The sequence below is a fragment of the Streptomyces sp. NPDC050546 genome (assembly GCF_044457425.1).
Taxonomy (GTDB): domain Bacteria; phylum Actinomycetota; class Actinomycetes; order Streptomycetales; family Streptomycetaceae; genus Streptomyces.
In genome coordinates this window covers 853,893-1,078,733 of the sequence record NZ_JBITGX010000001.1, presented here as the reverse complement: position 1 = coordinate 1,078,733, position 224,841 = coordinate 853,893, and the positions used below count along the sequence as shown (strand labels likewise).

Genomic DNA, 224,841 nt, shown 5'->3' with positions numbered 1-224,841 from the left:
AGGGTGACCACCGCGCCGGCCGCGATGCCGGCCAGGGCGAGGGGTAGTACGGCGGCGGTCATTCCCGCCCCGCGTGGGTCGTTCTCCGGGGCGGCGACGACGTCGACCGTCCTGACCTGCGCGCCTTCGGCGGCGGCCTGCTGGGTCACGGCCTGCTGGAGCAACTGGGCCACGGCCGGTCCGGCCGCGGACGCGGTGAGCAGTTCCGGTCCCTGGGGTGTGACCACCACGGCGCCGTACACGGCCCGGTCCTCGATGGCGTCCCGGGCTGCGGCCTCGTCGGTGTAGCGGTGGATCTCGAAGGCGCCCTCGCGGAGCTCCAGTCGCTTCTCGACCTGCGCCGTCGCGGCGGGCGGTCCCGCCACGCCCAGGGGCAGGTCGCGCGGCGCGGTGCGGGCGGCCGGCCAGGCGAAGGCCCACAGGGCCAGGGCCGCGAGCACGGGCACGAGGACGATGACCGCGATCACGCGGCGGTCGGGGCTGGCGGACATGAGTGTCTCCTGCGAGTGGCGGACAGCGGAGCCGGACACTAAAAAGAAGGATCGTTCGTTTTGCCTCCCTCTCACCGTGCGCGCCCTGCGGTCGCTTGTCAAGAATGAATATTCGTTTTACTTTGTGGACCATGGCACGCGTCTCCCAGGAACACCTCGATGCCCGCCGCCGCCAGATCCTCGACGGCGCCGCGCTCTGCTTCGCCCGCAACGGCTTCCACGCCACGTCGATGCAGGACGTGCTGAAGGAGGCCGACCTCTCGGCGGGCGCGGTGTACCGCTACTTCAGCGGCAAGGAGGAGCTGATCGGCGCGATCGTCGCCGAGGTGCTCGATTCGGTCCGTGCGGCCTTCGAGGAGGCGGCGCGGCAGAGTCCGCCCCCGCCGCCGGACGAACTCGTCGCCTCCGTGCTCGGCAGGACGCTCGCCGCCCGCGAGTCCCTGGTCGTCGACGGCCGTCCCGCGTTTCCGCGGCTCGTCATCCAGGTGTGGACGGAGACCCTGCGCAACGAGGAGCTGGCGGCACTCCTGCGGGAGGGCTACGGCTCGGTCCGCGCGGCCTGGGCGAGGATCGTCGAGGGGTACCAGGAAGCCGGCCTGATGCGGGCGGACGTGGCGCCGGACCATGTGGCCCGCACGATGATCGCCGCCGTCCTCGGCTTCATCGCGCAGCAGTCCCTCTTCGGACCCGCCCCGGTCGACACCCTCCGGGACGGTCTGCGCGCGCTGATGAGCATGCGGGACGACCACGCCGCGTCCGGCGGATCACAGCTCGGTTAACGTGCCCGAAACCCGGTCCAACTAGCCTGCCGCCACGCCACCAGGGCTTTTCCCCCGGGGCTGCGGCAGCCGGGCCCCGCACGGTCCGGAGCGAGGACTGTGAGGTGGGACGTGCAACTGACCCCGCACGAGCAAGAGAGACTGCTGATCCACGTCGCGGCCGACGTGGCCGAGAAGCGCAGGGCCCGCGGGCTGAGGCTGAACCACCCCGAGGCGGTCGCGCTCATCACCTCGCACATCCTCGAGGGCGCCCGCGACGGCCGTACCGTCGCCGAACTCATGTCCTCCGGACGCAAGCTGCTCACCCGGGACGACGTCATGGAGGGCATCCCGGAGATGATCCACGACGTCCAGGTCGAGGCCACCTTCCCGGACGGCACCAAGCTCGTCACCGTCCACGACCCGATCGTCTGACGGGGAGCCGCCGTGATTCCCGGAGAGATCCTCTTCGCCGAGGACCCGATCGCGTACAACGAAGGCCGCGAGGTCACGCGTCTCACCGTCCTCAACGCCGCCGACCGGCCCGTCCAGGTCGGCTCCCACTACCACTTCGCCGAGGCCAACCCCGGCCTGGAGTTCGACCGCGCCGCGGCCCGCGGAAAGCGGCTGAACGTCGCCGCCGGAACGGCCGTGCGTTTTGAACCCGGGATCCCCGTCGACGTCGAACTCGTTCCGCTCACCGGCGCCCGTGTCGTGCCCGGTCTGCGCGGTGAGACCGGAGGTGCCCTCGATGCCTGAGATCTCGCGTGCCGCGTACGCCGACCTGTTCGGCCCGACGACCGGTGACCGGATCCGGCTCGCCGACACCGATCTGCTGGTGGAGATCGAGGAGGACCGCTCCGGCGGCCCCGGACGCGCCGGTGACGAGGCCGTGTTCGGCGGTGGCAAGGTCATCCGGGAGTCCATGGGCCAGGCGCGTGCCACGCGGGCGGAGGGCACCCCGGACACCGTGATCACCGGCGCGGTGATCATCGACCACTGGGGCATCGTCAAGGCCGACGTCGGCATCCGCGACGGGCGGATCACCGGCATCGGCAAGGCCGGCAACCCCGACACCATGGACGGCGTCCACCCCGACCTGGTCATCGGCCCGGAGACCGAGATCATCGCAGGCAACGGGCGGATCCTCACGGCCGGCGCGATCGACGCGCACGTCCACTTCATCTGCCCGCAGATCGCCGACGAGGCGCTCTCCTCGGGCATCACGACACTCGTCGGCGGCGGCACGGGCCCTGCCGAGGGCTCCAAGGCCACCACCGTGACCCCCGGCCCCTGGCATCTGGCCCGGATGCTGGAGGCGATGGAGGCCTATCCGCTCAACATCGGCCTGCTCGGCAAGGGCAACACCGTCTCGCACGAGGCGATGCTGTCGCAGATCCGCGGCGGCGCGCTCGGCCTGAAGCTGCACGAGGACTGGGGCTCGACCCCGGCCGTCATCGACGCCTCGCTGACCGTCGCCGAGCGGACCGGTATCCAGGTCGCCATCCACACGGACACCCTCAACGAGGCCGGTTTCGTAGGCGACACGCTCGCCGCGATCGCCGGGCGGGGCATCCACGCGTACCACACCGAGGGCGCGGGCGGCGGGCACGCGCCGGACATCATGACCGTGGTCTCCGAGTCGTACGTGCTGCCGAGCTCCACCAATCCGACCCGGCCGTTCACCGTCAACACCGCCGAGGAACACCTCGACATGCTGATGGTCTGCCACCACCTCAACCCGGCGGTGCCGGAGGACCTGGCCTTCGCCGAGTCCCGGATCCGGCCCTCCACCATCGGCGCTGAGGACGTGCTGCACGACCTGGGCGCGATCTCGATCATCTCCTCCGACTCCCAGGCCATGGGGCGCGTCGGCGAGGTCGTCATGCGGACCTGGCAGACCGCGCACGTGATGAAGCGGCGGCGCGGCGCGCTGCCCGGGGACGGACGGGCCGACAACCGCCGGGTCCGTCGCTATGTCGCCAAGTACACGATCAACCCGGCGCTCGCCCAGGGCCTGGCCCGGGAGATCGGGTCGGTCGAGAGCGGCAAGCTGGCCGACCTGGTGCTGTGGGAGCCGGCGTTCTTCGGCGTCAAGCCGCAGCTCGTCATCAAGGGCGGGCAGATCGCCTACGCGCAGATGGGCGACGCCAACGCCTCGATCCCCACGCCGCAGCCGGTCCTGCCGCGCCCGATGTACGGGGCGATCGGGCGGGCACCGGCCGCCAACTCCCTGAACTTCGTCGCCCCCTTGGCCGTCGAGGACGGGCTGCCGGACCGGCTGGGTCTCGGCAAGCGGTTCGTGGCGATCGAGTCGACGCGCGGGGTCACCAAGGCCGACATGCGGGAGAACGACGCGCGCCCGGACGTGCGGGTCGATCCCGACAGCTTCGCGGTGCACATCGACGGGGAACTGGTCGAGGCGGCGCCGGCTGCCGAACTGCCCATGGCCCAGCGCTACTTCCTGTTCTGAGGACGCCCTGATGTCACGAGCAGCGCTTCTCGTCCTGGCCGACGGCCGTTTTCCCGCCGGTGGCCACGCACACTCCGGCGGGGCCGAGGCCGCGGTCAAGGCCGGGCGGATCAAGGGGGCGGTGAGCCTCGCCGACTTCTGCCGGGGGCGTCTGCACACGGCCGGATCGGTGGCCGCGGCGCTCTCCGCCGCCGCGGCGCTGGGGATCGACCCCGTCGCGCTGGACCGGGCCGCGGACGCCCGTACTCCGTCCCCCGCGTTGCGGCTCGCCGCGCGCAAGCTGGGGCGCCAGCTGATGCGAGCCGCCCGTTCTACCTGGCCGTCCACCGAACTGGACGCGCTGGCACGGGAGTTCCCCAAGGGCGCCCATCAGCCGGTGGTGCTCGGACTGACGGCGCGGGCGGCCGGGCTGGGGCCGGTCGACGCGGCGTACTGCGCGGCGTACGAGAGCGTGAGCGGCCCGGCCACGGCGACGGTGCGGCTGCTGAGCCTGGACCCCTTCGACGCGACGGCGGTCCTGGCCCGGCTGGCGCCGGAGCTGGACCAGGCCGTGGACCGCGCGGTGGAGGCCGCGAGGAGAGTCGTCGACGAGGGAGTCGACGCCTTGCCGGCGGGCTCGGCACCGCTGCTGGAGATCGGAGCGGAGGCGCACGCGGCGTGGCCAGTACGCCTGTTCGCATCATAAGGGCGCTCAGGTAGCCCACATAGGGGCGCGGGGAACTGCGCGAGAAACCCCCACCCACCCGCACCCCGACACCAGCGCCCGCCACCCCGCATCGCCCGCAAACCCCGGGCCCACCCCACCAGGAGCCGCACATGCACCTCGACCACCACCACGAGGGACCGTCGACCGTAAGCGCGGACGTGCACCGCCCCGACGGCACCCGCAGAGCACTCCGCATCGGCCTCGGCGGCCCCGTCGGCTCCGGCAAGACCGCCACCGTCGCCGCGCTCTGCCGGGCGTTGCGGGACGAACTGTCGCTCGCGGTCGTCACCAACGACATCTACACCCGGGAGGACGCCGAGTTCCTGCTCCGGGAAGCCGTACTGCCGCCCGAGCGGATCACCGCCGTGGAGACGGGCGCCTGCCCGCACACCGCGATCCGGGACGACATCTCCGCCAACCTGGAAGCGGTGGAGGACCTGGAGGACGCCGTCGGGCCCCTGGACCTGGTCCTCGTGGAGTCCGGCGGGGACAACCTCACCGCGACCTTCTCCAAGGGACTCGTCGACGCGCAGATCTTCGTGATCGACGTGGCCGGGGGCGACGACATCCCGCGCAAGGGCGGGCCGGGCGTGACCACCGCCGACCTGCTCGTCGTCAACAAGACCGACCTCGCACCGTACGTCGGCTCCGACCTCGCGCGCATGGCCGCCGACGCCAAGGCGCAGCGGGGCGAACTGCCCGTCGTCTTCCAGTCGTTGCGGAGCGGGTCCGGGGTGACGGACGTCGCCGTGTGGGTCCGGGCCCGGCTCACCGCGTGGACGGCGTGAGCGGTCACGGTACCGGGGTGCGGTCCGTCGCACGGATCGTCGCCCGGGACGACGGCCGGGGCGGGACCTCCCTGCCGGTGCTGGAGAGCGACGGACCCCTGGCGCTGCGGCGGACCAGGGCCGCCGGCCCCGAGGCGCGGGTCATGCTCGTCGGGGCGATGAGCGGGCCGCTCGGCGGCGACCACTTCACCGTGGAGGCCCGGGCGGAAGAGGGGGCCCGGCTGTCGGTCGGGTCGGCCGCCGCCACCATCGCGCTGCCGGGGCAGACGAAGAGCGAGGCACGCTACGACGTACGGCTCGATGTCGCCGAGGGTGCCGAACTGCACTGGCTGCCGGAGCAGTTGATCTCCGCCCAGGGCAGCGACCTCTACGTCACGACCCGTGTCGACCTCGCCGCCACGGCCCGGCTCGTGCTGCGCGAGGAGCAGGTGCTCGGGCGCGTGGGTGAGGAACCGGGACGGCTGACGAGCCGTCTGACCGTGCGGATCGCCGAGCGGTCCGTGCTCGACCAGGAGCTGGCCTGCGGGCTCGGCGCGCCGGGCGGCTGGGACGGGCCCGCCGTGCTCGCCGGGCACCGGGCCGTCGGGCAACTGGTCGTCGTGCGCCCGGAGTTCGCCGCTGAGCCGGTGACGGCCCGGGCGCTGGGGGAGGGGGCCACGGTCGTGCCGCTCGCCGGGCCCGCCGCGCTGGTGACCGCCGTGGCGCCGGACGCGCTGCGGCTGCGGCGGCTGCTCGACGAGGCGCTGAAGTCCCTCGCGTAGACGCTCGCACGGGCGTCCGTAGAGCAGAATCCCTTCTCCGTTTATCGGATTGGCAAAGAAGCGCGACGGACCCTGTTCTCAGCAACCTCACAGCCGCGAGGATCCCCGTACTGATCGCAACGATGTACGGGGAGGTCCCCCTTGAGGGGTACGAGACCGAAGAGGCGGGTGGCGGCGCTCGGTTCGGCCGGAGCACTCGTCACGGCCACGCTGATAGCCGGCGCCGTCGCGGCGCCCTCGGCGAACGCGAGCGCGAGCGCGGGCACCCGCCACGGCCAGGACCAAGAGGCGCGGGGCGCCGCGGTCGCCGCCGCGAAGGCCGCGAAGGCCGGCATCGACTGGCAGGACTGCCCCGCCGACTGGAACCTGGCCAAGCCGATCCAGTGCGGGTACGTCACCGTGCCGCTCGACTACGCCAAGCCGCACGGCAAGCAGATCAAGCTCGCCGTCGACCGCATCGGCAACACGGGCACCAAGGCCGAGCGGCAGGGCGCGCTCCTGTACAACCCCGGTGGCCCCGGCGGCTCCGGACTGCGCTTCCCGGCCCGGGTCACCAGCAAGAACCCGGTGTGGGCCAACGCCGCGAAGGCCTACGACTTCGTGGGCTTCGACCCGCGGGGCGTCGGCAAGTCGACGCCCATCTCCTGCGTGGACCCGCAGGAGTTCGTCAAGGCACCCAAGATGGACCCGGTACCCGACTCCGAGGCCGACAAGCTCGCTCAGCGCAAGCTGGCCCGCGAGTACGCCGAGGGCTGCCAGGACCGCAGCGGCGCGATGCTGCCCCACATGACCACGCCGAACACCGCACGCGACCTCGACGTCATCCGCGCCGCCCTCGGCGAGAAGAAGCTCAACTTCCTGGGCGTCTCCTACGGCACCTACCTCGGCGCCGTCTACGGCACCCTCTTCCCGGGCCATGTGCGCCGCATGGTCGTCGACAGCGTCGTCAACCCGTCCCGGGACAAGATCTGGTACCAGGCCAACCTGGACCAGGACGTCGCCTTCGAGGGCCGCTGGAAGGACTGGCAGGACTGGGTCGCGAAGAACGACGCGACCTACCATCTCGGCACCACCCGCGCCGCCGTCCAGGAGAAGTGGCTCGAGCTGCGCGCCACGGCGAAGAAGAACCCCCTCGGCGGAGTCGTCGGCCCGGCTGAGCTCATCTCCTTCTTCCAGAGCGCCCCGTACTACGACTCCGCCTGGGCGTCGACCGCCTCGGTCTTCAGCAAGTACGCCGCCGGAGACACTCAGGCGCTGATCGACGCCGCCGCCCCCGACCTGTCCGACACCGCGGGCAACGTCTCCGCCGAGAACGGCAACGCCGTCTACACGGCCGTGGAGTGCGCCGACGCCAAGTGGCCCACCAGCTGGCGCACCTGGGACCGGGACAACACCCGGCTGCACAAGGACCACCCGTTCATGACCTGGGCCAACGCCTGGATGAACCTGCCGTGCGCCACCTGGCCGGCCAAGCAGCGGACGCCGCTGAACGTCAAGAGCGGCAAGGGCCTGCCCGGCGTGCTCATCGTCCAGTCGGAGCGCGACGCGGCCACGCCGTACGAGGGCGCCGTCGAACTGCACAAGCGGTTCAAGGGATCCCGCCTGATCACCGAGAAGGGCGCCGGTTCGCACGGCGTCACCGGGCTGGTCAACCCGTGCGTCAACGAGCGGGTGGACACCTATCTGCTCACCGGCGAGCTGGACCGTCGCGATGTGACCTGCGCGCCGCACGCCACGCCCAAGCCGTAGTCACGGCGGGGGGCGGTCGTCCGGCCGCCCCCTCAGCCCTCCCTCGCCGCCAGCCAGGCGTCCTCCGCCGCGTAGTCGAAGAGGTCGCCGTACGCCTGGACCATCTTCGGGTAGGCCTCCCGCCAGTCCCGCGCGGCGAGTTGTTCCTCGAGCCAGGCGATCGTCTCCGGCAGGGTGTCCGCGTACCGCGCCACCGGCCGGTAGCCCAGCTCGCGTTCCGCCGCCGACATGTCGCACACCACGGGCGCCGGGGCCGACCAGGGAGTCTCGCCCACGCCGGGTGCGGGCGGTGGGCCGTCCACGAGCACGTCCTCGGTCTTCACCCCCATCACCGCGTCGATCTCCGCCGCGATCCGGGCCACCGTCGGCGCGTCCGGGTCCACGGCGTTGAGGACGCGGGCGCCCGGCCGGGCGGCGGCCAGCCGGATCAGCTCGGCGATCGTGTGGGCGCTCGCCGGATGGAACCGGCTCTGGCCGCCGTAGGCGAGTACGCGCCGCCGCCGGCCGTCGAGGTTGCGTTTCACCATGTACAGCTCGCGCGGGGTCCGGCAGTACGCCCCGTGGATGGCGCCCGCGCGCAGCAGCGTGGTCGGCAACCGGTCGCCCGCCGCGAGGAGTTCGCGCTCCAGCGCCGCCTTCCGGGTGCTGTACGAGGCGTCGCCCGGTGACACCGTGCGCTGATCCTCCGCCAGCGGCACCGGGTACTCGGGAAAGCCCCCTGGCTCGTTCTGCGTGTCGAAGCCGCGGCCCCGGCCGTCCTCGTACACCGACACGCTGGAGATCACCACCGCCGAGCCGACCCGCCCGGCCAGCCCCGTCAACTGCCGTGCGTGCCCGGCGCCGAACGCCACCATGTCCACCAGGACGTCGCAGCCGTCACCGACCGCAGCGGACAGCGCCGCGTCGTCCTCCCGGTCGGCCCGCAGGGCCTGTACGCCGTCCGGCCACCCGGGGTGCCGGCCGCCGCCCCGCGAGACGGCCGTCACCTCCCAGCCGTCCCGGGCCAGCGCTCCCACGGCCACCCGTCCGATCTGTCCCGTCGCTCCGATCACCACAGCACGTGTCATGCGACGACCGTACGACGGCCGGGGGCCGTGCCACCTGCGGTTCTGCCGACGGCAGAGGCCTCAGCCGAGCGGCATGCGCGGGAACTTCCGCTCCTTCACGGCGGCGGCCTCCTCGGCCTTCACCACGGCCGCGTACTGGTCGACGTACTCCTGCTCGGACAGGGAGAGGATCGCGTACATGAGCTCGTCGGTGACGGCGCGCAGGATGGCCTTCTCGTTCTCCATGCCTTCGTAGCGGGAGAAGTCGAGGGGCTCGCCGAAGCGGATCACGACGGGGTGGATGTTAGGGATGACCTTGCCGGGCGGCTGGGCCTCGAACGTGCCGATCATCGCGCAGGGGATCACCGGGACGCCGGCCTTGAGGGCCATCACGGCGACCCCGACCTTGCCCTTGTAGAGCCGGCCGTCGTGCGAGCGCGTGCCCTCGGGGTAGATGCCGAGCAACTCGTCCTTGCTCAGCACGCCGAGGCCCTCGCGGATCGCGGCCTGGCCCGCGTCCTTGCCCGAGCGGTCGACCGGGATCTGCCCCGCGCTGCGGAAGAAGAAGGCCGTCAGCCGGCCCTTGAGGCCCGGGCCCGTGAAGTACTCGGCCTTCGCGAGGAAGGTGATGCGCCGCTTGAGGATCGCGGGCATCAGGAAGTGGTCCGAGAACGACAGGTGATTGCCGGCGACGATGGCGGCGCCCTCCGACGGCACATGCTCCAGACCCTCTATTCGAGGCCGGAAGACCAGTCGCAGCAGCGGGCCCAGTAGCACGTATTTCAGCAGGTAGTAGAACAAAGCGGGCGCTCCTCGACTCTGGCGGTGAACTCAACCGCCGCGTTCCAGCAGGTCAACCGGCGTGTCGTGGGGTGCCAGTGTAGGTGCAGGCGTAGCCACCGGGCACCTCGTGCGGCGGGACCTCGTCGATCCTTCACCAATTGACTGACGGTCAGTCAGGCAGGTGCGGGTGTCCGGTGATGCTCATGCGGCTGGGGAGGGCCGCGGGACCAGCGTGCTGCTCCGTACGGGTGACCGGCAAGCCGAACGGGTGGCATGGCCGGGATACGAGGGGTGCCTGGCCAACCGCTGGTTCTTGCGGCCCGGGCGAGTAGTCTGCGCAGCATGCGGATCTCTGTTTCCTCGGACATGGACGAGCCCGTCGCCCGCGCCCTCGTGGCCGCGCTGCGGGACCGGGGACACGAGGTGCGCCCGCACGGCGCGCTGCGCTCCGGGGACGACCCGCAGTGGGCGGTGTGCTCCGAGTCCGCGGCCCGCGAGGTCGCCGACGGAACGGCCGACCAGGCCGTGGTGTGCTGCTGGACCGGCACCGGCGCCTCGATCGCGGCGAACAAGGTGCCGGGCGTACGGGCCGCCCTGTGCACGGACGCCTACACGGCCGACGGGGCCCGCCGCTGGAACGACGCCAACGTCCTCGCGCTCAGCCTGCGGCTGACGTCCGAGGCGCTGCTGACGGAGATCCTCGACGCGTGGTTCGCGGGCGAGCCCAGCGGCGACACCGAGGACCGGCAGAACGTGGACCGCGTCCGGCTGCTCGATCACGGGCGGAACCGGCTGTAGGTCACACCTGGTCACAGCCGCACGATGACCAGCGCGGTGTCGTCGGTGGCGCCGCCGGGCGGCAGCAGTTCCAGCAGGACGGTGTCGGCGAGGGTCTCGGGGTCCTGGTCCCGGTGCTCGCGCAGGGCGTCGGCGAGCCGGTCCAGGCCCGTGTCGATGTCCTCCCGACGACGCTCGATCAAGCCGTCGGTGTAGAGAACGAGTGTGGCGCCCGGCGTGAACGTGGTCTCGGCCTGAGGTCTCGGGATCGGGTCCGGGCGGGCGTCGAGGGGCGTGTCCGTGGCCTGGTCGAGGAACTCCGTGCGGCCGTCGGGGTGGACCAGCACCGGCGGGGGATGGCCGGCGCTGCTGTACGTGATGACGTGCCGCGCGCAGTCGATGAAGGTCGTCACGGCGGTCGCCGACTCGGCCCCGTCGATCACGTGGGCGTATCGCCCCAGCACGTCCAGGGCCTGGGCAGGCCCCTCGGCGACCCGGGAGGCCGCGCTGAGCGCGCTGCGCAGCTGGCCCATGACACCGGCGGCCGCCAGTCCGTGCCCGACCACGTCGCCCACGGCCACCCCGATACGGTCGCCGCCCACCAGATCGACCAGGTCGTACCAGTCCCCGCACACGTTGAGCGCACCCACCGCGGGCCGGTACCGGACGGCGGCCCGTTGGAGGCCGACCTGCCGGGGCGCCGGCAGCATCGCCTCCTGCAGGGCCAGCGCCACCTCCCGCTCCCGGGAGTGCGCCTGGCGCAGCCGTTCGTTGAGCTCCTGCAGCTCGCGGGCGCGGGTGTACAGCTCGGCCTCCAGGACCCTGGCCCGGCTGTTCCGGCTCCCCCCGGAGCGGCCCCGGGCCCGGATCAGCTCCGTGACCTCCTCGACGCGGTGCAGAATCAGCACCACCTTGCCGTCGGGGCCGAGCAGCGGCGCGTTCACCGGACTCCAGTAGCGCTCGTCCCACTCCCCGGGCCGCTCGGGATCCTGGACGTCGTAGCGCTGCAGGGCCATGGTGTCGCGCTCCCCGGTCGCCAGGACCCGGTACAGCGAGGCCTCCAGATTGCGCATGCCCGTAGCGGCCGGATCGTTGGGGTTGTCGGGGAAGACGTCGAACAGATAGCGGCCGATCAGCTGCTCGCGGGAGCGGCCGGACACGCGCACGAACTCCTCGTTGACGTCCGCGTACACCAGCTCCGGGGTCAGGAGCGCCACCATGCCGGGCAGCGCCTGGAACACCGCTCCGTACTCGATCACCGAATCCGCCATGGTCGCCTCACCACTGCCGGGATCACACCATTTTCACACGGTATGACCGAACCCGGGCCGGGCTTCACTCCGTGAGGTCCGTCAGCGACTGCTCCGCCCAGATGATCTTTCCCTCGTGGACGAACCGGGTGCCCCACCGCTGGGTCAGCTGGGAGACGAGCAGCAGCCCGCGCCCGCCCTCGTCCGTCGTACGGGGATGGCGCAGATGGGGCGCGGTGGCGCCGCCGTCGAAGACCTCGCAGACCAGGGCGCGCTCCCGGATCAGCCGGAGCCGGATCGAGCCGCTCGCGTACCGGATCGCGTTGGTGACCAGCTCGCTCACCACCAGCTCCGTGGTGAAGACCAGCTCGTCCAGGCCCCAGTGCGCCAGCTGCCGGGTGGCCGTGCGGCGGGCGTCGGCGACGACCGCCGGGTCGGAGGGCAGATCCCAGGCCGCGACCTGCTCGCTGCCGAGCCGCTTCGTCCGCGCCATCAGCAGGGCCACGTCGTCGTACGGGCGCGCCGGGACCAGCGCGTCGACCACGGTCAGGCAGTGCGACTCGAGCGGTCCCGCCTGTTCCAGCGCCCTGCGCAGCCGTTCCCGGCCGGCGTCCACGGCCCACGTGGTCTCGCCCCGGGCCAGCAGTCCGTCGGTGTGCAGGGCGAGGGTGCTGCCCTCCGCGAGGGACAGCTCGACCGCCTCGAAGGGCGGGCCGCCCACGCCGAGCGGCGGCCCCTGCGGCAGATCGACGAACGTGACCGAGCGGTCGGGCGAGACCACGGCCGGGGCCGGGTGGCCCGCGGCCGCCATCGTGCAGCCGCCGTCGACCGGGTCGTAGACCACGTACAGGCACCCCGAGCCCACGGACGACCGCCCGCCGTCGGCGCCCGCCGCGCCCGGCTCGACGCCCTCCTCCCGCGCCGACCGCGCCACCAGGTCGTCGAGGTGCGCCAGCACCTCCTCGGGCGGCAGATCCAGAGCGGCCAGGGTCCGTACCGCGGTCCGCAGCTGCCCCATGGCCGCGGCGGCGTCGATACCGTGCCCGGGCACCTCGCCCACGACAAGAGCGACGCGGCCGCCGGACAGCGGGATGAGGTCGTACCAGTCGCCGCCCAGGCCGGTCAGCTCGTCGGCCGGCCGGTAGCACGCGGCCACCTCGACGGCGTCCTGCTCGGGAAGCCGGTGGGGGAGCAGACTGCGTTGCAGCACGAGGGCGGCGTCGCGCTCGCGGGTGTAGCGGCGGGCGTTGTCCAGGCAGACGGCCGCGCGGGCGACGAGGTCCTCGGCCAGATGCAGGTCCTCCTCGTCGAAGGGCTCCCGGCGGTGGCGCCGGAAGAAGCTCGTGACGCCCAGCGTGGTGCCCCGCGACCGGATCGGCACGGTCATCACGCTGTACAGGTCAAGCTCCAGAAAGGTGACGGTCCGGCGGCCGTCCGGGAGGTCCGTGGCCCACTCCCGGGTCACCGGATCGAGCCGGTCGGCGCGCCAGGAGCGTCCCGTGGTCAGGCAGCGGACCGGGGGCGACCCGGCCAGGTAGGTCGCGACGTCGCCGACCTCCAGGGCCCCCTGTGGGAGGTCGTCCTGCGCGGAGCGCTGGCCGGCCCGGCGCAGCGCCACCGGATCCGTGTCCGCGAGCGGCCCGGGGGCCGGCTCGGCGCCCCGCAGCACCGCCTCCAGCAGATCCACGGTGACGAAGTCCGCCACTCCCGGCACGGCCACGTCGGCCAGCTCCTGCGCGGTGCGCGGGATGTCCAGGCTGCGGCCGATGCTCTCGCCGGCCCGGTCGAGGAGCGCCAGCCGCTGCCGCGCGCGGTGCCGCTCGGTCATGTCGACGACCGTGTAGTACACGCCCAGCGGGTGGCCCCGGTCGTCCTCGAGCCGGGTGAACGACAGCATGTGCGCCGTCTCGCGCAGCGGCGCCGACCGCACCTGGCCCACGTGCTCGTATCCGACGACCGACTCGCCGGTCTCCAGGACGTGCCGCATCTGCGCCTCGACCGCCTGGGCGTCCATGCCCGGCTGGACGTCCGCGAAGCGCAGCCCGAGCCGTCGCGGTGCCGGTCCGCCGCCGAACTGCTCCAGGGCGGCGTTGGACCACACGAACCGCAGGTCGGTGTCGACGATGGCGATGCCCACGGAAGCGTCGGCCACCATCCGTTCCAGCACCGTACGGCTCATGTCCCAGCCGGGGGCCTGGCCCAGCTCCGACAGCAGCACCAGCCAGCGCGAGCCGCTGTGTGTCTCCTCGGTCGAGGTGATCCGGGCCATGACCCGCACCGGATGCCCGCTCTTTCGGCGGGCCGTCAGCAGCCCCGCCCAGCCGCCGTCCCTGCGGCAGCGCTCGACCAGGTCCGGCACCCGCTCCGCGTCCTCGGCGGCCAGCAGATCGGACAGCTTCCTGCCGACCGCCTCGGCAGCCGGGTAGGCCAGCAGCCGCCGGGCGTCATCGGTCCAGCCCGTCACCACGCCCTGCGGATCGAGCAGCAGGGGCACGGCGTCGGCCACGTCGAACCGCCGCCGGGCAACGCCGTACTCCTCGTGTGCGCCCACCGGCCGACCTCTCTGTCGCTGACAGTGGTCTACCACCTCTTGCCCCCATCTTCACCCTTCCCGCGTACGGGGGCGGCTTGTGCGGGTCCGGTCGGGGCGGCGGTGGCGCTGCCCTACCCCAGCACCCTCGCCAGGGCCGCGAGTGCCCCCGTGAGCTCCTCGCCCGTGATCGTGAGCGGCGGTGCCAGACGGATCGTGGAGCCGTGGGTGTCCTTGACCAGGACTCCCTCCCGCATGAGGCGTTCGCTGACCTCGCGCCCGGTGCCGAGGGCCGGGTCGATGTCGACGCCCGCCCACAGGCCACGCGAGCGGAACCCGACGACGCCCTTGCCGACCAGTTCGGTCAGGCCGTCCCGCAGGGTCGCGCCCAGCTCGGCCGCGCGGCGCTGGAACTCGCCCGTCTCCAGCAGTTCGACCACCGCCGTGCCGACCGCGGCCGCCAGCGGGTTGCCGCCGAAGGTCGAGCCGTGCTCGCCCGGCCGCAGCACCCCGAGGACATCCCGGCGCGCCACCACCGCCGACACCGGCACGATGCCGCCGCCCAGCGCCTTCCCCAGCAGCACCATGTCCGGCACGACCGACTCGTGCTCCACCGCCAGCGTGCCGCCGGTACGGCCGAGCCCGGACTGGATCTCGTCGGCGATGAACAGGCATCCCTTGCGCCGGGTCAGCTCGCGCACGCCGGCCAGATAGCCGTCGTCCGGGATGATCACGCCCGCCTCGCCCTGGATCGGCTCGATCAGCACCGCCGCCGTCGTCTCGTCGACCGCCGCCTCCAGCGCGGCCAGGTCGTTGTACGGCACGACCCGGAAGCCCGGTGTGAAGGGACCGAAGCCCTGCCGCGCCGTCTCGTCCGTGGAGAAGCTGACGATGGTCGTCGTGCGGCCGTGGAAGTTGTCCGCGGCGACCACGATCGTCGCCCGGCCGTCCGGCACGCCCTTGACGTCGTAGGCCCACTTGCGGGCCACCTTCACCGCGCTCTCCACGGCCTCCGCACCCGTGTTCATGGGCAGCACCATGTCCAGGCCCGTCAACGCGGCCAGCCGCTCGGCGAACTCGGCGAGCCGGTCGTTGTGGAAGGCGCGCGAGGTGAGGGTCAGCCGGTCGAGCTGGCGGTGGGCCGCCTCGATCAGCGCCGGATGCCGGTGGCCGAAGTTGAGCGCCGAGTAACCGGCCAGCAGGTCGAGGTAGCGCCGCCCCTCCACGTCTTCCACCCAGGTGCCCTCGGCGCGGGCGACGACCACGGGCAGCGGATGGTAGTTGTGGGCGAGGACCGGCTCCTCCGCGCGGATGAGCTCCTGCGAGTCACGGGCCTTCGGCGAGCCCTCGGTGCGGACAGGTGCGGTCATGAACGGATCTCCCGGATCTCCTGGGTGCAGCACTTGATGCCGCCACCGGCCTTGCGGAACTCGGACAGGTCGACGGGGACGGGGACGTAGCCGCGGTCGGCGAGCTGCCCGGCCAGGGCCGTCGCCCCTGGTGAGATGAACACGTGGCGCCCGTCGGAGACGGAGTTGAGCCCGAACGCCATCGCGTCCTCGCGGGTGGCGAGCACCGCGTCCGGGTACAGCCGGGCCAGCACCTCGCGGCTGCCCGGCGAGAACGCCTCGGGGTAGTAGGCGATGTTCCCGTCGTGCCCCTCGTCGAGGACGAACAGCGCCGTGTCCAGGTGGTAGAAGTACGGGTCGACCAGCGTCAGGCTGATCACCGGCATCCCCAGGTACTCCTGCACCTCGCTGTGGGCCTCCCGGGTCGTGCGGAAGCCCGTCCCGGCCAGGATCCAGCCACCCGCCGGCACCAGGTCGCCCTCGCCCTCGCACACCGACTCGGGGTGGTAGACGTCGTAGCCCTCCGACTTGAACCACGCCTCGTACGGCACGGACTCGGGACGGCGCTCGGGCGCGTGGAAGAGGGAGCCGAAGACGCGGCCGCCGACGACGACCGCCGCGTTCGCGGCGAAGACCATGTCGGGCAGGCCGGGAACGGGTTTCACACTGTCCACGGTATGGCCGTGGACACGGTATGCGTCCACCAGTGCCTGCCATTGGTCCAGGGCACGGAGGACATCGACGGGTTCGTCGGGATGCATCCAGGGGTTGATCGCGTACTGCACGGCGAAGTGTCTGGGTTCGCAGACGAGGTAGCGCCGCCGGCGCGGCACACGGGAGTCGGACACAGAGGGGTACCTCCGCTTCCTAACGGTGTGTGACTGAGGGTTGACACCAAGGTAGGAACTGACGGAGGCGGTCCACAAGCAACATCAGTTGCGTCTCCACGCAGGAACGCTGCGTCTTGAGACCGGGCGGCGCACGCCTGATGCGCGGTCTCCGGCGCTATTCCGGCGCGGGATGGCTGGCCCCCGCCTCCGGACTCTCCGGCAGCAGATGCGACAGCACCATCACGCTGATCGTCTTCCGGATGAACGGCTCCTGGCGGATCCGCTCCAGCACCTCCTCGAAGTGCTCCACGTCCCGCGCCCGCACATGCAGCAGCGCGTCCGCGCCGCCGGTCACCGTCATCGCCGCCGTGATCTCCGGGTAGTCGCGCACCACCTCCGCGAGCCGCCGCGGCGGGGCCGCGCCCTCGCAGTACACCTCGACGTAGGCCTCCGTGCGCCAGCCCAGCGCCGACGGCTTCACGGTGGCCGTGAAACCGGTGATCACACCCGTTTCGCGCAGCCGGTCGACCCGCCGCTTGACCGCCGTGGCCGACAGCCCGATCGCCGTGCCGATCTCGGCGAAGGACGTCCTGGCGTTCGCCATCAGCGCGGTGATGATCTTCCGGTCGAGTTCGTCGAACGGCGTGGACCTGCTGTTCATGCGGGCACTGTATCCAGCGGGAACGCGCACCCCCAGCACATGTCCAGACGTACGGATCGCCCCTACACTCCGGGTTCATGCTGCGCGCCCTGGCTGTCGACGACGAACGCCCCTCGCTGGAGGAACTGCTCTACCTGCTGCAGGCGGACCCCCGCATCGGCAGTGCGGAGGGCGCCGGCGACGCCACCGAGGCGCTGCGCCGCATCAACCGCGCCCTGGAGTCCGGCCCCGGCGGCCCCGAGGCGATCGACGTCGTCTTCCTCGACATCCAGATGCCCGGCCTCGACGGCCTCGACCTGGCCCGGCTGCTCACCGGGTTCGCCCGGCCCCCGCTCGTCGTGTTCGTCACCGCCCACGAGGACTTCGCCGTCCAGGCCTTCGACCTCAAGGCCGTCGACTACGTCCTCAAGCCCGTCCGCAAGGAACGCCTAGCCGAGGCCGTCCGCCGAGCCGCCGAGCTGCGCGGCGCCGCCCCGCACATACCCGTGCACGAACCCGACCCCGACCACCTGCCCGTCGAGCTCGGCGGCGTGACCCGCTTCGTCGCCGTCGACGACATCACCCACGTCGAGGCCCAGGGCGACTACGCCCGGCTGCACACCGGCAAGGGCAGCCATCTGGTCCGCATCCCGCTGTCCACCCTGGAGGAGCGCTGGCGCTCCCGGGGCTTCGTCCGCATCCACCGCCGCCACCTCGTCGCCCTGCGCCACATCGGCGAACTCCGCCTGGACGCGGGCACCGTCAGCGTCCTCGTAGGCTCCGAGGAGCTCCAGGTCAGCCGGCGCCACACACGCGAACTGCGCGACCTGCTCATGAGGAGGCCGTGACCGTGCCCCAGGACCACACCGAACGCCGCGTCGTCGTCACCGCCCCGCCCCGCCGCACCGTCCCCCACGCTCGGCTTCGCTCGCGCGGGAGGTACCCCCAGGCCTCCGGCTACTACCGCCCGCGCACCGAGATCGACGAACAGACCACCCTCGGCCACACCTACGTCCGCTCCCTGATGCGCACCCAGCTGCGCGCCGCCCTCACCGTGTTCGCGATCCTCGGGCTGCTCGTCGGCCCGCTGCCGCTGCTGTTCGCCGCGACGCCCGGCACCGGCCGCCTCGAATGGGCCGTCCTCGGCTTCGGCCTCTACGCCCCGCTCGTCCTGCTCGCCCGCTGGTACGTCCGCCGCGCCGAGCGCAACGAACGCGACTTCGTACGCCTCGTCGAAGACCGCTGAAGCCGCTGAAGCCGCAGACATGAACTCCAGCTACGCCATACCCGCCGTCGCCCTGGTCGTCGTCGCGACGGTCCTGGTCGGCGCCTTCGGCCTGCGCATCTCCCGCACCACCTCCGACTTCTACGTCGCCTCCCGCACCGTCGGCCCCCGCCTCAACGCCGCCGCCATCAGCGGCGAGTACCTCTCCGCCGCCTCCTTCCTCGGCATAGCCGGCCTCGTGCTGGTCCAGGGCCCCGAGATGCTCTGGTACCCGGTCGGCTACACCGCCGGCTACCTGGTCCTGCTGCTCTTCGTCGCCGCCCCGCTGCGCCGCTCCGGCGCCTACACCCTCCCGGACTTCGCGGAGGCCCGCCTCGCCTCCCAGGCGGTACGGCGGCTGGCCGGTGCCTTCGTCGTCGGCGTCGGCTGGCTCTATCTGCTGCCCCAGCTCCAGGGCGCCGGGCTGACCCTGACCGTGCTGACCGGGGCGCCCGACTGGCTCGGCGGAGTGATCGTCGCCGCCGTCGTGACCGCCACTGTCGCGGCCGGCGGCATGCGCAGCATCACCTTCGTGCAGGCCTTCCAGTACTGGCTGAAGCTGACCGCCCTGCTCGTGCCCGCCCTCTTCCTGGTCCTCGCCTGGCAGAGCGACGGAGCCCCGCGCCACGCCTTCGACGAACCGGCCACCTTCCGCGAGCAGCGCGTGGTCCGCGTGGACGACAGCATCGCCCTCACGCTCGACCGGCCGCTGACCGTCACGGTGACCGGCACCGTGGACGGCCGGGCGCACACCGGCACCCGCCTCGACATCCCCGCCGGCACCCACCACATCGAACGCGGCACCCGGCTCACCTTCGCCGCGGGGGCGACCGTCCCCGCGGCCGAGCGCAGCGGCGGCGGCGACCTGTCGCCCTCACAGGACGAGGGCCGCGAGGAACGCCCGCTGTACGCCACGTACGGGCTGATCCTCGCCACGTTCCTCGGCACCATGGGCCTGCCGCACGTCGTGGTCCGCTTCTACACCAGCCCGCACGGCGTCGCCGCCCGCCGCACCACCGTCGTGGTCCTCGGCCTGATCGGCGCCTTCTACCTCCTGCCACCCGTCTACGGCGCACTCGGCCGTCTCTACGCCCCCGAACTCACTCTCACCGGAGACCCGGACGCCGCCGTCCTGCTGCTGCCCGACCGCATGATCGGGGGAGTGGGCGGGGACCTGCTGGGGGCGCTGGTGGCGGGCGGTGCCTTCGCCGCCTTCCTGTCCACGGCCTCGGGGCTGACCATGGCGGTCGCGGGCGTCCTCACCCAGGACGTCCTGCCGTCCCGGGGCGTACGGCACTTCCGGCTCGGCACGGTCCTCGCCATGGCGGTGCCCCTCGCGGCGAGCGTCCTCGTCGGCGGGCTCCCGGTCGCCGACGCCGTCGGGCTCGCCTTCGCGGTGTCCGCCTCCTCGTTCTGCCCGCTGCTCGTCCTCGGCATCTGGTGGCGGCGGCTGACCCCGCCCGGCGCCGCCGCCGGGATGCTGGTCGGCGGCGGCTCCGCCCTGCTCGCCGTCGCCGCGACCATGGCGGGCTACCCGGGCAAGGGCGCCCTGCACGCCCTGCTCGCCTGGCCCGCCCTGTGGTCGGTACCGCTGAGCTTCCTCACCATGATCCTGGTCTCCCTGGCCACCCCCGGCCGGGTGCCCCCGGGCACGGCGGGCGTCCTGGCCCGCTTCCACCTGCCCGAGGAACTGCGCACGGAGGTGAAGACGCCATGAGCGGATTCCTGGCGGGTTTGTGCGTCGCCGTGCTCCCGGTGCTGGCCGCCGGGGTCTGGCTGGGCCGGCGCACCGCACGGGGGGCCAAGAGCCTCGGCGGCCTCGGCACCCCCGTCGAGCACGCCACCTTCGAGACCCTGCACACCGCCTCCCTCGCCGCGCCCCCGCTGCGGGCCGGCCTGACCGAGGAGACCGCCCGCAGGTCCGCTCGCAAACTGCGCTCCCTGCTCGGTACGGACGCCCTCTGCCTGACGGACCGCGAACAGGTCCTGGTCTGGGACGGCGACGGCGCCCACCACCGCTCCGAGATCATGGAACGCCTCGGGGGCGCCCTGGACACCGGCCGGGGCGAGGCCTTCCGGCTCACCTGCGACATCCTCGACTGCTCGGTGCGCTGGGCGGTCGTCGCCCCGTTCACCGTCGACGACCGGGTGCACGGCGCCCTCGTCGCCTGCGCGCCCCGCGAGTCGGCGGTCCTGGTCCGGGCGGCCGGTGAGGTGGCCCGCTGGGTGTCCGTCCAGCTGGAGCTGGCCGACCTGGACCAGTCCCGCACCCGCCTCATCGAGGCCGAGATCAAGGCGCTGCGGGCCCAGATCTCCCCGCACTTCATCTTCAACTCGCTCGCGGTGATCGCCTCGTTCGTCCGCACCGACCCCGAGCGCGCCCGCGAACTGCTCCTGGAGTTCGCCGACTTCACCCGCTACTCGTTCCGCAGGCACGGCGACTTCACCGCCCTCGCCGACGAACTCCACGCCATCGACCACTATCTGGCGCTCGTACGGGCACGCTTCGGCGACCGCCTCTCCGTCACCCTCCAGATCGCCCCGGAGGTGCTGCCCGTCGCCCTGCCCTTCCTCTGCCTCCAGCCGCTCGTGGAGAACGCGGTCAAGCACGGCCTGGAGGGCAAGGCCGACAAATGCCGCATCCAGATCACCGCCCAGGACGCGGGCGCCGAGGCACTCGTCGTCATCGAGGACGACGGCGCCGGCATGGACCCCGGCCTGCTGCGCCGCATCCTCGCCCGCGAGGTCAGCCCCTCGGGCGGCATAGGCCTCTCCAACGTCGACGACCGGCTCCGCCAGGTCTACGGCGACGACTACGGCCTTGTCATCGAGACCGCCCCGGGCGCGGGCATGAAGATCACGGTCCGGATCCCGAAGTACCAGCCGGGCGTGCACTCGGGGGGCCGGCTGACCCGGGAGTGAGCCGTCAGGTGCTGGGTGTGGTCACCACCAGCCCGAGGGTGATCAGTCCCAGGACGACCCAGCCGAACCACAGCCAGCCGTTGCTGCCGAGCGCCACCGTGTAGGCCGTCACCGCGACGAGGCCGCCGAGGGTGAGCACTCCCATGGTCTTGGTCGAGTTTGAACCGTGCGTGGAACCGGGCATCGCAACACCCTCCTCGTGGTCCGATGCCTCCATGGTGCCTGGCGGACGCCCGGCGCGCACGGCCCTTGCGAGAGCCGGCTTCAGCGCCCCTGCGCGTTCAACGAGGCCAGATAGGCGTTGTACGCCTCCAGCTCCTTGTCGCCGTCGCGGTCGGCGGCCCGGTCCTTGCGCCTGGCCTGGCGCTGGTCGGAGGCGTACCACTGGAAGAGCAGGGCGATCAGCACCAGCACGGACGGGATCTCGCTGAACGCCCAGGCGATGCCGCCCGCCGCGTTCTGGTCGGAGAGCGCCTCGATGCCGAGCGAGCCGGGCGGGTTCTTGAACGTCCCGACCATCGGCTCGGACGCCATCATCAGCGCGATGCCGAAGAACGCGTGGAACGGCATGCCCGCGAAGAGCTCCAGCATCCGCATCAGGTAGCCGGGGCGGTGCGGCCCCGGGTCCACGCCCATGATCGGCCAGAAGAAGACCAGACCGACGGCGAAGAAGTGCACCATCATCCCGATGTGCCCCGGCTTGGAGCTCATCAGGGTGTCGAAGAGCGGCGTGAAGTACAGCCCGTACAGGCTCGCGATGAACAGCGGGATCGTGAACGCCGGGTGCGTGATGATCCGCATGTACCGGCTGTGCAGGAACATCAGCAGCAGCTCGCGGGCGCCCTTGCGCCCGCGGCCCGCCGTCGGCAGCGCGCGCAGCGCCAGCGTGACCGGGGCGCCGAGCAGGACGAGGATCGGCGACACCATGCTGATCACCATGTGCTGCACCATGTGCACGCTGAACATGACCATGCCGTAGTCGTTCAGCTTGGTGCACATCATGAGCGCGACGGTCAGCACGCCGACGACGAAGGCGACCGTCCGCCCCACGGGCCACTTGTCGCCGCGCCGCACCAGCCGCACGACACCCCACCCGTACAGCCCGAGCCCGACCAGGCAGGCGACGAGAAAGAACGGGTCGGCCGACCACTCAAGACCTCGCCCCAGCGTGAACGGCGGCAGATCCATGGTCATGCCGTGCCCGCTGTGATCCATTCCGCCGGCTCCTGTTTCGTGGGGGTGTGCAGCAATCTGTCCGCCCACAAGAGTAGAACCGCCCCCAGTCGCGGCTATGACCGGGGGCGGTTCGACGTCCCTCAAGGGGCGCGGGGAACTGCGCGATCAACCACACACAACCCGCGCCCGGCATACAAGCACAGCCTCAGAGAACAGTCTCCGCCTCGGCATACCGCTCATCCGGCACGGTCTTCAGCGTCTTCACGGCCTCGGCCAGCGAAACCATCACTATGTCGGTCCCCCGCAGCGCGGTCATCTGCCCGAACTCACCCCGGTGCACGGCCTCCACCGCATGCCACCCGAACCGCGTGGCCAGCACCCGGTCATAGGCGGTCGGCGTCCCACCGCGCTGCACATGCCCGAGAATGACGGGCCGGGCTTCCTTCCCCAGCCGCCCCTCCAGCTCCACGGACAGCTGCCGCGCGATCCCGGCGAACCGCTCGTGCCCGTAGATGTCCTTGCCGCCCTCGTCGAACTCCATCGTCCCGGCCCTGGGCTTCGCGCCCTCCGCCGCCACGACGATCGCGAAGCGCTTGCCGGCCTCGAACCGCTCGCCGACCCGCCGGGTCAGTTCCTCTATGTCGAAGGGACGTTCGGGGACGACGATGGCGTGCGCGCCGGCCGCCATGCCGGAGTGCAGCGCGATCCACCCGGTGTGCCGCCCCATGACCTCGACCACCAGCACCCGCTGGTGGGACTCGGCGGTGGTCTTCAGCCGGTCGAGGGCCTCGGTCGCCACCCCGACGGCCGTGTCGAAGCCGAAGGTGACGTCCGTGACCGCGATGTCGTTGTCGATGGTCTTCGGCACACCCACGACGGGCAGACCACTGTCGGACATCAGCCGGGCGGCCTTGAGGGTGCCCTCACCGCCGATGGGGATGATGGCGTCGAGGCCGAGTTCCTCGACATGGCCCTTGGCCCGCTCCACACCGTCCCGCAGATGGGAGGGCTGGACCCGGGAGGACCCGAGAATCGTGCCGCCGCGGGCGAGGATGCCACCCACCGCGTCGAGGTCGAGCTTGAGGTAGTCGCACTCCAGGAGGCCCTTCCAGCCGTCCCGGAAGCCGATGACCTCGTCGCCGTGGTCCACGACGGCGCGGTGTACGACGGACCGGATCACGGCGTTCAGGCCGGGGCAGTCGCCGCCGGACGTGAGGACACCAATACGCATAGCCCGAAATACCTTCTCAACGTGGGCCGGGGACCGGACCACGTTGTCCGGCTCGAATTCCCGCCACCCTAGCGTCACGAAGGGGCGGGACCGAACCGCGCGTCCGCCTGCTGGACTACCCCGCTCACCTGTGCGGATGTGCCGTCAGACGGGCTGTTGACCAGCAGGTTGACGCGTACCTCGGGCAGGCTGCGACGCCGTGCCTGCGCGCGCCGCTGAGCAGCGGTGATTACGCAGGCTGCTGCGCGGCGGCGATGCGCTCGTCGCGCAGTGCCTCGTACCAGCGGTCGTCGGTCGGCGGCAGCGCGTTGACGTCGAGCGCCAGCTTCAGCAGCAGATCCGCGATCAGCGGGTTGCGCGCGAGCACGGGGCCGTGCATGTACGTGCCGAAGACGGTGTCGTTGTACGCGCCCTCCGTGCCGTCGCCCGTGCCGTTGCCGTTGCCGAAGCGCACCTGGGCGAGCGGGCGGGCGGTGGGGCCCAGGTGGGTGACGCCCTGGTGGTTCTCGAAGCCGGTCAGCGGGGGCAGGCCGAGGCGCGGGTCGATGTCGCCCAGCACGTCACCGACGCACCGCTCGCCCTCGCCGCGCACCGACACCACGTCCAGCAGCCCGAGGCCGGGCTCGCGCTGGCCGAGGTCGTTGATGAACTCGTGGCCGAGGATCTGGTAGCCGGCGCACACGGAGAACACGATGGCGCCGTTCTCCACGGCCCGCTGCAGACCGCCGTCCCGGCGCAGCCGCTCGGCCGCGAGCCGCTGCGGACGGTCCTCGCCGCCGCCGATCAGGTAGATGTCGCCGGAGGTCGGGATCGGCTGGTCGCTGCGCACGTCCAGCCGGGCCACGTCCAGGCCGCGCTGGACGGCCCGGCGCTGCACGACGAGGACGTTGCCCTGGTCGCCGTAGGTGCTGAGCAGGTCGGGATAGATCCAGACGACCCGCAGTTGGTTGTCGCTCACAAAAGTCCCCTGACGTCTCGTGCTCAGTTGCCGACGCGGCGGCGCAGGTCCTGGAACGCCGTGTAGTTGGCGATGACCTCGATCCGGCCCGGCGGGCACGCCGCCACGGCCTGGTCGAGGTTCTCGTAGACCTGGAAGTGCTGGTCCGCGACCTCCAGCCGCACCGCGAGGTCCAGCCGCCGGTCGCCGACGACGCAGATCGGGTGGCCGGTCAGGCGCGTGTAGTCGACGTCCCACAGCCAGGAGGTGTCGGTGCCGTCGGCGCCGCGCGCGTTCACGGAGAGGATCACCGGGGTCGGCGGCGGGTCGATCAGCGAGAACGTCTCCAGCCAGCCGGCCGGGTTCTTCGCGAGCAGGAGGCGGAGGTCCCGGCCCTGGAACTGGACGACGTCGTACCGTCCGGCCACCGCCTGCACCTGGTACATGCGCTCCAGCGCGACCTGCGGCGGCACCCCGAACACGGCCGCGACGGCGGCCGAGGAGGCGGCGTTGGCCTTGTTGGCGCGGCCGGGCAGCTGGAGGTGGATCGGCCAGGCCGAGCCGTGCGGGTCGAGGACGTGGTCGCCGGAGAGCGCCCAGCTCGGCGTCGGACGGCGGAAGCCGCACTCACCGCAGAACCAGTCGTCGCCCGGGCGCTGCATCACGCCACCGCACGACGGGCAGGACCAGGCGTCGTCCTTCCACATCTGCCCGGCGGCGACCCAGATCACATTGGGGGAGGAGGACGCCGCCCAGACCACCAGCGGGTCGTCGCAGTTGGCCACGACCACGGCCTTGGAACCCGCGAGTCCCTCCCGCCAGTTCTCGGCGAGCATCCGCGTCTCGGCGGCGCGGTCGAGCTGGTCGCGGGAGAGGTTCAGCAGCGCGATGCACTTCGGGGCGGTGTCCCGGGCGACTCCGGCGAGGTACTTCTCGTCGACCTCGATCACGCCGTACCGCGCCTCCGAGCTGCCGGCGAGCGCCGAGGTGATGCCGGCCGGCATATTGGCGCCGAGCGCGTTGGAGACGACCGGCCCGGCGGCCCGCAGGGCCTCGGCGATGAGCCGGGTGGTGGTGGTCTTGCCGTTCGTCGCCGAGACCAGGATCACGTCCAGGTTCTGCGCGAGTGTGGCGAGGAGGTCGGGGTCGAGCCGGAGAGCCACCCGGCCGCCGATCACCGAACCGCTGCCGCGTCCTGCGGCACGGGATGCCGCTGCGACCGCCTTGCCCGCGGTCACGGCCAGCTTGGCCCGCGGCGAGAGCGGGTCCGAGTTGCCTGCCATCAGTTCTCGATCCTCCTTGCGTACGCGCCGCGCCTTGAAGCCTGACGGCCACGTGGTGTGGACCTCAGCCTATCGAGATCCATTAGCACTCCCGAACCGCGGCACTGTGGCGAACTCGTGTGGGAGGCGCGGACCGACAAGGACCTTACTCTTGCCGCCATGCGACACAGCCCCATCCCCGGCGCCCACGGCCGCGTGAGACCCCTCACGCTGCACGGCGACCCGCTCCTGCACACGCCCTGCGCGGAGGTCACCGACTTCGGCCCCGAACTGGCCCGGCTCGTCGAGGACTTGTTCGCGACCATGTACGCCGCCCAGGGCGTCGGCCTCGCCGCGAACCAGGTCGGCGAGTCGCTGCGGGTCTTCGTCTATGACTGCCCGGACGACGAGGACGTCCGCCACCTGGGCCATGTGGTCAACCCGCGCCTGGTCGAGGCCGACGGAGTGGTCGTCCGGGGCCCGGAGGGCTGCCTGTCCCTGCCGGGCCTGGAAGCGGGCACGGAACGCCACGACCACGCGGTGGTCGAGGGCTTCACGGTGACCGGAGACCCGGTCACCGTCCACGGCACGGGCTTCTTCGCCCGCTGCCTGCAACACGAGTGCGACCACGTGGAGGGCCGCATCTACGCGGACCACCTGAGCGGCCGGCGCTACCGCAAGCTGATGCGTCAGGTGGCCCGGGCTTCATGGCGCCGAGCTGAGTAGCTTCTCAGGGGCGCGGGGAACTGCGCGACCAGCCCTCACCGGCCGTCAGCCGAGACACGACGGTCAGAACCCCGGACCGCCGACCTTGTCTCCCGCAGCCGCCAGACGACCCCACAACAGATCAGCCAAACTCCGCACCAACTCCGCACGAGAACAAGGCCGTTCCCCCAGCCACCAGTCCCCGGCCGCATGCATCATGCCGACGATCCCATGCCCCCACACCCGCGCCAGCTGCTGCCCGCCCGGCCCGAGATCCAGCCGCTCCTCGATGACCTGGGCGAGCTCCTCACCCATCCGCCGCAACAAGGGCGCGCTGTGCACGCCGACATCGAACCCCTGATCCCCCGGCTGGCCCCCCTCCGCCGGATGCATCAGAAACCGGTACACCTGGGGCCGCAGCTCGATCGCGGCGAGGTACGTGTCCAGCGTCGCCTCGACCCGCTCCCGCCGGTCCGCCGGCGCGTCGAGCGCGGCTCGCAGTGAGTCCAGCAACGCGTCCGTGTGCCGCTTGGCAAGGGCCGCGTAAAGTCCGCCCTTGTCACCGAAGTGCCGGTACAGAATCGGCTTGGTGATGCCGGCCTCCGCGGCGATCGCGTTCATCGAGGCCTGCGGGCCGTCGCGCAGCACCACCCGGTCGGCGGCCTCCAGCAGCTCACGCCGCCGGCGGTCGGCGGACCGTTGCTGTTCGGTCCGCTGCGTGGTGTCCATGTGCTCTCCCCACCCGTGCTGATTCGATGACGCCAGCGCAAACTAACACCCAAGCATGCACCGCACATCGAACGGGTGCCGACCGGTCGGTAGGAGTTGACTTCGACTACCCACCGGTAACAGGATGGTGTTACCGCAAGTAACATGCACATGTGCCGCCGCTGGAGGGGACGACATGGCCGAGTTCACCATGGAGCTCAACGACGAACAGAAGGAGGTCCGGGACTGGCTGCACGGCTTCGCCGCCGATGTGATCCGCCCCGCGGCCGCCGAATGGGACGAGCGTGAGGAGACTCCCTGGCCGGTCATCCAGGAGGCCGCCAAGGTCGGCATCTACTCCCTGGACTTCTACGCCCAGCAGTACTTCGACCCCACCGGCCTCGGCATACCGATGGCGATGGAGGAGCTCTTCTGGGGCGACGCGGGCATCGCCCTGTCCATCGTCGGCACCGGCCTCGCCGCCGTCGGCGTCCTCGCCAACGGCACCGAGGAGCAGATCGGCACCTGGATTCCCCAGATGTACGGCGACGCGAACGACGTCAAGGTCGCCGCCTTCTGCTCCTCCGAGCCCGACGCCGGCTCCGACGTGGCCTCCATGCGCACGCGGGCCGTGTACGACGAGGCCAAGGACGAGTGGGTGATCAACGGCACCAAGACCTGGGCGACCAACGGCGGCATCGCCAACGTCCATGTCGTGGTCGCGGTGGTCGACCAGGAGCTCGGCTCCAAGGGGCACGCGTCCTTCATCGTCCCGGCGGGCACACCGGGTCTGGCCCAGGGGCAGAAGTTCAAGAAGCACGGCATCCGCGCCTCGCACACCGCCGAGGTCATTCTGGACAACGTGCGCGTTCCCGGCTCCTGCCTGCTCGGCGGCAAGGAGAAGCTGGACGAGCGGCTGGCCCGGGCGCGGGTGAAGGCCAAGCAGGGCGGGGAGCGCGTGAAGAACGCGGCGATGGCCACGTTCGAGGCGTCCCGCCCGGCCGTGGGCGCGATGGCCGTCGGTACCGCTCGCGCCGCCTACGAGGTCGCCCTCGACTACGCCAAGACCCGTGAGCAGTTCGGCCGGCCGATCATCGACAACCAGGGTGTCGCCTTCCAGCTCGCCGACATGCGCACCTCCATCGACGCCGCCCGGCTTCTCGTCTGGCGTGCCTCCTGGATGGCCGTCAACGGCAGGCCGTTCACCGCCGCCGAGGGTTCGATGTCCAAGCTGTTCGCGAGCGAGACGGCCAAGAAGGTCACGGGCCAGGCGATCCAGATCCTGGGCGGCAACGGCTACACCAGGGAGTACCCGGTGGAGCGGATGCACCGCGATGCCGCGATCTACACGATCTTCGAGGGCACGAGCGAGATCCAGCGACTGGTCATCGCCCGCACCCTGGCCGGCACGCCCATCCGCTAACCATGCCTGAGCGGCGTCAGCTGCTCGATGTCGTACCGCGCCCGCAACTCCGCGATCGCCGCGTGATCCGGCGGGCCCCCGCTGCCCAGGATCTCCAGCAGTTCCTCGAAGTACCGCTCGTGGTCCGGCGGCGGACTCGCCTGGAAGAACATCTTCGCGGGTTCGCCCGTCGGATTGGCGAACGCGTGCGGGCAGCCCGGAGGTACGACGATCACCGTTCCCGGCGTCGCGCGCACCACCCGGTTGCCCGAAGTGGACTCCCACTTCTGCCAGTTGTCGGGGGTGCGGACACGCGGCTCGAAGGCGAGCACGTCCAGCTCGCCTTCGAGCACGTAGAACAACTCCTCGCTGCGGGTGTGCACATGGGCGCCGACGTCGAAGCCCGGCGGCACCACCACCTCGAAGGTGGAGGCCATGCGCGAGTGCGAGCCGGTCACCTTGAAGGTGACGTGCTGGGCGGGCGCCTGCACCACCCGGCCGTGGCCGGGTGGTACGAGCAGCCCTTCCGTCGACGTCATCGCCCGCTCACCACGTCACGGGCAGGGCCTCGGGCCCGCGGATCAGCGCGCCCTTCCTGAAGGGCACCTCTTCGGCGGGTACGGCGAGCCGCAGGCCTGGAACGCCGTCGAGGAGCGCGTCGACCAGCAGCTCCGACTCCAGCCGGGCCAGCATGCCGCCCGGGCAGTAGTGGGGGCCGAAGCCGAAGGACACATGGGGGTTGGGGTCGCGCAGGAAGTCGATCGTCTCCGGGTCCGGGAAGACATCGGGGTCGCGGTTCGCGGCCAGGTACGACACATAGATCGCGTCGCCCGCCCGGATCGTCACGCCCTTGATCTCCACGTCCTCCAGGGCGATCCGCGACAGGCCGACCGCGTTGCGGTGGGGGATCCAGCGCAGCAGCTCGTCGATGGCCCCGGGGCGGATCTCCGGCTCGGCGCGCAGCCGGTCGGCCAGGTCGGGCCGGGTCAGCAGGACGTAGAACATCTGGCCGCTGTTGTTGGTGACCGCCTCGCCGCCGATCTGGAGGAGCACCGCGAGTCCCACCCCCTCCTCCAGGGTGATCTCACCACGGCTCAGGGCGGCGCCGAGCAGGGACGCGACGTCCTCGCCCTTGCCGCCCTCCCGTACGCCGATCAGATCGGCGAAGTAGGAGCTCATCTCCTGCTTGGCCTTCTCGCTGACCTCGGCGCCGTGCGAGGAGGACAGGATCAGCTGGGTCCAGCTGTGCATGTCCTGCCGGTCCGCGGCCGGGACGCCCATCAGCTCGCAGATGACCGCGATGGGGAACGGGCTGAGCACGGCCGCCGTGAGGTCGGCGGGCGGGCCGTCCTGGAGCATCTCGTCGACCAGTTCCGCCAGCATGCGGCGGGACCGCTCGCGCACCCGTTCCACCCCGCGCGCCGTGAACGCGGCGGCGACGCTGCGGCGCAGCCGGGTGTGGTCCGGCGGGTCCAGGAAGCCGACCGCGCCACGGGCCGGGATGAAGTGCGGGGCGAGCCTGGTGACCTGCCGGTCCATGACGGCCTCGCGGCTGAAGCGCGGGTCGTTGGTCACCATCCGGGTGTCGTCGTAGCGGGTGACCAGCCAGGCCCAGCCGTCGCCGTTGGGCAGCTTGACGCGGGTGACCGGGCCCTCGTCCATCAGCTCCCGCAGGACCGGGTCGAAGTCCGTGCCGGACAGATCGAGCGCGGGCCAGTCGCGGACCGGGGGCAGTGTCTCGGTGATCGTCTCTTCGCTCATCTCACATCGTCTCGTCCGCGCGGTGCCAGCGGCCCACGGCCATCTCGGCGGTGATGCCGGGTCCGAACCCGGCGAGCAGCCCGCGTGCCCGGTGCTGGGCTCCGCCCTCCTCGAACAGCCGGCGCAGCGCGTCGAGGACGACACCGCTGGCGATGTTGCCGTACTCGGTGAGCGTGGCCCGGCTGAAGCGGAAGGCGTGCGGGTCGACCTTCAGGAAGGTGCTGAGGTCGTCGAGTATTCGGGGACCGCCCGCGTGGACTATGTAGAAGTCCAGGTCGGAGGCGTCCCAGCCATGGTCTCCCGCCAGCTCCTTCAGCGCCGGGGCGAGTGGCTCCATGGTGGCCGGTACCCGCTTGTCGAGCAGGAAGTGGAAGCCGGTGGCCCGTACGTCGTACATGATCCACTCTTCGGTCTTCGGGATCAGGTACGAGCCGTTGCGCTCCAGGCTGATGCCCTCGCCGCCCCGGCCGCGGACCGCTGCCGCGGCGATACCGTCACCGAACAGGCCGTTGGACAGCAGGGAGCCGACGCCGATGTCGGTGGGCTGGTAGCACAGCGAGCAGAACTCGCAGGCCACGATGAGCGCGTTGGCGTCGGGGTAGGCCGTGCAGAAGTCGTGCGCCCGGTTGATCGCCGCGCCGCCGGCCGCGCAGCCCAGCTGGGCTATGGGCAGTTGCCGGGTGGTCGGGTCGAAGCCCATCTCGTTGATCAGCCAGGCGGTGAGCGAGGGCATCATGAAGCCCGTGCACGACACGTAGATGATCACGTCCACGTCGGTGGTGAGCAGCTCGGCGTGGTCGAGTGCCTCCTGGATGACGGCGGGCACCCGCGCCTTCGCCTCGGCCTCGTAGAGCTTGTTGCGGTCCTCGAACCCGGGGTGCTTCAGGGTCTCCTCGATGGGCTGGACGATGTGCCGCGTGCGTACGCCGGTGTTCTCGATCAGCCGGAGGGCCAGCGGCAGTTGGGGGTGATCGGCGTGGCGCTCACGCGCCAGCTCAAGCGTCTCCTCCATCGTGATCACGTGCTCTGGAACGGACACCGAGGGTCTGCACAAAGTCGCCATGAACCGTGCCTGCTTTCGCCTCCCGGAAGGCCCTTCGCCTCCCGGTCAGAAGGTGGTTCACCTCAGAGGGTGGTCATCCCACGATCACCCGGTGGGACGCCGAGTTCGCGTCGGACTGCTCCGTTTCGGGGACCCCGTGCCAGGCTCGGGGCAGACCTGTCCCGAGATACTCACCGACGGAGGACGCGATGACGCGCACGGCCCGGGACCTGCTGCGGACGACCGCCACCCGACTCGCCCCGGACCCGCGGTCCAACCCGTTGGTCCCCCGGATCTCCCATGGCACGGCCTCGCGCACCGCCCTCGCCGCCCTCGCCCTGGAACAGTCCTGGGTGATCCCCGCGGACCGCCGCGCGTTCCTCCATCTGGCCGAGCGTTCCCTCGTCACCGCCCCCGAGGCCGCGGCCTTCTTCCGCGGCCTGGCGGAGGGCGAGGCACTGGCGGAGGAACTGCTGCCCCCGCTCGCGCAGGCGTGCGGTGTGGACGACGCGACGGCGGAGTCGTACGAACCGCTGGCCGGCTGCCAGGCCTACCCCGCGTACGTCGCCTGGCTGTCCCTGAACGGCTCACCGGCGGACGTCGTCCTGGCCCTGACGGCCAACTTCTCGGCGTGGGGCGGCTATTGCGCGACGATCACCAAGGCCCTGCGGGCCCACTACGCCTTCACGGACGAGGCCTGCGCCTTCTTCGACCTCTTCGCGGAGCCGTCACCGGACCTGGACGAGAGGGCCGAGGCAGCGGTACAGGCGGGCCTGGACACCGGCAGCCTCGACGAGTCCCGAGCACACCAGTACGGCCGCCTGCTTCAGGCTTACGAGGCCGATTTCTGGAACGCGTTGAGTGCGATTCCCTGAGGGGCGCGGGGAACTGCGCGATCAACCCCCACGCACCCGCACCCGCACAGCTCAGGTCGCACCCCCACTGCTGTGCGCGATACAAGCCACATCGATCCGATCGGCCAGCTTCGCAAGCTCGATCGTCAACGCCGCGACCGTGTCCTCGTCCAGCCCCGACTCCCCGGCCTCCACCAACCGCACCCACCGACCCCCCAACGTCCGCAACAGCTTGCTGACATCCGCCGCAGCCACCTGCAAGGTCCCGTGGTCGTCGACGATCAACGGCAGAGTCACTTCGCGGTTCACAGACGGGATCGTAGCCCCGCAAGACTCACGCACCGTGCCAAACGGTCGTGATGTTGCAGAACTCCCGGATTCCGTGCCCGGACAGCTCACGGCCGTACCCGGACCGCTTCACCCCGCCGAACGGGAACCCCGGATGGGAGGCCGTCATCCCGTTGAAGAACACACCGCCCGCCTCCAGATCCCGTACGAACCGGTCCACCTCGGCCTCGTCCCGCGTCCACACGTTGGAACTCAGCCCGAAGGGCGAGTCGTTCGCGATCAGAACGGCCTCGTCGAGGTCGGCCGCCCGGTACAGCGTGGCGACCGGACCGAACGCCTCCTCCCGGTGGATGCGCATCTCGCGGGTGATGCCGGCGAGGATCGTCGGCGCGTAGTACCAGCCGGGCCCCTCGGGCCGTTCGCCACCGCACACCACCTCCGCGCCGCCGCGCACCGCGTCGTCGACCAGTTCCTCCACATCGCGCAGTCCCTGCTCGCTGGAGAGCGGCCCGACATCGGTGTCCTCGGCCGTGGGGTCGCCGACCTTCAGCGCCCTCATGCCCTCGGCGAACCGCTCGGCGAAGGCGTCGTAGACATCCGTGTGCACGATGAACCGCTTCGCGGCGATGCAGGACTGCCCGGTGTTCTGCACCCGCGCGGTCACCGCGACCTTCGCCGCCCGGTCGATGTCCGCGGAGGGCATGACGACGAACGGGTCGCTGCCGCCCAGCTCCAGCACCGTCTTCTTGATCATCTCGCCGGCGGTGGAGGCGACCGCGCGGCCCGCCGGCTCGCTGCCGGTGAGGGTGGCCGCCCTGACCCGCTCGTCGCGCAGGATCTCGTCGACCGCGCCTGAGCCGATCAGCAGGGTCTGGAAACAGCCCTCGTTGAAGCCCGCCCGGTGGAACAGGTCCTCCAGGTAGAGGGCGGTCTGCGGGACGTTCGAGGAGTGCTTGAGCAGACCCACGTTCCCCGCCATCAGCGCGGGCGCGGCGAAGCGGATCACCTGCCACAGCGGGAAGTTCCACGGCATCACCGCCAGCACCGGACCCAGCGGCCGGTAGCGCACGCGGACGCGTGAGGCGCCCGAGTCCTTCACGTCGGCGCCGGCGGGTTCCTCGTCGGCGAGCAGTCCCTCGGCGTGCTCGGCGTACCAGCGCATCGCCTTGGCGCACTTCGCGGCCTCGGCCCGGGCCTGCTTGATCGGTTTGCCCATCTCGGTGGTCATCACCCGGGCGATGTCGTCCTGATCCTCCTCGAGGAGGTCGGCGGCCTTGTTCAGCAGCCGGGCGCGCTCGTCGAACGTCGTCGTCCGGTAGGTGCGGAAGGTGGCCTCGGCGAGCTGGAGCCGGCGCTCGATCTCCTCCTGGCCCATGGCCTCGTACGTCTTGAGCGTCTCGCCGTTCGCCGGGTTCACCGTTGCGATGGGCATGGCTGACCTCCCTCGGAGCGGGCTGTGTCTCGACCTTCCCGCGCGGCGGAGGGGACCGCAACGCGGGAGCGTCTCCTCAGTGCGAGTGCTCCGCCAGGCGGTCGAGAAACGCCGCCTGCGCCTTGACGATCACCTCGCGGGCCCGGTCGAGGGCGAACCACGCGACCCGGTCCAGTTCGGGGAACTCCTGGAGCCGTCCCGACTTCGGCGGCCACTCCATCCGGAACGTGCCGGGCGCGATCGTCGCCGGGTCGAGGTCCGCCTCGATCGCCCACACCGTGACGATCTTGCCGCCTGTCTGCCGGACCTCGCCCAGGGCGACGGCCTCGCCGTCGGGCGGGGGCAGCCCCAGTTCCTCCTCGAACTCTCGGCGGGCGGCCGCCCAGGGGGACTCGTCGGGCTCGTACTCGCCCTTGGGGACGGTCCACGCCCCGGCGTCGCGCCGGGCGAAGAACGGGCCGCCCATGTGGCCGAGCAGCACTTCCGGGCCGTCGTCGGTGCGGGGTCCCCTCCGGAAGAGCAGCAGGCCCGCACTGCGCTTCACGGACGCACCTGCGGATGCGCGGCCAGCAGCGTCTCCACGGTGTCGGCGTCCTCCGCGCGCTTGTCCTCCCGGTAGCGGATCACACGGGCGAAGCGCAGGGTGACGCCGGCCGGGTAGCGGGTGGAGCGTTGCAGACCGTCGTAGGCGATCTCGACGACGAGTTCCGGGCGTACGGTCACGACATGTCCGTCGTCGTCGACGGCGAGCTGCCGGAGCCGCTCGGTCTGCCAGGTCAGCAGGGCGTCGGTCATGCCCTTGAAGGTCTTGCCGAGCATGGCGAGGCCGCCGTCGGCGGTGCGGGCGCCGAGGTGGAGGTTGGAGAGCTTGCCGGTGCGGCGGCCGTGGCCCCACTCGGCGGCCAGCACCACCAGGTCGAGCGTGTGGACCGGTTTGACCTTCAGCCAGGACGCCCCGCGCCGCCCCGCGCTGTAGGACGCGTCGAGGGCCTTGACGACGACGCCCTCGTGGCCGCGCTTCAGGGTCTCGGCGAGGAACTCCTCCGCCGTGCCCACGTCGTCCGGCCCGGACATCGTGGTGCGCCGTACCCGCATCGGCTCGGGGACCAGCCGGGCCAGCTCCGTGTGCCGCTCGGCGAACGGCAGGTCGAGCAGGTCGCGGCCGTCGACGGAGAGCGCGTCGAAGAAGACGGGGGCGACGGGGACCGCGCGGGCGGCCGTGGCCACGTCCGTGCGGGAGCCGACGCGACCGGCGGTCTCCTGGAACGAGCGGGGGCGGCCGCCCCCGTCGAAGGAGATCACCTCCCCGTCCAGGATGAACCGCTCGCCCCGCAACTCCAGGGCGGCGGCCGTCACTTCGGGCAGACGGTCGGTGATGTCGTCGAGGGTGCGGGTGTAGAGCCGTACCGTGCCGCCGTCCCGGTGCACCTGGACGCGGATGCCGTCCAGCTTCTCCTCGACCGCGCAGGCCCCGAGCTTGCCCACCGCCTCGGCGACCGAGGAGGCGCTGTGCGCCAGCATCGGCCAGACCGGGCGGCCGACCGTGAGGCGGAAGCGGTCCAGGGCGGCGGGGCCCTCCGCGAGCAGTGCCTCGGCCACCGCCTGGAGGGACCCCGCGAGCATCACCGCCCGTCGTACGTCCGCCGGGGGCGCCCCGGTCGCCTGGGCCAGTCCCTCGACCGCGACGGCGTCCAGCGCGCCCTGCCGCACCTCGCCGGTGAGCAGCCCGAGCAGGAACCGTTGCTCGTCCTCGGTGGCCGCGCCCATCAACTCCCCGACCAGCCGGGCCCGTTCCGCCTGGGAGCCGGGGCCGGACACCTTGCTCAGCTCCGCGAGCCGGGCGTCCACCTCCCGCACGGTCAGACCCGGCTCGGCGGCCGGGGCGACCGAGCGGCTCAGCACCTTCCAGCCGACGCCGATCCGGCCCTGCGGCAGCCGTCCCGCCAGATACGGGATGACGATCGGCACGTCGTCCGCCTCCGCGTCCCGGAACAGCTCCGCGAGCAGGGCCGTCTTCCGGGACCGCGCCGAGGTGGCGGCGACCTCCTGGGACACTCGGGCCAGCCGGTGCAGCAGCATGCAGCCATGGTGCACCGGAGGCGGCCCCTCTACACCCGGGCGGCCGCGTCGAGGTCTGGCCGTTTGGCCGGGAGTGGTCCTGCTACAGCCCGGCGGCCGCGTCGAGGTCCGTCATCAGCAGATCCCCGACGATCGCGGACGCAGCCCGGTAGCCGCCGCTCGCCGCGTGCACGACCTGCTCGGCGAAGCCGATCGCGTTGCCGGCGGCCCAGACGCCGGGCACCGTCGTCAGACCGGTCGGGTCGACCACCGGGTACGCCCCGAACGGCGTCTCGTGCAGCTCGGCGCCGAGCCGTTCCAGCAGGCCGGTCCGCGGGACGGCGTGCGGGGCGACGAACAGCACGGACCGGGCGTGCGTCGTGCCGTCGGCGAGCCGGACGCCGGTGAGCCGGTCGTCCTCGACCAGCAGCCCCGTGACCTCGCCCGGCACCACGTCGACCCCGGCCGCGGCGAGCCGGCGCAGATCCTCGTCGGACAGCTCCTCCTCGGCGACCGTGTGCAGGAAGAACCGCACGTCCTTCGACCACTGGGAGACCATCAGCGCCTGGTGCACGCTCTTCGGGGACGTACCGAGCACGCCGAACGGCTGGTCGCGCACCTCCCAGCCGTGGCAGAACGGGCAGTGCAGCACGTCCCGGCCGAACCGCCCGGCCAGGCCTGGGACCGCCGGCAGCTCGTCCTTCAGCCCGGTCGCGACGACCAGCCGCCGGGCCCGTACGGTGCGCCCGCCGGCCAGTACGACGGTGAAGTCCTCGCCCCGCTCCACGGCGGCGTCCTCGCCCGGCTCCACGGTGGCGTCCTTGCCCGGCTCCACGGCGGCGTACTCGCCCCGCTCCACCTCCACCACCCGGTCCCGCACGAGCTCCACGCCGTAGCGCGCGATCTCCTCCCGGCCGACGGCGAGGAGCTCGGCGGGCGGCATGCCGTCCCGGGTCAGGAAGCCCTGCATGTGCGCGGCGGGCGCGTTGCGCGGCTCGCCCGCGTCGACGACCAGCGTGCGCTGCCGGGCCCGGCCCAGCACCAGCGCCGCCGACAGACCCGCGGCACCGCCGCCGACGACCACGACTGCGTACTTCTCGGTCATGTGACCACCTCCAGTGCCGAGCGTCGCCCCGGCCCGCGGGATTGACAAACATGTTTGCCGAACCTGCAATACGACCATGACCACGGACGAGGTACTCGCGGGCGTCGGCCCCCGGCTGCGGCAGATGCGGAAGGAGCGGGAGGTGACCCTGGCGGCGCTCTCCGAGACCACCGGCATCTCCGTCAGCACCCTGTCCCGGCTGGAGTCAGGACTGCGTAAACCCAGTCTGGAACTGCTGCTGCCGATCGCGCGCGCTCACCAGGTGGCCCTGGACGAGCTGGTCGGCGCCCCGCCGACGGGCGATCCGCGTGTGCGGTCCAAGCCGATCACGATGGGCGGCCGCACCCTCTGGCCGCTCACCCGTCAGCCGGGCGGCCTGCAGGCCTACAAGGTGCTGGAGCCCGTGCGGAAGGAGGAACCGGAGCCGCGCACCCACGAGGGCTACGAGTGGTTGTACGTGCTGTCCGGGAGGCTGCGCCTCGTGCTGGGCGAGCACGACGTGGTGCTCACGGCGGGGGAGGCGGCCGAGTTCGACACACGAGTGCCTCACTGGTTCGGCTCGACGGGGGAGGGGCCCGCCGAGTTCCTCAGTCTGTTCGGTCCGCAGGGCGAGCGGATGCATGTGCGGGCGCGGCCCAGGAAGTCGTGACCCACATGACTGTTCCCTGATCGGCAAGCGACCGCTTAGTATGCAACCCGACCCCGGTCAGACGAAGCAGTCCCGTGGAGGCCCCGCATGCAGGCATGGCAAGTGCACGAGAACGGCGAGCCGAGCGAGGTGTTGCGCCTGGCGGACGTGGCGCGACCGGTGCCCGGCGACGGCCAGGTCCTGCTGAAGGTGCGCGCCGCGAACATCAACTTCCCGGACGCCCTGCTGTGCCGGGGCCAGTACCAGGTCAGGCCCCCGTTGCCGTTCACCCCCGGCGTGGAGATCTGCGGCGAGACCGAGGACGGCCGCCGGGTGATCGCCAACCCGGCGCTGCCCCACGGCGGCTTCGCCGAGTACGCCGTCGCCGATGCCGCCGCACTGCTGCCCGCGCCGGACGCCCTGGACGACGCGGAGGCCGCGGCCCTGCACATCGGCTACCAGACCGGCTGGTTCGGGCTGCACCGCCGGGCCGGTCTGGAGGCCGGCGAGACCCTGCTCGTCCACGCTGCCGCAGGAGGGGTCGGCAGCGCGGCCGTGCAGCTCGGGAAGGCCGCCGGCGCCACCGTCATCGGTGTCGTCGGCGGTCCCGCGAAAGCGGCCGTCGCCCGTGAGCTGGGCTGCGACGTCGTGATCGACCGGCGCGCCCAGGACGTCGTCGCCGCCGTCAAGGAGGCCACCGGCGGCCGGGGCGCCGACGTGGTCTACGACCCGGTCGGCGGCGAGGCCTACGCCCAGTCCGCCAAGGTCGTCGCCTTCGAGGGGCGCATCATCGTCGTCGGCTTCGCCGGCGGCACGATTCCCAGCCCGGCCCTGAACCACGCCCTGGTGAAGAACTACTCGATCATGGGTCTGCACTGGGGCCTCTACAACACCAAGAACCCGAAGCTGGTCCAGCACTGCCACGAGCAGCTCACCGAGCTGGCCGCCCGGGGCGCGATCAAGCCGCTGGTGAGCGAGCGCGTCCCGCTCGCGGGCGCGGCCGCCGCCGTGCAGAAGGTCGCGGACGGCCTGACCACCGGACGGGTCGCCGTCGTCATGGAGGAGGCAGCAGCATGACCAGCGCGGAGCAGCGCAGTGTGATCGGCGCCGAGGAACTGCGCGGCCGTACAAGGGAGTTGCTGGCCGCGCACCCGCCGGCCTCGACCGACCGCCTGGACTTCCTCCGGGCCCGTTTCGACGCCGGCCTCGCGTGGGTGCACTACCCGGAGGGCCTCGGCGGAGTCGGGGCACCCCGTTCCCTCCAGGCCGTCGTGGACGCCGAGCTGGAGGCCGCCGGGGCGCCCGACAACGACCCGCGGCGGATCGGCATCGGCCTCGGGATGGCCGCGCCGACGATCCTCAAGTACGGCACCGAGGAGCAGAAACAGCGGTTCCTCAGGCCCCTCTGGGTGGGCGAGGAGGTCTGGTGCCAGCTGTTCAGCGAGCCGGGCGCCGGGTCCGACCTCGCCGCGCTCGGCACGCGTGCCGTCCGTGAGGGCGACAGCTGGGTCATCAACGGGCAGAAGGTCTGGACGTCCAGCGCCCATGTGGCCCGCTGGGCGATCCTCATCGCGCGCACCGACCCGGACGTGCCCAAGCACCGGGGCATCACCTACTACGTCTGCGACATGACCGACCCGGGCGTCGAGGTGCGGCCGCTGCGGCAGGTCACCGGCGAGGCCGAGTTCAACGAGGTGTTCCTCACCGATGTCCGCATCCCGGACACGCGCCGCCTCGGCGAGGTCGGCGACGGCTGGCGGGTCGCGCAGACCACGCTGAACAACGAACGCGTCGCCATCGGCGGCATGCGCCTGCCCCGCGAGGGCGGCATGATCGGACCGGTCTCCAAGACCTGGCGCGAGCGGCCCGAGCTGCGCACCCACGACCTGCACCAGCGTCTGCTGAAGCTCTGGGTCGAGGCCGAGGTCGCACGGCTCACCAGCGAACGGCTGCGCCAGCAGCTCGTGGTGGGCCAGCCCGGTCCCGAAGGCGCCGGAATGAAGCTCGCCTTCGCCCGCCTCAACCAGGAGATCAGCGGCCTGGACGTGGAACTCCTCGGCGAGGAGGGCCTGCTGTACGACGACTGGACCATGCGCCGCCCGGAACTGGTCGACTTCACCGGCCGCGAGGCCGGCTACCGCTATCTGCGCTCCAAGGGCAACAGCATCGAGGGCGGGACCACCGAGGTCCTGCTGAACATCGTCGCCGAGCGCGTCCTCGGCCTGCCCGCCGAACCGCGCACCGACAAGGACGTCGCCTGGAAGGACCTGGCCCGATGACGGATCTTCTCTACTCCGAGGAGGAAGAGGCACTGCGGGCCGCCGTACGGGACCTGCTCGCCGATCACTGCGACGCGCCCGGCGTGATCGCCCGCACCGAGTCGGACGCCCCGCACCACCGTGAGGCGTGGAAGGCGCTCGCCGACGGCATGGGCCTCGCCGGGCTCCTGGTGCCCGAGGCGAAAGGCGGCCAGGGCGCCACGCACCGCGAAGCCGCCGTCGTCCTGGAGGAACTGGGCCGCGCGGTCGCTCCCGTGCCCTATCTGACCAGCGCCGTCGTCGCCACCGAGGCACTGCTCGCCTGCGACGCCGACGATCTGCTCGCCGACCTGGCGTCCGGGCGGCGGATCGGCGCCCTCGCGGTCTCCCTCAGCGTCGCGCCCGGCACCGCCTACAAGGTCGTCCGGCACGAGGACGGCCGACTGAGCGGTGAACTGACCGGCATCGCGGACGCCGCCGTCGCGGACGTGCTGCTGGTGCCCGCCGACGACGGCGGCCTGTACGCGGTCGACGCCACGGCGGCGACGGTCACGCCCCAGGTCTCCCTGGACCTGACCCGCCCGCTGGCGACCGTCACGCTCGACGGGGTGCCGGCCCGGCTGCTGGGCGACGCCGAGCCCGCCGTACGCAGGGCGCTGACCGCCGGAGCCGGACTGCTCGCCTCCGAACAGTTCGGGCTCGCCGACTGGGCGCTGACGGAGACCGTCCGCTACCTGAAGGAGCGCAAGCAGTTCAACCGTCCCGTCGGCGGCTTCCAGTCGCTCAAGCACCGGCTGGCCCAGCTCTGGCTCGAGGTGGTCAACCTTCGCGCGGCCGCCCGCAACGCCGCCGACGCGCTGGCCACGGGCGAGGACGTCGACGTGGCGGTCACCGTAGCCCAGGCCTTCGCGGCACCCGTGGCCGTCCACGCCGCCGAGGAGGCACTGCAACTGCACGGCGGCATCGGCATGACGTGGGAGCACCCGGCGCACCTGTACCTGAAGCGTGCGAAGGCCGACTCGATCGCCTACGGCACGGCGGGCGCCCACCGCGAGGCCCTGGCCGGACTGGTCGACCTCCAGGCCCCCTGACGTACACCTGGACGTAACTGGTCGACGCGAGGAGAAAGCCCGGGAACCCCCGGGGAAAGCCCGTCCCACCCGGGGCGGGCTTTCTCGTGCGCCCCGCTCCGGCGAAGTGAACGCGTGGCGGCAGTCCGGCCAACTCCCCGCACGGGCCTGCCTCCTGGACCTGCCGGGACCCATACTCACAGGGTTCCCGTACGGCACTTCCAGGGAGGCAGAGCATGGCCCTCACCACCCGTCGCAGAGCCCTCACCACCCTCGGCGCCGCCCTCGCGGGCTCGGTCGCCCTCCCCGCCACGCCCGCGGCGGCCGGCGAACGAGGGCACGGGCGCCGCCCGTTGTGGCGCGCCCACGCCCACAACGACTACGAGCACCCGCGCCCCCTCCTCGACGCCCTCGACCACCGCTTCGGCAGCGTCGAGGCCGACATCTACCTCGTGGGCGACCAGTTGCTCGTCGCCCACGACCCGGAGGACCTCGACCCGTCCCGCACCCTCGAGTCCCTCTACCTCGAACCGCTCGCCGCCCGGGTCCGGGCCAACAAGGGCCGCGTGTACCGGGGGTACCGCGGCTCCCTGCAACTCCTCGTCGACATCAAGACCGAGGGCTCGTCGACGTATCTCGAGCTCGACCGCCATCTGCGGCGCTACCGCCATCTGTTCACGACATACGCCCACGGCCGTGTCCTCCCCGGCCCGGTCACCGCCGTGATATCCGGCGACCGGGCGGCCCGCGCACCCATGGAGGCCCAGAGCGTCCGGCGCGCCTTCTACGACGGCCGCCTCGCCGACCTCGGCAGCCAGGCGCCGGCCTCCTTCATCCCGCTGATCAGCGACAACTGGACGCTCAACTTCACCTGGCAGGGCGTGGGCGCGTTCCCGGACCCCGAGCGGGAGAAGCTGCGGGGCATCGTCCGGGCCGCGCACGCGCGGGGGCAGAGGGTGCGGTTCTGGGCGACCCCGGATCTGGCCGGACCCGCCCGTGACGCGGTGTGGGCCGAACTGCTCGCCGCGGACGTCGACCATCTCAACACCGATGACCTCGCCGGACTGGAGGCGTTCCTGGACGCCCGCCGGGCGGCGTAGGACATCACACGTTCGGCGGACAGGTCAGCCACCCGGACGAACCCTCCGCTACGCCACACTTGCGGCCGAACGCCGTGAATCGGATAGGGCGGCGTGGCGGAGGAGTTGACGATGGCCATTTCCATCTCTGTGGTGCTGCTGCTCGTGATCCTTGCGGTGATCTTCCTGCGCAACGGCGGGCTGAAGGTCTCCCATGCGCTGGTCTGTCTGCTGCTCGGCTTCTATCTGGCCAGCACGAGCATCGCCCCCACCATCCACAGCGGGATCACGGCCACGGCGGAGATCGTCAGCAGCTTGAGGCCTTGAGGCCTTGAGGCCTTGAGGCCTTGAGGCCTTGAGGCATGAGGCCTTGAAGCCCTGAGCCCCTGAGGCCTGAGTCCTGAGGCCGTCAGCCCGAGAACACGCCGATGCCGTTCGGGACGGCGCGTTCCGCCCCGCCGCTCGGGTGGTTGCGTACGGACACGGTGCTCGCGCCCGGCTTCCGGGCGACCAGCGTCGACGACCCGCCGCCGTCCAGGCTCAAGGCCTCCCGCGAACCCAGCCGTCGCATGGTGTCGGCCACTTCGGCGATCGTCAGGCCGCTGCGGTAGGCGGTGCCACCGTCCAGCGCGAGCAGCAGCATGCGCCGCCCGTCGTCGGCGAGCCCCACGGCCGTACGGACGGCCGACGCCGTGTCGTCCAGACCCGGCAGCGGCCGGCCGCCCGAGAGGACCGGGTAGCCGCCGAGCGCGAGACGGTACGGGACGCCGCTCGTGGCCGCGACGAGGCTGTGCTCGATCTCGACCGCTTCGCCGGTGGAGAACTTCCGCAGCCGCTGGGCGCCCGCCTCCCGGCCGACCAGCACGGTCGTCCCCGCGGCGATGGGACCGCGGCCGGGGGTGTCGGCGGCCGACACGACCTTGCCGTCGCGGACCGTCACCTCGTAGGTGTCGGTGCTGCACGGAGCGGCCCGGTCCGTGTCCGTGCCGCAGGTGGCACGCACCCGGGAGGCGCTGCCCCACTCGGAGGTGAACGCGCCGACGGAACCCACCGGAAGCGCGTACTGGTTGAGCCCGCCGAGCGGCAGCCGCGACCCGGAGGCGCGGACCGAGCCGTCGAGAGACAGCCGGTCCAGCCGGGCCCGTCCGTCGGTGCCGACACCGAACACGTCCTCGGTGGTAGTGCCGGGCGGCAGCGCCGGGCCGAACCGCTGGCCGTTCGGTACGGCCGCCTTGAGGGTCCGCCCGGCCGTGATCGCCGGGCCCACGCTCGCGCCGGTCGCCTCGACGCCCGGGTGCTGCGTCTCGGTGATGTTGAAGAAGTCGCCGTTGACCCCGGCGACGGCCCTCTGGGCGTCGGCCATCCGCGAGACCTGCGCGCGCGAGGCCACCGCCCCGGGGTACAGCAGCTCCACCTGGACCCGCGGGTTGCCCAGGTCGACCTTCAGCACATGCGCGTGTGTCACCCCCTTGGCGGCCTGGATGTCGAAGTGCTCGTAGGTGACGCCCGGCGCGACACGGACGCGCTTCTGGACGGCGTCTGCCTCGGCCGCTCCCGCCACACCCGTACCGACCAGTGCGCCGAACACCGTGAGAAATGCCAGTACCGCTCTGCCTGCTCCGCGCCGCTTGTGACGACCTGTCACCGCCGTACCCCCTGATGCCTCGTCAGAAGTCCTCAGGGCAGTGGACCAGACGTCGGGGCACAGGAGTACGGCTGACTGCCGACTACGCGGGAAAAGTCGGAAAAACACACCCCTCCGGGTGCTTCAGCTGCCGTCCGTTCCGGTGGCGTACGGCGTGTAGTGCGCGGGCGAGTGGTCGATCGGCAGGCCGGGCCGCCAAGCCGTGAGGGCCTGCGCGCTGCACACGAACAGCTGCTCAGGCAGCCGGTCCAGGCCGAACCAGCGCCAGCGGCCCACGCTCTCCTCGGGCTGGTCCGCCGGCTCGCCCCGCCAGGCGGTGACCCGGGCCGCGACGGTCACCCGGACGACACCGCCCGCGTCGCCCACGAGCGTTCCCAGCAGCCGCACATCCTCCGGCCGGGCCTCGATCCCCGTCTCCTCACCCAGCTCCCGGACAACCGCCTCCTGCAAGGACTCCCCGGGCTCCACCGCCCCGCCGGGCAGCTCCCACGTCCCGAGCCGGTGCCGCCCGAGAAGCAGCCCGCGCGGCCCGTACAGGATCGCTCCGGCCCCGAGCGTGGCATGGGCGAGCGGCGGCTTGTCGATCCGCGGCCGGGAGGAGAGACGGAAGGGCCGGGTCACCTGGAAGAGCCGGTAGGACGCGTGGTTCCCGGCCTGCGGTGTGTCGAGGACCTCGACGTGCTCCACACGCAGTCCGTACTCGGTCAGCAGCTCCGTCCAGAGCTCCGGGGTGAGGACCCACATGTGGACGGTGATGTCACCGCCGCCGGCCGGCCGCAGGATCTCGGGCCGGGCCGTGACCCGGTCCGAGGGGCCGTCACCGCCCGAGTTGGTGTGCAGCACCGTGAAGCAGAGCCTGCCGCCCGGCTTGAGCGCCGCGGCGAGGGCGGGCAGCAGCCGGTGCGGGTCGAGGTACGGGACGGCATGCAGGGAGTAGATGACGTCGTACGGCTCCGCCGTGCGCAGATGCTCCACCGCGTCGGCCAGGACCAGCCGCAGCCCGGGCAGCGAGCCGTACCGGGCACGGCCCCGCTCGTACTGGCCGGCCGAGGCGTCGACCGCGTCCACCAGCGCGCCGTGGGCACGCACCAGGTGGGCGGCGTGCCGGGCCGGACCGCACCCGAGGTCCAGCACCCGCCGGCCCGCGAGCTCCCCGAGAACCTCGGCCCCCGGCCCGGTGCCCTCGACACCCCAGTCGATCCGCGTCACCTCGGACAGCTCCGTGCCACGCCGCAGATGATGGGCTCCGTACGCACGCCAGGCCTCGGCGTTGACATCCTCCGATCGTGTCACCAAGGCTCAGCCGCCCGCGGCGGCGTCGCGCGGAAGCACCCTGACACGGTGGAAGTTGCAGCCGACGAGTCGCGGCTCGTCGGCTGCGGGCGGGGTCTGGTGGGCCTTGAGCGCGATGCTCACCAGACTGAGCAGCAGGTCGACGTCCGCTTCGCAGTCGAGGTGGACCGTCACCCAGCACGATCCGGGAACCAGGTGGATCGCGCTCGAACCGGCGAGGTCGTAGTGGAACCGCTGGATGGCCCGGCGGGTGAGGTGGAGGTCCACGTCCCGTGCCGAGTGGAAGTGGACGATCTCGTCACGGACGGAACGGAGCGCCCGTCCGGTACCGCAACTCGCCGGGCCCGGCATCAGGTCGGGCCAGGCCTGCAGGCGCTCCATGGCGCGCTGGGCCAGAGTCATGGCCCCATCGTTGCGCGCTTACCGTGCCGCAACCAGAGGTTGAGCGCTTTGTAACCGGGACGTGAGGTGGGGCGGGGGACGCGAGGCGGGGCCGGAGTGCTCGGGTGGCTCCTTCTCAGCCGGAGTCTCTGACCAGTCTCAGGTAGCGCTTCCAGTCCCAGTGGCGCCCCGGGTCGGTGTGGTCGCTGCCCGGTACCTCGTGGTGGCCGATGATGTGTTCCCGGTTCCGGGGGATGCCGTACCGCGCGCAGATCGCCGCGGTGAGCCGGGCCGATTCCTGGTACACGACGTCGGTGAAGTACGAGGGCTGGTCCACCCAGCCCTCGTGCTCGATGCCGATGGCACGCTTGTTGTAGTCCCAGTTCCCCGCGTGCCACGCGATGTCGGCCTCGCGCACGCACTGCGCCACATGGCCGTCGGCCGACCGCACCACATAGTGCGCGGACACCTGCTTCCCCGGATTCCGGAAGATGGACAGGGTGCCGGAGAAGGTCGTCTGCGCGACATGGATGATCACCCGGTCGACGGGATGGCCGCGGGGACGGTTCGACGCCGTGTAGTTGGCGGCGGTCGCCGGGTGCCACTCGGCGCCCGGGTGGTCGGGGGCTTGGGGCCGGGCCGCGGCCCGGGTGCCGGGGAGCAGGACGTACGGCACGGCGGTGAGGGCTGCGCCCACGAGGACTCCTCGCCTGCTGGGGAGCGATGCTGCCTGGTTCACGACGGGATGCCTTTCGCTTCGACGGATCATCACGTTACGGCGCCTGCCGGCCCCTCAGCAGGGAGCGACGTGGATCCGTGGACGGGCGGGGGACTGTGGACAACTCGCCCACCCCATCGGGTGATTCGGGCCGTCCGGGAACCCCGGCCGGGTCCGCCCGTCCCTCGGCGGTCCGGTGGTCAGGCCCGCTCGGCGACGGCTGCCGGATCGTCCAGCACCGCCCGCACCACCGAGTGCGCGGCCCCCAGCAGCGGCCCCTGCGGGCCCAGCCGAGACACGGACACGGGACAGGCCGGACCCGCCGTGCGCCGCGCCAGCTCCTCCCGCAGCGAGGGCAGCAGCCAGGGCGCGAGACCGGACAGCTCCCCACCCAGCACCACGCTCTGCGGGTCGAGCAGGTTGACCGCCCCGGTCAGGGCCACACCGAGCGCGGTGCCCGCGTCGCGCAGGGCACGGCGTACGTCCTCGTCACCCTGGGCGGCGCGGCCCGCGAGCAGCCCCACGCGGTCCTCGCCCGGCTCCAGGCCCGCCGCACGCAGCACCGCCTCCTCACCGGCGTACTGCTCCAGGCATCCACGCCCGCCGCACGCGCACGCCGGCCCGTCCGGCCGGACCGGCACATGTCCCAGCTCGCCCGCGAAACCGCGTGTTCCCCGCAGCAGTCCGCCGTCCACGACGACGGCCGCACCGATGCCGATCTCCGCCGACACATGCAGGAAGTCGCGCGGTGTGCCGTTCTCCAGCCAGAGCTCGGCGAGCGCGCCGAAGTTGGCCTCGTTGTCCACGGTCAACGGCAGGTCCGCCGGCAGCAGGGCACCGAGGTCCGTGTCGTGCCAGTCGAGGTTCGGGGCGCGTACGACGGTCCGGGCGTCGCGCGCCACCAGACCCGGTACGGCCACGGCGAGCCCGGCGGGCCACAGGCCCTCGCCCTCCGCCTCGGCGACGACCCGGCCGATCAGCTCGGTGAGTTCCGCTGTCACTGGCCCGGGGGAGCGGCCGCGGTTCGCGCCCTGCCGTATCGCGCGCGCCCTGGTCGTGCCGCGCAGGTCGACGGCGCAGACCGCGAGATGGTCGACGCCGATCTCCGCGCCGATCCCGGCCGGGCCCCGTGCGCTGACGGCGAGCGCGGAGCCGGGGCGGCCCACCCGGCCGGGCCGCTCGGGGCCCAGCTCCTCGATCAGCCCCGAGCGGACGAGTTCGTCGACGAGCGTCGACACCGCTGCCCGGGTCAGCCCGATCCGCGACGCGACGGCGGCCCGGGACATCGGCCCCTCGGCGCGGACGGAGTGCAGGACACGGGCGAGGTTGCGGCGGCGCATGCCCTGCTGGGTGTCGGGCAGCGCGCGTCCCGGCCCGGCCGGGTGCGCCTCGTGCGGCGGTGCGGTCATGCCTGACGCCAGTCCTCAGTGGGTGTCCGTGGGCCGCTCCAGCAGCGGGGCCGCGTCGGAGAGTACCCCGGCGATCCTGGCCAGCGTCTCCTCGTCCCGCTCGACGGCGTCGAGCACCGGCCCGGCCGCCGTGTCCCAGCGACGCGCCACGGCCGCCGCGTCCTCCCCGGTCAGCAGCCCGGCCGCCTGGGCGGCGGCGCCGAGCGCCACCAGCTCCTTGGCCTCGGGCACCTGCACGGGACGCCCCGACAGCCTCCGCACGGTCTGCTGCCAGGCCGCGCCCCGGGCGCCGCCGCCGATCAGCAGCAGCGGCGCCGAGGAGTCCGCGTCCTGGTCCAGGACCAGGTCGAGCGCGCCGAGCAGGGAGTGCACGGCACCGTCGTAGGCGGCCTGGAGCAGTTGGCCGCCGGTCGTGTCGTGGCGCAGACCGTGCAACAGGCCGGAGGCGTTCGGCAGGTTCGGGGTGCGTTCGCCGTCCAGGTAGGGCAGCAGGGTGACGGCCGTACCGGGTTCCACGGCGTCGCGGTCCAGGCCCAGCAGCGTCGCGACGCGGTCGACGGCGAGTGTGCAGTTCAGGGTGCAGGCCAGCGGCAGCCAGTCACCGCGGGCGTCGGCGAAGCCCGCCACCGTGCCGCTCGGGTCGGCGGGCCGGTGCCGCGACACGGCGTACACCGTGCCCGAGGTGCCGAGGCTCATCACCGGCACACCCGGACGCAGTCCGAGGCCCAGCGCCGCCGCGGCGTTGTCGCCGGTCCCGGGCGCGACCAGAGTGCCCTTGGAGAACGGCAGCTCGTGGCTGTGCACTGTGCCCGCCACCTCCCCGGGCCGGACCACACGGGGCAGCAGGGCCGGGTCGAGCCCCACGTGCGCGAGGATCCCCTCGTCGTACGACTCCGTGCCGGACGCCCACCAGCCCGTCCCGGAGACGTCGCCGCGGTCGGTCGTGCCCTGCCCGGTGAGCCGCTCGGTGAGGTAGTCGTGGGGGAGGCGCAAGGCCCTGGTGGCCCGGACCGCCTCCGGCTCGTGCTCGGCCAGCCAGGCCCACTTGGTGACCGTGAAGGAGGCGGCGGGGACGCTTCCGGTGCGCTCGGCCCAGAACTTCGCGCCGCCCAGTTCCTCCGTCAGCCGGCGTGCCTGCGGCGCCGAGCGCACGTCGTTCCACAGCAGGGCCGGACGCACCGGCTCACCCCGCTCGTCCAGGGTGACCAGGCCGTGCTGCTGTCCGCCGACCGACACCGCGGCCGCCTCGTGCGCCGCGTCACCGCACTGGCGCAGGGCCTCGCACAGCGCGTCCCACCACTGGCGCGGATCACTCTCGCGACCGGCTCCCGAGGAGACGGTGTGCGGGGCCTGGCCGCTCGCCACGACCCGGCCGGTGGCCGCGTCGACGACCAGCGCCTTGGTGGACTGGGTGGACGAGTCCACGCCGACGACGAGCGGACCCTCGGCTGCTGACATCGGGCTTCTCCCTACTGCACGGGGCACGTGTCTCCGGTCGGAGTCACCTTGTCTCTTCCCAGAGAGGTGCTGTCTCTTCCCAGAGAGGTGCTCGCATACTAATTTGTAAATCGCCATGACGAAATAGTCTCAGCGAGCAAGGAGCCCCGGCATGAGCTACCAGCCCACCCCCGAGGACAGGTTCACCTTCGGCCTGTGGACCGTCGGCTGGCAGGGACGGGATCCCTTCGGCGACGCCACGCGGCGGGCCCTCGACCCCGTCGAGTCGGTGCAGCGCCTGTCCGAGCTCGGCGCGCACGGCGTGACCTTCCACGACGACGACCTGATCCCGTTCGGCTCGAGCGACACCGAGCGCGAGGCCCACATCAAGCGCTTCCGGCAGGCGCTGGACGCCACGGGCATGAAGGTCCCGATGGCGACCACCAACCTCTTCACGCACCCGGTCTTCAAGGACGGCGCGTTCACCGCCAACGACCGCGACGTGCGCCGCTACGCGCTGCGCAAGACCATCCGCAACATCGACCTCGCCGCCGAGCTCGGCGCCCAGGTGTACGTGGCATGGGGTGGCCGTGAAGGCGCCGAGTCCGGTGCCGCCAAGGACGTCCGCGCGGCCCTGGACCGGATGAAGGAGGCCTTCGACCTGCTCGGCGAGTACGTCATCTCCCAGGGCTACGACCTGCGCTTCGCGATCGAGCCCAAGCCGAACGAGCCGCGCGGCGACATCCTGCTGCCGACCGTCGGCCACGCGCTGGCGTTCATCGACCGCCTGGAGCGTCCGGAGCTGTACGGCGTCAACCCCGAGGTCGGGCACGAGCAGATGGCCGGGCTGAACTTCCCGCACGGCATCGCGCAGGCCCTGTGGGCGGGCAAGTTGTTCCACATCGACCTCAACGGCCAGTCCGGCATCAAGTACGACCAGGACCTGCGCTTCGGCGCCGGCGATCTGCGTGCCGCGTTCTGGCTGGTCGACCTGCTGGAGTCGGCCGGCTACACCGGCCCGCGGCACTTCGACTTCAAGCCCCCGCGGACCGAGGACCTCGACGGGGTGTGGGCGTCGGCGGCCGGCTGTATGCGCAACTACCTCATCCTCAAGGACCGGGCCGCGGCCTTCCGTGCCGACCCGGAGGTCCAGGAGGCGCTGCGCGCGGCCCGCCTGGACGAGCTGGCCCAGCCCACCGCGGCGGACGGCCTCCAGGCCCTGCTCTCCGACCGGTCGGCCTTCGAGGCCTTCGACGTCGACGCGGCCGCCGCCCGCGGCATGGCCTTCGAGCACCTGGACCAGCTCGCCATGGATCATCTGCTGGGGGCACGCGGCTGAGTTCACCGAGCCCGCTGAGTCCGTACCGCCGGGAATGCTACGGAATCATGCGATCCACGCCATGAGTCCGTAGCAACTCCCGTGCACCGCTCGCGCCTTGAGCGGTGCACGGTGACCCTGGTCGGTATGGCCCTGCCGCCCGTACCGCCTCAGCGGCGGAATCCGCTGTTCATCCTGCTCACCGCGCTCGTGGCCGCCGCAGCCGTGTGCGCGGTGGTGCTGATGGCCAGGGGGAGCGACGGCTCGCCGGACGGGGAGCCGCCCGCCGGGAGCACGAGCCGCACCCCTGGTCCGTCCTACGGCATCCCCACGAAGCTGCCCACAGCGTTGCCCAGCGAGCTGCGGACCCGGTTGCCGTCGGGCTTTCCGAGCCGATTGCCGAGTGAGCTGCCCAGCGACCTCGAATCGCTCCTCCCGTCCCTGGACGCCGGCGAGCTACTGCCGTAGGGGCGCGTCTTCCGGTGCGGCTCCCTCTCCGGGGGCCGGCTCCACCGAGGTCAGGGCCGTCGCCGGATCCTGTGCGGCGCCTCCCGCGGGCATCCAGCGGCCGCGTTCCCTGAGGTACGGCCACCATCGGCCGTCCCGGCCGAGGCGCAGCTGGACCGGTGCGCCGGCGACCGTCCACCGGTTGTCCCGCGCCCGCAGCTCCGGCCGCTCGTCCGTATCCCAGGCCGCCTCCAGGGCGGCACGCGCGCGTGCGAGCGCTTCACCCTCCACCCGCCACTCCTCGTCGAGCACGGAGAGCGCGGCCGCACCGCCGAGGTGCCAGGCACGGACCGCCGCTTCGAGGCCCTCCCGGCCGCGTCCCGACCCGTCGGCGAGACGGTCCGCCACTTCGCGTCCGGGATCGCCCGCGGCCAGCCGCACCGCGTCCTGCGCCACCGCCAACTCCGCGTCGGAGGTGCCTCGGAGGGCCTCCGCGAGCAGGCGGTGGGCCTGTACGGCGGTCCGCACGGCCAGGAACTCCAGCGCGGCCGGGTCGATGCCGGGAGCCGGCGGGGTCTCGGTGTCCAGGGACGGCGGTATCCCCGGCTCGTCGGGGAGTCCGGGCAGGGCGGGCAGCGGGGGCAGGATGTCACCGGCCCCGTACGCCTCGGCCGGGTCCACGCCCTCCGCCCCGGAGGGCTCCACGGCGGATCCGCCGCCGCGGGTCTGGAGATCGTCCAGCAGGGCGGTTTCGTCGCGGCCCCGCATCAGCATCAGAACGAACGGATCGTGGTCCAGCAGCCGCGCCACCTGGTAGCAGAGCGCCGCCGTGTGCCCGCAGTGGTCCCAGGCGTCGCAGTCGCACCGCGGCTCCAGATCGCCGAGGCCCGGCAGCAGTTCGACGCCCGCGGCCGCCGCGTCCTCGACCAGCTGCGGCGGCATCTCCCGGTCCAGCAGCGCCGCCACATGTCCGGCCCGCTCCACCGTCATGTCCAGCAAGCGGTCCCACTGTTCGGGTGAGAGCTCCTCGAGCAGGACGTCGGCCCGGTGCGTCGTGCGGTCGCGGTCCTGGACGACGGCCGTGAGCCGTCCCGGGCGCACCGACACCGCGCCGACCGCTCCCGCGCGGGCGAGCCGGCGGCCCGCCTTGAGCTGCGCCGAGTCCAGCGCCGTGTCCTCCAACGCCTTCAGCCAGGCCTGGCCCCACCAGGACCGTGCGAAGCCTCGCCCGTGCGCGGGCGGCAGTGCCGTGAACGTGCGCTCCATGTCACCGTCGTACCGGGTCATCGCGCCCCTCGCAGTTCGACCAGTTCCGCCAGTTCCGCGTCCGTCAGCTCCGTGAGCGCCGCCTCGCCGGAGCCCAGGACGGCGTCCGCCAGCTTCCGCTTGCGGACCAGCAGTTCGGCGATGCGGTCCTCGATGGTTCCCTCCGCGATGATCCGGTGCACCTGCACGGGCCGGGTCTGGCCGATGCGGTAGGCGCGGTCGGTGGCCTGCGCCTCGACGGCCGGGTTCCACCAGCGGTCGTAGTGCACGACGTGCTCGGCCCGGGTGAGGTTCAGACCGGTGCCCGCCGCCTTCAACGACAACAGGAACACCGGCACTTCGCCGTCCTGGAAGCGCCGCACCATGGCCTCGCGCTCGCTGACGGGCGTCCCGCCGTGCAGGAACTGCGAGGGCGTGCCCCGGGCGGCCAGATGCCGTTCGAGCAGGCGGGCCATCTGGACGTACTGTGTGAAGACCAGCACGCCCGCCTCCTCGGCGAGAATCGTCTCCAGCAGTTCGTCCAGCAGTTCCAGCTTCCCGGAGCGTCCGGCGATCACCGGGCGTTCCTCCTTGAGGTACTGCGCCGGGTGGTTGCAGATCTGCTTGAGGCCGGTCAGCAGCTTCACGATCAGGCCGCGTCGCGCCATGCTGCCGGCGCCGGAGATCTCCGCCAGCGCCTCGCGCACCACCGCCTCGTACAGCCCCGTCTGCTCCTGGGTGAGCGACACGGCGTGATCGGTCTCCGTCTTCGGCGGCAGCTCGGGCGCGATCCCCGGGTCCGCCTTGCGGCGGCGGAGCAGGAACGGCCGTACGAGCCGGGCCAGCCGGTCCGCGGCTGCCGGGTCCTGGCCGCCCTCGACGGCCTCCGCGTACCGTCTGCGGAAGGTGCCGAGGCGGCCCAGCAGCCCCGGAGTGGTCCAGTCGAGGATCGCCCACAGCTCCGACAGGTTGTTCTCCACCGGGGTGCCGGTGAGCGCCACGCGCGCGCGTGCGCCGATGGCACGCAGCTCCCGGGCGGTCGAGGAGTACGGGTTCTTCACGTGCTGGGCCTCGTCCGCCACGAGCATGCCCCACGGCACCCCGGCGAGCCGGGGCGCGTCCAGACGCATCGTGCCGTACGTGGTGAGCACGAACTCCCCGTCGGCCAGGTCGTCGAGGCCGCGCCGTGCTCCGTGGAAGCGCCGCACGGGGGTGCCGGGCGCGAACCGCTCGATCTCCCGCTGCCAGTTGCCCATCAGAGACGTCGGGCAGACCACCAGGGTGGGTCCGGCGGACTCGGTGTCGGTCTGCCGGTGCAGGTGCAGGGCGATCAGCGTGATCGTCTTGCCGAGGCCCATGTCGTCGGCGAGACAGCAGCCGAGGCCCAGGGAGGTCATGCCGGCGAGCCAGTTCAGGCCCCGCCGCTGGTAGTCCCGCAGGGTGGCCGCGAGGGCGGCGGGCTGCTCCACGGGCTGCTGCGCCTCGGGATCCGCGAGCCGCTCCCGCAAGGCCGCCAGCCACCCGGTGGGCCGCACCTCGACCCGGTCGCCCTCCACCTCCGCCCAGCCCGTCAGGGCCGCGCCCAGCGCGTCCACCGGTGTGACCTTGTGGTCCTGCCGGGAGCGGGCGAGCCGTACCTGCTGAGGGTCGATCAGGACCCACTGGTCACGCAGCCGCACCACGGGGCGCTTGGTCTCGGCGAGCCGGTCCAGCTCCTCGCGGCTCAGCCGCCGGTCGCCCAGCGCGAACGACCAGTTGAAGGCCAGTAGCGCGTCGGCGGACAGGAACGACGGCAGGGCCGCTGCGGACCTGCCGGACTCCTGCTCCTCCACGTCGTCGCCGAAAGTCCCCACCGGCCCCACCTCCGCGCGTGTGGAGAGCTCGCGGGTGAGTCCCTTCGGCCAGTGCACGTCGACTCCGGCCGCCGCCAGTGCACGGGCTCCCGCGCCGAGCAGCTCGGTGACCTCCTCGTCGGCGAGTTCGACCGCGTCGGGCACGGTCGCCGACAGCAGCGGCGCGAGCGGAGCCCAGGCCCGGGCGGCGCGCCGCAGGGCGAGCAGGGCGTCCATCCGCGCGCGCGGGCCGAAGTCCTCGCCCCTGGCACCCGCCCAGACGTCAGCCGCGTCCGCGACCAGTGCGGGATCGCTCACGCCGTGAACCTGGAGCACGGCCCGGAACGTCACGTCCGCGGCGGCCACCGCGTCCGTCAGGCCGGGCGCCTCGATCCGCAGCGACAGCCGCACGCCGGCGTCGTGTCCCGCGGCGACGTCGGCGGCCCAGGCCCGCTGCTCGGGAAGATGCACCGGCTCGGGCGACGCGTAGGCGGGACCGCCGGTCACCAGCGGTGCGGCTGGGGAGCGGGGCAGGGTGTCGGCGACGGCGTCGAGGAAGGCGCGCAGGAGCCGCTCCGGGTCGGGCAGCCGCAGCGGCCCCGGGCCCGCGAGCGGTACGGCGTGTGCCTCGGGCGGCATCGCGGCGGCGAGCCGGCGGAGGGCCTCGACGTCCTGGGCGCGCAGGGGGCCCGTGCGCCAGGCGTCGTGGTCGCCCGGGGACAGCCCCGGCAACAGCAGCCCCTGCGCCACGAGGTGCAGGGCGTGCAGGGCCGCGGCGCCCCAGAACACGGTGGACCGGTGCCCCTGCGCGCTCACCCGCGCGCGGGTGAGGACCGGCAGGGCCGCGTGCACCGGAACCAGGACGGCGGGCACGCTCTCCGCCTCGATTCCGTCGCTGCCCGGCACGACGACGGTCAGGTTCGTGACGGACCCCGGTGCCACGGCGGGCAGGGCCTCGCCGTCGGTGCGCCAGAAGGCGAGTCCGCCGGTGCGGGCCGGGTCGCCGGGCAGGAACACGGCGCGGCAGCGGGCCAGTTCGGAGGCCAGGGAAGCTTCGGGGGAAGGCGAGGAGGAGGGTGAGGAGGAGGGTGCCGGGGGAGTCTGGTGCTCGGCTATGGCTGATTCCTCAAACTTGACTAGTTGGTCGGAGTCGCCGAGGGTACAGCACGTCTGGCGCACACGGGTATGACTAGGGTGTGACCTGGGTCACTATGAGGAGGTCAGGGGTGTGTAGGGGTCGCACCTCAGGGATGTCTCAGGGGCGCGGTCAGGAACCGCCACAAGCGCGGACCCGTTTTCGAGACAGAGAGCGGCAGTGGCCGCGAAGGAGGCGACAGTCATGTCCAAGAACGCCAAGATCGCCGCGGGTGGTGTGGCGGCCGGGCTCATCCTGTTGATCTGGCTGCCCTGGTGGGCATCGCTCCTGATCATCCTGGGAGTCCCGGCCGCCGCGTATCTCACGCTGGACCCGTCGCAGCGGCGCAGGCTGCGCCGCGCCACCCGTAAGGAACTCGGTCGCTGAGGCGCTGATCCGGCGCGGCCGAAGGCCGTCGCCGGATCAGTTCGGCCGTACGGCCATCTTGTCGAGCGCCTCGAGGAGGCCTGGCAGTTCCGGACCCCGGCCCACGGGCAGGACCTCGCCGGGTTCCTCGTCGAGCAGCACGAAGGCCATGTCGTCGGTCCTGGCCACGAGCGACCAGCCCGGACCGTCGGCCCGCAGGATCCGCGCGTCACTCGTCGCGAACGACGACCGGACCCGGCCCAGCGGCGGCGGCGAGTCGATGTAGGTGCGGGCCTCCGCGAGGACCCGCCGGATGCCGCTGTGTCCCGGCCGGCCGTTCTCCCCGCTCCCGTCCGCGACGTCGGCCGCCTCGCCCCCTTCGCCCGACACCTCCGACACCTCTGACGACTCCGACACCTCCGAGGACCCCGACACCTCCGAGGACCCCGACACCTCCGAGGACCCCGACACCTCCGAGGACCCCGACACCTCCGAGGACTCCGTGACTCCTGAGGACTCCGTGACCTCCGAGGATTCCGGTGTCCCCGAGGACCCAGGCGCCGAAAATTCCGAGTCGTTCACCTGCTCCCGCCAGGTCGCCCACTGGAGTGCGATCTCGTCCGCGCCCAGACGCCGCTGAGCCGGCCCCCAGACGGTGGTGTCCGGCGGAGCCAGTGGCGGCCGGTCGTCGGCCTCCGGGCCGGGATCGTGCGGCGCGGGCACCCCGGGCGCCGCGACGGCGACCGCGAGCGGCCAGCCGGGCAGGGCCGCCACGACCGAGCGCTCGTCGGGCGACAGCTCGTACTCCATGCCGCAGTCCCAGGACGCGATCGCGACGGCGACCAGGGAGACGTCGTCGATCGCGACGGTCCACCGCGAGCCGTCGCCGTCCTGGCCGAGCACCAGCCCGTACCCGTCGGCGAGCGGTGCGAGACCGAGCGCCGCGCACGCCTCCGGATAGTCGTCGCCCAGGACGCTCGGGAACTTCGCAGGCGTCAGCAGTACCGCCGTCAGCACATAGAGCGCGTCGTCCGCGGCGGCGACGGCGTCCTCGTCCGTCCCGGCCATCCCAGCCTCCCCATCGTTCGTCCGATCGCGCGCACCCTAGTGCGCGCGGAAGCCGCTTGTCACGACCCTGGCAAGCGCACCCGAGCTGCAGTTTTCCGGCGGACGGGGCGAATCGGCCGTCCGGACCGTGCTCGTCACGCCGTCGGCAGCCCCAGCAACTCACGGGCCACGGTCCGCGGCGACTCGCCGCGTTCCCGCGCGAGCGCGATGACGGCCCGGCAGGCCAGCTCGTTCACCCCGAACGACAGCGCCTCCGGCGACACCCAGCCGGACGCCTCGTCGGCCCGCTCCTGGTCGTCCTCCGCGCACGCCGCGACATAGACCGCGGCAGCCTCGAAAAGGTTGGGTGGACGTTTGCCCCCGTCGGCCCTGGTCTCCGTCTTGGTCTCCGTGCGCAGCGCGCCGGCGACCCTTCCCCCGGCCTTGCGGAACCTGCCCCACATATGAACCACCTTCCCCCTGTGCGGTTGTTGCGTCTGATCTTTCATCTCCCGGTCACCAACGTAAAGTTGGAGAACCTGTGACAGAAGGGGGACGGCACGGTGAAGCGCTTCGACCGGCTGGCTCGGATCCGGCGGATGGACCCGTATCAGGAGGCCACGGAGATCTACCGGCTGAGCGTCGCGTACGAGTTCCCCTGGGACTTCACCCGCGCCCTGGAGCTGGCCCTGTACCGCACCTACGCCGTCCCGAGCATCGGCCGGCTGCTCGCGGAGACCGCGGAGCTCACGGAGCGGACGCAGAAGCGCTACGACGACACCTCGCTGCTCCTGGACGCCGTCGTCGAGCACGGCTTCGGCAGCGACCAGGGGAAGACCGCGATCCGCCGCATCAACCAGATGCACCGCGGCTACGACATCAGCGACGACGACATGCGCTACGTGCTCTGCACGTTCGTCGTGATGCCCAAACGGTGGATCGACGCCTACGGGTGGCGCAGGATGTCACGCCACGAGATCGTCGCCAGTGCCGTCCACTACGGCACGCTGGGCCGGCACATGGGCATCAAGGACATCCCCGAGACCTACGAGGAGTTCGAGACCTGCCTCGACGACTACGAGGCGGCCCACTTCGCCTGGGACGCGGAGGCCCGGCGGGTCTCGGACGCCACGCTCGACCTGATGGCGTCCTGGTACCCGCGCCCGCTCGCACCCCTGCTGCGCACCACCACCCTCGCGCTGCTCGACGACTCGCTCCTGCACGCCTTCCGCTACACCCCGCCGAGCGCCGCCACGCGCGCGTGGGTGCGTCGCGCGGTACGGCTCCGAGGGCGCGCCGTCCGGCTGATGGCGCCCCGGCGCGCCCCGCACTTCGCCCGCCAGAACTGGGAGATCAAGGGCTACCCGTACGGTTACCGCCTCGCCGACCTCGGCACGCGACCGGTCCCGGGCCTCCGCGGCTGCCCCGTGCGGCACACGGCGGAGGGTGACACCGAGCCCGGGTGACGCGGCGGAAGGGACACCGAGCCCGGGTGACGCGGCGGAAGGGACACCGAGCCCGGGTGACGCGGCGGCTCAGTCCTCGCGGACGGCGAGCGCCAGGAAGCGGGTGTCCTCGTCGGCGTACGACGTCATACGCCACCCGGAACCGGCCAGCAGCGGACGGAGGTTGGGCTCGGCGCGCAGGTCGTCCGGGGTGAGCGGGCGGCCGTGGCGTGCGGCCAGTGCCGCCCTGCCGATCGGATGGAACAGCGCCAGCACACCACCGGGACGCACCACCCGCGCCAGCTCGCGCAGGTTCTCGGCCGGGCTAGCCAGGTGCGAGACGAGGCCCGCCCCGAACACCGCGTCCAGCGACCGCGAGCGCAACGGCAGCGCGGCGACATCCGTGAGCAGCAGCTGCCCGTCGCGGTCCCGTCCGGCCCGTACGGCCTCCCGCAGCATGGCCGGGGTCAGATCGGCCCCGAGGACCACCCCCGAGGGCCCCACGGCGGCACGCAGGGGCGGCAGGGCGCGTCCGGTGCCGCAGCCCGCGTCGAGCACCAGGCCGCCCGCGCGCAGTCCGAGCTCGGCGACGGCCGCCGCGTAGGCCGGACCGTCGTCGGGGAACCTGCTGTCCCAGCCGGCGGCACGGGGGGTGAAGAACTCCTGGACACGCGTCTGGTCGTCGCTCATGTACCGCATGATTCCTCACCGGCACGGATGACACCCGGGTGCACACGTTCGAGCGTGACGCGATCGTTCAGGTACATCCTTGCGTCATATTCCAGCACCTTTCGAAATGCGCCCCCTTCGCGCGCCCTCGGCGGGTCTAGCGTCCCGGGGCCATGGGACACCTGGACCACGCCGCCCTGGGGTGGCTGACCCCCGCGCTGTCGTACGCGATGGCCTGCACAGGCGCCGCGCTCGGACTGCGCTGCACCGTCCGCGCCCTCGCCGCCACCGGGCGCTCGCGCCGCAACTGGCTCGTCACCGCCGCCTCGGCGATCGGCACCGGCATCTGGACCATGCACTTCGTGGCCATGCTCGGGTTCGCCGTCACCGGCACCGACATCCGCTACGACGTGCCGCTCACCCTCCTCAGCCTGCTCGTCGCCATGGTCGTGGTCTGCGCCGGGGTCTTCGCCGTCGGCTACGGCCGGGACCGCGGCCGGGCCCTCTTCCTCGGCGGCCTCACCACCGGCCTCGGCGTCGCGAGCATGCACTACCTGGGCATGGCGGCCGTACGCCTGCACGGCGACGTGACCTACGACCCGCTGCTCGTCGGGCTCTCCGTCCTGATCGCCGTCGTCGCGGCGACGGCGGCCCTGTGGGCGGCGCTGAACATCAAGTCGCCCGTCGCGGTCACCATCGCCTCCCTGATCATGGGCGCGGCCGTCAGCAGCATGCACTACACCGGGATGTTCGCGGTGAGCGTGCGGGTCACGCCCTCCGGGGCGGCACTGCCCGGGGCCACGGCGATGCAGTTCATCTTCCCCCTCGCCGTCGGCCTCGGGTCCTATCTCTTCCTGAGCTCGGCCTTCGTCGCACTCTCGCCGACGGCGGACGAGCGCGACGCGTCCGCCTCGGCCCAGCGGCCGGTCGAGAGCGTCGCCCCCTAGCGGGCTCCGGATGGATCTCCGCGGCGCCGCGGCGCCCGGCACGCCCCGACCACTCCCGAGCGAGGAGTCCATGCGCACACCCCGTAGGACCCCCACAACCGGCGCCGAGGCGCCGTCCCCGCCCGTGCGCGGTCGCCGCGCGCACGCCGGGCCACCGGCCGACGAGGGCCCGGAAGCGCCCTCGGGCGCCGCACCGGAAGGGCCGGTCAGGCGCGCGGAGAGCTGGCACATACGCCCGCGCACCGTGCGCGCCAAGATCGTCTGCCTGCTGATGGTGCCGGTCGTCTCCCTCCTGGCCCTGTGGGCCTACGCCACCGTCACCACCGCCCAGGACGTCTCCCGGCTGCGGCAGGTCCAGCGCGTGGACGCCACGGTCCGCGCCCCCGTCTCCGCGGCGGTCGCCGCCCTCCAGGCCGAGCGCGCTGCGGCGGTACGCCACGCCACCGACCCGTCGGCCGTACCGTCCGACGAACTGGACGAGCTCGGGCGGCGCACCGACCTCGCCGTCGGGAAGCTGCGGCTCGGCCGGGGCAACACCGTCGCCGACAGCGAGGAACTCCCCGCCGGAGTCGCAGGACGGCTGGAGGCGTTCGTCACGGGCGCCGAGGAACTCCCGCCGCTGCGGACCGCGGTGCGGGACGGGCGCGTGGGATGGTCCGAGACGTACATCCGGTACACCCGGACCATCTCGGCGGCCTTCGACGCCGGGGGCGCCCTCACCGGCATCCGGGACGCCGACCTCGGCTCCGACGCGCGCGTGCTGCTCGAATTCGCCCGCGCGGGCGAGGCGTTGGCCCAGGAGGACGCGGTGCTGGCGAGTGCCCGTCTGTCCGGCACCCTGACCGGGGAGCGGCTTCGTCTCTTCACCGGCGCCGTCGACCTGCGCCGCACCCTCACCGCATCGGCCGTCGCCGACCTGCGCGGCACCGAACGCTCCGCATGGAGCGCCCTCGCCGACAGCAGCGCCTACGCGGGTCTGGGCGACGCCGAGGACCGGATCCTCGCCCGCGGGCCCGGCGCCAGGGCGGTCGAGGCGGCGCCCGAGAGCACCTGGAACACCGCTCACACGCGCGTGCAGCTCGGCATGCGCGCGATCGAGGACGACGCGGCACGCGGGGTGGCGCAACGGGCCGACCCGTTCACCCGAGGACTGCTCACCCCGGCCGGTGCCGCCGTCCTGCTCGGTCTCGCCGCCGTCGCCGCGTCGCTCGTCATCTCCGTACGCATCGGACGGGGCCTGGTGGTGGAACTGGTGAGCCTGCGCAACGGTGCCCTGGAGATCGCCAGGCGCAAACTCCCCGAGGCCATGCGCAGACTGCGCGCGGGCGAGGAGATCGACGTCCATGCCGAAGCGCCGCCGGGACCGCCCGCTGAGGACGAGGCCGGGCAGGTCGCCGAAGCCCTCCACACAGTCCACCGCGCCGCGCTGCGGGCCGCCGTGGAGCGCGCCGAGCTCGCCAGCGGCATCTCCGGCGTCTTCGTCAACCTCGCCCGCCGCAGCCAGATCCTCGTCCACCGGCAGCTGAGCCTCCTCGACAGCATGGAACGTCGCTCCGACGACCCGAACGAGCTGAGCGACCTCTTCCGCCTCGACCACCTCACCACCCGCATGCGACGCCACGCGGAGAGCCTGATCATCCTTTCCGGGGCCGCCCCCGGCCGGGCCTGGCGTACGCCCGTGGCCCTGACCAACGTGGTCCGCGCGGCCGTCTCCGAAGTCGAGGACTACGCGCGCGTGGAAGTACGGCAACTCCCCGAAGCGGCCGTCCTCGGAACGGCAGTGGCCGACCTCACCCACCTGCTTGCCGAGATCATCGAGAACGCCGCCCAGTTCTCACCGCCCCACACGCGCGTGCGCGTCACGGGCGAACCCGTCGGCAACGGCTACGCCGTGGAGGTCGAGGACCGCGGGCTCGGCATGGGCCAGGAGACCCTCGCCGAAGCCAACCGCCGCATCGAGCAGTCCGAGGCGCTCGACCTGTTCGACAGCGACCGGCTCGGCCTGTTCGTGGTCAGCCGGCTCGCCGCCCGGCACGACGTCAAGGTCCACCTGAAGACCTCGCCCTACGGCGGCACGACCGCCGTCGTCCTGCTGCCCACCGCCCTCCTGCACACCGGGGCGACGGAACGTTCCCCCGATGAGGCGGCACCCGCGCGGCAGCCCGGGGAACGCGCCTACGCGCGCGTGCCCGACGCCACCCCGCTCCAGGACATCGTCCCCGCACCGGCCGACCGGCCCGCCCTCGTGGCTCCGGCACCGGCAACGGCCGAGACCACGAGCCACACCCCACCCCCAGGAGTCGCCACCTTGCGACTGCACCGACCCCAGGAGCAGCCCGAAGGCTCCCAGGACCTCCCGCGTCGCGTACGACAGGCCAGTCTCGCCCCCCAACTGCGCGACGGGCGCCCCGAGGAACCGTCACCGACGCCGGCCCACCGGGACGACGAACGCACCCCCGAAGTCGTACGCGACCGCATGGCGGCGTACCGCGACGGCTGGGCACGCGGCGGCGGCAGACAGCCCGGCCGCGGCACCACTCCCGGCCCCGCGGCGGGCAGAGACAGCAGAGAAGGAGACCCCGCATGATCCAGGACTCGAGCACGCGCTCCGCCCGGCGCTCCGGCGAACTCGACTGGCTGCTGGACGACCTGGTGCTCCGCGCCGGCGACATACGGCACGCCGTGGTCCTCTCCAACGACGGCCTCGCCGTAGGTGCCTCGACCGGCCTCCGGCGCGAGGACGCCGAGCACCTCGCAGCGGTCGCCTCGGGCTTTCACAGCCTCGCCAAGGGAGCGGGACGGCACTTCGGCGCCGGAGGTGTCCGCCAGACCATGGTGGAGATGGACGAGGCCTTCCTGTTCGTGGCCGCCGCCGGCGACGGCTCCTGCCTCGCCCTTCTCACCGCCGTGACAGCCGACATCGGCCTCGTGGCGTACGAGATGGCCCGCCTGGTCAAACGCGTCGGCGAGCACCTCGGCACGGCGCCCCGCGCCGACGCGCGGCCGCCCGCCGCCGGATGAGCCGAGAGGGCGGTTCGCGCAGATGACCGAGGACATGACGGGGACCCTGAGCGAGCAGGGCAGCCAGTGGTACGACCACGAGGCCGGCCCTCTCGTCCGCCCCTACGCCATGACGGGCGGGCGCACCCGGCCCGGTCCCACCGGCGTGCGGTTCGACCTGATCGCCCTGGTCACCCTGGACCCCGGCGCGCCAGGTGTGGACGACGCCCCGCTCGGCCCGGAACACCGGGCCCTCCTCGACCTGTGCCGCACGGAGACCCAGTCGGTCGCCGAACTCGCCGCCGACGCGGACCTGCCCGTGGGCGTGATCAGGGTCCTCCTCGGCGACCTCCTGGAACTCGGCTGCGTCACCGTCAGCCGCCCCGTACCGCCGGCCCAACTGCCCGACGAACGGATCCTGCGCGAGGTGATCGCGGGACTCAGGGCGCTGTAGACGCAGAGCACCGTGGACGCGGAACGCTGTGGACGCGGAGCGCTGTGGATGAACGCACACCCCACCCGACACGAGAGAAGTGACTGATGGTCTCCGAGCACTCCGACGCCCAGGACGGCGACTCCGCCGCACTGGCGTTGAAGATCCTGGTCGCGGGCGGCTTCGGCGTGGGCAAGACCACGCTGGTGGGCGCCGTCAGCGAGATCCGGCCGTTGCGCACCGAGGAACTGCTCAGCGAAGCGGGCCAGTCGGTGGACGACACCGACGGCGTGGACCACAAGACCACCACGACCGTCGCCATGGACTTCGGGCGCATCACCATCCGGTCCGGTCTCTCCCTGTACCTGTTCGGGACGCCGGGCCAGGACCGGTTCTGGTTCCTGTGGGACGAGTTGTCACAAGGGGCGCTCGGCGCGGTGGTGCTCGCGGACACCCGCCGCCTGGAGGACTGCTTCCCGGCGGTCGACTACTTCGAGCACCGGCGCATCCCGTTCGTGGTGGCCGTCAACTGTTTCCCGGGCGCCCGGCAGCACGGCGCCCCGGACGTCTCGCGCGCCCTCGACCTCGACCGGGGGACGCCCGTGGTGCTGTGCGACGCCCGGGACCGCGACTCGGGGAAGGAGGTGCTGATCAGGCTGGTCGAGTACGCCGGGCGGATGCACACCGCCCGGCTCCTCGACTCGGTCGGCTGACCGGAGACACGGAGATGTCCCGTGGTCAGTCCGCGACGTCCCGCTCCGCCAGGACCCGGTCGACGGCGACCCGGATGAGGAGTTCGCCCGGGACGCCGTTGCGGGCGCCGAACTCCGCGGCGCGTTCCTCGCCCATGTACCGCGCGCCGATCCGGGTGGCCCAGTGCCTTATGGCGTCGAGGTCCTCCGAGACACGGGCGCGGCCCTGGAGCACGACGAAGGAGTACGGCGGCCGGTCGTCGTCCACGCACAGGGCCACTCGGCCGTCACGGGCGAGATTGCGCCCCTTCACGGTGTTCTTGCCTGTGTTGAACACCACCTCGTCCCCGTCCAGCAGGAACCAGATCGGGGCCACGTGCGGACTCCCGTCGGCCCTGACGGTGGAGAGCTTCGCGGTGCGGGTGCCGTGGGAAACGAACTCCCGCCATTGCGCATCGGTCATCTTCTCTGCCATGGCTCCCATCCTCCTTGCCCCGGCAGCGGTCGTGGGGAAGGCTGGCGTGGAGATCCTCCGGCCAGGAGGAGAATCGCACGGGGAGAAAACGGGGAGATCGGAACATGGCGCAGAACCAGGGACTCGACTGGCTGCTGGACGACCTGACCGAGCGCGTCCACCAGGTGCGGCACGCGCTGGTCCTGTCCAACGACGGCTTGGTGACCGGGGCGAGCACGGGACTGCGCCGCGAGGACGCGGAGCACCTCGCGGCGGTGTCGTCCGGGTTGCACAGCCTGGCCAAGGGCTCGGGGCGGCACTTCGGCGCGGGCAGCGTACGCCAGACGATGATCGAGTTCGACGACGCGGTGCTCTTCGTCACCGCCGCCGGCACGGGAAGTTGTCTGTGCGTCCTCAGTGGCGCCGAGGCCGACATCGGCCAGATCGCGTACGAGATGACACTTCTGGTCAACCGGGTCGGCGAGCATCTCGACGTGGACGCCCGCCAGCCGGAACGGAAGCCGACCACAGACGCCTGACCTGCGGGTTCGTCTTCCCTCGCGGAGTTATCCACAGGCTCGTCACGCAGAGCGCCGAAGCGGTTACGGTTTTCTCACGGCGATCGCACACGGCGTGAGCCGCCGACTCCACGGGGGAGACCGACCATGTCAGGCACCATCGCGCAACCCGACCGCCTCACCTGCGCTCCGAGCCGGGCCGCCCGCGAACTCGACCTCAAGCGAGGCGAGTTCGACCTCGCGGTGAATCTCGGGCTCATCCGGACCGTTCCCGACGAAGGCGGCGGAGGACTGCGTGTCGCCCGCGCGGAGATCGACCGGCTGCGCGCCGGGGAGGGCTTCCCGGACGAACTGCGCGTACGCGTCGCGACCGCGGGCACTCATGAGGGCGCCGAGCTCTTGGACGTGACGCCCGCCAGATTCACGAGTCTCGCCCGCTTCGGCCTGCTCGTGCCGGTGAAGTTCTATCTGAACCGCTACCGGACGGTCGTCTGGCTGTATCTGGCCGAGGAACTACGGCAGTTCGCGGCGGAGGAGAGCAATGCCCGGCTGCTGAAGGGGCGCACACCCGCACAGATCCGGGACGGGCAGAAGGACGGGCTGGACCGGCGGCCCCGCAACTGGCGGGGACGCCACATCGGATTCCTGACGCGGCAGGCCGGGGACGACGCCTGGGCACACGCGGCGGCCGTCGCCTGTCTTCTCGACCCCGCCGACGTGGCGGAGGTCGTGGCGGACCCCTACGAGCGCGCCCACCTGAACCGCCGCCGTCCCCGCCTCCCGGCGCACGGCACCCCTGGTTCACCCGCCGCCGAGCTGGCCGGGACGCTCATGACGGCGAGTGAGCCGGACGAGGTGGCCTGGTTCCGAGCGGACCTGGCCCACACGATGGAGACGGCGCGCAGGCGACACCCGGCACCGCGTCCAGCCCTGACACCACCCTCAGTGCCAGAGCCGAGCGGGACACCCCCGGTTCCGGCCGGAGACCGGCCCGAGGGCCCGGACCGCACCCCTTCACACGGCTTCCTGGGATGGCTGCAGCGCAGAGGCCGGAGACGGCCGGGGTGAAAAGCGATGAGTTTCCGGATGCGTCCCGGTCGGAATTCTGAGGAGATGATTCCAGGAGGCGATCATGTTCGGTACGACGAAGGCTTTCAGCGGATTCTCGGTGAACGACATCGACGCGGCCAAGAAGTTCTACGGCGACACGCTCGGACTCCGGGTGTCGGAGGAGAACGGCCTGCTGTTCCTGCACATCGCGGGTGACCGGGACACCCTGGTCTACCCGAAGGAGGACCACACCCCGGCGACATTCACCATCCTCAACTTCCCCGTCGACGACATCGAGGCCGCCGTCGACGAGCTGGGCAGGAGAGGAGTCCGGTTCGTGCACTACGACCACCTCAAGGCGGACGACAAGGGCATCTTCCGCGGCGGCGGCCCGCTGATCGCCTGGTTCACCGACCCCGCGGGGAACGTGCTGTCCGTCCTGCAGGAAACCTGACGCGCCGGCGATGCCCGAGCTCCCCGACGTCGAGGACTTCAGGCAGGTGCTCGAGTCCTGCGCGACGGGACGGGTCATCCGGCGTGTCGAGGTGCGGGACGCGGGCGTCCTGCACGGGGTCAGCGCTCGGCGACTGCGTGACGCACTGGAGGGCCGGCGCTTCGGCACACCGGAGCGGCACGGGAAGTGGCTGCTCGCCCGCACCCGCGCCGGCCCGACCCTCGTGCTGCACTTCGGCATGACCGGTCGGCTGGTCTGCGGTCATCCCGATGATGCCGTCGAGGCGCACGACCGTGTGCTGTTCACGCTGAGCGGCAGCCGCCAGCTGCGCTTCCGTGACCAGCGCAAGCTCCAGGGGCTCTGGCTGGCGGGCGACGACTCCGACATCGGTCGGCTGCTCCAGGGGCAGGGCCCCGACGCGCTGGCGGTGGAACGTGCGGATTTCGAGGCCGTCCTGTCCTCACGCCGAGGGCATGTCAAGACCGCGCTCACCGACCAGTCCGTCCTCGCCGGTCTCGGAAACCTGCTCGCCGACGAGATCCTGTGGCGAGCGCGGTTGCGCCCCGACCGCCCGGCGCGTCATCTCACCCAGGCCGATCGTCGCAGGCTGTACAGCCAGATGCGCCGCACCCTGCGCTCTTCCGTCACCGCCGGCTGCGTCCCGCCGCGTGACTCCTGGCTCACCGGCCACCGCGACGACCTCGAACCGAGGTGCCCCCGCTGCGACACCGGCCTGCGCCGGACCCGTATGGGCGGCCGCGGCACGGTGTGGTGCCCGAACTGCCAGCCGGGCGGGTGAATGAGCCGAAGCCGAAGCCGGAGCCGGAGCCGGAGCCGGAGCCGAAGCCGGTCAGTCGTCAGGAGTCAGAACGGCCGGTGCCCCGGCGAGGATGCCGCCGTCCACGATGAACTCGCAGCCCGTCGAGAAGGTCGCCTCGGTGATGATGAAGAGCACCATGCGGGCGACCTCCTCGGGCTCGCCGAACCGGGGGACGGGCTGCCCCGCGGTGTACGCGTCGCCGAAGCCCGCCGTCATCCGGGTGCGGATGGCGCCGGGGTGGACGGAGCAGACCCGGACCCGGTCGGGCGCGAGTTCCAGCGCGGCGACCTTCGTCAGGCCGCGCAGGCCCCATTTGCTGGCCGCGTACGCCCCGACACCGGCGTAGGCGGTCAGCCCGGCTAGGGAGGACATGTTCACGATCACGCCGCCCCCGGCCCGGCGCAGCGACGGTGCCACCGCGCGCATGCCCAGCCAGGCGCCCGTGAGGTTGACGTCGACGACCCGGCGGAACGACTCGGGGCTCTGCTCCTCCATCGTGCCCCAGTCGATGATCCCCGCGATGTTGACCAGGACCGAGACCGGGCCGAGGTCCCGTTCCGTCTCGGCGAGCGCCCGCTGCCAGTCGTCCTCGCCGGTGACGTCCAGGTGCAGGTAGCGGGCCGGGCCGCCGAGCTCGGCCGCCAGGGCCGCACCCTCGGTCTCCCGGATGTCGGCGACCACCACGGAGGCACCCTCGGCCGCGAGGGCGCGTGCCACCGCGGCCCCTATGCCTCCGGCCCCGCCGGTGACGATCGCCACCCGTTCGCTGAGACGCTCCATCGTGACCTCCTCGGCTCAGGGCGCTCCCGCTGTCTGACGTTCCTCGCCCGGCGCCACCAGGGACTGGGTGAGCGGAATCCGCGCCAGGGCGAGCACCCCCGCGGCGATCAGTGCGACACCGAAGAGCTGGGGCAGCAGCCACCACCCGGAGCGGATCGTCTCCTCGTACAGGAGGATGCCGAGGGCGAGACTCACCAACGCGTCACCGAGGGTGAGCGCGGGCTGCGAGGCGACCAGCGGGCCGGCCTGCATCGCGTTCTCCAGCAGGAACAGCGCGCACACACCGGTCGCGGCGAAGGCGTAGGTCTGCCAGGCGGTGAGGAAGGCCAGCAGTCCCTGGTCGTCGAGGATGTGGGTGGCGGCCTTCATCAGGGCCGCGGTCACCGCGTAGCTGATCGCCGTCGCGGCACCCAGGCAGGCCGCCCGGGCGCGGCCCTCCGGGCGCTTGAGGGCGGCGAGAGCGAGGGCGACGACGGCTCCCGCGCACACGGCGAGCGCGGGAATCCAGCGGTCCAGCTCCACATGGGTGCGATTGCCCGACGGGGACGCGGCGGCGAGCGCCACCGCCAGTCCGGCCACCACCACCGCGACGGCCAGCCAGCCCACACCCGGCAGATGCCGGTGCATCAGCAGCGAGGCGACGATCAGGGTGAGCGGCAGCTCCAGCACGAACAGCGGCTGCACGATCGTCAGCGGCCCGGTGGCGAGCGCCAGCGCCTGGCAGACGGCGGCGGCGATCACCGCGAGGATGCCGGCCAGCCAGACGCGCCGGCGCAGCAGATCGAGGATCAGCCCGGCCCGCAGCCCCTGGGAGCGCGGCACGGTGAGCGCCGCCTTGCGTTGCAGCACCGTCGCGACGGCATTGCTGAGGGCCGCGCAGACCGCGAAGGCGACGGGGAGCACGGTGTGCAGCGTGGCCACCTCCCGGATCGGCGGGCGTGTGACGCCGGCGGTGCCTCCTCCTGCCATGGTCACCGGATCGGGGCACGGGCGCGAACGGAGTGCCGAAGCGCGCGTGCCCCGAGCGGCGGAGAGCCAGGCCGGACCAGCTGCGGACCGGTCAGTCCAGCTTGCGGAAGAGACCCTCCTGCACGACCGAGACGACCAGCCGGCCCTCACGGTCGTAGATCCGGCCCCGGGCCAGACCGCGGCCGCCGACCGCGATCGGCGACTCCTGGTCGTACAGCAGCCAGTCGTCGGCGCGGAACGGCCGGTGGAACCACATCGCGTGGTCCAGGGACGCCATGTCGAAGCCCCGCGGGCCCCACAGCGGCTCGACCGGGATGCGGACGGCGTCCAGGAGGGTCATGTCGCTGGCGTAGGTGAGGGCGCAGGTGTGGACCAGCGGGTCGTCGCCCAGCGGTCCGACCGCGCGCATCCACACGGCGCTGCGCGGCTCGGAGTCCTCGGCCTCCTCGGTGGTCCAGCGCAGCCGGTCCACGTAGCGGATGTCGAAGGGCTGGCGGCGGGCCATCCGCTCCAGCTGCTCGGGCAGCGCGCCCAGATGCTCCCGGATCTCGTCCGTGACCGTGGGCAGCGACTCCGGGTCCGGGACCTTGCGGGCCGGCGGCAGCTGGTGCTCGAAGCTGCCCTCCTCCGGCTTGTGGAAGGAGGCGGTGAGATTGAATATCGTGCGGCCCTGCTGGACGGCCGTGACCCGGCGGGTCGTGAACGACCGCCCGTCGCGCACCCGCTCGACCTGGTAGACGATCGGCACACCCGGGATGCCCGGGCGCAGGAAGTACGCGTGCAGCGAGTGCACGGGGCGGTCGCCCTCCGTGGTGCGGCCGGCGGCGACCAGGGCCTGGCCCGCCACCTGGCCGCCGAAGACCCGCTGGAGGGACTCCTGCGGGCTGCGGCCCCGGAAGATGTTGACCTCGATCTGCTCCAGGTCGAGCAGGTCGACGAGTCTCTCGGCCGGGTTCGTCGTCATGAGTGGGATTCTCCTGTGCTCGCTGCGGTCCGGCCGTTCACAGCTGGCCGACGTCGGTGACGCGGACGATGGCACGGCCCTCCGCGTCGGAGGCGGTCAGGTCGACCTCCGCGCTGATGCCCCAGTCGTGGTCGCCGTTCGGATCGTGGAAGATCTGCCGGACCCGCCACAGGGCGTTCTCCGGCTCCTCCTCGATGAGCAGCAGCTTGGGACCGCGGGCGTCGGGGCCGGTGCCGAGGTCCTCGTACTCGTCGAAGTACTTGTCCAGCGCCTCGCCCCACGCGTCGGCGTCCCAGCCGGACTCCGCGTCCATCTCGCCCAGCTCCTCGACCTGGTCGAGGGCGGCCAGCTCGACCCGGCGGAAGATGGCGTTACGGACCAGCACCCGGAAGGCGCGCGCGTTGGCGGTGACCGGCTTGACCTCGTCGGCCTTCTCCTGGGCCTCCTCGGCGGTCATCTCCGCCGGGTTCGCGAGCTGCTCCCACTCGTCCAGCAGACTGGAGTCGACCTGGCGCACCATCTCGCCCAGCCACGCGATCAGGTCTTCCAGATCCTCGGACTTGAGGTCGTCCGGCACCGTGTGGTCGAGGGCCTTGAAAGCGCTGGCGAGATAGCGCAGCACGATGCCCTCGGTGCGCGCCAGCTCGTAGTGGGACACCAACTCCGTGAAGGACATCGCCCGTTCGTACATGTCGCGGATGACCGACTTCGGCGACAGCGGATGGTCGCCGACCCAGGGGTGGCTCTTGCGGTAGGTGTCGTACGCGTGGAAGAGCAGCTCCTCCAGGGGCTTCGGGTATGTGATGTCCTGGAGGCGCTCCATGCGCTCCTCGTACTCGACCCCGTCGGCCTTCATCAGGGCGACGGCCTCGCCGCGCGCCTTGTTCTGCTGGGCGGCGAGGATCTGCCGCGGGTCGTCGAGCGTCGACTCCACGACGGACACCATGTCGAGGGCGTACGAGGGGGACTCGGGGTCCAGCAGCTCGAACGCGGCGAGCGCGAAGGTGGACAGCGGCTGGTTGAGGGCGAAGTCCTGCTGAAGGTCGACCGTGAGGCGGACGACGCGGCCGGTGGCGTCCGGCTCGTCGAGCTTCTCCACGATGCCGCCGTCCAGCAGCGAACGGTAGATCGCGATGGCCCGGCGGATGTGCCGCAGCTGCTGCTTGCGCGGCTCGTGGTTGTCCTCCAGCATGCGGCGCATCGCCTCGAAGGCGTTGCCGGGCCGGGCGATCACCGACAGCAGCATCGTGTGCGTCACCCGGAACCGGGAGGCCAGGGGCTCCGGTTCGGAGCCGATGAGCTTCTCGAAGGTCTGCTCCGACCAGGCGACGAAGCCCTCCGGCGCCTTCTTGCGGACGACCTTGCGGCGCTTCTTCGGGTCGTCGCCCGCCTTGGCGAGCGCCTTCTCGTTCTCGACGACGTGCTCGGGTGCCTGCGCGACCACGAAGCCCTCCGTGTCGAACCCGGCCCGGCCGGCGCGGCCCGCGATCTGGTGGAACTCCCGGGCCCGCAGGGTGCGTACGCGGGTGCCGTCGTACTTGGTGAGGGCGGTGAACAGCACGGTGCGGATGGGGACGTTGACGCCCACGCCGAGCGTGTCCGTGCCGCAGATGACCTTCAGCAGACCGGCCTGCGCGAGCTTCTCCACCAGGCGGCGGTACTTGGGCAGCATGCCCGCGTGGTGGACGCCGATGCCGTGCCGGACGTAGCGGGAGAGGTTGCGGCCGAACTTGGTGGTGAAGCGGAAGTTGCCGATCAGTTCGGCGATCTGCTCCTTCTCCGCGCGCGAGCACATGTTGATGCTCATCAGCGCCTGCGCCCGCTCCACGGCCTGCGCCTGCGTGAAGTGCACGATGTAGACGGGCGCCTGCCGGGCCTCCAGCAGGTCGGTGAGCGTCTCGGTCATCGGGGTGTAGCGGTACTCGTACGACAGCGGCACCGGGCGGGTCGCCGAGCGGACCACCGCCGTCGGGCGGCCGGTGCGGCGGGTGAGGTCCTTCTCGAAGAAGGAGACGTCGCCGAGCGTCGCCGACATCAGCACGAACTGCGCCTGCGGCAGTTCCAGGATCGGGATCTGCCAGGCCCAGCCGCGGTCGCCCTCCGCGTAGAAGTGGAACTCGTCCATAACGACCTGGCCGACGTCCGCGTCCTTGCCGTCGCGCAGCGCGATCGACGCCAGGACCTCGGCGGTGCAGCAGATGACGGGGGCGTCGGCGTTCACGGACGCGTCGCCGGTCAGCATGCCGACGTTCTCCGTGCCGAAGATCTTGCACAGTTCGAAGAACTTCTCCGACACCAGCGCCTTGATCGGAGCCGTGTAGAAGGTGACCTCGTCACGGGCCAGCGCGGCGAAGTGCGCACCCGCCGCGATCATGCTCTTGCCGGAGCCGGTGGGCGTCGACACGATCACGTTCGCGCCGGAGACCACCTCGATCAGCGCCTCCTCCTGGTGGGGATAGAGCGTGAGACCCCGCTCGCCGGCCCACGACTCGAAGGCTTCGTACAAGGCGTCGGGGTCGGGGGTCCGCGGCAGCTGATCGATGAGGGTCACGCCCCCATCTTGCCTGGCCTGACGCCCGATGGGGGAATCGGCTTCGGGCCCGAAGATCACGAACGCTACGCTGGGTCGCCGACGACACGTCAGCGCACCCGGTCAACTGGACAGCGGCACACGAGGAATGGGGCGGACAGCGGCCATGATGGGACCAGCACACTCACTCTCGGGAGCCGCCGCCTGGCTCGGCGTCGGTGCGGCGGCCGCGGCCGCCGGGCGCCCGATGCCCTGGCCGGTCCTCCTCGTCGGCGCCCTGATCTGCGCCGGAGCCGCGCTCGCCCCGGACCTCGACCACAAGGCCGCCACCATCTCGCGGTCTTTCGGACCGCTGTCCCGCTGGCTGTGCGAGATCGTCGACAAGCTGTCCTACGCGGTCTACAAGGCGACGAAGAAGCAGGGCGACCCGCGCCGCTCCGGCGGGCACCGGACGCTCACGCACACCTGGCTGTGGGCGGTCCTGATCGGTGCGGGCACCTCGGCCGTGGCGATCACCAGTGACCGCTGGGGCGTGCTGGCGATCCTCTTCGTGCACCTGGTCCTGGCCATCGAGGGCCTGCTGTGGCGGGCGGCGCGCGGCTCCAGCAGCGATGTCCTGGTGTGGCTGCTGGCCGCGACCACGGCGTGGATCCTCGCGGGTGTCCTGGACAAGCCGGGCAACGGCGCGGACTGGCTGTTCACGGCGCCGGGCCAGGAGTACCTCTGGCTGGGGCTGCCGGTGGTGCTGGGGGCGATCGTCCACGACATCGGGGACGCCCTGACCGTGTCCGGGTGCCCGATCCTGTGGCCCATACCCGTGGGGCGCAAGCGCTGGTATCCGCTCGGGCCGCCGAAGGCCCTGCGGTTCCGGGCGGGCAGCTGGGTGGAGCTCAGGGTGCTGATGCCGGTGTTCATGCTGCTCGGCGGGGTGGGCGGAGCGGCGGCGCTCAACTTCATCTGAGTGCGCCCCCGGGTCCGGAAGACGGGGCTCAGGCGCCGCCGTACCGCCGCTCGAACCGGGCGACCCGGCCCTCCGAGTCCACCGTGCGGGCCTTGCCCGTGTAGAAGGGGTGGCTCTCCGAGGAGATCTCCACGTCCACGACCGGGTAGGTCTCGCCGTCGTCCCACTCGATGCGTTCGCCGCTGGTCGCGGTGGACCGGGTCAGGAAGGCGTATCCGGCGGTCCGGTCGCGGAAGACGACGGGGTGGTAGTCGGGGTGCTTGTCCTGCTGCATGGATGCTCCTCGTGCGGCTCGGGCGGTGCTGCGATCAGCCGGACAGGGTGTCCTCGTCGACGACGTGCACGGCGGCCTCCTCGGCCGACGCCGCCGCGCCGTCGATGCCCACGTCCATGGCGACCAGCGCGCTCTCCTCGTCCTCGTGCGCTCCCTCGTCGGGTGCCACGAGCCGGCCGGAGCGGGCGTCGCCGACCTCGTTGTCCAGGAGTTCCCCGTCGGTGCCCTGGCAGTCCCCGAGACCGTCACCGTCCGGGGCGGCGGCGTCCGGCAGCTCCTCGGCGAGCCGCTGGTCCAGCGTCTCGCCCGCGTGCCGCTCGGCCGCCGTCACACCGAGGTGCTCGACGGCCCAGGGCCGCTCGGGAGGGGACCAGCCGCGGTCCAGGGGATCGTCGACGCCGTCGTCCACCAGGGTGTCCTCGGCGTCGAGCAGCCCCGTGTCCTCTCGCTGCTCGTCTTGATCCGGCTGGTAGACATCGTCTCCCCAGCCGTCGGACCTGTTCACGGGTACCTCCAGGGGGTGGGGACGGGCCCGTTCCCCGAGCCGGTGCCTGATTCCAGCCTTCCACCCGGCCTCGTCCCCGCGCAACGCCACGGACGGACCGCTGCCGTGGTCCTCGGCAGGCGCCGGGCCGCCGAGGACCACCCCGCCCCCGCCCGGCCCGGACCGGGCGGGGTCAGCCGTGCCAGGAGCGCCACAGCGCCGCATACGCCCCGTCCGCCGCGACCAGGTCGTCGTGGCTGCCCAGTTCGCTGATCCGGCCGTTCTCGACGACGGCGATGACATCCGCGTCGTGGGCGGTGTGGAGGCGGTGGGCGATGGCGACGACGGTGCGGCCGTCGAGGACCCGGGCCAGGGAGCGTTCCAGGTGGCGGGCGGCCCGGGGGTCGAGCAGGGACGTCGCCTCGTCCAGGACCAGGGTGTGCGGGTCCGCGAGGACGAGGCGGGCCAGCGCGATCTGCTGGGCCTGGGCCGGGGTGAGCGCCAGGCCGCCGGAGCCGACCTCGGTGTCCAGGCCCTCGTCGAGCCCCTGGGTCCAGCCGTCCGCGTCGACCGCGCCCAGCGCCGCCCAGAGCTCGGCGTCGACCGCGTCGGTCCGGGCGAGGCGGAGGTTGTCGCGCAGGGAGCCGACGAACACATGGTGCTCCTGGTTGACCAGGGCGACATGGGCGCGGACGCGTTCCGCCGGCATCCGGGACAGCTCGGCGTCGCCCAGGGTGATCCGGCCGTCCCGGGGCGCGTAGATTCCGGCGAGCAGCCGGCCCAGCGTCGACTTGCCCGCCCCCGAGGGCCCGACCAGGGCCAGCCGGGTGCCGGGGGAGACCTCCAGGGACACCTTGCGCAGGACGTCGACGCCCTCCAGATAGCCGAAGTGCACCCGGTCGGCCCGCACATGGCGTCCGTCGGGGGCCACGGAGGAGTCACCGGCCTCCGGTTCGATGTCCCGCACCCCGACCAGCCGGGCCAGCGACACCTGGGCCACCTGCAGCTCGTCGTACCAGCGCAGGATCATGCCCACCGGGTCGACGAGCATCTGGGCGATCAGCGCGCCCGTCGTGAGCTGGCCGACGTCGATCCAGCCCCGGAGGGCGAACACACCGCCGACCATGAGGACCGAGGCGAGCACGGTCACGTGGGTGACGTTGATGACCGGGAAGAGCACCGACCGCAGCCACAGCGTGTAGCGCTCCCAGGCCGTCCACTCCTTGATCCGGCGCTCGGACAGCGCCACCCGGCGGGCACCGAGGCGGTGCGCCTCGACCGTACGGCCGGCGTCCACGGTCTCGGCGAGCGCGGCGGCCACCGCCGCGTACCCGGCGGACTCCGAGCGGTAGGCGGCCGGCGCCCGCCGGAAGTACCAGCGGCAGCCGGCCACCAGCAGCGGCAGGGCCAGCAGCACGGCGAGCGCCAGCGGCGGCGCAGTGACCACCAGCCCGCCCATCAGCAGCACCACCCACACCACGCCGATCGACAGCTGCGGCACGGCCTCGCGCATGGCGTTGCCCAGCCGGTCGATGTCCGTGGTGATCCGCGACAGCAGATCCCCGGTCCCGGCCCGCTCCAGCACGCCCGGCGGCAGCCCGACCGACCGTACGAGGAAGTCCTCGCGCAGGTCCGCCAGCATCCGCTCACCGAGCATCGCGCCGCGCAGCCGCACCTGGCGGACGAACGCCGCCTGGAAGGCCAGCGCGGCCACGAAGAGGCCCGCCGTGAGTTCCAGCCGCAGATCCCGCGCCCCGTCCGACACCCGCTCCACGAGCCCGCCCAGCAGCCATGGACCGGCCATCGAGGCGATGACGGCGATCGTGTTCACCGCGACGAGCAGCAGAAACGCCCTGCGGTGCCGGCGCAGCAGCTCGGCCGCGTAGGCGCGGACGGTCGCGGGGGCACCGACCGGCAGGGTGTTCGCCGTCGTCGGGGCCGCCGGGTCGTACGCCGGTGGCGCCACGCCGATCATGCCTTCTCCTCGATCTCTTCCAGTTCCGCCAGTACGTCGGTCAGGTCGGCCGCACCGTTCAGGGCGGCCTCGTCCTCGGTCTCGCGTGTGACCACCGCCCGGTAGCGGGGCTCGGTGCGCACCAGCTCGCGGTGGGCGCCGACCGCGGCGACCTCGCCGTCGTGCAGGAACACGACCCGGTCGGCGCGGTCCAGCAGCAGCGGGGAGGAGGTGAACACCACGGTCGTGCGCCTCGCGCGCAGCTCCCGCACGCCCTGGGCGATCCGTGCCTCGGTGTGCGAGTCGACGGCCGAGGTCGGCTCGTCCAGGACCAGCACCTCCGGGTCCGTGATCAGTGACCGGGCGAGCGCGAGCCGCTGGCGCTGCCCGCCGGACAGGGACCGGCCGCGTTCGGTGATCCGGGCGTCCATGGGGTCGGCGGCGTCCAGCGAGCCCTGCACCAGCGCCGCCAGCACGTCGTCGCACTGCGCGGCCGCAAGCGCCTCCAGCGGCTCCACGGCACCCGACGCGGGTACGTCGAGCAGTTCGCGCAGCGAGCCGGAGAGCAGCACCGGGTCCTTGTCCTGGACGAGGACGGCCGTACGGGCCGAGTCCAGCGGGAGTTCGTCGAGCGGCACGCCTCCCAGCCGCACCGCGGTGCCTTCCTGCGACGGATGTCCGCCCAGTCGTTCCGCCAGCCGGCCCGCCGCGTCCGGGTCGCCGCACACCACGGCCGTGAGCCGGCCGGCGGACGCGAGCAGCCCGGTCTCCGGGTCGTACAGGTCTCCGGAGGGGTCCTCGGCGGCGCGCGACCCGGCGGTGTCCGTGGCCCGCTCCAGCGACAGCACGCCCGCGGCCCGCTTGGCCGAGGGCCGTGAGAAGGAGTACGCCATGGCGATCTCCTCGAAGTGCCGCAGCGGATAGGTGAGGACCATCACGGAGCTGTAGACGGTGACCAGTTCGCCGACGGTGATCCGGCCCTGGCGGGCCAGCTGCACGCCGTGCCAGACGACGGCGATGAGCAGCAGGCCGGGCAGCAGGACCTGGATCGCGGAGATCAGGGACCACATCCGGGCGCTGCGCACGGCCGCGTGCCGGACCTCCTGGGAGGCGCTGCGGTAGCGGTCGAGGAACAGTTCCTCGCCGCCGATGCCGCGCAGCACGCGCAGCCCGGCGACGGTGTCCGAGGCGAGTTCGGTGGCGCGTCCGGCCTTCTCGCGCTGGGTGTCGGCCCGTCGGGTGGCGCGGGGCAGCAGGGGCAGCACGGCGAGCGCCAGCACGGGCAGTCCGACGGCCACGACCACGCCGAGCGCGGGCTGGTAGACGACCAGGCCGACGCAGACCAGCACGATGGTGACCAGGGCCGCGGTGAACCGCGACCAGGCCTCCACGAACCAGCCGATCTTCTCGACGTCGCCCGTGGACACGGCGACGACCTCACCGGCCGCGACCCGCCGGGTCAGCGCCGAGCCCAGCTGGGCGGCCTTGCGGGCGAGCAGTTGCTGGACGCGGGCGGCCGCCGTGATCCAGTTGGTGATGGCGGTGCGGTGCAGCATGGTGTCGCCGACCGCGTTGCCGACGCAGGCCAGCGCCAGCAGGCCGCCCGCCAGGGCGAGACGCTCGCCGGAGCGGTCGACGACGGCCTGTACGGCGACACCGACGCAGAACGGCAGCGCGGCGACGGAGGCGAAGTGCAGCAGTCCCCAGGCCAGCGATTTGAGCTGTCCGCCCAGCTGATTCCGGAAGAGCCACCAGAGGAATCGGGGACCCGAACGCGCGTCCGGTACGCCGGGGTCGGCGTAGGGAAGGTCTTGAATCTGCATGACGTCCCAGTGGCTCGTGTCAGGGGGGATGGGGGTTCGGCCGATGGCAGCAAACCGTGACAGGTTCGCGTCGCGGCGTGGTCGGAGGCAACCGGTTTTCCGCTGCGTGCTCTTCCTACCGACGGGAACCGGCCGACAAGGGTGGGAACGGCGCTGCCTCGACGGGCGGTTGCTCATTGCGGAGGCGGCGGACTCCCCGTAGAACACCGGCCATGAAGAGACGGATAGTCATGTCCATGCTTGCTGGGGCGACCCTCCTGGCGAGCACCCTCCTCGGCACCGGTCCCGCCCGGGCGGCCGACGTCCCCGCCGAGTTCGGCACCGACTGGCACGACCCGGTCACCGCCGCCCCGCCCGTCGGGCGTCCTGCGGGCAAGTCCTGTGAAGTCACCGTCGCCCAGGCCCAGTTCCGCGACTTCACCCCGTACCGGGGCACGTACACCCCGCCCGGCGACTGCGGCGACCGCTGGAGCAAGGTCGTGCTGCGGCTCGACGGGAAGGTCAAGGGGCGCCAGTACGACCGGCTGGGCTATCTGCATGTCGGCGGGGTGGAGATCTTCCGTACGTCGACGCCGCAGCCCTCGCCCGACGGCATCGAGTGGTCCGTGGAGAAGGACGTCACGCGCTACGGCGACACCTTCCGAGGGCGCCAGGACGTCGAGATGCTCATCGGCAACGTCGTCGACGACACCTACACGGGCGTCCTCGACGTCAAGGTCACGCTGACGTTCTACCAGGGCCGCCCGGACGGCAAGAGCCCCGACCGGGTCCTCACCCTCGACGGCGACTCGTCCCTCACCACCCCGCGCAACAGCGAGCGCATCGTCGCCGAGGTGTACGCGACCGGCTCGGGCGGCGGCTGCGAGGAGTACTGGTACCTGTCGGTGCCCGATCCCGCGCCGTACTCCTGCAAGGCCGGCCGGGGCCCCTACCGGGAGGTGCAGATCCGCTTGGACGGGCGGCTCGCGGGCATCGCCACGCCGTTCCCGACGGTGTGGACCGGCGGCTGGTCCAATCCCTTCCTCTGGTACGTGACCCCGGGCCCTCGCGCCTTCGACATCAAGCCGATCACCTACGACCTCACCCCCTTCGCCGGGCTGCTCAACGACGGCCGGGCGCACCGCGTCGAGGTCTCGGTCGTCGGTGTGCCGGAAGGGCAGGCCGGCTGGAGCACTCCCGTGAACGTCCTCGTCTGGCAGGACGAGCGGCGCGCTCACGTCACCGGGAAGCTCACCCTGCACCGGGAGGGCGACCTCACCGACTCCTCGGCCTACACGCCCGGTCCGCAGCACCGGGTGGACACCGAGGGCGCGCACCGGCTGACCGTCGCCGGATACGTGGACACCTCGCACGGCCGGGTCACGACGACCGTCGGCCGCTCGCTGGCCCACACCTCCGAGCACCGCTGGACCGACGGCGAGACGAGCGACGGGCTCGATGCCGTGTGGACCGACGACGAGTCGGTGACCGTCGACGGGCGCGGACCGGCCCGCGGCACCCGCACCCACCGGACCTACTCGATGGACGGCACGACCACCCTGGGGGCGGGCGACCGGCTGCGCACCGTGCTGACCCTCGGCGACCGCGCCACGACCGTCGAGTCGCGGGGCGGCCGGCGCACCGCCTGGTCGCGGCTCGACGACTCCTACACGGGCGACGCCACGTACACGGCGAACGTGCCCCGCGATCAGCGGCACGCGGTCGGCACCACGAGCGAGCGCTACCGGCTGTACGGCTCGCACGGCTGCTACGACCGCACCCTGACCACGGCCCAGGGGGTGCTCACGGGAGACCGCGACCGCTGCTGAGTGGGAGCGGTGTGGCCAGTGTGACATGCGTCACTTAAGTCACTTTTACGTGTCCGAAACATTGCGGTCTTGTGCGCGATCAAGACAGCCTCCAGAGTGTTCGGTTACGGAAGCAGCTTTCCGTATCGCAGAAGTCTCCTCCGGCCTCTGTGTAGCCCGTCCCCCCAAGGAGGCCTCGTGCCACCGTCCGTACCGTCTCTGCCGCGACGTGTCGCACGCACACTGCGTAGCTCACTTTTCGCGCAGGTTCTCTGCGCGCTCGTTCTCGGAATCGTCGTCGGAAAGCTGTGGCCGGACACGGCCACGGCTCTCCAGCCGCTCGGCGACGGTTTCACCCGCCTCATCAAGACCGTGATCTCGCCGCTGGTGTTCTGCGTGGTCGTCGTCGGCATCGCCAAGGCCGGTGACCTGAAGGCTTTCGGCCGGATCGGGGTCAAGGCCCTGATCTGGTTCGAGATCGCCTCCACGGTCGCCCTGGTCATCGGTCTCCTCGCCGCCAACCTCGTCGGGCCCGGCAAGGGTATGAACGTCGACCCCGGCTCGCTGGACGCCTCCGCCGTGGAGAAGACGACCGGCGGCGAGCATCTGCCGTCGACGACCGAGTTCCTCCTCCACGCGCTGCCCGAGAGTTTCGTCGGCGCCTTCGCCGAGAACGAACTGCTCCAGGTCCTGATCCTGGCCTGTCTGGTGGGCGCCGCCCTGCTGCACCTCGGGCACACCAAGGTGCCGAAGATCCTGCCCGCGATCGACCAGGCGCAGGACGTCATCTTCGCGGTCGTCGGCTTCATCATGCGACTGGCGCCGATCGCGGTGTTCGGCGCGATGGCCCATCTCGTCGGCAACTACGGGCTGGGCGTGATGAAGACATACGCCAAGCTCATCGTGCTCTGCTACGTGGCGGCGGCGTTGTTCATCGTGCTGCTCGCCGTCGCCCTGCGCCTCGTGACCGGGCTCAGCCTCTGGAAGTTCCTGCGCTACATCCGCGAGGAGATGCTGCTCGCGCTCGGTACCGCGTCCACCGAGGCGGTCATGCCGCGCGTGATGCAGAAGCTGCGGCGGGCCGGCGCCCGCGACGACGCGGTGGGTCTGGTGCTGCCCACGGGGTACTCCTTCAACCTCGACGGCGCTTCGCTCTACCTGTCCATCGGCACGCTGTTCATCGCCCAGGCGGTGGGCGTGGACCTGACCCTGGGTCAGCAGGTGACCGTGGTCCTGGTGCTGATGCTGACCAGCAAGGGCATGGCGGGCATCCCCGGTTCGGCGTTCCTCGCCCTGTCCGCGACCGCCTCTTCCCTGGGCGCCATTCCGGCCGGAGCGGTCGCTCTGCTGCTCGGCGTGGACCGCATCATGGACTCGATGCGCGTCGTCACGAACCTGCTCGGCAACTGCGTCGCCGTGTTCGCGGTGTCCCGCTGGGAGGGGGCCCTGGACACCGACCGGGCGAAGAAGACGCTCGACGGGGACTACGGGGCTCCGCCGGAGGGCGATGACGAGGGTGGTGACGGCGGTAAGGGCGCCGCCGTCGAGGCCCCGCCGGTCGAGCCGACGACGGCCGAGACCCCGGCATCGGGCATCCCCACCCAGAAGCCCAAGGAACCCGCACCCGAGGTCAGTTGACCCACCCAAGCCGAACGGGCCGCGGCCGCCGCTCCAGCAACACGAGCGGCGGCCGCGGCCCGTTTCGCGAGCCTTGCCGCCCCCCCCGGGTCCCCGCTTGATCGGTGCAGGCCTCGGTGCCGCCCGACCCGTCCCCGCCTGATCGGCGAGGCCTTCAGCACCGCCGAACGGGCTCCCCGTCGATCAGTGTGTCCAACAGCCCCCCGAGGGCCGCACGCTGATCCTCCGCCAGCGGTGCGAGGATCTCCTCCGCGGCCGACCTGCGCGCCGCCCGCAGCTCGCGCAGCGCGCCCCGCCCGTCGTCCGTGAGCTCGATGCGGATCACCCGGCGGTTCGCCGGGTCCGGGACCCGCCGCACCTTTCCGCTCGCCTCCAGCCCGTCGACCAGCGTCGTCACGGCCCGGGGCACCACCTCCAGCCGCTCGGCCAGGTCGGCCATGCGCGGCGGCGAGCCCCAGTGCGCGAGAGTGCGCAGCAGCCGGGACTGGGCCGGGGTGATGCCGAGGTCGCGCTGCTCCAGATGGCGTTTCTGGATGCGATGGACCCGGCGGGTGAGCCGCAGCAACTGCTCGGCGAGCAGACCGTCGGGATCGGGCGTGGTCATGCGGGAACAATATCAGGATGCAGTTCATTGTGAGTATAGGTAACAATGAGCTACGATCCGACCCGCCCGGCGCCCGCCGGTGCCGTACCGCTCTCGAAGGAGCCCATGCCTCCCGACCACGAAATCCGCTGGACCCCACCCGACGGCTCCGAGGCGCAGCCCCGGCAGGTCCGCCGCATCCTCGGACTCTTCCGCCCCTACCGAGGCCGCCTCGCGATCGTCGGCCTGCTCGTCGGCGCCGCCTCGCTGGTCTCGGTCGCCACGCCCTTCATGCTGAAGGAGATCCTCGACGTCGCGATCCCCGAGGGGCGCACCGGCCTGCTCAGCCTGCTCGCCCTCGGCATGATCCTCAGCGCCGTCCTCACCAGTGTCTTCGGCGTGCTGCAGACCCTGATCTCCACGACGGTCGGTCAGCGCGTCATGCACGACCTGCGCACCGCCGTCTACGGCCGGCTCCAGCGCATGTCCCTGGCGTTCTTCACCCGCACCCGCACGGGCGAGGTGCAGTCCCGCATCGCCAACGACATCGGCGGCATGCAGGCCACCGTCACCTCCACCGCGACCTCCCTGGTCTCCAACCTGACCAGCGTCGTCGCGACGATCGTCGCGATGGTCGTCCTCGACTGGCGCCTGACCGTCGTCTCCCTGCTGTTGCTGCCGGTGTTCGTGTGGATCAGCCGCCGCGTCGGCAAGGAGCGCCGCAGGATCACCACCCAGCGACAGAAGCAGATGGCCACCATGGCCGCCACCGTCACCGAGTCGCTCTCCGTCAGCGGCATCCTGCTCGGCCGCACGATGGGCCGCTCCGACTCGCTGACGAAGTCCTTCGCCGACGAGTCCGAGGAACTCGTCGACCTCGAGGTGCGTTCGAACATGGCCGGCCGCTGGCGCATGGCGGTGATCACGATCGTGATGGCCGCCCTGCCCGCCGTCATCTACTGGACCGCCGGCATGGCCCTCCAACTGGGCGGCCCCCAGGTCTCCATCGGCACGATCGTCGCGTTCGTCTCGCTCCAGCAGGGCCTGTTCCGCCCGGCCGTGAGCCTGTTGTCGACCGGTGTGCAGATCCAGACCTCGCTCGCCCTCTTCCAGCGCATCTTCGAGTACCTCGACCTGCCCGTCGACATCACCGAGCGCGCGGAGCCGGTCCGCCTCGACCGGGTCAAGGGTGAGGTCCGCTTCGAGAACGTCTCCTTCGGCTACGACGACAAGGGCGGCCCGGTCCTCGACGCCATCGACCTCACCGTCCCGGCCGGGAGCAGCCTCGCCCTCGTCGGCTCCACCGGCGCCGGCAAGTCCACACTCGGCTATCTGGTGCCCCGCCTCTACGACGTCACCGGCGGCCGCGTCACCCTCGACGGGGCCGACGTCCGCGACCTCGACTTCGACACCCTGGCGCGCGCGGTCGGCGTCGTCTCGCAGGAGACGTACCTCTTCCACGCCTCGGTCGCCGACAACCTGCGCTTCGCCCGGCCCGGCGCCACCGACGAGGAGCTGTACCGGGCAGCCAAGGCCGCGCAGATCCACGACCACATCGCGTCCCTGCCCGACGGCTACGACACCGTCGTCGGCGAGCGCGGCCACCGCTTCTCCGGTGGCGAGAAGCAGCGCCTGGCCATCGCGCGCACGATTCTGCGCGACCCGCCGGTCCTCATCCTCGACGAGGCCACCAGCGCCCTGGACACCCGGACCGAGGCCGCCGTTCAGGAGGCCATCGACGCCCTGTCGGCCGACCGCACCACGCTGACCATCGCCCACCGGCTGTCCACGGTCCGGCATGCCGACCAGATCGTGGTGCTCGACTCGGGGCGCGTCGTCGAACGCGGCACGCACGAGGAACTCCTGGAGCGGGACGGGCGGTACGCGGCGCTCGTACGCCGGGATGCCCAACTGGAACCGACAAGCTGAAGATATGCCAGGTTTGTGACGGAATGCGGGTTACCGTGCCCGCATGCAGACGAACACTCCGCCACGGAGCCCCATGCGACTGACGCGCCGGGGCCGTATCGTCCTCGTCGCGACCGGAGCCATGCTGGTCGGCACCGCCGTGGCGGTGCCGCTGCTGATCCTGGGGCACGGTGACGGCGGCGGCCGGACCGCGGCCCTGGTCATCCCGGAGGGCTGGCGCGCGAGCCAGGTCTACGCCGCCGTCGACAAGGCCCTCGCCCTGCCGTCCGGCAGCGCGAAGAAGTCCCTCGCGAAGGTCGCCACGAAACTGCCGGACGACGCCCACGGCAACCCGGAGGGCTACCTCTTCCCGGCGACCTATCCGCTCCCCTGGAAGGCCAAGCCGGAGAAGCTCCTGGCACACATGCTCGACACCGCGAACGAGAAGTTCAACGGCGCTCCCATCGCCGCGGGGGCGCAGCGCAACGCGATGAACGTCTACCAGGCCGTCACCATCGCCAGCATCGTCCAGGCGGAGGCGGACACCGCGGCCGACATGGGCAAGGTGGCCCGGGTCGTCTTCAACCGCCTCGAACGCGGTATGCCGCTCCAGATGGACTCCACCGTCAACTACGCGCTGGGCCGCTCCACCCTGCGGACGACGGAGAGCGACACTCGGATCGACAACCCCTACAACACGTACCAGCGCATGGGCCTCCCGCCCACACCCATCGCCAACCCGGGCGAGGAGGCGATGCGCGCCGCCGTCAACCCGCCCCCGGGCGACTGGCTGTACTTCGTCACGGTCCGGCCGGGCGACACCCGCTTCACCGCTGACTACGCGGAACACCAGCGCAATGTCGCGGAGTTCAACGCCCAGGGGAAGAGCACGGGCACGGCGACGGTCCCTCAGGCGCGCGGGGAACTGCGCGATCAGCCGTAGACGGCCCGCAGCAGACGTCAGGTCACGTCACGCCGCCGCCGGCTCGAGCGTCAGCAGCCGCCTGATGTCGCGGACGGCCGCCCGGCCGGCCCGGTTCGCTCCGATCGTGCTGGCCGACGGTCCGTAGCCGACGAGGTGGATCCGCGGGTCGGCGGCCGCGCGCGTGCCCTCGATACGGATTCCGCCGCCCGGCTCCCGCAGCCGCAGCGGGGCGAGGTGGTCGACGGCGGGCCGGAAGCCGGTGGCCCAGAGGATGACGTCGGCATCGACATGCCGGCCGTCCTTCCAGTCCACCCCGGTGGGCGTGACGCGGTCGAACATCGGCTGCCGGTCGAGGACCCCGTCCTCGATGCCCTGCCGGATCGCGTCGTTGAGCGGCAGCCCGGTGACGGAGACGACGCTCCTCGGTGGCAGCCCCTGCCGTACCCGCTCCTCGACGAGCGCGACCGCCGCCCGGCCCGCGTCCTCGTCGAAGGGCCCCTCACGGAAGACGGGCGGGCGCCGTGTCACCCAGGTGGTGGACGCGGCGTACGCGGCGATCTCCAGCAGATGCTGGGTGCCCGAGGCACCGCCGCCCACCACGACGACCCGCTGCCCGGCGAACTTCTCGGGCCCGGGGTATCGCGCGGTGTGCAGCTGCCGTCCCCGGAAGGTCTCCTGGCCCGGATAGCGCGGCCAGAACGGCCGGTCCCAGGTCCCCGTCGCGTTGATCAGCGCCCGCGTCGACCACACTCCGTCCGACGTCTCCACGAGCAGCCGCCCGCCGGATCCCTCACGCACGGCCCGTACGTCGACCGGGCGCCGTACTCGCAGGCCGAACGTCCGCTCGTAGCGGTCGAAGTAGTCGCTGATCACCTCGGCGGACGGCCGCGCCGGGTCCGCGCCGGTGAGTTCCAGCCCCGGCAGCGCGTGCATGCCGTGCACCTTGCCGTACGTCAGCGACGGCCAGCGGAACTGCCAGGCGCCGCCCGGCCCGGGGGAGTGGTCCAGCACGACGAAGTCGCGGTCCGGCTCGTAACCGGCCCGCCGCAGGTGATAGGCGCCGGCCAGACCTGCCTGACCTGCGCCTATGACGACCACCTCGACCTCGCGTGTGTTGTTCACGTTTCTACCAACCGTGCCGAAGGCAGGGATCTTCCCGCACGGTCAGGGCAGGTCGGGCCGGGTCAGGTCACGAGCCCTCCGAGGGCCGGGGCGTGGTGGTCGACGGCGGCAGGTCGCCGTTGAACCGCGTGTCGGTGAAGTCGGCGAAGTCGACCTTGCGCGGGATCAGCTTCAACGCCGTGAACGTGTCGGCGATCTCCTGCTCGGAGGCGATCAACGGCTTGTCGACCGCGACCTCGACCCGTGTGGTGTAGGTGCGCTTCACCGCCGCCAGTGCCACGTCCTCGGGGAGCCCGGTGTCCTTCGCCCAGACCTTCGCCCAGTCCTCCTCGTGGTCGTACACCCATGTGTAGGCGCGCCGCAGCCGCTCCAGGTAGTCCTTGACGGCGGCGGCCTTCTTCTTGTCCTTCAGCGCGTCCGGTGCCGCGACCTGGAAGGTGAGCCCGTTGGTCACACCGTCGCCGTCGGTCAGCACCCGTCCCTGCTCGGCCTTCAGCACCTGTGAGGTGTACGGGTCCCACACCGCCCAGGCGTCGACCTTGCCGGCGGTGAACGCGGCGAGCGCGTCGGCCGGCTGGAGGTACTTGACCTTGACGTCGCTCAGCTTCAGCCCGACCTTCTTCAGCGACGCGACCAACTGGTAGTTCGCGGAGGACCCCTGGGCGACGGCGACCGACTTGCCCTTGAGCTGCGCGGGGTTCTTCAGGGACGAGTCGTTCGGGACGAGGATCGTGTCGCCCTTGGACGTGCCGTGCCATGCGGCGACGACCTTGATCTTCGAACCCGCCCCGGCCGCGAACACCGGCGGGGTGTTGCCCACGCCGCCGATGTCGACGGCCTTGGCGTTGACGGCCTCCAGCAGGGGCGGTCCGGAGGTGAACGTCGACCACTTGATCTTGTAGTCGAGGTTCTCCAGCTCCCCGGCGGCTCGCAGGATGGCCTCCGAACCGCCCTTCTGGTCACCGACGTTGATCGTGACGTCACCCTGGCCGTCGGTGCCGCCGTCCGACGTACTGGCGGCCGAGTTCCCGCCGCAGGCGGTGAGCAGCAGGGCGAGGGGGAGGAGCAGGGCGGCGGGTGGGAGAAGCCGGGTGGCGGGTGGGAGAAGCCGGGCGGAGGGGGCGAGTCGTCGTCGCATGGTGGTTCCGTTCGTGTGGGGCGTACGTGTCGTACGTGAGGTTCGCGGGGGCGGGTCAGGCGGCTTCGGCGGCCGTCGCCTCGACACCCAGGCGTTCGAGGAGTCCGGCGCGCAGCGCGGCGAAGCGCGGGTCGGCGATGTCGCGGGGGCGGTCGAGGTCGATGTGCTGCTCGTGGGCGATGACGCCGTTGTCCATCACCAGCACGCGGTCGGCGAGCAGGACGGCCTCCTCCACGTCATGGGTGACGAGGAGCACCGCGCACCCCCGGCGCTGCCACAACTCGCCCACCAGCCGCTGGGCCTTGATGCGGGTGAGCGCGTCGAGCGCGCCGAACGGCTCGTCGAGCAGCAGCAGGTCGGGCTCGCGCACCAACGCCCGTGCCAGGGAGGCGCGCTGGGCCTCGCCGCCGGAGAGGGTCTTGGGCCAGGCGTCCGAGCGGTGGCCGAGGCCGACCTCGTCGAGGGCCTGCTCGGCGACGGACCGTTCGGGCTTGCCCGGCAGGCCGAGCAGGACGTTGCGCCACACCTTCTTCCAGGGCATCAGCCGCGGTGCCTGGAAGGCGACGGCCTTGCGGCGCGGCACCAGGACGCTGCCCTCGATGTCGCGGTCGAGCCCGGCGAGGATGCGCAGCAGCGTCGACTTGCCGCAGCCGCTGCGGCCGAGCAGCGCCACGAACTCGCCCGGCTCGACGTCCAGTCGCAGGTCGTCGATGACGGCACGGCCGTCGAAGGAGCGGGTGAGCCCGTCGACGTGGACCGCCAGGGGGGTCACCGGCCGGTGAACGTCGGTCGCCATTGCAGCAGCAGCCTTTCGAGGGAGCGGACGATGAAGTCGGCGAGCAGGCCGAGGAAGGCGTAGACCACCAGGCAGACCACGATCACGTCCGTCCGCAGGAAGTCCCGCGCCTGCACCATGAGGAACCCGATGCCGGAGTCGGCGTTGACCTGCTCGGCGAAGACCAGCGCGAGCCAGGCGATGCCGAGCGAGTAGCGCAGGCCGGTCATCGCGCTCGGCAGCGCACCCGGCAGCACGACATGCCGTACGAGGCCCCACCGCGACAGTCCGAGGGACTCCCCGGCCTCGATCAACTGGGCGTCCACGCCGCGGATCCCGGCATAGACGTTGAGGTAGAGCGGGAAGGTCACGCCGAGCGTGATGATGGCGACCTTGGGGGCCTCGCCGATGCCGAACCAGATGATGAACAGCGGGATGAGCCCCACGAACGGCACCGTCCGCAGCATCTGCACGGGCGCGTCCACCAGGTCCTCGCCGATCCTGAACAGGCCCGAGAGCAGGGCGAGTCCGGTGCCGACGACAAGGCCGAACAGCAGCCCGCCCGCGACCCGCTGGAGCGAGGTGCCCATGGCCGCGGGCAGTGAACCGTCGGCGACCATGTCCCCGCCGACCTGGGCGATACGGCCGGGCGAGGCGAGCACGTCCGGCGGCAACGAGCCCGTGCCGCTGAGGAGTTGCCACAGCACCAGCAGCAGGACCGGGCCGGTGGTGCGGCGCAGCCAGCGGGGGACGCGGGTGCGACGGGAGGAGGTGGGGACGAGGGGCTCGAGGTCGGGATCAGATGGTGATTCAGGCGAAATATCGGGTGCCGATGACCTCGGCGGGGCATGGCTGATGCTCATGAGGGGGCTCCACAGGGGGAGAGCGAGGGCCGTCGGAGGCGCGCCTCGTCATCGCCGCGCCCGCGGGATCACGGCGATCGGCGGGCAGGCGTGACGAAGGCGAGGTGAACGGTGAGTGAGGAGGAGAAGGGCGTCAGCAGCCGCGGCGACACGCGGCGGAGGCCACCCGCAGCAGGTCGATGTGACCGCGCGTGGTGAGCAGGGCTGAACGCAACATGCGGCTGAACCTAGCCAGATGGCATGCGCACGGTCAACGGCGTCTCGTCCAGTGGACGCCGGTACCGCCACTCGGTCCGGCGTGACCCGGTGAGGGCCCGCGGGTGCGTCAGGATGGGAGGCATGTCAGACGTCTTCACCACCCGAGTTCTGAACATCACCTCCGGATCCACGGAGAGGGTCGTCGACATCACCGGCGACTGCGAGTCCTTCCTGCGCGAGGCGGCGGCCGGCCGCGACGGTCTCCTCAATGTCTTCGTGCCCCACGCGACCGCCGGGATCGCGGTTCTCGAGACGGGCGCCGGGAGCGACGACGATCTCCTGGCCGCGCTGCACACGCTGCTGCCGGCCGACGACCGCTGGCAGCACCGGCACGGCAGCCCCGGCCACGGGCGCGACCACGTCCTGCCCGCACTCGTCCCGCCCCATGCGACCCTCCCGGTGCTGGACGGCCGGCTGGAGCTCGGCACGTGGCAGTCGGTGTGCCTGGTGGACACCAATAAGGACAATCCCAACCGTCAGGTGCGCCTGAGCTTCCTGGGCTGAGCAAGATCGTCCTGGGCGTGGCCGCTGATTCTCCGTACCTTGCGTGTTCGAAACGGAGAAGTCTTGCGCGGTACGGACCTGAACATGATCGAACGCCCCTACGGCGGATGTGGGAAGTGCCTGCTCGGCGGGCGACGGCTGTCGCGAATGAAGCTCGCCACGTCGTCTCTGGAGCGGCAACGCGAGGGCGGCCGTCCGGAGGGCTACAGAGCTACTCATTTCTGCGAGATGCCTCGTCGATGAGGCGACGGAGCCAGGCGTGGGCGGGGTCGTCGGTGGTGGTGCCGTGCCAGATCGCGCTGACGGTGTACTGGGGCATCGGCAGGGGCGGCGTCGCGACTGCCAGGCCCAAGGTGTCGGCATAGACGGCGGCTGCGTGGGTGGGGAGGGTGACCAGGGCGGGCAGTGTGGCCAGCTGGAGGGCGGCTCCGGCGAAGTGGGTGGTGGCGGCGATCACTCGGCGTTCGAGTCCGCGAGCTTCCAGTAGGTCGTCGACGATGCCGCGGCGGCCGTCGTAGGAGATCAGGAGATGGGGGTGGGCGAGGTAGTCCTCCAGCGTGAGAGGGGTCCGCAGCGGCAGGAGGCGGCGGTTGAACACGCAGGTGTAGCCGGAGGTGAACAGGTCGCGGCTGCGGTGGTCGGTGCCGTGCGCGGGGGCGGCGGCCAGGCCGAGGTCGACCTCGCCGCGGTCGATCATGGCGGCGACGGTGTTTCGGCTGGCCTGCCGTACGGCGAGCCGGATACCTGGCAGTCGGGCGGTGGCGGTCAGCAGGCGGGGCAGCAAGGCCGCTTCGATGTCGTCGGACATGCCCAAGGTGAAGGTGTGCTGGGCGGTGGCCGCGTCGAAGTGATCCCGGTCGGTCACGGCGCTGTGGATCAGACCGAGTGCCGGTTCGATGCGCCGGGCGAGTTCGACGGCGCGCGGCGTGGGCTCGACGCCGCTACGGGTACGGGTGAACAGCTCGTCATCGAAGAGTCTGCGCAGTCGGCCGAGCGCCGCACTGGTCGCCCCCTGACTGAGGTTCAGCGCGGCACCGGCCCGGGTGACGCTGCGCTCACGCATCAAGGCGGCAAAAACGACCAGCAGGTTGAGATCAGCCCTCCGGAATTCGGTCTCATAGATGTCGATCATTGTGAAGATTAGTTTGTCAGATGGACATCGGGATTCCTACCGTCGGCGGCATGACTTCTGCTTCCTGCGAGCCTCGCCGCACCGTGACTGTCGCCGTCGTCCAGGCGGCCGCCCCGTTGTTCGACACCCCGGCCGCAGTGACCCGCGCCCAGGAACTCATCCGCGATGCGGACCGCCGGGGTGCTGAGGTCGTCGTGCTTCCCGAGGCGTTCCTCGGCGGCTACCCGAAGGGGCTGGACTTCGGCATGACGGTCGGCAGTCGCACTCCGGCCGGCCGAGATCTCTTCCGCCGCTACCACGCCGCGGCCATCGACGTCCCCGGCCCGGAGGTCGAGGACTTGGCCGCCGTCACCCGGGAGCTCGGATGCCACGTCGTGGTCGGCGCGGTCGAACGTCAGGGAGGCACGCTGTACTGCGTCGCGCTCTTCTTCGGCCCCGACGGCTATGTGGGCCTGCACCGCAAGCTGATGCCCACCGCCGCCGAGCGTTTTCTGTGGGGCCAGGGCGACGGCTCCACGCTCCCTGTCATCGACACCGGAAGCGCTCGAATCGGCGCGGCCATCTGCTGGGAGAACTACATGCCGCTGTTGCGTACCGCGATGTATGCCAAGGGCGTGGACCTGTGGTGCGCAGCGACCGTCGACGACCGCGATGCCTGGCAGGCCACCATGCGGCACATCGCCCTGGAAGGACGCTGTTTCGTCCTCAGCGCCAACCAGTATCTGCGGCGCAACGCCCTGCCGGCCGATCTCCACCCCATCCAGGGGGACGAACCGGACACGGTCCTGATCGGCGGCGGCTCCGTCATCGTTTCTCCTCTCGGCGAGATCCTGGCCGGACCGCTGCGCGACGGCGAGGGCATCCTGACCGCGGAACTCGACCTGGACGACCTCGCCCGCGCCCGCTTCGACCTCGACACCACAGGCCACTACGCCCGCCCGGACGTCTTCACCCTCCATGTCGATGAGTCCCCCCATTCCACCGTCACCACCAGCTGACCGATACCGGCAGAACGGCGAACGGACTGCCCGGTGTGCTTGGCCGCCAGGAGGTCCACGCCGCCGGTCGGTCCGCCGCCCGAGGAGAGAGCTCAGCGGTGTCTGCGGATCAGCGGGGAGCCAAGGTGAGCAGGTCTGGGGCACGAACGGAGGGGCAGGTCGGCCAGCGAGTCCGCCGTCCAGGACCGCGCGGTCCGCTCCGCTCGGCGGAGACGGTCAGGGTCGGACCCGCCGGTACGGCCGGTCCGGAACGTAGGTGCGCCACTGCGCCCGGGTCAGCTCCGTGTTCCCGGCACGGGAGCACACAAGGGATACGTTCAGCTTTGAGAACAGCCTCAGGGCCCTCGGCATCCGCGGCACCGACCGCACCGCCCAGGCGCGCGGCATGCTGCGCTACATCATCGCCATCACCGAGGCCTCCAGGTTCCGCCCCATCGCCAACCGCATCGCGAACGGCATGGACAACGGATCCGACGTCTTCGTCACCGCACGACAGGTCGGCCTGATGCGTACCTAGATCTACCGCCCTTCCTTCACGATGCGGGCGAGCCCGGGCCAGCCCGTGTCGAGATCGCCGAGCAGCGTGGAAGAGCGGACGCCGCAGCCGACCGGGCGGGGCCTGAATGCTGGGATCTCGCCCGGTGGGTCGGCATCGGCGACACAACGACAAGCGCACCAAGACCGTCTACCCCGGCGGCACCACCGAGTCGACGACGATCGACGACAACGACCGCCCCTGTCCTGGCTGGTGAGGTTGCCGGCCTTGTCCCAGCAGTACAGCCACGACGCGTTCCGGGCGGCCGCGGAGTCGGCCTCCAGGGCGTAACGGAGGCACCGCGGGCGGCACGTCCTACGACCTGGTCGACGCGGGCACGACCAACTCCGAGCGGACCAAGCTGGGTTCGACCTGGTTCCACCACACGGCACTCGGTCTGGCCTCGACGACGACCCATGGCGTCGACACCGGATTCATCCGCGAACCTGCGGGCACCTTGAACTCCATGACGACTGGTGGGAAGTCCTCCTACTGCCGCACCGACGCCACCGGTAACGTCCTCGGCCTCGTCGACGCCACCGGCAAGCGCACCCACACCTACGCCTACGGCCCCACCGGCCTGCCCCGCGGCACCACCACCGAGGCAACCCCCCAGCCGCACCGCTACACCGGCGCCTACCTCGACCCCACCGGCCTCTACAAGATGGGCCACCGCTACTACGACCCCGCCCTCGGCCGCTTCACCCAGCCCGACCCCTCCGGCCAGGAGACCAATCCCTACCTGTACGCCGCCGGAGACTGCATCAACCGCACCGCACCGACCGTCCGTTGCGGCGATCGGAGGCGGGATAGGACTCGTCGGCAACGGACTCAGCACCGTGGACTCATGCCAATGACCAAGAAATCACTTCTCACCCTTCTCATATGGACCGGCATCGCGTTGGGAGTGATCGGAATCGTCTTGACGATCACCGGTTGACCTTCGTGACACAGACACCTGGCCCGTCTGCCTGCTCCGTGTAGGCGGACGGGCACCCCTCGGGAGGGGGGCGCGTCGGCAGCGCAGGCGCTGGTCGGCGCTGGGAGGCTCCTCGGTACAGAGACGGAATTCTGTGGCGGAACGTCCATTGCGCCGTCACGGGGCCACAGGAAGGTGATGCAGATGCCGAATGTCGGGTCGTTGGAGCAACGCGCGGCTGTGAAGAGGTGGATTCTCTTTGCCTCTGTCTTCGCTGTCGCCGGAGTGATTCTCTCGATATTCCTGATCGCGGCGGGTAACTCCGGAGGCTGGGTCGTTCTTGGCATGACCGTTTGCATCTTCGGAGCCCTCTACCTGTTCATCGGCAGTAACGGACCTTTCCGTTCTGGCCCTTCCGGCTGGCACGCTCGAAAGTAGAGGACCTGGCCGGCGGACCATTGGCCGCACTGGCCTTCGGCGTGGTCGTGGTCACCGTAGCCGCAGTCACAGTCGTCGGCCGGCCGGCCATGTGGAGCGCGGCGGCCGCGGTCGTGGGCAGTTGCGCCGTCGGAGGCTTCCTCGGTTACAACAACGCCGCCCTCGTCGGTTGCGGCTGACCCGTGACGGAAGGGCACGACAAACCATGAGCGGGGCTAGGAGCACTTCTGGAGGGCGTGCCGCGAGGCCATCCACCCCTTCAGCCCGCGGCGGGCCATTCTGGAGGCCCCCACCTTGACGGGTACCGCAGCGTCGCCCCTGGTGCCCTGGGGGAACCACTCTGTTCCCGCCGCTGACCGGCACCCCCGCCGCTCCCGTAGGAAGGAAGCCCGCGAGATCCCGGACTACCACCTCCGCCAGTGGTGGCGTCGATGCTGAGACAGGATCCGGAGTGCGTGACGTCGCGCGGAGCGCTCGTGCTGGTGAGCCGGGTCGGGGTTGTCCTTCCTGGGCCAGGCGCCGCCCGCCCTGACGGGTCAAGCGAATCGTGACTCATGCCCGCAATGCCCGTATCCTCATCAATGCACGATTCTTTCCGATGAGCGGATTCATCGCAGGCGCAAGCGAGGCGAAGCGTGGTTCGGTCCGGCGAGGAACCCAAGCCGGCGGGACGTGCGACTGACGGCACGGGGCCCGCCCGTCCTCGCGAGCGGTTTCTCCAGGGCGAGTCCGTGGAGACGGGCGTACGGACGTCCATCCTGAACTCGTGGCAGCGCTGCCGGTCCCTGGGCCTGTCGCCGGACGAGGCCGACCTCCCGTACCGGGAGGACTTCGACCCCGGGGGCCGTATCGTCCGCGCGGCCGTTCCCGTGCTCGACCGGCTGCAGTCCACCTTCTCGGGCAGCAAGGTCAACATCTCCGTCGCGGACGCGAACGGGACGGTCCTGCTGCGCCGCTTCGGCGATCCGGCGATGGCCAGGGACCTGCCGGCGATCCAGCGGGTCCCCGGGTTCGTCTTCGCCGAGCAGGTCGCCGGCACGAACGGCATCGGTCTGGCCCTCGCGGAACGGCAGCTCATCCGCGTCCACGGCGCCGAGCACTTCGCGGAACGTGCCCAGCAGAGCGCCTGTGTCGCGCTGCCCGTCCGTGATCCGCTCAGCGGGCGCATCGAGGGCGTCCTGTGCTTCGGCTATCCGCGTGGCTTCGACCGCCCCGCGCTGGCCGCGGCGATCCGCCGGGCGGCCGAGGTCATCGAGCGGCGGCTGCTGGGGCAGAGCTCCGCGCACGAGCGGGCGCTGCTGCGGGCGTATCTGGCCACCGGGGCCGAGGCGGCCGCGGGTCTGCGCGGCGGCCTCGCGACGGGGGTGTCGGCACACGAGTTCCACCCTCGTGACCAGGCGATCCTGAAGGAGAAGGCGGCCGAGCTGATCTCCCGTGCGCAGCGGGCGGCCGTCGACGTCACCCTGCCCGACGGCCGGCGGGTGACGCTCGTGAGCCGCCCGGTGACGAGTGCGTCCGGGGTGCAGGGCGTCGCCATCGAGGCGGTGCCGCACGACGAATCCCCGGTGAGCGGGTCCCTCCTCCTCCCGCACCAGGTCGACGAGCTGCCTGGCCTTGCCGCCGTCCCGGCCGCGCCCCTGGCCGCCCGGCCCTCGATCACCCTCCCGTCCGGGCACCCCGCCGCCGTGCCCGGCCCGGTCCTCGCGGCCGACGGCGACCGGGGCCCCGCGGGTCCTGGTGAGGCCGTCACGGCTGACGGGGGTCGGGGGAGCGCAGCTAGTGGTGGGGCCGACGGGGGTCGGGGCCCCGCGGGTGCTGGTGGGGCCCTCGCGGCCGGACCGGGCGGGACCGCCGCGGTCGACGGCGGCCGCGACGCCGGGGACGAGCGTGCCGAGGCGCCCTTCCCGGCCCGAGGGCTCGTGATGCTGGGGGAGCCGCACGTCGGGGCCTACGCCCTGGCGGCGCGCCGGCGCCTGGAGCTGCTGTCCGAGGCGAGCGCCCGCATCGGCACCACCCTGGACGTGCGCCGCACCGCCGAGGAACTGGCCGAGACGGCGGTCCCGCGGCTGGCCGACTTCGTCACCATCGACCTGCCCGACGCCGTCCTGCGCGGCGAGGAGTCCGCCGACCCCCTCGCCGACCTGCGCCGGACGGTGCTGCACGGAGTCCGGGAGGGCCTGCCCTTCACCCCGGCGGGCAAGCGCATCGACTTTGGTCCGACCTCGCCCCAGCTGCGCTGCCTGAACACCGGCGAAGCGGTGCTGGAACCGGATCTGAAGGCCGCCGCGGGCTGGCTCGTCCAGGACCCCGAGCACACCGCACGCCTGCTGGCCCACGTCCACTCGCTCATCGCGGTGCCCCTGCTGGCCCGCGGGGTCCTCCTGGGCATCGCCAGCTTCTACCGCGCCGGGAGCTCCTTCGGCGACGACGACTGCTCGCTGGCCCAGGAGCTCGCCACCCGCGCCGCCCTGTCCATCGACAACGCCCGGCGCTACACCCATGAACGCACCATGGTCCTGGCCCTCCAGCGCCGGCTCCTCCCGCACGGCCTGCCGGACCAGGACGCCGTCGAGGTCGCCCACCGCTATCTGCCCGCCGAGTCCGACGTGGGCGGGGACTGGTACGACGTCATCCCGCTCTCCGGCGCCCGCGTCGGGCTCCTCGTCGGCGACGTCGTCGGACACGGCATGCTCTCCGCGGCCACCATGGGCCGGCTGCGCACCGCCGCGCGCAGCTTCGCCGAGCTCGACTTCCCCCCGGACGAGGTCCTCGTCCACCTCGACAACCTCGTGGGGCGCCTGGACCGGGAGGACCCCGACGGCAAGGGCGCCGGGGTCATTGGCGCGACCTGCCTCTACGCCGTCTACGACCCGGCCGCGCAGCGGTGCCTGATGGCCCGCGCCGGGCACCCGCCGCCCGCGCTCGTCCACCCCGACGGCACCGTGACCTACCCCGACCTCCCGGCCGGGCCCCCGCTCGGGCTCGGGGGCCTGCCCTTCGACGCCGTCGAGGTCGACCTCCCCGAGGGCAGTCAGCTGGTCCTCTACACCGACGGCCTCATCGAGGACCGCGACCGGGACGTCGACATGGTCCTGGAGCAGTTGCGCACGGCCCTGGCCCATCCCGAGCGCGCCCCCGAGGACACCTGCCAGGCGGTCCTGGACACGGTTGCGCCCGCGCACCCGCACGACGACATCGCCCTGCTCGTGGCCCGTGTCCACGCCCTGGACGCCGACCGTATCGCCGCCTGGGAGCTGCCCGCCGACCCGGCGGTCGTCGGCGAGGTCCGGGCGGACGCCATGCGGCGGCTGACCGAGTGGGGGCTGGAGGAGACCGCCTTCGCCGCGGAGCTGATCCTCAGCGAGCTGATCACCAATGCCATCCGGCACGGCGCCGCGCCGATCCGGGTGCGGCTGCTGTACGGCCACGCCCTGATCTGCGAGGTCTCCGACGCCAGCAACACCGCTCCGCATCTGCGCCGGGCGGCCAGTACCGACGAGGGCGGACGCGGACTGTTCCTGGTCGCGCAGCTCTCACGCAGCTGGGGCACGCGCTACCTCCCGGAGGGCAAGGTCATCTGGGCCGAATGCGGGCTCGACGCCGCGTGACGCGTCCGCGGCCCGTCGGGACCACAGCGCCCCGTCGGAGGCCCAGCACCCCGTGAAATGCCCGAAATGCTGTAATTTGATCGAGTGCGCGACGCTCCCGACACTCCGGCGAAGGCGGCTTCGCCCCTCGGACCGGAGCCCTTGGTCCGTATCCGCGGGCTCAGCAAGCGGTTCGGCGGAACCGTCGCGCTGGCCGGGGTCGACCTGGAGGTGCACGCGGGCAGCGTGCTCGCCCTTCTCGGGCCCAACGGGGCCGGGAAGTCCACGCTCATCAAGGTGCTCGCCGGAGTCCATCACGCCGACGCGGGGCAGATCACGGTGGACGGCCAGCCCCTCGGCAGTCCCACCGCCTCCCGCGACATGTCCTTCATCCACCAGGACCTCGGTCTCGTGGAGTGGATGACGGTCGCCGAGAACATCGCCCTGACCACCGGGTACGGCCGCCGGACCGGGCTGATCTCCTGGCGTCGCACCCGTGCGCGCTGCGTCGACGCCCTGCGCGTCGTCGCCGCCCACCTCGACCCCGACGTGCCGGTCTCCGGGCTCGCGCCGGCCGACCGCTCGCTGGTCGCGATCGCCAGGGCCCTGGCGGCCCGGGCGAAGCTCATCGTCCTGGACGAGCCGACCGCCCGGCTGCCCGCCACGGACAGCGCCCGGCTCTTCCGTGTCCTGCACGACCTGCGCGACCGCGGCCACGCCGTCCTGTACGTCAGCCATCGCCTGGACGAGGTCCACCAGGTCGCCGACACCTTCGCCGTCCTGCGCGACGGCCACCTCGTCAGCCACGGCAGCCTGACGGACCACAGCCCGGCCCGCCTGGTCCAGGACATCGTCGGCGAGGAGAGACCCCTTGCCGCCCGCCCCGCCCGCCCGCCGACGCCCCCGGCGGCAGCGTCGCCCCCCGTCCTGACCCTCGACTCCGTACGCACCCCCCTGGCCGGACCCGTCAGCCTGGAACTGGCGGGCGGGGAGGTGCTCGGGCTGGTCGGGCTCTCCGACGCCGGGCACATGGACCTGGGCCGGGCCCTCGCCGGTGCCAGTCCGATCCTGGGCGGGCGGGCGGTGCTGCACGGGCGGTCGTACCGCCCCCGTACGGTCGCCGAGGCCGTCGCCCTCGGTGTGGGGTTCGTGCCGGGGGACCGGCTGCGGGAAAGCTGCCTCGCCGAGTTGACCGTGCGGGAGAACCTCCTGGCCAACCCGCGGGCGGGAGGCGTGGCGGCGCCGCCCTGGATCGGGCCCCGGCGCGAACGCGCCGCGGCCGCCGCTCTGATCGAACGGTTCTCGGTACGCCCCCGCGACAGCGAGACCCCCATCGCCACACTCTCCGGCGGCAACCAGCAGAAGGTCATGATCGGCCGCTGGCTGCGCACGGAGCTGCGGCTGCTGATCCTCGAGGAGCCGACCGCGAGCGTGGACATCGGCGCCAAGGCCGCGATCCACCGCCTGCTCGACGAGGCCCTGGAATCAGGCCTTGCGGTCCTGCTCCTGTCCACCGACTTCGAGGAGGTCGCGAGCGTGTGCCGGCGCACCCTGGTCTTCGTCCGCGGGTCGGTGACGGCCGAGCTCAGCGGCAGGGCGCTCACCGTCGCCGGGCTCACCCGGGCCGCCTCGGCCCTCCCTCCGTCCAGCGCCGCGACGCACCCATGACGACCCCCCGGACCCGACCGCGCCGGCCGGGCGGACACCACATCGGCGCCTACGGCCTGCTCGCCCTCACCGGCGTGCTCTACCTGGTCTTCTCCCTCGCCCTGCCGAGCACCTTCCCCACCCTGGACACCGTCGACTCGATCCTGTCCAACCAGTCGATCCCCGCCGTCCTCGCACTCGCCGCCATGGTCCCCATCGTCACCGGCGCGTTCGACCTGTCGATCGGCTACGGCCTCGGCCTGGCCCATGTGATGGTGCTGCAGCTCATCGTCAACGAGTCCTGGCCCTGGCCGCTCGCCTGCCTCACGGTGATCGCCGGAGGCCTGGTCGTGGGCGTCCTCAACGGCGTCATCGTCGAGTTCGGCCGCATCGACTCCTTCATCGCCACCCTCGGCACCGGCAGCATGCTGTACGCCGTGACCGGCTGGATCACCGACGGCAGCCGGATCGTCCCCGGCCCGCAGGGCCTCCCGCCCGCGTTCACCGACATCTACGACTCCACGTTCCTCGGCCTCCCGGTGCCGGCCTTCTACGTCCTCGCCCTCGCCGGGGTCCTCTGGCTGGTACTGGAACGGCTGCCGCTCGGCCGGTACCTGTACGTCGTCGGGTCGAACCCGCGCGCAGCCGACCTGGTCGGCATCCCGACCCGCAAGTACACCGTCTACGCCTTCGCCGCCTCGGGGCTGATCGTCGGCTTCGCCGGTGTGCTGCTCGCGTCCCAGCAGCAGATCGGCAACCCGAGCGTCGGCCTCGACTATCTGCTGCCCGCCTTCGTCGGCGCCCTCCTCGGCTCCACGGCGATCAAGCCCGGCCGGCCCAACGCCCTCGGCACCGTCGTCGCCGTCGCCGTCCTCGCCGTCGGGCTCACCGGCATCGCCCAGCTCGGCGCCGACTTCTGGACGGTCCCGCTCTTCCACGGCGGCACCCTGCTCATCGCCGTGGGCCTGGCCGGATACGCCGCCCGGCGCAGGCTGCGCGGCGGGGCCGCGGCGCGTGACTCGCCCGCGGCGCCGCCCCCGCCACCACCCGCCCCGACGCCCGGGGCCGGAACGGCGGGCACACCTCCCTGACCCCTGCCACGTCCCGCCGCGCCGATCCCCTCACAGGAGCTTCCGTGCACCGCAACCACAAGCCCGCCCCCGCGGTCCGCACCGTACGGCTCGCCTCCTGCGCCCTGCTGGCGACGGCGGCCGCCCTCGTCGGCTGCGAACGCGGTTCGTCGGACGGCGCGGACGAGACCGCCACGGGCCCGAGCGGCTGCCCCGCCGTCCACGCCAGGGCGCAGGCCGCCGTCACCCGCGCGGAGCGGACCGACATCCCCTGGGGCGGGCCCACCGGCGGCCCCGCGGCGGTGTCCGGCAGAACGATCGTCTACGTCGCCCAGACCATGACCAACCCCGGCGTCGCGGGCGCCGCGAAGGGAGTGCGGGAAGCCGCGCGGGTCATCGGCTGGGACGTCCGGGTGATCGACGGCGGAGGCACTCCGGCTGGTATCCAGGCGGCCATGAGCGAGGCCGTGGCCCTCCGGCCCGCGGGCATCGTCATCGGCGGGTTCGACCCCGACTCGACGGCATCGCAGGCCGCGCGGGCCAACGCGCAGGGCATCCCGCTCATCGGCTGGCACGCGGTCCCCGAGCCCGGCCCCAGCCGGCGGCCGGACCTCTTCACCAACGTCACCACCCGGGTCCAGGACGTGGCCCGCATCAGTGCGCAGTGGATCATCTCCGACTCGGACGGCCGTGCCGGGGTCGTGGTCATCACCGACGCCTCGATCCCCTTCGCCAGGAACAAGTCCGACCTGATCCGGAAGGAACTCGCCGCCTGCTCCGGCGTGCGGCTGCTCTCCGTGGAGAACATCCCGATCCCCGACGCGAGCAGCCGTACCCCGCGGGAGATCTCCTCCCTGCTCTCCCGGTTCCAGGACCGCTGGACCCACTCCGTCGCCATCAACGACCTGTACTTCGCCGACGCGGCCCCCGCCTTCCGCGCGGCCGGGGAGAAGGGTTCAGGCCCGCCCTTCAACATCGGCGCGGGCGACGGCGACCCGTCCGCCTTCCAGCGCATCAACAGCGAGCAGTACCAGGCCGCCACCGTGCCCGAGCCGCTCACCCTCCAGGGCTGGCAGATCGTCGACGAGTTCAACCGCGCCTTCGCGGACCGCCCGGCCAGCGGGTACACGGCTCCCGTCCACATCGCCACGGCCGGCAACAGCGAGGGCGCCACGACCTGGGACCCGTCGGGCTACCAGGAGGCGTACCGGAAGATCTGGGGGAAGTGACGGCCGCTCAGGGTGCCGATCCTTCACGGAACATGCACGGGACCTCGAGATCCCTTTAAGTTTCAAGGGCTAATCTCACCCTCAGTCGAGTGGCCGCCGGGGGTCGATCCGAGCGGGGCCCGTCCGCGGCGGCACTCGCACCCCCCACCAGGCACAGGAGACTGGGTGTGTACGACGGCGACGTAGTGGTGATCGGCGGCGGTTACGCCGGTGTCCGGCTGGCGAAGCGGCTGGACGGCCTCGCCCGGGTCACGCTGGTGGACCGCAAGGAGGTCTTCTTCCACCGCGTCGCCTCCCTGCGCGCCGGTGTCCGCCCCGAGTGGACCCACACCCCCTTCATCCCGTACGACCGGCTGCTCGGCAACGGCCGGGTGGTCGCGGGCAAGTGCGTCCGCGTCGACACCGCCGAGCGGCAGGTCGTCCTCGCCACCGGCGAGCGGCTGCCCTACGACGTGGTCGTGATCGCCACCGGCGCCGACTACCCCGAGCCGGCCCGCTTCACCGGTACCACCACCGAGGAGGCGGCCAAGTCGTTCGCCGAACACCAGCGCAGCGTCGCCACGGCCGAACACGTCCTCGTCGTCGGCGGCGGCCCCGGGGGCGTCGAACTCAGCGCCGAGATCCGCCTCGCCCGCCCCGACGCCCGGGTCACGCTCGCCCACTCCGGGCCGGCGCTGCTCGACTCCACGGGCAGCACCCGGCCGGGACGCAAGGCCCGGGCCTGGCTGGAGTCCCACGACGTCGAGGTACGGCTCGACGCCTTCATGTCCCCCGGCAACGACTTCGGCACCTACCGCGACGCCCGCGGCGACGTCCTCGAGGCCGACCTGTCCTTCTGGGCGACGGGCACCACCCCCAACACGCTCTGGCTCCGCCTCGCCGGACACGGCGACTGGCTCAACAGGGACGGACACGTCAAGGTCGACCGGACGCTGCGCGTCGAGGGGAAGCTCGACGTGTTCGCCGTCGGCGACGTGAACGACGTCAGCGAACTCAAGATCACCCCCGCCGCCCTCGCCCAGGCGGACATCGCCGCCCACAACATCCGCGCCTATCTGCAGAGTTCCGGCAAGCACCGCAAGGAGCCGCGCTTCTACCGGCCGATCCAGCGCACCCCGCTCATCGTGCCGTTCGGCCCGGCCGACGGACTGACCGTGCTGCCCGTACCCGGCGGCGAGTCCGCCGTCCTCGGCAGCCGCACCACCACCCTGGCCAAGGCGAAGACCCTGATGACGCCGTACATGAGGCGCCAACTCGGCTACACCGCCGCCTGATACGGGACCGCGTCACCTGCTCACCCCACCCCCCCGTCGTTACCCACGAGTTCGTCCTGGGGTAGGGTCCCCACCGTTTCCGGCTACCGGCTGATGAGGTGCCGGTACGGGGCGTGTCGGAGGGGTGGCAAGACGATGGAATCCCAGTGGGGTGACGGCGGATCCGTGGACCTGGACGACACGCGGCTGGAGACCTTGAGTCCCGAACCGCTGCTGACCCGGGACTACGAGACACGTCCCTCGCTCGTGTACGAGCGGCTGAGGAACGAACACGGCCCCGTCGCGCCGGTCGATCTGCTGGGAGTGCCCGCCTGGCTGGTCCTGGGCTACCGCGAGTCGCTCCAGGTGCTCCAGGACAACGACGGCTTCCCGAAGGGGCTGGAGAACTGGCGGGCCCGCTCCGAGGGCAGGGTGCCGGCCGACTGGCCGCTCGGACCCTCCCTTGAGGTCAACCACATCCTGATCCAGGGCGGCCCCGGCTACCGGCCGCTGCGGTCCGCGTGGGACGTGGCCCTCAAGCCGTTCCAGGACCCGCGCCACCCGCAGGCGAAGCGCCTGAAGTCCGCCGTCACCGCCTACGCCGACGAACTGATCACCCTGGTGGGACAGGGCGGCAAGACTGGTGTGGCGGACCTGTCGGCGCAGTTCTCCCGGCCGCTGCCGCTGATGGTGGCGAGCCATCTGCTCGGCTTCCCCGGCTCGCAGGGCGACGACGCGCTGATGGACATGTGGCGTGTGCTCGACGCGGGCCCGGACGCCGAGGCCGCGCTGGAGCGGCTGCTCGCGACCCTGGCGGAACTGGCCGCGGGGAAGCTCCAGAAGCCGGGCGACGACTTCCCCTCGTACCTGCTCGCCGCGCACCCGGACCTGTCGCTCGACCATCTCGCCCGCGAACTGTTCATGCTGCTGGGCATGACCTCCGACCATGTCGGCATCCTCATCTCCAACACGGTCGTCGAGGTCATCTCGGGGGAGAGCAGCGTGCGGGCCAGTCTGTCCGCCGGGATGGTCAGGGAGACCATGAACCGGGTGGTGATGCGCAAGCCGCCCCTGGTGAACTTCGTCCCGCGCTTCGCGGCCCAGGACACCCCGCTCGGCAACTACACCATCCGGGCCGGGGACCCGGTGTGGGTGTCCCCGGGCGCCGCGCACGCCGATCCGCTCTTCGCCGACCACGTGGCCTCCGGCACCACCATCAGCACCCGGGCGCATCTGTCCTGGGGAGCCGGACCGCGGCAGTGCCCGGCCCGGGAACTCGCCTCGGCGGTAGCGGCGGCCGGGGTGGGGCGCCTGTTCGAGCGGTTCGACCACCTCGACCTCGCCCTGCCCGCCGACCAACTGCCCTGGCGTTCCTCCCCGTTCATGCGGGGCCTGCGCTCGCTGCCCGTACGGTACGAACTCGCCTCGGCGCCGGTGCGGCCGGCGGCGGACGACCCCGCGCCGGGCGTGGCGGAGGAGGTCCTGCCGGACCCGACCGCCCGGCAGCGCTCCTCGCTGTGGCGCTACCTGACGGGCCTGATCCGAGGCGGCCGCTGAGGCCGCACACGGGACCGACGACGGTGTCGCGCGCTGCACGTCCCGGCGCCTCAGGAGGTCAGTGCGGCGGCCCGGGCCGCGACCGCCGTGGCCGGGTCCCAGCCCTCGCCGGGGACGGCCGCGAGCAGCAGCCGGGTGTACGGGTGGGCCGGGTCGGTGAGCACCTGCCGGGTCGGGCCCTGTTCGACGATCCGGCCCTGGCGCATCACCAGCACGTCGTCGGTGATGTGCTGGACCACCGCCAGGTCGTGCCCGACGAAGACGAGCGCGACCCCGGTGTCCCGGCGGATCTCGTCGAGCAGCCGCAGGATCTGGGCCTGGATAGACACGTCCAGGGCGGCCACGGCCTCGTCCAGGACCAGCACGCGCGGGCCCGGGGCGAGCGCCCGGGCGATCGCGAGGCGCTGGCGCTGGCCGCCCGAGAGCTGCCGGGGCCGGGCCGCTGCCTCCCGTTCGCCGAGGCCGACCCGGTCGAGGAGGTCCGCGGCCAGGTCCTCGTCCCGGCCGTGCAGGCGCAGCGCGGTGCGCAGACACCGGTCGGCCGTCAGCCGCGGGTCGAGTGAGACGTAGGGGTCCTGGAAGACCATCTGGATCTCCCGGGCGCGGGCCAGCCGTGCCGCCTTGCGCCGGGGCGTGCGCGCCTCCCGCGGGCGTCCGTCGACGCTGACGGTGCCGGCGTCGGGCCGCACCAGCCCGACCAGCATCCGCGCCACCGTCGTCTTGCCGGACCCGGACTCCCCGACGATCCCCAGCGAGCCGCCCCGGGGCACCTCGAACGACACCTCCTCGGCGGCGGTGAGCCGGCCGCGGCCGGGCAGGGAGTAGGACTTGCGCAGGCCGTCGGCGACCAGCAGGGGACCGTCGGTCATGGCGTGCTCCTTTCGGCCGAGGCCACCGCGGTGGCCACCGCGGCCGGTATCCGGCGGCAGGCTGCCGTTCCGCCGTCCGGGAGTTCCGCCGCCGTCGGCCGCCAGGTCTCGCACTCCGGCTCGGCGTCGGGACAGCGGGCGGCGAACGGGCAGCCGGGGAAGGCGTCGGACAGGGACGGCGGGCGGCCCGGGATGGGCAGCAGGGTGTGGGAGGTGTCGCCCAGGGTGGGCGAGCAGGAGAGCAGCCCTCGGGTGTAGGGATGCGCGGGGTCGCCGAACAGCGCCTCGGCGGTGCGCTCCTCGACGACCCGGCCGGCGTACATGACGTACACGCGGTCGCAGTACGCGGCGGCCAGGTGCAGGTCGTGCGTGATGAACAGCATCCCGGCCCCCTGCTCCGCGCGCAGGGTACGCAGCAGGGAGAGGATCTCCGCCTGGGTGGTGACGTCGAGCGCGCTGGTGGCCTCGTCGGCGAGCAGCAGCCGGGGCCGCACGGCCAGGGCACCCGCGATGACGACCCGCTGGAGCATGCCGCCGGACAGCTCGTGCGGGCGCTGCCGCAGCCGGCGTTCCGGGTCGGAGAGGCCGACGGCGGCGAGGAGTTCCACGGCCCGGGCACGGTCGGCGCCGCGCTCGCGGAGGAAGTCCCCGATACGGCGCACGGGGTTGAGGGCGGCGCGCGGGTCCTGGTGGACCATGGCGACCGCACGGGCCCGGTGGCGGCGCAGGTCCTCGCCGGTGAGGGCGAGGACGTCCGCCTCGCCGGCCCGGACGGAGCCGGAGGCCGTGGCCCCGTCAGGCAGCAGGCCGAGGGCGGCCTTCGCCGTGGTCGACTTGCCCGAGCCGGACTCACCGACCAGGCCGACGACCTCGCCCGGGGCCACGCGCAGGGACACCTCGTCGAGGAGCGGCCGGGCCGCGCCCGGGAGCTGGACCGTGAGGTGGTCGAGGGTGAGCAGCATCAGTTCCGCCCTCCGAGCCGGTCGGCCGCCCAGACACCGACGACGTTGAACGAGACGACGACCAGGGCGATCGCCGTGCCGGGCACGAGGGCGGGCAGCAGCGCGCCCTGGACGACGGCGGCCTGGCCCTCCTGCACCATCAGACCCCAGTCGGAGCTGGGCGGCTGGGCGCCGAAGCCGAGGTAGGACAGCGTGGCGAGCGACATGAGCGCCTCACCGAACAGCACCACCAGGTAACCGGCGACCGACCGGCCCAGGTTCGGCACCAGGTAGCGCGCGCAGATCCGGGCGCCGCCCATGCCCTGGACGCGGTAGGCGTCGACATACGGCTTGCGGCACTCGGAAAGGGCCAGTGAGCGCGTGTACTTGGCGACCGTCGGCGTGTAGGCGAGACCCAGGGCCAGCACGGACGTGGTCATGCCGGTGCCGAAGACCGCGATGATCAGGACGGTGAACAGCAGCCCGGGGAAGGCGTACATCACATCCGTCAGCCGGGAGACGAACGCGTCCGTCCAGCCGCCCCGCCAGGCCGCCAGTACCCCGAGGGTGACGCCGAGCACCGCGGCCACCCCGAGGAGCAGCAACGGGGCGATGAGGCTGGTGCGGGCGCCGTACAGCACGCGGGAGAGGAGGTCCTGGCCCGAGGAGTCGGTGCCCAGGAAGTGGTCGGGGCCCGTGCCGGCGAGCGAGGCGGACAGGTCGATGGCGTCGGGGGCGTAGGGCGCCAGCAGCGGGGCCAGCACGGCGGCCAGGACCACCAGGCCCAGGAATCCGCCGGCCACCAGCACACCCACGGGGCGGTGGGGGCGTACGCGGACGGGAGCGAGGGTGAGCGCGGTCATGCGGTACGGGCCTCCTCGCGGACGCGCGGGTCGAGCAGCGGATGGACCAGGTCGACGACGGTGGTGACGACGACATAGCCGGTGACCATGAGCAGCAGCACGGCCTGCGCCACCGGGAAGTCGTGGGTGTTGATCGCGCCGACCAGCAGTGAGCCGATGCCGCTGATGCCGAAGGCGGTCTCGACGACGACCGTCCCTGCGAGCATCCCGGCCATCACCAGGCCGCACATGGTGACGATGGGGCCGAGCGCGTTGCGCAGCACATGACGGCGGACGATGTCCCGCTCCGGGATGCCGGAGGCCCGGGCCGCCTCGACGTGGTCGGAGGCCGCGGCGTCCGCCATGGCCTGCCGGGTGACCCGGCTGATGAGCGCGAGTGCGCCGAGGGCCAGCGACAGCGCGGGCAGCGTCAGATGGTGCAGGGTCCCGGCGAAGCCGCTGCCGGCACCCGTCACCGGGAACCAGCCCAGCTGCACGCCGAACAGCGACACGAGGGCGATCGCCGCGACGAACGACGGCACGGACGCGGCGAGCGTGGTCCCGCCGACCACCGCGGAGTCGACCCAGGTGGACTGCCGGATCGCGGCGAGGATGCCGGAGCCCACGCCGAGGACGACGAACAGCACGGTGGCGTAGGCGACCAGTTCGACGGTGGTGGGCAGCCGGGCCGCGATCAGGTCGGCCACCTGGTCGCCGTACTTGAAGGAGCGGCCGAGGTCGAGGTGGACGCAGTCGGCGAGCCAGCGCCCGTACTGCACGACCAGGGGCTCGTCGAGGTGGTACTGGGCGCGGACGGCCGCGAGCCGCTCGGGGGTGAGCTCGTCGCGACCGCCGGCCAGGAAGACGGCGGGGTCGCCGGGGGCCGCGTAGACGGCCGCGAAGATGACGAAGGAGGCGGCGAGAAGCGTGGCCAGGAAACCGGCCAGTCGCCGTACGATCCGGGCGGCCATGCGCCTCAGCCCTTCCGAGCGCCGAGGCCGGCCGCCCACGGGTAGTACAGATAGGCCTGGGAGGCGGGCGCCCCGGTCAGTTCGCTGTTCAGCACCAGCACCGAGGGCACCTGGGCCACGGGGATCCAGACCGCCGCGTCGGTGAACCGCTTCTGCACGTCGATCGCGAGGGCGGCACGCTTCGCGTCGTCCAGCGTGGACAACGCCTGGTGCACCTTCTTGTCGTAGGTGGCGTCCTTGAAGCCGATCCAGTTGTTGGAGGAGTCGGACAGGCCGTTGTCGTAGAAGCCCATGGGGTCCGACTTGGAGATGTACCAGTCGCCCACCAGGACGTCGATGCCGGCGCGGGCCCGCGGGTCGCTGTAGAACTCCTCGAACTGGGTGGTCGGCACCGTCTTGATCTCGCCCTTGAGCCCGATGCGCTGGAGGGCGGCGCGCAGGGCGTTGGCGACGACGGTCCGGCCCTGGCTGGCGTCGGTGCCGATGACGATCGGGGCCGCCGGCGCTCCGGCCTCCTTCACGAGCTTCTTGGCCTCGGCGATGTCGTCCGCGTCGGGCGAGGCGGGCGCGCCCGCCTCCAGCCGCTTCTGCGCGGCGGCGAACTCCGGCTTCGCGTAGCCCCAGGAGCCGGAGCCGACCGGGCTCGCCCACGGCTGGACCAGGCCTCCGTAGCCGGACTTGGCGATACCGGCGCGGTCCAGGGCGAGGGACACGGCGCGCCGGACGCGCGGGTCCTTCAGACCGCCGCGTTCGGCGGGGATGAGGTCGAGGGTGGCGGTGGAGGGGCCGTAGTACTGGCTGAGGCCCTTGACGTCGCGCAGCGCGGAGGCGGTGTTGGGCGACTCGGCGAAGGTGCCGTCGGCCGCGCCGGTCTTCAGCGCGTTCACCAGGGCACTGTCGGACGCCCAGCGGAAGACGACCTCCTTGGTCAGCGGCTGCTCCCCCCAGTAGCCGTCGTAGGCGCGGATGGTGATCGAGTCACCGGACTTCCAGCCCGTCAGCTCGAACGGGCCCGAGCAGGCGTCGCCCTGGCCGGGGGTGCCGAAGTCCTTCCCGGCCTTCTCCACCTGCTCCTTGTTCCAGACGATGCCGGCGTCGCCGGCGAGGGCCTTGGTGAACAGCGCGTCGGGCTGCTCGAAGCGGACGGTGATCTCGTCGGGGCCCGTCTTCGTCATGGCGGAGACGTTGGTGAACTCGTCGCTCTGTTCCATGTCCGGGTCGGCGTGCCGCTTCAGGCTCCACAGGACGTCGTCGGCGGTGAGCTTCGAGCCGTCGTGGAAGGTGACACCGGAGCGGACCTTCAGGACGAGGGTCCTGTCGTCGGGCGTCGTCGCCTTCTCGGCGAGGAACGGCTTGACGGTCATGTCGGGCTGGAGCTGGTAGAGCCGCTCGCAGACGTTGGTGAGGACGACCCGGCCGGCGCTGGAGCCCTGGCTGTCGAGGTCGAGGGAGTCGGGCTCGTCCTCCAGCAGCCAGTTCACCTTCTGCACGGGGCCCTGTGCGGCGGGGGTGGTCGGCGTGAGCTTCAGCCGCGCGGCGTCGACCGGGCTGCCGCCGGTCGTGGCGGTGTCGGCGCCGCTGCATCCGACGGCGGTGAGGAGCCCGGTGACGACCAGGCCGCAGGTCACCGTCCCGCGTGAGTTTCTGTTCATCGGCGTTTCTCTTTCAGCTGGTGCGGCGGGCCGCGGAGCCGTCGGGGCCGTCGTAGAGGTTCCAGGGAAGGTGCTGGTAGTCGCGGTCACAAGGGGTGCCCGCTGTGACGTGGTAGTCGCCGGTGGTCAGGTCCACGCAGGAGGAGACCAGTGTGGCCCAGTGCTCCACGGCGGGCCTGCGGGTGTCGGGGTGCGTGCACAGCGACTCGGGCAGCCCGAGGTGGTCGGAGAGGGCCTGCTTGATCAGCTTCCGGGACTCGTCGGGGCCCGTGGAGCCGCGCAGCGCCCGCAGGCCCTCCTCGGCGCGGGGGACACGGACCAGCGAGTCCGGGGAGAGGGGGCGGTAGTCGGCGGCGATGGCCGCGGGCACGCCCGCCTGGTAGTGGTTGCCGTGCACCAACAGACCGTCGGTCGGATACATCCAGCCGTAGCCCGCGGGGGTCGTCTCGAGATCGACGGCGAAGCCCTCGCGGCAGGTCAGCAGCGCGTTGGAGGCGATATGGGCCCGGGTGCGGCACAGCACGTCGAGGGCGTCGGTGATCGCGTGCTGGTCGAGGACGCTGCGGCGCACGACGGTCTGCGGCAGGCCGACCGCGTCGTCGAAGCGCCCGCCGAGCCCGTTGGCGTTGAGGGCGATCCCGGCGGAGTTCGCTCCCTGGCGGCCGATCTGGCCCGCCTCGACCTGCATGATCAGGGTCGGCGCGGGCGGCTGCACGATCCGCAGCATGACGACCGTGCCGGCGGCCGCGGCCCGCCAGTCCCAGTTCTGGCCCGCCCAGACGTGCCCGTCGCCGCTGGCGGGGCCGTAGGCGGCGAAGGAGGTGCAGCCCTCGGCGGGCTCCTCCTCGACGACTGCGGCGTCCGTGCCCGAGTCCGCCTCCATGGTCGCGAACGACTGGTCGTAGAGCACCTCGCCGCGTGCGTTGAGGGCGAGCACGTCGAGCAGGGAGACCCCGGCGCCCTCGGCGGTGCCGCGCATCTCCTCCAGCAGGTGCGGGGCGTAGGAGCCGACCGGCTCCTGCCAGCGGGCGGCGCGGGCGGTGACCTGCTCCCAGGTCAGGCCCGCCGAGTGGCCGAAGGCCTCCTCGTAGTAGGCGAGCGCGGTGTGCAGCCGGTCGCGGACGGCCTCGCCGTACTGGCGGCCGCGCTCGACCGGGGTGCCGGAGATCTCGACGAGAGGGAGGGACGGGGACGCTGGGGGTGCCATTGTTCTCCTCGCAGTGGAGGGCTGTGTGCCGCACCGACGTGCTGTAACGTCGATTACGAAAACTGCTCCTCTTGGAATGCGTTGTCCAGGAGAGTAACGGCCGACACGAGGAAGTCAATGCCTGTAACGGAGATTTCAGAGCCCGGGGATCTGGGAGAGGGCGTGGCCCGCCTCCGCGCTGCCGTCCGCGACCACTGGGAGGCCCTGTCCGCCTCCGAGCGCACGGTCGCCCAGTACCTGGCGAGCGCCCCCGTGGAACAGCTGCTGTTCGCCAGCGCCCAGGAACTGGGCACGGCCAGCGGCACCAGCAACGCCACGGTCGTCCGTGCCCTGCAGCGCCTCGGCTACGGGGGACTTCCCGCCCTCAAGCGCGAGCTGGCCACCGGCTTCACCGCGGCGGTGGCACCCGAGGTGCGGCTCAAGCAGCGCATCGCCCACGTCGGGCGTGACCTGGACGGCATCTGGGGCGATGTGCTCGACGAGGCCCAGGAGCGGATCGAGCAGACCCGGCGGCTCACCGGCCAGGACTCGCTGCGGGCGGCGGTCGCGGCGCTGGCGGACGCCGGGGAGGTCCACTGCTTCGGCATCGCCGCCTCCGAAGCGGCCGCCCGGCACCTGGCGCTCGCGCTCGGCCGTATCGGCCGCCGCTCCCGGTTCCTCGACGCGACCGGCTTCGCCCTCGCCGACCATCTGCTCGGCCTGCGCCAGGGCGACGCCGTGGTGATCTTCCAGCCCGGACGCGCCCTCACCGAGCTGACCGTCCTCGTCGAGCGGGCCCGCGCGGTCGGGGCCCGCGTCGTGCTCGTCACGGACGAGTTGGGCGAGGAGTTCGGCGACCGCGTCGACGCCGTCCTCACCGCGCCGCACACCCCGACCGGCATCACCTCGGAGGCGCTCACCGCGCTGGTCGTGGCCGATGTCCTGCTGCTGGCCCTGACGACCCTGGACGAGGAACGCGCCGTGGACACGTCGCACCAACTGACCGTTCTGCGCGAGCAACTGCTGTCACCGAAGGGCAACCGCAGGAGCTGACGGTGATCGAGTGGTGAGGCCCAGGAGGCGGGCGTACCGTCGAACGGTGGACACCGCAGGCAGCGGCCCGCAGCCGGCTTCACCACAGGCGGCCACCACCAGGGAATCCGGTGGTGGCGGAAGCGCGATGGCACTCCTCGTCCTCGCCTCGTGCCAGCTGATGGTGGTCCTCGACATCACCATCGTGAACATCGCGCTGCCGCACATCCAGAGCGCGCTGGACTTCTCCACCACGAGCCTGTCGTGGGTGGTGAGCGCCTACACCCTCACCTTCGGCGGCCTGCTGCTGCTCGGCGGCCGGGCCGGCGACATCCTGGGCAGGCGGCGCGTCTTCATCTTCGGCGTGCTGCTGTTCGTGCTGGCCTCCCTGCTCGGCGGGTTCGCCCAGAACTCCGGCCAACTCCTCGGCGCCCGCGCCCTGCAGGGCGTCGGCGGCGCCATCGCGTCCCCCACCGCCCTCGCCCTGATCAGCACGACCTTCCGCGAGGGGCCGGAACGCAACCGCGCCTTCGGGGTCTTCGCCGCGGTCTCGGCCGGCGGCGGCGCGATCGGCCTGCTCGCGGGCGGGATGCTGGTGGAGTGGCTGAACTGGCGGTGGGTGCTGTTCGTCAACGTGCCCATCGGCCTGCTCATCGTGCTCGCCACACCCAAGTGGATCAGGGAGTCCGAACGCCACCCCGGCCGCTTCGACCTCAGCGGCGCGCTCACTTCCACCGCGGGCATGGTGCTGCTCGTCTACGGGTTCATCAGGGCTGCGGATGACGGCTGGCGAGACGCGCTCACGCTGGCCTCGTTCGCCGGGGCGGTCGTGCTGCTCGCGGCGTTCATCCTGATCGAGCGGCGCTCCAGACAGCCCATCACGCCCCTGCACATGTTCGCCGACCGCAACCGCGCGGGCACATACGGCATCATGCTGTGCCTGGCCGCCGCGATCTTCGGCATGTTCTTCTTCCTCACGCTCTTCGTGCAGAACGTGCTGGAGTTCAGCCCCATCGAAGCCGGCCTCGCCTTCCTGCCGGTCAGCGCGGTCATCGCGATCGGCGCGGGACTGGCCTCGCGGTTCCTGCCCGTCTACGGGCCCAAGCCGTTCATGGTGGTGGGCGCGATCCTGGCGGCCGCCGGCCTCGCCTGGCTCACCCTCACCGACGTGCACTCCACCTACGCGGGCAGTGTCCTCGGCCCGATGCTCGTCTTCAGCCTGGGCATGGGCATGGAGTTCGTGTCGCTGACCCTCATGGCGCTGTCCAACGTGTCCACACCGGAGACCGGCGCGGCCTCCGGACTGCTCAACGCCACCCAGCAGGTCGGCGGCTCGCTCGGCCTGTCCATCCTGGTCACGATGTACGGGACGGCCAGCACCAACGAGGCGGAGAAGCAGATCCCGGACTTCCTCCGGCAGGCGACCCCCGCCGAGCGACTGCGGTTCGAGCAGACCGGGCAGCTGCCGAAACCCTGGTCCGACGAGATCCTCACCGCCGGTGTCTCGGCCGCCTTCATCATGGCGGCGATCTTCACCGCCGTCGCCGCGCTGATCGCCCTGGTCGTCATCCAGGTCCGCCCCTCCGACCTCGAACGCCTGAAGGGCGGGGCGGGCCCCGGCCCGATGTGATCCCCGCCCCCTCGGGCCCGCTACCGCCCGGGCCGGCGGCAGTTCTCCAGAGCGTCGGCGAGGCCCGCCGTGTCCGTGCCGAGCTTGCGGTACACGGAGGACAGCAGCTGCCGCACGCCCTGCTCGGTGATCCGCAGCTCCTTCGCGACCACCGGCGCCGGGTGGCCTTGGGCCGTCTTCTCGGCGGCACGGCGTTCCGGGCCCGTCAGCATGTCCGTCTGCGCGTAGCGCAGGGGCAGCGGGCGCAGTCCCGCGGCGGAGAGCTCCCGTCTGGCCCGGGCGGCCAGACCGTCGGCACCGCAGTGCACCGCTCCCTCCAGTCCCTGGTAGAGCCGGTCGGCGGCGTCGTGCAGCTCGCCGCTGCGGACCAGCGCGGAGCCATGGCCCACCAGGGCACGGGCCAGCTCGTACGCCGCGGGCGACCGCTCCAGATGATCGACGGCCTGGGTGTGCAGATCGAGCGCCGCCTGCCCGCCCGTCACCTCCGCCTGCACACGCAGCGCCTGGCCGATCGCGGACGCCGCACCGAAGTCCCGGGCTCGCTTGGTGGCGTCCTGGGCGTGCAGCACCGCCTGGTCGGGCGCGGTGCGGGCCAGTGCCGAGGCCAGTCCCAGCTGCCAGGGGCACCACGAGGGGTTGTGCCAGTCCCGCGACTCCAGCCAGTCCCCGACCCTGGACAGCAGGTGCGCCGCCTCGGCGAGTCGCCCCTCCGCCAGGAGCAGCTCGGCGTACACCGTGCGGGGGTCGGGGAAGATGACGGCGTTGGGGACCACGTCGCCGTAGTGGTAGGTGTCGGCGAGGCGGCGCGCGGCGGTGGTCCGCCCGCGGGCCAGCAGGATCTGGATGAGAATGCCGATGGCGAACCACTGGGCGGGCACCGCCCCTTCGACGCGCTCGGCGGTGTGCAGCCCGGCCCGGACGAGTTCCTCGGCCTCGGGCAGGCAGCCACGGCGGTAGCGGATATAGCCCAGAAGCGTCTGGCCCTGCGCCAGATGGGAGCCGCGCCACCCCCTGTGCTCGCACTCGGCCATCCCGTCGGCGAACAGTTCCTCGGCCCGCCGCGGCTGGTCGCAGTACATGAACAGCAGGGCGACCGCGGCGGGCACCTCGAAGCCGCGGTTCTCGTCGGTCCAGCTCATCCCTCCGCTCAGGGCATCCTCGGCGAACGCGAGGGCGCTCCGCCGCGGCTCGCCGCGCACGAGGGCGTCCCACGCCCGCAGACCGAGGATGTAGCGCTCCTCCAGGCCCCGGCCGGTCAGCTTGGCGGACAGTCGTGCCAGCCGGCGGGAGCGGGCGGACGAGTCGGGCTCGTCGGCGCGGAAGGCGCTCCACACGAAGTGATCCGCCTGCATACGCAGTCTGACGCGTGGGTTGGTGGCGCGCCGCGCCTCGTCGGCGGCGACGGTCGCGGCCTCGGTCAGCCGGTCGGTGTGGGCCAGCGCCTGGGTGAGCCGGTAGACGATGGAGGCGCGCAGGTCGGGGTCGATTCCGGGTTGCTTCAGCGCCTCCCGGAGGTGGTTCACCGTGGCCGTGGGCTCGATCAGGAAGGTCGAGGAGGCCAGTTCGTGGAGCAGGGCGGCGCGTTCCTCGGCAGGGGGTGGTTCCCGCAGCGCCCGGGTCAGTACGCGCCGGGCGGCTTCCGGGGCTCCGGCGCGGAGGTGCTCACGCGCGGCGGCGCGCAGGCACGCGACCGTCTCGGGCCGGCCGTCGCAGGGCACCTCCAGCAGGTGACGGGCGGCGGTGGTGGGGTCTGACTCGACCGTCTGGGCGGCGTTGGCGGCCGCGTCGTGCATGCCGACGCGCAGGCTCGGGGGGATGTCGTGGTAGACCGTCGTGGCGATCAGCGGATGGACGAACTCCAGGGCGCCCGCGGGCTCGTGGGCGTCGGTGAGGACGCGGCAGTCGCGCAGCTTCTCGGTCGCTTCCTCGGCCTCCGCGCTGCCGATCACCGCGAGGTCGGCGGCGGCCTCCGGTGAGAAGGGCCCGCCCAGGACGGCGCCGGCCCACGCGAAACGGAGGGTGCGCGGGCCGAGCCGCTTGAGGCGCTCGATCAGGCCGGGCCCCTTGACCGCCGCCGCGAGGTCCCGCATGACGGGCACATCGTCCTGGGTTCCCCGCACCCGCCGCTCACGGAGTCCGATGGCCAGTTCGACCGCTTCGAAGGGGATTCCGTTGGTGACCGTCCAGCACTCGCCGCAGAACTCGTCCTCGGCTTCCTCGCCCACCTCCTCCCTGATGATCCGCGCCACACCGGCCTCGCCGAGCGGGGAGAGCAGGTGCGGGCGCTGCTCGTGGCGTTCGACGAGCGTGCGGAAGGACGTCGCGTCGGGCGGGAGTTCGTCCGGCCGGTAGCCGAGGACCACCAGGAGCGGGAGGTCCGCGACCCGGGGTGCGAAGGAGGCGAGCCAGTCGAGGGATTCGGTGTCGGCCCAGTGCAGGTCGTCCAGGAGCAGAACGACGGGCGCGTTCAGCATCGTCAGGCGCGTCATGACCCAGTCGAGGCCGTCGCGCACTCCGGTCGGGTCCGGCATCCGAGCGGTGTCCGTCGCCTCGAGACCGAGCGCGGCACCGACGATGTCGTACCAACTGCCCAGGAACTCCCGGCGTTCCGTCCCGCTCATCTGGGCCAGGACGGGCTGCATGACCTGGCGGACGACGCGGAACGCCAGCCCCTGCTCGTTCTCGCCGCCCTTGCCCGAGAACACCGTGAACCCCTGTGCGGCGGCGCGGGCGCGCGCCGCCGCGATCAGTGTCGTCTTGCCCAGCCCGGCCACCCCCGTGAAGGCGAGCAGCCCGCCGCGCGGTGTCCGGGGCACGCCCCCGACGGTGTCCCGGAGATCCGCCAGTGCGCGATCGATGGCCTGGAGCTCCTCGTCGCGTTCGAGGAGAGGCCGGTGTTCGGTGATCGGTTGCCGCAGCCCATGGGCCATGTGGTCTACCGCTTCCTGTCGTTGCTCCCCGCCGGACGGGGCGAGCGTACGCCCAGAAACAGGTCGTTTGGCCGGGGCGTAACAGGAGGTAGACAGGGAGAGTGAACTTCCCGCAGGACCGCTTTGTGTCCCTGCCTTTCGGGGTAACGTGGTCCGTTTCCGCCCCTTTCGGGATCCCTGTGGGGAGGCGACCGGTCGGGCCAGCGGTCAGAGTCCTGCGGGCGCCGCCATCGTGTCGGCGTACCGCGGCACGGTACGGGACCAGAAGTAGCATCCGCGGATCCAGCCGGCCATGCCCTCCACATAGCCGACGGCGGACGGGCTCAACTCCGGCCTGATCTCACCGTAGAGCTCCTCGAACTCGCGGATCGTGCGGTTGATGTGCCGTACGGCCAGGGTGACGGCCACCGGCAGGGAGCACCGGTGTGTGCGCTGGTAGGCGAGGGCCAGGTTGATCATGCCGCCCGCGCGCTGTTCCTTCACCGCGGAGAAGAGGTCGGGTATCCACACCGCCGCGTCGGCCGACAGCCGGGTCAGGCGTCGCATGACGGGGTGATGGATCTCCTCCGGGGTCAGTTCGCACGGCTGGGCGGCCTCGCACAGCGGGTAGAACGGCTCGACGCCGGCGATGAGGGAACGTATGGACCGGCACAGCCCGCTGCTCACCGGGTCGGAATGGACCTGGGCCGCCGCTTCGTACAGGAGGCCGTGCACGTACTCACGGCTGTGCCAGGCCCATCGCGCGGCCTGATCGGGTGTGCACCGCTGCCGGACCTGCCGGTGCAGGTCGGCCAGGGCGGCCCCGAGCGGGGTGGTGGGCGGCCGGCCGTCCCGCAGGATCGCGACGCTCTCGCACAGCATGGGCAGCAGCAGGCCGGGCGAGCGTCGGCCGACGTCTTCCGCCCGGTCGTCGAAGACGAACTGGTAGGCGATCTGGTTGGCCACGATCTGGAGAAGCCCGGAATCCATGTCCGGACTGTTGTATGCCGCGAGTTCGGCGGGACGCGTATAGGAGATCATGGCCGCCACTGCCGGGTCATCGGTCAAACCCCAGGTCCTGAGCCATGAGTCGACGCCCGCCGACGCTTCGGACGCGTGGGGATTGCGCTCGAACGGGAATGGCATGTAGAGGTTCGCGTCGATCAGTTCCCGGAGATTGACCGCCTGAATTCCGACCTGTGCGGCGAGCGGTATTTCCTCATGCGTCGTGGACATCGTTGCCACCTGCCGTTCGGGAGTTGAGGGCGACGGGGCAGGCGGCTGCCCGGGGTGCGCGGGAATCCGCGCCCGGCGGTGTGCCCGCCGGCCTCCTGACTCGCGGTTCGCAGGTCATGACCAGTCCCCTCGGACCCAACGACGCCGCGGGGCGCAGTCGTTCCTCGTAGCCGGGCAGATGGCGCAGCCGCCAGTGGCGGGTGATGAACGAGACGGCCACCATGGCCTCCGTCATCGCGAGCGTCTCCCCGATGCACTTCCGGCGGCCCGCTCCGAACGGGATCATCGCTCCGGGGCGGACCGCGACGTCCTGCCCGGGCAGCCAGCGGTCGGGGAGGAAGCGATCGGGGTCGGGGAACAGGGCGGGGTCGTGGTGCAGGAGGTACGGGCTGAACACGACCGTGGCGCCCCGCGGGAGCCGGTGTCCGGCGAGCTCCGTCTCCTTGGTGGCGACGCGGGTGAAGAGCCAGCCGGGCGGGCGGTGGCGCAGGGTCTCGGTGACGACGCTCCGTGTGTGGACGAGGCGCGGCAGTTCCTCGGAGCCAGGCGGCCGTCCTGAAGCGAGCACGGCGTCGACCTCGGAGTGCAGCCGGCGTTCCTCCTCGGGATGCCGCCCCACCAGTTCCAGGGCCGAGGAGAGGCACAGGGCGGTGCTCTCGGCGCCGGCGAACATCAGCGTGATCACCTGCCCGTGGACCTCCCTGTCGCTGATCGCCGTCCCCACGCCGTCGCCCCGTGCCGCCGCCAGCAGGGTTCCCAGCAGATCGTCCCGGTCGTCCTGGCCGGTGTCGCGCCGGCGTTCGGCGACAGCAGCGTCGACGATCGCGCGCAGCCGGTCGGAGGCGTGCCGGTAGCGCCGGTTCGCCGGGGTGGGGACACGGAACAGGGCGTCGACCGGCATCACCGTGCGGACGAACATGCCGCGGACCACGGTGGCCAGGCACCCGCGCATCTCGTCGGCGGTCGCGGTGCCGAGCGAGTCGGAGAAGAGGAGGCGGCTGATCACACGTGTCGACAGGTCCATCATGGTCGCGCTGACGTCGACCGCCTGCCCGCCCCGCCACCCGCGGCACACCGACTCCACTTCCTCGCCCATCAGTTGCACCTGGCCTGCGACACGGGCCTTGCGGAAGCCGGGCTGGAGCAGCCTGCGCTGGCGCCGGTGATCCTGATGGCGGCAGGTGCCGACGCCGTCCCCGAGTAATGTCCGCAGCCGGTCGTAGAGCGGGCCGCCCTTGTCGAACGTCTCCGGGTCTCCGAGCACCTGGTGGACGAGATCCGGGTGACAGGCCATCCAGGCGCGCTGCGGACCCAGGCGTATTTCGACCAGATCCCCGTGCGCGGGCAGAGATTCCAGAAAAGCCAGCGGCCGACGGACCAAGTCGATACCGTGGCCCAGGAATGGGAATATGCCTGGAGCAGTGCCCACTGTCCAATTTCGGGCCGGTCCGGGAACGGAGCCGCTCATCGAAAACCACCTGCCTCAGTCGGCACACAGGATTGCGGTGCGGTCGCACCGATTTGACGCTCGCCACAGTCCTGCCCAGTGAAATCCGCCGACGGCTCGCCGAATCCTTTCTCCATAGGGGCGCACGGAAGCACGGAGGGGCGTCGGGCGAATCACGATTGCCGCATGCATTCAGTTTTTTAATGCTTTTCTGTGCACGGAGAAATCCGTGTTCCGTCTGTGCTCCTGACGAACACGGCAGTCGCGTGACGCGCCTGGCATGAACATGAAGACCACGGCGCAGGAGTCGTCCCCGCTATTCGGCTACCGCCATGAGCACCCCCGCCAACAGCGCGGTGCGCTGCGGGACATGGTCCAGCAGGACGTGTTCGTGCCGGGCGTGGGCACCGTCGCCCACCGCTCCCAGACCGTCGAGGACGGGACGGCCCAGTGCGGAGACGAAGTTGCCGTCGCTCGCTCCGCCCACGGCGGTCTCCCGCAGGGCCCACCCCAGTTCCGCCGCTGCCGCGTGCGCCTGCTCGAACAGAAGCCGCGAGGCGGGCGTCGGCACCATCGGGGGGCGGTTCCACTCGCCGGTGACCGAGACCCGTACCCGGGGATCGGAGGGGGCGAGGGAGCCCAGCGCGGCGTCGACGCGGGCCCCTTCGGCGGGGTCGGCGATCCGTACGTCGATGCCGCAGCTCGCCCGGCCGGCGACGACGTTGCGCCCCGTACCACCGCTGATCAGCCCGACGTTGACCGTCGTCCCGCGCTCCCGCGAGCCCAGCCCGGCGACCTGGGTGACCAGTTCGGCGAGGGCGTGCACGGCGCTGGCGCCCTTGTACGGGTCGAGGCCCGCGTGCGCTTCCACGCCCTCCACCGTCACGTCGAACAGGCCGACCCCCTTGCGGGCCGTCTTGACCGCGCCCTCCGGACCGGCCGACGCCTCGCACACGAGCGTGGCCGTCGCGTCCCGGCTCAGCCGCTCGATCACCGGCCGGGAGGCGGGACTGCCGATCTCCTCGTCGCCGTTGAACAGCAGCCGCACCGACGGGCGCGGCAGGTCCAGCTCCCGCAGCAGGCGCAGCGCCCACACCGCCTGCACCAGGCCGCACTTCATGTCGAAGACGCCCGGCCCCGTGGCACGGCCGTCCCCGCTCACCCGGAAGGGCCACTCGGCGAGGGTGCCGGCCGGCCACACCGTGTCGTAGTGGCACAGGATCAGCACCACCCGGGGCGACGTGCCCCGGTAGAGCAGCTCCAGCATGTCACCGTGGGCACCGCCGTCATGGCGCCGGGACTCCTCCGGTGTGCCGAGCCGGTGGTGCGTCCAGGCCTCGACGGCGGCGAGCCCGGTGGTCAGCAACGCCTTGTCGTCGCTGGGTGTCTCCAGCTCGACCAGCGTCCGGAGATCACCAGTGATCTCCGGCAGGGCGGCCCGGGCCGGCGACAGGACACGGGTCAGGGACATGGGCGCTCCTTGTCGTACGTACGGCGATGCGTCACGCCGGTCAGCGGACGGGCACGCCCGGGCCGAGCGGAATCCCCAGTGCCCACCAGGCGTAGAACAGCAGAGTCCAGGCCACCAGCATGACCAGGCACAGCGGCAGGGTCAGCGACAGCAGCGTGCCGATGCCGGCCGAGCGCCGGTAGCGCTGGACGACGCTCAGGGTCATGACGAAGTAGGCGCTCATCGGGGTCGCCGCGTTGGTGCACGAGTCCGCGATGCGGTACACCGCCTGGGTCACCTCGGGAGGGATGTCGAGCAGCATGAACATCGGCACGAACACCGGGGAGACCAGGGCCCATTGGGCGGATCCGCTGGTGACCAGCAGATTGATCACCGTGCAGATGAGCAGGACGCCGAGGAACGCGACCGGTCCCGTGATGCCGGCCGACTTCAGCAGGCCGGCGCCCCGGATCGCCAGCACCTCGCCGACCCCGGTCCACTTGAAGTACGCCAGGAACTGGGAGATGGCGAAGAACAGCACCAGGATCGGGGCCATCTCGCGCAGGCCCTGCGCCATCTGGTCGGGGATGTCCCGGCCCTTGCGTACCGTCCCCACCGTCCGCCCGTACACGGCGCCCACGATCAGGAACGCCACGGCCAGGACCACGGCGATACCGGTGAGCACCGGCGACTCGACGATGCTGCCGCCCTCACCGCGCAGCGGCGACCCCGGCGGTGCCATCGCCACCACGACCAGCGCCGCGTACGCCAGCAGCACCAGACCGGCGTTGCGCAGGCCCTTGCGCTGCTCCGGGCGCAGGGTCAGTCCCTCGGCGGCCTCGCCAGCGCCCTCGGGCACGTCCTCCGGCTCCGGCTCCTCCGGCATCGCCGCCACCCGCCGGGCGATGACCTTCTCCGTGACGACCGTGATCACGACGGCCAGGACGGCGGACGAGACCAGGGAGAAGAAGTAGTTGGACAGCGGATTGACCACGTACGACGGGTCGACCGTGTGCGCGGCGGCCGTCGTGAGCCCGGACAGCACCGCGTCCGTCGGCGTGACCAGCGGGCTCGCGTCGTAGCCCGCGGCCACCGACACGAACGCCACCACGGCACCCAGCATCGGGCTGCGCCCCACCGCCCGGAACGCCATCGCGCCCAGCGGCACCAGCACCACATAGGCCGCGTCGGACGCGACGTGCGCGACCATCGCCGTGAAGGCCAGCGTGAACGTCAGCCGGCTGGCCGGGACCCGGGCGACGGCCGCCCGCAGCATCGCGGGCAGCAGCCCCGACCGGTCGGCGACGGCCACGCCCAGCATCACCACCAGGATCGTGCCGAGCGGCGGGAACGTGGCGTAGTTGGTCACCGCGTCGGAGATCATCATCCGCAGCCCCTCGCCCGAGACGAGGCTGCGCACCCCCACCGTCTTGCCGGTGGCCGGATTGAGCGCGGAGGCGCCGGTCGCCGACAGGAGCCAGCTGACCAGGGCCAGTACGACGCTCAGCACGCCGAACAGCCAGAAGGGGTGGGGGAGTCTGTTGCCGAGGCGTTCGATCCGCCCGAGCACGGCGAGCAGCAGGGAGAGCCGCTTCGAAGGGGCGTCGGGAGGTGGGGGTGAAGTGGCGGTGGTCACATCCCCATTGACGATGCCCTGACGAAATCATGCAAGTGAAAAGGTTGTTGTGGTCGTATCGGTCGTGTGAAGCCGCTGGTTGACGGATTCGTTCCATGAAGGGATGGGTGCCGATGGCCCCCGTGGAGAACGCCCTGGACGACGACGACCTCGATCTGGTCGCCGCGCTCCAGCGTGCGCCGCGCGCTCCGCTCAGCCTCCTCGCTCAGGCGCTGGGCGTGTCGGCGAGCACCGTGGGACGACGGCTGGCCCGGCTGGAGTCGAACCGGCTGCTGCGGGTGATCGGCCAGGTCGACCTGTCGGTGTCCGGCGAGAGCACGCCCTGGCATGTGTGGGTGACCGCGGCGCCGGGACGGGCCGACGACGTCGCCCGGCGGCTCGTCGCCCTGCCCGAGGCGGCCCATGTCGCGGTCACCGCCGGGCAGGCGGACGTCTACTGCGTCGTCCAGCCCGCCCGCCGCACCGAGACCCACGACCTGCTCACCCGGCGCGTGGGCGCACTCCCCGGCGTGCGCTCCACCCGCACCGCACTCGTCCTGCGCGCCGACACCAAGTCGGACTCCTGGCGGCTGCCCCGGCTGACGGCGGACCAGCACCGGCTGCTCGCCGAGTACGCGGCCCAGGACGGGGACCCGGCACCGGACGGCACCGACCGGCCCGCCCGCCTCGCCGGCGACGAACTGCGCACGCTGCGACTGCTCGCCGCCGACGGCCGCATGACCGCCGCCCAGGTGTCCCGGGAACTCGGCATCGGCCGGTCCACCGCCTACCGCGTCACCCAGTCACTGCTCCAGCGCGAACTGATCCGCCCCCGTGTGGAGATCGAGCCCGCACTGCTCGGCTACGCCCTGGAGGCGGTGGTCGCCCTGACCGTGTCACCCGGCGGGGTGGGCGAGGCGGCCCGGACACTCGCCCGGCATCCCTCCGCCCGGTACGTGTCGACCAACGCGGGCCCCTTCTCCGTCGTCCACCAGGGCGTCTTCCGCGACGAGGCGGGCCTCGCCGCGTTCCTCACCCGCGAGGTGGCGGACCTTCCCGGGGTGCTCTCCTCCGACGTCTCCGTGGTGCTCCGGGCGCTGCGGCGGCACTGGCTGGACCGGGAGGACGGCCGCCTGGCGAACGCGCCCGGACCGGCGGACCAGGGGCGGGACAGCACGCCGAGGCCCGAAGGGGACACCGACCAGTGGGAGTGCAGCGCGCATGACGACACGTGAGACCGCCATCGACCTGGCCGAGGCCTACTACGACTCCGGGGAGTTCCTCGCCGACCTCCGGCGCCGGGTCGCCTTCCCGACCCAGAGCCCGCCGCCCGACGGCACCGGCCCGCTGCGCACCTATCTGACCGACGAACTCGCGCCCGCCGTAAGCCGCCTGGGCGCGACCGTGCGGATCGTCGACAACCCGGTGCCGGGCGCGGGACCGTTCCTGCTCGCCCACCGGCACGAGGCCGACGACCTGCCCACCGTCCTGGTCTACGGCCACGGCGATGTCGTCCCCGGCCAGGACGGCCGGTGGCGCACCGGCCTGTCCCCCTGGGAACTCGTCGTCGAGGGCGACCGCCTCTACGGGCGGGGCACCGCCGACAACAAGGGCCAGCACACCGTCAACCTGGCCGCGCTCGAACAGGTCCTGGCGGCTCGCGGAGGCCGGCTGGGCTTCAACCTGAAGGTGCTGGTCGAGACGGGGGAGGAGTCCGGCTCACCGGGCCTGCACGAGACGTGCCGCCGGCTGAAGGAGGACCTGGCCGCCGACCTGCTGATCGCCTCCGACGGTCCGCGCCTCGCGGCCGGCCGGCCGACCCTGCTCCTCGGCTCGAGGGGCGCCGCCAACTTCCGCCTGCGGGTGGCCCTGCGCGAGGGCGCCCACCACTCGGGCAACTGGGGCGGCGCCCTGCGCAACCCCGCCACGGTGCTCGCCGGCGCCCTGGCGGCCCTGGTCGATGCCCGGGGCCGCATCCTGGTGGAGGGCCTGCGCCCGCCCGCGCTGCCCGAGCCGGTCGCGTCCGCCCTGGCCGGCCTCACCGTGGGCGGCGGGGACGACGACCCGGACGTGGACACCGACTGGGGCGAGCCGGGCCTCACGCCCGCCGAACGCGTCTTCGGCTGGAACACGCTGGAGGTCCTCACCCTGGCCGCCGGCGACCCTGCCAAGCCCGTCGGGGCCATTCCCGGCACCGCCCACGCCGATGTCCAGCTCCGGTTCGTCGTGGGCACCCCGTGGCGCGACCTCGAACGCATCGTCCGCGACCACCTCGACGCCCATGGCCTGTCCACGGTCGACGTCGAGGTGCTGCAGGCCGTCCCCGCGACCCGCCTCAGCCCGGACGACCCCTGGGTCGGCTGGGCCGTGGACTCCCTGCGGCACACCACGGGCAAGGAACCCGCCGTCCTGCCGAACCTCGGCGGCACCCTCCCCAACGACGCCTTCGCGGACATCCTCGGCCTGCCCACCGTCTGGATCCCGCACTCCCACCCGTCCTGCTCCCAGCACGCCCCTGACGAACACCTGTTGGGAGCGGTGGCCCGGGAAGGCCTGCGCATCATGGCGGGCCTGTTCTGGGACCTCGGCGAACGACGGCGCGCTCGGCCAGGTGCAGTGTCTGGCCCCGCGCGCATGCGGCCGCTGCCGGAGGTGGAGAGTTGGTGGTCGACGGGCACCGCGAACCCATAGCCGATGCCGACGCCTTCCGAGAACTCGCGCAAGCCCCGGCTGGATTCCGTACACCTCGTCCCCGGGTGCCCACGCTCGCCCTCGCGCAGGCACAACACGCCGTCGGCCCGCAGGTCGCGGGGCGGTAGACCGGCGCGAGGTATGCGGCGAGTTCGGCGAGTACCTCTGCCCTTTGCATCGGGATCTGCACAGGGGCGCGGGGCAGATCCCGAGCCGTGGTCACCGCGTGCGGGGCCTGTCACCTCCGATACCGCTGCGCCACTGCCGTGAAGGCGGCCTTGGGTTCCCAGTCCATGTCGGGGTAGGTCTGCCCCCGGCGCCCTTCGAGGAGTTTGACGATGCCCAGGCCGGCCCGGTCCAGATCGTCCCTGGGGTCGCCGTCCGGGCGGTGCGGATAGCCGGGCAAGGAGAACAGGAACACGAACGCGCTGTCCACGCCCTCGGTCTCGAAGATCTCCAGCAGCTCGCTCAGATATGCGGCCTGGCCGGCCTCGTCACGCTCGTATGTGCCGTTGAGTCGCACAGGGGCCTTGGTCTCCGGGTCGTGCTCGACCACTTCCAGCACCCGCCCGCCGCGGTCTCCCGCGCCGCGGTAGGCCGCGGTGCCGAACCCGGTGACGGCGAGTGGCTTGGGGCCTTGGGCCAGGGTGCGCACCGCGTCCCGGAACCGGTCGGCGACCTCGGCGGAGCGGATCAGCTCGAACGTCACGATGTCGAAGGGAGTCCAGTCGACCTGCTCGAACTGGATGGATGCGTAGGTGAGCCTGCCCTGGAAGTGCTCGCGGACCGTGGCCGCGGCGTCGCGGAGAAACGCGTTGACGCGCAGGCCGAGTCCGCGCATCGCTTCGGCGCGCCGCTCGGGTCGGCTCATCAGCCGGCCGACCCGCTCCTCGGGGCTCTCTCCGGGCAGGAACCCGCGGTTCATCACGCTCAGTTCGACCCCCGCGACGAACACGACTGTGGCCCCCTGCTGCCGGAGCCGTTCCGCTCGCTCGGCGCAGTCGCGGAAGAGCGTGAGGATCTGTTCCGGATCCAGCTCCAGGGGATAGGGCGAGAACCAGACCTCCAGTCCGAGCTCGGCGGCGGCACCGGCGGCCAGCTCCAGTCGGTCCGGGTCGCCGCCGATGATCTGGACCGCGTTGCAGTGCAGGTCGTCGCGGATGATGGCGAGCTCGCGCCGTACCACCGCGGGGTCGAAGTGCTCGCGGGATATCCGGCCGTGCACGACGAATCCGGTGTCGTAGGTCATTCCTCTTGCCCGCATGGCGACGCCCTCTCTGTCGGTCTCGGTCGGGCCGAGGCTGACAGGAAAAGTGCGTGCACGCAAATTTTCGGGCGCGCAAGTTTGCGGGCACGCAGTCCTGCGTGGAACGCTGGCATCGTGACGACACCACCAGGGCTGCGGGAGCGGAAGAAGCAGGCCACGCGCGAGGCGCTACGCGAGGCAGCCCTGCGCCTGGCCGTGGAGCGCGGCCCCGACCAGGTGCGGGTCGAGGACATCGCCGAAGCGGCCGGGGTCTCGCCGCGCACCTACAACAACTACTTCGCCAGCCGCGAGCAGGCGATCGTCTCCGCTGTCACCGCGGACCGGGAGGCGCGGATCGCGGCGGCGGCCGCGGCCCGGCCCGCCGAAGTGCGCCTGGCTGACGCCGTCACCGAAGCAGTGGTCGAGCAGTACACGAACACCGGTGAGCACGAACACGAGGCACTGCTGCTGATCACCACCCGGACCGCGCTGCGCGACGCGTTCCTCGATACCACCGCCGACATCGAGCCGCCTCTCACGGCGGTGATCGCCGAACGCCTGGGTGACACCGGAGCGCACACAGCCCGCGTCCTCGCGGCGAGTGTGGCCGCGGCGGTTCGCATCGCGTTGGAAGGCTGGCTCCAGCCGACCGGGAACGCGGGGGCTGCCGGGAGTTTCGGCCCCGGAGGACTGGTCGTGCCCTCCGGCTCACTGCCCGGCCAACTCCGCGCGGCACTGGCCCCGCTCGCGCCCGCGTTCGACGCCGCCGAGCGACCCGCCCAGCCGTGAAGCAGACCTCACCGCGGGCCGGACCGGCGCCCCCACATCGCAGGCATCTGCCTCTGGTCGGCCCGGTGGCCCGATGGGGTCTACGACCTGGCGATCTCCTGCCGGAGCTGGTGGGTGAATCGACTCAGGAGATCCAACGTCTCCCGAAACTCGGCCCGGCGGTCGTCCCTGCCCTCGGTGCCCCCGGCGTACGGGGACGCCAGGCTGCAGAGGCCGTCGGAGGCGCCGCACTCGATGTGCGCGCTCACATGCCGAGGGCTCGATGAGGTGCGACTGGAGTGCTAGGCGACGTCCGGGCCGGTTTCGACGAATCGGGCCAGATTCGCCAGGGCCATGCGGGTGCCCGTCTCGTTGTCCGCGGCGGGCACGACATCGGGGATGCCCTCGTGGACCATGAGGACATCGGTGCCACCGCCCTCCGCGTCGGTGAGCGTCGTCGTCATGGTCATCGAGCCGGCCAGCGCGGGGTCGGCGGTCTCGAACTCGAGTACCTCGACCACCTGCTCGTCGGGCACGAGCCGCGCGAAGTGGCCGTGGTACGTGTCGGTGTGCGCGGCCGACTTCCCGGCGGCGTCCGGCGCGTCGTACGTCAGCGAGACACGGAACCGGCCGCCCTCGCGGGCGTCGAACTCGTGTACCTCGCTGCTCATCCCCGCCGGTACGCGCCAGCGCGCGATCGCCTCCGCGCTCACCAGCGCCCGGTAGACGGCCGGACGCGGCGCGTCGACATGGCCGGAGACCCGCGTCGTGTACATGCGCCCACCCTACGGCGACCCGCGCACCGAGCCGTCAAGCACCGGCGGGTTCGTCCGCCCCGGTCGGCAGGGGTGGCTCCGCCTCGATGTGCCGCAGCTCCTCGTCGGTCAGCAGCCGGGAGCGGATCAGGAAGCGGACGCCCTCCGGGGCCTCCAGGGAGAAGCCGCTGCCCCGGCCGGGGACGACGTCCACGGTGAGATGGGTGTGCGACCAGTACGTGTACTGGTCGGAGCTCATCCAGAACGGGGTGTCCCCGGCCACCTGCCCCAGCAGGACGTCCGAGGCGCCGACCCGGAACTCGCCGCGCGGGTAGCACATCGGGGCGCTGCCGTCGCAGCAGCCGCCGGACTGGTGGAACATCACCGGCCCGTGCGCCCCGGTCAGCCGCCGCAGCAGTTCCCCGGCGGCCGGCGTCAGTTCGACACGTTCCGTGCGGGTGGGGTGGTTCGTCATGCGATCCCTCCTGGCCGGTCGGTCCGTCTATCTTGGCAATCGGTACGAGCATGTCGGTACGAGCATGTCGTTCCGAGCATGAGCAGTCGTTCCGAGCATGAGAACAGGAAGGCCCCATGACCGCCACCGATCCGTGGATACGACGCTTCTTCCCGAGCCCCGACGCCCCGGTACAACTGGTCTGCCTGCCCCACGCGGGCGGTTCGGCGTCCTTCTTCCGGCCGGTGGCCCAGGCGTTGAACCCGCGCGTCGAGGTGCTCTCGGTCCAGTACCCGGGCCGCCAGGACCGGCACAACGAGCCTATGATCGACACCATCGACGGTCTCGCGGACCATGTCAGCCGGGCCGTGACGCGCACGGTGGACCGCCCCTTCGCCTTGTTCGGGCACAGCATGGGAGCGACGCTGGCCTTCGAGGTCGCCGTACGGCTGGAGCGGGCGGGGCGATTCGCCGAGCGGGTCTTCGTCTCGGGGCGTCGCGCACCGTCGTGCTCCCGCGAAGAACGGGTGCACCGGCGTGACGACGCCGGGATCATCGCCGAACTGCGCGGACTCAGCGGCACCGACCAGCAGATCTTCGGCGACGAGGAACTGATGCGCATGATCCTGCCGGCCCTGCGCAACGACTACCGCGCGGTGGAGACCTATGTGTGGGCGTCGGACCACCGGCTCCGCAGCCCCCTCACCGCGCTGACCGGGGACGACGACCCCAAGGCGACCCTCGACGAGGTACGCGCCTGGAGCGCCCACACCGCAGGCGACTTCGAGATGAAGCGCTACCCCGGCGGGCACTTCTTCCTGATCGACCACGCCCCGGACGTGATCGGCGTCATCGGCGAGCGGCTGGCCCGGCCCGCCGCGACCCAGCGGTGAGCTGACTCACCGGCCCTTCAGATGCGCCAGCACGGCCAGCACCCTGCGGTGGCCGCTGTCGCTGGGCGGGAGGCCGAGTTTCAGGAAGACGTTGCCGATGTGCTTGCTGACGGCACGTTCGGTGACGACGAGGGTCCGCGCGATGGTGGTGTTGTCGTGGCCCTCGGCCATCAGCTTCAGCACCTCACGCTCGCGCGGCGTCAGCGAGTCCAGGGGTGAGTCGCGGCGCCGGGTGAGCAACTCGGAGACCACCTCCGGGTCCAGGGCGGTACCTCCGCCCGCGACCCGGTCCAGCGCCTCCAGGAACTCGTCCACCCGGCCCACCCGGTCCTTGAGCAGATAGCCGACTCCGCTCGCCCCGCCGCCCAGCAACTCGGCGGCGTACGACTCCTCGACGTACTGCGAGAGCACCAGCACGGGCAGCCCGGGAATTCTCTCGCGGGCCTCCAGCGCGGCGCGCAGGCCCTCGTCCCGGAAGCCCGGCGGCATCCGGACGTCGAGCACGGCCGCGTCCGGACGGTGTTCCAGCAGCGCCGGGAGGACCTCGGGGCCGGTGCCGGCGACGGCCGCCACCTCGTGCCCGGCCGAGGTCAGCAACAGCACGAGCCCTTCTCTGAGCAGGGCGTTGTCCTCGGCGATCACCACACGCACGGCAGCTCCACTTCGATCACGGTCGGCCCCCCGACGGGGCTGGTCACGGCCACGGTCCCGTCCAGGGCGGCGACACGGCGGCGGATGCCCAGCAGCCCGGTGCCGCCACCGGACTCGTCGGCGCCGCCCACGCCCTCGTCCCGGACGACGGCCCGCAGCCCGGTGCGCAGGCGTTCCAGGACGACCGACGCCCGGCCGGCGCCGCTGTACTTGGCGGCGTTGGTGAGCGTCTCCGCCACGGCGAAGTAGGCGGCCGCCTCGACCGCGGCCGGGGCCCGGGCCCCCTCGCCCTCCAGACCCTCCACCCGCACGGTCACCTCGAGCCCGCTGACCGCGGCCAGCGCCCGCACCGCACCGGCCAGACCCCGGTCGGTGAGGATCGGCGGATGGATGCCCCGGACCACGTGCCGCAGCTCGGTCAGTGCCTCCTCGGCCTGCTCCTGCGCGTCGGCCAGCAGCCGGTGCGCGGCCCGCGGGTCACGGTCGTAGGCGCGCACCGCGAGCCCGATCCGCATGGACAGCGCCACCAGCCGGGCCTGCGCCCCGTCGTGCAGATCCCGCTCGATGCGGCGCAGTTCGGCCCCGTGCGCCGCGATCGCGTCCGTCCGGGTGGCGGCCAGCTCCTCGACCCGGGCGGTCAGCCGTGCCCTGGGCGAGGGCCTGAGCAGGGTCTCCGACCAGCCGGCCTCCACATCGGCGAGACGGGTGATCAACGGCAGGACGAGCGCCGCACGGCGCGCCGGCCCGCACCGCACACCGTCGACGACAAGCCCCAGCGGCCACAGGGGCAAGGCCAGGAAGAACAGAGCCCCATAGGCATAGGAGGCCGCCATCCAGCGCAGGTCGGTGAGGGTGCCGGGGTCCCGGACCGCGGTCCGCAGCCGCTCCTTCAGCGGACCGGTGACCGGCTCGTACGCCTCGGGGATCTCCCGGCCCGTCCAGGAGGCCACCAGGGCGCGCTTCGCCCCGGCGATCCGGCGGATCAGCAGCACCGTCTCGGGCAGCAGCCACGCCCCCACGACGGAGACCGTGGCGATCGCCGTGATCAGCAGCACGGTGAGGAACAGGTACAGGCCGAAGGCCAGCAGCGCGGCGGTGAACAGCTGGAGCGTGGCCCGCCCGGCCTGCCGCACCGCTTCGCCCAGAACGGTGGCCGGACCGGCCCGCTCGGCCACCGTCACCCTTGGCGCCGCATGTGCCGGCGGATCCAGGCCGCCTGCCCGCCGTCGACGAGCAGATCGGTGCCGGTGACGTACCGCGCCTCGGGGCCGGTGAGGAAGGCCACCGCGTCGGCGATCTCGCCCGGCGTGCCCGGGCGGCCCGCGCCGCACGCGTCGAGCATCCTGAGCATGTGCCCGTCGGCGTCCGAGTCGGCCTCCGCCTTCGCCATGGCGGTGGCGATGACCCCGGGGCTGAGGGTGTTGACGCGGGCGCCGAGCCGGTTCCAGGCGAGTGCGGCGGCCTGCACGCGGACGTGGTTGGCGCGTTTGGCGAGGATGTAGGCGGCGGTCGCGTCGTCGCCGAGGCCCGTGACGGCGTCCAGACCGAGCAGTTCCTCGGCGGGAGCCGTCGCCAGGGCGGCCTCGTCCTCGGCGCTGATCGAGGCCATGTGCCCGGCCAGACTGGCGACACAGACGAGCGAGGTGCCTCTGACGGCCACCTTCTCGAACTCCTCGATCACATACACCGTGCCGAGCAGGTCCACGTCGAGGATCCTGCGGACCGAGGCCGTCGCGGCGGCGACCCCGGCCGTGTGCACCACGGCGGTGATCCGCCCCTGCTCCGCCGCGGCCCGGGCGAGTTGCCCGACCGAGGCGCGGTCGGAGACGTCGGTCGGCACGCCCAGCACCGCGTATCCCTCGGCGCTCAGCTCCGCCACGACCTGATCGAGCCGCTCGCGCGAGTGCTCGGCGAGGACCAGCGTCCGTCCGCTGCCCAGGCGGCGCGCCACCGCCGTTCCCATCCCGCCCGCTCCGGTGACGACGACCACGTCGCGCGGGTCGTCCGTACGGTTCTGCATCTGCGCTCTCCTTCGAAGAAAGGGCGGGGGCGGCAACGGGGCCGCCCCCGCCCGGGATCGGTGTGCCGAGGGTCAGGCCGCCTCGGTGCCCGCGGTCGGTACGGCGTCACTCCAGGCCGTCCCGCCCGCGATGGCCTGCCGCCAGCCGCGGACGGCCTTGGGCGGCATGCCGACCGCCAGGGCGCCGGTCAGCCGCTCGCCCGTGCGATAGGCGGCCACGAACCTGCGCTCGGCCAAGTCCCCCTCCACCACGGCGACTTCGTCGTGCCCGCGCAGATAGCCGTACGCCTGGATCTTCATGTCGTACTGGTCGGACCAGAAGTACGGCACCGGCGCGAACGGCCTGCGCTCATCCGGCGCGGCGAGCAGGTTGCGGGCGGCGGCCATTCCCTGCTCGGCGGCGTTCGTACGGTGCTCGATCCGCATGGACGTCCCGAACAGCGGGTTGTCCCACCGGGCCACGTCACCGGCCGCGTACACACCCGGCGCGGCTTCGCAGTGCTCGTCACAGAGCACACCGTCGCCGACGGGCAGACCGCTGTCCGCCAGCCACTCGGTGTTGGGCAGCGAGCCGACGGCGACCAGCACCTCGTCGGCCTCGACGAGTTCGCCGTCGGCGAGCCGTACGCCCCCGCCGGTCACCTCGGTGACGGTGACGCCGGTGCGCAGCTCCACACCGTGGTCGAGGTGTGCCTGCGAGAGCACCTGCCCGACCTCGGTGCCGACGGCGTGCGCCAGCGGCACGGGAGCCGGTTCCAGCAGGGTCACCCGGGCGCCGAGACCCCAGGCCACCGCGGCGGCCTCGGCGCCGAGGAACCCGGCGCCCACCACGACCAGCCGGCAGCCCGGTTTCAGCCGCTCGCGCAGCGCGAGGGCGTCGTCCAGGGTGCGCAGCACATGTGCGCGGCCGTCACCGGGCAGCCGCCGCGGCCGCACCCCGGTGGCCACGATCAGCCCGTCGTAGGGCACTCGCTCCCCGTCGGCCAGACACACCGTACGGTCCGTCATGTCCAGCCCGGTCGCCGCCGACCCCAGCCGCAGGTCGAGGCCGAGGGCGTCGAGGTCGGTCGTCGGGCGCAGCGGCAGCCGCTCGGTGCCCCACGCGCCGGAGAGGATCTGCTTGGACAGCGGGGGACGGTCGTACGGAGCGCGCGGCTCGTCACCGACGAGGGTGAGCGTGCCGTCGAAGCCCGCCCGGCGCAGCGTCTCCACGGCCGCGAGCCCGGCGGCCGAGGCGCCGACGACCACGACGCGCCTCACGACTCCACCAGCCGGATCGCGGCGGCCGGGCAGATCGCCACGGCCTCCTCCACCTCGCCGCGCAGCTCCTCGCCGGGCCGCTCCTCCAGCAGGATCGCGACACCGTCGTCGTCCCGCTGGTCGAAGACGTCAGGAGCGGCCATCACGCACTGCCCCGACGCCACGCACTTCGGTACGTCCAGTTCCACACGCATGCTTGTCATCTCTTGTTCCTTCAGGAGGGGAGAGGGAGGGTTCACCAGGCCACGGGCAGGCTGTGCACGCCGTAGGTCGTCCCGGTGTGGTCGAACTCCAGGTCCTCGACCGCCGCGTCCAGCCGCAGGGTCGGGACGCGGCGGTAGAGCGTGCCGTAGACGACCTGGAGCTCCAGGCGGGCCAGGTTCTGGCCCAGGCACTGGTGGGGGCCGTAGCCGAACGCCTGGTGGATACGGGCCGGGCGGGTGATGTCGAGGCGCTCGGCCTCGGGGAAGACCTCCGGGTCCCAGTTCGCGGCGTGCAGGTCGAAGATGATGCCGTCGCCCTTGCGGATGACGACGTCACCGATCTCGATGTCGTCCTTGGCGACCCTGCGCACGCCGGTCTGGACGATGGACAGATAGCGCAGCACCTCGTCGACCGCGTTCGCGACCAGCTTCGGGTCGTCGCTCTCGCGCAGCAGGGCGAGCTGGCCGGGGTGCTGGAGCAGGGCGAGGGTGCCGAGGCTGATCATCGTCGCCGTCGTCTCGTGACCGGCGATCAGCATGGCCACGCCCATGTGGACGGCCTCGGTGTGCGTCATCTCGCCGGCCTGCACGCGGCCGGCCATCTCCGACAGCACGTCGTCCTCCGGGTCGGCCGTCTTCAGCCTGATGAGGTTGTCCAGGTAGGCGGCCAGCGCGCCGCTGGCCTTCCTGGCCTCCTCCGGGGCCGCCGAACTGTCCAGGACCAGGCCGCTGCTGCGCTGGAAGAAGTCGTGGTCCTCGTACGGCACTCCGAGCAGCTCGGCGATCACCAGCGAGGGCACCGGCAGCGCCAGGGCCGTGAGCAGGTCGGTCGGGTTGGGGCCGGCGAGCATCCGGTCGACGAGCTCGTCGACGATCTTCTGGACCGGCTCCCGCATCTTCTCGATGCGCTTGACCACGAACGGGCCGTTGACGGTCCGCCGCAGCCGCGTGTGCTCCGGGGCGTCCGTGTTCGTGATCAGCCGCGGTGTGATCGGCGCGATCTCCGCCCGGTGCGCGTTGACGTACGGGAAACCGGGGTCGAGGTCGTCGTCGCTGACGCGGGAGTCGGGCAGCAGGGCCCGCTGGTCGGCGTGCCGGGTGACCAGCCAGGGCGTGCTGCCGTTCCAGATCCGCACCTTGGTGATCGGCTTCTCGTCCCGCAGTTCCTGGGCGACAGGGGCCGGAGCCAGCGGGCATTCCGCCGCCCGCGGCAGCGGGTACTCGGGCAACGCGCCGGTGGCGCCGGTGACGGGGCAGGACAGGGCATCGGACATGACGTCTCCTCGGTGATGTGGGGTGGGGAGGGGCGGAATTCGGGCATCGGTATGGAAGCGGAGCGGGCTGACGGCTTCCGGTCAGCTCCCTGACCTCGAGCTGACGTGACTCAGGTCACTCGGCGGCGGGTCGCGGTGTCTCAGGCGCGGGCCGCGGCACGGTAGTCGGCGACGATCCCGCCGGCCGCGCCGAGCGAGACGAGGCCCATGGCGGCAGCGGCGGCGATTCCCTTCACGCCGTCCAGGGCGAAGTACATCGCCACGGCCGCACCGCCGTTGAACAGGAACAAGAACCACTGCGTGCCCGGCTTGGACAGGAAGCCCTTGATGCTCGGCTTCTTCGCGAGCCGCGTACCGGTGACGAGCGCGACGGCGGACCCGGCGACGGTCGCCACGTCCTTCTGGGTTCCGTCGAGGACGGCGCCGGCGCCCAGGGCGGCGCCGAGACCGACGGTGAAGAAGCTCCAGAGCAGCAGGTCGGCGACGAACGACTTGACGGTGGTGAGGAGCGCGGACATGGAGGTACCTCTCGGGTTGGAATGCGGGGGGAGAAAGGGGTGGGTCCGGCGTTTCCGGCCTGCTCACCACGATCCCGTCCGCCGCGTGCCGCGACGAGGGAGCGCGCTCCCGAACCGGGGGTGCAGCGGGCTACACCACGGCCGTCCGGAGGCCGGCGCCTGGGCTGCTGCGCACTAGGAGCGCGCCCCGGAGACCTCCGCCGGTTCGGCGGGGGCCGCGGCCTGCTGGTCCGCCGCGGCGGCGGCCTGCCGGCGCGGGAGGAACGAGGCGAGGAAGAAGGCCAGGAGGGCCGCGCCGGCGCCGAGTGCCATGACGGTCCTGAAGCCGTTCTCGGAGGGCAGGGTGTGCCCCCCGAAGCCGGTCGTCAGCTGCGCCAGGATGACGCCGGCGAGGGCGCTGGCGAACGACGTTCCCATGGAGCGCATCAGGGTGTTGAGGCTGTTGGCCGCCGCCGTCTCGGAGGCCGGCACCGCGCCCATGATCAGGGCGGGCATGGCCCCGTAGGCGAAGCCGACTCCGCCGCCGATGACACAGGCGACCAGGACGATGTGCCAGACCTCGGACATCAGCCCGATGCTCAGTCCGTACCCGGCGGCCACGACGACCGCGCCGATCATCAGGGTGACCTTGGGGCCCTTCGCCTTGGTGAGGGCGGCGGACACGGCGGACATGGCCATCATCACCAGTCCCTGCGGGGCCAGGATCAGACCGACGGCCAGCATGGACTTGCCCAGTCCGTAGCCGGTCTGCTCGGGCAGCTGGAGGACCTGGGGCAGGACGAGGGACATGGCGAACATCGAGAAGCCGAGCGCGACCGAGGCGAGGTTGGTGAACAGCACCTGGCGGCGGGCGGTGGTGCGCAGGTCCACCAGCGGCTGGGCGGTGCGCAGTTCGTACCGTCCCCACAGCAGGAAGACCACGACCGCGGTGGCGAACAGACCCAGGGTCGTGCCGCTGGTCCAGCCCCAGTCGCCGCCCTTGGAGACGGCCAGCAGCAGGGACACCAGTGCGGCGGACAGGCCGAGGGAGCCGGGCAGGTCGAAGCTGCCGCCGGTGCGGACCTTCGACTCGGGCACGATCAGCACCAGGAGCGCCAGGGCGACGACACCGAGGGCGGCGGAGATCCAGAACAGCGTGTGCCAGTCGTAGCGGTCGGCGATGAAGGCGGCGGCGGGCAGTCCGAGGGCGCCGCCGACGCCCAGGGAGGCGCTCATCAGCGCGGTGGAGCCCGCGAGCCGTTCGGCGGGCAGGACGTCCCGCATGATGCTGATGCCGAGCGGTACGACGGCCGCCGCCAGGCCCTGGAGCGTCCGGCCGACGATCATCGGGACGAGCGAGTCGCTCAGGGCGCAGACGACCGAGCCGGACACCAGCAGCACGATGCTGACGAGCAGCATGCGGCGCTTGCCGAACATGTCGCCGAGGCGGCCGACGACCGGAGTGGCGACGGCGGCGGCCAGCAGGGTGGCGGTGATCGCCCAGGCGGCGTTCGAGGGGGAGGCGTGCAGGTATCCCGGCAGCTCGGGAACGATCGGGATGACCAGGGTCTGCATCAGCGAGACCACGATGCCGGCGAAGGCCAGAACCCCGACCACGGCGTTCGATCTGGGCGGAGCGGGTGATCCGGTCTTCGCGTGGTGGGCGACGGGGTGGGACATGGAAGCCTCCGGGAACGACGGGGAAGCGCAGTTGCTTGACTTAGGCAAGCAGATTCTCCTTGCCTAAGTCAAGCAACTTTTTTAGGGTGGGATCCATGCCCACACCGCATCCCGTGGCGGAGCCCGCCCCGACGGCCCTGGCCGAGATCGAGCAAGCCCTTACGCGCATCACCTACCTGGCCGGCCGGGCCCGGCAGCACGAGCGTCTGATGGCCGAGTCGGGACTCTCGCTGGACCGGGCCGCCGCGGCGATCCTGCGGCACATCGCCGAGAGCGAGCCGCTGCGGCCCGGGGTGCTGGCGGCCCGGCTGTCGGTGGAGGCGTCCCACGTCACCCGGCAGCTACGGCGACTGGAGCGGGCCGGCTACGTGACCCGCGTCCCGGACCCGGACGACCGGCGCGCCCAGCGCGTCCGGCTCACCGAGGCCGGTCTGGCCGCCGCCGATCGCATGCGACGGGTGCGCCGTCAGGGCATGGAGCTGGCCCTGGCGGCGTGGTCCCCCGAGGAACTGCGGCAGCTCGCGGTGCTCTTCCACCGGCTCGTGGACGACTTCGTGACGCACACCGAGAGCGACCTCGATGCCGGCGTCCCGGTACGCGACGCGGGGGAGCGGCGGAACTAGGGCCTGTCGTTTGGATCACGCCGCAGACGCGGGGTCGTCCGGGTCAGCCGGACGTCTCGGCCGGCAGCGGCTGTTCCGCCCAGATGGTCTTGCCCGTGGCGGTCTGGCGGGTGCCCCAGCGGTCGGAGAGCTGGGCTACCAGGAGCAGGCCGCGTCCGCCCTCGTCGAAGACGCGGGCCCGGCGCAGATGGGGTGCGGTGTTGCTGCCGTCGGACACCTCGCAGATGAGGGTCGAGTCGCGGATCAGCCGCAGTTCGATGGGGGCGCCGCCGTAGCGCAGGGCGTTGGTGACCAGTTCGCTGACGATCAGTTCCGTCGTGAACGCCGCCTCCGTCAGTCCCCAGGCGGCCAGTTGTCCGCCCGCCAGCTTGCGGGCCCGGGCCACGGCGGCGGGGTCCGGTGGCAGCTGCCAGGTGTGCACCTGGTCCGCGCCCAGCGCGGCGGTCCGGGCCAGCATCAGCACGATGTCGTCGGCGGAACGGCCCGCCAGCACGGTCCGCAGCACCCGGTCGCAGGTCTCCTCCAGCGTGTCGGCGGGGCTGCTCAGCGCCTGGCGCAGCAGTCCGAGCCCGACCTCGATGTCGTGGGCGGCGGCCTCGATCAGCCCGTCGGTGTAGAGGGCGAGCAGGCTGTTCTCCTCCAGCCGCACCTCGATCGCCTCGAACGGCAGGCCGCCCAGGCCCAGCGGCGGTCCGGCCGGCAGGTCGAGGAACCGTACGGAGCCGTCCGGTGTGACCAGGGCGGGCTGTGGATGCCCGGCGCGGGCCATGGTGCAGCGGCGGGACACCGGGTCGTACACGGCGTACAGACAGGTTGCCCCGACCTGCCCCGACGCCTCAGCCGACCGCCCGCGCACCTCCGGGCCCTCTTCCCGGTCGAGCCGGAGGACCAGGTCGTCCAGCTGGGTGAGCAGCTCGTCGGGGGCGAGATCGACATCCGCGAGGGTCCGCACGGCGGTCCGCAGCCGGCCCATCGTGGCCGACGCGTGGATACCGTGGCCCACCACGTCGCCCACGACCAGGGCGACCCGGGCACCGGACAGCGGGATCACGTCGAACCAGTCGCCGCCGATGTCCGCTCCTGAACCGGTCGGCAGATAGCGGTAGGCGACCTCCATCGCCGCCAGCTCCGGGGGCCGGTCGGGCAGCAGACTGCGCTGGAGCGCCAGTGCCGTACGGCGTTCCCGGGTGTAGCGGCGGGCGTTGTCCACGCTCACCGCCGCCCTGGCGACGATCTCCTCCGCGAGCAGCAGGTCGTCCTCGCTGAACGGCTCCGGAGTCCGGTGCCGCAGGAAGTGCACCAGGCCCAGGGTCACGCCCCGGGCGCGCAGCGGCACCATCATCACCGAGTGGATCATGTGCTTGGCCACGGACTCGGCGCGGGCGGGCGAGGACCTGATCCACTCCCGCATCCCCGGATCCCCCGGCTGGTGCCGGGTGCCCCGGCCGGCGACCAGCGTCCGCACCGGCAGCGTGTCCACGGGGTAGAGCGTCGTCCCGCCCGAGGGGATCACCGACTCCGGGCAGCCCTTGAGCACCGACCGCTGCGCGGTGCGCCGCACGGTGACCGGCGCGTCCAGCGGCAGCGGCTCCGGCTCGTCACCCAGGGCGACGGACTCCAGCAGGTCCACGGTGACGAAGTCCGCGAACCCGCTCACGGCCACCTCGGCCAGCTCGTCCGCCGTCCGGGCCACGTCCAGGGTGGTTCCGATGCGGAGGCTGGCGTCGTTGAGCACGGCAAGCCGGCGGCGGGCCCAGGACTGCTCCGTGGTGTCGAAGACGGTCGCGGACAGCCCCTGGACCGTGCCGGTCTCGTCCTTCAGCGGCGACATGTACATGGACCAGGCATGCGGCCGGGTCTCGCCCGGGGCCAGGCCGTGCTCCTCGTGGAAGATCATCTCGCCGGTGCGCAGGACCTCACGCTGGAGGCGGTCGTACGCGTCGAAGGGCCAGGTGGGGTGGATCTCCCACAGGGTCAGGCCCTTCATCTCCTCCTCGGTCCGGCCCATCACCTGGGTCATGATCTCGTTGGCGGCCACCAGCCGGGCCTGGAGGTCGTAGACCGCCACCGGCACCGGGAGCTGGGAGAGCGTGAGGTCCCACAGGGCCAGGGCGCCGGGCTCGGCCCGCCGCGCCGTGTGCGCCGGTGCGGTGCCGGTCACCAGCCAGAGCTGCCCGCGGCCGGCTGCCGCGAGGGGCGTTCCCCGCAGCTGCACCACGACACGGTGGCCGTCCCGGTGCCGGAGGGCCACCTCACCGGCCCACCGCTGCCCCTCGGCCACATGGTGCCGCGTGGATTCCGGGAGGTCGGCGGCGAGCAGTCCGCCGACGGCCCGGCCCACGATCTCGTCTGCGTCGTAGCCGAGCAGGCGGCGCGCGCCGTCGCTCCAGGCCGTGATCGCCCCACGGGCGTCGACGACGACCGCGAGATCTTCCGGTACGCGTCCCTCCACGGTGCCTCCGCGGGTGATCCCGACCTGTTCTATGACCTTTCTGTTCTTATTTGACCGTATTCGGAGGCGGGTACCCCCGCAGGGCGCCCGCTACCGCGACTCCCGCCGGGGTGGATCAGCGCTCGTGGTTGTGCATGACGTGCTTGGTGCGCGTGTAGTCGTCCAGGGCGTAGACGGACAGGTCCCGGCCGTAGCCGGAGCCCTTGAAGCCGCCCCAGGGGACCTCGCTCGCGAGCACGAGGTGGGAGTTGACCCAGACGGTTCCGAAGTCGAGGCGCGCGGCGACGGCGTGAGCGCGGCGGGCGTTCTCGGTCCAGACGGAGGCCGACAGGCCCAGGGGGACGTCGTTGGCGCGCCGGACCGCTTCCTCCTCCTCGGTGAAGGTCTCGACCGTGATGACCGGGCCGAAGATCTCCTCCCGGGCGGCTTCGGCCCCCTCGGGGACGTCGACCAGCACGGTCGGGGCCACGAAGAAGCCCGGCCCCTCCAGTGCCCCGCCTCCTGCCGCCACGCGGACGCCTTCGGCCTTCGCACGCTCCAGGAAGCCCGTGACCCGGTCGAAGTGGGCCCTGGAGACCATGGGGCCGACCTCGATGTCCTCACCGGCGCGCGGTTCGCCGACCGCCAGGGTCCGGACCTCGCCGACGAGCCGCTCGACGAACTCCCCGGCGATCGACTCGTGGACGAGGACGCGGCACGCGGCCCCGCATTCCTGGCCCGCGTTCCAGAAGCCCGCGACGCGCAGTGCCGACGCGGCGGCGGCCGGATCGGCGTCCGGGAAGATCACGACCGGTGCCTTGCCGCCGAGCTCGAGGTGCACCCGTTTCAGGCTGCCGGCGGCGGCCCGGGCCACCGCTCGACCGCTGGCGACCGAGCCGGTCAGGGCGATCATGTTCACGTCCGGGTGCTCGGCGAGCCGGGCGCCGGCGACCGCGCCGTGGCCGTTCACGACGTTCAGCACGCCGGGCGGCAGCAGATCGGCCACGAGTTCGGCGAACTTCAGCGTGGTCAGCGGGGTCTGCTCGGACGGCTTGATGACCAGGGTGTTGCCGGCGGCTAGAACGGGTGCGAGCTTCCAGGCCGCCATGAGCAGCGGGTAGTTCCACGGTGTGATCACGCCGATCACCCCGAGTGGTTCCCGCAGGATGACCGACAGGTGGTGCTCGGCGTAGTCCCCGGCCGCCATGGAGGTGCTCGCGCGCACGGCCCCGGCCATGAAGCGGAAGGTGTCGATCGTCATCCCGACGTCGTCCCTGGACACCGCGAGGGGCTTGCCGGTGTTCGCCGACTCAAGCCGGGCCAGGAGGTCGGTGTGCCCGGCCAGCCGGTCCGCGACGGCGTGCAGCACCTCGGAGCGCTCCCTGGGGACCAGCCGGGCCCAGCGGTCCTTGCCCGCCACCGCGGCGGCGACCGCGCGGTCGATGTCCTCGGCGGTTCCCTCGGGAACCCGGGCGATGACCTCCTCCGTGCTCGGATCGACCACGTCGATGAGCCGCTCGGGCGCGCCGTCGAGGAACGCGCCGTCGACGAAGTGCCGGGCCGGAGGGAGGTCGGCCGAGGTGATCAGGGGCGGCGCGTCCGCCGCGCGCCGGACCCCGGCTCCTGTGTGATGGGCGGTGGTGGTCATGATCAGTTGCCCCCTTCGGAAAGGCGCGGAAGTTCCTGGACGAGAGCGGAGATCCGCGCGGTCGTGGCCGCGTCGAGGCCGAGCAGCGGCTCCCGGGGAGCTCCGGCCGGGAAACCGGTGGCGTCCAGGGCGGCCTTGATCGCCGGGATGAACGGAGCGGACATGATCGCGTCCATCAGCGGGTAGATCCGCGCCCACTCCGCTCGCGCCCGGCCGAGGTCGCCGGCCCGCAACGCGCGGTGGATCGAGACGAGTTCGGCCGGCATCACGTTCGCGGTCCCGGCCATCACACCGGCGGCGCCCTCGGAGACGGCGGTCAGCAGGAGGCTGTCCCAGCCGACGAAGGTGGAGATGACGTCGCCGTGGCGGTGGATCAGCTGCCCGGCCTGGGCCATGTCGGCGCTGGTGTCCTTGATGTACCGGATGTTGTCGACCTCGCGGGCGAGCTGCCCGACGGTGTCCGGCGAGAGATTCACCCCGGTGGCGCCCGGCAGGTTGTAGAGCATGACCGGAATGTCCACGGCGTCGGCGACCGTGCGCAGATAGCGCAGCGTCTCCTCCAGTGTGAGCGGCTCGTAGTACGGGGCGACGACCATGAGGACGGAGGCGCCGGCGGACTGGGCGTGCCGGGACAGTGCGACCGCTTCCCTGGTGCTCAGCGCGCCGGTCTGGGCGATCACGGGCACGCGCCCGGCCGTCTGGTCGACGACGGTCTCCAGCAGGTGGCGGCGTTCCGTCCCGCTCATCGCGGCGAACTCGCCGGTCGATCCGCAGGCGACGACGCCGTCGACCCCGCCGTCGACGCTGCGGTCGACCAGGCGGCGCAGCGTCTTCTCGTCGATCTCCCCGTCCGGTGCGAACGGCGTGGCCAGGGCGGTCAGGACACCGCTCAGCTGTGACGACATCTCTGGATACTCCTCAGGTGAAGCTGGGGGCGGGACGGGGGACGGACTGCCGGTCGGTGGCCAGCAGGCTCTGTGCCTCCTGCGCGGCGGACAGACCGGTCTGGATCGCGGTCTCGGTGTAGAGGGTGCCGAGGTAGTCACCGGCCAGGAGGACCCTGCCGGTGCGGCGGGTCAGCGTCTGCTGGAGCTTCCCGCGGCCGGGGAAGCAGTAGGGCGCTCCGGTGGGCCAGCGCTGCACCTCGGCCTCGACGACCCGGTCGGCGAAGCCGGGCAGTACCTGGTCCAGATCGTCGAGGTAGATCTGCCGGATCTTGTCGTCGTCGTGCTGGAGCAGATCGCGCGCCAGGCTGCCCGGCGAGAAGGTCATGATGCTGCTGCCCGGCCGGCGTTCCCGCTCGTAACCGTGCACGACGTTCGACATGTTCAGCGCGACGTTGAAGGACCGCTTCGGGGTCGCGATGCCGTAGGCGTCGTCCCAGACCTGGCGTCCGGTCTCGTCGCTGAGGAACGCCGCGCTCACATAGGGGCCGTAGACGATCTGCGAGAGCGCCTCGCGGACGTCGCGGTCGAGGTCGACCGCGACCCGGTGGCTGACGGTCGCGGGCGTGGCAAGGACCACGCAGCGCGCCTCGACCTCCCGCTCGGCGCCGTCCTGCCGGTAACGGACCACGACCGAGCCGTTCTTCCGCACGATCTCGTCGACGGTCGCGTTCAGCCGCACCCTGCCGGCCAGGGACGCGGCGATGCGCTCGGTGAGGGTGGACGGGCCGCCGAGGATGCTCTGCGAGAGACCGCCGCCGATGTTCCACACCAGGCTGAAGTAGCCGACGCCGGCGCCGGCCGAGAGCTGGTCGATGTCGGCGGCCGAGCGGGTCACCGTGGGCTTGAACAGGGCCTCGGCGTCCTCGGGCAGGTCGCCGATGAAGTCCTTGAAGGACCGGTCGTTCATGAAGTCGTAGACGCGCTGCTGGCGTTGGGCCGCGCTCTCGCCCCGCCGGCGCTGTACGACCCGGGCGTAACGGGCCACCGACAGGGCGACCTTGGCGCCCGCCCTGACCATGCCGACCCGTGCCGCCATCGGCATCGGGATGCGGAACGGATAGCTCTCCACCCGGCCCTTGAGTAGCAGCTTGCCGTTCATCGACAGCCCGGCCAGCGAGCCGGGCACCGGAACCGCATCGACACCGGTGCTGTTCAGCAGCCATGCCGTCGCCGAGTCGCCCCCGGCGTAGACGTGCCCGCCCCAGTTGAGCCAGTACGGTCCGCGGCGCTCGGAGCGGATGCGGCCGCCGACCCTGCCCTCCGACTCCAGCAGGAGCGTGTCCCAGTGCCGCAGGCGCCAGCCGGCGGCCAGTCCGGCGATGCCGCCGCCCACGATCACTACGTCCTTCATCGGTGCCCTCCAGCACGGTCGCGGGGTGAGGATGCGGGGCCCGCCCGGGCCCTCACCGGGTGGCGAGGGCGCGGGCGGACGGTCATGCGTTGGCGGGACGGCCGACGGGCCTGTCGCCCCGCGGAGTCAGCGCGGCGGCCTCGTGCAGGGCCATGCCCCGGGTCTCGGGCGCCCAGAAGACCGAGACGACGGCGCCGAGGAGGCTGATGGCGGCGGCCGCGAGCATGGTGCCGCCGACGCCCCAGCCGGTCAGGGCCATCGGCACGAGGTAGGTGCCGACGGCGGCGCCGATACGGCTGACCGAGGAGGCCAGGCCTACCGCGGAGCCCCGCACCTCCGTCGGGAACAGCTCGTTCGGGTAGATCCACTGGAGGATCTGGGTGCCGCCGATGATGACCGCGTACAGGGCGAACAGCGTCATGATCACGCCCGACGGGGCGTCGGGGAAGATGCCGAGCAGCAGCAGGGCCAGACCCGACCAGACGAAACTGTGGATGACCAGGGGCCGCCGGCCCATACGGTTCACGCCGAGCAGGGCGATCACACAGCCGATCAGGAACATCACGGTGATCATGGCCTCGCCGATGTTGGCGAGCCCGCCCTCCAGCTGGAGCGCGTCCAGGATCTTGGGCCCGAAGGCGTAGATCGCGAAGAGCGGCACGATGGAACAGGTCCAGAAGACGGAGATGTAGAGCATCCGCCCGCCGTAGCCGGACCGCAGGATCGCCTTGATGTCGACGTTCTCGCGCTCCTCCGCCTCGTCCGGCAGATCGGCGATCGTGGTGTCCGGGCCGTAGACCTGCTTCAGTACGGCCTCGGCCTCCTCGACGCGGCCCTTGTTCGCCAGCCAGCGCGGGGACTCGGGCGTGCCGTGGCGCAGCAGCACGATGACCGTGGCGGGCAGTGTGGCGCTGGCCAGCATCCACCGCCAGCCGTCGTCGCCGACGGACAGCAGGAGCTCGCCGACGATGTAGGCGGTGGCGGCGCCGACGAACCACATGACGACCAGTCCGCCCAGCAGCGGACCCCGGTAGCGGCGCGGGGTGAACTCGGCCAGCAGCGAGGTGGCGATGGGGTAGTCCGCGCCGACCGCCATGCCGATCAGCAGCCGCAGGACGAACAGCCACACCGGGTCGGAGGCCCAGAACTGGGCGACGGAGCAGACGATGATGGCGATCAGGTCGATGGTGTAGAGCAGTTGCCGGCCGAACCTGTCCGTCAGCCAGCCGCCCAGGAACGCGCCCAGGAAGATCCCGATCAGCGCGGACGCGCCGATCAGGCCCTGGGCGGAGTCGGACAGGTCCAGCTGGGGCGTTATCTGCGTCATGGCGACGCCGATGATGCTCAGGACGTAGCCGTCGAGGAACGGGCCTCCGGAGGAGTACAGCGCGAGTTTCTTGTGGAAGCGCGACAGGGGCGCGTCATCCAGTCGGTTTCCTGCGGTCGGGGTCATCACAGCCTCCGGGAGCGGTTCCCGGACGTGCCTGTGCGAGGCTGCGTCCAGGAGGCCAGGTCGGGGTTGATGTGCGGTTGCCGATGGCACGAGCGCCGCCCGGCGGGCGTGCTGGCCCGGGTCGCGGCGAACTCGCGGTGTCGTGGGGACGCCGGCAGCGTGGCGGCCGGATGGCAACGAAGTATGTGAAGGCCACGGGCCCCCAACAACGCCCTGACGGTTTCCCCGGTCGTGGGGGTGTGTCCGAGTCGGAAGTTCGGCTACGGTTCCCGCCATGCCTGGCCGCCCCCGCGACACCGTGCGCCTCACCGAGGACGAACGGGCCACGCTGCTGACCTGGACCCGCAGCCGCACCTGCTCACAGGCCCGTGCCCTGCGCGCACGGATCGTGCTGGCGTGCGAGCACGAACCCACCAACACCGCCGTGGCCCAACGCCTCGGCATCTCCCGCGACATGGTCGGCACGTGGCGCGCCCGCTTCCTCACCGACCGGCTGGCCGGCCTGGACGAGCGGCCCCGGCCCGGGCGGCCTCCCACGGCCGACGACGACACCGTGGCGCACGTCCTCGTCCGCACGCTCACCCCACCGCCGGCCGGCGCCCGGCCGTACTGGTCGACGCGTTCCATGGCGGCCGGGACCGGCCTGAGCCAGAGCACGGTGAGCCGGGTCTGGCGGACCTACGGCGTCCGGCCCGGGGCACGCGCAGCGGCCGGGCCGCGCCGGGGGTGGTCCCTGCCCGAGCAGGCCGGGGAGTGGATCGGCCTGTTCGTCGCCCCGCCGGTGTGCGTGCTGGCCGTACGGGCCGTACGGAACGGAAACAGCTCCTCGACGACGCCCGGAAGCCGGTTGTTCGGCCAGGACCGGGAAGCGGCTGCCCATGTCCTGGCCGTGGCCTGCGGCTTCGCCACGCTGCGGGGCGACGGAGAGGCGCCCGGCGCGGGCCACCCCGCCCTGCGCGCCTTCCTGGACCAGGTGCGGTCCGCGGCCGGTGCCGGGGCGGCCGTCCACCTGCTCGCACTCGGCGTACCGGCGGAGGCGCCCGACGACCTCCACGACCAGGACCGGTCCGACCGTCCTCGCCCGCGCTGGTATCGCCCGCCCACCCCTGCGGCCTGGACCGACGAGATCCGGCGCCTCGCCGCCGCCGGCGGCCGCACTCCCCGGGAGGCCGCGCCCGATACTCCCCGGGAGACCGCGCCCGATCCGCACCGGCTCCGCGACGCGCTGCTGGCCTGGTCCACCTCCTGGACCCCCGCGGCCGCCCCCTTCACCCGGGTCGCCGCACCACGCCCCTCGTACGACACTCCGTCGATCAGGGGCCGGGACAACGACTCGAACCCCGCGCGGGCGCGCGCAGAGCTCTCCGAAGAGACCCGGCCCACACCTCCCGGCGCCCCGCCCGGCGCCCCCATCACCACCGATCCCGTCGTCGGCCTGCTGCGTGAAGCCGTCCTCACCGGTGGCCACCGGCCCGGCGAACGCGTCCGGGAGACACCGCTCGCGGCACGCCTCGGCCTCTCCCGCCGAGTCGTCCGCGCGGGTCTGCGGGCCCTGGCCGAGGAGGGCATGCTCGATCCGCTCCCGGGCGGCGCCACCGCCGTCCCGGGCCTCACGGCGAAGGACGTCCTCGACCTCTACGCGCTGCGCGCCAGCCTCGGCGCGCTGCTCATCCGCCGCGTCGCCATGCTCGGCCCCGAGCACCTCGCCCCGGTGTCGGCCGCTCTGGAGGAGGTCCGCGCCGCCGCCCGGGACAAGGACCACGCCCGGTTGCGGGAGGTCGACCTGTGGTTCCAGGACGCCCTGGCCCGTACGGCCGACCTTCCGCAGGCGGCCCGTACCTTCGAGCACCTCACGTCCCGGCTGCGGATGTTCGTCACGATGCTGGACATGGACTACAGCCAGGCGTTCGACACCATCACCGACGAGGACACCGCCGTCCATGACGCCCTGCGCGACGCCGACGGGAACGAGGCGGCCCGGCTGTGGCGGGTCAAGATCGAGCGCTGTGTCCGCTACATGATCGCCCAGCTCCCCGAGGACGACATCGCCCCGCACCTGTGGGCCACGCTGGCGGGACGGCCCCGCCTGGGCTGAGACCCCGGGGACCCCGGGGACCTCGGGGACGCCGGGGCTCTCGTCGCGCCGTCAGATGGCCGCGCGGATCGCCCGCTCGAAGCCCTCGACGTGACCGCGGGCGAGCTGCGCCGCCTTCTCCGGTTCACCCGCCACGATCGCCTCGATCAGCGGCCCGTGCTCCTCGACGTGGCCGGCCATGTCGGACAGGCGATCGAGGAACAGGCACCAGATGCGGGTGGCGAGGTTGTCGTGGCGGACGAGGGTGTCCTCCAGATAGGGGTTGTGCGAGGCGGCGTAGACGGCGCGGTGGACCTGGAGGTCCAGACGCATCAGCCCGGTGTCGTCGTGCCGGCCGGAATGCGCGCTCTCCAGCTCCTGCCGCAGGGCCGTCAGGACCGCCCGGTCCGCGGCCGTGGCGCGGCGCGCGGCCTGGGCGGCGGCCAGCGGCTCCAGCTCCTGGCGCACCTCGGAGATATGGGCCAGGTCCGTGATGTTGACCTCGGTGGCGAAGGTGCCGCGCCGGGGGAAGGTCGTGATCAGCCGTTCGTACTGGAGCCGCTTCAGCGCCTCGCGCACCGGCGTCCGCCCGACGCCGAGGGACTGCGCGAGCTGCTCCTCGTGGATCGGCGCGCCCGGGCGGATCTCGAGCATGACGAGCCGGTCACGGATGGCGCGGTAGGCGCGCTCGGCGAGCGACAGCTCCTCGCCCCCGGGCGCACCGTCTGCGGGCCCGGTCGCCAACTGCTGCATCAATGCCCCCTTGACCTGTCCGGCGAGCTCCCATACCGTACCGCAGAGTCTGATATATCAGTTGCGCATTAGTCGGCCACCAGGATGGTGCACAGATGGCAACCAGCCCGTCGACCAGCACACTCGCCTCCCCCCTCGCCCTTCCGCTCGGCGAACTCGACCCGGACGTCGCCACCGCCGTGAACGCCGAGCTGCACCGCCAGCAGTCCACTCTCGAGATGATCGCCTCGGAGAACTTCGTCCCGGCCGCCGTCCTGGAGGCCCAGGGCTCGGTCCTGACCAACAAGTACGCCGAGGGCTACCCGGGCCGCCGCTACTACGGCGGCTGCGCACACGTCGATGTCGTCGAGCGGTTGGCCATCGCCCGCGTGAAGGAGCTGTTCGGCGCCGAACACGCCAACGTCCAGCCGCACTCGGGCGCCCAGGCCAACGCCGCCGCGATGTCCGCCCTGCTGAAGCCGGGCGACACGATCCTCGGGCTCGACCTGGCGCACGGCGGTCATCTGACCCACGGCATGCGTCTCAACTACTCCGGCAAGCTGTACGACGTCGTGCCGTACCACGTGCGCGAGTCCGACCTGCGCGTCGACATGGACGAGGTCGAGCGGCTCGCCCTCGCACACCGGCCCAGGATGATCGTCGCCGGCTGGTCGGCCTACTCCCGGCGGCTGGACTTCGCCGCGTTCCGGCGGATCGCCGACCGGGTGGGCGCGTATCTCCTCGTGGACATGGCCCACTTCGCCGGGCTGGTGGCCGCGGGCCTGCACCCCGACCCGGTGCCGTACGCCGACGTCGTCACGACCACCACGCACAAGACCCTCGGCGGCCCGCGCGGCGGCGTGATCCTCAGCCGGGCCGACCTGGCCAAGAAGATCGACTCGGCGGTCTTCCCGGGCCAGCAGGGCGGCCCGCTGGAGCATGTCATCGCGGCGAAGGCGGTCGCCTTCAAGGTGGCGGCGGGGGAGGAGTTCAAGGAGCGCCAGCAGCGCACCCTGCACGGCGCCCGCATCCTCGCCGGACGGCTGCTCTCCGACGATGTGGCCGAGGCCGGGATCACGGTGCTCACCGGCGGCACCGAGGTCCACCTGGTCCTCGTCGACCTGCGGAACTCCGCGCTCGACGGCCGGCAGGCCGAGGACCGGCTGCACCGCGTCGGCATCACCGTCAACCGCAACGCGGTGCCGTTCGACCCACGCCCGCCGATGGTCTCGTCGGGGCTGCGGATCGGCACCCCGGCCCTGGCCACCCGCGGCTTCGGCGACGCTGAGTTCCGGGAGGTCGCCGACATCATCGCCGAGGCCCTCAAGGGCGAACAGCCCGAGGACGCACTGCGCGACCGGGTCGGCGAACTCACCGCCGCCTTCCCCCTCTACCCCCACCTGAAGGGAGACGCGGCATGACCACTCAGCCGCTGCCGGAGCACCCGGACTTCCTCTGGCGCAACCCCGAGCCGCGCTCCTCCTACGACGTCGTCATCGTCGGCGCGGGCGGCCACGGCCTGGCCACCGCCTACTACCTCGCCAAGAACCACGGCATCACCAACGTCGCCGTCCTGGAGAAGGGCTGGCTGGCCGGCGGCAACATGGCCCGCAACACCACGATCATCCGCTCCAACTACCTCTGGGACGAGAGCGCGGCGATCTACGAACACGCGTTGAAACTGTGGGAGCGGCTCCCCGAGGAGCTGGACTACGACTTCCTGTTCAGCCAGCGAGGCGTCCTCAACCTCGCGCACACCCTCCAGGACGTCCGCGAGGGCGTGCGCCGGGCCAACGCCAACCGCCTCAACGGAGTCGACGCCCAGTGGCTCGAACCGGACGAGGTCGCCAAGGTCTGCCCCATCCTCAACGTCTCGCCCCGCACCCGCTATCCGGTCCTCGGCGCCACCTTCCAGCCCCGGGCCGGCATCGCCAAGCACGACCACGTCGCCTGGGCGCTGGCCCGCCGCGCCGACGAGCTGGGCGTGGACCTGATCCAGGGCTGCGAGGTCACCGGGTTCCTCAAGGACGGCGACCGTGTCGTGGGCGTCGAGACCAACCTCGGACGCATCCACGCCGGCCGGGTCGGTCTCGCGGCGGCCGGGCACAGCAGTGTGCTGGCCGAGCGGGCGGGCGTACGGCTGCCGGTGCAGTCCCATCCGCTGCAGGCGCTGGTCTCCGAGCTGCACGAGCCGGTGCACCCGACGGTGGTGATGTCGAACCACGTCCATGTCTACGTCTCTCAGGCACACAAGGGCGAGCTGGTGATGGGCGCGGGAGTCGACTCCTACAACGGCTACGGGCAGCGCGGCTCCTTCCACGTCATCGAGCAGCAGATGGCCGCCGCCGTCGAGCTGTTCCCCGTCTTCGCCCGGGCGCACGTGCTGCGCACCTGGGGCGGGATCGTCGACGTCACCCCGGACGCGTCCCCGATCATCGGCAGGACCCCCGTCGAGAACCTCTACGTCAACTGCGGCTGGGGCACCGGTGGTTTCAAGGCCACCCCCGCCGCCGGCTGGACCTTCGCGCACACCCTCGCCACGGGCGAGCCGCATCCGCTGAACACCCCCTTCGCCCTAGAACGCTTCACGACGGGCGCCCTGATCGACGAACACGGCGCGGCGGCCGTGGCCCACTGAGGAGGACACCACCGTGCTGCTCATCACCTGCCCCTGGTGCGGTCCGCGGAACGAGAGCGAGTACCACTACGGCGGCCAGGCCCACGTCCCCCACCCCGAGAACCCGGGCGAGCTCACCGACGAGCAGTGGGCCGCGTACGTCTTCTACCGGGACAACCCCAAGGGCCCGTTCGCGGAACGGTGGATGCACAGCATCGGCTGCCGCCGCTGGTTCAACGTCCTGCGCGACACCGCGACCCACGAGGTGCTGACCTCGTACCGCCTCGACGAGCCCCGCCCCGGAGGGAACCGATGACCGAACAGCGCTTCCGGCTTCCGCAGGGGGGCCGTGTCGACCGCGGCACCGTGCTGCGGTTCACCGTCGACGGCCGGGAACTGACCGGGCATCCCGGCGACACCCTCGCCTCGGCCATGCTGGCGAACGGTCTCGTCGAGGTCGCCCCGTCCCTGTACCGGGGCCGCCCGCGCGGCATCGTCGCCGCGGGCGCCGAGGAGCCCAACGCCCTGGTGCAGCTCGACGGCCCCTGCTCGGAGGGCATGCTCGCGGCGACGACGGTGGAGCTGTACGACGGCCTGTCCGCCACGACCCTCTCCGGGATGGGCCGGCTCGACCCGACCCCCGACCCCGCCGTCTACGACAAGAAGTACGTGCACACCGACGTCCTGATCGTCGGCGCCGGTCCCGCCGGACTCGCGGCCGCCGCGGCTGCCGCCGGTTCTGGTGCGCGGGTGATCCTCGTCGACGACCAGCCCGAGCCCGGCGGTTCGCTGTTCTCCGAGGCCGAGTGGGTCGCCGGCGTCAGGGCGGCCCTCGACGCCGCCCCCGAGGTCGTCGTGCTGCCCCGCACCACGGCCTTCGGCTCCTACGACGACAACTATGTGCTCGCTCTCCAGCGGCGCACCGACCACCTCGGAACGCTGGAAGGCGTCTCCAGGCAGCGGCTGTGGCACATTCGGGCCCGCCAGGTGGTCCTGGCGACCGGCGCGCACGAGCGACCCCTGGTCTTCGCCGGCAACGACCGGCCCGGGGTGATGCTCGCCGGTGCCGTGCGGACGTACCTCAACCGGTATGCCGTGGCGCCGGGTTCGCGGGCCGTGGTGAGCACGACCAACGACAGCGCCTACGACACCGTCACCGAGCTGCACGACGCGGGCATCCCCGTCGCCGCCGTCGTGGACGCGCGCGCCGGGCTGTCCTCACGGGCCGCCGAGGTCGCCGCGGCGACCGGAGTACGGGTGCTGACGGGCAGCGCCGTGGTCGGGACCGAGGGGGACGGACGGATCACGGGTGTCGCTGTCCGGGCCCTCGACGGCGGTGAACAGGAGACGTTCGACTGCGACTTGCTCGCCGTGTCCGGCGGGTGGAGCCCGGTGGTGCATCTGCACAGCCAGCGGCAGGGGCGGCTGCGCTGGGACGAGGAACTCGTCGCGTTCGTTCCCGAGGGCGCCGTACGGGATCAGCAGGTCGTGGGGGCGGCGCGGGGGTCGTACGACCTCGACGGCTGCCTGGCCGACGGAGCGCGGGCGGGAGCGCGGGCCGCGACGGAGGCCGGGTTCCCGGTGCGGGTGCCGCCGGCCCGGTCCGAGCCGGCGCGCTCCGAGGTGCGCGCCCTGTGGCTGGTGCCGGGTGACTCCTTGGTACCGGGCGACTCCTGGGACACCCACTTCGTCGACCTGCAACGCGATGTCACCGTCGCCGACGTCCTGCGCTCGACCGGGGCCGGGATGCGGGGAGTCGAGCACGTCAAGCGCTACACCTCGCTCGGTACGGCCAACGACCAGGGCAAGACGTCCGGTGTCAACGCGATCGGGGTGATCGCCGAGATCCTCGGCGGTTCGCCGGGCGAGATCGGCACCACGGCCTACCGGGCGCCCTACACGCCGATCGCCTTCGCCGCGCTGGCCGGCCGGGAGCGCGGCGAGCTGTTCGACCCGGAGCGCACCACGTCCATCCACAGCTGGCATGTCGCGCACGGCGCGGAGTTCGAGGACGTCGGGCAGTGGAAGCGGCCCCGGTACTACCCGCAGCACGGTGAGGACATGGACACGGCCGTCGCCCGGGAGTGCCGGGCGGCCCGCGAGTCAGTGGCGTTCATGGACGCCTCCACCCTCGGCAAGATCGAGATCCGGGGCGCGGACGCGGGCGAGTTCCTCAACCGCGTCTACACCAACGCCTTCAAGAAGCTGAAGCCCGGCATGGCCCGCTACGGCGTGATGTGCAAGCCCGACGGCATGATCTTCGACGACGGTGTGACGCTCCGCCTCGACGACGACCGCTACTTCATGACCACCACGACCGGCGGCGCCGCCGGAGTCCTGGACTGGCTGGAGGAGTGGCTCCAGACCGAATGGCCCGGACTCGACGTCCACTGCACCTCGGTGACCGAGCAGTGGGCGACGATCGCCGTGGTGGGCCCGAAGTCGCGCGAGGTCGTCGCCCATCTCGCCCCCGACGTAGACCTGTCCAACGAGGCCTTCCCGTTCATGGCCTTCCGCGAGACCACCCTGGCCTCCGGCATCCCGGCCCGCACCTGCCGGATCTCCTTCTCCGGCGAACTCGCCTACGAGATCAACGTCTCCGCGTGGTACGGCCTCGCGGTGTGGGAGGAGGTGGACGCGATCGGCCGGCCCTACGGCATCACCCCCTACGGCACCGAGACCATGCACGTCCTGCGGGCCGAGAAGGGATACATCATCGTGGGCCAGGACACCGACGGCACCGTCACCCCGCAGGACGCGGGAATGTCCTGGGTGGTCTCGAAGCAGAAGGACTTCATCGGAAAGCGGTCCTTCGCCCGCCCTGACACCTCCCGCACGGACCGCAAGCACCTGGTCGGCCTGCTGCCGAGCGACCGTACGACGCGGCTGCCCGAAGGCACCCAACTGGTCGCGCCGGACGTCCCCTTGGAGACGCTGCCCGTGCCCATGCTCGGCCATGTCACCTCCAGCTACCACAGCCCGGCCCTCGGCCGCCCCTTCGCCCTCGCCCTCGTCGCCGGCGGGCGGGCCAGGATCGGCCAGACCCTGCTCGCTCCGGTGGGCGAGGACCTGGTGCCCGTCGAGGTGGCCGAGTGCGTCCTCTACGACCCCGAAGGGACCAAGCGAGATGGCTGAGCCGACGATCGACACAGGCCCGGTGGCCCTGCGCAGCAGTCCCCTGGAACATCTGGAGGACCGGATGCGTGCCGCCGCCGTCACCGGCGCCCGGGGCGTCACCCTCAGGGAGCTGCCGTTCCTCACCATGGTGAACGTGCGCGTCGACCCCGCTTCCGAGACGGCCGGGCGCATCGAGAAGACCCTGGGGACGCGGCTCCCGCGCGAGTGCGGGCACACCACCGCCTCCGGCGCCCACACGGCCGTCTGGCTCGGCCCCGACGAGTGGCTCGTCATCTCCCGGTACGACGGGACCGCCCTGACCGCCGAGTTGCGCGAGGCACTCGGGGGCGACCCGGGCTCGGCCGTGGACGTCTCCGCCAACCGCACCACGCTGGAACTGCGCGGCCCGTCCGCCCGCCAGGTGCTGGAGAAGGGCTGCCCCCTGGACCTGCACCCCCGGGCCTTCGGTCCGGGCCGGGCGGTGTCGACCACGGTGGGCCCGGTCGCGGTGCTGCTCCGGCAGCTCGACGACGCGCCGGCCTACCACCTGCTCCCGCGCTCCTCGTTCGCCGACCACCTGGCGCGCTGGCTCATCGACGCGATGAGCGAGTTCCGTGGCGCGGAGGTGCCCTGATGAGCACCTCGTCACAGCCGGCGTCACCCCAGACGGAGCACGTCCTGACCCTCGACTGCCCTGAGGCCCCCGGCATCGTCCACGCCGTCTCACGGTTCCTGCTGGAGCACGGCAGCGACATCATCGACAACCAGCAGTTCGGCGACCGCCGCGACGGCCACTTCTTCATGCGGGTGCGCTTCGCCGCCGCCGGCTGCGAGACCGTGACGGAGACCCTGCGCCGCGACTTCGCCGAGGTGGCCGCGCCCTTCGCCATGCGGTGGCTTCTCGAACCCGTCAGCACACGGCGCCGCGTGCTGGTCATGGTGTCCCGCTACGGCCACTGCCTCAACGACCTGCTCTTCCGCACCCGCAGCGGCGACCTGCCCGTCGACGTGGTCGCGGTGGTCTCCAACCACCGCGACCACGAGGCGCTCGTCGCCTGGCACGGCATCCCGTTCTTCCACGTCCCGGTCACCGCCGCGAGCAAACCCGAAGCGGAGGCCCGGCTCCTCGGCCTCGTCGACTCGTTCGACGTCGACCTGGTCGTGCTGGCGCGCTATATGCAGGTCCTCTCGGACGGCCTGTGCTCCCGCCTGGCCGGCCGGGCGATCAACATCCACCACTCGTTCCTGCCGAGCTTCAAGGGCGCCAAGCCCTACCACCAGGCGCACGAACGTGGCGTCAAGCTCGTCGGGGCGACGGCCCACTACGTCACCGCCGACCTCGACGAGGGCCCGATCATCGCCCAGGAAGTGCGGGACGTCGACCACAGTCACACCCCCGAGGACCTCGTCGCCATCGGCCGGGACGCGGAGTCGGCGGCCCTGGCCCGGGCGGTCCGCTGGCACTGCGAGGGCCGGGTGTTCGTCCAGGGCAGACGCACGGTGATCCTCCGCTGACCTCAGGTGCGGTCGACGCGGATCAGGGTCTGCTGCCCGTTCGCGACGAGCTTGCTCCGGCCGTCCTGGACGCCGAACACCTCCAGCCGGCACACGGTCAGGGTCCGCCCGGCCTTCAGGACCGTGCCGACCGCTTCGAGGTGGTCGCCGACGGCCGGTGAGAGGAGGTTGATCTTGTACTCGACGGTGAGCACGTCGGTCCCGTCGGGGAACAGGGTGTACGCGGCGTAGCCGCCCGCGCTGTCCGCGATCGCACTGGTGGCGCCCGCGTGGAAGTAGCCGTGCTGCTGGGTGACTTCGGGGCGGTTCGGGAGCGTGATGTGGACGCTGCCGGGCGCGATGCGGGTGAGGCGGGCGCCGAGGTGCGCCATCAGCCCCTGGCGGTCGAAGCTCTCCCGGACGCGAGCCTGGATCTCGGGGCCCGCCTGTTCCGGCCGGTTCTGCTCTGCCACGTGCTCTCCTTCGACGGCGGGTTCCGGGTGCGGTGCGCGGGGTTCGTCAGCCGGCCAGGCGTTCCACGAGCAGGAGACCACCGATGGCGATCATCATCGCACCGGAGACCCGCGTGACCGCCCGGGCCGCCGAGGGCCTGGTCCTGAGGACGGTGCGGGCGAGGACGCCGACGGTGAGATAGACGACCGCGCAGGCGGTCATGTGCAACGTGCCGAGCAGGCCGGTCTGCCCGGCGACCGGCCAGCCGCCCGCCGGGTCGATGAACTGCGGGAACAGCGAGAAGTACAGCAGCAGGGCCTTGGGGTTGAGGCCCGAGATCCCGGCCCCCCTGAGCATGGTCCGCAGCCGGGAGGATCCGGAGGTGACCGCCTCCGCCTCGGAGGCGGTGAGGACGGCCGGCTGCCGCAGCACGCCCCAGCCGAGCCACACCAGATAGCCGGCTCCCGCCAAAGTCAGTGCGGTCAGCAGCGCCCCCGAACTCGCCACGATCACCACCAGCCCCGCGACCGCGAGCAGGGTGTATCCGGCGTATCCGGCCACCAGCCCGGCGACCGCCGGCACGACCGACCGGTCCCGAAGACCCGCCGAGATCGCGTAGGCCCAGTCCGCGCCAGGGGTGAATATCAGCAGCAGATCCACTGCCAGAAATGCCGCCAGCGTCGTCGTGTCCATGGATGGGCCCCTCTCACGTGCAATGGTGCGAGAGGAAGGCTAGGTCGGATCTGCCCGAAAGTGTTCCCTTCTTTACTTCATGATCGCGTGATCTGGGGCAGAATCTTCTCCATGGATGCCCTGGACCGGAAAATTCTTACCGAGCTGCAGTTGGACGGCCGTCTCACCGTCACCGAACTGGCCGCGCGCGTGAAGCTGAGCGTCTCTCCCTGCCACCGTCGCCTGCGCGATCTCGAACGCGAGGGTGCGATCCGCGGCTACCGGGCGGTCGTCGACCCGGCCGCCGTGGGCCTCGATTTCGAGGCCCTTGTCTTCGTCACCCTGCGCTGGGAGGACGCCGACACCGTCACCGCCTTCGAGGAGGGGGTGGCCGCCGTGCCGCACGTGCTCCAGGCCCAGCGCCTGTTCGGCGACCCCGACTACCTCCTGCGCGTTGCGACCACCGATCTCGCCGCCTTCCAGCAGCTCTACGACCAGCAGCTCGCCCGCCTTCCCGGCATCCAGCGGCTGACGTCCACCCTCGTCATGAAGCACGTGGTCGACGACCGGCCCCTGCCGGAGTGAGCGGAGCCCCGGTCACTCAGCGCCCAGACCGCCCGCGAACGGCATGGTCCGCCACTGCTCCACCGCCGGCTTCAACGCCGCCACGAGCAGGGGCAGTTGCGGCGCGAGTGCGAGGCAGGCCACCGCGCGGGACATGCCCACGGCGTTGACGAAGCGCAGCACGCCCTCGTCGAGCCGCCGCAGGCCCCGGCGCTCGGCGGCCGTGTCGTACGCGGCCTCGCACTCGGGGCCGAGTGCCGCCAGGTCCCACTCGACCGGGCCGAGCGTGGTCAGCTCGAAGTCGGAGTACAGCTCGCCGTCCGCGGCGGAGACGATGTTGGCGGCGGGGGAGTCCCCGTGGATCGGCTGGAACTCGATGCCGGGGAACGCCGCCTCGAACGCGGCGCGTGAGCTGACGAGGGGCTCCAGGATCTCCCACTCACGCCGCGCGCGGTCGAGGTCGGCCGGCTCCAGGAGGTCGGGCCGCCCTTCGAGCACGGCATGCCCCTCGGAGACGAACCGAGGTTCGGCCGCGGACAGGAACGGCAGCTCACCGGGGTACTCGCGCAGGGCGGCGTGCAGATCGGCGACCAGAGCGGAGTTGTGCGCGTAATCCGGCTCGACGCTCTGGTCCAGTTCGACGAACTGCCAGAACGTCATGGAGAAGCCGTCGCGCCGCACGGGCTCCCGTGGCACGAGCGGGCTCGGCGGAATCACCGGGTGGCCCTGTTCCGCGAGCCACGCCACGACATCGAGCTCCGTCCGCTGCCGCGCCGACTGGAAGCCGGGGTCGGAGTACGACGGCAGGACGGTCGGCACTCGCACCACCACCGGCGACGGAGCGAGATGCACCACGACGGAGAACACGTCGTAGATCACCCGCGCGTCGGTCACCGTGAGCCCTAGATCACGACCCGCGGCGACGGCGGCGGCGAACGCACGGGACTTGCGGGCCTCGATCTGATCAGGCGTCAAGAATCCATCCATGCCGCCGATGGTGTCACGCCCGGCAGACGCGGTGCGATGGGATATCGATCAGTCGGATGGGAGCAAGTCCCGTGTCCGCACCGGGAGTCCCGTCTCGAAGGAGCGGTTCGCGGCCAGACCGGTGACCAGGGAACGGGCCCCGTCGGCCGCGTCCGCCGCCCGGTGCAGAGGGTCCGGCGCCCGGGTGCCGAACAGGTCCTCCAGCATGCGTACGTCACCGCCGCCGTGCCCGCCCTCACCGGTCGCCACCTTGATCTCCCGCGGCTCCTCCCAGAAGGGGCGCAGCAGCAGTTCGGTACGCCCGGCCGTGTCCTCGGCCTCGGCTCCGTGCAGGACGGGTTCGGAGCCGTTCGCGCGTACCCGGGGGCGGGTCCACGTCGACTCCTCCACCAGCAGTTCCAGGCGTCCCCGGCTGCCGTTGAAGGCGATCCGGTAGCCCTCCCACGGGGAGTACGCGGTCAGGTGGTACGTCAGGGTCGCGCCGGTGGCGTACCGGACGAGCACCGCCATGTCGTCCTCGATCGTCACCCCGGGCCCGAACACGTTCTGGTCGCGGTGGTAGCCGTCCTCCGCCTCCGCTTCCAGGTACAGCGCGCTGAGCACGGACGAGTCGGACAGGTGCACGGCGAACGGGTCGGCCTCGGCGGCCGGGGAGCCATGAGCGCGGTCGTACTCCCGGGCGAGGTTCCGGCGCCGGCCGGCCTCGTCGCCGTAGAAGAACAGGCCGCCCTGCGCGAAGACCGTCTCGGGGCGGGTGCCCAGCCACCAGTTGACCAGGTCGAAGTGGTGCGTGGACTTGTGCACCATCAGGCCGCCGGAGTTGGCCTTGTCGCGGTGCCAGCGGCGGAAGTAGTCGGCGCCGTGCCGCAGGTCCAGCAGCCACTCGAAGTGCACCGAGCCCACCTCGCCGATCTGCCCCGAGGAGATCAGCTCCCGTACGGCCGAATGCGCCGGGTTGTAGCGGTAGTTGAAGGCGACCCGGACCTCGCGGCCGGTGCGCCGCTGCGCCTCCAGGATGCGGCGGGCCTTGTCGGCGTCGGTGGTCATGGGCTTCTCGGTGACCACGTCGCAGCCCGCTTCCAGGGCCCTCACGATGTAGTGGTCGTGGGTGTGGTCCACCGTGCAGACCACGACCAGGTCGATCCGCTCGCGGCGCAGCATCTCCTCGAAGTCCTCGGCCGCGTAGGCCGGTACGGGAGGAAGGCCCGGTCGGGCGTCCGCGATCCAGTCGTTGTGGACCGCCATGCGATGGGAGTTGACATCGCAGAAGCCGGCCAGTTCGAACCGGTCCGCGTAGGGACCGGCCAGCGCCTGGGCGAACAGCCGGGCGCGAGCGCCCAGGCCGACCACGGCGGCTCGGCGGCGTGCGGTGTCGGACGGCATACAGGTCTCCGTTCGGGAGGGACGGGAGGAAGCGGGGCGGAGTGACTCAGGGCGTCACGGGCCGCCAGGCGTCGGCGGCCGTGGCGGCGAAGGCCAGCGGGCCGAGGACGACGAACAGCACGACGGGGGTCAGGGCCAGCAGCACAGCCGTGGCACCGACGGCCCCGGCGAGCAGGACGGGTGCGAGCGGGTGCCGCGGCACCGACCGGAACACGACGGCCAGGGTCGTACGCCAGCGCGTCCCCTCCCGCCAGGCCGCGGCGCAGCGCAGCCCCAGTGCCGCGAGGGCCGCCGTGGCCACGGCGAAGGCGGCTCCCGGCCCGGGACCGCGAGCGTCCAGGGCCAGCGCGTCCAACCACAGCAGCGCCAGTACGGCGGTGGGCACGGCCCACACGGCGGGGCCCGAGGCCAGCACCGCACGCAACCGCCCCAGGAAGTGCGTGACCGTCACCCCCTGGCCGTCACCGGCCTGTTCGCGCAGCACCGCGCATCCCGCGACCAGCGCCGGGAACGCGGTGACCACCGGCAGCGAGGCGAGCAGCAGCAGGACGCCGAGCAGCAGACAGTCGGCGAAGCGGGCGAACCACGTACGGGTCATGGCGCGTTGTCCTCTCAGCCCTTCAGACCGGTGGTCTGCACGCCCTCCACCAGCAGCCGCTGGAAGGCGAGGAAGAACAGCAGCACGGGAACCAGGGTGAGGACGGACATCGCGAACATCGGGCCGAACATGGCGCTGCCGTCCATGTCGACGAACATCCGCAGCCCGAGCTGGAGCGTGTAGGTCTCCGGCTCGACCAGGTAGATCACCTGGGAGAAGAAGTCGTTCCAGCTCCAGATGAAGGAGAAGATCGTCGTCGTGACGATCGCCGGCTTGAGCAGCGGCATGATCACATGCCAGAAGGTGCGGTACGGGCCGCAGCCGTCGATCGCCGCCGCCTGGTCGAGTTCGGCGGGCAGCGACCGGATGAACTGGACGACGAGGAAGACGAAGAACGCCTCCGTGGCGAGGAACTTCGGCAGGATCAGCGGGAGATACGTACCGACCATGCCGAGTTCCTGGAAGATCACGTACTGCGGGATCAGCATCAGATGCGCCGGCAGCATCAGGGTGCCGATCATCAGCGCGAAGTACAGGCCCCGGCCGCGGAAGCGGAGCCGGGCGAAGGCGTAGGCGGCGAGCGAGCAGGACAGGACGTTGCCGATCACCGTGCCGACGGAGACCAGCAGCGAGTTGCCGAACAGCCGCCACAGGGTCAGGCCGCTGACACCGTCGACCGCCTCGGTGTAGTTGCCCGGCGTGAACACCTTGGGAATCGGGCTCAGGTTGGAGATGACCTCGGCGCCGGACTTGAACGACGCGGTGAGCAGCCACAGCACCGGGTAGAGCAGGACGAGGCCGATCACCACGCAGACGGTGTGCCAGGCCGTGGTCCGCAGCCGGGCACGGTCGGCGGGGGCGGGGGACGCGGCGGTCGTCATGACGTCTCCTCCTGTGCGTAGAAGACCCACAGCCGGGCGCTGCGGAAGACGGCGTACGTGATCAGCGCGATGACGGCCAGCAGCACCCATGCCATCGCCGAGGCGTAGCCCATGTGGAAGCTCGCGAACGCCTGTTGGTAGAGGTAGAGCGAGTACAGCAGCGTCGAGTCCGACGGGCCTCCGGTGCCGCCGCTGATCACGAACGCCGGGGTGAAGGCCTGGAAGGAGTGGATGATCTCCAGGACCAGGTTGAAGAACAGCACCGGGGACAGCATCGGCAGCGTGATCGAGAAGAACGTCCGCGTCCGGCCCGCGCCGTCCAGCGACGCCGACTCGTACAGCTCCTTCGGGATCTGCTTCAGCCCGGCCAGGAACACCACCATCGGCGCGCCGAACTGCCAGACCGTCAGCAGGACCAGCGGATACAGGGCGTAGTCCGGGTTGTCGGTGAAGCCGCCGACGTGCACACCGAAGAACGCCAGCGAGCGGTCGGTCGCCCCGTCCGTGGCGAACAGGGCCCGCCACACCAGGGCGACGCTGACGCTCGCACCGAGCAGGGACGGCGCGTAGAACGCCGCCCGGTACACACCGACTCCGCGGCTCGCCCGGTTCAGCAGCAGCGCCACGGCGAGCGCGGCCGCCAGCTTCAACGGCGTACCGATCAGGGCGTATTCGAGGGTCACACCGGCCGAGGTGAGGAACCGGTCGTCCTCCAGCATGTAGCGGTAGTTCGCCAGACCCACCCAGCGGGGCCGGGAGAACAAGTCGTAGTCGGTGAACGACAGATACAGCGAGATCACCATCGGACCCAGCGTCAGCACCAGCGTGCCGATCAGCCAGGGGGCCAGGAACACATGACCCGACAAGGCCTGTGAGCGGCGGCGCCGGGCCGGGCGTCGCGCGGCGGGGAGGGCACCGCTCGGGGGCGGCATGGGACGGGGCGGAGCGGTCGCCTGGCTCATCGGAGCCCTCCTGCACGGCGGGGCTGGACAACGGGTGGCAACGATTGCATGCGTTGTTTTCAGTCGGCAAGGGGTCGGGCGAACCTGTCTGCCTCCCTCCGCCGAGCCTTCACTCCGCAGGTCAAATTCGGTCGGCACGATTGACGGAGCCCTCGCAGGGGGCGTAGCTTCCCGGCCAACCGGAAACGGAGTGGCAACGTTTGCACTTCAAGCCGACCGAAGGGCCGTGATGTCTCCAGCACGCCGTTCCCCGACCCTGCCGCCGGCCACCGGGCTGTCGCGCCGGCGTCTCCTCGCCTCGCTCGCGGCGCTCCCGGTGGCCGGGGCCGCCGCGGGCTGCGGCTCGGGCGATGTAGCCGCCGACGGCACGGTGACGCTCGACTTCCAGTGGTGGGGCTCCGAGGACCGCAACCTGGCCACCGAGAAGGCCGTGCGGCTCTTCGAGCGGCACCACCCGAAGATCAGGGTGGCCACCTCGTACGCCGGGTACGACGCCTACCTCCAGCGGCTCGCCACCCAGGTCGCGGCCGGTGGCGGGCCCGACGTCATGCAGATGGACGTCGCCTACCTGCGGACCTACGCGGACCGTGATGTGCTCGCGAACCTCGCCGAGCCGGAGTTCTCGGCGATCTCCCGCAGCCGGATCCCCCGTCTCTTCCAGCAGACCGGCCTGGTCGACGGGACGCTGGTCGGCATCCCGACGGGCGTCGCCACCACCGCCCTCTTCATCGACCCCGCCCTGTGGCGCAAGGCCGGGGTCGGCATCCCGAAGGCGGGCTGGACCTGGGACGACCTGCTGACCGACGTCGGCCCGAAACTGAAGCGGGCCGTGCCCGGCCGCTCACCGCTGACCGACTTCGGCGGCTACGTCGAGTGCTTCCACGTCTGGCTGGTGCAGCGCGGCAAGTCGCTCTACGCCGGCGACGGCTCCATCGGCTTCTCCGAGGCCGATCTGCGCGGCTACTGGGAGCTCATGGAACGCCTGCTCGACAAGGGCGTCTTCACTCCGCCGCCCGTCACCGCGTCCTCGCTCAGCGGTGGGGCCGGCGACCGGGCGCTCGTCCGGAAGCTGTCCACCGCCGAGTTCCAGATCACCGCCACCGCCACGTCGTACTGGGAGACCTACGGCGAGGTCACCCCGATCCCCTTCCCGACGGTGTCGGCCTCGGCCCCGCCGGGGATGGCCGTCGCGGCCTCGTCGTCACTGTGCGTCCGGCGCACGTCCCCGCACCGGCGCGAGGCCGCGCTGCTGATCGACTTCCTGGTCAACGACCCCGGGGCGGCCGAGGCGCTCGGCGTGGTGCGCGGCCTGCCGCCCAACCAGCGCAACCTCGACCGGCTGGCACCGAAGCTCACCGGCGGCGACCGGGTCATCGCCCGCTACGTCGACGACGTCCGGGGCGACCTCGCACCGCCCCTGCCCCCGGCCCCGTCCGGCGCGGACGAGGACAAGAACGAGTTCCGGCGCGTCTACCAGGACATCATCTTCGGCAAGTCCGGGGTACGGGCGGCGGCGGGCGAGATGTGGGACAAGTTCCACACGAGCGTGCCGCAGGGCTGACCGGCCACGTCGCACTGTCCCGGCCGTCCCGCCCGGCGCCGCGCCGGCGGCCCGGGAGCCGGGCGGGGGCGGCGGCGGGCGTTGGCCGCGGCCGACCGGTTGGGCGCCACTCCGGAGACCATCGCTGCCGAACGCCGAACGCCGAACGCCGAACGCCGAACGCCGAACGCCGAACGCCGAACGCCGAACCGCGAACCCGAACCGCGAACCCGAACCGCGAACCCGCGAACCCGAACCGCGAACTGCGGGCCGCGCCACCTCGCCCCGACCCGGCTCAGCGCCTCGTCAGCGCCGCCGTCGAACCGCGGACGACGAGGTGAGTCGGCAGCACCCGCTGCATCGGCTCCTCACCCTCGACCTCGGGTGTCCTGAGCGTGCGGAACAGCAGGTCCACGGCGGCCCGCGCGGCGTGCGCCTTGGGTACCGACACCGTGGTCAGCGGCGGCGCGGCCATCCCGGACAGGGCGATGTCGTCGCAGCCCACCACGCTCATGTCGTCCGGGACCCGGACCCCGCGCGCGGTGAAACGGCTGATCAGCCCGAAGGCGACGATGTCGTTGAACGCGACCACCGCGGTCGCCCCACTGGCCAGCACCACGTCCGCCGCGCCCGTGATGCCCCCGTCGAAGTGCGGGGCGACGCTGCCCACCTGGACCAGGTCGATCGTGCCGCCCCGCGCCATCGCCTCGACCCCGGCCGCCCGCTCCCGCGCCTCCCACGTGCTGCGGGGGCCGCCCACATAGGCGATCCGGCGGTGGCCGAGCGCGTGCAGATGGGTCAGGGCGTCCGTCATCCCCTCGGCCAGATCGGCCGTGACGCTCGGGAAACCGGGCTCCCGGCGGTGCAGCAGCACCACCGGCTTGGCGGTGAGCCGGCCCAGCGATCCCAGCTCCTCGTCGCTCAGCTGGGACGCGGTCAGCACGATGCCGTCCACCTGCGGGGCGAGCGTGCGGATCGCGTCCATCTCGAGACCCTCGTCGCGCTCGGCGTCACTCACGATCAGCGAGTGCCCGAGCCCCCGGGCCCGGGCCTGTGCCCCCTTGCAGGCCTCCGCGTAGAACGGGTTCAGCAGATCCGGCACGATCAGGCCCACCGCCCCGGTACGCCCGGTGATCAGCCCCCGGGCCGCCCGGTTCGGCTGGTAGCCGAGGCGGTCGGCCGCCGCCTGCACCCGGTCCCGGGTGGCCGCGCTCACGGTCCCGTCCGGCGCGAGCGCCCGGGACACGGTGGAGGGGGAGACGCCGGCCGCCTGCGCGACCTCTCGAATTGTCACCTGCACGTCCCGAGATTTTCACCCCGTGCCATTCCCGTCAATGAGAAGGGCGGGCCAGGCCCGTTTCCTGCGGAGTCGTGACGGCAAACCTTTCCGCGCCTGTTGCAGACTGACGGGAGTGCGCGCCCGGTCAAGGAGTCGTGCGCTGCACGGCAACCGGCCGCACGGCTCCCGGCCTAGCGTGGCCGCGTCCCTTCCACCCGCCCTCCGAAACGAGGAAGCAGCGCATGCCGTACATCACCGTGGGCCAGGAGAACTCCACCCCCATCGACCTGTACTACGAGGACCATGGATCCGGGCAGCCGGTCGTCCTCATCCACGGCTTCCCGCTCGACGGCCACTCCTGGGAGCGGCAGAGCGCCGTACTGCTCGACGCCGGATACCGCGTGATCACGTACGACCGGCGCGGTTTCGGGCAGTCCTCCCAGCCGGCGACCGGCTACGACTACGACACGTTCGCGGCCGACCTGAACACCGTGATGGAGACCCTCGACCTGCGGGACGCCGTTCTCGTCGGGTTCTCGATGGGCACCGGCGAGGTCGCCCGGTACGTGTCGGCCCACGGCTCCGACCGGGTCGCCAAGGTCGCCTTCCTCGCCTCGCTGGAGCCCTGCCTGCTCAAGTCGGACGACAACCCGGGCGGGGTCGCCCCGAAGGAGTTCTTCGACGAGATCGTCGCGGCCGTGAAGGCGGACCGGTACGCGTACTACACGAACTTCTACAACGACTTCTACAACCTCGACGAGAACCTCGGCACCAGGATCAGCGAGGAGGCCGTCCGCAACAGCTGGAACGTCGCCGCGGGCGGCGGCTTCTTCGCGGCGTCCGCCGCGCCCGCCACCTGGTACACCGACTTCCGGGCCGACATCCCGGCGATCGACGTGCCGGCCCTGATCCTGCACGGCACCGGCGACCGCATCCTGCCGGTGGACGGGACGGCGAGGCAGTTCCACAAGGCTCTTCCGGCCGCGGACTACGTGGAGATCGAGGGCGCCCCGCACGGCCTGCTCTGGACCCACGCGGAGGAGGTCAACTCGGCACTGCTCGCCTTCCTGCAGAAGTGATCGAATTCTTCCTCCGATTCTTCCTGGACGGCCCTCGGCGGGGGTGGTGACATCGTCAAGGGCGGCAGCGGAACCGAGCTGCCGGCCCTTGACCGTGCCCGGAGGGGAATCAGGTGGCCGTCGTCCTTTGCACCGCGTCACTGTCGGCGGCCGACCGGGGGGAGCGCTGGCACCACGCCGTGTCGCGCACCTTCGTCCCGCTCGATGTGCGACTGCTGGAGAAGGACCCGTCGCCAGGAAGGATCGTCAGCCACGAGCTGGGTTCCTTACGGGTCTCGCACGTCCAGGCCGGCCCGCAGGTCGTGACGCGCAGCAGGCGGCTCATCGCCCGGGACGGGAAGGAGTTCCTCATCCTCACCCTTCAGCAGCGGGGCAGCTCCCTCAAGGAGCAGGACGGGAGGGAGGCCCGGATCGGGCCGGGTGACTTCTCCCTCTCGGACTCTTCCCGGCTGTTCCGCAAGAAGGTGCAGGACAGCTTCTCCTTCACCTCGTTCCACTTCCCTCGCGAGGATCTCCGCGTGCGGGACGACGACCTGCGGGCGGTCACCGCCACGGCGTTCTCGGGCCGGGAGGGCGGTGCCGCACTGGTGGCTACCTACTTCGCGCGCCTGGCCCGTGAAGCGGCCGGGTTCGACCCCGTCGCGGGCCGTCAGTTCGCCGCCACCGCGCTCGATCTGCTGGCGCTGCTGATCAACGAGCGACGCGGCCGCTTCACCACCCGGGCGCCGGAGACCGCCGCGGCCACCCTCGTGCGCGTGCAGGACCACATCCTGCGCAACCTCTCCGACCCCGGCCTGTGCCCGCCGGGCATCGCCGCCGCGCACTTCATGTCGGTCCGCTACCTGCACAAGCTGTTCGAGCTCGAGGGCGTCACGGTGGGGGAGTGGATCCGGACGCAGCGCCTCGAACGGTGCCGCAAGGATCTTCTGCGGTCCCCGGCCCCGGGACACGGGGTCGCGACCGTCGCCCGGCGCTGGGGCTTCGTGAGCCCCAGCCATTTCAGCCGTGCCTTCCGGGCGGCCTACGGCGTGACGCCCCGTGAGTGGCAGCGGAACGGCCTGACCGGGCGAATCCAGGCCTGAATCCGGGAACGCCCCGGCGGTTCGCCGCGTTGCACCGATGTTCACGCCGCCGACCCAGGGAGCATCGTGCCCGAGACCACGCCCGGCACCACCGCCGTCCTGCCCGTACTCCCCTCCCTGAGCGCACAGGCGGAGCGACTGGTCGAGACGGGGGTGCACGAGATCGCGGGCCTGCCGGCCGCCGAGATCCGTACGTACGCCGCCGACGCCGAGGCCTCGGTGGGCGGCGAGGGCGCCCTGCTCGCCGTTCACCCGGACCGGGCCCCCGCCTCCGCCCTCGCGCCGCTGCTCCGCCGCGAGGGCAAGCCCGGCTTCGTCGTCGTCGACATGCCCGACGTCGACGAGTTCACCCCCGCCGCCGTCGAACTGCCCGACACCCCGCTCTACGTCCTCACCGGCCTCGACCGCGGTGACCGTATGAGCAACTGGAGCCCGGACGAGGCACTGCCCGCCCTCACCGAGGAGGACCGCACCCCGCTGCTGCTCACCGAGGGCATCCACTGGGTGCTCCAGCAGCCGGCCGCCCTGGAGCGCAACCTGTGCTTCATGACCATCGGCTCCCGGCTGCGCAAGCCGAACGGCACGTTCGACGCCCGCACCCCGGCGATCTGGATCAGCAACGGCACCGGCCGCGACGGCCGCGAGCGCCGCGACGCCCCGAAGATCGGCTGGTGCTGGTGGAACAACCGCCACACCTGGCTGGGCTTCGCCTCCACCACGGGCCGCACGGCCTAGGAGGCTTCTGGCATCGGCCCGCCCCTCACTGCACGAGCGGGCCGGCCGGTGCCGGGCGGCCCTCGGCCAGGGCTTCGAGACCCCCGTGGGCCGCATCCCGTACGTCCGCGGGGACGCGGTCGTCGAGGGCGAGCACGGCGCGGTACTCGGCGGCGGCCTCGGCCCTCTCGCCGAGGTGGGCGAGGGCCTGGCCCAGATGGAGACGGACCTTGCCCGCCTGCTCGTGCCAGCCGCGGGCGTCGAACTGCCCCCGTATGGAGCGCAGAGCGTCCGCCGCCTCCTGCCAGTGCCCCTGGCCGAGATGGACGAACGACACCGAGTAGACGGCGGACAGCAGGGTGAAGTCCCGTACGTTGGGCGGGATCCGGTCGTGATGACGGGGGTCCGCGAGGGCGTCCAGGATGCCCTGGTAGGTCTCGACCGCAGCCCGGGCCCGGCCCGCCCCGCGCAGCACCCTGATCACCCCGCAGGACACCTGGAGATACCCGGTGACGTCGTCCGCCTCGGTGAACAGCTCCAAGGCGCGGTGGTAGTGGTCGGCGGCGGGCGGCATGTCGCCGACGGCGTCCCGCAGCCAGCCGAGATAGGCGTGGGCCCAGGCCTGCTGGAGGACGTTCCCGGCCGCTCCCGCCAGCCGCAGCGCGGCCGTGGCCGACTCCACCGCCTCGTCGTGCCGGCGGGCGCAGGCCCAGTACGCCCAGGCGAGGTAGTTGCGGTGGGTCGCCTCCAGACCGGCGTCGTCCAGTGCAGCCCCGGCCGTCGCGGCACGCTCGTAGACCTCGATCCAGTGGCCCCAGGACACCCAGTGGTCGGAGAACCAGTGCATGGCCTCCGCCACCTCGACGACCCGCGTGTGCTCACCCCGTGCCGCGGCCTCGCGGAACGCGGCCAGCCAGGTGTCGCCCTCCGCCTTGATCCAGCGCGCCGCCCGCTCACGGTCGTCGAGGGCGACCAGCCGGCCGGGGTCCGGCGCGGGCATGCCGTAGTCCGGCTCGTACCAGCGGCCCGCGAGGACGGCGGTCTCCAGCAGCCAGTGCCGCAGGCGGGACCGTGCGGCGAGCGACCTCTCCTCCCCGTCCTCCTGGCGGTGGCGGGAGGCCGCGTACAGCCGGAGCAGGTCGTGCAGCCGGTAGCGGTCCTGACGGGACGTCATCAGCAGTCCCGCCTCCAGCAGTTCCTCCAGGACGTCCTCGGCGTCGGGCAGCGGGACACCCGCGAGCACCGCGGCCGGTGCCACGCTGAAGTCCCCTCCGGGTACCAGCGACAGCAGCCGGAACATCCGGGCGGCCTCGGGGGCGAGACGGGAGTAGGAGAGCGCGAAGGCGGAGTTGATCCGCAGGTCGCCCGCGCTGAGCGCGTCCAGTCTGCGGTCCTCGTCGGCGAGCCGGTCGGCGAGGCGCCGCAGGCTCCAGTTGGTGCGGGTGGCGGCCCAGTTGGCGGCCACCCTGAGGGCCAGCGGCAGATGACCGCACAGCCCGGTCACGACATCCGCCGCGTCCGGCTCGGCGGCCACACGCCCGGTGCCCACGACGGCCCGCAGCAGGGCGGCGGACTCCTGCCGGCTCAGTCCGCCGAGCTCGACGCGCCGCACCCCCTCCAGACCTGCGAGGGCACGGCGGCTCGTCACGACCAGGAGCAACCGCCCCTCGCGCGGCAGCAGCGGCCTGACCTGGGCCTCGCCGCCCGCGTTGTCCAGCACCAGGACCCCGCGGAGCCCGGCGGTGATCTCCTGGTAGCGGGCGAGTCGCTCCTCGGCGCCGAGCCGGGCCAGCTCGGCGTCCCCCACGCCCCACGAGGCCAGCAGCCCCGACACGGCCTGCTCCGCGGGGAGGGGCTGCTCGTCCAGGCCCCGCATGTCCACCATGAACGCCCCGTCGGGGCAGGACGACGCCAGCTCCTCGGCCAGCCGGACCGCCAGCGTCGTCTTGCCGCTTCCGGGCGGGCCGCACACCACGGCCGCCGGCGGCACCCCTGGCCCCCGGCCCGGCATCGGCCCGCTGCCGGCGGCCTCCTGCGCGAGGGCGCGCAGCACGGCCAGTTCCTCCTGCCGCCCGACGAAGTCGCGAACTCCCCTCGGCAGCGTGTGTGGCGAGGCCTTGACGGACCCGGCGGCCCGCGCGCCGGGACGGGCGGCGCGGGCGGCACCCAGGAGTTCCGCGTGCGCCGCCTCGTCCAGCTCCAGGCCCTGGGCGAGCGCGGTGACGGTGCCCCGGTGCGGACGGCGGCTCTTGCCCCGCTCCATGTCACCGATGGCGCGCCCCGACACCCCGGAGGCCTCGGCCAGCTCCTCGATCGTCAGCCGACGGCTCTGCCGTAACGCGCGCAGCAGCCGGCCGAACGGCGCCGCGATCCCCACCCCGGTGTCCACCGCGCGATGATACGCGCGGCAGCCGGTGCCCGGTCGTGGCCGCCGCCCCGGCGGGATCAGCCGGCGGCGTGGGCGCCGAGGACGGCCTGCGCGTAGACGATGCCGAGGCCGTAGGCGCCGCCGTACTCCTTCACCACGTCCGTCACCGCACCGTAGGTCTCGGTGCGGGCCCAGTCGCGCTGCAACTCCAGGAGCACCTGCACCCAGGTGACCGGGACGGCCCCGGCCTGGACCATGCGCTGCACCGCGTGGTCGTGGGCCTGCGGGCTGACGCCGCCGGACGCGTCGGTGACGACATAGACCTCGTAGCCCTGGGCGAGCGCGGAGAGCGCGGGCAGGACGACGCAGACCTCGGTCCACAGCCCGGCGATGACGAGCTTCCGCCTCCCGGTGGCCTTGACCGCCTCGACGAAGGCCACGTCCTCCCAGGCGTTCATGGAGGTGCGGTCGACGGGCTTCCGCTCGGGGAAGACGTCCGCCAGCTGCGACAGGAGCGGGCCGGAGAAGGACTCGGCGGCCACGGTGCTCAGCACCACCGGCACGTCGAAGGTCCGGGCGGCTCTGGCCAGACCGACGGTGGCGTTGATGATGGCGGTGCGGTCGCCGCTGCCGGTGCCGAAGAACATCTGCGGCTGGTGGTCCACGAACAGCACCGCGCAGTTGTCCGGGGTGAGCAGGTCGGGGCTGGGGGTGGCGGTGACGTCGGCGATGCTGACCATGGTTGCTGTCCTCCGGGGAGCGTTATTCCGGCTCGGATCTCGGCCGGTTCGCTCGTCACGCTAGGCAGGCCGCACGAGCGCCGGAGGGGTTCGGGCCCGCCCGTGCACGGAGGGGACAGCAGGGGTGCGCCCGGGGGTAACTTCCGGCGTCAGCGCACCCAGCCGGTGTAGCGGTTGCCGCCTCCGCGGGGCGACTCGGTGGAGCGGGCCCGGATGTCGCCGCTCTCCACGGCCGCGTTCACCGCGCGCACCAGCCAGGCGTTGACCGACAGCCCCTCACGTGCGGCGGCCTCCTCGGCGCGCCCCTTGAGGTGGCCGGGCAGCCGCAGATTGATCCGCGCGGTGGTGCCGTCGTCGGCGTCGGCGGGCACCGGGGCCGGTGCCGGGGCCCTCGGCGGCTCGGGACGCGTGTCCGGCTCCTCGAAACCGGCGCCCGTCGGCGGCGGTGTCACGACGAAGGCGGGGTCGAGCCCGCGCAGCCGTACGTCGACCGAGCCGGGGGCGAGTTCGCGGGTGATCTCGTCCATGGCGGCGGACAGCACGTTCAGCAGTGTCAGGCGGGTCGCCGACTCCAGCGGAGCGGTCAGCCGCTCGGCCAGCTCGCGGGCGTCCTCCCCACCGGCTTCGGCAGCCACCGCGAGTTCCCGGCGGAGTGTGTCGACGTAGGGCGTGAGGTCCATGGCGGCATGATGGCATCAAGGTGGCGCCATGAGAAAACCCCAGGTCGAAGGAGCTGGGGTTCGTCGTTCTCGGGTGCCTCACACGAAGGCGCTCTGACCGGTGATCGACTTGCCGACGATCAGGGTGTTCATCTCGCGGGTGCCCTCGAAGGAGTAGATGGCCTCGGCATCGGCGAAGAACCGGGCGATGTCGTGCTCCAGGAGGATCCCGTTGCCGCCGAAGATCTCCCGGCTCCAGGCCACGACCTCCCGCATCCGGGAGGTGACGAACGCCTTGGCCAGCGCGGAGTGTTCGTCACGGAAGATCCCCGCGTCCTGCAGCCGGGCGAGCTGCACCAGCATGCCCCAGGACGCCGTGATGTTGCCCAGGCTCTTGACCAGCAGGTCCTGCACCAGCTGGAAGCCGCCGATCGGGCGGCCGAACTGGCGGCGCTCCCTGGCGTAGTCGAGGGCCAGTTCGTAGGCGCCGACCATCACGCCCAGTGCCTGCCAGGCGACGCCGCCACGCGTGGCGCGCAGGATCTCGGCGACGTCCCGGAAGGAGTTGATGTTCTGCAGGCGGTTCGCCTCCGGCACCCGGACGTCGGTCAGGGTGATCTCGGCGTTCTCCACGATCCGGAAGGCGATCTTGCCCTCGATCTTCACCGGCTCGAAGCCGGGCGTGCCCTTCTCGACGACGAAGCCCTTGACGTGGTTGTCGTCGACGTCCCGGGCCCAGACCACGACGCAGTCGGCGAAGGTCGCGTTGCCGATCCACTTCTTGGCGCCGTTCAGCACCCAGGTGCCGCCCTCGCGCCGGGCGGTCGTACGCATGCCGCCCGCCACGTCGGAGCCGCCGAGCGGTTCCGTCATGGCGAAGGCGCCGATCTTGTCCATCGCGGCCAGCTCCGGGAGCCAGCGGTCGCGCTGCTCCTGGTCGCCGCCCGAGTGGATCGAGTACATCGCCAGGCCGTTGTGGACGCCGAAGAACGTGGACACGGAGGCGTCGGTGCGGGTCATCTCCAGGGCGAGCATGCCGCTGAGGAGGTTGCTGACGGCGGGGCGGTGTTCGCCGTAGCCCTCGTAGGGCAGTCCGGCGAGGCCGCTGTCGCGGAACAGCGAGATGAGCTCCGTGGGGAAGCGGTCCTTGGCCCAGTTCTCGTTCACCAGCGGCTTGACCTCGTCCCGCATGAGGGAGCGGGCCTTGAGGAGGATCTTGCGCTCCTCGTCCGGCAGCAGCGCCTCGTAGCCGTAGAAGTCGGCGGTCAGCCGGTCCTCGAGGGGTTCCATGAAGGTGGTCATCTCAGTTCTCCTCCTTGTCGGCGCCGTCCAGGGCGGACAGCACGGCGAGTTGCCTGCGGTCGCGCGTCTCGGTGAGTTCCGGGTACGTGGAGGAGCCGTAGGCCTTTTCCACGGCTTCGATGAGCCGTTCCTGTTCTTCCTTGTTCTGCGAAGGCATGCCGAGCTCCATCTGCCGCATCGACGTGCCGATGTGCTGGACGAGGTGCCGGTAGCCGCCGGGGCCGCCGCCCAGGTGCGCGCCGAGGAACGGCCCGACCGTGGCCCAGCGCAGGCCCAGCGAGTTCGTCATCACCTTGTCGAGGTCCTCGGGGGTCACCACGCCCTGCTCGACGAGGTACACCGCCTCGCGGCTGAGCGCGTTCTGCAGCCGGTTCCCGACGAAGCCGGGGATCTCCTTGCGCTCGACGACCGGGGTGCGGCCGACCGAGGTGTAGAAGTCCACCGCGTCCTGCACGGCGTCCTCGCCGGTGCGCTCCCCGGGCACGACCTCGACGAGCGGGACCAGGTGCGGCGGGTTGAAGGGGTGGCCGATCAGGACCCGGGCGGCGGCCTCGTCCGGCAGTTCACGCGTGAACGCGCTGGACGGGATCGCCGACGAGGAGCTGAGCAGCAGCGCGTGGTCGGGTGCCTCCCGGACCAGCGTGGCGAACAGGTCCCGCTTGAACTCGACCCGCTCGGGGCCGTTCTCCTGGACGACGTCCGCGTCCCGGACCGCCTCGGCGACATCAGCCGCGATGCGTACCCGGTCGGCGAGGTCCGTCACGTCCAGGCCGCGGGCGGCCAGCTGCGGGGCGTTGCGGTCCAGGGCCTCGGCCACGGCCTCGGCGAGGTCCGGCCGCGGGTCGGTCACCTTGACGGTCAGGCCGTGCGCGGCGAACAGCGTCGCCCAGGACAGTCCGATGGTCCCGGCGCCGATCACCGCCGCCGTACGGAAGGCGCGGGTCATGACAGGGCTCCCTTCAGGTAGTCGTGGACCGGCTCGACGCCCGCGAGCGTCAGGTCGGTGAGGATGTGGCTGGCGGAGACGACCTCCAGGACCGGCAGGTCGGCCAGCGGGGCCAGCACGTGCTGGAACAGCTGCAGCCGGGCGGGACCGGTCCAGGCCTCCTTGACGGTGAGGTCGGTGATGCGGGTGCGGACGAGTTCCTGCACGCGTGGCAGACCGTCGTAGCCGGGAACGGTCTTGAGCATGAAGGTCGGCACGGTGATCTGTGCCGCCGCCTCGGCCCGGTCCAGCTCGTGGTGCTTGTAGCCCATGGTCGCGGTGGCGACCCGCTGCGCGCCGTGGTCGAGGGTGCCGACGAGCGCGCCGGTGTCGACGCGGAGCGCCGGGGAGCCCATGACCTTGGGGTAGGCGGAGACCTCGCGGCCGGAGGCGGTCGCCGGGAAGTTGTCGAGGTACATCGCGTGCAGGTACTCGCCCCGCTCGCCCTCGAAGCCGACGGGGATCGCCTGGCCGGCTTCCGTGTAGGGGCCGTAGCCGCTGACATCGCCCATCTTCATGACCTCGAACCGGACCAGCGGATCGTCGATCCGCAGCGGCTCCGGGACGACCGCCCGCAGCGCCTCGGGGTCGGTGCGGTAGACGACGTTGAGGTATTCACGGTCGGTGAACCGCGGGACCGTCGGCGCGAACGCCGGGCTGGTGAGCGGGGTGGTGACGTGCCGTCGTACGTCCTCGGACCGCATGGCGCCTCACCGTCCCGTCCACCGCGCGGGGCGGCGCTCGGCGAAGGCCGTCATGCCCTCGCGGACGTCGGCCGAGGCCATCAGGGTCTTCATCTGTTCGCGCTGGAAGGCGAAGGCCTCGGCGTCGGGCGCCCCGTCGGCGGCGCGGACGACGTGCTTGACCGTGGCGAGCGCGAGCGGGGCGTTCTCGGCGAGCCGCTCGGCCAGCCGGAGCGCCTCGGCGACGGCCTGGCCGGTGGCGGTGACCCGGTTGGCCAGGCCCAGTTCACCGGCGCGGCGGCCGTCTACGGGCTCGCCGGTCAGCAGGAGCTCCATGGCCAGGTGGTGCGGGATCCGCTTGGGCAGCCGGATCACACCGCCGCCCGCCGCGATCAGCCCGCGCTTGACCTCGGGCAGACCGAACCGGGCGTCCTCGGCCGCGACGATCAGGTCGCAGGCCAGGGCCAGTTCGAAGCCGCCGCCCATGGCGAAGCCCTCCACGGCCGCGATCAGCGGCTTGGCCGGCTCGGACTCGGTCAGGCCGCCGAACCCGCGGCCCTCGACCTCGGGCGACTCACCCCGCAGCGCCGCCTTGAGGTCCATGCCGGCGCTGAAGGTGCCTCCCTCACCGGTCAGGACACCGGCCCGCAGCGCGGGGTCGGCCTCCAACTCATCGATCGCTGCGCTCAGTTGGGACGCCACCGCCGCGTTCACGGCGTTGCGGGCCTCGGGCCGGTCGAGGGTGATCAGCAGGGCGGAGCCGATGCGCTCGGTGCGCACGACGGGAGAAGTAGGGGTGCTCATGACTGTCCTCCTGTGGTGATCAGCGGGTGGTGGCGTCGAGTTCGGCGAAGACGTCCTCGGTGTCCTGGCCCGCGACCGGCGCGAGGCGGCGGATCGAGCCGGGGGTGGCGGAGAAGCGCAGCGGGATGCCGATGGTGCGGACCGTGCCCTCGGTCGGGTGCTCGGCGGTGTCGAGTAGGTGGCCGTCACGGACGTAGGGGTCGTCATGGGCGCGGTCGAGTTCCAGCACCGGGGCCATCGGGATGCTGTGCTTGGCGCACACCTCGGCCCACTCCTCGGTGGTCAGCGCCGGGGCGCAGGCCGCCAGCAGTTCGGCCAGGTCCTCGTGGTCGGCGCTGTCGATGGCGTCGCCGTTCACACGCGGGTCCTCGGCGAGGTCGGGGCGTCCGGCGGCGGTGAAGAAGTCCCGGTAGTTGGGCGGGTTGTACGGCATGACACAGGCCAGGCCGTCCTTGGTGCGTACCGCCTTGTGGCCCTTCAGCATCGACAGCGCGAAGCCGGTGGGGCCGGTCTCGGGCACATGGGTGTGTCCTGCGAGGTGCTCGACCAGGTTGAACGCGAGCAGGGTGTCGGTCATCGGGATCTCGATGAGCTGGCCCTGGCCGGTGTTGTTCCGGTGCAGCAGGGCGGCCAGCACGCTGTAGGCGATGGTCAGCGAGGAGACCTTGTCACCGATGATGGTCGGCAGGTAGACGGGCTCGCCGAGTGCCCGGTCGGCGATGTCGACCAGGCCGGAGGCGGCCTGCACGGTCTCGTCGTACGCGGCGTTGCCGGCCCGGTCCGAGTCGCTGCGGAAGCCCTGGGCGTGCGCGTAGACGAGGCCGGGGTTGCGGGTGGCGATGTCGTCGTGGGACAGGCCGAGGCGGTGCAGGGCGCCGGGGCGCATGTTGGTGATCAGCACGTCCGCGGTGTCGATCAGCCGCAGTGCGCGCTCGCGGTCGGTGTCGTCCTTGAGGTTGAGGGCGACGCTGCGCTTGTTGCGGTTGACGTTGAGGTTCAGCGGGGTCATGCCCGGAGTGGTCCTGTAGTGACCCACGCGGACGGTGTCGGCCGGCGACTCGATCTTGATCACGTCGGCGCCGAGGTCGCCGAGGATCTGGGCGGCGTACGGGCCCATCACCACGGTCGAGAGGTCGATCACGCGCACGCCCTCCAGTGGGCCGGCGGTGGTGTTCGTGATGTCCGTCATCGTTGCCTTCACTCCTAGCTTCGCCATGTGTATGTATCTGGAAACTAAGTTAGCAAGGGCGGGCTGAGGACGGAATGACCGAATAGCGAAAAGCGGTATGACCGCAGTGGTCATACCGCTTGTTTGGAGCTTTTCAGGGTTTAGGCGTGCAGAGGGTCGGCGAACACTACGCGGGCTGCTGCGACGACTCCCTCCAGGTCACCGCCTTCGGCGCGGTCCTTGCGCCAGAACAGACCGGTCTCCAGTGTGGGATGGAAATCAGAGAACGGGAGGACCGACACATTGTCCAGACGATAATTCTGTACAGGACTTCTGGAGTCCAGCATGGAAATGGAGAATGCCAGTCCGCTGGCCACTATCTCGGAAACTCCGTCGAAAGTTACGCTGCTCAGTTCGATCCGCTTCTTGATGCCGAGATCGGACAGCTGCTGGTCGAGTCCGCGGAAATACGCGTTGGTCACGGCCGCGGGGGAGCCCGCGTAGGCGAGTTCGGCGAGCTCCGCCAGCGCGACCGACTCCCGCCCCGGGAAACGGTCCCTGGGCACGACCGCGCCGAGCCGCTCCGACATCACCGGCAACTGTTCCAGGGCGGGGTCGCCGCAGACCGGGAGGCGGGCCAGTGTCAGCGCGAGCCGTCCGTCGCACACCGCGTCGACCAGTCGGTCGGTGCCGCCCGGCCAGCGTTTGATCTCGAACCGGTCGCCGACCCGCTCGGCGAGGGCGTCCATCCGTTCGCGCAGGTCCGGATGGATGCCGCTGGGGACGCCGAGCAGCAGTGTGGTCCGCTGAGGCCGGGCCGTCTCGTCGAGACGCCATCGGATGGAGTCGACCTGCTCCAGGACGCCGCGCGCGATCGGCAGCAGCGCGGTACCGGCGGCGGTGAGCCTCACCTTGTGCGTGTCGCGGTCGAACAGCCGGTGCCCGAGTTCGCCTTCGAGGTCCTTGATTCGCCGGCTCAGCGGGGACGCCGCCATGTGCAGTTTGCGGGCCGCGGTGGAGAAGTTCAGTTCTTGGGCGACGGCGACGAAATAACGCAGGTGTAGGAGCTCCACGCCGCCAACCCTAGCGACCGCGTATCCGGATGACGGGACCTCACCCGCCCTCCGGGTACGCCCCGGGCATGGAATTCCCGACCCCGTCCCCGTCCCCGTCCCCGCCCACGCCCCGGGTCCGGCGTGCGTAGGCGCGGGCCGCGCGTGCGCGGTCGCCGCAGCGTGTCGAGCACCAGTGGCGACGGCCGTGCCGCAGCAGATAGCGGCCGCAGGGCGGGGAGCCGCAGGCGGTGAGCCGCTCGGCGTCGGGCCCGGTGAGCAGGTCGGCGGCGTCGGCGGCGAGGGTCGCGAGGGCGTGGTCGACGATCTCGGTGGTCGGGTGCGGGGGTGTGCGGTAGGGGCCGCTCTTCTCGTCCCACTGGAGCAGCGCGGCGGTGGGCACCTTGGTCATGGCGTCGTTGACGGCCGAGAGGGCGGCGGGCAGGGCCGGCAGTGCCTCGACGCGGGAGGCGAGCAGCGACCTGATCTGTTCGCGCAGCGACCGCAGCTGTGCCGTGCACATCTCCCGCAGGCCCGCGTCCACGGGGGCGAGGCCGTGGTCCGCCAGCCACTGATTCGCCCGCGCCGGCGTGCCGAGGAAGTCGGTGAACCTGCCGCCGGGCGACGCGATGACGCTGTTGGCGAAGGCGAGGGCCGCGTACTGCTCCTCGCCGGGGGCGGGGGGTACGGCGGGTTCGACGAATCCGGCGGGCTCGGCGGCGGCGTTCACATCCATGGCTCTCATGGTACGACTCGCCTCTATCCGTGAGAAGCGTGCTACGGTCTCTCACGGATAAGCCGCTCCCATCCGTGAGGTGTTTCCCTGTGACTCCTTCAGCGACGAACCGTGAGCAGTTCCCCGTCCGCGTCTTCGGCGGCCCGACCGCTCTCTTCGAGTACGGCGGCCTGCGGTTCCTGACCGACCCCACCTTCGACGCCCCCGGCGACTACCCGGAGTCGGGCGGCCCGGTCCTGACCAAGACCGCCCCCGCCTCCGGCAGCCCCGCCGAGCTCGGCGCCGTCGACGTGGTCCTGCTGTCCCACGACGAGCACGCCGACAACCTCGACCGGGCCGGCCGGGCCCTGCTCGCCGACATACCGCTGACCCTCACCACCCCGGGTGGCGGCAAGCGCCTCGGCGGCAAGGCCAGGGGGCTGGCCGACTGGGAGTCGGTCGAGCTGGACCGCCCCGACGGCGGCACTGTCACCGTGACCGGCGTCCCCGCCATCCATGGCCCCGGTCCGCGTGAGGAGACCGAGGCGATCACCGGACAGGTCGTCGGATTCGTCCTGACCGGAGACGGCCTGCCCGCCGTGTACGTCAGTGGCGACAACGCCTCCCTCGACGCGGTCAAGGAGATCGCCGAGCGCCTCGGGCCGGTGGACACCGCCGTCCTCTTCGCGGGCGCACCCCGCTTCGCCGTCCTCTTCGGCGGAGACACCCTCGTGCTGGACAGCGGCCAGGCCGCCGAAGCCACGCTGATCCTCGGCGCCCGCCGCGTGGTGCCCGTCCACTACGACAGCTGGACCCACTTCACCGAGGGCCGCGAGGAACTCCAGGCCGCCTTCACCGCCGCGGGGCTGGCGGACCGCCTGGACTGGGGGCACTCCGGCTGACCGGGGGCATCCCGGCTGGCCGGGGGGCATCGCGGCAGCCGGTTCCGTCGTAGGGTGAATGCCGCTCGCGAGGGACAGGAGGCCGAGGTGGCCGAGACGGCGCAGATCCGGACGACGGTGGCCGAGGTGATGGCCGAGCTGGCCGCCCTCGAGGACCCCAAGGCGCGCGCGGTGAACGAGAGGCACGGTGACGACCACGGTGTGAACCTCGGCAAGCTGCGCGCGCTCGCCAAGCGGCTGAAGACACAACAGGAACTCGCGGGCCGGCTCTGGGAGACGGATGACACCGCGGCGAGACTGCTGGCGATCCTGATCTGCCGCCCGAAGGTATTCGAGCGGGATGCGCTGGACGTCATGCTGCGCGAGGCGCGCACCCCCAAGGTGCACGACTGGCTCGTGAACTACGTGGTGAAGAAGAGCCCGCACTCCGAGGAACTGCGCCTGGCCTGGTCCGCCGATCCGGATCCCGTGGTCGCGAGCGCCGGCTGGGCGCTGACCACCGAACGCGTGGCGAAGAAGCCCGAGAGCCTCGACCTCGCGGGACTGCTCGACGTGATCGAAGCCGAGATGAAGGACGCCCCGGACCGCCTGCAGTGGGCGATGAACCACTGCCTGGCCCAGATCGGCATCGAGCGCGCCGCCCACCGCGCCCGTGCCATCGACATCGGCGAGCGCCTGGAGGTGCTCAAGGACTACCCGACACCCCCTGGCTGCACCTCCCCGTACGCGCCCGCCTGGATCACCGAGATGGTGCGCCGGCAGCACGGCTAGGGAGTGTCCGGCCGATCATGTCCGGAGCCAGATGTTGATGGCTGCGGCGGTTGCCGTGCCGAGGTAGACGTAACGACGCTTGTCGTATCTGGTAGCCACTGCCCGATGCTGCTTCAGTCGGTTGATGGCCCGTTCGACAGTGTTGCGTTTCTTGTACCGCTCTTCTTCGAAGCCGGGTGGTCGCCCGCCGCGTGAGCCTTTGCGCAGGCGGGCGGCCTGACTGTCAGCCTTCTCCGGGATCGTGTGCTGGACTCCCCGGCGCCGCAGGTACTCACGGCAGGGCCCGTTGCTGTAAGCCTTGTCGGCTGCGACGCTGCCGGGCTTCTTGCGCGGCCTGCCCGGCCCGATCTTCGGGACGCGGATCTTTTCCAGGACCGGCTTGAACTGCGTGCAGTCAGCGCGCTGACCTGGCGTGACGATCAGAGACAATGGGCGGCTGAGACCGTCCGCGCTCAGGTGGACCTTGGTGGTGAATCCGCCGCGCGAGCGGCCCAGGCCCTCACCTCCAGCACCACCTCCACCAGGCGGGCGTGCAGGCTCTGCCACGGCGTTTCGCGCTGATGTTCTGGCCCTTCGGCCCCCTTTGAAGCGAGAGCCGGCGATGGGTCGATGCGGGCCCCCGCCGCATGCTGATGCGCCCGCACGATGGTGGAGTCGACCGAGGCTTCCCAGTCGATCTCGCCTGCGGCGTCGGCCGCGGCCTGGACCTGCTGGAGCAGACACTCCCACGTCCCGTCGGCCGACCACAGCCGGTGCCGTTCGTAGACCGTCTTCCACGGCCCGAACCGTTCAGGCAGGTCACGCCACTGCACGCCGGTCCGCAACCGGTGCAGAATCCCGTCGATCACCTGCCGGTGATCCCGCCACCTGCCACAACGCCGGTTACTGACCGGCAGGAACGGCTGCAGCCGTTCCCACTCCGCATCACTGAGATCGCCCCGCCCCATTACATGAGGAACGATCCATAGACACGGCGGTCGCAAGATCACACGAACCCTGATCCCTAATCTGTCACGAACGGTGCGTATCCCACCGGGACCTCGCTCACCTGAAGATCAGAGAAGATCAAGGTCAGGTTGTGAGCGTTGGTCTCGATGCGAACCTCATGGAAGTCGATCCCGACGGCCTTCGACCAACGGCGGGCAGCCTCCGACTCGGGGAGAAGCTCAGCTCCTGGGTACATGCAATGACACTTCACGCCCCAGACGTAACCGCCGAGGTCGGGGTCAGCAGTTTCGTGATCGAGGAGACGATCGTCCAAGGAGACCTGCCAGATCTCCGTGGGCACTGACGTCTCACATCGGGCCTCGACGCAGTACCGAAAGAGGTACCGCCGGTAGGCCGGCGCGACGCCGGTGCTGGGGGCAGCCGTCGCGTAGATGAAGACCTCGTAGTCGCGCATGTAGTTGGTGTATCCGTGGTGCACGACAGCGTGATCGAAGGTCTCGTCGAGCATCTGCTCAAGTGCGGCGGTATCCATGCCGCCCTTCTACCTCACCCGGCGAGACCTTCGACAACGAGATTCACGGGTGTTGGGCGCCCTTGCCTCAGAGATCGCCCGGACAAGTCCTAGGAGGCGACGGCGCCTCGTTACTCCGGTGCCTCTCGCCAATGGAGGCAGCGACTGTAGTCGAAGCTCCACTTCAGGCAGAGCTGGGCCTTGACGCTGGTGCCTCGGTCCCGGAACTCGGTGATGATCTTGTTGCCGTCGATCCGGGAGAACCCGACCTGGGTCTCGAAGTCGATGTCCATCTCGTTCTCGAGTTCAAGGCTGGCGAGGGCATATCTGCGCTGCGCCTCGGGGTACTTGAGGAAAACGTCCATGATGGCGTTGCGGAACTCGACATCCCCGTTCGGTGCCTCTGCCACGACTGTCTCCTGACCTGCCGGTGGGTGGCCGTCTGCTTAAGCGCATTCTGTCCGCATATCCATGGAAGTGCGCGTCTTGCGTCACCCGAACAGGCCTGTACGGCGGTGCTCCCGCCCAGCACGGGGTCTGGGCGGGAGCGGTGCGGTCCCCTCCGGTCGTTCTTCAGCACGAAGGGACCGCTCGCCCTTCCAGACTGGAAGGTCCGACGCCCGGGGAGGCGTCCGCGTTCCATGGTGCGCCTCGCCCCGGATGTCGCGACGAGAAGTACGTTTCCGCCTTCAAAAGCGTTCAATACGCCATGTTTTGCACGCCCACGTGACCGACCTGGCCCAGTGAGGCGCGCTGCGGGCACAGGGACGCCCGGCGGCATTGTTCCGTAACTCCATGATCACGTTGAGTGTCCGGCGGTCTACGCACCATGCTGACGTCCAACTCCTCCGCAGCGCCTCAGCACCGCCGTGGAAGAGCCTTCCAGACGCCTCGAGTTGAGAGACAAGGTGCGATGTCCAGTAAGCAGGTGTTGACCGTCGTCGTGATGGTGGCGGTCTTCGCGTGGAGCACGGTGATGACCGTGCTGGGGCACCTCGCGGCCGTGGCCGCGCTGCTGCCGTCGCTCGGACTGCTCGTACAGCAGATCGTCGCCGCCCTCCACGCCGCGCAGTCCCCGCGCCACACCCCGGTGGACGCCGCCCCGACGGCCATAGCGGCCGGACCCGAGGAGTCGGTGCGATGACCCCGTTCTCCGCGTACGAGCAGCCCGACGGCGAGCCGCCGAGCAGGCGCGGCCGCAAACCGGAGTCGATCGGTGAGCAGGTGGGCCCCTCCCACCGGGCCTGGCTGGAGCCGGTGCGCAGCAGGCTCTTCGCCAGCGGGCTCACGCTCGACGACCTCGTCGGCCGCTCCGGCTACTCCAAGGCCCGCATCAGCGAACTGCTGCGCGGCAAGGGCTACTACCCCGGCTGGGAGATCACCTACAGCGTGGTCATGGCCCTGGACATCCCCGTCTGGCCGCTGCGCCGCCTGTGGACCGCGGCGGCCCGTGAGGCGGCCAAGGACCCCGGGTGGATCGAGAGCCGCATACACGCCGTCCAGCCGCTGCCCCCGGAGCGGCCCCCGCTCGCGCACCAGGGCTTCACCGAGGCCATGCGCCACCCCTACACCGCCTACGCCCGCGCCTTCCTGCAGAGCGACCGGCGCGCCCACTGGGTCGTCTCGGAAGCCTGCGACATCCTCTGGCTGGGCTGGGACGACGCCGTCGCCGGCCCCAACGTCCCCCGCCACGCGTGGCGGCTGCTGCGCTCCCGCGTCCTGTTACGCGCGCAGCTTCACCCGGCCGGACACCCTGATCTGCGCCCGGCGGCGTTCCAGACCGTCGACCAGAGCCGGATCGACGATCTCACCGCCCGGTTCGCCCGCATCGGCCGGCTCGCCGACTTCTTCGACGCCGTCGCCCGGCTGCCCCAGAACCAGCTCGACGTCACCGTCCTGCGCTATCTGTGCGGCATCCACCCCGACGCCGTCCCCGACGTCGTCGGCCTGTCCGCGGCCATCACCCAGTCCATCGACCACCACGCCCGAGGCGCCCTCGAAGGCACCTACCACCGCCATGACCACCGGGAGTGAGCACCCCGCCATGACCGCCATCGACGACCTCCTCTCCCGCTCGCTCCTGCTGCACGATCCCCACGTGCCGTCGGACACCGTCCCCTACGAGGACACCGCCTACCCGGCCTTCGCCCCGGACGGCACCCCGCTGTGGGACGTCGGCGGCGGCGACCTGGCCGACGACAACGCCGCCCGGAGTCTGCGGGCCCTGTGCGAGGCGGTCGTCGTCCACGCCACGCCCGGCCAGCTCGCCGACTTCGTCACTGAACAGCTGCCCTCCCCGCGCGGCGCCTGGATCCTGGGCTGCGTACTGCAACTCGCCGACGAGCGGGACGGCGCGCGCTTCTGGTGGCAGTACGCCGCCGGGGCCGGTGAACCCGCCGCCTCCTACTGCCTCTACCTGCACCACCTCGCGCTCGGCGACCGGCAGGCGGCCGCCCTGTGGCACAAGCAGGCAGGCGACGACGCACCGGCCGACAGCGGCCTCGGCGTCGACACCAGCATTCCCACGGTCCTGCGCATCCTCAGCGGCCTGGCCCCGACCGCCCCCCGCGACCGCACCGAGACGTTCATCGCGGTCAAGGCCTATGTCACCACCGCCGTCGCCGCCGGGTACGCGCGCAACCCCGGCTACGAGATCCCGCTCCCCGGCCCGCACTTCGCCGAACAGCTGGAGATCATCCTGGCCGCCACGTCAGCGGCCTCCCGGTCCGTACGGCAGGCCGAGCCGCCGGCCACCGGTCTGCCCAACCGCACCAGGCCGCGAGCCGACGCCGGGGATCGCTCCGGCGACTCCGCGCACGAGCCGGAACGGCTCCTGGTGGAGACCGCCGCACGCGACGAGTCCGCCTCGAGCTTCTTCCGGGAAGCCCTCGCGGCCTGCTGGGAAACGGCCGTCGCGGACCGTACGGCCAGGGGAGCGGACCGTCGCGACGTGCGGCTGCGCTACCTCCTGGACCGCCGGCCCACCGAACCTACTTCGTGGCGCTGAGCGTCTGGGTCGCCAGGGCCAGGTTCTTGTCCTCGGCGCTGCCCCAGGCGTAGACGACATGGGCCGTCCCGTCCTTGAGGGTCAGGTCGGCCGGGCCGATGGCCACGGTGTCCGTGCCGGCGAGCACGACATCGGCGTTCACGGTGCCCGCCGCGACCTCGGCGGTGTCCTCCTTGGGGTTCTCCAGGCCGGTGAAGAGCGGCTGCCCGTTCGCGCGGACGTCGACGGCCGGCGCCGCGGCGACATGACGCACCGTGAGGCGTGCCTTGCCTTCGTCGACCTGTGAGACATCGTTGGTGTAGGCCGTCAGCTGGGGTGCGCCGTCGGCGGTGAGGTGGGCCGCGATCGTGGCGTTCCCGCCTTCGGGCACCTTGATCTCCTTCTCGAGGGCGGGTGTGCCGTCCGGGTTCTGGCCCGCTTCGAAGATCTGTATGTCGTACGTACCGGCGTCCAGTGCCTGCGGATCGGTCACCGTGCCGGGCTTGAAGTCGCCGAGCAGCTCGTCACCGTTGGCGTAGACATCGACGGTCATCCCGGGAATGCCGTGGAAGACGGACACCATGGCCTGGTCCTGTGCGGCGGTACCCGCCATGGCGGGAGCGGTGGTGCCCAGGGCCAGGGCGCAGGCGGCGGCCGATGCGGCGACAGCGAGAGAGGTCCGGGAAATCATGGGGTGATCCCTTCGAATGCGACTCCGCACGTTGCGGGGTCTCGATGTCGTTTCGTGAAGGGCGACCGCCGTGGATGCGCGGAATGCACCTTTCGTCGGTGGCTTCGGTGGCTTCGGTGGCTTCGGTGGCTTCGGTGGCTTCGGCGGTCTTCGCGGGTGGGTTCGGCGGCGCGCTTAGACGCCCGTCCAGCGGACCTGGCCCGGTTCGATCGCCCTGCGCAGACGCTGCAGGCCACGGCGGGCGTGACTCTTCACCGTGCCGAGGGGCATGCCCGTCCGTTCCGCGATCTGAGCCTGGGTCAGGTCCTCGTAGAAGGCCAGACACAGCACGTGCCGCTGGTGCCAGGGCAGCGAGGACAACTCGTTCACCAGCAGAACCCGGTCCAGGACGTCCTCCGCCGCCGACTCGTCCCGTCCGAGCGTGTCGTCGGTATGGGAGAGCGAGTCGGCGAGAGCCAGCCGTCTGCTCCGGGCGGCCAGCGCGTCGACGATCTTGCGACGGGTGATGCCCACGAGCCAGGCGCCCAGCGGGCCCCGCTCCGGGCGGAAGCCGGCCTGGCCACGCCAGGCACCGAGGAACACCTGCTGGGTGACGTCGTCGGCCTCGTGCGTGTCGCCGAGCGACCGGGTGGCCATGGTGTGGACCAAGGGGGCCCAGCGCCGGTAGACCGCGGCGAAGGCGTCCTCGTCGGCGGCACGGAATCCCTGGGCCAGTTCGTCCTCGTACCTGGTTTCTTCAAGGGTGTCGATGGTCATGGCCTGGTTCCTCCTGCCATGCGCGAGGTGCGGCAGTCCGCACGCGTCCCAGTGTTGTGACGCACAAACGACGCAGGCAACATGCGTCGTTTGTGCGTCGTACAGTGGGCTCTGTGAGCAGAGTCGACGGCGACGGCCGGCACGACGAGGACCCGGGGAGCGGCGGGCTCACCACCGGAGAGGTGGCGAGACGCTTCGGGGTGGCGCCCACCACGGTCCGTTCCTGGGACCGCCGCTACGGCATCGGCCCCGACGCGCACACCGGCGGCAGGCACCGGCGCTGGACCGCCGCGGACGTGGCCCGACTGGAGCGGATGTGCGCCCTGACGGCGACCGGGCTGCCCCCTGCCGAGGCGGCGCGCATCGCACTCGGCGCCGCGCCGCCGGACGCGGCCCCGCGCACCCGGCCACCGCTGCCACCGTCGCGACCGCCGTCCCGAGGCCGCAGCCGGGCCGGGAGCGGTATGCGACTCGGCGACGTGCGGCAGGAGTCGAGGGGGATCGCCCGTGCCGCCCTGCGCCTCGACGCCGCCGCGCTGGACGAACTGCTGCTGGCGGCGATCGCCGACCATGGACTGGTCACCGCCTGGACGGAGGTGATCATGCCGACCCTGCAGGCGACCGGCCGCAAGTGGGAGAGCTCGGGCGAGAAGTACGTCGAGGTGGAGCACTTCCTGTCGTGGCACGTCTCCGGGGCGCTGCGGCGCAGCACACCACCGGTGACCGCCGACGGCCCGGGCATCACCACGGTGCTCGCCTGCGTACCGGGGGAGAACCACACCCTGCCGCTGGAGGTGCTGACCGCCGCGCTGTCCGAACGCGGTCTGCCGGTACGCATGTTCGGTGCCGCGCTGCCCGTCGAATCGGTCGTCGCGGCGGTGCGCCGGACCGGACCGGCCGCGGTGGGCCTGTGGGCGCAGTCCCGCACCACGGCCAGCCGGCCCCTGGCTCAGCACGTGGCGGCGATGCGCTGGGGGGTGCGCGGTGCCCGCAGGAAGCCGCTCGTCCTGACCCTCGGCCCGGGCTGGGCCGGCCAGACCCTCGCCGGACTGCCCCATCCCCCCGGCCTGGCCGAGGCCCTCGCGGTGGTGGAGTCGGTCGTGTCAGGGCGGTGAGTCGCCCCGGGCCCGCTCCTGGCGTCGCACGTCGGCGAGGTCGGCGAGCCGGTCCAGGCCGCGCACGGCCCGGGCCATGCGGTGGTTGCGCTCCAGTGCGGAGCGGTGCCGGTCGAGGAAGGCCCAGTACCCCGCGGTGTAGGGGCAGGCGTGGGCGCCGGTCCGGTCCGCGGGCCGGTGGACGCACGTGCCGCACAGGTCGCTCATCCGGTTCACATAGGCACCGCCGGACGTGTACGGCTTGGTGGTCATACGGCCGCCGTCGGCGTACTGGGACATGCCGACGACATTGGGCACCATCACCCAGTCGTAGCCGTCGACGAAGCAGCGGTGGAACCAGTCCGTGACCGCGGCCGGGTCCCAGCCCCGCTGGAGCGCGTAGCTTCCGAGGATCATCAGCCGGGGGATGTGGTGGGTCCATCCCGTGTCGCGTACCTGGGACAGCACCGTGCGCAGACAGCGCGCGTCCACGTCGTCCGCGTCCAGTTCGTTCCACCACTGCGGCAACGGGCCCGTGTGGCGCAGCGCGTTGGAGTTCCGGTAGTCCTCGCCGAAGTACCAGTACAGCTGCCACACGTACTCGCGCCAGCCGGCGATCTGCCGGACGAAGCCCTCCACGCTGTTCAGCGGCGCCCGCCCCTCACGCCACGCCGCTTCGGCCTGCTCGACGCACTCGGCGGGGTCGAGCAGGCCCAGGTTGAGCGAGGACGACAGCAGGCTGTGGCTCATGACGGGGTCTGCGGCGAGCATGGCGTCCTCGTACGGGCCGAAGGCGGTGAGCCGGCGCTCGACGAAGCGCCGCAGCGCCGCCCGGGCCTCGGCGCGGGTCGCGGGGAACAGGCGTGGCCCGTCCCGTCCGACGAAGCGCACGTCGCCGTCCTTCTCCCAGCGGTCGAGGTCGTGGCGGACCTGCTCGTCGATGTCGTCCTCGCGCGGCCGGTAGGGCCGGTCGACCGGCAGGGCGGTCGCGTCACGGGGCGGTGGCCGCCGGTTGTCGTGATCGAGGTTCCACCGGCCTCCCGCGGGCCGGTCGCCGTCCATCAGCAGGTCGTGTCCGCGCCGGACCCAGCGGTAGAAGTCCTCCTGACGCACGCTCCTGCCGCCCTGACCGTCCGCCCACTCCGCGAAGGCGTCCATCGGCACCAGGAATCCGCGTGCCGGGCCCGGCGTGACCCGCGGCAGCGAGCGCACCAGCCGCAGCGCGGCGTACGAGGTCGGATGGTGCACCGTCAGGGCCCGGCCGCGCGCCGCCCGGGCGAGCCCTTCCCGGTAGGTGTCACCGCGCACATAGGTGACGCGGTCGCCGAGTTCGGCCGCCCGGTGGCGCATGGCGGACAGGACCAGGTGTGCCTTGGCACGGTGGAAGCGCCGGCGCCGGAACACCGACCTCGCCTCGATCATCAGCAGTGGCGTGTCACGGGCGAGGCCGCTGTCCTCGGACGGCCGCAGGAAATGCGGACCCAGCTGATCACCGAAGAGCCAGTGCATGCGGCGCTCCCGCCGTCAGTCCCGGCCGCGCGCGTGCTTGAACCGTGCGAGGCCCTCGCCGAGATCGATCAGCGGCCGCGGGTAGTCCACCCGCTCCCGTTCCTCTTCGGGCAGCCGCCAGGGCTCATGGATGCGGGCATCGGGCACGTCCCGCAGCTCCGGCACCCACCGCCGTACGTATCCGCCCGTCGCGTCGAAGCGTTTGCCCTGGACGACCGGGTTGAGGACGCGGTGGGGGCGGGTGTCGGTGCCGGTCCCGGCGACCCACTGCCAGTTGAGCTGGTTGTTGACGATGTCGCCGTCCACCAGCAGGTCCAGGAAGTGCCGGGCGCCGATCCGCCAGTCCACGTACAGCGTCTTGACCAGGAAACTCGCCACCAGCAGCCGCGCCCGGTTGTGCATCCAGCCCTCGTGGCGCAGCTGACGCATGGCCGCGTCGACGACCGGATAGCCGGTGCGGCCCTCCCGCCACGCGGCGATGTCCTCGGCGGCCTCGTCCTCGGACCGCCACCGGTCGTGCCGCGTCCGGTAGTCCTGGCCGGAGGCGTCGGGGCGCGCCGCCAGCACCTGGTGGTGGAAGTCGCGCCAGCACAACTGCCGTACGAACGCCTCGGCCCCGGGCCCGCCGCGCTCCCGGGCCCGCTGGACCAGCTCCACCGGCGACAGGGCACCGAAGTGCAGATACGGCGAGAGCCTGGAGGTCGCGTCGCCCGCCAGGTCGTCATGCCGGTCCTCGTACTCGGACAGGCCGCTCCGCACCCAGCGGGTGAACCGGTCGCGTCCCGGTGCCTCGCCCCCGGTGGGCAGACCCGGCGAGATGCCGGACAGCTCGTCCCGGGAGGGCAGCGGCTCGCCCTGCACGGCGTCGGGGACGCGCACGACGCGCGGCGCGGGGCAGACGTCCCTCAGCCGCTCCCGCGACCAGCGGCGGAAGTAGGGGGTGAACACGGCGAAGTGGTCGTTGCCCGCGGGCGTCACGGCGCCGGGCGCCACGGCCGTGATCACGCTGTCGTGCACGTGCAGCGCCACGCCCTGCCCGCGCAGCGCGTCCCGCAACTGCTCCTCCCGCCGGTGGGCGTAGCCGGTGACGCCCGCCGAAAGGTGCACCTCCGTCGCCCCGCACTCCGCGGCCACCGCGCAGACCTCCTGGACGACCGGGCCCTTGCGCACGACGAGCCGCCCGCCGCACCGACGCAGCGAGGCGTCGAGGTCGGCCAGGCAGTCGGCGAGGAAGGCGGCGCGGTTGGGCACGTCGAAGCCCGCGGCGTGGACACCGGGGTCGCGGACGAAGAGCGGCACCACCTCGTCCGCCCACGCCAGTGCTGCGCGCAGCGGCGGATGGTCGTGCACCCGCAGATCCGAGGTGAACAAGACGACCGCGACGGTCATGGCGATGCTCCTGAGGGTGCGGTGTGGATCTCTACTGCCTGACTCTTCGGTCGCGGCGGGCGGTCCGGATGCGGCCGGGGCGCGGGCCGGCCCGGCGCGCGCTCATGCCCTTGGCGGCGGCCTGGGTGATGTTGCGGGCCATGCCGCCGAAGACGACGGCGTGGAACGGGGAGAGGGACCACCAGTAGGCGTGCCCCAGCAGTCCCCGGGGATGGAAGAGGGCGCGCTGCCGGTAGCGCGTACGGCCCGCGTCGTCCGTCTCCGCGTACATCTCCAGCCACGCCAGTCCGGGCAGGCGCATCTCCGCCCGCAGCCGCAGCAGCCGGCTCGGCTCGATCTCCTCGACCCGCCAGAAGTCCAGTGAGTCGCCGGCCCGCAGGCGCTCCGCGTCCCGTCGTCCGCGGCGCAGGCCGACACCGCCGACGAAGCGGTCCAGCCAGCCCCGGACCGTCCAGGCGAGCGGGAAGGAGTACCAGCCGTTGTCGCCGCCGATGCCCTCGATCACCTTCCACAGCGACTCCCGGGACGCGTCCACCGGGAGGTGCCGCTCGTCCTCGTAGAGGCTGCCGCCCGCCCAGTCCGGGTCGGTGGGCAGGGGATCGCTGGGCGCCCCGGGCACGGCGGCGGACGACCAGCGGGTGACGACCTGCGCCTCCCGCACCTTGCGCAACGCCAGTGCCAGCGCCGCGTCGAACGGCAGCGGCCGGCCCGGAAGGTCGGGCACGTACCGGGCGATGTCGTGCTCGCGGCACACGACCTCGTGGCGCAGCGACTCCGTCAGCGGCCGGGCGAGGGCGGCGGGCACCGGGGTGACCAGGCCGACCCAGTGGCTGGACAGCCTCGGGGTGAGCACCGGCACCGGCGCGATGAGCCTGCGCCGCAGCCCGGCCACCCCGGCGTACCGGTCCATCATGTCCCGGTAGGTGAGGACATCCGGTCCGCCGATGTCGAACGCGCGGTCGACGTCATCCGGCATCGAGGCCGAACCGACCAGGTACCGCAGCACGTCCCGCACGCCGATCGGCTGGGTCCGGGTGTGCACCCAGCTGGGCGTGACCATGACCGGCAGCCGCTCGGTCAGATAGCGCAGCATCTCGAAGGACGCCGACCCCGAGCCGATGACGACCGCCGCCCGCAACACGGTGGCCGGCACCGGCGCGTCGAGGAAGACGCGTCCCACCTCTGCCCTGGACCGCAGATGCGGGGAGAGGGACTCCTCGGGAACGCCCTGCGGTGTGAGCCCGCCGAGATAGACGATCCGCCGCACACCGGCGGCGCGCGCCTGCTCGGCGAAGACCCGGGCCGCCTTCCGGTCGGTTTCCTCGAAGCCCGGACCGGTGCCCAGGGCGTGCACCAGGTAGTACGCGACGTCGACACCGCGCATCGCGGCGGCGACCGAATCGGCGTCCGTGACATCCCCCCGGACCGTCTCGGCGTGCCCCGCCCAGGGATGATCGCGAAGCTTGCCGGGGGAGCGGGCCAGGCACCGGACCCGGTGGCCGGCCTGGAGCAGTTCCGGAACCAGACGCCCGCCGATGTACCCGGACGCCCCGGTCACCAGGCAGTGCAGCGGCTGTGCGTCCCGTTGTCCGCCTGTCTCCACGATCGGCTCCTCCACGTGTGCGCTCCGGCGTTGCGGCCCCGCTCCCTCGATCATGGGCGCTGCGGCAGGACCGCGCCTGTCGGGGCGGGCGACCGGCCGCATTCGCTCTCACACGAGTACTTCGGACGCGTCGGGGCCGGCGGATGCACGCATCCGCCGAGCGGGCGTTCAGCCGGGCGGAGTGTCGGCGCCGGCCGCCTCCTGGTCGGCCCGGCCTCCGGCGCCGAGCAGGCCGGTGGCCCTGAACGGCTCGTCGGCGGCGAGACGCGGCAGCTCACGTCGCGACAGCCGCGTGACGACCGGCGGCATCGCGGCCCGCACCAGCTGGGTGTACCGCAGCCAACGGGGCATGTAGACCGAGGGCCGGCGCCGTTCGACCGCCGTGACCAGCCGGCCGGCGACGTACGGCACGGGATACACCTTGCGCGCCGGCCGCGGCATGTGGCCGCGCAACTCCCGCAGCACGGCGTGCGCGTCGGCGTCGCGGACCATGTCCGTGTCCGTCCAGTTGATGTACGCGATGCCCACGCCCACCCGCTGATGGGCGACCTCCGCCTGCAGCGCGTGGGCGAACGACTCGACCCCGGCCTTCGACGCGCAGTAGGCGCTCATCATCGGCGCCGCCCCGATGGACGCGAGCGACGCGACCTGGAGGAAGTAGCCCCGCGTGTCCAGGAGATCCGCCAGGAACGTCCGCGCGGTGACGGCACTGCCGACGAGGTTCACCTCGACGACCCGGCGCCATACGTCGAGATCGGCCTCGGCGAACGGTCCGCCCTCGGCGACCCCCGCGTTGGCGATCACCACCGAGGGCGGCCCGAACCGCGCACGGATCCCGTCGGCGGCGTGCGCCATCCCGCGCTCGTCCGTGACATCGACCTCCCAGCACTCGGACATGCCCCGAATGCTGTCCCGCACCCGGGCCAGCGTCCGCTCCTCACGGCCGAGCAGCGCCACCCTCGCGCCCCGGCGGCACAGCTCCCGGGCCATCGCCTCCCCGAGGCCGCGCGCCGCACCGGTCACCACGGCGGTCCGGCCGTGCAGGGGGCTCCGGGCGACCGGCATGGGACGTTCCTCTCCGCGACGGCGCTGGCCAGGCCCACGGTAGGCGCGGACCGGGCCGTCGGCACGCCGGGGATCCCGGCCCGCTCCCGGGCCCGGTCGCGGTTCCGGTCAGGATTCGAGAAGCGTGGCTTCCGGAGCCGCTCTAGCGTCGACGTCATGACTTCCATCGCATCCGTCACCATCGAGGCGTCCGACCCCACCGCCGCCGAACGCTTCTACACCACCGCCTTCGGCCTGGGTGGACAGGTACGCCTGCGTGCCTCGGAGGCACCCACCTCCGGCTTCCGCGGATTCACGCTGTCGCTCGTGATGTCCCAGCCGGCGGACGTCGACATCCTTGTCGACGCCGCCGTCAACGCCGGTGCCCAGACCCTGAAGCCCGCCGCCAAGTCGCTCTGGGGCTACGGGGGCGTCGTACAGGCCCCCGACGGGACGCTCTGGCAGGTGGTCTCGTCGTCGAAGAAGAACACCGGCCCGGCCTCCCGGCAGATCGACGAGATCGTGCTCCTGCTCGGCGTCGAGGACGTGAAGGCCAGCAAGGGGTTCTACGTCGATCACGGCCTCACCGTGGCGAAGAGCTTCGGCGGCAAGTACGTCGAGTTCGCCACCGGATCGGATCCGGTCAAGCTGGCGCTCTACAAGCGCCGGGGCCTGGCCAAGCTCGTCGGCATCTCACCCGACGGCACCGGCTCGCACCGGCTCACGATCGACAGCGACGCCGGGACCTTCACCGACCCGGACGGATTCGCCTGGGCGACGGCGTCGGAGAACGCGTCGCTGTGAACCGGGTGCTGTCCGGGGACCCGCGGCCCTCGGTCACGGGGCCGCGGGATTCGTTCGGGGTGTGCGGGCCGTCAACTCCAGGAGTTCGTCGACCGACCACTGGTCGTAGACATGCGCGCCGTACTTGGCGGCGAGGACGCGGCCGTCGGGTGCGATGAGGAAGTCGGCGGGGAGGCCGAGCCGGCCGCCGTGCGGGCTGGTCGAGGGCAGGTGCTCCCGCCCGCGGGCAACCTCCCGTACACCGCTGAGGACCGCCCTGACGATCGGTCCCCAGGCCCGGGGGCTGAGCAGGGCGCGGGGCGACCGTTCCACACCGAACTCCGTGTACAGCCTCCTGGTGGGGTCGGCGACGACGGCGAACGGGAGATCGGTCGTGTGGGGCGACAGTTCCTCGGCGGGCGAGTGGAAGACCACGACCTCGCGTACACCGGCGGCCTCGATCTCCCCGTGCCGCCGAATCACCGACCGGAGATGCAGGTTGCAGACCGGGCACCCGGCGAACCGCCGGAACTGGAGGTGGACCAGCCGGTCGGGGTCGGGGACGGCGACCTCGTCGCCGGAGACAGCGGTGAGACCGCGTTCCTTCACGGTGGACCCGGGCTCCACCGGACTTCGGGACAGGCGCATGGACGTTCCCTCCGTTGGCGTACGGCATACGCCTACCAGCGTAAGCGTATGCCGTACGCTGTCAACCGTCATGCCGCGCCCCCGTTCCCTCACCCCCGATCAGCTCGCCTCGGCCGCCCTCGCCGTCATCGACCGCGACGGGCTCCCCGGGCTGTCGATGCGCGCCGTCGCCCAGGAGCTCGGCATGAGCACCATGGGGCTGTACCGGTACGTGCACGACCGCGAGGAGCTCGAACGGCTCGTCGTCGAACTCGTGCTGAACGCCGTGGACGCCGAGACCCCTGATCCCGGCGCGTCATGGCGCGAGCGGATCGAGGTCATGGCGCGGCGCCTGCGCGACACCGTGGGCGCTCATCCGGCGGTCGTTCCCCTGACCATCACCCACCGGCACCACTCCCTCGGAGTGCTGCGCTGGTCGGAGACCGTGACCGCCGTCCTCACCGAGGCGGGGATCGAGGGCGACCGCCGGGTCGTCGCCCTGCGCGCCCTGCTCGGCTACATCATCGGGGCGATCCAGCTGGAACACCTCGGGCCCCTGTCCGGCCCGGGGACGACGGCCATCACCGAACTGCCGCCCGCCGAGTTCCCCCACATGACCAAGACCGCGCGGGACGCCCGGAACCTCAGCGCGGACCAGGAGTTCCTGGGAGGGCTCGCCCTGCTGCTCGACGGCCTCGGGGCGTGAGGCCGTCGGGCTTGCGGGCGAGTCAGGCCGCCGTCCTGAGCGGCGAATCCGCCCCGGCGGGCTGCCGAACGACGTGGCGGCGGCGGGTCGGCAGGCCGAGCAGCGGGTTGGCGACGCCCCAGGCCGCGCCCTTGCAGACCAGTTCCTTGTAGACGGCGGCGAACCGGCCCGTCAGGGCCGCCCGGACGGCGCGGTCGTCGGCGGTGACGTACTGGATCAGGCCTTCCTTGCGGCCCAGCGAGATGCACTGGTTGAAGTAGCGCAGCGGCACGTTCGGGAGCTTCCCGCCGGTCAGACGGGCCGCGATGGCGTCGGCGGCCTGCCACGCCATGGGGGTGCCGGAGGCGCAGGACATCCGCAGCGGCCTGTCGCCGGGGCCCATGGCCAGGGCAGCGTCGCCGATGGCGTACACGTCCGGGTGCGAGATCGAGCGCATGGTCCCGTCGACCAGGATCTGCCCGGTGTCGTCGACGTCCAGGGTGGTGGCCTGTGCGATCGGGTGGACGGCGAAGCCGGTGGTCCACACGGCGACCGCGGCGGGGATCGGCTCGCCGTCGGCGGTGGTGACGCGGCCGGCCTCGACGCCGGTGACGGAGGAGTGCTCGTGGACGGTGATGCCGAGCTTGCCGAAGACCTTCCGCAGGTGCCGGCGGCCCTTGGGCGAGAGCCGGTCGCCGAGTTCGCCGCGGGCGGCGAGGGCGACGTCGAGGTCCGGGCGGGCCTCGGCGATCTCGGTCGCGGCCTCCAGGCCGGTGAGCCCACCGCCCACCACGACCACGGACTCTCCGGCGTCCAGGCCGGCCAGGCGCTCGCGCAACCGCAGTGCCCCGGGGCGGCCGGCGATCTGGTGGGCGTGCTCGGCGACCCCGGGGACGCCCTGGTCGCTCCAGCCGCTGCCGAGCGCGTACACGAGGGTGTCGTACGCCAGCTCCTCGGTCTCCGGCTCCCCGGGACCGTGCGCGACGGCGACGGTCCTGCGCTCGACGTCGACGCCGGTGACCTTCGCGAGCTTCAGCTCGACGCCGGTGCCCGCGAACATCTCGCTGAAGGGCCGGGGCCTGAGATCCTGGCCGGCCGCGAGCTGATGCATCCGGACCCGCTCGACGAAGTCGGGCTCGGCGTTGACGAGGGTGATGGCGACGTCTTCACGGTGCAGTCGCCTGGCGAGACGGCCGGCGGCGATGGCTCCGGTGTAGCCGGCTCCGAGGACGACGATGCGGTGCTGCATTTCGGGCTCCTGTCGTGAGCGGGATTCGCCCCTTGAACCGGGCGGCCCGTCGTTTCCTGACAGGAACGTGTTGTGAAGCACATCACATCATCGTCGGTGGTGTCAGAAGACCGTGAGCAGGGGATCGCCGTGGTCGGTGGCCGCCCACTGCCTGGTCGCGCGTTCGAGCTTGTCGGGGTTGACCTGGTTGCGGAACGCGGCGATGCCCTCAGCGGTGATCTCCAGACACATCACGCCGATGACCCGGCCGTCGAGGACCACCACCAGGGCCGGGTCGCCGTTGGCGGTCGTGGCGTAGACGTCGGGCGATCCGCCGACCAGGTCGCGCTTGGCCTTGCCGGGCTTGAACAGACCCCGCATGAACTTCGCCACCGCGAGGGCACCCTCGAACGCCCTGGCGCGGGCCGGGACCTTCCCGCCGCCGTCGCCGACCGAGATGGCGTCCTGGGTGAGCAGCCGCACCAGCGGCTCGGTCCGGCCACTGGTGGCGGCCGCGAGGAACTCGTCGACGATCCGCCGGGCGGCGGCCTCGTCGACCTCGGTGCGGGCCCTGCCGTCCGCGACGTGCTTCTTCGCGCGGTGGAAGATCTGCTGGGCGGCGGCCTCGGTGATGTCGAGGATCCCGGCGATCTCCCGGTGCGGATAGGCGAACGCCTCCCGCAGGACGTACACCGCCCGCTCGCTGGGGGAGAGGCGCTCCAGCAGGGCGAGGACCGCGTACGAGACCGATTCGCGCTGTTCGGCGGTGTCGGCCGGGCCGAGCATGGGGTCCCCGGCGAGCACCGGCTCGGGAAGCCACTGGCCCACATAGGTCTCGCGCCGCGCGCGGGCCGAGGTGAGCTGGTTGAGGCAGAGATTGGTGAGCACCTTCGTCAGCCAGGCCTCGGGAACCTCGACGCGGTCGATGTCGGCGGCCTGCCAGCGCAGGAAGGTCTCCTGCACGGCGTCCTCGGCCTCGCTCGCGGAACCCAGGAGACGGTAGGCGATGGCCTCCAGGCGGGGCCTGGCAGCTTCGAACCGGTCCACGTCGTTCATGGTCAGGGCCATGGCCGGGATCCTAGCCCGCGCGCGTCCGGCGGCCGAGGGACAGGCCCTACCCGTGCAGTTCGCGATAGGCGGCGACCGCCCCGGGATGCAGGGGTACGGCGCCCGTGGAGATCAGGCTGCGGGCGTCGAGGAACTGGGTGCCGAGGGCCGGGGCGGGGACGAGGCGGGTGGCCCGGCGGACCAGGACGTGGGTCAGGGCGGCGGCGACGGGGGCCGGGAGGTCGGGGCGGCAGAGCAGGAGGTTGGCGACGCCGATGGTGGGGACTTCGGGGGAGTTCCGGTACGCCCCGGCCGGCACCGACACCGCCTCCAGGCCCGATCCCGCCGGACCGAGGGCGGCGCGCAGCCGGGGCAGCAGACCGGTCAGGGGCAGCAGGCGGACCCCGGGACGCGGGTCGAGCCAGGACAGCACGGGGAGCGGGACGCCCCCGGCGACCAGCAGGGCGTCGATCGTTCCGGCCCGCATCGCACGCGCCGCCTCCGGCATCAGCAGATGCCGGACCTGGACGTCGGTGCCGGGGGTCAGGCCCGCGACCCGCAGCAGCCGGTCGCCGAGCACGGCACCGCCGGACGCCGCCGCGCCCAGCGAGACGGTGCGGCCCGCCAGGTCGGCCACCGTGCGGAGGGGCGCGTCGGAGCGCACGGCCAGTTGCAGGTAGTTCTCGTAGACCCGGCCGATCGCACGCAGCGGGACACGGCGGCCGAACGGTGCGGTGCCGCCGTACGCCGCCCACGCGATGTCCGACAGGGCCGGCGCCACGTCGGCCCGGCGGGCCTGGAGCAGCCGTATGTTGTCCACGCTGCCCTCGCTGTTGACCACCTCGCAGGACAGCCGCGGGTAGACGTCCGTGACCTGTGCGGCGAGCAGTCGGCCGAAGGCCGTGTAGAAGCCGTCGGTCTCGCCGGTCGCGATCCGCAGCTCTCCCCGCGGGCCACTGTCCGCACGCCGTGTGTCGGCCACCGCGGAGCCCGCGAGCAGGCCGGTGCCCGCCGCGGCGAGCGCGGCGCGCAGGGCGGTGCGGCGGGTCGTGGCGCGGGTGGGGCCGGTCATGCCGGGTGTCCCTTCGGGAGCACGACCCGCACGCGCAGGCCGTGCGGTCGGGCCGCCGTGAACTCGACGCGTCCGGTGTGACCGGCCACCAGCCGCTCGGCGATCGCCAGACCGAGTCCGCTGCCGCGTACCTCGCGGTGCCGTTCCGAGCGCCAGAAGCGGGTGCCCGCCCGGGTGAGTTCGCCGGTCGCGAGGCCCGGCCCGTCGTCCCGCACCTCGAGCACCGCGTCCGGGCCCTCGACGAGGCAGCGTGCCTCCACGCGGGCACCGCTCCCGGCGTACTTGATCGCGTTGTCGAAGAGGATGTCGGCCACCTGGGCCAGCTCTCCCTCCGGGCAGGCCATGAGTACGGCGGGGCCGGGGACGAACTCCAGTCGGACTCCGGCCTGTTCGGCCACCGGCTGCCACAGCCGGGCCTGGGCCGCGGCGACCGCCGCCGCGTCGCAGCAGGACTCCTGCGTGTCCGTGACGGCCAGTTCGCCGGCCCGGTGCTCGGCGTTCGCCAGGGTGAGCAGGTCGTCGAGGAGGAGTTCCATGCGTTCGAGTTCGGACGTCACCCCGGTGTAGGTGCGGGTCGCGGAGGTGCGCAGATGGGGCTGGAGCGAGTCGATGCGCAGCCGCAGGGCGGCCAGGGGGTTGCGCAGCTGGTGCGAGGTGTCGGCGACGAGCCGGCGCTGCTGTTCCAGCGCGGTGGTGACCCCGTCGGCCATGCGGTTGAAGCCGGTGGCCAGCTGCCGCAGCTCCGGCGGGCCGCCGGCCCGGGCGTGCTCGGGCGGCAGCCCGGCGGCCAGGGTGCCGACCGCGCGGTCGAGACGGTGCAGCGGCCGTACGACCCACCGCGTGGCCCGGCGGGCGAGCAGCACACAGGCCACGGCGAACAGCCCGGCCCCGGCGAGGACCAGCGCCCAGCGCAGGGCGATGTCGTCCGCCGCGACCCGCACCGAGGCCCGCAGCACCACCGCGCCGGACACCCTGGTCCCGGTGCCCACGGGACGGGCGAGCAGCCGGTCGGCCCGCGACCAGGGCCGCAGCGTCCCGCCGGGGGAGACGGGCTGGTTGCGCAGCGCCGCGTCCACGAGCCGGGCGACCGCCGGGTCGGCGACGCGCAGGCCACCCGTCTGCACCACCGGGGCGCGACGGGCGTCGACGACCACGACGGCCTCGCCGTACAGCTCGGTGTAGCGGCGCACGTCGGCGGTGAGTGCCCCGGTGTCGCCGCTCTCGGCGGCCTGCTCGGCCAGCCCGGCGAAGCGGTCGAGGTCGGCGGTGCGCGCCGCGACGAGCTGCTGGGTGCGCTGCGCCGAGGTGACGGCCAGCAGCGGGACGGCGAAGCCGGCCACGGCGAGCACCACGAAGGCCAAGACCACGGTGAGGACGCGGGTGCGCATGAACAGGGCCTGCCGAGAGAACCGGCTCAGTCGCCGAAGCGGTAGCCGAAGCCGCGGATGGTGGTCAGTACCTCGGGGCGGCCGAGCTTGGCCCGCACCTGGGTGAGGTGCACGTCGAGCGAGCGGGACACGGCGAGGAACGCGTCGCCCCACACCTCGTCCATCAGCTGCTGGCGGCTGACCGCCGTGCCGGCCCGGGCCGCCAGCGCGGCGAGCACCTCGAACTCCTTGGTGGTCAGCCGTACCTCCGCGCCGCCGACCGTCACCCGGCGCGCGTCGAGGTCGACCTCGACGTCGGCGACGCGGACGGTGCGCGGCGCCGGGGCGGCGGGTGTCGTGGCGCGGCGGGTGACGGCCTCGATACGGGCCAGCAGCTCGGCCAGCCGGACCGGCTTGACCAGGTAGTCGTCGGCGCCCAGCCGCAGGCCGCGCACCACCGACCGTTCGTCGCCCCGCGCGGTGAGCACCACCACCGGCAGGGGGCTGACCGCGCGCAGCTTGCGCAGCACCTCCAGACCGTCCAGGTCGGGCAGGCCGAGGTCGAGCAGCAGCAGGTCCGCCTGCCGGTGGCGGGCGAGGACGTCCTCGCCGCGCCTGACCCTGGCCGGCGCGTGGCCGTTGTCGTACAGGGCCTCGGTCAGCGCGCCCGCCACACCGTCGTCGTCCTCGGCCAGCAGCACCCGCACGGTCGCCTCCTCTCCCGTCTCGTCAGTCGCGAGACCGGGACACGTCCTCGTCCAGCGGCGACGCGTCGGAGGTCTCGCGCATCCGAATGTAGACGAGCAGCGAGATCAGGACACAGGCGGTCACGTAGTAGAAGTACCAGTTCTCGTGTCCGGCCTTCTTGAACCAGAGGGCGATGTACTCGGCGGTGCCGCCGAACACGGCCACGGTCAGCGCGTACGGCAGGCCGACGCCGAGCGCCCGGATCGAGGTCGGGAACAGCTCCGCCTTCACCACCGCGCTGATCGAGGTGTACAGCGAGCTGACGGCCAGCGGCCCGACCATCAGCAGGAACGCGTACACGGGGTCGCTGGTGTGCGACAGCAGCGTGAGCGAGGGCACCACCACCACGGTGCCCAGCGCCCCGAACGCGATCAGCAGGGGACGCCGCCCCACCCGGTCGGAGAGCAGACCCATCACCGGCTGGAGCAGGACGAACACGAGCAGCGCGAAGAAGTTGATCCAGGCAGCCGTCGGCTTGTCGATGCCGCTGGTGTTGACCATGAACTTCTGCAGGTACGTCGTGTACGTGTAGAAGAACAGCGTGCCGCCCATGGTCAGCCCCACGACGACCAGGCACTGGCGCGGGTAGGACAGCAGCAGCCGCAGGCTGCCGCGGGCCGGGCCGTCCGGCTCCTTCGCGCCCTCCGACGCGGCGCGCTCGAAGCTCTCGGACTCGTCCATGCCGCGCCGCAGCCACAGCACGATCACGGCCCCCGCGGCGCCGACGACGAACGCGATCCGCCAGCCCCAGGAATCCATCTGCGCGGGGCTGAGCACCTGCTGCAGCACGATCTGAAGGCCGAGCGCGGTCAGCTGGCCGGCGATGAGGGTGACGTACTGGAAGCTGGAGTAGTAGCCGCGGCGGCCGGGGGTGGCCACCTCGGACATATAGGTGGCGGAGGTCGAGTACTCACCTCCCACCGAGAGCCCCTGCAACAGCCGCGCGGTGACCAGGAGGATCGGAGCCGCGACCCCGATCGAGCCGTACGACGGGGTCAGCGCGACGATCAGGGAACCGGCCGCCATCAGCGTCACCGACAGCGTCAGCGCCGCTCGGCGGCCACGGCGGTCGGCGTAGCGGCCCAGGACCCAGCCGCCGATCGGCCGCATCAGGAAGCCGACGGCGAACACCGCGGCGGTGTTCAGCAGCTGGGCGGTCTGGTCGCCGGAGGGGAAGAAGACGGACGCGAAATAGACGCTGAAGGCGGTGTACGCGTACCAGTCGTACCACTCGATCAGATTGCCGATCGATCCGCGCATGATGTTGCTGACGACCCTGCGTTCGTCGCGGCGCGGTTTCCGCGCGCGCTCGGCGGTGGTCTGTGTGGCCATCGGAACTCCCTTGTCTGCGGCCCGGAAGCACACAGAGTCGATGGCGCGAACAGGCCCGCTCAATGCCGGGAGCCAAGTCCTTACAGTCCCTTAGGGCTTCCCGGAGCCACATGATCGGCATGGCGGCGGTGAGCGTGGAGAGCCGCCGAGCTGGTGACCACGGATGAATACTCAATTATCCTGGTTTGCACTCAATACCGTGCATAGCGATCAAGGGCCGGTGCTGCTTTGGGCAGGATGGCGCGATGACGCAACCGGGAAGCACCGGGGACGAGCCCGTGGCGGAGCCGGTGCAGGCCGACGGCGAGGCGGCAACGGCCAGGGCGGTCGTGGACGCACACGGCATGCTGACCGGGTGGAGCGAGGGCGCGCGACGGTTGCTGGGGTACCGGGAGCCGGAGGTCACCGGCCGTCCCGCGGCCGTGCTGCTCGCCGACGAGCCGCCCACCGGCACGCTGCGTTCCCTCACGGGACGGCGCCGGTGGAACGGCTCGGTGAACCTCCGCCACAGGGACGGCAGCCTCGTCCGGGTGAGTCTGCTGGCCCACCGCCGTGAGCGGGGCCCCTCCGGCGACGGCCGCGGCCATGAGTGGCTTCTCGTCTCACCGGTCGCCCGCTCCTTTGCGGAGGTCGACGAGGACAGCCTGCTCGGATGGTCACTCACCCAGTCCCCGTGCACCACGGCGCTCTACGACACGCGGCTGCGGCTGCTGCGGGCCAACGCGGACATGGAACGCGTGATGGGTCTCACCGAAGCCGAGATGCGCGGGCTACGGGTGTCGGAGATCGTCCTCGACGCGGAGAGCGACCGCACCGAGCACCTGATGCGACAGGTCCTGGCGACCGGCGAACGACAGCACCGGCGGGCCGCCCTGCAACTGTCCGGCGACCGGCGGGAGAGTCTGTGGTCGGTGACGCTGGCGCCGGTGTACGACCCCGACGGCATGATTCAGGGCGTCCTCCTGTCCGCCCACAACATGACCGAGGAGCATCTGGCCCGGCAGCGCCTCGCCCTGGTCGCCGAGGCCGGGGTCCGTATCGGCACCACCCTCGACCTGACCCAGACCGCTCAGGAACTGGCCGACGTCGCCGTCGGGCAGCTGGCGGACTTCGTCACCGTGGACCTGCTCCCCGACATCGAGGACGACCAGGAACTGCGCGCCATGACCCTGCCCAGCGAGGTCATGCTGCGTCGGGTGGCCAACCAGTCGGTGCTGCCGGGCTGCCCCGAAGCCGTGGTGGCGCTGGGTACGGTCGCGGTCTACCCGAACGTGTCACCGGCGGCCGAGGTCCTCGTCTCGGGGCAGCCCCGGATCCATGAGGTGACCCCGGCCGGGGTGGCCAGGTGGGAGAGCCAGGCCCCGGAGCGGGCGGAACGGGTACGTCGCTTCGGCTTCCACTCGGTCCTGGCGGTGCCTATGCGGGCCCGCGGCATCACGCTCGGCGTGGCCACCTTCACCCGGCACCGGAGTCCGGAACCCTTCACGGAGGACGACCTGCTCCTGGCGCAGGAGATCACCGCCCGGGCCGCGCTGAGCATCGACAACGCCCGCCGCTTCACCCGGGAGCGCACCACCGCGCTGACCCTGCAGAGCAGCCTGCTGCCGCAGGGGCATCCCCGGCAGCCCGCGGTCGAGACCGCCTCGCGCTATCTTCCGGCCAGCGCGCAGGCCGGTGTGGGCGGCGACTGGTTCGATGTCATCCCGCTCTCCGGCGCCCGGGTGGGCCTCGTCGTCGGCGATGTCGTAGGGCACGGGATTCAGGCCTCGGCCTCCATGGGGCGGCTGCGCGCGACCGTGCGCACCCTCGCGGACGTCGACCTCCCGCCCGACGAGCTCATGACGCACCTGGACGATCTGGTGGACCGGCTGTCGGCCGAAAGCGAGGACGACGCGTCCGGCAGCGCCGCCGACATCGGCGCCACCTGTCTCTACGCCGTCTACGACCCGGTCAGCCGGCGCTGCTGCGTGGCCCGCGCCGGCCATCCGGCGCCGGCGCTCCTCATCCCCGGCAGCGAACCGTTTCTGCTCGACCTTCCGGCCGGGCCGCCTCTGGGTCTCGGCGGCCTGCCGTTCGAGGCGACCGAGATCGAGCTGCCCGAAGGCAGTCTGCTCGCGCTGTACACCGACGGTCTCGTCGAGGCGCGCGGGCGCGACATCGACCAGGGGGTCGACGACCTGCTCAAGACGCTGGCCCGGGCGGGATCCTCGTTGGAGAGCACCTGCGACGACGTGCTGCAGGCCCTGCTCCCGGACCGCGCGGCCGACGACGTGGCGCTGCTGCTGGCCCGGACGAAGGCCCTGGACTCGGGCCATGTGGCCACCTGGGACGTACCGACGGAACCGTCCGAGGTCGCGCGGATCCGGAGCAGCGTCACCCGGCAGTTGCAGGAGTGGAACCTGGAGGAGGACGCGTTCGTCACCGAACTCGTCGTCAGCGAACTGATCACCAACGCCATCCGCTACGCCGAGCCGCCCATCGAACTGCGCCTGATCCTGGACCGCAACCTGATCTGCGAGGTGTCCGACACCAGCAGCACGGCACCGCACCTCCGCCGCGCCCTCACCTACGACGAAGGCGGCCGCGGCCTGCTCCTGGTCGCCCAGCTCAGCCGGAGATGGGGCACCCGCCACGCCCGCCGCGGGAAGACGATCTGGGCGGAACAGGCCTTGTCGACCGGCGATTCCGGGCCGGCCATGCCGTGATCCGGCTGTGGCGGGGCGTCAGACCACGAAGCACCGTCCCGTGCCGGGTTCGATGTCGCCGGACGCCACGAATTCCCGGTCGAGCACCACTGGACGATTCCCGAACTCGCCGGTCATGCCTCTGAGTTCGACGCCGGCCTCATTGCCGAACTCGGCCGGGCCGGGCTGCCGTACCTGAAGAAGATCGGCGTCGACCGTACGATCCACCAGACTTGGACGTGTTTCCCAGCGAAGGAGGACGGCGAGCATGGCGAGCAGCGCACTTCTGGTGATGGACGTCCAGCGGGACGTCGTGGCCATCGCCGACGACGGTTCTGGGTATCTGCCGCGCCTGCGCAGGGCGATCGACGGCGCCCGGGCCGCCGGGATCCCCGTGATCTACGTGGTGATGGGGTTACGGCCGGGCGACCCGGAAGTCAGCCCCCGCAACAGGGTGATGGCGAATGTCCTGCGGGCCGGCCTGTTCACCGAGGGCGCCCCCGGCACCGAGATCCATGACGACGTCGCGCCCCAGCAGGGCGACGTGGTGGTGACCAAGAGGCGGGGGAGCGCCTTCTCGGGCAGCGACCTCGACCTGGTACTCAGGGCTCGCGATATCGACAGTCTCGTTCTCACCGGCATCGCCACCAGCGCTGTGGTGCTGTCCACTCTGTGGCACGCCCTCGACCTGGACTTCGGCCTCACCGTCCTGGCGGATGCCTGCCTCGACACCGACCCCGAGGTGCACACGATGCTCACCGAGAAGCTGTTCCCGCAGTGGGCAGATGTCCTCGCCGTCGAGGACTGGCTCAAAGCCATCACCCCGGGGTGAGCGGGGTCAGCCGGTGCGCAGGCGAGCGGTCTGCTCGGTGCCGACGTCGGTGGTGCGTCTCAGGTACCGCTCGATGACGGTGAGTTCGTCCTCGGTGAAGTCGTCCAGGGCCTGGTCGAAGGCGTTCCCGGGGGTGTCCCAGGCGGCTTCGATCTCGGGGGTGCGGCCGGTGGTGAGGGAGACGAGCATCTTGCGCCGGTCATGCGCGTCGGGATGACGCTCGGCGAGTCCGGCCTTCTGGAGGCGGTCGACCAGGCGGGTGGCTGATCCGGAGGTCAGCCCGGTCAGCTCCGCGATCTGTCCCGTGGTGCGAGGGCCGGTTTCCAGGGCGAGCAGGCTCACGCACTGGAGGTCGGTGGGGTGCAGGCCGAGGTGTTCGGCCATGGCCTGGTTGAACAGCGTGTAGGCGGCGTGGTGACGCCGGGCCGCCGCGGTGACCGCCGCGACCAGCTCCCCACGGGTTCGGTTTGACATGGAATCACTCTCACGCCGGGCCCCGACGGAGTCGTCCGACCCGGCTCAATCTGTGTGTCACGCAGATAATGTGTGGTGCAGACTATTTGTAGCACGACCCCTGGGAGAACTCATGACCACCACCCACACCCCCGAGCAACTGCGCGCCCTCTACGGCCGCTGGAGCGAGATGTGGCGCGGCGACTTCAGCCACGCCGAGGAGATCCTCGACCCCGGCTTCGTCGTCCACCAGGCACGTCCCGACGGCAGCGACTCCGAGGCCGCCACCGGCCCCGAGCGCCTGCTGCCCGAGATCGAGCAGACCATGGCCGCCTTCGGAGACATCACCATCACCGTCGACCTCGGCCCGATCGTCGACGGCGACCTGCTCTCCGCCCGCTGGACCATGCGCGCCGCCTACACCGGGGGCATCCCTCAGGCCACCGCCCCGATCGGTACGAAGATCTCCTTCAGCGGCAACGACATCCTGCGTGTCCGGGACGGCCGGTTCGTCGAATACTGGACCTGCACCGACATTCTCGACGGCCTGTCCCAGCTCGGCGCCGTCTCCGGCCCCAACGGCCCCGCCCAGGAAGCAGCCGACCGGCGTGTCTGATGTGCGTCCTGACCGCACCCGGACTCGGTCAGGCACGCCCTACAACCCCGTGATCCCGTTCCACCGCTTCCCGAACTCCACCCGCTCCGTCGATGTGATGTCACGCGCGACGGCGAGCCGGCCGCGCAGCTCCGAGTCCGGGAAGATCAGGGGGTTCTCGGCGAGGGCGGCTGTCTCCTTGTCCTCGGCGGAGGCGAGGACGTCCTGGGCGGCCGGGACCGGGCAGACGTAGTTGACCCAGGCGGCGAGTTCGGCGGCGACCTCGGGGTCGTAGTAGTAGTCGATCAGCCGCTCGGCGTTCGCCTTGTGGCGGGCGAGGTTGGGGACCATCAGCGACTCGGCCCACAGCTCGGCGCCCCCTTCGGGGACGACGAACTCGATGTCCGGGTCGTCCGCCTGAAGCTGGATCACATCGCCCGAGTACGCCTGACAGGCCAGTACATCCCCGCTCGACAGATCCTTGATGTAGTCGTTGCCCGTGAAGCGCCGGATCTGTCCCCGGCCCACCTGTTCCTCCACCTGGTCGCAGACCGTGTGGAAGTCGTCGGCCGTCCACCGGGTGATGTCGACGCCGTTGCCTTGCATCAGCAGCGCGAACGCCTCGTCCACACCGGACAGCAGGGTGACCCGGCCCTTCAGGTCGCTCGCCCACAGATCGGAGACCTGCCGTATCTCCCGGCCGGTCCTGCGCCGGTTGTACGCGATCCCGGTGATCCCGGACTGCCACGGCACGGTGCACCTGCGTCCGGGATCGAAGGCCGGCGAACGCAACTGCGGGTCCAGATACTCGGTGACGTTCGGCTGCCGCGTCCGGTCCATCTCCTGCACCCAGCCGAGCCGCACGAACCGCGCGCACATCCAGTCACTGATGACGATCAGATCGCGGCCGGTGGACTGATGGTTCATCAGCGCGGGACTGATCTTGCCGAAGAACTCGTCGTTGTCGTTGATCTCCTCGACGTAGTCCACCGACACGCCCGTGCGCCTCTCGAAGCCCTCCAGGGTCGGTCGCCGCGCCTGGTTCTCGTCGTCGGTGTCGATGTACAACGGCCAATTCGCCCAGATCAGCCGTCGATCGGTGGCCGAGAGATCGGCGGCGGCACGGTCGCCGGGGCGCACATACGCGGCCGGCACACCGCACCCGGCGAGTCCGCCGAGCACTGCGCCGGAGCCGAGCGCACGCAGCAGCCTGCGGCGGGAGAGCGGAGGGATCGTCTTCAGGGGCATCCAGGCAGCATGTCGCGCCTTTGGAGACCGGACAATTGACACCGCGTTGGGAGTCGATTCATCGGGCCGTATAACAGTTTGACTTTGCTTTCTCTTGGCGGTTGGCTGCGGGCTCGACCATCACGATCCGGGGGGATCCCCATGCACCGCTCCATCCGCGCGGCCGTCTGTTCCGTCGCCGTCGCCGCTCTCGCGTTCGGCCTCAGTTCCTGTTCCGAGGCGGTCGACCAGGTCGACAAAGCCGTGGACGAGACGTACGAGGTCACCTACGAGGTGACGGGGAAGAACGTGGACTCGATCGAGTTCCACGGCGGCGGTGGCAAGGCCATGGAGCCGAAGATCGAGTCGGTGTCGAAGCCCGAGCTGCCCTGGAAGAAGACGGTCAAGCTGCGCGGCATCATGCCCGCGGCGGTCATGCCGGTCGCCGCTGACCCCGAAGGCGCCCAGGTCGCGTGCAAGATCACCTACAAGGGCAAGGTGCTCGAGGAACAGAGCGCCAAGGGCCTGGTGACCGCCGGCGGCTGCACCGCCGAGTCCCCGGTCACGGGGTAACTCCCGGGAGGCCTCGGCGGGACCCCACCAGGAGGTCCCGCCCCTTCCCTAAGGGGTCATGCGGCAAGAGGCCGTGCCGCGATGGGTCATGCGGCCCCGATCAGAAACGGTCCGGGGCCCGGTCCGGGAGCGGAGAGCCGGGGAGCGCGTCCCGCTGCTGGTTCTTCCGTGTCTCCTCGTTCGAGGCGGCCGTCGCCTGGCAGGTCACGTCCTTCGCCGGGAGCTTCCCGGTGAGCAGGTAGCCGGTGACCGTGCCGTCCGTGCACGCGTTGCCGTTCGGGTAGACGCCGTGGCCCTCGCCGCCGAGGACGGTGACCATTTTCGAGCCCTTCAGATCGGCGTGCAGGGCCTGACCGCTGGGCAACGGGGTCTGCGAGTCCCACTCGTTCTGGACGACCAGGGAGCGGACCTTGTTGTTCACCTCGGTCGCCGGTTCCACGGACCTGTCCCAGAACGCACAGGGCTTGATGCTGGACGCGAAGTCACCGTAGAGCGGGTAACGGCCCTTGTCCTCGATGGCGTCCTGCCGGTAGGTCTCGGGATCGCGGGACCACGCGGCCGAGTTGTCGCCGCACACCACGGCCCAGAAGCTCGCCGTCATGTTGTCGGACGGCACCTCGGCGGCATCGGCGGAGGCGCCTGTCGTCCCGGTCCCTTCGGATCCGGTGAACGCCGCGAGCTTCTTCGCCGAGGCGGGCCGGCCGTCCGCCGCCTTCTTCAGCTCCACGATCGCCTCGGTGGCTTCCCGCGGGCTGAAGACCGCCCCGCGCATACCGCTGCGGATGTCGTCGCCGGTGGTCGGGCGGCCCTCCACCTCGATGGGCTTCTCGTCGGCCTGCGCGACCAGGCCCCAGAAGGTCCGGTCGACCTCCTTCGGAGTGTCACCGAGGCCGTACTTCTCCGAACGCTCGGCGGCCCACCCGGTCCACCGGTCGAACGCGGGCTCGGCGCCCTCCGCCCACCACTGGATCATCCCTCGCCAGGCGCGCGCCGGATCGACCGCGCTGTCCAGCACGAACCGGTCGGCGCGCCCCGGGAAGAGCTGGGTGTAGACGGCGCCCAGGTAGGTGCCGTACGAGTAGCCCAGGTACGAGATCTTCTTCTCACCGAGGACCGCCCGGAGCAGATCCATGTCGCGCGCGGTGTTGCGCGTGGTGATGTGCGGGAGTGTGTCGCCCGCCTTTTCCTCGCACTTCCTCGCGACGTCGCGTGCCCAGGAGACGTCCTTGTCGAACGTCTCCTCCTTGTACGGCCGCAGCCAGTTCTCCTCCTCCGGCTCCAGATCGCAGGAGACCGGGCTGCTCCGCCCCACACCGCGCGGGTCGAAACCGATGAGGTCGTACTTCTGCTGTGCGGCCCGGGGGAGCCGCTCCCGCAGTCCCAGCGGCATGTAGAGCCCGGGCCCGCCGGGGCCGCCCGGGTTGGAGAACAGGACGCCGTGGCGCTTGCCGGGCGCGGTGCTCTTCAGCCGGGATATCGCCAAGTCGATCCGCTTGCCGCCGGGAACCCGGTAGTCCAGCGGGACTTTGATCGTGGCGCACTCCAACTCCGCCGGAGCGTCGGCTTCGCAGCGCTTCCACCGCGGCTTCTGCTTCACATACCGGTCCAGCGCGCCCTTGGCGGCGGCGGACGAAGAGGCGGTCGACGGGGTGGCGGCGGGAGCGGCGGTGGCCGTCGAGGTGGCGAGCGCGGGAGCCAGCGTTGCCGTGACACTCACGGCCAACAGGGGCGCGAGACGTCGTCTGCGCACGATATCGATCCTTCCGGTCACATGTTCGGACGGGAAAGATCCTTCCGGAACCGGCTACACATGCGGATCACTCGCTGGTGCCGCACTCCCCTCCACCCTGGGACTGACCCAACAGTGGTGTGTGGTCCCAGAGTTGTAGGGGAGTGCGGTGCGACAGACGGCACTCGAGACGTCGGCGATCCAACGAGTTTGCAGACAGGGCGATCACCTCCCGCCGTCAAGAGGCCACAGGGACGCCTTTCACTTCGCGGCGAGCCCGCGGACCGTGTCGCGGAATGCGATCGGGGTCTGGCCGGTGCGGTGGTGGAAGTACTTGCTGAAGTGTGTCGCGCTGGAGAAGCCGAGGCGGTCCGCGATGCGGGCGGCGCTCTGGTCGCTGTGGGCGAGGAGGCGCTTGGCCTCCAGGACGACGCGGCGGTCGATGAATTCCTTGGCGCCCAGGCCGGCGGCGGAGAGCGTGGCGCGGGAGAGGGTGCGAGCCGAGTAGCCGAGCGATGCGGCGTAGTCCTCCACCCGGCGGGTGCGCGCGAAGTCCTCTTCCACGGCATCGCGGAAGCGCAGGTACGTGGCGTCGGGTTCGGGCGCGGGACCGCCGGCGGGCGCGGTGAGGTGCGCCAGCCGCAGGACGAGGACCGCGAGCAGATGACGCAGGGCTGCCGTATGGATCTCGAGGGGCAGGTGTCCAAGGGCCCGGAACTCGGTGGCGAGATGGTCGGCGGCCAGTCGCAGAGCCGCTTCGTCGCCGGGTAGGGGGCGCCGCAGGATCGGGCCGTACGGGTCTTCCGTGCGAGCGCCGAGTGTGGTGGCCGGGTCGAGGAAGTCCTGGCGGAACAGGATCAGGGTGCCCTCGGCGTCGGTGAGGTCCCCCCACTGATGGACCTGCCCGGGGCGTACCCAGAGCCAGGAGCCCGGGTCCAGGGCGTAGGCGGTGAAGTCGACCGTGTGCCCCAGGGCCCCGCCGGTGAGGGTGATCAGGTGGTGGAAGTCCGGGCGCTGGGGAACCGCGAGTCGCTCCGCGGGGACCCGGTGGCGCAGGTCGGCGAGGGACAGCACCTCCACGCCGGTGGGGGTGCCGGCGGGCGCGGGGAAGGGGATCTCCAGGATGCCGTGACCGGCATCGTGTCGCTTTTTGACCATAGCGAGTCGTCAGCGTATCCGATCGGGCCTTTTCATCACCCGTACCTTGAAGGTGTCGGTCCGCTCGGATTCGAGCGGGTGTCGGAAAGCGGTAAGAGCGGAGCACTCGACAAGCGCCTGACCTCACCTTCCAAGACCTCACCCCGCAACTCGACCGACACCTACCACCAGCACAACCGGGAGGCGGCCGACGGCCTCGACGGCTTCGGCGCCCTACGGAGGAACCATGAGCGACCCGGAAGAGAACAAGGCCACGGCCCAAGCGTTCTATCACCTGATGTTCAACCAGTGCCGCCCGGCCGAGGCCATCGAGCAGTTCGTCGGTGACACCTACATCCAGCACAACCCGCACGTCGCCGACGGCAAGCAGGCGTTCATCGACTACTTCGAACGCATGGCCGCCGAATATCCCGGCAAGCGCGTCGAATTCAAGCGCGCCTTCGCCGAAGGCGACCACGTCATCCTGCACTGCCACCAGATCTGGCCCGAAGAGGAGTACGCCGGTATCGACATCTTCCGCTTCGACGCGGCCGGCAAGATCGTCGAACACTGGGACGTCCTCCAGGTCATCCCGCCCACCTCCGAGAACGACAACACCATGTTCTAGCGGCACCGCGAGCCGGACGGATCTGTTCGACCTGCCGGACATTGTTCGAAACCTATTGACGCTGCCCTGGGCGTCGGCTGAGACTCTCGCAACACACGTCACCCGCGTGTAACGGCAGGCCCCCGGCAAGAGCTTGCCGTCGCCTCGTCGGTTCCTCGTTTCTTCGCTTCCGCGTTCCGCCTGTCCGTCATCAGCCATGCCTCAGCAGGGAACCTCGACATGACGCACGTCGTACGATGCGCACGACCGCACAGCCGCGCGAGACGTTGGGCGGGCCATCTCGCCGGACTGACCGCCGCGTCGATGCTGCTCACCCTCGCCGGACCCGCCGCTCCCGCGCAAGCGGAACCGGCCGCACCGGCGGCACCGGCGGCCGAAGCCGCGGACATCACCGACGGCCTGGCCCTGTGGTACAAGCTCGACGCAGGCTCAGGCGGCACCGTGACCGACGCCTCCGGCAACGGCCGGAACGGCACGGTCAGCGGCACCGCCGACTGGTCGGCATCCGGTCAGGGGCTCGCCTTCAACGGGTCCGACACCTACATCAAGGTGCCGGACGACGTCATGAAGGGCATGGACTCGATCAGCGTCTCCATGGACGTTCTGATCGACTCCGCCCAGAGCACGCCCTACTTCCTCTACGGCTTCGGCAACACCAGCGCGGGCAGCGGCAACGGCTACCTGTTCACCACGGGCAACTCCTTCCGCACCTCCGTCGCGACGGGCAACTGGTCGACCGAGCAGACCACCAAGCCGTCCGACTCCCACAACCTGACCCGCGGCGTGTGGAAGCACATCACCTACGCCCAGACCGGCTCCACGGGCGTGCTCTACGAGGACGGCGTCGAGGTCGGCCGCAACACCTCGGTCACCACCACGCCCGGCGCCATCGGCTCCGGCACCACCAAGGCCAACTACCTCGGCAAGTCCGTCTACGACGGCGACAAGCTGTTCAAGGGCCGGATACGCGACTTCCGTGTCTACGACCGGGCACTGGACGGCTCGGAGGTCGAGCAGCTCGCCCTCCCCGTCGCCACCCAGGGCGTCGCCGCCGACAAGGACGCCCTCACCCTCGGCGACACCAGCGGCGTCACCTCCGACCTCGACCTGCCGAGGACCGGCCCGGCCGGGGGCTCCTCCATCAGCTGGGACAGCGACAACCCGTCCGTCGTCTCGGACACCGGCAAGGTGACCCGCCCCGACGCCGGCTCACCGGACGGACGCGCCACCCTCACGGCGACCCTGAAGAAGGGCACCGCGACCGGCACCAAGACCTTCGACGTCACGGTCCGGCCCGCGCTCGGCGACGCCGCCGCCACCCGCGAGGCCTCCGAAGCGCTCATGGTCCACAACCTTGACGACGCGCGCGGCAACCTCACCCTGCCCGGGAGCGGCAAGTACGGCACGACCGTCACCTGGTCCTCCGCGAAGCCGGACGTCGTCTCCGCCGGCGGCGAGGTCCACCGGCCCGCCCACGGCGACGGCGCCACCACCGCCGAGCTGACCGCCACCGTCACCAAGGGCGAGGCGAAGGCCACCCGCGTCATGACGGCCAAGGTGCCCGAACTGCCCGCGGACGCGGCCCTCAAGGGCTACATGTTCAGCTACTTCACCGGCGAGGGCACCTCCGACGGCGAACAGCTCTACGCCGCCCTCAGCAAGGGCGACGACCCGCTGCACTGGCGCGAACTGAACGACGGCAAGCCGGTCCTCACCTCCACGCTCGGCGAGAAGGGCCTGCGCGACCCGTTCATCATCCGCTCCCCGGAGGGCGACAAGTTCTACCAGATCGCCACCGACCTCAGGATCTACGGCAACGGCGACTGGGACGCCTCCCAGCGCACCGGCAGCAAGTCCATCATGGTGTGGGAGTCCACCGACCTGGTGCACTGGACCAACCAGCGCCTGGTCAAGGTGTCACCCGACAGCGCGGGCAACACCTGGGCGCCGGAGGCGTTCTACGACGCCGAGCGCGGTGAGTACGTCGTCTTCTGGGCGTCGAAGCTGTACGACAACGCCGACCACTCCGGCGACACGTACAACCGCATGATGTACGCCACCACCCGCGACTTCCACACCTTCAGCGAGCCCAAGGTCTGGATCGACCGCGGCTACTCGGTCATCGACTCCACGATGATCCGGCACGACGGCACCTACTACCGCCTGTCCAAGGACGAGCGGAACAACAGCTCCTCCACACCCAACAGCAAGTTCATCTTCCAGGAGAAGAGCGACTCGATCCGCGACCCGGCCTGGACCCCGGTCGCCGAGGGCATCGGCAAGGGCGCGATGAACGCCGCCGAGGGGCCGCTGGTGTTCAAGTCCAACACCGAGGAGAAGTGGTACGCGTTCCTCGACGAGTTCGGCGGCCGCGGCTACATCCCGTTCGAGACGACCGACCTCGACTCGGGCACCTGGACCCCCTCCACCGGCTACGACCTGCCCGCCAAGCCCCGCCACGGCACCGTGCTGCCGGTCACCCAGGCCGAGTACGACCGGCTGCTGCGCGCCTACCAGCCCGACCAGGTCGTGAAGAGCGTCGAGGACGTGTCGGTGAAGACCCGGGTCGGCGACGCCCCGGTGCTGCCGGCCACGGTGATCGCCGAGTACGCCGACGGCGTCAAGCGTCCCGTCACGGTCACCTGGCAGGACGTACCGGCGTCGAAGTACGCCCGGCCCGGCACCTTCACCGTGACCGGCAGCCTGCCGAACGGCGCCGCGATCCCGGTCCGCGCCGAGGTCACCGTGTCCGAGGAGGGGCCGGACATCCCCGCCGACCTGCTCCTGCACTACGACTTCGACGAGACGGGCGGCAGCATCGCCCGTGACTCCAGCGGACACGGCCACCACGGCACCTACGTCCGCACACCCGACTTCGGCACCGGCGTCGAGGGCGGCTCGTTCAGGATGTCGGGAGACTCGTCGAGTTCGCCGTACGTGAAGATCCCCAACGGTGTCCTGAAGGACGCCGGCAGCGTGACGGTGTCGACGTACGCCAAGTGGAAGGGCGGCAGCAACTTCCAGTGGCTGTTCGGGCTCGGCCCGGACAGCGACAAGTACCTGTTCGCCACCCCCTCCAACGGCGGCTCCAGCCTCTACTCGGCCATCACGAAGGCGAGTTGGTCGGCCGAGTCGAAGCTGACGGCCGGCTCGCAGCTCACGCCCGGCCAGTGGCGGCACGTCACGGTGACGCTCGACGGCGCCACCGGCACGATGGTCCTCTACGCCGACGGCGTCGAAGCCGCCCGCACCACGACCACCATCAAGCCGTCCGAGCTGTACGACGCGGCCAAGGACCACAGCGGCTACATCGGCCGCTCCCTGTACGCGGCCGACCCCTACTTCGGCGGCGAGGTCGACGACTTCCGCATCTACGACCGTGCCCTCACCGGCACCGAGGTCATGCGGCTCAGCGGCAACACGGCGGGCATCGCCAAGGCGACGCACCCGGCGCTCAAGGTCGACGCGCTCGTCGACAACGCGGCCGGCACGATCACCCTGCCGATGAAGGCGGGCACCGATCTCACCGCGCTGGCACCGGAGTTCACCCTCGCCGAGGGCGCGACGATCAGCCCCGCCTCCGGCAGCGTGCGCGACTTCACCAAGCCGCTGACGTACGAGGTCACCGGGTCGGACGGCAGGAAGCGCACCTGGAAGGTCTCGGCGCTGATCATGAAGACCCCGCTCCTGCCGGGTCTGAACGCCGACCCGAACATCGAGCGCTTCGGCGACACCTTCTACATCTACCCGACGACCGACGGCTTCGACGGCTGGAGCGGCACACAGTTCAAGGCCTGGTCCTCCACGGACCTGGTCCACTGGAAGGACCACGGCGTCATCCTCGACCTGGGGCCGGACGTCAGCTGGGCGGACAGCAGGGCCTGGGCACCGGCGATGACCGAGAAGGACGGCAAGTACTACTTCTACTTCTGCGCCGACGCGAACATCGGCGTGGCCGTCTCCGACTCGCCCACCGGACCGTTCAAGGACGCCCTGGGCAAGCCGCTGCTGAAGGCCGGTGACTTCCGCGGCCAGATGATCGACCCGGCGGTCTTCACCGACGACGACGGCAAGCAGTACCTGTACTGGGGCAACGGCCGCGCCTACGTCGTCCCGCTGGGCGACGACATGACCTCCATCGACACCTCTCAGGTCAAGGACATCACCCCGAGCGGCTACAACGAGGGCACCTTCGTCATCAAGCGCAAGGGCACCTACTACTTCATGTGGTCGGAGAACGACACCCGCGACGAGAACTACCGCGTCGCCTACGCGACCGGCCCCTCGCCCACCGGCCCGTGGACCAAGCAGGGCGTGATCCTGGAGAAGGACCTGACCCTGGGCATCAAGGGCCCGGGCCACCACTCCGTCGTCCACGTCCCGAACACCGACGACTGGTACATCGCCTACCATCGCTTCGCCATCCCCGGCGGAGACGGCACCCACCGCGAAACGACCATCGACAAGCTCGAGTTCGACGCCGACGGCCTGATCAAGAAGGTCGTCCCCACCCTCGGCGGCATCGACCCGGTCACCGTCGTCCACGCCGGGCCGGACGCCACCGGTGCCGAGGGTGAGTCGATCACGCTCGCCGGCACCGTCTCCGGGGCCGGCAGCCCCCAGTGGACCGTCCAGGACGGCGCCCCGTGCACCGTCAAGGCCCCCGTGGCGGCTCGCACGACCCTCACCTGCACCGACGACGGCACCTTCGAGGTCACCCTGACCGGCGGACGCGGCACCGACACGGCGACGGTGAAGGTCTCCAACGTCGCCCCGTCGATCACCTCCGCCAAGGGCCCCGGCTCGCCCCTTCCGGTGGGCAAGGCCGCCGTCGTCACGGCGTCCTTCGCCGATCCCGGCTCGTCCGACGGCCACACCTGCACGGTCGACTGGAAGGACGGCAGCCGGCCGACGCCCGGTACGGTCACCGACTCCGGCTGCCGCGCCGCACACGTCTACGAGGACGCGGGCATCCACCGCCCGGTCGTCACGGTCACCGACGACGACGCGGGCACGGACACGACCACGCTCGCGGAGCTGATCGTCTACGACCGTGCCGCCGGGCCCGCAGCCGGCGTCGGCACGATCACCTCTGCGGCCGGTGCCTACCCGGCCAGGCCGGGGCTGACCGGAAAGGCGGCGTTCACCCTGGGCGCCCAGTACCGAAAGGGAGCCACCGTCCCCACCGGCAAGGCCACGTTCGTCTTCGGCTCCGCCAAGCTCACCTTCCGCTCGACCGGCTCCGACTGGCTCGTGGTGAACGGCTCCCAGGCCGTCTACCAGGGCACCGGCACGGTGAGCGGCAAGAGCGGCTACGCCTTCAGAGTCACCGCCACCGACGGCCCGGACACCTTCCGCATCAGGATCTGGAAGAAGTCCACCGGCGATGTCCTCTACGACAACAAGACGGGCGCCAGGACGAAGGGCGTCGTCACCATCGGAGACAAGCGGCGTTAGGCCCGCCCGCACCGTTCACCGGCCGGTGGTTCATGGCGTCTTGATGCCACGCCATGAACCACCGGAGGTCGTCGCCCGGGGCACCGCCCTGCCGGGCCTTCGCAACCCGAACAGCGTCGAGTGCTACGGCGAGGTGGGCGGATGCGGGGAGCGGAGCACGAGCAGGGTGATCTCGCTGGGGGCGAAGAGGCGGAACGGCGGGCCCCAGAAGCCGGTGCCGCGGCTGGTGTAGAGGAGAGTGCGGGATCCGTGGCGGCTGAGACCGGCGAGGGCGGGCTGGTCGATGCGGACGAGGTGGTGGAAGGGCCAGATCTGGCCGCCGTGGGTGTGGCCGGAGAGTTGGAGGTCGATGCCGGCCGCTGCTGCCCGGTCGATGAATTTGGGCTGGTGTGCCAGGAGCAGGACGGGTAGGTCGGGGTCGGCGCCGTTCAGGGCTCCGGCGAGGTGGGCGCGGTGGCCTGCCAGGCCCGAGGACTCGGCGGTGACGTCATCCACGCCGGCGACCACGAGGGTGTCGCCTCCGCGTTCGAGCAGCAGATGGCGGTTGCGCAGCGGCTCCCAGCCCAGCTCGTCCATCAGGTCGACCCAGCCCTGGGCCTCGCTGTAGTACTCGTGGTTGCCGGTGACGTACACAAGGGCCCGGGTGGCCCGCACGGTTCCGAGCGGTGAGGCCTGGGCGCGGCGGCGTTCGGCCGTGCCGTCCGCGATGTCGCCGGTGTGGCAGACCAGGTCGGCTTCCAGGGTGTTCACCCTCTCGCACACCCGTGCCGACCAGCGGGCACGATCGAGTGGGCCGTAGTGGGTGTCGGTGATGAGGACGACGCGGGTGCCGTCCAGCCCGGGTCCCAGCCGTGGAAGTCGCACGTCGAGTCGGCGCACCCGTGGCACGCGGCGGGCCTCGAGGTGCCCCCAGGCGAGCAGCACGGTGGTGACGCCGAGGACCGCCCAAGTGACGATTCGGGCCCGGTCCTGACTCTCGCCGACGCCGGCCACGGTCAGGGCGAGCCGCAAGAGGACGCCGAGCAGAACGGACCAGGTGAACAGAACCCAGCTCGTGCCCAGCAGGGTGTCACCGAGGATCGCCGCCCGGTCCTGCTGACGTCGGCCGTGGCCGCGCGTCATCGCGAGCGGCATACCGACGAGGCCGAGGACGAACAGGGCGGTACCGACCAGCGTGACGGGCAGCGGCCAGTGCTGGCCGGAGTGCAGGAGCACCCAGCACGGCACGGTCCACAGCAGGAAGGGGGCGATCAGGGGCAGGTAGCGCATCAGGCGGTGCAGTCGGCTCCGCCGCGGATTCTGCGTTTCACCCTCGGCGGGCCGGGTGTTGCTCGTGTCGGTCACGCTTGCCCTCCCTGACCAGGCTGCTTTCCCGCGCACTGTATCCGGTCGCCTTGGGCCGGCCGGACCGGCGTTCATGGGCGCGGTCCCTCGGGGTGAAGGGTTCTCCGCGGGACACAGGGGCTCCGCCGCGGACACCTGGTCGGCATCAGGGCGGACACGCTTCGACCGGGCTCAGAGCTGAAGCGTGGTCGAGTACGACCCTCACCTCGCCCAGCTTCGTGTCGAGGACCACGGCGCCCGCGTCGAGGCGTACCACCGAACCGCAGACGGAGCCGGAAGGCGAGTCGACACGGAGCGCGGGACCCTTACGCGGCGGTCCGTACCAGGTCGTTGCGACAGCGGTGACGAGCAGTCCGACGCAGAGGAGCGTGAGGGCGATGCCGCGTCTGAGAGCGGCGGCAGCGGAGCGGGCCTCCAGGTGATCGGCGACCGCGCGGCTCTCCACCGCGCTCATGGGTACGACGGTGGGCCGGCCGTGAGCCGCTCGGACCAGCAGCAGGGCCCCCGCGAGACCCGCGATCAGCGCCAGCAGGAGCAGCACGCCGACTGCCACGGCCCAGGGGTCGGCGAGCTGGCCCACGTCGCTCCGGCCGCGGACCAGGCCGAATCCGATGAGCCCCGCCAGCAGCGCCCCCAGTGCGTTGCGCCAGGCGGTGGCGGCCTCGCGCACCCGGGGCAGTTCCGCGTCCAGCAGACGCCGGCGCTCCTGTGCGGCGCGCAGGTCCGCCGGTGCCGCGCTCTCGCCGGGTCCGACGGTCGGCATCAGGCGTCACCGCTGGAGATCCGCAGCACCCAGTAGGCGCCGCACCCCTTGTGTCCCTCCGGCCGGTCGGGGTGATGCCCTTCGCACGCACACACCACCGGCTCGTCACGGACATCCGACGCCGGACGTGGATGGGAGGGCCGGAACAGGGCGAAGACGCCTTCCCGCCCCCGGAAGACCATGTGCGGCAGCGCCACCTCCAACGGTGCGGCGCACCGCGGACAGGGACCGCTGAGCACGAGCAAGTCGGGGCCTGCCTTCCGCAGGGTGAAGGTCTCCGCGGCCCGCACGGCGTAGGCGGGATCCGTGGCCTCGGCGTAGGGGACGGGTTCATGCGGTGCGATGGTCAAGGTGTTCCTCTTGTCGGTGTGTGCGACCGACGCCGGTGTGCCGGTGTGTACGGTCGCCGGGTCACGGCCCTGTGTGGGTGAAGGGGATCCAGGAACTCGCGGGGAGAGCGGCGTCGGAACGGAGGCGTAGCAGAGCGGTGTGCAGGGCTTGGGCCGCCTTCTCCGGGTGCAGGACGCCCTCGGAGACCAGTTCCCGGTAGACGAGCCGGGCGACGTCCGCCGCGGCGTCGTCGGCGACCGACCACAGCGCGGCGATGACATGCCGGTACCCGGTGTAGTGCAGCACCGCGGCCATCGTCAGGGCCTCGTCCGGCATTCTGGGGCTGCCCACCGCGCTCTTGCAGGCCGACAGGAAGATGAACTCACCGCGATGGCTGAGTGCGCTGAGGTCACCGACCGTGAGGGTCTTGTCGAAGAGGGCCAGGCCTCCTGCCAGCGGATCCACGACGTTCTGATCACCATGACAGCTGAACTGTGTCCAACGGTGCTCCGGCAGCCGGGACTTCACCGCGTCCCATGTCGCGTCCGCGTTCTCGAGCAAGGTCAGCCGGTCGGGGAGCAGAGACGTGAGCACATCGATGTCCTGCCGTACCGCCTGGAGCGGTTCCTGCCCCGGGGTCTGTGACATGGCGACCAGGAGCATTCTCCCGTCCGGGGCCCCGTCCGGGGCGTGGTCGGATGCCTCCGGTGCTCTGAGCCTGGCCTCCAGCAGGGCTCGCAGGGTGGGCGTGTAGGAGGACACCACCCGGTCGACGACGGTCCGCCGGGGACCGTCGTGGGGGTCGGCGTGGTGACCGGCCGCGTGGAGAGGCAGGAGTGTCAACGCCCCTGTCGGGCACCACCACATGCGCGGCCAAGCCTCGCCCTCGGGTGTGTTCACGAACCCGAGATCCGCGAGGACGGGTCCGGCGATGTGGTCCCACAACCACTCCAGCACGGAAGCGAGTACCGTCTCGCGTTCCGTCTGGGCGTGGTGCAGCTCCTCTCTGGCAGCGGTGTAGGCGGTGACGGCGGCCCACCCTTGGTTGCCGCTGTCGAAGGCTTCGCGGGCCCGGAGCATGGCGTCCGCGGCGATTTCCACGTCGAGCAGTGAGCCGAGATATCTGTTGGCCTGCTCGACCAGCTCCTTCTCCGTGACGGTCGGCAGCGGCCTGACGCGCAACCGCCCCTCGGTGAGGATCAGCGCGTCGCAGCGCAGCGTGGAGATGTTGACCAGCACGACGGGGCCTTCCTCTCCCAGGGAGAGCAGCCGGTCGATACCGTGCGGCTTGAGGAAGTCCGTGAACCCATCGATCCGCCGGACCTGTTCGACCAGGTCGTCCCATTCCCGGGCCGGCGCGGAACGGTCCTGTGGTGCCGCACCCCCCTGAGGCTGTCCGGGAGACGGTATGGATGAAGGCTGGGCGGGCGCGTCGAGGAGCATACGGAGGTGATCGAGCCGGGCCGCGAGGTCGGGTGCGGTCTCTCGCAGCGCACTGAGGTCGGCCCGCGTGTCCAGGAGGCGGGACCACATCACGCCGCGTCCCTGCTCGGCCAGCTCCATCGCGCGTGCCGGGCTTCCAGCCCGCAGAGCGCAGGACGCGGCGAAACGTGCCTGGCCGGTGAAGCGTCTCAGCTGGTGCTGGCTGTCCGCCTGCTCCGCTCCACGCCACGCGAGCAGTGAGAGCAGACCGACCGCTGTCTCGGCGGCACGCACCGCGGTCGGCCAGTCCTCGCGTTCGGCTGCCAGGGAACACCACCTGGCCGCGGCGTCGATGCGGCAGGATGCGGCCGCGGAACCCGTCCGGGCGGCCTCGCCCAGCACGTCCGCCGCCTCGGCCGCGTCCTCTGACATATGCGTGACCGAGTAGCGCTTCCCCAGCACGGCACCGAGGCTGACCAGGAATCGGGCGCGTTCCGGATGGTCGGCCGGGCCGAGTCGGGTCGACCGTCTCAGGTGACGTACGGCCTCGTCGAGGTCGGGCATCCGCTCGCCCCGCTCGTACCGGGTGGCGAGAGCGGCGCCCAGATTGTGCAGATGGACACCCTCACGGGGGTGTCCCGGCGGAGTGGTGTGCACGGCTTCACGGAAGGCGGCCAGGGCTGCTTCGAGATCGCCCGGATCGCCCTGTGTACCGTTCCTGTCGAAACGTGTCGCCAGCCCTCCGCCGAGGTTGGACAGCAGACGCGGGCGCTCCGGGTGCGATGCGGAGGCGGTCGCGACGGCCTCCTTGTCGTAGGCGATCGCCCTGCTGATGTCCTCTTCGTCGAAGGTGCGAAGGAACCGGGTGCGAAGCACCAGGGCGAGATTGCTCAGGTAACCGATTCGGTGAGGGTGGTCCTCGGGAATGACCGCCACGGCCAGCGTTCCCGCCTGCACGGCTTCGTCCAGATCGGCGAGACGGCCACTGTGCTCGTGGCGGACTTGCAGGGCGTGGCAGAGGTTCGCCAGATAGGGAGCGCGCTGGAGGGGGTCGGGGGCCGCGCCGACGGCCTGTCGCAACTGGTCGACGGCGTCGTCGATGTCGCGGGAACCGCCGATGCGCATGAAGCGTCCGAGGTGGGCGCCTCCGAGGTTACTCAGGTCCGCGTGGGCATCACGCGGTGCGTCCTTCCCGCGTTTGCCGTCGATGGCCCGGCTGAGCGTGGCGATGGCCCGGTCGAGGTCCGCCATGTCGCCGCTTCGCCCGGATCGCTGCGTCAGGGCCGCGCCCAACGCGGATGAGTCGCCCGCGGAGTCGAAGAGTCCGATCGCTTCGTCGATGTCGTCCATGACCTGCATATGGTCGAACCTTTTCGCCAGGGCGATGCCGAGTGCGGACTTCGCCGCGGGCAGGCCCGGGTGGTGCGCCGCGGTGGAAGCGAGGTTCGCGCGCTGTGCGGCGATCGCCTCGTCGATGTCGTCCGACTTCCCCAACCGTTCGAACCGCGCCATCAGGGCCTTGGAGTGGGCCGACATGTGCTGATGCCGGTTCGGGTGACTGAAGTCGGCACGAGCCAGGGCGTGCCGGGCTGATGCGACAGCACGGTCGAGGTCCTCGAGAATCCCACCACGCTCGAAGCGATCGATGAGCGTGGTGGCGAGATTGGAGAGGTAGTCGGGGTGGTCGGGATGATTCGGCGGCGTCACCTCGATGGCGCGGCCGACCAGCCGGACCGCCTCGTCCAGGTCCGCGGCGGACGCGGAGGACCTGGCTCGTGCCGCGAGGGCCGAGGAAAGGTTCGACAGGCGGATCGCGTTGTCCGGGTCGAGCTCGACGGCATGTGCAAGCAGGTCGATCGCCGCCGCCAGATCCGCCGGATCCCGATTCCGGCCATGGCGTACCTGGAGGGCCATCCCCAGGTTCGCCTCCACTTGAACAGACCAGTCCGGTCCGGCCGCCCCCGCCTCACGAAGAAGCTCGATGGCCCCGTCCAGTGCTCCCTCGTCACCGGATGCCAAACTGAGCGCCAGCAGAGCCTCGGCTCGTGCGGACAGCAACTGGGGATTGCCGTCGCCCGCTTCGGGCGGCGCGTAGAGCGGGCGCAGTTCGTACGGCAGCAATTCGGCGTCGGTCGAGGCCAGCCGGCCGAACCATTCCAGCGCCACCTGGAGGTCGGTGCCGCGTTCGTCCCCCAGCAACTGCCACCGGATCCAGTGCACCCAGGCCACCGTCGCGGCCACTTCGTCGGGCGGCCCCTCGGTGGACAGGCTCGTCATCCGCACGAGACGCGCCGCTGCGGCGACCGCGTCGGGGGCCAGCACGCCGGAGGGATCACCGTGTGTGAAGAACGCGAGAAGGCGTTGCTTCACCGTGAAATGCAGCTGCTCCGGGGATACCTCGAACATGTCCATGTTGCTCCGCACATCGCGCCGATCCAGGACAGCGGACTCCCCGCACCACGCACTTCCTCGTCGACGCCCGGAACACCCCCGCCCATCATCGGACCATACGAACACCCCGCTCCTTCTCTGCCCAACTGATGCAATTCAATGCCGAATTGATGCTTTCTGCCGCATACCGAACATGGGCGCCGCTCGGATCGGTCGATCCTGGGCGGGACCGGAGCCGACTGACGCTTCCGGGAGCGTTGCCGCCCCCGGAGTCGTGTCATGCCGTCAGCGCCGCAGTGTCAGCAGACCCGGACGGTAGGGCAGGAGGCCGTAGTCGCCGCCGGAGTCGGGGCTGCGGCCCTGGTAGAGCAACTGCAGATTGCAGGGATCGACGGTCATGGTCTGGTCGGGGCTGGTGCGGATCAGTTCGCCGTGGCTGATGTCGTTGGTCCAGGTGGCGCCGCTGTTGGCCTTGCCGGCGAAGGGATTGCTCTCGGTCGCGGCCTGGGGTGTCCATGAGCCGTTCAGGCTGGTGGCCGTGAACGAGCGGAAATAGCGGCCCTGCGAGCCGATCGCCTCGACGATCATGAGGTAGCGGTTCTGGCCCTGGAGCTTGTAGACCTGCGGGGCTTCGAACAGGTTGTTCCTCGTATCGCTCATGATCACTGTCGAGGTCGTGCCGAAGCTGCCCGGGAAGTTCCCGATCGGCATGCTGGCCCGGTAGATCTTGCCGTTGTCACCGGCGAAGAACAGATACATGTTCGACCCGTCGGCGATGAGCGTCTGGTCGATGGGTCCTGTTCCGGAGTCGGCGATGCTTCCGGAGAAGAGCACCTGCTGGGACGACCAGCCATTGGGGTTGGTGGGGTCGCTCGACGTCCGGTAGGAGAAGGCGGTCCCGCCCCACTGGTAGGCGAGCACCCAGATGTTCTTCGGCGCGAAGTAGAAGAGTGTGGGCGCGACGGTGGAAGCCGACATCGTGTTCTGGCCGGCCGAGGCCATTTCCGACCAGTTGGTGAACAGGCCGAAGTTCATCGAACCCCACTTCGTCCCCGTGTCGTGCGTCGTCGCATAGACGAGTTGCCTGCCGTTGTAGGGGACGACGGTGAAGTCCTTGAGCGAGACCCACCCCGGCTTGGGCTGCGCCAGTGCGCCCGTTGACGTCCAGCGGTATGCCGACGGAAGTTCGCACGGGCCGGAGTTGTCGCCGCCGACCTTGACGAGCTGCCACTGCTGGTTGGCGCCGCCCCAGTCGTCGTACTGGACGATGTTCGCGCTGTCGGCGGTGGAGGCGCCTTGTACTTCGAGGGCCTTGTTGCTGTGGCGCGAGATGAGCCGCACATGGCCGTCCGAGCTGTCGGCCAGGCGCCACTGCTGGTTGGTGCTGTTCAGGTCGGCCCACTGGACGATCGAGCCGCCGTTCGCGGTGGACCAGTTGTGGACGTCCAGCACCTTGCCCGAGTGGCGGGACTTGATGCGGTAGTAGCCGCCGCCGGAATCGACGAACTGCCACTGCTGCTGGCTCTGATCGTTCCTGGTCCACTGGGTGATGCGGGCACCGTCGTTGGTCGCCCTGTTGTAGACGTCCAGGGCCTTGCCGCTGTTGCGGTTGACCAGCACGTACGAGGCGTTGGGGTCTACGGTCGCCGCGGCGGCGGGCTCGGCGCCGAGGAAGGCGGCCACGAGCAGCAAGGGCGCAAGGGCGGCGAGCAGGCGTCTTGGACGGATCGGGGACGGGTGGCGAAACCACATCAGAGCGCCTCCTAGGGGTGGGGGTGAGGTGACCCCGATGAACCGCGGAGCGGGCATGCCGGAGGGCAGAGAATCTCGAAAGTTTCGAAGAATTCCCGAATGCTTTGACGCCACAAGCTAGGAATGAGGGGCCGACTGGTCAAGGCCTGTCGCCGATCTGGCCACAAACGGCGCCTCCCCGTCGGCGTGAGCCGTGGTGGCCGCATGCGACTGTCGGCTTCCCGGGGCTCCGGAATGTTTCGGATGAGGAACCGAAACTTCTTCTGCGGGGAGTATTGACGACCATCGTCAATGCCTCAATCCTCCCTGTCGGAGAGCCAGCCCTGGTTCGAGATGTCGACGCCTACGGCCCTGGGCAATCTGTGCTGCACCACGCACAACTGCACGACAGATCCGCGCACCAAGCACCTGCGCCACTCCGTCTCGTTCCGCGACGCCGCGTCCCGCTCCCGGGTTCCGGCCCGCCCCGTCCGCCTGCCCAGTGCGAGCGGACGACGCATTCCCCCGCGCTTCAGTCCCTGCGTGATGTCCACCTTGGAGGCACAGCCATGAGCTCGTATGCCCTACCCAGACCCGTGACCCGCCGGAAGATCCGCAGCCTGCTGTTGGTGCTGCTCATCGGCGTCCTCGGTGCGGTCGCCGCCCTGGTCGCGCCGCCGACCGCACACGCCGCGGAGAGCACGCTCGGCGCCGCGGCGGCGCAGAGCGGCCGCTACTTCGGCACCGCCATCGCCTCGGGCAGGCTGGGCGACTCGGCGTACACGACGATCGCGGGCCGTGAGTTCAACTCGGTGACGGCCGAGAACGAGATGAAGATCGACGCCACCGAACCGCAGCGGGGCCAGTTCAACTTCACCGCCGGCGACCGCGTCTACAACTGGGCGGTACAGAACGGCAAGCAGGTGCGCGGCCACACCCTGGCCTGGCACTCCCAGCAGCCCGGCTGGATGCAGAGCCTCAGCGGCAGCAATCTGCGCCAGGCGATGACCGACCACATCAAGGGCGTGATGGCCCACTACAAGGGCAAGATCGCCCAGTGGGACGTCGTGAACGAGGCCTTCGCCGACGGCAGTTCGGGAGCCCGGCGCGACTCCAACCTGCAACGCACCGGCAACGACTGGATCGAGGTCGCCTTCCGCACCGCGCGCGCCGCCGACCCGGCCGCCAAGCTCTGCTACAACGACTACAACGTCGAGAACTGGACCTGGGCCAAGACCCAGGCCATGTACGCCATGGTCCGCGACTTCAAGCAGCGCGGCGTGCCGATCGACTGCGTCGGCTTCCAGGCGCACTTCAACAGCGGCAGCCCCTACAACAGCAACTTCCGCACCACCCTGCAGAACTTCGCCGCCCTCGGCGTCGACGTGGCCATCACCGAACTCGACATCCAGGGCGCCCCGGCCACGACCTACGCCAACGTGACCAACGACTGCCTGGCCGTCCCGCGCTGCCTCGGCATCACCGTCTGGGGTGTGCGCGACACCGACTCCTGGCGACCGGAGCACACGCCGCTGCTGTTCAACGGCAACGGCAGCAAGAAGCCCGCCTACACCGCCGTCCTCGACGCACTCAACGGCGGCTCCTCCACGCCCCCTTCGGGCTCCGGACCGATCAAGGGCGTCGGCTCAGG

At 71.7% G+C, this 224,841-nt stretch carries 204 protein-coding genes and 1 pseudogene (2 of these 205 running past the window's edge); 84 read left to right on the top strand and 121 right to left on the bottom strand.

All coding sequences use genetic code 11. The annotated features are described in order from the left end of the window. Positions 1 to 491 carry the start of an ABC transporter permease gene (locus tag ACIBK5_RS04750; protein WP_399016145.1) on the bottom strand. The gene continues 505 nt to the left of window position 1, outside the view, so 491 of the gene's 996 nt are visible here — the first part of the coding sequence; its start codon is at positions 489 to 491; its stop codon lies beyond the left edge, outside the window. Between the two features lie 131 nt (positions 492 to 622). Between ACIBK5_RS04750 and ACIBK5_RS04745 the strand changes: the two genes are divergently transcribed. The 8 genes from ACIBK5_RS04745 (at position 623) to ACIBK5_RS04710 (ending at position 7,726) form a co-directional block, all read left to right on the top strand. Then, complete coding sequence (locus ACIBK5_RS04745; protein WP_399016143.1) at positions 623 to 1,270, top strand: TetR/AcrR family transcriptional regulator; 648 nt, start codon at positions 623 to 625, stop codon at positions 1,268 to 1,270. A 111-nt stretch (positions 1,271 to 1,381) separates the two neighbouring features. Beyond that, positions 1,382 to 1,684: an urease subunit gamma gene (locus tag ACIBK5_RS04740; protein WP_028808600.1), complete on the top strand. Its 303-nt coding sequence runs from the start codon at positions 1,382 to 1,384 to the stop codon at positions 1,682 to 1,684. A gap of 12 nt (positions 1,685 to 1,696) precedes the next feature. Then, the gene (locus ACIBK5_RS04735) at positions 1,697 to 2,008 is read left to right on the top strand and encodes an urease subunit beta (protein WP_215122868.1); all 312 of its coding nucleotides are present in this window, start codon (positions 1,697 to 1,699) and stop codon (positions 2,006 to 2,008) included. Beyond that, positions 2,001 to 3,722 (top strand): urease subunit alpha, encoded by a 1,722-nt coding sequence (locus ACIBK5_RS04730; RefSeq protein ID WP_399016140.1) that lies wholly within the window; start codon positions 2,001 to 2,003, stop codon positions 3,720 to 3,722. Before ACIBK5_RS04735 ends, ACIBK5_RS04730 begins: the two co-directional genes overlap by 8 nt. Positions 3,723 to 3,732: 10 nt before the next feature. Next, positions 3,733 to 4,407: an urease accessory protein UreF gene (locus ACIBK5_RS04725; RefSeq protein WP_399016139.1), complete on the top strand. Its 675-nt coding sequence runs from the start codon at positions 3,733 to 3,735 to the stop codon at positions 4,405 to 4,407. Positions 4,408 to 4,538: 131 nt separating this feature from the next. Beyond that, on the top strand, positions 4,539 to 5,216 hold the full coding sequence (gene ureG / locus ACIBK5_RS04720) for an urease accessory protein UreG (protein ID WP_399016136.1): 678 nt from the start codon (positions 4,539 to 4,541) through the stop codon (positions 5,214 to 5,216). Then, on the top strand, positions 5,204 to 5,977 hold the full coding sequence (locus tag ACIBK5_RS04715) for an urease accessory protein UreD (protein ID WP_399016134.1): 774 nt from the start codon (positions 5,204 to 5,206) through the stop codon (positions 5,975 to 5,977). Before ureG ends, ACIBK5_RS04715 begins: the two co-directional genes overlap by 13 nt. Positions 5,978 to 6,118: 141 nt before the next feature. Next, complete coding sequence (locus tag ACIBK5_RS04710; RefSeq protein ID WP_399016132.1) at positions 6,119 to 7,726, top strand: alpha/beta hydrolase; 1,608 nt, start codon at positions 6,119 to 6,121, stop codon at positions 7,724 to 7,726. A gap of 32 nt (positions 7,727 to 7,758) precedes the next feature. Here ACIBK5_RS04710 and ACIBK5_RS04705 read toward each other — a convergent pair whose 3' ends face one another. Beyond that, positions 7,759 to 8,793, bottom strand: a complete 1,035-nt coding sequence (locus ACIBK5_RS04705) for an NAD-dependent epimerase/dehydratase family protein (RefSeq protein WP_399016129.1) — start codon at positions 8,791 to 8,793, stop codon at positions 7,759 to 7,761. A 60-nt stretch (positions 8,794 to 8,853) separates the two neighbouring features. Then, a complete protein-coding gene (locus ACIBK5_RS04700; protein ID WP_399016127.1) occupies positions 8,854 to 9,573 on the bottom strand; it encodes a lysophospholipid acyltransferase family protein in 720 nt (239 codons plus the stop codon). Positions 9,574 to 9,897: 324 nt separating this feature from the next. Between ACIBK5_RS04700 and ACIBK5_RS04695 the strand changes: the two genes are divergently transcribed. Further along, on the top strand, positions 9,898 to 10,353 hold the full coding sequence (locus ACIBK5_RS04695; RefSeq protein WP_399016124.1) for an RpiB/LacA/LacB family sugar-phosphate isomerase: 456 nt from the start codon (positions 9,898 to 9,900) through the stop codon (positions 10,351 to 10,353). An 11-nt stretch (positions 10,354 to 10,364) separates the two neighbouring features. On the opposite strand, the gene ACIBK5_RS04690 is transcribed toward ACIBK5_RS04695, so the two are convergent. The 5 genes from ACIBK5_RS04690 to ACIBK5_RS04670 form a co-directional block, all read right to left on the bottom strand. Next, a complete protein-coding gene (locus ACIBK5_RS04690; protein WP_399016121.1) occupies positions 10,365 to 11,603 on the bottom strand; it encodes a PP2C family protein-serine/threonine phosphatase in 1,239 nt (412 codons plus the stop codon). A 64-nt stretch (positions 11,604 to 11,667) separates the two neighbouring features. Further along, the gene (locus ACIBK5_RS04685; protein WP_399016119.1) at positions 11,668 to 14,133 is read right to left on the bottom strand and encodes a SpoIIE family protein phosphatase; all 2,466 of its coding nucleotides are present in this window, start codon (positions 14,131 to 14,133) and stop codon (positions 11,668 to 11,670) included. Positions 14,134 to 14,246: 113 nt separating this feature from the next. Further along, positions 14,247 to 15,482 carry an ornithine--oxo-acid transaminase gene (rocD, locus tag ACIBK5_RS04680; protein ID WP_399016116.1) on the bottom strand — a complete coding sequence of 412 codons (1,236 nt, stop codon included), beginning with the start codon at positions 15,480 to 15,482 and terminating at the stop codon, positions 14,247 to 14,249. Next, positions 15,479 to 16,309, bottom strand: coding sequence for a dimethylargininase (gene ddaH / locus ACIBK5_RS04675; RefSeq protein ID WP_399016114.1), 831 nt, complete (start codon positions 16,307 to 16,309; stop codon positions 15,479 to 15,481). Before ddaH ends, rocD begins: the two co-directional genes overlap by 4 nt. 157 nt (positions 16,310 to 16,466) lie before the next feature. Continuing rightward, positions 16,467 to 16,952 (bottom strand): Lrp/AsnC family transcriptional regulator, encoded by a 486-nt coding sequence (locus tag ACIBK5_RS04670; RefSeq protein ID WP_184599229.1) that lies wholly within the window; start codon positions 16,950 to 16,952, stop codon positions 16,467 to 16,469. A 77-nt stretch (positions 16,953 to 17,029) separates the two neighbouring features. Between ACIBK5_RS04670 and ACIBK5_RS04665 the strand changes: the two genes are divergently transcribed. The 4 genes from ACIBK5_RS04665 to ACIBK5_RS04650 are packed head-to-tail and all read left to right on the top strand — an operon-like array spanning position 17,030 to position 21,117. Continuing rightward, positions 17,030 to 17,779 carry a LytR/AlgR family response regulator transcription factor gene (locus tag ACIBK5_RS04665; protein ID WP_382487331.1) on the top strand — a complete coding sequence of 250 codons (750 nt, stop codon included), beginning with the start codon at positions 17,030 to 17,032 and terminating at the stop codon, positions 17,777 to 17,779. Between the two features lie 2 nt (positions 17,780 to 17,781). Next, positions 17,782 to 18,177, top strand: coding sequence for a hypothetical protein (locus tag ACIBK5_RS04660; RefSeq protein ID WP_399016262.1), 396 nt, complete (start codon positions 17,782 to 17,784; stop codon positions 18,175 to 18,177). 19 nt (positions 18,178 to 18,196) lie between these two features. Then, entirely contained in the window at positions 18,197 to 19,912 is a 1,716-nt protein-coding gene (locus ACIBK5_RS04655) for a cation acetate symporter (protein WP_399016112.1), read from the top strand. After that, entirely contained in the window at positions 19,909 to 21,117 is a 1,209-nt protein-coding gene (locus tag ACIBK5_RS04650) for a sensor histidine kinase (RefSeq protein ID WP_399016111.1), read from the top strand. The genes ACIBK5_RS04655 and ACIBK5_RS04650 overlap by 4 nt, the downstream gene beginning before the upstream one ends. A 4-nt stretch (positions 21,118 to 21,121) precedes the next feature. Here the strand turns inward: ACIBK5_RS04650 and ACIBK5_RS04645 are convergent, their stop codons facing one another. The 5 genes from ACIBK5_RS04645 to ACIBK5_RS04625 form a co-directional block, all read right to left on the bottom strand. Then, complete coding sequence (locus ACIBK5_RS04645; RefSeq protein WP_399016108.1) at positions 21,122 to 21,301, bottom strand: hypothetical protein; 180 nt, start codon at positions 21,299 to 21,301, stop codon at positions 21,122 to 21,124. 80 nt (positions 21,302 to 21,381) lie between these two features. Continuing rightward, on the bottom strand, positions 21,382 to 22,332 hold the full coding sequence (locus ACIBK5_RS04640; protein ID WP_399016106.1) for a cytochrome c oxidase assembly protein: 951 nt from the start codon (positions 22,330 to 22,332) through the stop codon (positions 21,382 to 21,384). 166 nt (positions 22,333 to 22,498) lie between these two features. After that, positions 22,499 to 23,524, bottom strand: coding sequence for a 6-phosphofructokinase (locus ACIBK5_RS04635; RefSeq protein ID WP_358562284.1), 1,026 nt, complete (start codon positions 23,522 to 23,524; stop codon positions 22,499 to 22,501). 229 nt (positions 23,525 to 23,753) lie between these two features. After that, entirely contained in the window at positions 23,754 to 24,482 is a 729-nt protein-coding gene (locus ACIBK5_RS04630; RefSeq protein WP_189724383.1) for a type 1 glutamine amidotransferase, read from the bottom strand. 23 nt (positions 24,483 to 24,505) lie between these two features. Beyond that, positions 24,506 to 25,744, bottom strand: a complete 1,239-nt coding sequence (locus tag ACIBK5_RS04625) for a MurT ligase domain-containing protein (protein ID WP_359895058.1) — start codon at positions 25,742 to 25,744, stop codon at positions 24,506 to 24,508. 159 nt (positions 25,745 to 25,903) lie between these two features. Here ACIBK5_RS04625 and def point away from each other — a divergent pair, with 159 nt between their 5' ends. After that, positions 25,904 to 26,449, top strand: coding sequence for a peptide deformylase (def, locus tag ACIBK5_RS04620; protein WP_399016103.1), 546 nt, complete (start codon positions 25,904 to 25,906; stop codon positions 26,447 to 26,449). Positions 26,450 to 26,512: 63 nt separating this feature from the next. On the opposite strand, the gene ACIBK5_RS04615 is transcribed toward def, so the two are convergent. Next, on the bottom strand, positions 26,513 to 27,157 hold the full coding sequence (locus ACIBK5_RS04615; RefSeq protein ID WP_399016100.1) for a TetR family transcriptional regulator: 645 nt from the start codon (positions 27,155 to 27,157) through the stop codon (positions 26,513 to 26,515). Between the two features lie 175 nt (positions 27,158 to 27,332). Between ACIBK5_RS04615 and ACIBK5_RS04610 the strand changes: the two genes are divergently transcribed. Next, positions 27,333 to 28,559 (top strand): acyl-CoA dehydrogenase family protein, encoded by a 1,227-nt coding sequence (locus tag ACIBK5_RS04610; RefSeq protein ID WP_399016099.1) that lies wholly within the window; start codon positions 27,333 to 27,335, stop codon positions 28,557 to 28,559. Here the strand turns inward: ACIBK5_RS04610 and ACIBK5_RS04605 are convergent. The 3 genes and pseudogenes from ACIBK5_RS04605 to ACIBK5_RS04595 all read right to left on the bottom strand — a co-directional run. Then, a complete protein-coding gene (locus ACIBK5_RS04605; protein ID WP_399016097.1) occupies positions 28,556 to 29,077 on the bottom strand; it encodes a cupin domain-containing protein in 522 nt (173 codons plus the stop codon). The two genes, ACIBK5_RS04610 and ACIBK5_RS04605, sit on opposite strands and share 4 nt — an antisense overlap. Positions 29,078 to 29,084: 7 nt before the next feature. Beyond that, the gene (locus ACIBK5_RS04600; protein ID WP_399016095.1) at positions 29,085 to 30,299 is read right to left on the bottom strand and encodes a cytochrome P450; all 1,215 of its coding nucleotides are present in this window, start codon (positions 30,297 to 30,299) and stop codon (positions 29,085 to 29,087) included. Position 30,300: 1 nt separating this feature from the next. Next, positions 30,301 to 31,371: pseudogene (locus ACIBK5_RS04595) on the bottom strand (type III polyketide synthase); the annotation flags it as partial. A gap of 179 nt (positions 31,372 to 31,550) precedes the next feature. On the opposite strand from ACIBK5_RS04595, the gene ACIBK5_RS04590 reads away from it, so the two are divergent. After that, on the top strand, positions 31,551 to 32,216 hold the full coding sequence (locus ACIBK5_RS04590; RefSeq protein WP_399016093.1) for a transcriptional regulator: 666 nt from the start codon (positions 31,551 to 31,553) through the stop codon (positions 32,214 to 32,216). A 51-nt stretch (positions 32,217 to 32,267) separates the two neighbouring features. On the opposite strand, the gene ACIBK5_RS04585 is transcribed toward ACIBK5_RS04590, so the two are convergent. The 5 genes from ACIBK5_RS04585 to ACIBK5_RS04565 form a co-directional block, all read right to left on the bottom strand. Then, complete coding sequence (locus ACIBK5_RS04585) at positions 32,268 to 32,504, bottom strand: DUF6213 family protein (RefSeq protein ID WP_215122895.1); 237 nt, start codon at positions 32,502 to 32,504, stop codon at positions 32,268 to 32,270. A 25-nt stretch (positions 32,505 to 32,529) separates the two neighbouring features. Continuing rightward, complete coding sequence (locus tag ACIBK5_RS04580; protein ID WP_399016091.1) at positions 32,530 to 33,915, bottom strand: NADP-dependent succinic semialdehyde dehydrogenase; 1,386 nt, start codon at positions 33,913 to 33,915, stop codon at positions 32,530 to 32,532. Between the two features lie 76 nt (positions 33,916 to 33,991). Next, a complete protein-coding gene (locus ACIBK5_RS04575; protein WP_399016089.1) occupies positions 33,992 to 34,459 on the bottom strand; it encodes an NUDIX domain-containing protein in 468 nt (155 codons plus the stop codon). Next, complete coding sequence (locus ACIBK5_RS04570; protein WP_399016086.1) at positions 34,456 to 35,994, bottom strand: ATP-dependent DNA ligase; 1,539 nt, start codon at positions 35,992 to 35,994, stop codon at positions 34,456 to 34,458. The genes ACIBK5_RS04575 and ACIBK5_RS04570 overlap by 4 nt, the downstream gene beginning before the upstream one ends. An 82-nt stretch (positions 35,995 to 36,076) precedes the next feature. Further along, a complete protein-coding gene (locus ACIBK5_RS04565; protein ID WP_399016084.1) occupies positions 36,077 to 37,078 on the bottom strand; it encodes an NAD(P)/FAD-dependent oxidoreductase in 1,002 nt (333 codons plus the stop codon). Positions 37,079 to 37,154: 76 nt separating this feature from the next. Between ACIBK5_RS04565 and ACIBK5_RS04560 the strand changes: the two genes are divergently transcribed. The 6 genes from ACIBK5_RS04560 to ACIBK5_RS04535 all read left to right on the top strand — a co-directional run bounded on the left by ACIBK5_RS04560 (position 37,155) and on the right by ACIBK5_RS04535 (position 42,440). Further along, on the top strand, positions 37,155 to 37,727 hold the full coding sequence (locus ACIBK5_RS04560; protein WP_399016083.1) for a helix-turn-helix domain-containing protein: 573 nt from the start codon (positions 37,155 to 37,157) through the stop codon (positions 37,725 to 37,727). A gap of 87 nt (positions 37,728 to 37,814) precedes the next feature. Beyond that, positions 37,815 to 38,783 carry an NADPH:quinone oxidoreductase family protein gene (locus ACIBK5_RS04555; protein ID WP_399016081.1) on the top strand — a complete coding sequence of 323 codons (969 nt, stop codon included), beginning with the start codon at positions 37,815 to 37,817 and terminating at the stop codon, positions 38,781 to 38,783. 20 nt (positions 38,784 to 38,803) lie between these two features. After that, positions 38,804 to 39,985 carry an acyl-CoA dehydrogenase family protein gene (locus tag ACIBK5_RS04550; protein ID WP_399016259.1) on the top strand — a complete coding sequence of 394 codons (1,182 nt, stop codon included), beginning with the start codon at positions 38,804 to 38,806 and terminating at the stop codon, positions 39,983 to 39,985. Then, complete coding sequence (locus ACIBK5_RS04545; protein ID WP_399016079.1) at positions 39,982 to 41,055, top strand: acyl-CoA dehydrogenase family protein; 1,074 nt, start codon at positions 39,982 to 39,984, stop codon at positions 41,053 to 41,055. Before ACIBK5_RS04550 ends, ACIBK5_RS04545 begins: the two co-directional genes overlap by 4 nt. 215 nt (positions 41,056 to 41,270) lie before the next feature. Beyond that, positions 41,271 to 42,134 carry a phosphatidylinositol-specific phospholipase C/glycerophosphodiester phosphodiesterase family protein gene (locus ACIBK5_RS04540; RefSeq protein ID WP_399016077.1) on the top strand — a complete coding sequence of 288 codons (864 nt, stop codon included), beginning with the start codon at positions 41,271 to 41,273 and terminating at the stop codon, positions 42,132 to 42,134. 111 nt (positions 42,135 to 42,245) lie between these two features. Further along, positions 42,246 to 42,440 (top strand): hypothetical protein, encoded by a 195-nt coding sequence (locus ACIBK5_RS04535; protein WP_189724366.1) that lies wholly within the window; start codon positions 42,246 to 42,248, stop codon positions 42,438 to 42,440. An 82-nt stretch (positions 42,441 to 42,522) separates the two neighbouring features. Here ACIBK5_RS04535 and ACIBK5_RS04530 read toward each other — a convergent pair whose 3' ends face one another. From ACIBK5_RS04530 to xylB, 6 genes are all read right to left on the bottom strand, one after another. After that, positions 42,523 to 43,701, bottom strand: coding sequence for a phosphodiester glycosidase family protein (locus ACIBK5_RS04530; protein ID WP_399016074.1), 1,179 nt, complete (start codon positions 43,699 to 43,701; stop codon positions 42,523 to 42,525). A gap of 180 nt (positions 43,702 to 43,881) precedes the next feature. After that, complete coding sequence (locus ACIBK5_RS04525) at positions 43,882 to 45,054, bottom strand: NUDIX domain-containing protein (RefSeq protein ID WP_399016072.1); 1,173 nt, start codon at positions 45,052 to 45,054, stop codon at positions 43,882 to 43,884. A gap of 3 nt (positions 45,055 to 45,057) precedes the next feature. Further along, complete coding sequence (locus ACIBK5_RS04520; RefSeq protein WP_399016071.1) at positions 45,058 to 45,453, bottom strand: luciferase family protein; 396 nt, start codon at positions 45,451 to 45,453, stop codon at positions 45,058 to 45,060. Between the two features lie 115 nt (positions 45,454 to 45,568). Then, positions 45,569 to 46,201, bottom strand: a complete 633-nt coding sequence (locus ACIBK5_RS04515; RefSeq protein WP_399016068.1) for an N-acetylmuramoyl-L-alanine amidase — start codon at positions 46,199 to 46,201, stop codon at positions 45,569 to 45,571. A gap of 149 nt (positions 46,202 to 46,350) precedes the next feature. After that, on the bottom strand, positions 46,351 to 47,559 hold the full coding sequence (locus tag ACIBK5_RS04510; RefSeq protein ID WP_399016067.1) for an ROK family protein: 1,209 nt from the start codon (positions 47,557 to 47,559) through the stop codon (positions 46,351 to 46,353). Between the two features lie 15 nt (positions 47,560 to 47,574). After that, positions 47,575 to 49,017 (bottom strand): xylulokinase, encoded by a 1,443-nt coding sequence (xylB, locus tag ACIBK5_RS04505; RefSeq protein WP_399016065.1) that lies wholly within the window; start codon positions 49,015 to 49,017, stop codon positions 47,575 to 47,577. Between the two features lie 151 nt (positions 49,018 to 49,168). On the opposite strand from xylB, the gene xylA reads away from it, so the two are divergent. Continuing rightward, positions 49,169 to 50,335 (top strand): xylose isomerase, encoded by a 1,167-nt coding sequence (xylA, locus tag ACIBK5_RS04500; RefSeq protein WP_399016063.1) that lies wholly within the window; start codon positions 49,169 to 49,171, stop codon positions 50,333 to 50,335. A 126-nt stretch (positions 50,336 to 50,461) separates the two neighbouring features. Continuing rightward, positions 50,462 to 50,782 (top strand): hypothetical protein, encoded by a 321-nt coding sequence (locus tag ACIBK5_RS04495; RefSeq protein ID WP_399016060.1) that lies wholly within the window; start codon positions 50,462 to 50,464, stop codon positions 50,780 to 50,782. Here ACIBK5_RS04495 and ACIBK5_RS04490 read toward each other — a convergent pair. Continuing rightward, a complete protein-coding gene (locus tag ACIBK5_RS04490; RefSeq protein ID WP_399016058.1) occupies positions 50,771 to 52,048 on the bottom strand; it encodes an SWF or SNF family helicase in 1,278 nt (425 codons plus the stop codon). The two genes, ACIBK5_RS04495 and ACIBK5_RS04490, sit on opposite strands and share 12 nt — an antisense overlap. Next, positions 52,045 to 54,855, bottom strand: a complete 2,811-nt coding sequence (locus tag ACIBK5_RS04485; protein WP_399016056.1) for a DEAD/DEAH box helicase — start codon at positions 54,853 to 54,855, stop codon at positions 52,045 to 52,047. The genes ACIBK5_RS04490 and ACIBK5_RS04485 overlap by 4 nt, the downstream gene beginning before the upstream one ends. 322 nt (positions 54,856 to 55,177) lie before the next feature. Between ACIBK5_RS04485 and ACIBK5_RS04480 the strand changes: the two genes are divergently transcribed. Further along, a complete protein-coding gene (locus tag ACIBK5_RS04480) occupies positions 55,178 to 55,360 on the top strand; it encodes a hypothetical protein (protein WP_382487386.1) in 183 nt (60 codons plus the stop codon). Between the two features lie 36 nt (positions 55,361 to 55,396). On the opposite strand, the gene ACIBK5_RS04475 is transcribed toward ACIBK5_RS04480, so the two are convergent. Further along, positions 55,397 to 56,407, bottom strand: coding sequence for a hypothetical protein (locus tag ACIBK5_RS04475; RefSeq protein WP_399016054.1), 1,011 nt, complete (start codon positions 56,405 to 56,407; stop codon positions 55,397 to 55,399). Between the two features lie 134 nt (positions 56,408 to 56,541). Beyond that, positions 56,542 to 56,850, bottom strand: coding sequence for a hypothetical protein (locus ACIBK5_RS04470; protein WP_399016051.1), 309 nt, complete (start codon positions 56,848 to 56,850; stop codon positions 56,542 to 56,544). A gap of 99 nt (positions 56,851 to 56,949) precedes the next feature. Between ACIBK5_RS04470 and ACIBK5_RS04465 the strand changes: the two genes are divergently transcribed. After that, positions 56,950 to 57,852, top strand: a complete 903-nt coding sequence (locus tag ACIBK5_RS04465) for an oxygenase MpaB family protein (RefSeq protein ID WP_399016049.1) — start codon at positions 56,950 to 56,952, stop codon at positions 57,850 to 57,852. A gap of 69 nt (positions 57,853 to 57,921) precedes the next feature. Here ACIBK5_RS04465 and ACIBK5_RS04460 read toward each other — a convergent pair whose 3' ends face one another. Beyond that, positions 57,922 to 58,521 carry a class I SAM-dependent methyltransferase gene (locus ACIBK5_RS04460; protein ID WP_399016047.1) on the bottom strand — a complete coding sequence of 200 codons (600 nt, stop codon included), beginning with the start codon at positions 58,519 to 58,521 and terminating at the stop codon, positions 57,922 to 57,924. Between the two features lie 152 nt (positions 58,522 to 58,673). On the opposite strand from ACIBK5_RS04460, the gene ACIBK5_RS04455 reads away from it, so the two are divergent. The 5 genes from ACIBK5_RS04455 (at position 58,674) to ACIBK5_RS04435 (ending at position 63,593) form a co-directional block, all read left to right on the top strand. After that, complete coding sequence (locus ACIBK5_RS04455) at positions 58,674 to 59,447, top strand: MHYT domain-containing protein (protein WP_399016045.1); 774 nt, start codon at positions 58,674 to 58,676, stop codon at positions 59,445 to 59,447. A 70-nt stretch (positions 59,448 to 59,517) separates the two neighbouring features. Next, positions 59,518 to 62,034, top strand: coding sequence for a nitrate- and nitrite sensing domain-containing protein (locus tag ACIBK5_RS04450; protein WP_399016043.1), 2,517 nt, complete (start codon positions 59,518 to 59,520; stop codon positions 62,032 to 62,034). Then, positions 62,031 to 62,468, top strand: coding sequence for a roadblock/LC7 domain-containing protein (locus tag ACIBK5_RS04445; protein WP_399016040.1), 438 nt, complete (start codon positions 62,031 to 62,033; stop codon positions 62,466 to 62,468). Before ACIBK5_RS04450 ends, ACIBK5_RS04445 begins: the two co-directional genes overlap by 4 nt. 22 nt (positions 62,469 to 62,490) lie before the next feature. Beyond that, positions 62,491 to 62,901, top strand: a complete 411-nt coding sequence (locus ACIBK5_RS04440; RefSeq protein WP_399016038.1) for a DUF742 domain-containing protein — start codon at positions 62,491 to 62,493, stop codon at positions 62,899 to 62,901. 86 nt (positions 62,902 to 62,987) lie between these two features. Beyond that, entirely contained in the window at positions 62,988 to 63,593 is a 606-nt protein-coding gene (locus tag ACIBK5_RS04435) for a GTP-binding protein (protein ID WP_399016036.1), read from the top strand. A 25-nt stretch (positions 63,594 to 63,618) separates the two neighbouring features. Here the strand turns inward: ACIBK5_RS04435 and ACIBK5_RS04430 are convergent, their stop codons facing one another. After that, positions 63,619 to 64,047: a PPOX class F420-dependent oxidoreductase gene (locus ACIBK5_RS04430; protein ID WP_399016033.1), complete on the bottom strand. Its 429-nt coding sequence runs from the start codon at positions 64,045 to 64,047 to the stop codon at positions 63,619 to 63,621. 104 nt (positions 64,048 to 64,151) lie between these two features. On the opposite strand from ACIBK5_RS04430, the gene ACIBK5_RS04425 reads away from it, so the two are divergent. The 4 genes from ACIBK5_RS04425 to ACIBK5_RS04410 all read left to right on the top strand — a co-directional run bounded on the left by ACIBK5_RS04425 (position 64,152) and on the right by ACIBK5_RS04410 (position 66,847). Further along, positions 64,152 to 64,565 carry a roadblock/LC7 domain-containing protein gene (locus ACIBK5_RS04425; protein WP_189724347.1) on the top strand — a complete coding sequence of 138 codons (414 nt, stop codon included), beginning with the start codon at positions 64,152 to 64,154 and terminating at the stop codon, positions 64,563 to 64,565. 126 nt (positions 64,566 to 64,691) lie between these two features. Next, the gene (locus ACIBK5_RS04420) at positions 64,692 to 65,612 is read left to right on the top strand and encodes a DUF6397 family protein (protein WP_399016029.1); all 921 of its coding nucleotides are present in this window, start codon (positions 64,692 to 64,694) and stop codon (positions 65,610 to 65,612) included. Positions 65,613 to 65,676: 64 nt separating this feature from the next. Then, complete coding sequence (locus tag ACIBK5_RS04415; protein WP_399016027.1) at positions 65,677 to 66,048, top strand: VOC family protein; 372 nt, start codon at positions 65,677 to 65,679, stop codon at positions 66,046 to 66,048. A 10-nt stretch (positions 66,049 to 66,058) separates the two neighbouring features. Further along, positions 66,059 to 66,847 carry an Fpg/Nei family DNA glycosylase gene (locus ACIBK5_RS04410; RefSeq protein WP_399016025.1) on the top strand — a complete coding sequence of 263 codons (789 nt, stop codon included), beginning with the start codon at positions 66,059 to 66,061 and terminating at the stop codon, positions 66,845 to 66,847. A 51-nt stretch (positions 66,848 to 66,898) separates the two neighbouring features. On the opposite strand, the gene ACIBK5_RS04405 is transcribed toward ACIBK5_RS04410, so the two are convergent. The 4 genes from ACIBK5_RS04405 to ACIBK5_RS04390 form a co-directional block, all read right to left on the bottom strand. Next, positions 66,899 to 67,648 carry an SDR family oxidoreductase gene (locus tag ACIBK5_RS04405; protein ID WP_399016023.1) on the bottom strand — a complete coding sequence of 250 codons (750 nt, stop codon included), beginning with the start codon at positions 67,646 to 67,648 and terminating at the stop codon, positions 66,899 to 66,901. A gap of 15 nt (positions 67,649 to 67,663) precedes the next feature. After that, entirely contained in the window at positions 67,664 to 68,560 is an 897-nt protein-coding gene (locus tag ACIBK5_RS04400; protein ID WP_399016257.1) for a DMT family transporter, read from the bottom strand. 148 nt (positions 68,561 to 68,708) lie between these two features. Then, positions 68,709 to 69,581: an acyl-CoA thioesterase gene (locus ACIBK5_RS04395; protein WP_399016022.1), complete on the bottom strand. Its 873-nt coding sequence runs from the start codon at positions 69,579 to 69,581 to the stop codon at positions 68,709 to 68,711. A gap of 37 nt (positions 69,582 to 69,618) precedes the next feature. Beyond that, positions 69,619 to 72,132 carry a DEAD/DEAH box helicase gene (locus tag ACIBK5_RS04390; protein ID WP_399016020.1) on the bottom strand — a complete coding sequence of 838 codons (2,514 nt, stop codon included), beginning with the start codon at positions 72,130 to 72,132 and terminating at the stop codon, positions 69,619 to 69,621. A gap of 145 nt (positions 72,133 to 72,277) precedes the next feature. Between ACIBK5_RS04390 and ACIBK5_RS04385 the strand changes: the two genes are divergently transcribed. Further along, positions 72,278 to 73,072, top strand: a complete 795-nt coding sequence (locus ACIBK5_RS04385; RefSeq protein ID WP_399016018.1) for a metal-dependent hydrolase — start codon at positions 72,278 to 72,280, stop codon at positions 73,070 to 73,072. A 28-nt stretch (positions 73,073 to 73,100) separates the two neighbouring features. On the opposite strand, the gene ACIBK5_RS04380 is transcribed toward ACIBK5_RS04385, so the two are convergent. The 4 genes from ACIBK5_RS04380 to ACIBK5_RS04365 all read right to left on the bottom strand — a co-directional run bounded on the left by ACIBK5_RS04380 (position 73,101) and on the right by ACIBK5_RS04365 (position 77,607). Beyond that, entirely contained in the window at positions 73,101 to 73,346 is a 246-nt protein-coding gene (locus ACIBK5_RS04380; protein ID WP_184599177.1) for a type B 50S ribosomal protein L31, read from the bottom strand. A 34-nt stretch (positions 73,347 to 73,380) separates the two neighbouring features. After that, positions 73,381 to 73,851: a DUF5709 domain-containing protein gene (locus ACIBK5_RS04375; protein ID WP_399016015.1), complete on the bottom strand. Its 471-nt coding sequence runs from the start codon at positions 73,849 to 73,851 to the stop codon at positions 73,381 to 73,383. A 172-nt stretch (positions 73,852 to 74,023) separates the two neighbouring features. Beyond that, positions 74,024 to 75,805 (bottom strand): ABC transporter ATP-binding protein, encoded by a 1,782-nt coding sequence (locus tag ACIBK5_RS04370; RefSeq protein WP_399016013.1) that lies wholly within the window; start codon positions 75,803 to 75,805, stop codon positions 74,024 to 74,026. After that, positions 75,802 to 77,607, bottom strand: a complete 1,806-nt coding sequence (locus ACIBK5_RS04365) for an ABC transporter ATP-binding protein (RefSeq protein WP_399016011.1) — start codon at positions 77,605 to 77,607, stop codon at positions 75,802 to 75,804. The genes ACIBK5_RS04370 and ACIBK5_RS04365 overlap by 4 nt, the downstream gene beginning before the upstream one ends. Before the next feature lie 212 nt (positions 77,608 to 77,819). On the opposite strand from ACIBK5_RS04365, the gene ACIBK5_RS04360 reads away from it, so the two are divergent. Together ACIBK5_RS04360 and ACIBK5_RS04355 are read left to right on the top strand one after the other, a co-directional pair. Further along, a complete protein-coding gene (locus ACIBK5_RS04360; RefSeq protein WP_399016008.1) occupies positions 77,820 to 79,415 on the top strand; it encodes a peptide-N4-asparagine amidase in 1,596 nt (531 codons plus the stop codon). A 177-nt stretch (positions 79,416 to 79,592) separates the two neighbouring features. Further along, positions 79,593 to 81,032, top strand: coding sequence for a cation:dicarboxylate symporter family transporter (locus ACIBK5_RS04355; protein WP_399016006.1), 1,440 nt, complete (start codon positions 79,593 to 79,595; stop codon positions 81,030 to 81,032). Positions 81,033 to 81,186: 154 nt separating this feature from the next. Here the strand turns inward: ACIBK5_RS04355 and ACIBK5_RS04350 are convergent, their stop codons facing one another. Then, positions 81,187 to 81,636, bottom strand: a complete 450-nt coding sequence (locus ACIBK5_RS04350; RefSeq protein ID WP_399016003.1) for a MarR family winged helix-turn-helix transcriptional regulator — start codon at positions 81,634 to 81,636, stop codon at positions 81,187 to 81,189. A 105-nt stretch (positions 81,637 to 81,741) separates the two neighbouring features. On the opposite strand from ACIBK5_RS04350, the gene ACIBK5_RS04345 reads away from it, so the two are divergent. Continuing rightward, positions 81,742 to 83,544 (top strand): ABC transporter ATP-binding protein, encoded by a 1,803-nt coding sequence (locus ACIBK5_RS04345; RefSeq protein ID WP_399016254.1) that lies wholly within the window; start codon positions 81,742 to 81,744, stop codon positions 83,542 to 83,544. Positions 83,545 to 83,587: 43 nt separating this feature from the next. Beyond that, positions 83,588 to 84,466 carry an endolytic transglycosylase MltG gene (mltG, locus tag ACIBK5_RS04340; protein ID WP_399016001.1) on the top strand — a complete coding sequence of 293 codons (879 nt, stop codon included), beginning with the start codon at positions 83,588 to 83,590 and terminating at the stop codon, positions 84,464 to 84,466. 27 nt (positions 84,467 to 84,493) lie between these two features. Here the strand turns inward: mltG and ACIBK5_RS04335 are convergent, their stop codons facing one another. The 5 genes from ACIBK5_RS04335 to ACIBK5_RS04315 form a co-directional block, all read right to left on the bottom strand. Further along, the gene (locus ACIBK5_RS04335; protein WP_399016000.1) at positions 84,494 to 85,570 is read right to left on the bottom strand and encodes an NAD(P)-binding domain-containing protein; all 1,077 of its coding nucleotides are present in this window, start codon (positions 85,568 to 85,570) and stop codon (positions 84,494 to 84,496) included. Positions 85,571 to 85,637: 67 nt separating this feature from the next. After that, complete coding sequence (locus ACIBK5_RS04330; RefSeq protein ID WP_399015998.1) at positions 85,638 to 86,708, bottom strand: ABC transporter substrate-binding protein; 1,071 nt, start codon at positions 86,706 to 86,708, stop codon at positions 85,638 to 85,640. Between the two features lie 55 nt (positions 86,709 to 86,763). Further along, a complete protein-coding gene (locus ACIBK5_RS04325; RefSeq protein WP_399015995.1) occupies positions 86,764 to 87,504 on the bottom strand; it encodes an ABC transporter ATP-binding protein in 741 nt (246 codons plus the stop codon). After that, positions 87,477 to 88,346: an ABC transporter permease gene (locus tag ACIBK5_RS04320; protein WP_399015993.1), complete on the bottom strand. Its 870-nt coding sequence runs from the start codon at positions 88,344 to 88,346 to the stop codon at positions 87,477 to 87,479. Before ACIBK5_RS04320 ends, ACIBK5_RS04325 begins: the two co-directional genes overlap by 28 nt. 133 nt (positions 88,347 to 88,479) lie before the next feature. Continuing rightward, positions 88,480 to 88,563, bottom strand: coding sequence for a putative leader peptide (locus ACIBK5_RS04315; RefSeq protein WP_349817350.1), 84 nt, complete (start codon positions 88,561 to 88,563; stop codon positions 88,480 to 88,482). Between the two features lie 122 nt (positions 88,564 to 88,685). On the opposite strand from ACIBK5_RS04315, the gene ACIBK5_RS04310 reads away from it, so the two are divergent. Continuing rightward, positions 88,686 to 89,108, top strand: coding sequence for a secondary thiamine-phosphate synthase enzyme YjbQ (locus tag ACIBK5_RS04310; protein ID WP_399015991.1), 423 nt, complete (start codon positions 88,686 to 88,688; stop codon positions 89,106 to 89,108). A gap of 211 nt (positions 89,109 to 89,319) precedes the next feature. On the opposite strand, the gene ACIBK5_RS04305 is transcribed toward ACIBK5_RS04310, so the two are convergent. Then, complete coding sequence (locus ACIBK5_RS04305; protein ID WP_399015988.1) at positions 89,320 to 90,240, bottom strand: LysR family transcriptional regulator; 921 nt, start codon at positions 90,238 to 90,240, stop codon at positions 89,320 to 89,322. A gap of 50 nt (positions 90,241 to 90,290) precedes the next feature. Between ACIBK5_RS04305 and ACIBK5_RS04300 the strand changes: the two genes are divergently transcribed. From ACIBK5_RS04300 to ACIBK5_RS04260, 9 genes are all read left to right on the top strand, one after another. Continuing rightward, positions 90,291 to 91,238 (top strand): nitrilase-related carbon-nitrogen hydrolase, encoded by a 948-nt coding sequence (locus ACIBK5_RS04300; RefSeq protein WP_399015986.1) that lies wholly within the window; start codon positions 90,291 to 90,293, stop codon positions 91,236 to 91,238. Positions 91,239 to 91,521: 283 nt separating this feature from the next. Beyond that, a complete protein-coding gene (locus ACIBK5_RS04295) occupies positions 91,522 to 91,755 on the top strand; it encodes a ribosome-inactivating family protein (RefSeq protein WP_399015984.1) in 234 nt (77 codons plus the stop codon). Between the two features lie 484 nt (positions 91,756 to 92,239). Beyond that, complete coding sequence (locus ACIBK5_RS04290) at positions 92,240 to 92,713, top strand: RHS repeat-associated core domain-containing protein (RefSeq protein ID WP_399015982.1); 474 nt, start codon at positions 92,240 to 92,242, stop codon at positions 92,711 to 92,713. A 1,052-nt stretch (positions 92,714 to 93,765) separates the two neighbouring features. Beyond that, positions 93,766 to 96,738 (top strand): SpoIIE family protein phosphatase, encoded by a 2,973-nt coding sequence (locus ACIBK5_RS04285; protein WP_399015980.1) that lies wholly within the window; start codon positions 93,766 to 93,768, stop codon positions 96,736 to 96,738. 84 nt (positions 96,739 to 96,822) lie between these two features. Beyond that, positions 96,823 to 98,385 (top strand): sugar ABC transporter ATP-binding protein, encoded by a 1,563-nt coding sequence (locus ACIBK5_RS04280; RefSeq protein ID WP_399015978.1) that lies wholly within the window; start codon positions 96,823 to 96,825, stop codon positions 98,383 to 98,385. Next, on the top strand, positions 98,382 to 99,455 hold the full coding sequence (locus ACIBK5_RS04275; protein WP_399015975.1) for an ABC transporter permease: 1,074 nt from the start codon (positions 98,382 to 98,384) through the stop codon (positions 99,453 to 99,455). Before ACIBK5_RS04280 ends, ACIBK5_RS04275 begins: the two co-directional genes overlap by 4 nt. A gap of 44 nt (positions 99,456 to 99,499) precedes the next feature. Further along, entirely contained in the window at positions 99,500 to 100,663 is a 1,164-nt protein-coding gene (locus ACIBK5_RS04270; RefSeq protein WP_399015973.1) for a substrate-binding domain-containing protein, read from the top strand. 167 nt (positions 100,664 to 100,830) lie between these two features. Beyond that, positions 100,831 to 101,937 (top strand): NAD(P)/FAD-dependent oxidoreductase, encoded by a 1,107-nt coding sequence (locus tag ACIBK5_RS04265; protein ID WP_399015970.1) that lies wholly within the window; start codon positions 100,831 to 100,833, stop codon positions 101,935 to 101,937. A gap of 135 nt (positions 101,938 to 102,072) precedes the next feature. Beyond that, positions 102,073 to 103,473: a cytochrome P450 gene (locus ACIBK5_RS04260; protein WP_399015968.1), complete on the top strand. Its 1,401-nt coding sequence runs from the start codon at positions 102,073 to 102,075 to the stop codon at positions 103,471 to 103,473. 50 nt (positions 103,474 to 103,523) lie between these two features. On the opposite strand, the gene ACIBK5_RS04255 is transcribed toward ACIBK5_RS04260, so the two are convergent. The 6 genes from ACIBK5_RS04255 to ACIBK5_RS04230 are packed head-to-tail and all read right to left on the bottom strand — an operon-like array spanning position 103,524 to position 109,955. Next, positions 103,524 to 104,342 carry an ABC transporter ATP-binding protein gene (locus ACIBK5_RS04255; protein ID WP_399015966.1) on the bottom strand — a complete coding sequence of 273 codons (819 nt, stop codon included), beginning with the start codon at positions 104,340 to 104,342 and terminating at the stop codon, positions 103,524 to 103,526. Beyond that, on the bottom strand, positions 104,339 to 105,304 hold the full coding sequence (locus ACIBK5_RS04250; protein WP_399015964.1) for an ABC transporter ATP-binding protein: 966 nt from the start codon (positions 105,302 to 105,304) through the stop codon (positions 104,339 to 104,341). Before ACIBK5_RS04250 ends, ACIBK5_RS04255 begins: the two co-directional genes overlap by 4 nt. Then, entirely contained in the window at positions 105,304 to 106,146 is an 843-nt protein-coding gene (locus tag ACIBK5_RS04245; protein ID WP_399015961.1) for an ABC transporter permease, read from the bottom strand. The genes ACIBK5_RS04250 and ACIBK5_RS04245 overlap by 1 nt, the downstream gene beginning before the upstream one ends. Further along, positions 106,143 to 107,096, bottom strand: coding sequence for an ABC transporter permease (locus tag ACIBK5_RS04240; RefSeq protein ID WP_399015959.1), 954 nt, complete (start codon positions 107,094 to 107,096; stop codon positions 106,143 to 106,145). The genes ACIBK5_RS04245 and ACIBK5_RS04240 overlap by 4 nt, the downstream gene beginning before the upstream one ends. Positions 107,097 to 107,101: 5 nt before the next feature. Then, on the bottom strand, positions 107,102 to 108,748 hold the full coding sequence (locus ACIBK5_RS04235; protein ID WP_399015956.1) for an ABC transporter substrate-binding protein: 1,647 nt from the start codon (positions 108,746 to 108,748) through the stop codon (positions 107,102 to 107,104). Positions 108,749 to 108,761: 13 nt separating this feature from the next. Continuing rightward, the gene (locus tag ACIBK5_RS04230) at positions 108,762 to 109,955 is read right to left on the bottom strand and encodes a C45 family autoproteolytic acyltransferase/hydolase (RefSeq protein ID WP_399015954.1); all 1,194 of its coding nucleotides are present in this window, start codon (positions 109,953 to 109,955) and stop codon (positions 108,762 to 108,764) included. A 117-nt stretch (positions 109,956 to 110,072) separates the two neighbouring features. Here ACIBK5_RS04230 and ACIBK5_RS04225 point away from each other — a divergent pair, with 117 nt between their 5' ends. Together ACIBK5_RS04225 and ACIBK5_RS04220 are read left to right on the top strand one after the other, a co-directional pair. Continuing rightward, positions 110,073 to 110,987: a MurR/RpiR family transcriptional regulator gene (locus ACIBK5_RS04225; protein ID WP_399015951.1), complete on the top strand. Its 915-nt coding sequence runs from the start codon at positions 110,073 to 110,075 to the stop codon at positions 110,985 to 110,987. Positions 110,988 to 111,114: 127 nt separating this feature from the next. After that, positions 111,115 to 112,596 (top strand): MFS transporter, encoded by a 1,482-nt coding sequence (locus ACIBK5_RS04220; RefSeq protein ID WP_399016252.1) that lies wholly within the window; start codon positions 111,115 to 111,117, stop codon positions 112,594 to 112,596. A 20-nt stretch (positions 112,597 to 112,616) separates the two neighbouring features. On the opposite strand, the gene ACIBK5_RS04215 is transcribed toward ACIBK5_RS04220, so the two are convergent. From ACIBK5_RS04215 to ACIBK5_RS04195, 5 genes are all read right to left on the bottom strand, one after another. Then, positions 112,617 to 115,526 carry an ATP-binding protein gene (locus ACIBK5_RS04215; RefSeq protein ID WP_399015949.1) on the bottom strand — a complete coding sequence of 970 codons (2,910 nt, stop codon included), beginning with the start codon at positions 115,524 to 115,526 and terminating at the stop codon, positions 112,617 to 112,619. A gap of 207 nt (positions 115,527 to 115,733) precedes the next feature. Beyond that, positions 115,734 to 116,741 carry a (-)-alpha-amorphene synthase gene (locus ACIBK5_RS04210; RefSeq protein WP_399015947.1) on the bottom strand — a complete coding sequence of 336 codons (1,008 nt, stop codon included), beginning with the start codon at positions 116,739 to 116,741 and terminating at the stop codon, positions 115,734 to 115,736. Continuing rightward, the gene (locus ACIBK5_RS04205) at positions 116,725 to 118,209 is read right to left on the bottom strand and encodes a cytochrome P450 (protein ID WP_399015945.1); all 1,485 of its coding nucleotides are present in this window, start codon (positions 118,207 to 118,209) and stop codon (positions 116,725 to 116,727) included. Before ACIBK5_RS04205 ends, ACIBK5_RS04210 begins: the two co-directional genes overlap by 17 nt. A gap of 295 nt (positions 118,210 to 118,504) precedes the next feature. Further along, positions 118,505 to 119,659 (bottom strand): M20 family metallopeptidase, encoded by a 1,155-nt coding sequence (locus ACIBK5_RS04200; protein WP_399015943.1) that lies wholly within the window; start codon positions 119,657 to 119,659, stop codon positions 118,505 to 118,507. Positions 119,660 to 119,699: 40 nt separating this feature from the next. Next, positions 119,700 to 121,274, bottom strand: coding sequence for an AbgT family transporter (locus ACIBK5_RS04195; RefSeq protein ID WP_399015941.1), 1,575 nt, complete (start codon positions 121,272 to 121,274; stop codon positions 119,700 to 119,702). Between the two features lie 95 nt (positions 121,275 to 121,369). On the opposite strand from ACIBK5_RS04195, the gene ACIBK5_RS04190 reads away from it, so the two are divergent. Both ACIBK5_RS04190 and ACIBK5_RS04185 read left to right on the top strand, forming a co-directional pair. After that, the gene (locus ACIBK5_RS04190; RefSeq protein WP_399015938.1) at positions 121,370 to 122,488 is read left to right on the top strand and encodes an Lrp/AsnC family transcriptional regulator; all 1,119 of its coding nucleotides are present in this window, start codon (positions 121,370 to 121,372) and stop codon (positions 122,486 to 122,488) included. Further along, on the top strand, positions 122,475 to 123,944 hold the full coding sequence (locus ACIBK5_RS04185) for a M20 family metallopeptidase (protein ID WP_399015936.1): 1,470 nt from the start codon (positions 122,475 to 122,477) through the stop codon (positions 123,942 to 123,944). Before ACIBK5_RS04190 ends, ACIBK5_RS04185 begins: the two co-directional genes overlap by 14 nt. Before the next feature lie 238 nt (positions 123,945 to 124,182). Here the strand turns inward: ACIBK5_RS04185 and ACIBK5_RS04180 are convergent, their stop codons facing one another. Beyond that, the gene (locus ACIBK5_RS04180; protein ID WP_399016250.1) at positions 124,183 to 125,193 is read right to left on the bottom strand and encodes a hypothetical protein; all 1,011 of its coding nucleotides are present in this window, start codon (positions 125,191 to 125,193) and stop codon (positions 124,183 to 124,185) included. Between the two features lie 129 nt (positions 125,194 to 125,322). Between ACIBK5_RS04180 and ACIBK5_RS04175 the strand changes: the two genes are divergently transcribed. Next, the gene (locus ACIBK5_RS04175) at positions 125,323 to 125,979 is read left to right on the top strand and encodes a TetR/AcrR family transcriptional regulator (protein ID WP_399016247.1); all 657 of its coding nucleotides are present in this window, start codon (positions 125,323 to 125,325) and stop codon (positions 125,977 to 125,979) included. Between the two features lie 281 nt (positions 125,980 to 126,260). On the opposite strand, the gene ACIBK5_RS04170 is transcribed toward ACIBK5_RS04175, so the two are convergent. Further along, the gene (locus ACIBK5_RS04170; protein ID WP_399015934.1) at positions 126,261 to 126,734 is read right to left on the bottom strand and encodes an SRPBCC domain-containing protein; all 474 of its coding nucleotides are present in this window, start codon (positions 126,732 to 126,734) and stop codon (positions 126,261 to 126,263) included. Positions 126,735 to 126,768: 34 nt separating this feature from the next. Next, on the bottom strand, positions 126,769 to 127,188 hold the full coding sequence (locus ACIBK5_RS04165; RefSeq protein WP_399015931.1) for a DUF779 domain-containing protein: 420 nt from the start codon (positions 127,186 to 127,188) through the stop codon (positions 126,769 to 126,771). Between the two features lie 116 nt (positions 127,189 to 127,304). On the opposite strand from ACIBK5_RS04165, the gene ACIBK5_RS04160 reads away from it, so the two are divergent. Then, entirely contained in the window at positions 127,305 to 128,060 is a 756-nt protein-coding gene (locus tag ACIBK5_RS04160; protein WP_399015928.1) for a thioesterase II family protein, read from the top strand. A 6-nt stretch (positions 128,061 to 128,066) separates the two neighbouring features. On the opposite strand, the gene ACIBK5_RS04155 is transcribed toward ACIBK5_RS04160, so the two are convergent. The 8 genes from ACIBK5_RS04155 to ACIBK5_RS04120 form a co-directional block, all read right to left on the bottom strand. After that, positions 128,067 to 128,711 (bottom strand): LuxR C-terminal-related transcriptional regulator, encoded by a 645-nt coding sequence (locus tag ACIBK5_RS04155; protein ID WP_399015926.1) that lies wholly within the window; start codon positions 128,709 to 128,711, stop codon positions 128,067 to 128,069. Beyond that, positions 128,699 to 129,856, bottom strand: a complete 1,158-nt coding sequence (locus tag ACIBK5_RS04150) for a histidine kinase (RefSeq protein ID WP_399016244.1) — start codon at positions 129,854 to 129,856, stop codon at positions 128,699 to 128,701. Before ACIBK5_RS04150 ends, ACIBK5_RS04155 begins: the two co-directional genes overlap by 13 nt. A gap of 32 nt (positions 129,857 to 129,888) precedes the next feature. After that, positions 129,889 to 130,731, bottom strand: a complete 843-nt coding sequence (locus ACIBK5_RS04145; protein ID WP_399015924.1) for an SDR family oxidoreductase — start codon at positions 130,729 to 130,731, stop codon at positions 129,889 to 129,891. Positions 130,732 to 130,803: 72 nt separating this feature from the next. Continuing rightward, positions 130,804 to 131,991, bottom strand: coding sequence for an NAD(P)/FAD-dependent oxidoreductase (locus ACIBK5_RS04140; protein WP_399015922.1), 1,188 nt, complete (start codon positions 131,989 to 131,991; stop codon positions 130,804 to 130,806). Beyond that, positions 131,988 to 132,185 (bottom strand): ferredoxin, encoded by a 198-nt coding sequence (locus tag ACIBK5_RS04135; RefSeq protein WP_184599145.1) that lies wholly within the window; start codon positions 132,183 to 132,185, stop codon positions 131,988 to 131,990. Before ACIBK5_RS04135 ends, ACIBK5_RS04140 begins: the two co-directional genes overlap by 4 nt. A 41-nt stretch (positions 132,186 to 132,226) precedes the next feature. Continuing rightward, the gene (locus tag ACIBK5_RS04130) at positions 132,227 to 133,468 is read right to left on the bottom strand and encodes a cytochrome P450 (protein ID WP_399015919.1); all 1,242 of its coding nucleotides are present in this window, start codon (positions 133,466 to 133,468) and stop codon (positions 132,227 to 132,229) included. A gap of 140 nt (positions 133,469 to 133,608) precedes the next feature. Then, positions 133,609 to 133,986 (bottom strand): hypothetical protein, encoded by a 378-nt coding sequence (locus ACIBK5_RS04125; protein WP_399015917.1) that lies wholly within the window; start codon positions 133,984 to 133,986, stop codon positions 133,609 to 133,611. Positions 133,987 to 134,160: 174 nt separating this feature from the next. Next, positions 134,161 to 135,645, bottom strand: coding sequence for an MFS transporter (locus tag ACIBK5_RS04120; protein ID WP_399015915.1), 1,485 nt, complete (start codon positions 135,643 to 135,645; stop codon positions 134,161 to 134,163). 95 nt (positions 135,646 to 135,740) lie between these two features. Here ACIBK5_RS04120 and ACIBK5_RS04115 point away from each other — a divergent pair, with 95 nt between their 5' ends. Beyond that, positions 135,741 to 136,268, top strand: a complete 528-nt coding sequence (locus ACIBK5_RS04115) for a MarR family winged helix-turn-helix transcriptional regulator (protein WP_399015912.1) — start codon at positions 135,741 to 135,743, stop codon at positions 136,266 to 136,268. Between the two features lie 43 nt (positions 136,269 to 136,311). Here ACIBK5_RS04115 and ACIBK5_RS04110 read toward each other — a convergent pair whose 3' ends face one another. The 5 genes from ACIBK5_RS04110 to ACIBK5_RS04090 all read right to left on the bottom strand — a co-directional run bounded on the left by ACIBK5_RS04110 (position 136,312) and on the right by ACIBK5_RS04090 (position 144,098). Next, positions 136,312 to 138,720, bottom strand: coding sequence for a SpoIIE family protein phosphatase (locus ACIBK5_RS04110; RefSeq protein WP_399015910.1), 2,409 nt, complete (start codon positions 138,718 to 138,720; stop codon positions 136,312 to 136,314). Between the two features lie 115 nt (positions 138,721 to 138,835). Continuing rightward, positions 138,836 to 140,347, bottom strand: a complete 1,512-nt coding sequence (locus ACIBK5_RS04105; protein ID WP_399015907.1) for an aminobutyraldehyde dehydrogenase — start codon at positions 140,345 to 140,347, stop codon at positions 138,836 to 138,838. A gap of 2 nt (positions 140,348 to 140,349) precedes the next feature. Next, entirely contained in the window at positions 140,350 to 141,252 is a 903-nt protein-coding gene (gene dapA, locus ACIBK5_RS04100) for a 4-hydroxy-tetrahydrodipicolinate synthase (protein ID WP_399015904.1), read from the bottom strand. 13 nt (positions 141,253 to 141,265) lie between these two features. Continuing rightward, entirely contained in the window at positions 141,266 to 142,645 is a 1,380-nt protein-coding gene (locus ACIBK5_RS04095; RefSeq protein ID WP_399015902.1) for an NAD(P)/FAD-dependent oxidoreductase, read from the bottom strand. A gap of 82 nt (positions 142,646 to 142,727) precedes the next feature. Next, positions 142,728 to 144,098, bottom strand: coding sequence for an MFS transporter (locus ACIBK5_RS04090; RefSeq protein ID WP_399015900.1), 1,371 nt, complete (start codon positions 144,096 to 144,098; stop codon positions 142,728 to 142,730). A 274-nt stretch (positions 144,099 to 144,372) separates the two neighbouring features. Here ACIBK5_RS04090 and ACIBK5_RS04085 point away from each other — a divergent pair, with 274 nt between their 5' ends. Further along, positions 144,373 to 146,193, top strand: coding sequence for a helix-turn-helix domain-containing protein (locus ACIBK5_RS04085; protein WP_399015897.1), 1,821 nt, complete (start codon positions 144,373 to 144,375; stop codon positions 146,191 to 146,193). 51 nt (positions 146,194 to 146,244) lie between these two features. On the opposite strand, the gene ACIBK5_RS04080 is transcribed toward ACIBK5_RS04085, so the two are convergent. Beyond that, complete coding sequence (locus tag ACIBK5_RS04080) at positions 146,245 to 146,925, bottom strand: GntR family transcriptional regulator (RefSeq protein ID WP_399015895.1); 681 nt, start codon at positions 146,923 to 146,925, stop codon at positions 146,245 to 146,247. A 95-nt stretch (positions 146,926 to 147,020) separates the two neighbouring features. On the opposite strand from ACIBK5_RS04080, the gene glyA reads away from it, so the two are divergent. From glyA to purU, 6 genes are read left to right on the top strand one after another with little or no spacing between them, the layout of a single operon-like run. Beyond that, positions 147,021 to 148,325 carry a serine hydroxymethyltransferase gene (glyA, locus tag ACIBK5_RS04075; RefSeq protein WP_399015893.1) on the top strand — a complete coding sequence of 435 codons (1,305 nt, stop codon included), beginning with the start codon at positions 147,021 to 147,023 and terminating at the stop codon, positions 148,323 to 148,325. Continuing rightward, the gene (locus ACIBK5_RS04070) at positions 148,322 to 149,542 is read left to right on the top strand and encodes a sarcosine oxidase subunit beta family protein (RefSeq protein ID WP_399015891.1); all 1,221 of its coding nucleotides are present in this window, start codon (positions 148,322 to 148,324) and stop codon (positions 149,540 to 149,542) included. Before glyA ends, ACIBK5_RS04070 begins: the two co-directional genes overlap by 4 nt. Positions 149,543 to 149,555: 13 nt before the next feature. Further along, positions 149,556 to 149,837, top strand: a complete 282-nt coding sequence (locus tag ACIBK5_RS04065; RefSeq protein WP_399015889.1) for a sarcosine oxidase subunit delta — start codon at positions 149,556 to 149,558, stop codon at positions 149,835 to 149,837. Then, positions 149,834 to 152,656: a sarcosine oxidase subunit alpha family protein gene (locus ACIBK5_RS04060; protein ID WP_399015886.1), complete on the top strand. Its 2,823-nt coding sequence runs from the start codon at positions 149,834 to 149,836 to the stop codon at positions 152,654 to 152,656. Before ACIBK5_RS04065 ends, ACIBK5_RS04060 begins: the two co-directional genes overlap by 4 nt. Continuing rightward, positions 152,649 to 153,272, top strand: coding sequence for a sarcosine oxidase subunit gamma (locus tag ACIBK5_RS04055; protein WP_399015883.1), 624 nt, complete (start codon positions 152,649 to 152,651; stop codon positions 153,270 to 153,272). The genes ACIBK5_RS04060 and ACIBK5_RS04055 overlap by 8 nt, the downstream gene beginning before the upstream one ends. Continuing rightward, entirely contained in the window at positions 153,272 to 154,153 is an 882-nt protein-coding gene (purU, locus tag ACIBK5_RS04050; RefSeq protein ID WP_399015881.1) for a formyltetrahydrofolate deformylase, read from the top strand. Before ACIBK5_RS04055 ends, purU begins: the two co-directional genes overlap by 1 nt. A 2-nt stretch (positions 154,154 to 154,155) precedes the next feature. On the opposite strand, the gene ACIBK5_RS04045 is transcribed toward purU, so the two are convergent. Both ACIBK5_RS04045 and ACIBK5_RS04040 read right to left on the bottom strand, forming a co-directional pair. Then, positions 154,156 to 154,524 (bottom strand): PaaI family thioesterase, encoded by a 369-nt coding sequence (locus tag ACIBK5_RS04045; protein ID WP_399016242.1) that lies wholly within the window; start codon positions 154,522 to 154,524, stop codon positions 154,156 to 154,158. A 127-nt stretch (positions 154,525 to 154,651) separates the two neighbouring features. After that, the gene (locus tag ACIBK5_RS04040) at positions 154,652 to 155,278 is read right to left on the bottom strand and encodes a LysE family translocator (protein WP_399015879.1); all 627 of its coding nucleotides are present in this window, start codon (positions 155,276 to 155,278) and stop codon (positions 154,652 to 154,654) included. A 111-nt stretch (positions 155,279 to 155,389) separates the two neighbouring features. Between ACIBK5_RS04040 and ACIBK5_RS04035 the strand changes: the two genes are divergently transcribed. Continuing rightward, positions 155,390 to 155,842, top strand: a complete 453-nt coding sequence (locus tag ACIBK5_RS04035) for an Lrp/AsnC ligand binding domain-containing protein (RefSeq protein WP_391107916.1) — start codon at positions 155,390 to 155,392, stop codon at positions 155,840 to 155,842. Between the two features lie 12 nt (positions 155,843 to 155,854). Here the strand turns inward: ACIBK5_RS04035 and ACIBK5_RS04030 are convergent, their stop codons facing one another. The 5 genes from ACIBK5_RS04030 to ACIBK5_RS04010 are packed head-to-tail and all read right to left on the bottom strand — an operon-like array spanning position 155,855 to position 160,632. Next, entirely contained in the window at positions 155,855 to 156,808 is a 954-nt protein-coding gene (locus tag ACIBK5_RS04030; protein WP_399015876.1) for an aminoglycoside phosphotransferase family protein, read from the bottom strand. A gap of 48 nt (positions 156,809 to 156,856) precedes the next feature. Beyond that, entirely contained in the window at positions 156,857 to 158,191 is a 1,335-nt protein-coding gene (locus tag ACIBK5_RS04025) for a Gfo/Idh/MocA family protein (protein ID WP_399015874.1), read from the bottom strand. 46 nt (positions 158,192 to 158,237) lie between these two features. Then, positions 158,238 to 158,789 carry a hypothetical protein gene (locus ACIBK5_RS04020; protein WP_399015872.1) on the bottom strand — a complete coding sequence of 184 codons (552 nt, stop codon included), beginning with the start codon at positions 158,787 to 158,789 and terminating at the stop codon, positions 158,238 to 158,240. A 14-nt stretch (positions 158,790 to 158,803) separates the two neighbouring features. Continuing rightward, positions 158,804 to 159,670: a carbohydrate ABC transporter permease gene (locus ACIBK5_RS04015; protein ID WP_399015870.1), complete on the bottom strand. Its 867-nt coding sequence runs from the start codon at positions 159,668 to 159,670 to the stop codon at positions 158,804 to 158,806. Then, positions 159,667 to 160,632, bottom strand: coding sequence for a carbohydrate ABC transporter permease (locus tag ACIBK5_RS04010; RefSeq protein ID WP_399015868.1), 966 nt, complete (start codon positions 160,630 to 160,632; stop codon positions 159,667 to 159,669). Before ACIBK5_RS04010 ends, ACIBK5_RS04015 begins: the two co-directional genes overlap by 4 nt. A gap of 229 nt (positions 160,633 to 160,861) precedes the next feature. On the opposite strand from ACIBK5_RS04010, the gene ACIBK5_RS04005 reads away from it, so the two are divergent. Then, the gene (locus ACIBK5_RS04005) at positions 160,862 to 162,193 is read left to right on the top strand and encodes an ABC transporter substrate-binding protein (protein ID WP_399015866.1); all 1,332 of its coding nucleotides are present in this window, start codon (positions 160,862 to 160,864) and stop codon (positions 162,191 to 162,193) included. A 274-nt stretch (positions 162,194 to 162,467) separates the two neighbouring features. Here ACIBK5_RS04005 and ACIBK5_RS04000 read toward each other — a convergent pair whose 3' ends face one another. Then, positions 162,468 to 163,466 carry a LacI family DNA-binding transcriptional regulator gene (locus ACIBK5_RS04000; protein ID WP_399015863.1) on the bottom strand — a complete coding sequence of 333 codons (999 nt, stop codon included), beginning with the start codon at positions 163,464 to 163,466 and terminating at the stop codon, positions 162,468 to 162,470. 227 nt (positions 163,467 to 163,693) lie between these two features. Between ACIBK5_RS04000 and ACIBK5_RS03995 the strand changes: the two genes are divergently transcribed. The 3 genes from ACIBK5_RS03995 (at position 163,694) to ACIBK5_RS03985 (ending at position 166,347) form a co-directional block, all read left to right on the top strand. Continuing rightward, on the top strand, positions 163,694 to 164,530 hold the full coding sequence (locus ACIBK5_RS03995; RefSeq protein ID WP_399015861.1) for an alpha/beta fold hydrolase: 837 nt from the start codon (positions 163,694 to 163,696) through the stop codon (positions 164,528 to 164,530). A gap of 113 nt (positions 164,531 to 164,643) precedes the next feature. Beyond that, positions 164,644 to 165,612 carry a helix-turn-helix domain-containing protein gene (locus ACIBK5_RS03990; protein ID WP_399015859.1) on the top strand — a complete coding sequence of 323 codons (969 nt, stop codon included), beginning with the start codon at positions 164,644 to 164,646 and terminating at the stop codon, positions 165,610 to 165,612. Positions 165,613 to 165,678: 66 nt separating this feature from the next. Further along, the gene (locus tag ACIBK5_RS03985) at positions 165,679 to 166,347 is read left to right on the top strand and encodes a DUF5701 family protein (protein ID WP_399015857.1); all 669 of its coding nucleotides are present in this window, start codon (positions 165,679 to 165,681) and stop codon (positions 166,345 to 166,347) included. Between the two features lie 25 nt (positions 166,348 to 166,372). Here the strand turns inward: ACIBK5_RS03985 and ACIBK5_RS03980 are convergent, their stop codons facing one another. The 10 genes from ACIBK5_RS03980 to ACIBK5_RS03935 all read right to left on the bottom strand — a co-directional run bounded on the left by ACIBK5_RS03980 (position 166,373) and on the right by ACIBK5_RS03935 (position 176,823). After that, positions 166,373 to 168,715, bottom strand: coding sequence for a helix-turn-helix domain-containing protein (locus ACIBK5_RS03980; RefSeq protein ID WP_399015855.1), 2,343 nt, complete (start codon positions 168,713 to 168,715; stop codon positions 166,373 to 166,375). A gap of 56 nt (positions 168,716 to 168,771) precedes the next feature. Beyond that, entirely contained in the window at positions 168,772 to 169,434 is a 663-nt protein-coding gene (locus ACIBK5_RS03975) for a hydrolase (protein ID WP_399015853.1), read from the bottom strand. Between the two features lie 149 nt (positions 169,435 to 169,583). After that, a complete protein-coding gene (locus ACIBK5_RS03970) occupies positions 169,584 to 170,114 on the bottom strand; it encodes a toxin-antitoxin system HicB family antitoxin (protein WP_399015851.1) in 531 nt (176 codons plus the stop codon). A 78-nt stretch (positions 170,115 to 170,192) separates the two neighbouring features. Continuing rightward, complete coding sequence (locus ACIBK5_RS03965; RefSeq protein WP_399015848.1) at positions 170,193 to 171,395, bottom strand: acyl-CoA dehydrogenase family protein; 1,203 nt, start codon at positions 171,393 to 171,395, stop codon at positions 170,193 to 170,195. Between the two features lies 1 nt (position 171,396). Then, a complete protein-coding gene (locus ACIBK5_RS03960) occupies positions 171,397 to 172,341 on the bottom strand; it encodes an SDR family NAD(P)-dependent oxidoreductase (RefSeq protein WP_399015845.1) in 945 nt (314 codons plus the stop codon). Further along, the gene (locus ACIBK5_RS03955) at positions 172,338 to 173,084 is read right to left on the bottom strand and encodes an acetoacetate decarboxylase (protein ID WP_399015843.1); all 747 of its coding nucleotides are present in this window, start codon (positions 173,082 to 173,084) and stop codon (positions 172,338 to 172,340) included. The genes ACIBK5_RS03960 and ACIBK5_RS03955 overlap by 4 nt, the downstream gene beginning before the upstream one ends. A gap of 6 nt (positions 173,085 to 173,090) precedes the next feature. Then, positions 173,091 to 173,867: a crotonase/enoyl-CoA hydratase family protein gene (locus tag ACIBK5_RS03950; RefSeq protein ID WP_399015841.1), complete on the bottom strand. Its 777-nt coding sequence runs from the start codon at positions 173,865 to 173,867 to the stop codon at positions 173,091 to 173,093. Between the two features lie 19 nt (positions 173,868 to 173,886). Beyond that, positions 173,887 to 175,056 carry a CaiB/BaiF CoA transferase family protein gene (locus ACIBK5_RS03945; protein ID WP_399015839.1) on the bottom strand — a complete coding sequence of 390 codons (1,170 nt, stop codon included), beginning with the start codon at positions 175,054 to 175,056 and terminating at the stop codon, positions 173,887 to 173,889. Between the two features lie 140 nt (positions 175,057 to 175,196). Further along, complete coding sequence (locus ACIBK5_RS03940) at positions 175,197 to 176,108, bottom strand: LysR family transcriptional regulator (RefSeq protein WP_399015837.1); 912 nt, start codon at positions 176,106 to 176,108, stop codon at positions 175,197 to 175,199. Positions 176,109 to 176,148: 40 nt separating this feature from the next. After that, entirely contained in the window at positions 176,149 to 176,823 is a 675-nt protein-coding gene (locus tag ACIBK5_RS03935; RefSeq protein ID WP_399015835.1) for a CGNR zinc finger domain-containing protein, read from the bottom strand. Positions 176,824 to 176,912: 89 nt separating this feature from the next. Between ACIBK5_RS03935 and ACIBK5_RS03930 the strand changes: the two genes are divergently transcribed. After that, entirely contained in the window at positions 176,913 to 177,704 is a 792-nt protein-coding gene (locus ACIBK5_RS03930; RefSeq protein WP_399015833.1) for an MBL fold metallo-hydrolase, read from the top strand. A 129-nt stretch (positions 177,705 to 177,833) separates the two neighbouring features. Then, positions 177,834 to 178,475: a DNA alkylation repair protein gene (locus ACIBK5_RS03925; RefSeq protein WP_399016239.1), complete on the top strand. Its 642-nt coding sequence runs from the start codon at positions 177,834 to 177,836 to the stop codon at positions 178,473 to 178,475. Between the two features lie 15 nt (positions 178,476 to 178,490). Here the strand turns inward: ACIBK5_RS03925 and ACIBK5_RS03920 are convergent. The 3 genes from ACIBK5_RS03920 to ACIBK5_RS03910 form a co-directional block, all read right to left on the bottom strand. Next, positions 178,491 to 179,422, bottom strand: a protein-coding gene (locus tag ACIBK5_RS03920) for an IS5 family transposase (protein WP_399015830.1) whose coding sequence is annotated in 2 segments (ribosomal slippage) — positions 178,491 to 179,056 and positions 179,056 to 179,422 — 933 coding nt in all. Because the reading frame shifts where the segments join, the coding sequence is not laid out codon by codon here. Between the two features lie 56 nt (positions 179,423 to 179,478). Next, positions 179,479 to 179,955 (bottom strand): hypothetical protein, encoded by a 477-nt coding sequence (locus tag ACIBK5_RS03915; RefSeq protein ID WP_399015828.1) that lies wholly within the window; start codon positions 179,953 to 179,955, stop codon positions 179,479 to 179,481. Positions 179,956 to 180,065: 110 nt separating this feature from the next. Next, the gene (locus ACIBK5_RS03910) at positions 180,066 to 180,344 is read right to left on the bottom strand and encodes a hypothetical protein (protein ID WP_399015826.1); all 279 of its coding nucleotides are present in this window, start codon (positions 180,342 to 180,344) and stop codon (positions 180,066 to 180,068) included. Between the two features lie 503 nt (positions 180,345 to 180,847). Here ACIBK5_RS03910 and ACIBK5_RS03905 point away from each other — a divergent pair. From ACIBK5_RS03905 to ACIBK5_RS03895, 3 genes are read left to right on the top strand one after another with little or no spacing between them, the layout of a single operon-like run. Next, a complete protein-coding gene (locus ACIBK5_RS03905) occupies positions 180,848 to 181,078 on the top strand; it encodes a hypothetical protein (RefSeq protein WP_399015824.1) in 231 nt (76 codons plus the stop codon). After that, positions 181,075 to 181,968 carry an XRE family transcriptional regulator gene (locus tag ACIBK5_RS03900; protein ID WP_399015822.1) on the top strand — a complete coding sequence of 298 codons (894 nt, stop codon included), beginning with the start codon at positions 181,075 to 181,077 and terminating at the stop codon, positions 181,966 to 181,968. Before ACIBK5_RS03905 ends, ACIBK5_RS03900 begins: the two co-directional genes overlap by 4 nt. Beyond that, positions 181,952 to 182,941: a DUF6207 family protein gene (locus ACIBK5_RS03895; RefSeq protein ID WP_399015820.1), complete on the top strand. Its 990-nt coding sequence runs from the start codon at positions 181,952 to 181,954 to the stop codon at positions 182,939 to 182,941. Before ACIBK5_RS03900 ends, ACIBK5_RS03895 begins: the two co-directional genes overlap by 17 nt. Here the strand turns inward: ACIBK5_RS03895 and ACIBK5_RS03890 are convergent. Together ACIBK5_RS03890 and ACIBK5_RS03885 are read right to left on the bottom strand one after the other, a co-directional pair. After that, entirely contained in the window at positions 182,925 to 183,611 is a 687-nt protein-coding gene (locus ACIBK5_RS03890; RefSeq protein WP_399015818.1) for a DUF4397 domain-containing protein, read from the bottom strand. The genes ACIBK5_RS03895 and ACIBK5_RS03890 overlap by 17 nt on opposite strands. Before the next feature lie 174 nt (positions 183,612 to 183,785). Beyond that, positions 183,786 to 184,367: an RNA polymerase sigma factor gene (locus ACIBK5_RS03885; RefSeq protein ID WP_399015817.1), complete on the bottom strand. Its 582-nt coding sequence runs from the start codon at positions 184,365 to 184,367 to the stop codon at positions 183,786 to 183,788. Positions 184,368 to 184,480: 113 nt separating this feature from the next. Between ACIBK5_RS03885 and ACIBK5_RS03880 the strand changes: the two genes are divergently transcribed. Beyond that, complete coding sequence (locus ACIBK5_RS03880) at positions 184,481 to 185,482, top strand: MerR family transcriptional regulator (protein WP_399015815.1); 1,002 nt, start codon at positions 184,481 to 184,483, stop codon at positions 185,480 to 185,482. Here the strand turns inward: ACIBK5_RS03880 and ACIBK5_RS03875 are convergent. The 4 genes from ACIBK5_RS03875 to ACIBK5_RS03860 form a co-directional block, all read right to left on the bottom strand. Then, positions 185,471 to 186,970: a cryptochrome/photolyase family protein gene (locus ACIBK5_RS03875; protein ID WP_399015813.1), complete on the bottom strand. Its 1,500-nt coding sequence runs from the start codon at positions 186,968 to 186,970 to the stop codon at positions 185,471 to 185,473. The genes ACIBK5_RS03880 and ACIBK5_RS03875 overlap by 12 nt on opposite strands. A 15-nt stretch (positions 186,971 to 186,985) precedes the next feature. Beyond that, positions 186,986 to 188,359: a cryptochrome/photolyase family protein gene (locus ACIBK5_RS03870; protein ID WP_399015812.1), complete on the bottom strand. Its 1,374-nt coding sequence runs from the start codon at positions 188,357 to 188,359 to the stop codon at positions 186,986 to 186,988. A 31-nt stretch (positions 188,360 to 188,390) separates the two neighbouring features. Next, positions 188,391 to 189,962, bottom strand: a complete 1,572-nt coding sequence (locus ACIBK5_RS03865) for an SDR family oxidoreductase (protein ID WP_399015810.1) — start codon at positions 189,960 to 189,962, stop codon at positions 188,391 to 188,393. A gap of 168 nt (positions 189,963 to 190,130) precedes the next feature. Continuing rightward, positions 190,131 to 191,027, bottom strand: coding sequence for an SDR family oxidoreductase (locus tag ACIBK5_RS03860; protein ID WP_399015808.1), 897 nt, complete (start codon positions 191,025 to 191,027; stop codon positions 190,131 to 190,133). 156 nt (positions 191,028 to 191,183) lie between these two features. On the opposite strand from ACIBK5_RS03860, the gene ACIBK5_RS03855 reads away from it, so the two are divergent. Beyond that, positions 191,184 to 191,810 carry a glyoxalase gene (locus tag ACIBK5_RS03855; protein WP_399015806.1) on the top strand — a complete coding sequence of 209 codons (627 nt, stop codon included), beginning with the start codon at positions 191,184 to 191,186 and terminating at the stop codon, positions 191,808 to 191,810. A 33-nt stretch (positions 191,811 to 191,843) separates the two neighbouring features. On the opposite strand, the gene ACIBK5_RS03850 is transcribed toward ACIBK5_RS03855, so the two are convergent. After that, on the bottom strand, positions 191,844 to 192,437 hold the full coding sequence (locus ACIBK5_RS03850; protein ID WP_399015804.1) for a peroxiredoxin-like family protein: 594 nt from the start codon (positions 192,435 to 192,437) through the stop codon (positions 191,844 to 191,846). 70 nt (positions 192,438 to 192,507) lie between these two features. Between ACIBK5_RS03850 and ACIBK5_RS03845 the strand changes: the two genes are divergently transcribed. Continuing rightward, positions 192,508 to 193,122, top strand: a complete 615-nt coding sequence (locus ACIBK5_RS03845; RefSeq protein ID WP_399015802.1) for a TetR/AcrR family transcriptional regulator — start codon at positions 192,508 to 192,510, stop codon at positions 193,120 to 193,122. Positions 193,123 to 193,144: 22 nt separating this feature from the next. Here the strand turns inward: ACIBK5_RS03845 and ACIBK5_RS03840 are convergent, their stop codons facing one another. The 6 genes from ACIBK5_RS03840 to ACIBK5_RS03815 form a co-directional block, all read right to left on the bottom strand. Continuing rightward, positions 193,145 to 194,350, bottom strand: a complete 1,206-nt coding sequence (locus ACIBK5_RS03840) for an NAD(P)/FAD-dependent oxidoreductase (protein ID WP_399015800.1) — start codon at positions 194,348 to 194,350, stop codon at positions 193,145 to 193,147. A gap of 102 nt (positions 194,351 to 194,452) precedes the next feature. Next, entirely contained in the window at positions 194,453 to 195,397 is a 945-nt protein-coding gene (locus ACIBK5_RS03835) for an RNA polymerase sigma-70 factor (protein ID WP_399015798.1), read from the bottom strand. A gap of 46 nt (positions 195,398 to 195,443) precedes the next feature. Next, entirely contained in the window at positions 195,444 to 196,448 is a 1,005-nt protein-coding gene (locus ACIBK5_RS03830) for a TAXI family TRAP transporter solute-binding subunit (RefSeq protein ID WP_399015796.1), read from the bottom strand. After that, complete coding sequence (locus ACIBK5_RS03825; RefSeq protein ID WP_399015794.1) at positions 196,445 to 197,836, bottom strand: sensor histidine kinase; 1,392 nt, start codon at positions 197,834 to 197,836, stop codon at positions 196,445 to 196,447. Before ACIBK5_RS03825 ends, ACIBK5_RS03830 begins: the two co-directional genes overlap by 4 nt. A 26-nt stretch (positions 197,837 to 197,862) precedes the next feature. Next, entirely contained in the window at positions 197,863 to 198,522 is a 660-nt protein-coding gene (locus tag ACIBK5_RS03820; protein ID WP_399015792.1) for a response regulator transcription factor, read from the bottom strand. A 22-nt stretch (positions 198,523 to 198,544) separates the two neighbouring features. Then, entirely contained in the window at positions 198,545 to 199,894 is a 1,350-nt protein-coding gene (locus ACIBK5_RS03815; protein WP_399015790.1) for an MFS transporter, read from the bottom strand. 245 nt (positions 199,895 to 200,139) lie between these two features. Here ACIBK5_RS03815 and ACIBK5_RS03810 point away from each other — a divergent pair, with 245 nt between their 5' ends. Next, the gene (locus ACIBK5_RS03810; protein ID WP_399015788.1) at positions 200,140 to 202,599 is read left to right on the top strand and encodes a SpoIIE family protein phosphatase; all 2,460 of its coding nucleotides are present in this window, start codon (positions 200,140 to 200,142) and stop codon (positions 202,597 to 202,599) included. 18 nt (positions 202,600 to 202,617) lie between these two features. Here ACIBK5_RS03810 and ACIBK5_RS03805 read toward each other — a convergent pair whose 3' ends face one another. Further along, positions 202,618 to 202,848, bottom strand: a complete 231-nt coding sequence (locus ACIBK5_RS03805; RefSeq protein WP_399015786.1) for a hypothetical protein — start codon at positions 202,846 to 202,848, stop codon at positions 202,618 to 202,620. Here ACIBK5_RS03805 and ACIBK5_RS03800 point away from each other — a divergent pair. Next, positions 202,847 to 203,410: a cysteine hydrolase family protein gene (locus ACIBK5_RS03800; protein ID WP_399015784.1), complete on the top strand. Its 564-nt coding sequence runs from the start codon at positions 202,847 to 202,849 to the stop codon at positions 203,408 to 203,410. The two genes, ACIBK5_RS03805 and ACIBK5_RS03800, sit on opposite strands and share 2 nt — an antisense overlap. A 6-nt stretch (positions 203,411 to 203,416) precedes the next feature. On the opposite strand, the gene ACIBK5_RS03795 is transcribed toward ACIBK5_RS03800, so the two are convergent. Beyond that, a complete protein-coding gene (locus ACIBK5_RS03795; RefSeq protein WP_399015782.1) occupies positions 203,417 to 203,884 on the bottom strand; it encodes a MarR family winged helix-turn-helix transcriptional regulator in 468 nt (155 codons plus the stop codon). Positions 203,885 to 203,996: 112 nt separating this feature from the next. Between ACIBK5_RS03795 and ACIBK5_RS03790 the strand changes: the two genes are divergently transcribed. Next, the gene (locus tag ACIBK5_RS03790; RefSeq protein WP_399015780.1) at positions 203,997 to 204,479 is read left to right on the top strand and encodes an ester cyclase; all 483 of its coding nucleotides are present in this window, start codon (positions 203,997 to 203,999) and stop codon (positions 204,477 to 204,479) included. 39 nt (positions 204,480 to 204,518) lie between these two features. On the opposite strand, the gene ACIBK5_RS03785 is transcribed toward ACIBK5_RS03790, so the two are convergent. Then, on the bottom strand, positions 204,519 to 205,706 hold the full coding sequence (locus ACIBK5_RS03785) for a spermidine/putrescine ABC transporter substrate-binding protein (protein ID WP_399015778.1): 1,188 nt from the start codon (positions 205,704 to 205,706) through the stop codon (positions 204,519 to 204,521). A 141-nt stretch (positions 205,707 to 205,847) separates the two neighbouring features. On the opposite strand from ACIBK5_RS03785, the gene ACIBK5_RS03780 reads away from it, so the two are divergent. Beyond that, positions 205,848 to 206,258, top strand: coding sequence for an MmpS family transport accessory protein (locus tag ACIBK5_RS03780; RefSeq protein ID WP_399015776.1), 411 nt, complete (start codon positions 205,848 to 205,850; stop codon positions 206,256 to 206,258). A 100-nt stretch (positions 206,259 to 206,358) separates the two neighbouring features. On the opposite strand, the gene ACIBK5_RS03775 is transcribed toward ACIBK5_RS03780, so the two are convergent. Then, positions 206,359 to 208,008: an alpha/beta hydrolase gene (locus tag ACIBK5_RS03775; RefSeq protein ID WP_399015773.1), complete on the bottom strand. Its 1,650-nt coding sequence runs from the start codon at positions 208,006 to 208,008 to the stop codon at positions 206,359 to 206,361. A 240-nt stretch (positions 208,009 to 208,248) separates the two neighbouring features. Further along, a complete protein-coding gene (locus ACIBK5_RS03770; RefSeq protein WP_399015771.1) occupies positions 208,249 to 209,145 on the bottom strand; it encodes a helix-turn-helix domain-containing protein in 897 nt (298 codons plus the stop codon). Positions 209,146 to 209,371: 226 nt separating this feature from the next. Between ACIBK5_RS03770 and ACIBK5_RS03765 the strand changes: the two genes are divergently transcribed. After that, complete coding sequence (locus tag ACIBK5_RS03765) at positions 209,372 to 209,752, top strand: nuclear transport factor 2 family protein (protein WP_399015769.1); 381 nt, start codon at positions 209,372 to 209,374, stop codon at positions 209,750 to 209,752. A gap of 219 nt (positions 209,753 to 209,971) precedes the next feature. Continuing rightward, positions 209,972 to 215,209 carry a family 43 glycosylhydrolase gene (locus tag ACIBK5_RS03760; RefSeq protein WP_399015767.1) on the top strand — a complete coding sequence of 1,746 codons (5,238 nt, stop codon included), beginning with the start codon at positions 209,972 to 209,974 and terminating at the stop codon, positions 215,207 to 215,209. Between the two features lie 123 nt (positions 215,210 to 215,332). Here ACIBK5_RS03760 and ACIBK5_RS03755 read toward each other — a convergent pair whose 3' ends face one another. The 5 genes from ACIBK5_RS03755 to ACIBK5_RS03735 all read right to left on the bottom strand — a co-directional run bounded on the left by ACIBK5_RS03755 (position 215,333) and on the right by ACIBK5_RS03735 (position 223,211). Then, the gene (locus ACIBK5_RS03755; protein ID WP_399015765.1) at positions 215,333 to 216,553 is read right to left on the bottom strand and encodes a metallophosphoesterase; all 1,221 of its coding nucleotides are present in this window, start codon (positions 216,551 to 216,553) and stop codon (positions 215,333 to 215,335) included. 145 nt (positions 216,554 to 216,698) lie between these two features. After that, the gene (locus ACIBK5_RS03750) at positions 216,699 to 217,316 is read right to left on the bottom strand and encodes a hypothetical protein (protein ID WP_399015763.1); all 618 of its coding nucleotides are present in this window, start codon (positions 217,314 to 217,316) and stop codon (positions 216,699 to 216,701) included. After that, positions 217,316 to 217,666: a hypothetical protein gene (locus ACIBK5_RS03745; RefSeq protein ID WP_399015761.1), complete on the bottom strand. Its 351-nt coding sequence runs from the start codon at positions 217,664 to 217,666 to the stop codon at positions 217,316 to 217,318. Before ACIBK5_RS03745 ends, ACIBK5_RS03750 begins: the two co-directional genes overlap by 1 nt. 61 nt (positions 217,667 to 217,727) lie before the next feature. Continuing rightward, positions 217,728 to 221,474 (bottom strand): CHAT domain-containing protein, encoded by a 3,747-nt coding sequence (locus ACIBK5_RS03740; RefSeq protein WP_399015758.1) that lies wholly within the window; start codon positions 221,472 to 221,474, stop codon positions 217,728 to 217,730. A gap of 270 nt (positions 221,475 to 221,744) precedes the next feature. Further along, the gene (locus ACIBK5_RS03735; protein ID WP_399015756.1) at positions 221,745 to 223,211 is read right to left on the bottom strand and encodes a non-reducing end alpha-L-arabinofuranosidase family hydrolase; all 1,467 of its coding nucleotides are present in this window, start codon (positions 223,209 to 223,211) and stop codon (positions 221,745 to 221,747) included. A gap of 548 nt (positions 223,212 to 223,759) precedes the next feature. Between ACIBK5_RS03735 and ACIBK5_RS03730 the strand changes: the two genes are divergently transcribed. Next, positions 223,760 to 224,841, top strand: the 5' portion of a protein-coding gene (locus ACIBK5_RS03730) for an endo-1,4-beta-xylanase (protein WP_399015754.1). 349 nt of this gene lie beyond the right edge of the window; 1,082 of the gene's 1,431 nt are visible here — the first part of the coding sequence; its start codon is at positions 223,760 to 223,762; its stop codon lies beyond the right edge, outside the window.

Bases quoted from the DNA above. Each gene is read 5' to 3' on its own strand.
- ACIBK5_RS04495 (WP_399016060.1), top strand. From the start codon at position 50,462: ATGGCCCTGCCGCCCGTACCGCCTCAGCGGCGGAATCCGCTGTTCATC.
- ACIBK5_RS04665 (WP_382487331.1), top strand. From the start codon at position 17,030: ATGCTGCGCGCCCTGGCTGTCGACGACGAACGCCCCTCGCTGGAGGAA.
- ACIBK5_RS03790 (WP_399015780.1), top strand. From the start codon at position 203,997: ATGACCACCACCCACACCCCCGAGCAACTGCGCGCCCTCTACGGCCGC.
- ACIBK5_RS04410 (WP_399016025.1), top strand. From the start codon at position 66,059: ATGCCCGAGCTCCCCGACGTCGAGGACTTCAGGCAGGTGCTCGAGTCC.
- glyA (WP_399015893.1), top strand. From the start codon at position 147,021: ATGGCAACCAGCCCGTCGACCAGCACACTCGCCTCCCCCCTCGCCCTT.
- ACIBK5_RS04705 (WP_399016129.1), bottom strand. From the start codon at position 8,793: ATGACACGTGCTGTGGTGATCGGAGCGACGGGACAGATCGGACGGGTG.
- ACIBK5_RS04305 (WP_399015988.1), bottom strand. From the start codon at position 90,240: ATGATCGACATCTATGAGACCGAATTCCGGAGGGCTGATCTCAACCTG.
- ACIBK5_RS04220 (WP_399016252.1), top strand. From the start codon at position 111,115: ATGGCACTCCTCGTCCTCGCCTCGTGCCAGCTGATGGTGGTCCTCGAC.
- ACIBK5_RS04640 (WP_399016106.1), bottom strand. From the start codon at position 22,332: ATGGATCACAGCGGGCACGGCATGACCATGGATCTGCCGCCGTTCACG.
- ACIBK5_RS04315 (WP_349817350.1), bottom strand. From the start codon at position 88,563: ATGTTGCGTTCAGCCCTGCTCACCACGCGCGGTCACATCGACCTGCTG.
- ACIBK5_RS03845 (WP_399015802.1), top strand. From the start codon at position 192,508: ATGCCGCGCCCCCGTTCCCTCACCCCCGATCAGCTCGCCTCGGCCGCC.
- ACIBK5_RS04395 (WP_399016022.1), bottom strand. From the start codon at position 69,581: ATGACGACGAACCCGGCCGAGAGACTCGTCGACCTGCTCGACCTGGAG.
- ACIBK5_RS04350 (WP_399016003.1), bottom strand. From the start codon at position 81,636: ATGACCACGCCCGATCCCGACGGTCTGCTCGCCGAGCAGTTGCTGCGG.
- ACIBK5_RS04215 (WP_399015949.1), bottom strand. From the start codon at position 115,526: ATGGCCCATGGGCTGCGGCAACCGATCACCGAACACCGGCCTCTCCTC.
- ACIBK5_RS03995 (WP_399015861.1), top strand. From the start codon at position 163,694: ATGCCGTACATCACCGTGGGCCAGGAGAACTCCACCCCCATCGACCTG.
- ACIBK5_RS04475 (WP_399016054.1), bottom strand. From the start codon at position 56,407: ATGGCCGGGACGGACGAGGACGCCGTCGCCGCCGCGGACGACGCGCTC.
- ACIBK5_RS04625 (WP_359895058.1), bottom strand. From the start codon at position 25,744: ATGGCAGGCAACTCGGACCCGCTCTCGCCGCGGGCCAAGCTGGCCGTG.
- ACIBK5_RS04590 (WP_399016093.1), top strand. From the start codon at position 31,551: ATGACGCGCACGGCCCGGGACCTGCTGCGGACGACCGCCACCCGACTC.
- ACIBK5_RS04200 (WP_399015943.1), bottom strand. From the start codon at position 119,659: ATGTCCCTGACCCGTGTCCTGTCGCCGGCCCGGGCCGCCCTGCCGGAG.
- ACIBK5_RS03905 (WP_399015824.1), top strand. From the start codon at position 180,848: ATGTCCAGTAAGCAGGTGTTGACCGTCGTCGTGATGGTGGCGGTCTTC.
- ACIBK5_RS04090 (WP_399015900.1), bottom strand. From the start codon at position 144,098: ATGACCCCGACCGCAGGAAACCGACTGGATGACGCGCCCCTGTCGCGC.
- ACIBK5_RS03885 (WP_399015817.1), bottom strand. From the start codon at position 184,367: ATGACCATCGACACCCTTGAAGAAACCAGGTACGAGGACGAACTGGCC.
- ACIBK5_RS04205 (WP_399015945.1), bottom strand. From the start codon at position 118,209: ATGAGCGGCTCCGTTCCCGGACCGGCCCGAAATTGGACAGTGGGCACT.
- ACIBK5_RS04365 (WP_399016011.1), bottom strand. From the start codon at position 77,607: ATGCAGATTCAAGACCTTCCCTACGCCGACCCCGGCGTACCGGACGCG.
- ACIBK5_RS03785 (WP_399015778.1), bottom strand. From the start codon at position 205,706: ATGCCCCTGAAGACGATCCCTCCGCTCTCCCGCCGCAGGCTGCTGCGT.
- ACIBK5_RS03825 (WP_399015794.1), bottom strand. From the start codon at position 197,836: ATGCGCACCCGCGTCCTCACCGTGGTCTTGGCCTTCGTGGTGCTCGCC.
- ACIBK5_RS03760 (WP_399015767.1), top strand. From the start codon at position 209,972: ATGACGCACGTCGTACGATGCGCACGACCGCACAGCCGCGCGAGACGT.
- ACIBK5_RS04455 (WP_399016045.1), top strand. From the start codon at position 58,674: ATGGGACACCTGGACCACGCCGCCCTGGGGTGGCTGACCCCCGCGCTG.
- ACIBK5_RS04320 (WP_399015993.1), bottom strand. From the start codon at position 88,346: ATGAGCATCAGCCATGCCCCGCCGAGGTCATCGGCACCCGATATTTCG.
- ACIBK5_RS04145 (WP_399015924.1), bottom strand. From the start codon at position 130,731: ATGCAGAACCGTACGGACGACCCGCGCGACGTGGTCGTCGTCACCGGA.
- ACIBK5_RS04170 (WP_399015934.1), bottom strand. From the start codon at position 126,734: ATGTACACGACGCGGGTCTCCGGCCATGTCGACGCGCCGCGTCCGGCC.
- ACIBK5_RS04225 (WP_399015951.1), top strand. From the start codon at position 110,073: ATGCCTGTAACGGAGATTTCAGAGCCCGGGGATCTGGGAGAGGGCGTG.
- ACIBK5_RS03810 (WP_399015788.1), top strand. From the start codon at position 200,140: ATGACGCAACCGGGAAGCACCGGGGACGAGCCCGTGGCGGAGCCGGTG.
- ACIBK5_RS04080 (WP_399015895.1), bottom strand. From the start codon at position 146,925: ATGCAGCAGTTGGCGACCGGGCCCGCAGACGGTGCGCCCGGGGGCGAG.
- ACIBK5_RS04015 (WP_399015870.1), bottom strand. From the start codon at position 159,670: ATGACGACCGCCGCGTCCCCCGCCCCCGCCGACCGTGCCCGGCTGCGG.
- ACIBK5_RS04515 (WP_399016068.1), bottom strand. From the start codon at position 46,201: ATGATCCGTCGAAGCGAAAGGCATCCCGTCGTGAACCAGGCAGCATCG.
- ACIBK5_RS04450 (WP_399016043.1), top strand. From the start codon at position 59,518: ATGCGCACACCCCGTAGGACCCCCACAACCGGCGCCGAGGCGCCGTCC.
- ACIBK5_RS04490 (WP_399016058.1), bottom strand. From the start codon at position 52,048: ATGACCCGGTACGACGGTGACATGGAGCGCACGTTCACGGCACTGCCG.
- ACIBK5_RS04430 (WP_399016033.1), bottom strand. From the start codon at position 64,047: ATGGCAGAGAAGATGACCGATGCGCAATGGCGGGAGTTCGTTTCCCAC.
- ACIBK5_RS04670 (WP_184599229.1), bottom strand. From the start codon at position 16,952: ATGAACAGCAGGTCCACGCCGTTCGACGAACTCGACCGGAAGATCATC.
- ACIBK5_RS04235 (WP_399015956.1), bottom strand. From the start codon at position 108,748: ATGAACAGAAACTCACGCGGGACGGTGACCTGCGGCCTGGTCGTCACC.
- ACIBK5_RS03955 (WP_399015843.1), bottom strand. From the start codon at position 173,084: ATGCGGTCCGAGGACGTACGACGGCACGTCACCACCCCGCTCACCAGC.
- ACIBK5_RS03795 (WP_399015782.1), bottom strand. From the start codon at position 203,884: ATGTCAAACCGAACCCGTGGGGAGCTGGTCGCGGCGGTCACCGCGGCG.
- ACIBK5_RS03915 (WP_399015828.1), bottom strand. From the start codon at position 179,955: ATGGATACCGCCGCACTTGAGCAGATGCTCGACGAGACCTTCGATCAC.
- ACIBK5_RS04470 (WP_399016051.1), bottom strand. From the start codon at position 56,850: ATGTGGGGCAGGTTCCGCAAGGCCGGGGGAAGGGTCGCCGGCGCGCTG.
- ACIBK5_RS03925 (WP_399016239.1), top strand. From the start codon at position 177,834: ATGGCCGAGCTGGCCGCCCTCGAGGACCCCAAGGCGCGCGCGGTGAAC.
- xylA (WP_399016063.1), top strand. From the start codon at position 49,169: ATGAGCTACCAGCCCACCCCCGAGGACAGGTTCACCTTCGGCCTGTGG.
- purU (WP_399015881.1), top strand. From the start codon at position 153,272: ATGAGCACCTCGTCACAGCCGGCGTCACCCCAGACGGAGCACGTCCTG.
- ACIBK5_RS04185 (WP_399015936.1), top strand. From the start codon at position 122,475: ATGACGACACGTGAGACCGCCATCGACCTGGCCGAGGCCTACTACGAC.
- ACIBK5_RS04240 (WP_399015959.1), bottom strand. From the start codon at position 107,096: ATGGCCGCCCGGATCGTACGGCGACTGGCCGGTTTCCTGGCCACGCTT.
- ACIBK5_RS04245 (WP_399015961.1), bottom strand. From the start codon at position 106,146: ATGACCGCGCTCACCCTCGCTCCCGTCCGCGTACGCCCCCACCGCCCC.
- ACIBK5_RS04540 (WP_399016077.1), top strand. From the start codon at position 41,271: ATGGCCCTCACCACCCGTCGCAGAGCCCTCACCACCCTCGGCGCCGCC.
- ACIBK5_RS04635 (WP_358562284.1), bottom strand. From the start codon at position 23,524: ATGCGTATTGGTGTCCTCACGTCCGGCGGCGACTGCCCCGGCCTGAAC.
- ACIBK5_RS04330 (WP_399015998.1), bottom strand. From the start codon at position 86,708: ATGCGACGACGACTCGCCCCCTCCGCCCGGCTTCTCCCACCCGCCACC.
- ACIBK5_RS04600 (WP_399016095.1), bottom strand. From the start codon at position 30,299: ATGAGCGAAGAGACGATCACCGAGACACTGCCCCCGGTCCGCGACTGG.
- def (WP_399016103.1), top strand. From the start codon at position 25,904: ATGCGACACAGCCCCATCCCCGGCGCCCACGGCCGCGTGAGACCCCTC.
- ACIBK5_RS03960 (WP_399015845.1), bottom strand. From the start codon at position 172,341: ATGACCCGCGCCTTCCGTACGGCGGCGGTGATCGGCGCCGGGACCATC.
- ACIBK5_RS04570 (WP_399016086.1), bottom strand. From the start codon at position 35,994: ATGCTGCTGCACCGGCTGGCCCGAGTGTCCCAGGAGGTCGCCGCCACC.
- ACIBK5_RS04030 (WP_399015876.1), bottom strand. From the start codon at position 156,808: ATGGATGGATTCTTGACGCCTGATCAGATCGAGGCCCGCAAGTCCCGT.
- ACIBK5_RS03890 (WP_399015818.1), bottom strand. From the start codon at position 183,611: ATGATTTCCCGGACCTCTCTCGCTGTCGCCGCATCGGCCGCCGCCTGC.
- ACIBK5_RS04160 (WP_399015928.1), top strand. From the start codon at position 127,305: ATGACCGCCACCGATCCGTGGATACGACGCTTCTTCCCGAGCCCCGAC.
- ACIBK5_RS04345 (WP_399016254.1), top strand. From the start codon at position 81,742: ATGCCTCCCGACCACGAAATCCGCTGGACCCCACCCGACGGCTCCGAG.
- ACIBK5_RS04005 (WP_399015866.1), top strand. From the start codon at position 160,862: ATGTCTCCAGCACGCCGTTCCCCGACCCTGCCGCCGGCCACCGGGCTG.
- ACIBK5_RS04555 (WP_399016081.1), top strand. From the start codon at position 37,815: ATGCAGGCATGGCAAGTGCACGAGAACGGCGAGCCGAGCGAGGTGTTG.
- ACIBK5_RS04415 (WP_399016027.1), top strand. From the start codon at position 65,677: ATGTTCGGTACGACGAAGGCTTTCAGCGGATTCTCGGTGAACGACATC.
- ACIBK5_RS04360 (WP_399016008.1), top strand. From the start codon at position 77,820: ATGAAGAGACGGATAGTCATGTCCATGCTTGCTGGGGCGACCCTCCTG.
- ACIBK5_RS04695 (WP_399016124.1), top strand. From the start codon at position 9,898: ATGCGGATCTCTGTTTCCTCGGACATGGACGAGCCCGTCGCCCGCGCC.
- ACIBK5_RS03750 (WP_399015763.1), bottom strand. From the start codon at position 217,316: ATGCCGACCGTCGGACCCGGCGAGAGCGCGGCACCGGCGGACCTGCGC.
- ACIBK5_RS03765 (WP_399015769.1), top strand. From the start codon at position 209,372: ATGAGCGACCCGGAAGAGAACAAGGCCACGGCCCAAGCGTTCTATCAC.
- ACIBK5_RS04745 (WP_399016143.1), top strand. From the start codon at position 623: ATGGCACGCGTCTCCCAGGAACACCTCGATGCCCGCCGCCGCCAGATC.
- ACIBK5_RS04115 (WP_399015912.1), top strand. From the start codon at position 135,741: ATGCCCACACCGCATCCCGTGGCGGAGCCCGCCCCGACGGCCCTGGCC.
- ACIBK5_RS03780 (WP_399015776.1), top strand. From the start codon at position 205,848: ATGCACCGCTCCATCCGCGCGGCCGTCTGTTCCGTCGCCGTCGCCGCT.
- ACIBK5_RS04690 (WP_399016121.1), bottom strand. From the start codon at position 11,603: ATGGCGGATTCGGTGATCGAGTACGGAGCGGTGTTCCAGGCGCTGCCC.
- ACIBK5_RS04615 (WP_399016100.1), bottom strand. From the start codon at position 27,157: ATGGACACCACGCAGCGGACCGAACAGCAACGGTCCGCCGACCGCCGG.
- ACIBK5_RS03800 (WP_399015784.1), top strand. From the start codon at position 202,847: ATGGCGAGCAGCGCACTTCTGGTGATGGACGTCCAGCGGGACGTCGTG.
- ACIBK5_RS03735 (WP_399015756.1), bottom strand. From the start codon at position 223,211: ATGTGGTTTCGCCACCCGTCCCCGATCCGTCCAAGACGCCTGCTCGCC.
- ACIBK5_RS04370 (WP_399016013.1), bottom strand. From the start codon at position 75,805: ATGATCGGCGTGGCGCCACCGGCGTACGACCCGGCGGCCCCGACGACG.
- ACIBK5_RS03945 (WP_399015839.1), bottom strand. From the start codon at position 175,056: ATGACGGACATCACGAACACCACCGCCGGCCCACTGGAGGGCGTGCGC.
- ACIBK5_RS03850 (WP_399015804.1), bottom strand. From the start codon at position 192,437: ATGCGCCTGTCCCGAAGTCCGGTGGAGCCCGGGTCCACCGTGAAGGAA.
- ACIBK5_RS03975 (WP_399015853.1), bottom strand. From the start codon at position 169,434: ATGGTCAGCATCGCCGACGTCACCGCCACCCCCAGCCCCGACCTGCTC.
- ACIBK5_RS03860 (WP_399015808.1), bottom strand. From the start codon at position 191,027: ATGCCGGTCGCCCGGAGCCCCCTGCACGGCCGGACCGCCGTGGTGACC.
- ACIBK5_RS04425 (WP_189724347.1), top strand. From the start codon at position 64,152: ATGGCGCAGAACCAGGGACTCGACTGGCTGCTGGACGACCTGACCGAG.
- ACIBK5_RS04645 (WP_399016108.1), bottom strand. From the start codon at position 21,301: ATGCCCGGTTCCACGCACGGTTCAAACTCGACCAAGACCATGGGAGTG.
- ACIBK5_RS03875 (WP_399015813.1), bottom strand. From the start codon at position 186,970: ATGCACTGGCTCTTCGGTGATCAGCTGGGTCCGCATTTCCTGCGGCCG.
- dapA (WP_399015904.1), bottom strand. From the start codon at position 141,252: ATGTCGTCACAGCTGAGCGGTGTCCTGACCGCCCTGGCCACGCCGTTC.
- ACIBK5_RS04385 (WP_399016018.1), top strand. From the start codon at position 72,278: ATGATGGGACCAGCACACTCACTCTCGGGAGCCGCCGCCTGGCTCGGC.
- ACIBK5_RS04655 (WP_399016112.1), top strand. From the start codon at position 18,197: ATGAACTCCAGCTACGCCATACCCGCCGTCGCCCTGGTCGTCGTCGCG.
- ACIBK5_RS03815 (WP_399015790.1), bottom strand. From the start codon at position 199,894: ATGGCCACACAGACCACCGCCGAGCGCGCGCGGAAACCGCGCCGCGAC.
- ACIBK5_RS04460 (WP_399016047.1), bottom strand. From the start codon at position 58,521: ATGAGCGACGACCAGACGCGTGTCCAGGAGTTCTTCACCCCCCGTGCC.
- ACIBK5_RS04380 (WP_184599177.1), bottom strand. From the start codon at position 73,346: ATGCAGCAGGACAAGCACCCCGACTACCACCCCGTCGTCTTCCGCGAC.
- ACIBK5_RS04255 (WP_399015966.1), bottom strand. From the start codon at position 104,342: ATGACCGACGGTCCCCTGCTGGTCGCCGACGGCCTGCGCAAGTCCTAC.
- ACIBK5_RS04510 (WP_399016067.1), bottom strand. From the start codon at position 47,559: ATGACCGCACCGCCGCACGAGGCGCACCCGGCCGGGCCGGGACGCGCG.
- rocD (WP_399016116.1), bottom strand. From the start codon at position 15,482: ATGACCGCACCTGTCCGCACCGAGGGCTCGCCGAAGGCCCGTGACTCG.
- ACIBK5_RS04730 (WP_399016140.1), top strand. From the start codon at position 2,001: ATGCCTGAGATCTCGCGTGCCGCGTACGCCGACCTGTTCGGCCCGACG.
- ACIBK5_RS03835 (WP_399015798.1), bottom strand. From the start codon at position 195,397: ATGGCCCTGACCATGAACGACGTGGACCGGTTCGAAGCTGCCAGGCCC.
- ACIBK5_RS04610 (WP_399016099.1), top strand. From the start codon at position 27,333: ATGGCCGAGTTCACCATGGAGCTCAACGACGAACAGAAGGAGGTCCGG.
- ACIBK5_RS04275 (WP_399015975.1), top strand. From the start codon at position 98,382: ATGACGACCCCCCGGACCCGACCGCGCCGGCCGGGCGGACACCACATC.
- ACIBK5_RS03840 (WP_399015800.1), bottom strand. From the start codon at position 194,350: ATGCAGCACCGCATCGTCGTCCTCGGAGCCGGCTACACCGGAGCCATC.
- xylB (WP_399016065.1), bottom strand. From the start codon at position 49,017: ATGTCAGCAGCCGAGGGTCCGCTCGTCGTCGGCGTGGACTCGTCCACC.
- ACIBK5_RS04560 (WP_399016083.1), top strand. From the start codon at position 37,155: ATGACCACGGACGAGGTACTCGCGGGCGTCGGCCCCCGGCTGCGGCAG.
- ACIBK5_RS04165 (WP_399015931.1), bottom strand. From the start codon at position 127,188: ATGACGAACCACCCCACCCGCACGGAACGTGTCGAACTGACGCCGGCC.
- ACIBK5_RS04230 (WP_399015954.1), bottom strand. From the start codon at position 109,955: ATGGCACCCCCAGCGTCCCCGTCCCTCCCTCTCGTCGAGATCTCCGGC.
- ACIBK5_RS04120 (WP_399015915.1), bottom strand. From the start codon at position 135,645: ATGTCCCACCCCGTCGCCCACCACGCGAAGACCGGATCACCCGCTCCG.
- ACIBK5_RS04095 (WP_399015902.1), bottom strand. From the start codon at position 142,645: ATGAAGGACGTAGTGATCGTGGGCGGCGGCATCGCCGGACTGGCCGCC.
- ACIBK5_RS04605 (WP_399016097.1), bottom strand. From the start codon at position 29,077: ATGACGTCGACGGAAGGGCTGCTCGTACCACCCGGCCACGGCCGGGTG.
- ACIBK5_RS04440 (WP_399016038.1), top strand. From the start codon at position 62,491: ATGACCGAGGACATGACGGGGACCCTGAGCGAGCAGGGCAGCCAGTGG.
- ACIBK5_RS03965 (WP_399015848.1), bottom strand. From the start codon at position 171,395: ATGACCACCTTCATGGAACCCCTCGAGGACCGGCTGACCGCCGACTTC.
- ACIBK5_RS04445 (WP_399016040.1), top strand. From the start codon at position 62,031: ATGATCCAGGACTCGAGCACGCGCTCCGCCCGGCGCTCCGGCGAACTC.
- ACIBK5_RS04025 (WP_399015874.1), bottom strand. From the start codon at position 158,191: ATGCCGTCCGACACCGCACGCCGCCGAGCCGCCGTGGTCGGCCTGGGC.
- ACIBK5_RS04325 (WP_399015995.1), bottom strand. From the start codon at position 87,504: ATGGCGACCGACGTTCACCGGCCGGTGACCCCCCTGGCGGTCCACGTC.
- ACIBK5_RS04135 (WP_184599145.1), bottom strand. From the start codon at position 132,185: ATGCGTGTGGAACTGGACGTACCGAAGTGCGTGGCGTCGGGGCAGTGC.
- ACIBK5_RS04405 (WP_399016023.1), bottom strand. From the start codon at position 67,648: ATGGAGCGTCTCAGCGAACGGGTGGCGATCGTCACCGGCGGGGCCGGA.
- ACIBK5_RS04010 (WP_399015868.1), bottom strand. From the start codon at position 160,632: ATGAGCCAGGCGACCGCTCCGCCCCGTCCCATGCCGCCCCCGAGCGGT.
- ACIBK5_RS03805 (WP_399015786.1), bottom strand. From the start codon at position 202,848: ATGCTCGCCGTCCTCCTTCGCTGGGAAACACGTCCAAGTCTGGTGGAT.
- ACIBK5_RS04650 (WP_399016111.1), top strand. From the start codon at position 19,909: ATGAGCGGATTCCTGGCGGGTTTGTGCGTCGCCGTGCTCCCGGTGCTG.
- ACIBK5_RS04060 (WP_399015886.1), top strand. From the start codon at position 149,834: ATGACCGAACAGCGCTTCCGGCTTCCGCAGGGGGGCCGTGTCGACCGC.
- ACIBK5_RS03935 (WP_399015835.1), bottom strand. From the start codon at position 176,823: ATGGATGTGAACGCCGCCGCCGAGCCCGCCGGATTCGTCGAACCCGCC.
- ACIBK5_RS04125 (WP_399015917.1), bottom strand. From the start codon at position 133,986: ATGTCCGCGCTCCTCACCACCGTCAAGTCGTTCGTCGCCGACCTGCTG.
- ACIBK5_RS04260 (WP_399015968.1), top strand. From the start codon at position 102,073: ATGGAATCCCAGTGGGGTGACGGCGGATCCGTGGACCTGGACGACACG.
- ACIBK5_RS04130 (WP_399015919.1), bottom strand. From the start codon at position 133,468: ATGTCCGATGCCCTGTCCTGCCCCGTCACCGGCGCCACCGGCGCGTTG.
- ACIBK5_RS03830 (WP_399015796.1), bottom strand. From the start codon at position 196,448: ATGACCGGCCCCACCCGCGCCACGACCCGCCGCACCGCCCTGCGCGCC.
- ACIBK5_RS04045 (WP_399016242.1), bottom strand. From the start codon at position 154,524: ATGGCGCACCTCGGCGCCCGCCTCACCCGCATCGCGCCCGGCAGCGTC.
- ACIBK5_RS04480 (WP_382487386.1), top strand. From the start codon at position 55,178: ATGTCCAAGAACGCCAAGATCGCCGCGGGTGGTGTGGCGGCCGGGCTC.
- ACIBK5_RS04725 (WP_399016139.1), top strand. From the start codon at position 3,733: ATGTCACGAGCAGCGCTTCTCGTCCTGGCCGACGGCCGTTTTCCCGCC.
- ACIBK5_RS03895 (WP_399015820.1), top strand. From the start codon at position 181,952: ATGACCACCGGGAGTGAGCACCCCGCCATGACCGCCATCGACGACCTC.
- ACIBK5_RS04435 (WP_399016036.1), top strand. From the start codon at position 62,988: ATGGTCTCCGAGCACTCCGACGCCCAGGACGGCGACTCCGCCGCACTG.
- ACIBK5_RS04070 (WP_399015891.1), top strand. From the start codon at position 148,322: ATGACCACTCAGCCGCTGCCGGAGCACCCGGACTTCCTCTGGCGCAAC.
- ACIBK5_RS04290 (WP_399015982.1), top strand. From the start codon at position 92,240: ATGACGACTGGTGGGAAGTCCTCCTACTGCCGCACCGACGCCACCGGT.
- ACIBK5_RS04310 (WP_399015991.1), top strand. From the start codon at position 88,686: ATGTCAGACGTCTTCACCACCCGAGTTCTGAACATCACCTCCGGATCC.
- ACIBK5_RS04520 (WP_399016071.1), bottom strand. From the start codon at position 45,453: ATGACTCTGGCCCAGCGCGCCATGGAGCGCCTGCAGGCCTGGCCCGAC.
- ACIBK5_RS04535 (WP_189724366.1), top strand. From the start codon at position 42,246: ATGGCCATTTCCATCTCTGTGGTGCTGCTGCTCGTGATCCTTGCGGTG.
- ACIBK5_RS04020 (WP_399015872.1), bottom strand. From the start codon at position 158,789: ATGACCCGTACGTGGTTCGCCCGCTTCGCCGACTGTCTGCTGCTCGGC.
- ACIBK5_RS03855 (WP_399015806.1), top strand. From the start codon at position 191,184: ATGACTTCCATCGCATCCGTCACCATCGAGGCGTCCGACCCCACCGCC.
- ACIBK5_RS04545 (WP_399016079.1), top strand. From the start codon at position 39,982: ATGACGGATCTTCTCTACTCCGAGGAGGAAGAGGCACTGCGGGCCGCC.
- ACIBK5_RS03900 (WP_399015822.1), top strand. From the start codon at position 181,075: ATGACCCCGTTCTCCGCGTACGAGCAGCCCGACGGCGAGCCGCCGAGC.
- ACIBK5_RS04105 (WP_399015907.1), bottom strand. From the start codon at position 140,347: ATGACCACCACCGCCCATCACACAGGAGCCGGGGTCCGGCGCGCGGCG.
- ACIBK5_RS04040 (WP_399015879.1), bottom strand. From the start codon at position 155,278: ATGGACACGACGACGCTGGCGGCATTTCTGGCAGTGGATCTGCTGCTG.
- ureG (WP_399016136.1), top strand. From the start codon at position 4,539: ATGCACCTCGACCACCACCACGAGGGACCGTCGACCGTAAGCGCGGAC.
- ACIBK5_RS03740 (WP_399015758.1), bottom strand. From the start codon at position 221,474: ATGTTCGAGGTATCCCCGGAGCAGCTGCATTTCACGGTGAAGCAACGC.
- ACIBK5_RS04565 (WP_399016084.1), bottom strand. From the start codon at position 37,078: ATGACCGAGAAGTACGCAGTCGTGGTCGTCGGCGGCGGTGCCGCGGGT.
- ACIBK5_RS04055 (WP_399015883.1), top strand. From the start codon at position 152,649: ATGGCTGAGCCGACGATCGACACAGGCCCGGTGGCCCTGCGCAGCAGT.
- ACIBK5_RS04250 (WP_399015964.1), bottom strand. From the start codon at position 105,304: ATGCTGCTCACCCTCGACCACCTCACGGTCCAGCTCCCGGGCGCGGCC.
- ACIBK5_RS04300 (WP_399015986.1), top strand. From the start codon at position 90,291: ATGACTTCTGCTTCCTGCGAGCCTCGCCGCACCGTGACTGTCGCCGTC.
- ACIBK5_RS04085 (WP_399015897.1), top strand. From the start codon at position 144,373: ATGCCTGGCCGCCCCCGCGACACCGTGCGCCTCACCGAGGACGAACGG.
- ACIBK5_RS03970 (WP_399015851.1), bottom strand. From the start codon at position 170,114: ATGGACCTCACGCCCTACGTCGACACACTCCGCCGGGAACTCGCGGTG.
- mltG (WP_399016001.1), top strand. From the start codon at position 83,588: ATGCAGACGAACACTCCGCCACGGAGCCCCATGCGACTGACGCGCCGG.
- ACIBK5_RS03950 (WP_399015841.1), bottom strand. From the start codon at position 173,867: ATGAGCACCCCTACTTCTCCCGTCGTGCGCACCGAGCGCATCGGCTCC.
- ACIBK5_RS03870 (WP_399015812.1), bottom strand. From the start codon at position 188,359: ATGACCGTCGCGGTCGTCTTGTTCACCTCGGATCTGCGGGTGCACGAC.
- ACIBK5_RS04580 (WP_399016091.1), bottom strand. From the start codon at position 33,915: ATGCCCATCGCAACGGTGAACCCGGCGAACGGCGAGACGCTCAAGACG.
- ACIBK5_RS04035 (WP_391107916.1), top strand. From the start codon at position 155,390: ATGGATGCCCTGGACCGGAAAATTCTTACCGAGCTGCAGTTGGACGGC.
- ACIBK5_RS04420 (WP_399016029.1), top strand. From the start codon at position 64,692: ATGTCAGGCACCATCGCGCAACCCGACCGCCTCACCTGCGCTCCGAGC.
- ACIBK5_RS04180 (WP_399016250.1), bottom strand. From the start codon at position 125,193: ATGACCTACGACACCGGATTCGTCGTGCACGGCCGGATATCCCGCGAG.
- ACIBK5_RS04210 (WP_399015947.1), bottom strand. From the start codon at position 116,741: ATGTCCACGACGCATGAGGAAATACCGCTCGCCGCACAGGTCGGAATT.
- ACIBK5_RS04190 (WP_399015938.1), top strand. From the start codon at position 121,370: ATGAAGGGATGGGTGCCGATGGCCCCCGTGGAGAACGCCCTGGACGAC.
- ACIBK5_RS03770 (WP_399015771.1), bottom strand. From the start codon at position 209,145: ATGGTCAAAAAGCGACACGATGCCGGTCACGGCATCCTGGAGATCCCC.